Annotated in this window: 164 protein-coding genes, 4 tRNA genes, 12 pseudogenes and 1 other annotated feature; of the genes and pseudogenes, 71 read left to right on the top strand and 109 right to left on the bottom strand. The window is 43.3% G+C overall.

Going from position 1 to position 190,516, the window contains the following annotated elements; genetic code table 11:
* Nucleotides 1-251: 251 nt before the first annotated feature.
* The 4 genes from GPUN_RS07785 to GPUN_RS07770 form a co-directional block, all read right to left on the bottom strand.
* On the bottom strand, nt 252-1,073 hold the full coding sequence (locus tag GPUN_RS07785; protein WP_006005251.1) for a hypothetical protein: 822 nt from the start codon (nt 1,071-1,073) through the stop codon (nt 252-254).
* 2 nt (nt 1,074-1,075) lie between these two features.
* Nucleotides 1,076-2,335: a coiled-coil domain-containing protein gene (locus tag GPUN_RS07780; RefSeq protein ID WP_006005249.1), complete on the bottom strand. Its 1,260-nt coding sequence runs from the start codon at nt 2,333-2,335 to the stop codon at nt 1,076-1,078.
* Nucleotides 2,336-2,391: 56 nt separating this feature from the next.
* Nucleotides 2,392-3,300 (bottom strand): leucine-rich repeat domain-containing protein, encoded by a 909-nt coding sequence (locus tag GPUN_RS07775; protein ID WP_006005248.1) that lies wholly within the window; start codon nt 3,298-3,300, stop codon nt 2,392-2,394.
* 305 nt (nt 3,301-3,605) lie between these two features.
* Nucleotides 3,606-4,442, bottom strand: coding sequence for a hypothetical protein (locus GPUN_RS07770; RefSeq protein WP_141567249.1), 837 nt, complete (start codon nt 4,440-4,442; stop codon nt 3,606-3,608).
* A gap of 212 nt (nt 4,443-4,654) precedes the next feature.
* Here GPUN_RS07770 and GPUN_RS13700 point away from each other — a divergent pair, with 212 nt between their 5' ends.
* The gene (locus GPUN_RS13700; protein WP_141567248.1) at nt 4,655-5,056 is read left to right on the top strand and encodes a transposase; all 402 of its coding nucleotides are present in this window, start codon (nt 4,655-4,657) and stop codon (nt 5,054-5,056) included.
* A 5-nt stretch (nt 5,057-5,061) separates the two neighbouring features.
* Complete coding sequence (locus tag GPUN_RS13950) at nt 5,062-5,277, top strand: transposase (protein WP_081483923.1); 216 nt, start codon at nt 5,062-5,064, stop codon at nt 5,275-5,277.
* On the opposite strand, the gene GPUN_RS14450 is transcribed toward GPUN_RS13950, so the two are convergent.
* The gene (locus GPUN_RS14450) at nt 5,226-5,609 is read right to left on the bottom strand and encodes a hypothetical protein (RefSeq protein ID WP_051987319.1); all 384 of its coding nucleotides are present in this window, start codon (nt 5,607-5,609) and stop codon (nt 5,226-5,228) included. The genes GPUN_RS13950 and GPUN_RS14450 overlap by 52 nt on opposite strands.
* Before the next feature lie 90 nt (nt 5,610-5,699).
* On the opposite strand from GPUN_RS14450, the gene GPUN_RS07760 reads away from it, so the two are divergent.
* Both GPUN_RS07760 and GPUN_RS14360 read left to right on the top strand, forming a co-directional pair.
* Nucleotides 5,700-6,905, top strand: coding sequence for an SEL1-like repeat protein (locus tag GPUN_RS07760; RefSeq protein ID WP_006005241.1), 1,206 nt, complete (start codon nt 5,700-5,702; stop codon nt 6,903-6,905).
* Between the two features lie 139 nt (nt 6,906-7,044).
* Nucleotides 7,045-7,185, top strand: a complete 141-nt coding sequence (locus tag GPUN_RS14360) for a hypothetical protein (RefSeq protein ID WP_158309265.1) — start codon at nt 7,045-7,047, stop codon at nt 7,183-7,185.
* Nucleotides 7,186-7,266: 81 nt separating this feature from the next.
* On the opposite strand, the gene GPUN_RS14725 is transcribed toward GPUN_RS14360, so the two are convergent.
* Nucleotides 7,267-7,395: a hypothetical protein gene (locus tag GPUN_RS14725; RefSeq protein ID WP_006005239.1), complete on the bottom strand. Its 129-nt coding sequence runs from the start codon at nt 7,393-7,395 to the stop codon at nt 7,267-7,269.
* A 109-nt stretch (nt 7,396-7,504) separates the two neighbouring features.
* Here GPUN_RS14725 and GPUN_RS07755 point away from each other — a divergent pair, with 109 nt between their 5' ends.
* From GPUN_RS07755 to GPUN_RS14780, 3 genes and pseudogenes are all read left to right on the top strand, one after another.
* Entirely contained in the window at nt 7,505-7,741 is a 237-nt protein-coding gene (locus GPUN_RS07755; RefSeq protein WP_006005237.1) for a hypothetical protein, read from the top strand.
* A 521-nt stretch (nt 7,742-8,262) separates the two neighbouring features.
* On the top strand, nt 8,263-8,484 hold the full coding sequence (locus tag GPUN_RS07745; RefSeq protein WP_006005229.1) for a hypothetical protein: 222 nt from the start codon (nt 8,263-8,265) through the stop codon (nt 8,482-8,484).
* Between the two features lie 1,495 nt (nt 8,485-9,979).
* Nucleotides 9,980-10,135, top strand: a pseudogene (locus GPUN_RS14780) (RNA-guided endonuclease InsQ/TnpB family protein); the annotation flags it as partial.
* Nucleotides 10,136-10,174: 39 nt separating this feature from the next.
* Here GPUN_RS14780 and GPUN_RS14630 read toward each other — a convergent pair.
* The 3 genes and pseudogenes from GPUN_RS14630 to GPUN_RS07720 form a co-directional block, all read right to left on the bottom strand.
* Nucleotides 10,175-10,333: pseudogene (locus tag GPUN_RS14630) on the bottom strand (cation diffusion facilitator family transporter); the annotation flags it as partial.
* The gene (locus GPUN_RS07725; protein WP_006005219.1) at nt 10,320-10,697 is read right to left on the bottom strand and encodes a DUF3703 domain-containing protein; all 378 of its coding nucleotides are present in this window, start codon (nt 10,695-10,697) and stop codon (nt 10,320-10,322) included. The pseudogene GPUN_RS14630 and the gene GPUN_RS07725, both read right to left, overlap by 14 nt.
* A 166-nt stretch (nt 10,698-10,863) precedes the next feature.
* Complete coding sequence (locus GPUN_RS07720) at nt 10,864-11,439, bottom strand: methyltransferase family protein (protein WP_006005216.1); 576 nt, start codon at nt 11,437-11,439, stop codon at nt 10,864-10,866.
* Between the two features lie 79 nt (nt 11,440-11,518).
* On the opposite strand from GPUN_RS07720, the gene GPUN_RS07715 reads away from it, so the two are divergent.
* Nucleotides 11,519-11,953: a MerR family transcriptional regulator gene (locus tag GPUN_RS07715; protein ID WP_006005215.1), complete on the top strand. Its 435-nt coding sequence runs from the start codon at nt 11,519-11,521 to the stop codon at nt 11,951-11,953.
* A gap of 459 nt (nt 11,954-12,412) precedes the next feature.
* On the opposite strand, the pseudogene GPUN_RS14830 reads toward GPUN_RS07715, so the two are convergent.
* Nucleotides 12,413-12,566: pseudogene (locus tag GPUN_RS14830) on the bottom strand (IS6 family transposase); the annotation flags it as partial.
* A 459-nt stretch (nt 12,567-13,025) separates the two neighbouring features.
* Between GPUN_RS14830 and GPUN_RS07705 the strand changes: the two are divergent.
* A tRNA-Val gene (locus GPUN_RS07705) sits at nt 13,026-13,101 on the top strand.
* Nucleotides 13,102-13,420: 319 nt separating this feature from the next.
* Here the strand turns inward: GPUN_RS07705 and GPUN_RS14215 are convergent.
* From GPUN_RS14215 to GPUN_RS07695, 3 genes and pseudogenes are all read right to left on the bottom strand, one after another.
* Nucleotides 13,421-14,139, bottom strand: a pseudogene (locus GPUN_RS14215) (IS6 family transposase).
* A 105-nt stretch (nt 14,140-14,244) separates the two neighbouring features.
* On the bottom strand, nt 14,245-14,529 hold the full coding sequence (gene ppnP / locus GPUN_RS07700; RefSeq protein ID WP_006005212.1) for a pyrimidine/purine nucleoside phosphorylase: 285 nt from the start codon (nt 14,527-14,529) through the stop codon (nt 14,245-14,247).
* A 147-nt stretch (nt 14,530-14,676) separates the two neighbouring features.
* Nucleotides 14,677-15,384 (bottom strand): annotated as a pseudogene (locus GPUN_RS07695) (IS6 family transposase).
* A gap of 372 nt (nt 15,385-15,756) precedes the next feature.
* Here GPUN_RS07695 and putA point away from each other — a divergent pair.
* Together putA and GPUN_RS07685 are read left to right on the top strand one after the other, a co-directional pair.
* The gene (gene putA, locus GPUN_RS07690; protein WP_006005208.1) at nt 15,757-19,587 is read left to right on the top strand and encodes a bifunctional proline dehydrogenase/L-glutamate gamma-semialdehyde dehydrogenase PutA; all 3,831 of its coding nucleotides are present in this window, start codon (nt 15,757-15,759) and stop codon (nt 19,585-19,587) included.
* 158 nt (nt 19,588-19,745) lie between these two features.
* Complete coding sequence (locus GPUN_RS07685; RefSeq protein WP_006005206.1) at nt 19,746-20,225, top strand: hypothetical protein; 480 nt, start codon at nt 19,746-19,748, stop codon at nt 20,223-20,225.
* Between the two features lie 158 nt (nt 20,226-20,383).
* Here the strand turns inward: GPUN_RS07685 and GPUN_RS07680 are convergent, their stop codons facing one another.
* The 14 genes from GPUN_RS07680 to GPUN_RS07615 form a co-directional block, all read right to left on the bottom strand.
* On the bottom strand, nt 20,384-21,070 hold the full coding sequence (locus GPUN_RS07680) for an NAD(P)-dependent oxidoreductase (RefSeq protein WP_006005201.1): 687 nt from the start codon (nt 21,068-21,070) through the stop codon (nt 20,384-20,386).
* Between the two features lie 197 nt (nt 21,071-21,267).
* Nucleotides 21,268-22,560, bottom strand: coding sequence for an MFS transporter (locus GPUN_RS07675; protein ID WP_006005199.1), 1,293 nt, complete (start codon nt 22,558-22,560; stop codon nt 21,268-21,270).
* Between the two features lie 274 nt (nt 22,561-22,834).
* On the bottom strand, nt 22,835-23,719 hold the full coding sequence (locus GPUN_RS07670) for a ZIP family metal transporter (RefSeq protein ID WP_006005195.1): 885 nt from the start codon (nt 23,717-23,719) through the stop codon (nt 22,835-22,837).
* A 9-nt stretch (nt 23,720-23,728) separates the two neighbouring features.
* Nucleotides 23,729-23,911: a hypothetical protein gene (locus GPUN_RS07665; RefSeq protein ID WP_006005193.1), complete on the bottom strand. Its 183-nt coding sequence runs from the start codon at nt 23,909-23,911 to the stop codon at nt 23,729-23,731.
* A 68-nt stretch (nt 23,912-23,979) separates the two neighbouring features.
* Nucleotides 23,980-26,253 carry a heavy metal translocating P-type ATPase gene (locus GPUN_RS07660; protein ID WP_238528948.1) on the bottom strand — a complete coding sequence of 758 codons (2,274 nt, stop codon included), beginning with the start codon at nt 26,251-26,253 and terminating at the stop codon, nt 23,980-23,982.
* A complete protein-coding gene (locus GPUN_RS07655; protein WP_040520612.1) occupies nt 26,222-26,815 on the bottom strand; it encodes a c-type cytochrome in 594 nt (197 codons plus the stop codon). Before GPUN_RS07655 ends, GPUN_RS07660 begins: the two co-directional genes overlap by 32 nt.
* A 3-nt stretch (nt 26,816-26,818) precedes the next feature.
* Nucleotides 26,819-27,424, bottom strand: a complete 606-nt coding sequence (locus GPUN_RS07650; protein ID WP_006005186.1) for a cbb3-type cytochrome c oxidase subunit II — start codon at nt 27,422-27,424, stop codon at nt 26,819-26,821.
* The gene (locus GPUN_RS07645; protein WP_006005184.1) at nt 27,421-29,037 is read right to left on the bottom strand and encodes a cbb3-type cytochrome c oxidase subunit I; all 1,617 of its coding nucleotides are present in this window, start codon (nt 29,035-29,037) and stop codon (nt 27,421-27,423) included. Before GPUN_RS07645 ends, GPUN_RS07650 begins: the two co-directional genes overlap by 4 nt.
* 321 nt (nt 29,038-29,358) lie before the next feature.
* Complete coding sequence (locus tag GPUN_RS07640) at nt 29,359-30,069, bottom strand: Crp/Fnr family transcriptional regulator (protein WP_006005180.1); 711 nt, start codon at nt 30,067-30,069, stop codon at nt 29,359-29,361.
* Nucleotides 30,070-30,228: 159 nt separating this feature from the next.
* Nucleotides 30,229-30,945, bottom strand: coding sequence for a Crp/Fnr family transcriptional regulator (locus tag GPUN_RS07635; protein WP_006005178.1), 717 nt, complete (start codon nt 30,943-30,945; stop codon nt 30,229-30,231).
* Nucleotides 30,946-30,982: 37 nt separating this feature from the next.
* Nucleotides 30,983-31,972: a protease modulator HflC gene (hflC, locus tag GPUN_RS07630; RefSeq protein WP_006005176.1), complete on the bottom strand. Its 990-nt coding sequence runs from the start codon at nt 31,970-31,972 to the stop codon at nt 30,983-30,985.
* Nucleotides 31,969-32,964 carry an FtsH protease activity modulator HflK gene (gene hflK / locus GPUN_RS07625; RefSeq protein WP_006005174.1) on the bottom strand — a complete coding sequence of 332 codons (996 nt, stop codon included), beginning with the start codon at nt 32,962-32,964 and terminating at the stop codon, nt 31,969-31,971. The genes hflC and hflK overlap by 4 nt, the downstream gene beginning before the upstream one ends.
* A gap of 890 nt (nt 32,965-33,854) precedes the next feature.
* The gene (locus tag GPUN_RS07620) at nt 33,855-34,808 is read right to left on the bottom strand and encodes a patatin-like phospholipase family protein (protein WP_006005169.1); all 954 of its coding nucleotides are present in this window, start codon (nt 34,806-34,808) and stop codon (nt 33,855-33,857) included.
* Between the two features lie 141 nt (nt 34,809-34,949).
* Nucleotides 34,950-35,129 carry a hypothetical protein gene (locus GPUN_RS07615; protein WP_006005167.1) on the bottom strand — a complete coding sequence of 60 codons (180 nt, stop codon included), beginning with the start codon at nt 35,127-35,129 and terminating at the stop codon, nt 34,950-34,952.
* Between the two features lie 58 nt (nt 35,130-35,187).
* Between GPUN_RS07615 and GPUN_RS07610 the strand changes: the two genes are divergently transcribed.
* Complete coding sequence (locus GPUN_RS07610; RefSeq protein WP_006005164.1) at nt 35,188-35,808, top strand: SRPBCC family protein; 621 nt, start codon at nt 35,188-35,190, stop codon at nt 35,806-35,808.
* A gap of 281 nt (nt 35,809-36,089) precedes the next feature.
* On the opposite strand, the pseudogene nhaD reads toward GPUN_RS07610, so the two are convergent.
* Nucleotides 36,090-36,317: pseudogene (gene nhaD, locus GPUN_RS07605) on the bottom strand (sodium:proton antiporter NhaD); the annotation flags it as partial.
* 101 nt (nt 36,318-36,418) lie between these two features.
* Here nhaD and GPUN_RS07600 point away from each other — a divergent pair.
* Nucleotides 36,419-37,549, top strand: coding sequence for a DUF418 domain-containing protein (locus GPUN_RS07600; RefSeq protein ID WP_006005158.1), 1,131 nt, complete (start codon nt 36,419-36,421; stop codon nt 37,547-37,549).
* 376 nt (nt 37,550-37,925) lie between these two features.
* Nucleotides 37,926-39,758, top strand: a complete 1,833-nt coding sequence (locus GPUN_RS07595; RefSeq protein ID WP_006005155.1) for an ABCB family ABC transporter ATP-binding protein/permease — start codon at nt 37,926-37,928, stop codon at nt 39,756-39,758.
* A gap of 95 nt (nt 39,759-39,853) precedes the next feature.
* On the opposite strand, the gene GPUN_RS07590 is transcribed toward GPUN_RS07595, so the two are convergent.
* The 3 genes and pseudogenes from GPUN_RS07590 to GPUN_RS07580 all read right to left on the bottom strand — a co-directional run.
* Nucleotides 39,854-41,194, bottom strand: a complete 1,341-nt coding sequence (locus GPUN_RS07590) for a class II 3-deoxy-7-phosphoheptulonate synthase (protein ID WP_006005153.1) — start codon at nt 41,192-41,194, stop codon at nt 39,854-39,856.
* A gap of 108 nt (nt 41,195-41,302) precedes the next feature.
* Nucleotides 41,303-42,082 (bottom strand): ATP-binding cassette domain-containing protein, encoded by a 780-nt coding sequence (locus tag GPUN_RS07585; RefSeq protein WP_006005151.1) that lies wholly within the window; start codon nt 42,080-42,082, stop codon nt 41,303-41,305.
* A 59-nt stretch (nt 42,083-42,141) separates the two neighbouring features.
* A pseudogene (locus tag GPUN_RS07580) lies at nt 42,142-42,324 on the bottom strand (FAD-dependent oxidoreductase); the annotation flags it as partial.
* A 210-nt stretch (nt 42,325-42,534) separates the two neighbouring features.
* Between GPUN_RS07580 and glpK the strand changes: the two are divergent.
* Nucleotides 42,535-44,019, top strand: coding sequence for a glycerol kinase GlpK (gene glpK, locus GPUN_RS07575; RefSeq protein ID WP_006005146.1), 1,485 nt, complete (start codon nt 42,535-42,537; stop codon nt 44,017-44,019).
* 5 nt (nt 44,020-44,024) lie between these two features.
* Here glpK and GPUN_RS07570 read toward each other — a convergent pair whose 3' ends face one another.
* Together GPUN_RS07570 and GPUN_RS07565 are read right to left on the bottom strand one after the other, a co-directional pair.
* The gene (locus tag GPUN_RS07570) at nt 44,025-44,987 is read right to left on the bottom strand and encodes a FecCD family ABC transporter permease (RefSeq protein WP_006005144.1); all 963 of its coding nucleotides are present in this window, start codon (nt 44,985-44,987) and stop codon (nt 44,025-44,027) included.
* Nucleotides 44,972-45,331 carry a low molecular weight protein-tyrosine-phosphatase gene (locus GPUN_RS07565; protein WP_051987318.1) on the bottom strand — a complete coding sequence of 120 codons (360 nt, stop codon included), beginning with the start codon at nt 45,329-45,331 and terminating at the stop codon, nt 44,972-44,974. The genes GPUN_RS07570 and GPUN_RS07565 overlap by 16 nt, the downstream gene beginning before the upstream one ends.
* Nucleotides 45,332-45,358: 27 nt before the next feature.
* On the opposite strand from GPUN_RS07565, the gene GPUN_RS14355 reads away from it, so the two are divergent.
* The 3 genes from GPUN_RS14355 (at nt 45,359) to bioA (ending at nt 47,689) form a co-directional block, all read left to right on the top strand.
* Nucleotides 45,359-45,520: a hypothetical protein gene (locus GPUN_RS14355; protein WP_158309264.1), complete on the top strand. Its 162-nt coding sequence runs from the start codon at nt 45,359-45,361 to the stop codon at nt 45,518-45,520.
* Nucleotides 45,521-45,599: 79 nt separating this feature from the next.
* Complete coding sequence (gene pepE / locus GPUN_RS07560) at nt 45,600-46,292, top strand: dipeptidase PepE (protein ID WP_006005137.1); 693 nt, start codon at nt 45,600-45,602, stop codon at nt 46,290-46,292.
* A 122-nt stretch (nt 46,293-46,414) separates the two neighbouring features.
* Nucleotides 46,415-47,689, top strand: coding sequence for an adenosylmethionine--8-amino-7-oxononanoate transaminase (gene bioA, locus GPUN_RS07555; protein WP_040520639.1), 1,275 nt, complete (start codon nt 46,415-46,417; stop codon nt 47,687-47,689).
* Nucleotides 47,690-47,796: 107 nt separating this feature from the next.
* Here the strand turns inward: bioA and GPUN_RS14350 are convergent, their stop codons facing one another.
* On the bottom strand, nt 47,797-48,012 hold the full coding sequence (locus GPUN_RS14350) for a hypothetical protein (protein ID WP_040520609.1): 216 nt from the start codon (nt 48,010-48,012) through the stop codon (nt 47,797-47,799).
* Between the two features lie 169 nt (nt 48,013-48,181).
* Between GPUN_RS14350 and asnS the strand changes: the two genes are divergently transcribed.
* From asnS to GPUN_RS07535, 3 genes are all read left to right on the top strand, one after another.
* The gene (asnS, locus tag GPUN_RS07545; RefSeq protein ID WP_006005129.1) at nt 48,182-49,579 is read left to right on the top strand and encodes an asparagine--tRNA ligase; all 1,398 of its coding nucleotides are present in this window, start codon (nt 48,182-48,184) and stop codon (nt 49,577-49,579) included.
* A gap of 236 nt (nt 49,580-49,815) precedes the next feature.
* Nucleotides 49,816-51,009 (top strand): efflux RND transporter periplasmic adaptor subunit, encoded by a 1,194-nt coding sequence (locus GPUN_RS07540; RefSeq protein ID WP_006005127.1) that lies wholly within the window; start codon nt 49,816-49,818, stop codon nt 51,007-51,009.
* Nucleotides 51,010-51,020: 11 nt separating this feature from the next.
* The gene (locus GPUN_RS07535) at nt 51,021-54,209 is read left to right on the top strand and encodes an efflux RND transporter permease subunit (protein WP_006005125.1); all 3,189 of its coding nucleotides are present in this window, start codon (nt 51,021-51,023) and stop codon (nt 54,207-54,209) included.
* A 108-nt stretch (nt 54,210-54,317) separates the two neighbouring features.
* On the opposite strand, the gene GPUN_RS07530 is transcribed toward GPUN_RS07535, so the two are convergent.
* The 9 genes from GPUN_RS07530 to GPUN_RS07490 all read right to left on the bottom strand — a co-directional run bounded on the left by GPUN_RS07530 (nt 54,318) and on the right by GPUN_RS07490 (nt 66,930).
* Nucleotides 54,318-54,974, bottom strand: coding sequence for a 3-oxoacid CoA-transferase subunit B (locus GPUN_RS07530; protein ID WP_006005123.1), 657 nt, complete (start codon nt 54,972-54,974; stop codon nt 54,318-54,320).
* A 10-nt stretch (nt 54,975-54,984) separates the two neighbouring features.
* Nucleotides 54,985-55,686 carry a CoA transferase subunit A gene (locus GPUN_RS07525; RefSeq protein ID WP_006005121.1) on the bottom strand — a complete coding sequence of 234 codons (702 nt, stop codon included), beginning with the start codon at nt 55,684-55,686 and terminating at the stop codon, nt 54,985-54,987.
* A 239-nt stretch (nt 55,687-55,925) separates the two neighbouring features.
* Nucleotides 55,926-59,060 (bottom strand): efflux RND transporter permease subunit, encoded by a 3,135-nt coding sequence (locus GPUN_RS07520; protein WP_006005116.1) that lies wholly within the window; start codon nt 59,058-59,060, stop codon nt 55,926-55,928.
* Complete coding sequence (locus GPUN_RS07515) at nt 59,057-60,703, bottom strand: efflux RND transporter periplasmic adaptor subunit (RefSeq protein ID WP_006005114.1); 1,647 nt, start codon at nt 60,701-60,703, stop codon at nt 59,057-59,059. Before GPUN_RS07515 ends, GPUN_RS07520 begins: the two co-directional genes overlap by 4 nt.
* 1 nt (nt 60,704) lies before the next feature.
* Nucleotides 60,705-62,183, bottom strand: a complete 1,479-nt coding sequence (locus GPUN_RS07510) for a TolC family protein (protein WP_006005111.1) — start codon at nt 62,181-62,183, stop codon at nt 60,705-60,707.
* 166 nt (nt 62,184-62,349) lie between these two features.
* Nucleotides 62,350-62,760 carry a hypothetical protein gene (locus GPUN_RS07505; protein WP_006005109.1) on the bottom strand — a complete coding sequence of 137 codons (411 nt, stop codon included), beginning with the start codon at nt 62,758-62,760 and terminating at the stop codon, nt 62,350-62,352.
* Between the two features lie 207 nt (nt 62,761-62,967).
* Nucleotides 62,968-63,618 carry a DsbA family oxidoreductase gene (locus GPUN_RS07500; RefSeq protein WP_006005107.1) on the bottom strand — a complete coding sequence of 217 codons (651 nt, stop codon included), beginning with the start codon at nt 63,616-63,618 and terminating at the stop codon, nt 62,968-62,970.
* A 94-nt stretch (nt 63,619-63,712) separates the two neighbouring features.
* Nucleotides 63,713-66,181: a DUF305 domain-containing protein gene (locus tag GPUN_RS07495; RefSeq protein ID WP_006005105.1), complete on the bottom strand. Its 2,469-nt coding sequence runs from the start codon at nt 66,179-66,181 to the stop codon at nt 63,713-63,715.
* A gap of 77 nt (nt 66,182-66,258) precedes the next feature.
* Complete coding sequence (locus GPUN_RS07490; RefSeq protein ID WP_006005103.1) at nt 66,259-66,930, bottom strand: nitroreductase; 672 nt, start codon at nt 66,928-66,930, stop codon at nt 66,259-66,261.
* Between the two features lie 113 nt (nt 66,931-67,043).
* Between GPUN_RS07490 and GPUN_RS07485 the strand changes: the two genes are divergently transcribed.
* Nucleotides 67,044-67,604 (top strand): CBS domain-containing protein, encoded by a 561-nt coding sequence (locus GPUN_RS07485; RefSeq protein ID WP_006005102.1) that lies wholly within the window; start codon nt 67,044-67,046, stop codon nt 67,602-67,604.
* A gap of 50 nt (nt 67,605-67,654) precedes the next feature.
* Here GPUN_RS07485 and GPUN_RS07480 read toward each other — a convergent pair whose 3' ends face one another.
* The 6 genes from GPUN_RS07480 to GPUN_RS07455 all read right to left on the bottom strand — a co-directional run bounded on the left by GPUN_RS07480 (nt 67,655) and on the right by GPUN_RS07455 (nt 74,639).
* Nucleotides 67,655-68,284 carry an SOUL family heme-binding protein gene (locus GPUN_RS07480; RefSeq protein WP_006005100.1) on the bottom strand — a complete coding sequence of 210 codons (630 nt, stop codon included), beginning with the start codon at nt 68,282-68,284 and terminating at the stop codon, nt 67,655-67,657.
* A gap of 25 nt (nt 68,285-68,309) precedes the next feature.
* Nucleotides 68,310-68,861, bottom strand: a complete 552-nt coding sequence (locus GPUN_RS07475) for a cytochrome b (RefSeq protein WP_006005098.1) — start codon at nt 68,859-68,861, stop codon at nt 68,310-68,312.
* Between the two features lie 30 nt (nt 68,862-68,891).
* Entirely contained in the window at nt 68,892-69,935 is a 1,044-nt protein-coding gene (locus tag GPUN_RS07470; RefSeq protein ID WP_040520603.1) for a catalase family peroxidase, read from the bottom strand.
* A gap of 225 nt (nt 69,936-70,160) precedes the next feature.
* Entirely contained in the window at nt 70,161-70,775 is a 615-nt protein-coding gene (locus tag GPUN_RS07465) for a trimeric intracellular cation channel family protein (RefSeq protein ID WP_006005094.1), read from the bottom strand.
* 4 nt (nt 70,776-70,779) lie between these two features.
* On the bottom strand, nt 70,780-71,076 hold the full coding sequence (locus GPUN_RS07460; protein WP_006005092.1) for a hypothetical protein: 297 nt from the start codon (nt 71,074-71,076) through the stop codon (nt 70,780-70,782).
* Between the two features lie 329 nt (nt 71,077-71,405).
* Entirely contained in the window at nt 71,406-74,639 is a 3,234-nt protein-coding gene (locus GPUN_RS07455) for a DEAD/DEAH box helicase (RefSeq protein ID WP_006005088.1), read from the bottom strand.
* 473 nt (nt 74,640-75,112) lie between these two features.
* Here GPUN_RS07455 and GPUN_RS07450 point away from each other — a divergent pair, with 473 nt between their 5' ends.
* The 8 genes and pseudogenes from GPUN_RS07450 to GPUN_RS07420 all read left to right on the top strand — a co-directional run bounded on the left by GPUN_RS07450 (nt 75,113) and on the right by GPUN_RS07420 (nt 88,291).
* Nucleotides 75,113-76,204, top strand: a complete 1,092-nt coding sequence (locus GPUN_RS07450; protein ID WP_006005083.1) for a sensor histidine kinase — start codon at nt 75,113-75,115, stop codon at nt 76,202-76,204.
* On the top strand, nt 76,197-77,027 hold the full coding sequence (locus GPUN_RS07445; protein WP_141567245.1) for a LytR/AlgR family response regulator transcription factor: 831 nt from the start codon (nt 76,197-76,199) through the stop codon (nt 77,025-77,027). Before GPUN_RS07450 ends, GPUN_RS07445 begins: the two co-directional genes overlap by 8 nt.
* Before the next feature lie 242 nt (nt 77,028-77,269).
* A complete protein-coding gene (locus GPUN_RS13690; protein WP_051987317.1) occupies nt 77,270-80,152 on the top strand; it encodes a glycoside hydrolase family 16 protein in 2,883 nt (960 codons plus the stop codon).
* Between the two features lie 13 nt (nt 80,153-80,165).
* The gene (locus tag GPUN_RS07435; protein ID WP_006005077.1) at nt 80,166-83,150 is read left to right on the top strand and encodes a TonB-dependent receptor; all 2,985 of its coding nucleotides are present in this window, start codon (nt 80,166-80,168) and stop codon (nt 83,148-83,150) included.
* Between the two features lie 255 nt (nt 83,151-83,405).
* Nucleotides 83,406-84,671, top strand: coding sequence for a sugar MFS transporter (locus tag GPUN_RS07430; protein WP_006005075.1), 1,266 nt, complete (start codon nt 83,406-83,408; stop codon nt 84,669-84,671).
* A gap of 10 nt (nt 84,672-84,681) precedes the next feature.
* Nucleotides 84,682-87,252, top strand: a complete 2,571-nt coding sequence (locus GPUN_RS07425; protein ID WP_006005073.1) for a glycoside hydrolase family 3 protein — start codon at nt 84,682-84,684, stop codon at nt 87,250-87,252.
* Between the two features lie 291 nt (nt 87,253-87,543).
* Nucleotides 87,544-87,654 (top strand): annotated as a pseudogene (locus tag GPUN_RS14620) (branched chain amino acid aminotransferase); the annotation flags it as partial.
* Nucleotides 87,655-87,682: 28 nt separating this feature from the next.
* Nucleotides 87,683-88,291, top strand: a complete 609-nt coding sequence (locus GPUN_RS07420; protein WP_006005071.1) for a hypothetical protein — start codon at nt 87,683-87,685, stop codon at nt 88,289-88,291.
* A gap of 221 nt (nt 88,292-88,512) precedes the next feature.
* Here the strand turns inward: GPUN_RS07420 and GPUN_RS14530 are convergent, their stop codons facing one another.
* The 3 genes from GPUN_RS14530 to GPUN_RS07410 all read right to left on the bottom strand — a co-directional run bounded on the left by GPUN_RS14530 (nt 88,513) and on the right by GPUN_RS07410 (nt 92,199).
* A complete protein-coding gene (locus GPUN_RS14530) occupies nt 88,513-88,656 on the bottom strand; it encodes an IS66 family transposase (protein WP_081483924.1) in 144 nt (47 codons plus the stop codon).
* 521 nt (nt 88,657-89,177) lie between these two features.
* Nucleotides 89,178-90,614 carry a GTPase/DUF3482 domain-containing protein gene (locus GPUN_RS07415; RefSeq protein ID WP_006005067.1) on the bottom strand — a complete coding sequence of 479 codons (1,437 nt, stop codon included), beginning with the start codon at nt 90,612-90,614 and terminating at the stop codon, nt 89,178-89,180.
* Entirely contained in the window at nt 90,607-92,199 is a 1,593-nt protein-coding gene (locus tag GPUN_RS07410) for a DUF2868 domain-containing protein (protein ID WP_006005065.1), read from the bottom strand. Before GPUN_RS07410 ends, GPUN_RS07415 begins: the two co-directional genes overlap by 8 nt.
* Before the next feature lie 52 nt (nt 92,200-92,251).
* Between GPUN_RS07410 and GPUN_RS14200 the strand changes: the two genes are divergently transcribed.
* On the top strand, nt 92,252-92,584 hold the full coding sequence (locus GPUN_RS14200; protein ID WP_006005063.1) for a hypothetical protein: 333 nt from the start codon (nt 92,252-92,254) through the stop codon (nt 92,582-92,584).
* A gap of 9 nt (nt 92,585-92,593) precedes the next feature.
* The gene (locus tag GPUN_RS14340; RefSeq protein ID WP_158309262.1) at nt 92,594-92,758 is read left to right on the top strand and encodes a hypothetical protein; all 165 of its coding nucleotides are present in this window, start codon (nt 92,594-92,596) and stop codon (nt 92,756-92,758) included.
* Between the two features lie 178 nt (nt 92,759-92,936).
* On the opposite strand, the gene bhcA is transcribed toward GPUN_RS14340, so the two are convergent.
* The gene (bhcA, locus tag GPUN_RS07400) at nt 92,937-94,115 is read right to left on the bottom strand and encodes an L-aspartate--glyoxylate aminotransferase BhcA (protein ID WP_006005059.1); all 1,179 of its coding nucleotides are present in this window, start codon (nt 94,113-94,115) and stop codon (nt 92,937-92,939) included.
* A 197-nt stretch (nt 94,116-94,312) separates the two neighbouring features.
* On the opposite strand from bhcA, the gene bhcR reads away from it, so the two are divergent.
* A complete protein-coding gene (bhcR, locus tag GPUN_RS07395) occupies nt 94,313-95,143 on the top strand; it encodes an HTH-type transcriptional regulator BhcR (protein ID WP_006005057.1) in 831 nt (276 codons plus the stop codon).
* Nucleotides 95,144-95,325: 182 nt separating this feature from the next.
* Here the strand turns inward: bhcR and dgt are convergent, their stop codons facing one another.
* From dgt to GPUN_RS14720, 5 genes and pseudogenes are all read right to left on the bottom strand, one after another.
* Nucleotides 95,326-96,801, bottom strand: a complete 1,476-nt coding sequence (gene dgt, locus GPUN_RS07390; protein ID WP_006005055.1) for a dGTPase — start codon at nt 96,799-96,801, stop codon at nt 95,326-95,328.
* A 264-nt stretch (nt 96,802-97,065) separates the two neighbouring features.
* Nucleotides 97,066-97,167, bottom strand: a pseudogene (locus GPUN_RS14190) (class II glutamine amidotransferase); the annotation flags it as partial.
* Nucleotides 97,168-97,338: 171 nt separating this feature from the next.
* Nucleotides 97,339-99,743, bottom strand: a pseudogene (locus GPUN_RS07380) (TonB-dependent receptor).
* A 149-nt stretch (nt 99,744-99,892) separates the two neighbouring features.
* Nucleotides 99,893-100,486 carry a Z-ring associated ZapG family protein gene (locus GPUN_RS07375; protein ID WP_006005050.1) on the bottom strand — a complete coding sequence of 198 codons (594 nt, stop codon included), beginning with the start codon at nt 100,484-100,486 and terminating at the stop codon, nt 99,893-99,895.
* 432 nt (nt 100,487-100,918) lie between these two features.
* Nucleotides 100,919-101,053 (bottom strand): hypothetical protein, encoded by a 135-nt coding sequence (locus GPUN_RS14720; protein ID WP_006005048.1) that lies wholly within the window; start codon nt 101,051-101,053, stop codon nt 100,919-100,921.
* A gap of 392 nt (nt 101,054-101,445) precedes the next feature.
* Between GPUN_RS14720 and GPUN_RS07370 the strand changes: the two genes are divergently transcribed.
* The gene (locus tag GPUN_RS07370) at nt 101,446-101,739 is read left to right on the top strand and encodes a hypothetical protein (RefSeq protein ID WP_006005046.1); all 294 of its coding nucleotides are present in this window, start codon (nt 101,446-101,448) and stop codon (nt 101,737-101,739) included.
* 52 nt (nt 101,740-101,791) lie between these two features.
* The gene (locus GPUN_RS07365) at nt 101,792-102,079 is read left to right on the top strand and encodes a DUF1289 domain-containing protein (RefSeq protein WP_369403274.1); all 288 of its coding nucleotides are present in this window, start codon (nt 101,792-101,794) and stop codon (nt 102,077-102,079) included.
* A 219-nt stretch (nt 102,080-102,298) separates the two neighbouring features.
* Here the strand turns inward: GPUN_RS07365 and GPUN_RS14715 are convergent.
* Nucleotides 102,299-102,484: pseudogene (locus tag GPUN_RS14715) on the bottom strand (ATP-binding cassette domain-containing protein); the annotation flags it as partial.
* Between the two features lie 138 nt (nt 102,485-102,622).
* Here GPUN_RS14715 and GPUN_RS07360 point away from each other — a divergent pair.
* Nucleotides 102,623-103,306 carry a hypothetical protein gene (locus GPUN_RS07360; protein WP_006005042.1) on the top strand — a complete coding sequence of 228 codons (684 nt, stop codon included), beginning with the start codon at nt 102,623-102,625 and terminating at the stop codon, nt 103,304-103,306.
* Between the two features lie 159 nt (nt 103,307-103,465).
* Here GPUN_RS07360 and GPUN_RS07355 read toward each other — a convergent pair whose 3' ends face one another.
* The 6 genes from GPUN_RS07355 to GPUN_RS07330 form a co-directional block, all read right to left on the bottom strand.
* The gene (locus tag GPUN_RS07355) at nt 103,466-103,699 is read right to left on the bottom strand and encodes a hypothetical protein (RefSeq protein ID WP_006005040.1); all 234 of its coding nucleotides are present in this window, start codon (nt 103,697-103,699) and stop codon (nt 103,466-103,468) included.
* 146 nt (nt 103,700-103,845) lie between these two features.
* The gene (locus GPUN_RS07350) at nt 103,846-105,015 is read right to left on the bottom strand and encodes an aminotransferase class I/II-fold pyridoxal phosphate-dependent enzyme (protein WP_006005038.1); all 1,170 of its coding nucleotides are present in this window, start codon (nt 105,013-105,015) and stop codon (nt 103,846-103,848) included.
* Between the two features lie 337 nt (nt 105,016-105,352).
* Nucleotides 105,353-107,128 carry an amidohydrolase gene (locus tag GPUN_RS07345; RefSeq protein ID WP_006005033.1) on the bottom strand — a complete coding sequence of 592 codons (1,776 nt, stop codon included), beginning with the start codon at nt 107,126-107,128 and terminating at the stop codon, nt 105,353-105,355.
* Between the two features lie 328 nt (nt 107,129-107,456).
* Entirely contained in the window at nt 107,457-107,978 is a 522-nt protein-coding gene (locus GPUN_RS07340; protein WP_006005031.1) for a rhodanese-like domain-containing protein, read from the bottom strand.
* Nucleotides 107,975-108,286 (bottom strand): ArsR/SmtB family transcription factor, encoded by a 312-nt coding sequence (locus tag GPUN_RS07335; RefSeq protein WP_006005029.1) that lies wholly within the window; start codon nt 108,284-108,286, stop codon nt 107,975-107,977. Before GPUN_RS07335 ends, GPUN_RS07340 begins: the two co-directional genes overlap by 4 nt.
* Nucleotides 108,287-108,671: 385 nt before the next feature.
* On the bottom strand, nt 108,672-109,139 hold the full coding sequence (locus GPUN_RS07330) for a DUF2721 domain-containing protein (protein WP_006005027.1): 468 nt from the start codon (nt 109,137-109,139) through the stop codon (nt 108,672-108,674).
* A gap of 438 nt (nt 109,140-109,577) precedes the next feature.
* Between GPUN_RS07330 and GPUN_RS13920 the strand changes: the two are divergent.
* The 4 genes and pseudogenes from GPUN_RS13920 to GPUN_RS07310 all read left to right on the top strand — a co-directional run.
* A pseudogene (locus GPUN_RS13920) lies at nt 109,578-109,745 on the top strand (IS30 family transposase); the annotation flags it as partial.
* A gap of 576 nt (nt 109,746-110,321) precedes the next feature.
* A complete protein-coding gene (locus tag GPUN_RS07325) occupies nt 110,322-110,903 on the top strand; it encodes a hypothetical protein (protein ID WP_006005024.1) in 582 nt (193 codons plus the stop codon).
* A gap of 243 nt (nt 110,904-111,146) precedes the next feature.
* Entirely contained in the window at nt 111,147-111,674 is a 528-nt protein-coding gene (locus GPUN_RS07320) for a hypothetical protein (protein ID WP_006005023.1), read from the top strand.
* A 706-nt stretch (nt 111,675-112,380) separates the two neighbouring features.
* On the top strand, nt 112,381-112,641 hold the full coding sequence (locus GPUN_RS07310) for a hypothetical protein (RefSeq protein ID WP_040520590.1): 261 nt from the start codon (nt 112,381-112,383) through the stop codon (nt 112,639-112,641).
* Nucleotides 112,642-112,807: 166 nt separating this feature from the next.
* Here the strand turns inward: GPUN_RS07310 and GPUN_RS07305 are convergent.
* The 19 genes from GPUN_RS07305 to GPUN_RS07215 form a co-directional block, all read right to left on the bottom strand.
* A tRNA-Ser gene (locus GPUN_RS07305) sits at nt 112,808-112,897 on the bottom strand.
* A 136-nt stretch (nt 112,898-113,033) separates the two neighbouring features.
* Nucleotides 113,034-114,092 (bottom strand): quinolinate synthase NadA, encoded by a 1,059-nt coding sequence (gene nadA, locus GPUN_RS07300; protein WP_040520629.1) that lies wholly within the window; start codon nt 114,090-114,092, stop codon nt 113,034-113,036.
* Between the two features lie 156 nt (nt 114,093-114,248).
* Nucleotides 114,249-114,324, bottom strand: a tRNA-Lys gene (locus tag GPUN_RS07295).
* A 26-nt stretch (nt 114,325-114,350) separates the two neighbouring features.
* A tRNA-Lys gene (locus tag GPUN_RS07290) sits at nt 114,351-114,426 on the bottom strand.
* Between the two features lie 165 nt (nt 114,427-114,591).
* The gene (ybgF, locus tag GPUN_RS07285) at nt 114,592-115,434 is read right to left on the bottom strand and encodes a tol-pal system protein YbgF (protein WP_006005021.1); all 843 of its coding nucleotides are present in this window, start codon (nt 115,432-115,434) and stop codon (nt 114,592-114,594) included.
* Nucleotides 115,435-115,447: 13 nt separating this feature from the next.
* The gene (pal, locus tag GPUN_RS07280) at nt 115,448-116,026 is read right to left on the bottom strand and encodes a peptidoglycan-associated lipoprotein Pal (protein WP_006005020.1); all 579 of its coding nucleotides are present in this window, start codon (nt 116,024-116,026) and stop codon (nt 115,448-115,450) included.
* A 73-nt stretch (nt 116,027-116,099) separates the two neighbouring features.
* Nucleotides 116,100-117,446 (bottom strand): Tol-Pal system beta propeller repeat protein TolB, encoded by a 1,347-nt coding sequence (tolB, locus tag GPUN_RS07275; RefSeq protein WP_238528949.1) that lies wholly within the window; start codon nt 117,444-117,446, stop codon nt 116,100-116,102.
* 53 nt (nt 117,447-117,499) lie between these two features.
* Nucleotides 117,500-118,375, bottom strand: a complete 876-nt coding sequence (tolA, locus tag GPUN_RS07270; protein WP_051987316.1) for a cell envelope integrity protein TolA — start codon at nt 118,373-118,375, stop codon at nt 117,500-117,502.
* Nucleotides 118,365-118,787 carry a protein TolR gene (tolR, locus tag GPUN_RS07265; protein WP_006005017.1) on the bottom strand — a complete coding sequence of 141 codons (423 nt, stop codon included), beginning with the start codon at nt 118,785-118,787 and terminating at the stop codon, nt 118,365-118,367. Before tolR ends, tolA begins: the two co-directional genes overlap by 11 nt.
* Complete coding sequence (gene tolQ / locus GPUN_RS07260) at nt 118,788-119,483, bottom strand: protein TolQ (RefSeq protein WP_006005016.1); 696 nt, start codon at nt 119,481-119,483, stop codon at nt 118,788-118,790.
* 11 nt (nt 119,484-119,494) lie between these two features.
* Nucleotides 119,495-119,887: a tol-pal system-associated acyl-CoA thioesterase gene (ybgC, locus tag GPUN_RS07255; RefSeq protein WP_006005015.1), complete on the bottom strand. Its 393-nt coding sequence runs from the start codon at nt 119,885-119,887 to the stop codon at nt 119,495-119,497.
* Nucleotides 119,888-120,151: 264 nt separating this feature from the next.
* Nucleotides 120,152-121,156: a Holliday junction branch migration DNA helicase RuvB gene (gene ruvB / locus GPUN_RS07250; RefSeq protein WP_006005014.1), complete on the bottom strand. Its 1,005-nt coding sequence runs from the start codon at nt 121,154-121,156 to the stop codon at nt 120,152-120,154.
* Between the two features lie 62 nt (nt 121,157-121,218).
* Nucleotides 121,219-121,842, bottom strand: coding sequence for a Holliday junction branch migration protein RuvA (gene ruvA / locus GPUN_RS07245; RefSeq protein WP_006005013.1), 624 nt, complete (start codon nt 121,840-121,842; stop codon nt 121,219-121,221).
* Nucleotides 121,843-121,887: 45 nt separating this feature from the next.
* Nucleotides 121,888-122,409: a crossover junction endodeoxyribonuclease RuvC gene (gene ruvC, locus GPUN_RS07240; RefSeq protein ID WP_006005012.1), complete on the bottom strand. Its 522-nt coding sequence runs from the start codon at nt 122,407-122,409 to the stop codon at nt 121,888-121,890.
* 63 nt (nt 122,410-122,472) lie between these two features.
* Nucleotides 122,473-122,940: a dihydroneopterin triphosphate diphosphatase gene (gene nudB, locus GPUN_RS07235; RefSeq protein WP_006005011.1), complete on the bottom strand. Its 468-nt coding sequence runs from the start codon at nt 122,938-122,940 to the stop codon at nt 122,473-122,475.
* Nucleotides 122,941-122,992: 52 nt separating this feature from the next.
* Nucleotides 122,993-124,771 (bottom strand): aspartate--tRNA ligase, encoded by a 1,779-nt coding sequence (aspS, locus tag GPUN_RS07230; protein ID WP_006005010.1) that lies wholly within the window; start codon nt 124,769-124,771, stop codon nt 122,993-122,995.
* A gap of 245 nt (nt 124,772-125,016) precedes the next feature.
* Nucleotides 125,017-126,081 carry an ABC transporter ATP-binding protein gene (locus GPUN_RS07225; protein ID WP_006005009.1) on the bottom strand — a complete coding sequence of 355 codons (1,065 nt, stop codon included), beginning with the start codon at nt 126,079-126,081 and terminating at the stop codon, nt 125,017-125,019.
* On the bottom strand, nt 126,078-127,703 hold the full coding sequence (locus tag GPUN_RS07220) for an ABC transporter permease (RefSeq protein ID WP_006005008.1): 1,626 nt from the start codon (nt 127,701-127,703) through the stop codon (nt 126,078-126,080). Before GPUN_RS07220 ends, GPUN_RS07225 begins: the two co-directional genes overlap by 4 nt.
* An 83-nt stretch (nt 127,704-127,786) precedes the next feature.
* Nucleotides 127,787-128,731: a Fe(3+) ABC transporter substrate-binding protein gene (locus GPUN_RS07215; RefSeq protein ID WP_006005007.1), complete on the bottom strand. Its 945-nt coding sequence runs from the start codon at nt 128,729-128,731 to the stop codon at nt 127,787-127,789.
* Between the two features lie 293 nt (nt 128,732-129,024).
* Here GPUN_RS07215 and yciH point away from each other — a divergent pair, with 293 nt between their 5' ends.
* Entirely contained in the window at nt 129,025-129,351 is a 327-nt protein-coding gene (gene yciH / locus GPUN_RS07210; RefSeq protein ID WP_006005006.1) for a stress response translation initiation inhibitor YciH, read from the top strand.
* A 474-nt stretch (nt 129,352-129,825) separates the two neighbouring features.
* Nucleotides 129,826-131,004 carry a prephenate dehydratase gene (gene pheA / locus GPUN_RS07205; protein ID WP_006005003.1) on the top strand — a complete coding sequence of 393 codons (1,179 nt, stop codon included), beginning with the start codon at nt 129,826-129,828 and terminating at the stop codon, nt 131,002-131,004.
* On the opposite strand, the gene tyrA is transcribed toward pheA, so the two are convergent.
* The 11 genes from tyrA to ffh form a co-directional block, all read right to left on the bottom strand.
* Entirely contained in the window at nt 131,001-132,176 is a 1,176-nt protein-coding gene (gene tyrA, locus GPUN_RS07200) for a bifunctional chorismate mutase/prephenate dehydrogenase (RefSeq protein ID WP_006005002.1), read from the bottom strand. The genes pheA and tyrA overlap by 4 nt on opposite strands.
* A gap of 46 nt (nt 132,177-132,222) precedes the next feature.
* A complete protein-coding gene (locus GPUN_RS07195) occupies nt 132,223-133,311 on the bottom strand; it encodes a 3-deoxy-7-phosphoheptulonate synthase (RefSeq protein ID WP_006005001.1) in 1,089 nt (362 codons plus the stop codon).
* Nucleotides 133,312-133,634: 323 nt separating this feature from the next.
* On the bottom strand, nt 133,635-135,173 hold the full coding sequence (locus GPUN_RS07190) for an AbgT family transporter (RefSeq protein WP_006005000.1): 1,539 nt from the start codon (nt 135,171-135,173) through the stop codon (nt 133,635-133,637).
* Nucleotides 135,174-135,338: 165 nt separating this feature from the next.
* On the bottom strand, nt 135,339-136,532 hold the full coding sequence (locus GPUN_RS07185) for an ATP-binding cassette domain-containing protein (RefSeq protein ID WP_006004999.1): 1,194 nt from the start codon (nt 136,530-136,532) through the stop codon (nt 135,339-135,341).
* A gap of 10 nt (nt 136,533-136,542) precedes the next feature.
* Nucleotides 136,543-137,250: a molybdate ABC transporter permease subunit gene (gene modB, locus GPUN_RS07180; RefSeq protein WP_006004998.1), complete on the bottom strand. Its 708-nt coding sequence runs from the start codon at nt 137,248-137,250 to the stop codon at nt 136,543-136,545.
* Entirely contained in the window at nt 137,247-138,062 is an 816-nt protein-coding gene (modA, locus tag GPUN_RS07175; protein WP_006004997.1) for a molybdate ABC transporter substrate-binding protein, read from the bottom strand. The genes modB and modA overlap by 4 nt, the downstream gene beginning before the upstream one ends.
* Before the next feature lie 623 nt (nt 138,063-138,685).
* The gene (rplS, locus tag GPUN_RS07170; RefSeq protein WP_006004996.1) at nt 138,686-139,045 is read right to left on the bottom strand and encodes a 50S ribosomal protein L19; all 360 of its coding nucleotides are present in this window, start codon (nt 139,043-139,045) and stop codon (nt 138,686-138,688) included.
* 45 nt (nt 139,046-139,090) lie between these two features.
* Nucleotides 139,091-139,852 (bottom strand): tRNA (guanosine(37)-N1)-methyltransferase TrmD, encoded by a 762-nt coding sequence (gene trmD, locus GPUN_RS07165; protein ID WP_006004995.1) that lies wholly within the window; start codon nt 139,850-139,852, stop codon nt 139,091-139,093.
* Nucleotides 139,852-140,382 carry a ribosome maturation factor RimM gene (gene rimM, locus GPUN_RS07160; RefSeq protein WP_006004994.1) on the bottom strand — a complete coding sequence of 177 codons (531 nt, stop codon included), beginning with the start codon at nt 140,380-140,382 and terminating at the stop codon, nt 139,852-139,854. The genes trmD and rimM overlap by 1 nt, the downstream gene beginning before the upstream one ends.
* Before the next feature lie 30 nt (nt 140,383-140,412).
* Nucleotides 140,413-140,661 carry a 30S ribosomal protein S16 gene (gene rpsP, locus GPUN_RS07155; protein WP_006004993.1) on the bottom strand — a complete coding sequence of 83 codons (249 nt, stop codon included), beginning with the start codon at nt 140,659-140,661 and terminating at the stop codon, nt 140,413-140,415.
* A gap of 238 nt (nt 140,662-140,899) precedes the next feature.
* Nucleotides 140,900-142,339, bottom strand: coding sequence for a signal recognition particle protein (ffh, locus tag GPUN_RS07150; RefSeq protein WP_006004986.1), 1,440 nt, complete (start codon nt 142,337-142,339; stop codon nt 140,900-140,902).
* Nucleotides 142,340-142,505: 166 nt separating this feature from the next.
* Between ffh and GPUN_RS07145 the strand changes: the two genes are divergently transcribed.
* Together GPUN_RS07145 and GPUN_RS07140 are read left to right on the top strand one after the other, a co-directional pair.
* On the top strand, nt 142,506-143,312 hold the full coding sequence (locus GPUN_RS07145) for a cytochrome C assembly family protein (protein WP_006004983.1): 807 nt from the start codon (nt 142,506-142,508) through the stop codon (nt 143,310-143,312).
* A 64-nt stretch (nt 143,313-143,376) separates the two neighbouring features.
* A complete protein-coding gene (locus tag GPUN_RS07140; protein WP_006004981.1) occupies nt 143,377-144,681 on the top strand; it encodes an HlyC/CorC family transporter in 1,305 nt (434 codons plus the stop codon).
* 65 nt (nt 144,682-144,746) lie between these two features.
* Here GPUN_RS07140 and sixA read toward each other — a convergent pair whose 3' ends face one another.
* The 3 genes from sixA to fadI all read right to left on the bottom strand — a co-directional run bounded on the left by sixA (nt 144,747) and on the right by fadI (nt 149,332).
* Nucleotides 144,747-145,277, bottom strand: a complete 531-nt coding sequence (sixA, locus tag GPUN_RS07135; RefSeq protein WP_006004979.1) for a phosphohistidine phosphatase SixA — start codon at nt 145,275-145,277, stop codon at nt 144,747-144,749.
* 624 nt (nt 145,278-145,901) lie between these two features.
* Nucleotides 145,902-148,025, bottom strand: coding sequence for a fatty acid oxidation complex subunit alpha FadJ (gene fadJ, locus GPUN_RS07130; RefSeq protein ID WP_006004976.1), 2,124 nt, complete (start codon nt 148,023-148,025; stop codon nt 145,902-145,904).
* Entirely contained in the window at nt 148,022-149,332 is a 1,311-nt protein-coding gene (fadI, locus tag GPUN_RS07125; protein WP_006004974.1) for an acetyl-CoA C-acyltransferase FadI, read from the bottom strand. Before fadI ends, fadJ begins: the two co-directional genes overlap by 4 nt.
* Before the next feature lie 392 nt (nt 149,333-149,724).
* Between fadI and GPUN_RS07120 the strand changes: the two genes are divergently transcribed.
* The 7 genes from GPUN_RS07120 to putP all read left to right on the top strand — a co-directional run bounded on the left by GPUN_RS07120 (nt 149,725) and on the right by putP (nt 158,830).
* Entirely contained in the window at nt 149,725-150,693 is a 969-nt protein-coding gene (locus GPUN_RS07120) for an AAA family ATPase (RefSeq protein WP_006004971.1), read from the top strand.
* Between the two features lie 27 nt (nt 150,694-150,720).
* Nucleotides 150,721-151,734: a DUF58 domain-containing protein gene (locus GPUN_RS07115; RefSeq protein WP_006004970.1), complete on the top strand. Its 1,014-nt coding sequence runs from the start codon at nt 150,721-150,723 to the stop codon at nt 151,732-151,734.
* A complete protein-coding gene (locus GPUN_RS07110) occupies nt 151,731-152,327 on the top strand; it encodes a DUF4381 domain-containing protein (RefSeq protein WP_006004968.1) in 597 nt (198 codons plus the stop codon). Before GPUN_RS07115 ends, GPUN_RS07110 begins: the two co-directional genes overlap by 4 nt.
* Nucleotides 152,320-153,366, top strand: a complete 1,047-nt coding sequence (locus GPUN_RS07105; RefSeq protein ID WP_006004966.1) for a VWA domain-containing protein — start codon at nt 152,320-152,322, stop codon at nt 153,364-153,366. Before GPUN_RS07110 ends, GPUN_RS07105 begins: the two co-directional genes overlap by 8 nt.
* Nucleotides 153,359-155,461: a VWA domain-containing protein gene (locus GPUN_RS07100; protein ID WP_006004964.1), complete on the top strand. Its 2,103-nt coding sequence runs from the start codon at nt 153,359-153,361 to the stop codon at nt 155,459-155,461. The genes GPUN_RS07105 and GPUN_RS07100 overlap by 8 nt, the downstream gene beginning before the upstream one ends.
* Nucleotides 155,461-157,215 (top strand): BatD family protein, encoded by a 1,755-nt coding sequence (locus tag GPUN_RS07095; protein ID WP_051987313.1) that lies wholly within the window; start codon nt 155,461-155,463, stop codon nt 157,213-157,215. The genes GPUN_RS07100 and GPUN_RS07095 overlap by 1 nt, the downstream gene beginning before the upstream one ends.
* Nucleotides 157,216-157,306: 91 nt before the next feature.
* Nucleotides 157,307-158,830 carry a sodium/proline symporter PutP gene (gene putP, locus GPUN_RS07090; RefSeq protein ID WP_006004960.1) on the top strand — a complete coding sequence of 508 codons (1,524 nt, stop codon included), beginning with the start codon at nt 157,307-157,309 and terminating at the stop codon, nt 158,828-158,830.
* A 156-nt stretch (nt 158,831-158,986) separates the two neighbouring features.
* Here putP and GPUN_RS07085 read toward each other — a convergent pair whose 3' ends face one another.
* Nucleotides 158,987-159,220, bottom strand: a complete 234-nt coding sequence (locus tag GPUN_RS07085) for a hypothetical protein (RefSeq protein ID WP_040520583.1) — start codon at nt 159,218-159,220, stop codon at nt 158,987-158,989.
* A gap of 299 nt (nt 159,221-159,519) precedes the next feature.
* Here GPUN_RS07085 and cysD point away from each other — a divergent pair, with 299 nt between their 5' ends.
* The 5 genes from cysD (at nt 159,520) to GPUN_RS07060 (ending at nt 165,127) form a co-directional block, all read left to right on the top strand.
* Complete coding sequence (gene cysD / locus GPUN_RS07080) at nt 159,520-160,434, top strand: sulfate adenylyltransferase subunit CysD (RefSeq protein WP_006004954.1); 915 nt, start codon at nt 159,520-159,522, stop codon at nt 160,432-160,434.
* Nucleotides 160,434-161,033, top strand: coding sequence for an adenylyl-sulfate kinase (gene cysC, locus GPUN_RS07075; protein ID WP_006004952.1), 600 nt, complete (start codon nt 160,434-160,436; stop codon nt 161,031-161,033). The genes cysD and cysC overlap by 1 nt, the downstream gene beginning before the upstream one ends.
* Nucleotides 161,030-161,827, top strand: coding sequence for a 3'(2'),5'-bisphosphate nucleotidase CysQ (gene cysQ / locus GPUN_RS07070; protein WP_006004949.1), 798 nt, complete (start codon nt 161,030-161,032; stop codon nt 161,825-161,827). Before cysC ends, cysQ begins: the two co-directional genes overlap by 4 nt.
* A gap of 1 nt (nt 161,828) precedes the next feature.
* The gene (gene cysN, locus GPUN_RS07065) at nt 161,829-163,235 is read left to right on the top strand and encodes a sulfate adenylyltransferase subunit CysN (protein WP_006004947.1); all 1,407 of its coding nucleotides are present in this window, start codon (nt 161,829-161,831) and stop codon (nt 163,233-163,235) included.
* A gap of 167 nt (nt 163,236-163,402) precedes the next feature.
* Nucleotides 163,403-165,127 carry an SLC13 family permease gene (locus GPUN_RS07060; RefSeq protein WP_006004945.1) on the top strand — a complete coding sequence of 575 codons (1,725 nt, stop codon included), beginning with the start codon at nt 163,403-163,405 and terminating at the stop codon, nt 165,125-165,127.
* A gap of 82 nt (nt 165,128-165,209) precedes the next feature.
* On the opposite strand, the gene GPUN_RS07055 is transcribed toward GPUN_RS07060, so the two are convergent.
* The gene (locus tag GPUN_RS07055; RefSeq protein WP_006004943.1) at nt 165,210-166,100 is read right to left on the bottom strand and encodes a LysR substrate-binding domain-containing protein; all 891 of its coding nucleotides are present in this window, start codon (nt 166,098-166,100) and stop codon (nt 165,210-165,212) included.
* Between the two features lie 110 nt (nt 166,101-166,210).
* On the opposite strand from GPUN_RS07055, the gene metE reads away from it, so the two are divergent.
* Nucleotides 166,211-168,499 carry a 5-methyltetrahydropteroyltriglutamate--homocysteine S-methyltransferase gene (metE, locus tag GPUN_RS07050; protein ID WP_006004941.1) on the top strand — a complete coding sequence of 763 codons (2,289 nt, stop codon included), beginning with the start codon at nt 166,211-166,213 and terminating at the stop codon, nt 168,497-168,499.
* A gap of 335 nt (nt 168,500-168,834) precedes the next feature.
* On the opposite strand, the gene GPUN_RS07045 is transcribed toward metE, so the two are convergent.
* Complete coding sequence (locus GPUN_RS07045) at nt 168,835-169,068, bottom strand: CDGSH iron-sulfur domain-containing protein (RefSeq protein WP_006004939.1); 234 nt, start codon at nt 169,066-169,068, stop codon at nt 168,835-168,837.
* Between the two features lie 221 nt (nt 169,069-169,289).
* Entirely contained in the window at nt 169,290-170,210 is a 921-nt protein-coding gene (locus tag GPUN_RS07040; RefSeq protein ID WP_006004936.1) for a cation diffusion facilitator family transporter, read from the bottom strand.
* A 361-nt stretch (nt 170,211-170,571) separates the two neighbouring features.
* Nucleotides 170,572-170,689 (top strand) — a sequence feature (His leader region).
* An 81-nt stretch (nt 170,690-170,770) separates the two neighbouring features.
* Between GPUN_RS07040 and hisG the strand changes: the two genes are divergently transcribed.
* The 12 genes from hisG to GPUN_RS06980 all read left to right on the top strand — a co-directional run bounded on the left by hisG (nt 170,771) and on the right by GPUN_RS06980 (nt 181,658).
* Entirely contained in the window at nt 170,771-171,670 is a 900-nt protein-coding gene (gene hisG / locus GPUN_RS07035) for an ATP phosphoribosyltransferase (protein ID WP_006004934.1), read from the top strand.
* Between the two features lie 4 nt (nt 171,671-171,674).
* Nucleotides 171,675-173,000 (top strand): histidinol dehydrogenase, encoded by a 1,326-nt coding sequence (hisD, locus tag GPUN_RS07030; protein WP_141567243.1) that lies wholly within the window; start codon nt 171,675-171,677, stop codon nt 172,998-173,000.
* The gene (gene hisC, locus GPUN_RS07025) at nt 172,993-174,114 is read left to right on the top strand and encodes a histidinol-phosphate transaminase (RefSeq protein ID WP_006004929.1); all 1,122 of its coding nucleotides are present in this window, start codon (nt 172,993-172,995) and stop codon (nt 174,112-174,114) included. The genes hisD and hisC overlap by 8 nt, the downstream gene beginning before the upstream one ends.
* On the top strand, nt 174,111-175,181 hold the full coding sequence (gene hisB / locus GPUN_RS07020; RefSeq protein WP_006004927.1) for a bifunctional histidinol-phosphatase/imidazoleglycerol-phosphate dehydratase HisB: 1,071 nt from the start codon (nt 174,111-174,113) through the stop codon (nt 175,179-175,181). Before hisC ends, hisB begins: the two co-directional genes overlap by 4 nt.
* Entirely contained in the window at nt 175,182-175,796 is a 615-nt protein-coding gene (hisH, locus tag GPUN_RS07015) for an imidazole glycerol phosphate synthase subunit HisH (RefSeq protein ID WP_006004925.1), read from the top strand.
* Nucleotides 175,797-175,801: 5 nt separating this feature from the next.
* A complete protein-coding gene (hisA, locus tag GPUN_RS07010; protein WP_006004923.1) occupies nt 175,802-176,539 on the top strand; it encodes a 1-(5-phosphoribosyl)-5-[(5-phosphoribosylamino)methylideneamino]imidazole-4-carboxamide isomerase in 738 nt (245 codons plus the stop codon).
* Complete coding sequence (gene hisF, locus GPUN_RS07005) at nt 176,521-177,294, top strand: imidazole glycerol phosphate synthase subunit HisF (protein WP_006004920.1); 774 nt, start codon at nt 176,521-176,523, stop codon at nt 177,292-177,294. The genes hisA and hisF overlap by 19 nt, the downstream gene beginning before the upstream one ends.
* A 67-nt stretch (nt 177,295-177,361) precedes the next feature.
* The gene (gene hisIE, locus GPUN_RS07000) at nt 177,362-177,982 is read left to right on the top strand and encodes a bifunctional phosphoribosyl-AMP cyclohydrolase/phosphoribosyl-ATP diphosphatase HisIE (protein WP_006004917.1); all 621 of its coding nucleotides are present in this window, start codon (nt 177,362-177,364) and stop codon (nt 177,980-177,982) included.
* Between the two features lie 216 nt (nt 177,983-178,198).
* Nucleotides 178,199-178,672, top strand: coding sequence for an Hsp20 family protein (locus tag GPUN_RS06995; protein ID WP_006004915.1), 474 nt, complete (start codon nt 178,199-178,201; stop codon nt 178,670-178,672).
* A gap of 492 nt (nt 178,673-179,164) precedes the next feature.
* Entirely contained in the window at nt 179,165-179,662 is a 498-nt protein-coding gene (locus tag GPUN_RS06990; RefSeq protein WP_006004913.1) for a DUF2244 domain-containing protein, read from the top strand.
* Between the two features lie 59 nt (nt 179,663-179,721).
* Complete coding sequence (locus GPUN_RS06985; RefSeq protein WP_006004909.1) at nt 179,722-179,970, top strand: DUF6482 family protein; 249 nt, start codon at nt 179,722-179,724, stop codon at nt 179,968-179,970.
* Between the two features lie 71 nt (nt 179,971-180,041).
* Entirely contained in the window at nt 180,042-181,658 is a 1,617-nt protein-coding gene (locus GPUN_RS06980) for a GMC family oxidoreductase (RefSeq protein WP_006004907.1), read from the top strand.
* Nucleotides 181,659-181,742: 84 nt separating this feature from the next.
* Here the strand turns inward: GPUN_RS06980 and adk are convergent, their stop codons facing one another.
* The 6 genes from adk to apt form a co-directional block, all read right to left on the bottom strand.
* A complete protein-coding gene (gene adk / locus GPUN_RS06975; RefSeq protein ID WP_006004905.1) occupies nt 181,743-182,387 on the bottom strand; it encodes an adenylate kinase in 645 nt (214 codons plus the stop codon).
* Nucleotides 182,388-182,620: 233 nt separating this feature from the next.
* Complete coding sequence (htpG, locus tag GPUN_RS06970; protein ID WP_006004903.1) at nt 182,621-184,552, bottom strand: molecular chaperone HtpG; 1,932 nt, start codon at nt 184,550-184,552, stop codon at nt 182,621-182,623.
* Nucleotides 184,553-184,659: 107 nt separating this feature from the next.
* The gene (recR, locus tag GPUN_RS06965; RefSeq protein ID WP_006004901.1) at nt 184,660-185,259 is read right to left on the bottom strand and encodes a recombination mediator RecR; all 600 of its coding nucleotides are present in this window, start codon (nt 185,257-185,259) and stop codon (nt 184,660-184,662) included.
* 114 nt (nt 185,260-185,373) lie between these two features.
* Entirely contained in the window at nt 185,374-185,700 is a 327-nt protein-coding gene (locus GPUN_RS06960) for a YbaB/EbfC family nucleoid-associated protein (protein ID WP_006004898.1), read from the bottom strand.
* Between the two features lie 35 nt (nt 185,701-185,735).
* Nucleotides 185,736-187,937, bottom strand: coding sequence for a DNA polymerase III subunit gamma/tau (gene dnaX / locus GPUN_RS06955; RefSeq protein WP_006004897.1), 2,202 nt, complete (start codon nt 187,935-187,937; stop codon nt 185,736-185,738).
* Between the two features lie 7 nt (nt 187,938-187,944).
* Nucleotides 187,945-188,481: an adenine phosphoribosyltransferase gene (gene apt / locus GPUN_RS06950; RefSeq protein ID WP_006004895.1), complete on the bottom strand. Its 537-nt coding sequence runs from the start codon at nt 188,479-188,481 to the stop codon at nt 187,945-187,947.
* A gap of 670 nt (nt 188,482-189,151) precedes the next feature.
* Between apt and GPUN_RS06945 the strand changes: the two genes are divergently transcribed.
* Nucleotides 189,152-189,499: a hypothetical protein gene (locus tag GPUN_RS06945; RefSeq protein ID WP_006004890.1), complete on the top strand. Its 348-nt coding sequence runs from the start codon at nt 189,152-189,154 to the stop codon at nt 189,497-189,499.
* A 167-nt stretch (nt 189,500-189,666) separates the two neighbouring features.
* Nucleotides 189,667-189,876, top strand: coding sequence for a hypothetical protein (locus GPUN_RS06940; protein ID WP_006004888.1), 210 nt, complete (start codon nt 189,667-189,669; stop codon nt 189,874-189,876).
* 16 nt (nt 189,877-189,892) lie between these two features.
* On the opposite strand, the gene GPUN_RS06935 is transcribed toward GPUN_RS06940, so the two are convergent.
* Nucleotides 189,893-190,471, bottom strand: coding sequence for a DTW domain-containing protein (locus GPUN_RS06935; protein WP_006004886.1), 579 nt, complete (start codon nt 190,469-190,471; stop codon nt 189,893-189,895).
* Nucleotides 190,472-190,516: the final 45 nt, after the last annotated feature.

The raw sequence follows: 190,516 nt of genomic DNA, 5'->3' as shown, positions 1-190,516 counted from the left end.
TTTTAAGTCAACAAATAGTGTAAAGTTTGCAACCTGGCGAGGATGGTCTACTTTCTACAGTCGAGGTTTATAAAGTCGGCAGCGAGAAACAGTGCCAAGACTTTATTGATAATATTGACGGCGATTATTTAAAAACTCAATTTGAAATTGTTAAGCGTTGAAAAGTGAAATTTCGAAGCTAATTGAACAGTTGGGATGCCGATGTGACGGAAGAGGACACGGCTAAAAGTGTATATCAAGCTATGGTCCGATTAGAAAGCATACACGACTACTTTCATGTCTTTATATCGATAGATGTTTTCTTTTATGCCTTCAAGCAGAGGCCAAACATCATTTTGAATGACCTGTTTACTTGAAAGGTAAAGTGTTTTTCGGATTTGTGAGTATGATTTACCCTCCTGGATAGCTGTTAGGATATCTGCTTGATTTCTTTTATTACTCAAGTAATGATTGATTTTTTCTGGCGGGATGTGCTGATAGTCAGGAGAAAAATCATTTAACTTATCAAAAATCTTGAATAGATGGTCCTTGGTAAATTCATACCGTTTCCAGTGTTTACACTGAATAAGATGAACAGATTGAGTACTTTTAGACAGGACGATAACATCAGCACCTTGGTCTTCATAACCTCGGATAAGTCCATTATATATTACCAACTCGCCTTTTAGTTCAAATTTACGGCCAATGTATAACTCATAACCATCCCCTCTCTGTTTCAGTACATCATTCTCAGGCTGTTGAAATGACTCTTTGGATATATTACTCGATTTTGCATCTTTAAAACCCGAACTAGGAGGCTTACGCAGAGGCCGCCGTGTTTTTGTGTATCGGCGCTTAGGTGGTTCCGTTTGGGAAGTAATATTACTAGTTTTATCTATCTCTTTTTTATTGTCAGTATCACTCTCTTTAAAATAGAAATAACTGAGCACAACGGCGATGACGAGTGTGTGCGGAATAGCAGCAATTAAGCAATATGGCGCAAAGCAACCACCAAATAGTATCACTTGGTTAGCGAGAAGAATAATACACCATATAAAAAAGAACCCTTTTATGTTCTCAATAATTTTCTTCACAACTAGAACTCTTCATTCCAGTAATTTTGAGTCTTTGATGTGGAATTGGTTGGTGAGTTAGAAATATCAGACGTATTTTTGATGTTAACGCTAGAATATTTTATATTAAACACAATTTCACTTTCCGCTTGAAGCTGCTCCAGATAAACACTTAATTCTATTCTTTGCTCTTCAAAATAAGTATCCCAAGAGCCAATACTGCTCATTAACTGCCACGTTTCATTTTGATTGATGGCCTCAATTTCATCACTAATTTCTTCCAATTTCACCACGAGTTGTTCAATCTTACTCTCAATTTGCTCCCTATCACTAAGCCTATCACTGGCAACTTCAAAAGACAGGCCTTTTTCAAGCTGTTCTAATAACAATTCCACCGTTTTAATATCCCCATTATCACGCGCATTATTTAACTTTTGGGTGATCTCATGTGATTGGTCTTTGTATTCATCAGCAACGGTATCAGGGTGGCATAATTTAACGGCTTTTCTATACAGTTTTTTTAATAAGCCTATATCTTCATCGTTGAGTTTGGTGAATTTATCGTCTTTTGCTTCGTGGTAAGACTCATCAAACTGTTCATATTCTTGTTTCGCTTCTTCATATGCTTCATGTGATGTTTCTTCAAAAATAGCTTGCTCTTGTTTCGCTTTTTTTCGCTTTTTCTTGATTTGCTTTTGCTGCTCTTTAATATCTTCGTTCAGGGAATCTATTGCTTCCTCAACTTCATCATAAGTAAAATCTAATTCGTCAAGCTTTTCAAGCTGTTCTTCCAACATCTCTCGTTTGCGTTTTAATTCGTCGAGTCGCTTTTCTTCATCATTTAACGCTTGTTTTGCTTCTTCATATCTTTCTTGCCTCTGTCTGAGTTTTTCTTGCTCAATATCTTTGCGAATATGTAAAATTTGAGTAAAAATCTCGCCCATTACTGTGCTTTGCTTGATAGTAAATTCATGCAACAGAAACAACTGCTCTGATTTTTGTTCACTTAACAATTCAATAGCAGCTTCAAGCTCCTTAAGTTGAGCGCGAAGCTCTTCAATTGCGGCGTCTTGATACTCGACTATCTCTGTAGTTTCATCAGCTAAATATCCATCAATAAGCTCAATAGCTCGTTGATAAGCATAATTCTGTATAGACTCAACAATATCTGATATTTCAGGACCGCCGGATGTAAGTTTTACCTGACGTTGAGCCATTTCGAAATCTTGCTGCTCAAGGTTGGTTTTTATTTGTAATAACCATTGCTGTGTTTTGTTTACCATTTATAACCCTAAGACCATGTAATGCGATTTATTAAGTCTCTTTTTGTTTTAAGCACCTAAAGATATACTCTACAAACTCGCGCCATTACAAATTCGCGTATTTCTTTTGGAAACGAAGGGAGGTTTGGTTCGAAAAGAAAAAAAGAACGTACATTGCTCAACTGCCCAATCTCTGGTGGCAACTCGGTGAGTGGATTGTCATTAAGAGCAAAGTATATCAGATTGCTCAACTTTCCAATCTCTGCCGGCAACTTGGTGAGTTGGTTACCCCCAATATCAAGGTCTGTCAAATTGCTTAAACGCCCAATCTCTCGCGGCAATTCGGTGAGTTGGTTAAAACTAAGATTAAGGTCTGTCAGATTGCTTAACTGCCCAATCTCTGGCGGCAACTTGATGAGTTGGTTCTCCATAAGGTCAAGGTTTGTCAAGTTACTCAAATGCCTAATCTCTGGCGGCAACTCAGTGAGTTGATTTCCAGAAAGGACAAGGTTTGTCAGTTTACTCAATGACCATATCTCTGGCGGCAACTCGGTGAAATTATGTACAAAAAGCGTAAGCTTTGTCAGATTGCTTAACTGCCCAATCTCTGGCGGCAACCCGGTGAGGTAGTTGAGATGAAGATGAAGTGTAGTTAGATTGCTTAACTGCCCAATCTCTGGCGGCAACTCGGTGGAATCGCAGTCAGAAAGAAGGAGACCAGTCAGCTTGAGCAGTTTGACCTTATCTCTAGGTAACCCTATGTATTCCTCTATTTCTTCATCCCATTGCAGATCTGGAATACCATTTTCATCCGCCCAAACATAAAGTCGATCAATCCAGCTATCATCTTTAGGCACTGTCAATTCTTTAGCCGCCCTTGCCTTTTGCAAAATACTTTGTGTAACGCTCATCAACTTATTAGAACGCGTTAACGCCTTGGCCACAGAGTTTTTTTCTGCTGTTTGTGGTAGCTTTTTCCCTGTCATCTCTCTTCCAAATATTATATTAAATCACGTATCCCAGCATAAACGTGAGTTAGCTGGCGACTAGGTGATAAGGTTACAATCAAGCACGGTGTTTAATAAAAGATGCGAATATTCCTTTGTCAACAAATCACAACCCATTGAATTTATGCTTTGATTTTAGAAAGCTAATGGTTTTTATGAAATTCAACAAACTCTCTGTGCCCATTATGTCAGGATAGTTGTCGGGTGATTTAATTTCTCTTGGTGGAGCCTAAACCTCATCACCCACTAATTAATTAACGCTCATATAATAACCTAAACAAACCTTAAAAACTCTCATTTCGATCGGTTTTTGTTTCCGAAGCTCTATATGAAGGGTTTGGTTTTTCAAAGTTTTCAGAAGCTTTCTTTTGCTCCGCAGAGATTTCTTTTAAATTTTGAGCTATGTGATTTTGCTTAATTGCAATCTTGTCTAAAGATTTAGAAATTTCCACTAACCTATCCGGTGTTTGGCTGGCGGGCATTTCTTCGACTTTAATTGTCGTCTTACCCCAAAGGTCTACTGCAACAGCAGAAATAGAGACGAAAAGAGATAAAATAAGACCACCAAACGATAACCAAAATGCTTTTTTGGTGTGATTTAACTGCTCTGACAATGTATTAATTTCCTTTTCGTGCTTAAGGTCTTGCGAGGTTTTATAGTTATTATTGACGTGGTTTATTAGTCTTTGGCTTGGGAATAACTCAGCAGTGGTGAATGAAAATATTCTTTCTAGAAAAATGTCAGGTAAACAATCTACTTTTATAGCTTGAGCATTTTTTTCAATGCCTAACGCTGATTCACCGTCGCTTGTTGACAGCGGTACAATGGTAATCAGCTGGTTTTCTTGTAAATACTCAAAAAGTTCCAATAACTCAATAAGAAATGAAGTTATCGAACTGCAAGAGTCCTTTTCCAGAATAACCATATCTACATAAATATTAACCCTGCTTTTTGTCGCTTTTGATAACTTTACATTAGTCAGGTAATAACCCATAGGTTGCAAATTTGGTTTTTGGGCAAGCAAGTTATCAAAACAATTAAGGTAGTTTTCTTTTTCAAACCCTGCAATTAGTTCCCGAATAATTTTTTTTTCAAAGTCACTAAAAACCCGCATGAACATTTACCTATCATTAGCATCAAATTAGCCTTGAGTGTAAGAGGAATTAAAGCCATTTACTACCCTGTGTCAGATGCCTTTTTGACTAAGTCAATTTATTTAAAAACTGAGTTGTGGTCGTTTTGCATAACATGCTATCTTTCAAATTTTCGCGAAGACAGGCCATTGGTAAAGGAAATTGCTGATTGGCATGTCGATGCGCCTAGGGTAACATTGTGCGTTTTTTAGTCTATAGTGTTCAACGGTTAGCCTATGCCCCAAGATCTAAGTTGCGCTGGACGATGAAATCATTATCGCGCTGGTCGTCGGGAGGCGCTCGTTATCTAAAAAAGCAAACAAAAACGGGAGCCGTAACTTACATTCGGCGGTTTGGTAGCGCATTGAATTTGAATATTTACTTGCACATGATGTTTCTGGAAAGCGTCATTACTAACAAAAAAGGAGGCGCCATATTCACGCGGGTGAAAGCCCCAAGTCACGCAGATATGGAGAATCTCGTTCACATCATTAGCCAGCGCATCGCCGGTTATTTGAAAAAAGTCGGCCCTATCCAGCGCGATATGGACAATACGTTTTTGGACTTACCGATGTATGATGAATACAGTTTGCTTCAGTAAACTATATGATTGCCGTAGGGCCAGATACGGGTAAGAAGGTGTTCTCTTTGCAAACGCTACCTGCAAAAGGTGAAAATAATTATGGCCACTTAGCACAAATCTCAGGTTTTAACTTACACGCAGGCGTATTTGCTGTTAGTCACCAAGCAGCCAAACTTAAACGACTGTGTCAATATGTTGCCCGCCACGCCATTAGCGGGCAACGATTGAGTCTGACATAGAGGGGAACTAACGTTGCCAATCCGCCAAAAGTACCATTGAATACGTCACAGTTATCAACGGTTATCGATAAGCTATAGATGTTCGTATTACTATCGGGTATTGAAACTTGACCTCCATATAAACAGCCCTCAGTGTCTAATCCATTTATAACACCATCAGAGTCGAATGAAATTTGAGCATCATCTAATAGGGAAGCGTAGTTGCCTGAAAAATCATCAAAACTTGCACCGTTTGAGCTGAATTCTTCCTTGGTAAAGGAATAGCTTGTGTTAATGCCATCAAAAGAACCTGAGCCTGTCAAAACCTGACATTCAAGCCATAAAATGATCATTTATTTCGTTGTTTTAAACTATGGTTTACTCAACTAAGAGCCTGTATTACTATTTAATACATATATGGTAGATTTTTTTGGACCTTAAATATGCTTAAACTACTTTTTATCAGCGCGTTGTTATTTTTTCAAATACATGTAAGTGCTTCTGCGGAAAAAGAAAATTCCGTCATAGAATTTCTTCAACAATTAGCGCAGGATGGCGATGCTGAAGCACAGTATGAGCTAGGGAATATGTACTACTTCGGCGAAGGTGTTCTTCAAGATTCGAAAGAGGCAGCGAAGTGGTATAGGTTGGCATCAGAGCAAGGCAATGCTGAAGCGCAGTTTAACCTAGCGCTTATGTACGTTAGCGGTGAGGATGTTCTTCAAGATTCGAAAGAGGCAGCGAAGTGGTTTAAGTTGGCAGCGGAGCAAGGTGATGCTAGTGCGCAGTATAACCTAGGGATCATGTACTATAGCGGTCAGGGCGTTCTTAAAGATTTTAAAGAGGGAGCGAAGTGGTTCAAGTTGTCAGCGGAGCAAGGTCATGCTAACGCACAGTCTAACCTAGGGCTTATGTACTACTTCGGCGACGGTGTTCTTCAAGATTCGAAAGAGGCAGCGAAGTGGTATAGGTTGGCAGCAGAGCAAGGCGATGCTAGTGCACAGTTTGTCCTAGGGGGTATTTACTATGACGGTCAAGGTGTTATTCAAGATTATAAAGAGGCAGTAAAGTGGTTTAAGTTGGCAGCAGAGCAAGGCGATGCTGACGCACAGTATGCCATAGGGTTGATGTACTATAGCGGCGACGGTGTTCTTCAAGATTCGAAAGAGGCAGCGAAGTGGTATAGGTTGGCAGCGGAGCAAGGTGATGCTAATGCACAGTTTAACCTAGGGAATATGTATGCTAAAGGCGACGGTGTTCTTAAAGATTCTAAGGAAGCGGCGAAGTGGTATAGGTTGGCAGCGGAGCAAGGTGATGCTGAAGCGCAGTCTAACCTAGGGCTGGCTTACGCTAACGGCGAGGGTGTTATTCAAGATTATAAAGAATCAGCGAAGTGGTATAGGTTGGCAGCGGAGCAAGGTCATGCTGACGCACAGTTTAACCTAGGGAATATGTATGCTGACGGTGAGGGTGTTCTTAAAGATTTTATTACATCATATAGCTGGGCTAACATTTCTAGGTATAACGGCGCTGATGCAAAACTGCTTTTTGACTACTTAGAAAATAAAATGTCGATGGATGATATATCAAAAGCACAGGCGCTTTCGAAACGATGTCTTGAAAGTAATTATAAAAATTGTGGAAGTTGATTAGAGCGCCTCTATTAGTTATTGCTGAAGAAGAATAAACTTAAATTGTTATGGTATGGGAGCATCATGACACACACGGTTCTGTGTTAGGCGTGGGGACAGAAAACTATAGAAATATCGGTCTGGACTTGAGGGAAATATGGCAGTCTGGGGTAGTGATGCAGGACGCTGGCGTAATGGTGAACACAACTCAAAAATAACGTTTTCGATAAATGATACCCAAATGAGTATTTTAGAAAAGTATTCTGACGGTTCGGGGGGGGGGAACCAAGTCCTATAGTTTAATGCAACTTGCAGGTAATTAATGTCAGATTACTGCTTTTCTATATATAATAATTAGAAATTTTGTATTATTGAATTCCTATGGAGTTCCTTCTATGAAAGCCATAAAATGATAATATAACTGATATTCCGCACCCACTTTAATAATAAATTCGCTGATATTTTTCACACAAGCAATTAATGATGGTTTGATTGTGCGTTTGGTCATGTTTGCTTCTCAGTACTTGAAAACCTTATTGTCTACTATCTTAAATGCTTAAAACATGTATGGTTTTAACGATGGACACGATAATTACAAATAACAAGTTGACCTAAATATGCAAAGTAAAGATGTAATAAAACACTGTACGCTTGAATTTCGATGCCCTCTCAAATGGCAAGTGCTAGAGTTAACAAATGAGGCTGGTGTAAGGTATTGTGGCGAATGCTGCAAAAACGTTTACTACTGCCAGACCAAAGTCGAACTAGATAAAGCACTTTCAGAGGGTAAATGCGTTGCATTAAAAATTGAGTTAGAAGAACCTGATTTTGACGACGAACTGATGGGTTTTTGATGAAAGTCTCGAAGCAGCCGAATCTTCAGTTAAACAGGCGTGTTTCCTTTACCATTATGTAAACTCGCTTGGTAGAGCGTCTCTGCAAGCTCTGTGACTAGATTAATATTATTTTTTAATATTCTGTTTGAATTGTGCTTAGCAGCAAGGAGCAACAAGTGTAATAGGGCAAACCTGTATCTTGGTATAGTTGCCGATTTGCGCGCGATTGTAACTATTAAATGAGAAACATTCTTGTGCGGCTAAACCTTTTAATAAAGCCCCCAGCCAAAGAGGGTCGCATTGCGATGAAAGAAATACTTGGGCATGATGCGTCTGCACGACAACTGAGGCGGGTGCGCTCATAAGCTTCGCTTTTACCAGCTTTGGCTCAACCAAGGCGGGTTTTAGGGGCAATACGGCCGGTCAAGTTGATTGTCGCTTAATAATTTAATCAACATACAAAAACATAAAGTATTAATTTGATTTTTATTTTCACAATGGTATACATTATTGGCTAGAAAATAATAAAAGGATTATTTATGAAGAATTTACTAAAAGGCTTATTCGCTTCTACAGCAATTATTGGAAGTACACTAGCTTTTGCAGGACAAGCAGAATTCTGCTCTGGTTTTGAAGAAGGATATAAAAGTATTAAAGGCGATATGGTAATTGTACCAATCTGTCCTGTAGCACCTGTTACACCAATTGGCTCAACTGATTTCAGAGAAGGCCTAAAGGCAGGTATGCGGGCTGCAAGTTGAGTATGAGTGGTATTAAGACTACATGCTACCCTTCGTTACAGCTGGCTTTTAACACCTGCTGTAAGGTATATTTGTAGATTGGAGTATAAGTAGAATAAACGACATATCTGGTCTATTCAACAGGTGCTGATTTTGCTGAGTTCAGGATCATTGCACTGACTGTTGGAACAGGTCCATGGATGAGAAAGTTAGAACTTGATAGCGTTAGGTAAAGTTATATCTGGGAAATAAACTAAAACGCGTTTGGCAGGCGCGTCGGCCTTGACTTAAGCATCAGCGCCTTCCATTGAACTGTAGTAAGTTGTATACCACTCATTCGACCTAAATCCATTTGCTTTTCTATAGTCATTCAAAAATAACCTTGCTCTATAAACTTCAACGGGGGAAATCGTTCTTGTTATTTTTTGTTAGCCTTGTTTGCAGTTTCGAACACATTTCTCTTTGGGTGTATACCCGGACTCTAACATGCAAAGATAATAGTAATCATTGTATACCTGCCGACTATTTCTTGGTGCAAGATTCATCCATGGGTTACTTTGCCTCTCTGCATCAATACGATTATCCTCGGCTCTTTTTACTGCTTTCGCATTAAGCTTGCAACGCCTTCTGTATATTTCATTCAGCCTCCCATCTAAACCATTTTGGATCCAGTATGTCTCAAACTTTGGTTCTTTTTGGGGTCTCAGATTCTCTTGGGTTGCGTTACACGATGCTAATAGTGGAATTGCAAGTAAGATAATAATTAATCGCATCTTCAATCCTTTCGTCTCAAAAAACTATTCTTCATCAATATGTTATTAAAGTTTTTCTGACTTAGTAACTATTTTAAGCTTAATCCATAATCACCAAGCTTGCAACCGGTGAAAAATATCGTTCAAAAATGCTAATTTCAGCTATAACCGATTATGTAAAGAGTATAAGGAGAATTAAAGCTATTTACGACCCTCTGTAACAGCTGTACTTTTGATTAGGTTGGTTTATTTAAATGTTCGGTTGGGGACGCTTTGCATGGCATGTGAGTCTTCAAATTCATGCGTAGATAGGCCATTGTTACAGAAAATTGTTGATCGGCATGTCAAAAATCCTACCATGAAGTACTTTATTTCTTAGTATTGTATGTTGACTTGTTGTCTATGCACCAAAGTTGAAGTCGCGTTGAATAGTAAAATCATTTGCGTATTGTTTTTCAGGTGGCGCCCGCAAAGGTGGCAACATTGATGTTTGTTTATATGTGGGGTACTTTTTATCTAAATGCTTCAGTATTTTTTGAATAACGTGGACATCTATTATGCAAGCGATGATGCTTACGTTGTGTTTTTCACATTTTTCGCACTCGGTAATGTCAATATTGAATACTCGCCTCAAACGCTGGAACCTTTCCCATTAGCAAAAACTGCTAAATCATCTTCGCAAAAACTATCTAATGACTTTAAAAGCCAGCTGTAACGAAGGGTAGCATATAGCCTTAGTTCCACTTATACTCGACGTAAAAGGCATGCAGCAATTTAACGGCAACATGGTGAATGATAATATCATGGGTACTATCTCCGGATTGGTGCGCTATAAATCGCACCTTGCAGGTAAGCTTCATCATGAAATCAATCGTTTCACTAAGTCGTCAGGTATTTGCTATGAGTGTAAGCACGAGCACAAGTTTGGATTAGCAACACGCACATTTACTTGCGAGTCTTGCGGTACGCAGCAGTGCCGTGCTGTTGGTCAGCCAACCGCCAATAAATTCAATGATAGTAAACACGACATTAAGAAAAAACGCCCACCCTATTCGATTCGACGCAGTATCACCGTCACCAGTGTTTGCGTGAGCATGGTTGTGATTATGACTGTGCATGTTTCATCTTTACTTTTATCTCATCAATAATGGCTTGATTGCCTACCGAAATACTCATGGGGGTAAATGGGCTGACGTTAACGCCGCCAGTATTGCCTTTAGGTACCCCACCAAAAATAGTTTTTGTCGCGGCCCCCACTAGCCTAAAACACTGCCCAATGACTTCTTTGGTGTTTCGTGTTTTTAATCCAAATTGCAACATTTTAAGATGCACTAAACAGTGGCAGTAGGTAGATTGTTGTCCAATAACATGGGCATCTTCCAATAGTTGAAAGCTGAGCTGTCTTCTTTTTTGTGTCAGTGCGTCACTAGCCTTTTCTAATTTATCGTTAATGAAAGGTTTGGCTGCTTGATTAAACGTCATATTTTGTTCTCACTTGTGTCTTCACTTACTTGTGTAATTATTTAGATGTGCTTTGGCAATTTTTAGCTTTGCATATTTCAATGTCATAAACGCGCCACGGACCACAATAACGGCAACCACCGACCTAATGACTAAGTCATGCCAGCGTATTCGCTTCTAGCATTTACTATAAAAGATAGCGATTGGTCTTATTTATATAATCTGCAAACTTCTGGCCGTGGCAATTCAGCAAGTAAGGCTCTTCCATCTTTCGGACAATAAACTCAATACTTAGCCAGCAAACTATGGCGCACGCCCACATTAAGGGGTGTGTAAAGGTAATACAAATACCAAGCCAGTATAATGCAATGCCTAAATATGTAGAATTACGTGAACGAAAATACAAGCCGGTTGTTATCAAACTTGTTTCTTCATTTGTGTCTACGCCTATCCGCCAAGACCGCCCCATTTGTATTTGAGCGATAATTGTAATTAATATTCCCACAAGTCCCGCGCTAACACCTACCCACATAAGCCGCAAAGGCAAGCTTATGTTAATAGTAAATAAGCCGTCACTATTGAGTGCGATAAGCACTAAGCTAAGGATAAACGCACACACAAATGTGCATCCCGCCACAATTTCTGATAGCGGTGCTGAAGGCTTTAATAGTCTGACACCGAGGTCTTTAGTATAGTAAAACTGAATTCCTATTCGTCCTAAAATAGCGAACAGACAAAGATTAGCTGCTAAAAATAATGGCATAAATAAACTCCAATTGATTGTTTAAAACAAAACTGAATATAATTGCTCTAGTTACTAGAGCTTCAAGAGAAATTTTAAAATGTTTTCAATTGGCGAACTTGCTAAGCAGGTAGAAATTAAAATAACGACTATTCGTTACTATGAGCAAATAGGGCTAATAAAAGAGCCCATGCGTTCACTTGGTAATCAACGACGTTACAACGAAGCACACATCAAACAATTAAGGTTTGCAAAACACGCCCGTGAATTGGGTTTTACGCTAGAGGCAATTAGCAGCCTAATGGAAATGGAAGCCACTGCAAAGAATGATTGTGGCAAGATAGACCAAATTGCTAAGCAACATTTGCAACATGTAAAAGACAAAATTGTATTATTAATAAAGCTACAAACGGAGTTAGAAAGAATGGTAAGTGGATGTGATAATAAGTGCTATGTGATTGAGTCGCTGTCTGATCATCACTTGTGCACAACTGAGCATAAGCTTACAGTGTTGGAAGACAGTAAAGCTAGATGAAATAGCTATCATTTATAGATGATGTGGCAACTATCTACACATTGTAAGAGTTTTTTAACGCAGTTTTGTGCAAAAAATTCGCGCAACCTAGAATCGCTCCTTATGTCCGCAATGTGCACGTAAACCGCCGAAAAGTAAATCAATGCGAATGGTCGCTGATCGCTCAAACCCGCCTGTCAGTTTATTAGGTAAGGCTGAGTTTCAAACATTAATTCGTCGAATTTTTATAGAGTTTAAACTTTGGCTTTTCCTAGTTACAAACATTACATAATTTGGGCAAAAACTAAATACACAAAATCGCGGGTTTCTTGGGGTTTCAGTTTCAAACTTTAATATGCTCGTACAGCAAAACACCCTTGATCTTAATAAATACCTCATCCAAGTACCACAGATCACCGAGTTGACCGCCCTTCTTCCTGATCTGACTACAATATTGATTGCCGAATTTTATGCACCAATTTCTAACGGTCTCGTAACTTACGCTGATCCCTCTGGCGGCCAATAACTCTTCAACATCTCGAAAGCTAAGTGTAAATCGATGGTACAGCCAAACTGCATGACTGATCACTTGAGGTGGGTAGCGATAACCCGCGTACATTTTAGTATTTTTCATACTCGGATTATCTCATAGTTACTGGTGTCTGCGATAACTTGACAGTACCCATAGAAGCGTTGTTGCCTTGGCATGTTAAAGAGAATAAGCGCCTAACCACACCGCAGGTTGGTTAGGCGCTTACTTTTGATTAATTGAAAACGGACATTTCGCACCCAATAGAACACAAGGTCATTCATACAGTTTTATAATAATTATCATGCCAAAACATTAATGTAAGTAAAAGTACAAATAGCGTTGATTAATGCAATACTAATCTGGCAGTTCGCTATTTGCATAAAGCGCTACTTTAATTCTTTACAAAACAACGCTCCAATCTAAAAGCAACAAGCTTATGTGATTTTAGATGATATAAAATTCATTACCGTGAAGACCAATTTTCCGCTCTTACAAGGCGAGGGTCACTGGTTCAAGCCCAGTAGCGTCCACCACTTCTTATCTAACAAAATCAAGTACTTCGGACGCTTAGCTCAGTTGGGAGAGCATCGCCCTTACAAGGCGAGGGTCACTGGTTCAAGCCCAGTAGCGTCCACCACCTTACTTTTCAAGCACTTAGCTTCAATTCTCTGTTCAAATATTAAGCACGAAAAAGTCTGTGGGACGCCAGTGGGCCATTTGTGGGGCGCCAGTGGGACTTTTGTGGGACTATTGGAAATGACTAATCTTCTGTATCTCGCGTTATACGTGACCTAAAAAGAATCTCCCGTGGGGCAAAGCTGTTTTAGTTAATATCATCAGTTGGGCTAAAATAGTGCACAAGAGATTTTTATAATTTATGAGCTTACTCTATTATTGCACCCGTTATGGCATTGTCAACTTATCGAATTAAGATGGTAAGAACAAATTTTAGTAGTTCATGCCAAATTCTCGACGCAACTAACCCTAGTCCATTCACTAAATGCTCGTTCTCGCAGTATCCTGTCATTATCGGCTTGCATTTTATGGCGGCCAAGCCTAAACAGATTATTAATAGTGCCATGACACGATAGAAATCGTTGAGCCTGCCCGGGTGATTTAAAACGCCGCATTTGCCGTTCTTATTGTCTACCCGGTTGGTGAGACAATTCACAGCGATTGTTTTCGTATTGTTGGCTTGAATGATCCACGCTGGGCATAATTTCCCTTCTCGCAGCCCAATAACTGCGCAGTTTATCGGTGACTATCTTCAATGGCCTTGCCTGCTGGCCCTTCAATAACTTTTTAAAGAACTTCATGGCGGCCTTTTTGTTTCTGCGTTTTTGAACGAGAATATCTAGCTCATCGCCATCTTGATCGACAGCTCGTCAAAGGTAATGCAAAACACCATTGATCTTAATAAATACCTCATCCAAGTACCACATATCACCGAGTTGACCGCGCTTTTTCCTGATCTGACTACAATATTGATTGCCGTCTAATAGCCGAACTTTATGCACCAATTTCTAACGGTCTCGTAACTTACTCTGATCCCTCTGGCGGCCAATAACTCTTCAACATCTCGAAAGCTAAGTGTAAATCGATGGTACAGCAAAACAGCATGACTGATCACTTGAGGTGGGTAGCGAGAACCCGCGTACATTTTAGTGTTTTTCATACTCAGATTATCTCATCGTTACTGGTGTCTGCGATAACTTGATAGTACCCTCTGTTGTGTAACTATGTTGAGGCTGAGCAAGGACAAAAAGTTTTCTCCTAACAATCACTTACCATAAGTACAAAGATAAGCGGTATCAACAGTGGTTGTGACCTTAAACTTCTTATTGGCTTCAATCGTAAACACTTCTAAAGCTGTAAACGTTTTCCACTCTTGTTGTTCTGGTAGTAACACCGTTAATGCCCCGCTAACAACCGTCATAGTTTCAAACTCGCTAGTATCAAACTCATACTCGCCCGGAGCCATAACCCCAACCGTTGCAGACTGAACAGCAGTATTAAAGGCAATTGATGCTACCTTGCGCTCAAAATATTCGTTTACGTTAAACATATTTATCTTTCCAATTCAAAACTAAAGAAGCCAATAGTCTACATTTTTGCGACCTGACTGTAAGCAATGGCAATCAATTTAATTTATTCAGTACTCAGGCATTGTCAACTTATCGAATTAAGATGATAAGAACAATTTTTTAGTAGCTCATGCCAAATTCTGGACGCAACTAACCCCAGCCCATTCATTAAATGCTCGCTCACGCAGTATCCTGTCATTATCGGCTTGCATTTTATGGCGGCCAAGCCTAAACAGATTATTTACAATGCCATGATACGCTAAAAATCGTTGTGCTTGGCCTTGTGATGTAAACCGCCGCATTTGCCGTTCTTGTTGTCTACCCGGATGATGAGACAATTCACAGTGATTGTTTTCGTATTGTTGGGTTGAATGAGCAACGCTGGGCATAATTTTCCTTTTCGCAGTCGAATAACTGCGCAATTTATCAGTGACTAACTTTAATGGCGTTGCCTGCTGGCCCTTCAATAACTTTTTAAAGAACTTCATTACGGCCTTTTTGTTTCTGCGTTTTTGAATGAGAATATCTAGCTCATCGCCATCTTGATCGACAGCACGCCAAAGGTAATGCAAAACACCATTTTTCTTAATAAATACCTCATCCAAGTACCACATATCACCGAGTTGACTTCGCTTTTTCCTGATCTGACTAGAATATTGGTTACCAAACTTTACGCACCAATTTCTCACCGTTTCGTTACTTACAATGATCCCTCTGGCAACAAATAACCCTTCAATATCTCAAAAGCTAAGTGTAAACCGATGGTAAAGCCAAACTGCATGACTTATTACCTGCGGTGGGTAGCGGTAACCCGCGTACATTTTAGTGTTTTTCATACTCGGATTGCCTCACAGACACTGGGGTCTGCGATAACTTGACACTACCTTAATTATATATATTAGTTTTAAGTCTAACGGTAATTATAGCTTAATTTTACATTTTAACTACCTCGGCTTAGTTTATTTTAGTTTTAAAACATATTAATTCATTCACTTAAAATTAATTTATGTTCAAGTAACAGTCTCCGACAATAAATTATTAGATTGAACTATAATTAACTTTAATTCATCTTGTTCTGGATTGAATAGGATGTGATATTCTCAAGTTTGGGATTAAATAACTTTTATATTCACTGGAAACAGTAAATTAAATTGTAATCGACTTATGTAATTCCAAAACACTATTTACATTTTTTTAAGGTGAAGTTTATGCTTTTTGACAATTCGAACATCGCAGAATCTCCTATTCGTCAAAAAATTCGTGAATTCTATCGTATTGATGAAAGTGTTGCTGTAGAGCATGTTTTACCGTTGGCAGAAGTTAACGATGATGCTGCAAGCAGAGCTTGGGAAAAAGCCCGTAAAATTTCCTTAAAAATACGTAGAGATGAATCGGGAAACGGTGCAGTAGATGCCTTATTGGCAGAATACACACTGTCTAGTGAAGAAGGTGTGGTACTGATGTGTCTGGCTGAAGCCTTACTGCGTGTGCCAGATAAACGTACTCAAGATGCCCTAATTGGTGACAAAATATCTAAAGGGCAGTGGAGCAAGCATATAGGCAGCAGTGATTCTCTGTTCGTTAATGCCTCATCGTGGGGCTTAATAGTGACCGGCACCATGGTTGACTACGCTGATGAACGCGAAAAAGATAGCTTTGGTCTATTGAAGAAAGTTATCGGTCGTTTAGGTGAGCCTGTCATTCGCAAAGCAATGAACTATGCCATGAAAATTATGGGCGAGCAATTTGTCATGGGTGAAACTATTCAAGCTGCAACTGAGTATGCCGCCACCATAGAGCTTAAGAATTTTGAGTATTCCTACGACATGCTTGGTGAGGGTGCGCGCACCATGAGTGATGCTGATAAGTATTTTAAAGCTTATCAAGTTGGTATAGATGCTATTGGGGCAGTTGCTCGTGCGTCGGGTAAGAACGATCCTCGCAGAGTTCCTGGCATTTCAGTTAAGCTTTCTGCTATTCACCCTCGTCACGAGTTTGCACAAAAAGAACGGATAATGACTGAAGCGGTGCCTAGACTTAAAGCGCTTTGTTTGCAGGCCAAAAGCTATAATATTGGCTTAACTATAGATGCGGAAGAATCCGAGCGATTAGATATATCCCTTGATATTATTGAGGCGGTATTTAGTGATGATGCGTTAGCCGGTTGGAATGGCTTTTCAATGGCCCTGCAAGCTTATCAAAAACGCGCTATTTTTATCGTTGACTGGCTACGTGAACTAACCTTGCGTGTTGACCGAAAGATGATGGTGCGCTTAGTGAAAGGTGCTTATTGGGATACTCAGATTAAAATTAGCCAAAAAGGCGGTTATAAACATTTTCCCGTATTCACTCGCAAGGCTTCTACTGATGTATCTTACCTCGCTTGTGCAAAAAAATTATTAGAATATAGAGATACTATCTATCCACAGTTTGCTACGCACAATGCTTACACTGTTACCACTATTCTTGAACTCGCAGGCAATGACAAAACAAGCTTTGAATTTCAATGTCTATACGGCATGGGTGGTTCTTTATACGAGCAAATTGTTAAAAATGAAAATGTTCAATGTCGTGTTTACGCACCCGTTGGTCCTCACAAAGAGCTATTAGCCTATTTGGTGCGTCGTTTGTTAGAAAATGGCGCTAATTCTTCTTTTGTCAATGCCATTATTGATGAGTCACAACCGGTCGAATCTTTACTTGTCGACCCCGTTAAAAAAATGCAGCGCCTGAAAGACAAATATAATGGCCAGATAACCAAACCCATCGCGCTATACCATGATGAACACGGTATCGGTCGAGATAATTCTAAAGGCCTAGACTTGACAGATAGCAATACAGTAAGGTCTTTAAAAAAATCACTAGATCAATGGAATCAAGACAACTTGTTTTCTGAAAATGACGTGCCAGACGGGTCTATCGCCATTAGAAACCCAGCAAAGCATAGTGAAATTATCGGTTTTCAACGACATCACAGCAAGAATGAAATGCTCGCGATGATTGAAACGGCTCAACACGCATTTGCTTCATGGTCACAAACGCCTGTATCTGAACGCGCTGCCTTATTATGCCGTATAGCTGATGCTCTTGAACATCATATGGACGAGCTAATTGCCTTATGCATTAAGGAAGCAGGGAAAACCACTCAAGACGGTATTGATGAAGTCAGAGAGGCGGTTGACTTTTGTCGCTATTATGCACATCAAGCAGTTGAACTTACACAAGATGATCGTTTAGAAGCCCGTGGCGTGGTGCTATGTATCAGCCCATGGAATTTCCCATTAGCTATATTTATAGGGCAAGTGACGGCTGCGATTGCTACTGGTAATACGGTATTAGCGAAACCAGCTGAGCAAACAAGTTTAATTGCACTGCGCGCTATCGAACTAATGACGTCTGTTGGATTACCGCATGGCGTTGTACAAGCAGTTATTGCACAGGGTAGTGATGTAGGTAGTAGTATTATTCCTAATGCACGTATTCAAACGGTTATGTTTACTGGTTCTATTAAAACAGCCACTATAATTTCGCAAACATTGGCTGATAGAGGTGGCGATCAAGTGCCCTTTATTGCTGAAACGGGGGGCCAAAACTGCATGATAGTTGACTCTACCGCCCTACCTGAGCAAGTCGTTGATGATGTTATTTCCTCAGGTTTTCAATCTGCAGGTCAACGTTGTTCTGCGCTTCGCGTGTTATTTTTACAAGAAGATATTGCTGATAATGTTATTACAATGCTTAAAGGCGCATTAGCAGAATTGCATGTGGGTAACCCTGAAAAACTGCGTACTGACGTAGGTCCAGTCATTGATCAAAAAGCGCTAGATTCACTCAATGCCCATAGTGACTATATGAAAACCCATGGTCAACTATTATACCAATGCGCTATTTCTGATGAGATAACAAATGAAATAGCAGAGAAAGAACATTTCTTTTTTGCGCCGCGACTTTATGAAATAGAGAATATTAGCGCGCTGAAGCAAGAAGTATTTGGCCCCTGTGTCCATATTGTCCGCTTTAAAGGCGATGAAATAGAAAAAGCCATCGATGATATTAACGGCACAGGTTTCGGCTTAACTATGGGTATACACACTCGCATAGAGCAGCGAGCCATAAATTTGGCGAAGTTATCACGAGCAGGTAACGTATATATAAATCGCAATATAATTGGTGCTATTGTGGGTGTGCAACCTTTTGGTGGTCGTGGTCTTTCAGGTACTGGGCCAAAAGCGGGTGGTCCATATTATTTACCCCGTTTAGTTAAAGAAAAAACAACGCCCGGTGCCAAGGAACTTAGTGTATTACCACGGCAAATAGAAGACTTAAACGGCGATACAAAAGCACAAGCAGTGTTATTTATGAATAGGGCTAGTGCGGCAGAAAAAATCTGGCGCTTGACCAAGTTAAACAATCGGATATCTCTTGTTAGCGAAGTGTTAGCAAAAATTGCCCATATCGATATTATTGATAATTTAGCAGACGATTTAACGCTCACTCTAACGGCGGCGCGTTCACAATTAATTGATATTGAAAAACACTTAAATGAGCCAACGGTTTTACCTGGTCCAACGGGTGAATCTAATATTCTCTATTTAGAAAATCGTGGCAACATCATCTGTTTTGCTGACGAAAATGTTACTTTTCACTTTTGGTTGCTTTCTGTTGTAACGGCGTTGGCAACTGGTAATACAGTTATTACCGTGGTATCTGATTTATTTTATGATGAAGCGATAGCCTTTAGAGATAAGTTTGCTACAAGCGGCGAAAACGAAAATGTGTTTCAAGTGGCCCGCTTATGTCATTTAACAAGTTTGCTGTCACACCCTGCATTATCGGGTGTTGTTGTTGACAGTCATTGCGACCGTAAACATTATATCAGTGAGATGTTGGCTAAACGCCAAGGCGCAATTTTACCGGTGATCAGTTCAAAGTATTTTGATAATTTAACTCAGCGTTTATTAACAGAAAAAACAATTAGCATAAATACCACTGCTTCTGGTGGTAATACATCACTCATGACCTTAGATGAAGAAGATTAGCTATTCAGGGGTGATATTACGGTGAGACAATGCGACTTTCTAAATTCCACGTCATTCGTGGCCTAAACACAACTGAGCCTAAGCACTCGTTCTATCATTAATCATAGAACGAGTGAATCTGCAGCCTGGTTATGCATCACTTAACGTTTGGAGTTTTTGTGGCGGATAAGATAATTGTTCCGGTATCACTGCGCGTATTGAATAAAATAGCAAAGCACTATTTAGTGACTGTGATTAGTATCGTTTTATTTAATGTATGCTCTTTGTTTGCTTCAATAGTCCTAAAAGATTTTAATTGGTTAGCTGCATCCGGTGGTGTAACAACTATATTTGGTGTTTTACTAACAGTTAGCCATTCAGTGCCAAAAAATGATGAAGAGGTTCAATATTATGTAGCTTCAATATTCCCAAAGTCCCGAGATGGGATAATGTCTGAGCTTCCAACAGCAAGAGGCGTTAATCTATCAATCCCTGAAGTTAGTGATGATGATGAAGCGCTAATGAAAAATACAGCCAAAAAAATCCTTAAAATTGAGTCCATCGGTGTAACGTTAACTATTATAGGTACTTTACTATGGGCATATTCTGGTTTTTTAACAAACTTTATATATCCGGTTAAATGTATAACAAGCTCTTAGGTAAAGACAAAAATAATTTTGGTGGCTTACTGTTAAACGGAAAACAAGCCAAGCCTTAGAGCGTTTGTCGCCGATGCGACTGCACCTTGTAATGATATTAGTGTTTTCATGAAAGATACTTTCATTGTTAATTTATAGAAATAGTGGTGATAATTGGTTTAGCCCAAAATGTCTTTCACAACTGCAGATAACGATGTTGCTTCTGGCGCTTCTTTACGCGCCAGCGCTGGAGTCTGGCGAGACCATGCGCCTGTTTGCGCCAGTTGTAACATGAAATGCGCGACGTCGGCCATTCGGGTACGGATCAAATCCTGAGGGATCACATCTTCGGTGACCACATAGTCGCCAGTAATTTCTCCCTCCATTAGCCACCCCGGACGCACCGCAGTCCAATTTATCGGCGATGCTCGCAGCTGCGTTTCCATTTCTGCCATATCATCTAGCACATTGTGAAGGGCAGCCATCATAGGAAGTTTGAAGTATACTGGACCACGATTTTTGGCCTCAACAAAGCTAGCAGAAATCACTATCAATCTATCCACCTTTGCCTCGCGCATCCCCGCAATTATGTTTGTCGTCCCTTGCGTATATAACGGCGGCGGATCCAATAAAACTTTAGGCGCTTTGCCCACGCCAAGACACGACAGCACCGCATCGCATCCCGAAAATGCGCCTGTTAGCTCATCTGTTAGCACATTGGCTTCGACCAATCTTATATTGCTTTGAAGCGCTGGCGCGTCTGACCAGTCTAATTCAATCGCAACAACATGGTGACCACCGTCCAGAGCCAATTTAACTAGATTTTGTCCAACCGCACCCTTGGCGCCCAAAATTGCAAGCTTCATCTGTTACTCCCGTTTTTTAGCTACTGATAAAAGAAATGTCACGCTTGAGACACGTAATAAGCATAGATTTGGTTGAATTTAATGTCATAAACTAAATGCTTGCTCAAAATCTTTATGCAATGCTCAATTAAGCTGCGTCAGAAACACACACCCTGATATTATTGCCTTGGTCTTGCCAGTCAGTTGTAAACTCTGATTTAACTTGCATTTGAAACATCCAGCAGCTTAAATGCGTAGAGTAAACCGGCTAAACTGGTGGCAAAGAAAAACCACAGCACTGCCAGTAGTGACCACCAAGCAATAGCGCTACTAACTGCGCCGACGATTAATAATAGCACGCCAATTACCGAGTTACTAACCGACACGTAGTCGGTGCGTTTGTTACCCGATGCCATATCGAGCAAATAGGTTTTGCGACCCACCCTAACACCAGCATGACCAATACTCAGCAGTAAAAACAGCAGCAAATAGACGACAAGCGCAACTTCCTGCAACATCATATGCAACACGACCAATAAGCCACAGCCCAATAACGCAAGGCCAGCGGCAATAATAATAACGTTGCGGCTGCTGCGATCCGCGGCCTTGCCCCAAATAAAGGTACTAATCGCGCTGGCCAAGCTGGCGCTGGCTAAAAACCATCCAAGAGTTTGACCAGTGTTATGTTGTTGCTGGGCCAGCAAGACCAAAAAAGGCGTAACTAACGCCGAGCCCAACAGTAAAGCACGGCAAATTACAAACTGCCGAAAATGCAGGTCGGTTTTGAGCAGGCTTAAATTTTGCCATGCCTGCTGCAGCGCGTTAACACCACCGTCAGTTTCACCCGGCTTCTCCTGCACCTGGCTAAATAATGCCGCAGCACTAAACCACAACAATCCAGCGACAATCAGCAACACCAGATAAACCCATAAAATGTTTGGTTCCTGAGCCACCAGCCAGAATGACACCAGCAAAGTCAAAACGCCCGATACCGTGCCAGCAATGCCGATAAGCTGGCCACGTTGGCCTTTAGGGACTGTTTTGCCCTGCACATCTTTCATGGCAACTGAGCACAAACCACGCCCTAGGCTAAACAGTATGAGCAAACCAATGATAGCTGAGCCTGCAGCAGCGCCGCGCAAATGACTAACAGCAAATGCCATCGCTAGCACACAACTGCCCTGAATAATACTTCCGGTAATCCAAAAGGTTTTGCGGATCGCGTAGCGACGCACCCACGCACCAATTGCCAACTGCGGCAACATTGAACCTGATTCGCGAATAGGCACCAACAAAGCGACCATAGCAGGCGGCGCACCGACCACTGTCATCAACCAAGTTAACACCGTTTTGGGACTGGTAAGGGAATCCCCCAAGCTCAGCAATATCTGGCTAAATAGCACCACCATAAAGTTTTTGGGTACTTTAGTGCAGGCGCTATCTGGAATATCGCGGCAAGCACGGGCATCCTCTTCATTAATTAACAGTTGATATATTGTTTTAGCTGCCATTATTAATTCTCTTTGTTCTATCCAATAATGTCTACCTTAACCAACCACCAATCCTCCCGAAATTAACAATTTAAATACGGTAACAGTCGCTCGAATCGAAGTCCTTGTTAAACTTATTGTCAAGGTCGTCTGATCTAGCGGAATAGTGTTTCTAAGATCTCTGACTCATCAGAATTGGCATTGGCAAACTACTTTGCACAAAGTGCCTGCGTCAAACGAAAAACCAGAAGTATTAGCTAATTGACCATAGCAATGCAGCTCGAACACTTGGCACTCAAAGCGCTGTATCAAGAAGCATCATCAGCACAAACCCAATTATAAGCCCACCCGTTGCCCAGCTTTCATGCCCGGCGCGATGGGATTCAGGAATGATTTCATGGCTGATGACAAACAGCATAGCACCCGCCGCAATCGCCAGTCCCCAAGGCAGAAGGTGAACCGAAAGGCCAATCAATGCAACGCCCAACACGGCCGCAATAGGCTCCACCAGACCAGAAAAAATACCAACGCCAAGGGCTACACCTTTACTGTAACCAACGCTAATCAGGGCCAAAGCCACCACAAAGCCTTCGGGAATATCCTGTATCGCAATACCCACCGCTAGGGCTTTTGCACCCACCAGATCCGGCCCAGCAAATGAAACACCAATCGCCATGCCTTCAGGAAAGTTGTGCAACACGATTGCTGTGACAAAAAGCCAGACCCGCTTGAGCTTTGTTGCCTGCTCGATATTGATTTCAGATCGGGCGCCACCTTCAAGGCCTTTCACAAAATGCTCATGGGGCACAAGCCGCTCAATCATCAGCAGACCCAGAGCGCCCAATATGATGCCACCGCCAACAATGCCCCCGGCCAGCCAGGAACCTGCACCCTGATCAGCGGCAGTATCCAATGCCGGTATGATCAACGAAAACGACGTTGCTGCCAGCATCACTCCAGCACCAAACCCCATTAACGTATCGATAAAGCGCTGCGAAAGCTGCCCCGTTAAAACCGCGGGAATAGTACCCAGCGCAGTTGCCGCGGCGGCAATCATACCACCCATCAGCGCGCCCGTCATATGCGGGTCATTCGCCACCAAACGCAAATATATGCCGGGCAACAGCGCGATGAAGCCACCGATAAGGATCGTCAGAACTACCCAATACCGCAATGCCATAAACTCACCTTATGTTAGTAGTACCGCGACTATGAAGATAATAAGAATAAACCACATACCTGATCTATTCAACCGAGCCTGATTTTGCTGGGTTTTGCGCTCGAAAGTTGCTGTTATTTGCAAAGACACCCACTGACGAATCGCGTAGGCTTGTAATACATCATCAACCAATAATACCGCACTTTCCGCCATTCTTCTTGCACCAAACCTCGGTCTTAGAGACCGCGACTAAAAACCACGACATTCTCCCTAGACCTTATTTAGTCTGCGCTGGAAACATACGAATGATATCGCCTTTGCATTCTCATACTATTAAATAATACGCACAAGCTACTTAGCGACATGGCAAGCGCCGCAATGACCGGATGAACCCAGCCCCATACCGCTAATGGGATCAGCAGTACATTATAAGTCAAGGCCCAAAATAAGTTTTGATACATTAAAGTGCGCGCTTTTTGTGCCAACAAAAGTGTAGCAGGCACTCGATTTATGCTATTCGGCAAATACACCGCCGCTGCCATGGCAGTGGCCGACGAGGCCCGACCCACGGCAATACCCAGTCGGGCACCCGCCAAAGCTAATCCATCGTTCAGTCCATCCCCGACAAAAGCCACGCGGGCACTCTTTTCTAATGTCTCAACAAATTGATGCTTTTGCTCTGGCGTATGCTCAAAAAACACTTTTTGTTTGCTAATACTCATACGCTCAGCTAAGGCATAACAGGACTGTTGCGTATCACCGCTTAGCAGATATACATCAAGACCTTGTTGATGTAGCGCAGTAACCGTTTCTACCGCCCCTTCTCGCACGGTTTCTTGAAAATTAATACTACCGGCATAACGTCCTTGGTTTGCAAGGTGCAACTGCATACCGTTATCGATAATTGTGGGCAGGCTTACCCCTTGTTGCCGCAACCAACTAGCACGCCCGGCCAAGGCAACTCCATTAGTGCTTTTCCACACAGTGCCCTCACCGGCCTTACTTTCTCGATGGCCGTCGGTGACGGGGACCAGCGATTTTGCCACTGAAGCTTGCAGGCCTTTGGCAGTAGGGTGTAACGAATCATGCAAAATGTTCATAGCGAGTTGCAATAAATCGCTATTATTCCAACCCGGCGCAGGAAGCACAGTATGAATGCTTGGTTCGGCCGTGGTTAGTGTGCCCGTTTTATCAAACACCACAGCATTGATGTCAGCCGCCGCTTCCAACGCAGCCGGATCGCGTAGCACGATACCTTGCTGAAGCATGCCCGAATACCCCATAGTGATGACCATTGGAATAGCCAAACTTAACGCGCAGGGGCAACTGACAATGAGTACCGCTACACCAATACCAACTGCGACCATGATGGACTCGCCTTGCAAAGTGGCCAATACTACTGCCAATATAGCAGATACAACAATCACCGGTATAAGCCAACGCGCAATGCGATCGGTTAGCTGTTGCAACGCCATTTTTCGACTCAGCAAGCCGCTAATAGAATGAGATAAGCGGTCGATTCTCCGCTCACCGACCCCCGCCGTCACAATTAGCTGTAGCTCTCCTTCTAACAAGGTGCAGCCTGCCAAAAGTTCATTTCCAGGAATCATCGGCTGGGGAGCATGTTCACCAGTTAACAAAGACACATCTGCCTGTCCAGCACCGGATTTTACTACACCATCTAGTGCTAGCTTTTGACCTGCACTTAACACGATTATCTTGCCAAGCGTTAGCGTGTTAGCTGCTTTTTTACTGATTTCGCCAGCTTCATTAAAAACGTTTACCGTTTCTGGTATGGTGTGAAAATAACCTTGTACAATATCCGATGCACGTCGACGTACACTACTGTCCATTAATCGCGCAATTAACTGAAAAGTAATGAGCATAACGGCCGCATCAAAATACACATGATGCTGACCCATTTTCAACTGCCATACCGAAACAATACAAGCCGCCACTACTGCTAGCGTAATTAGTGTGTCTAAGCCAGGCGCCGCCGCTAACAAAGTACGCAAACCCACGCGATAAAAATGACTCCCAGAATACAACACTACTGGAATAGCAAACAGGCCACTGGCCAGCGCCAGTGGCCACATATATTCATGCTCAACCGCACCAAACGGCGCAAGATATAATAAAATCGCGGGCATCATACTCCACATCCCAAATACCACTGCCACCGCAAGGCGCATCTGCAGTAGCTTACGCGTCTTGTCGGCCTGCTCGGCACTGCGTTTGGGACAAATTGAAGTATGTAAGCTATACCCTAAGCGTTTCACTGCGCGTTCAAGTTGCAAAATATCGGGCTCAATCAGCTTCCAATGGATCATCGCGATGTCTGCCGAAAAATTAACTGTCGCCTCACTCACATTAGGCTGTTTATTTAACAATGCTTCTATTGCAATCGCGCAACTGCCACAACGCATACCTTCTATCATGAAGATCGCGCTATTTTTCTTTGCGTCACGCTCTGGTGCAGTATTATCATCAATGGCGTTACTAATGTTTGCGCTAGTATGCATATTAAGGCTTACCAAACTCTGCAATGAGCTCATCAGACGTCCAAGGGACACGTTCACCAAATCGTGTTTTATGTTCATCCACCATAATAGGGTCTATCCTATCTGCGTTATTACCCCATTCACTGCGGATATACGTTAATACCGCGGCAATTTCCGCGCTTGACAATTTACCGCGAAAATAAGGCATTACACCGTTGTAAGTATTGCCTGCTACGACAATTGGACCCTGTAAACCATCCTGTAAAATAGACACGAGAATTGCTGAGTCCGCAAGCACCCATTCACTGCCGGCTAGGGGAGGAAACGCACCAGGAATACCCTGTCCAGTTGCTTGATGACAGGCACTGCACTGGATGCTGTAGATTGCACCGCCATCAATAAGCGTTGCGACATTTTCGGAATTGATTGCCGGCTGGATTGCCACTGAGCGACTATCGCCACCCTGCATGGGTTTACCAATTTGCCAAGCGTAATAGCCCACACCCCATATTATAAGGATGAGTATATAAACGAAGACAAGTTTGGGGACTTCGCGGACTCCTTCTTCTGGCTCGGGACCCTCGCGTTGGTGCGCGCGATATTTTTTTTCACTCATCACTTACTCCTCATCTATTTTAGCTTGTGGCAAGGTAGGTGCAGGATAAGTATGATCAAGTGACAACAAATACGCCACCAATGCCATGCCTTCTTCAGTGACTATCAGCTGCCCCGATCCGGGACCATAAGGAGGCGGCATATTCACAACCTTATCATTGGGGCCCGCTTTTTCAACGTGACGGAATAAAAAGCGATAAGGTGGCATTATGCTGCCTTTCATTACTGCTTGAGGGTTATATAAATGAATTAAATGCCAGTCTTCGCTGGGCTGGCGCGCACCTATATTGAACAAATCGGGTCCCGTGCGCATAGTGCCCATTAAGTGTGGCCAATCATTCGCATAATCACCGGGTACCGAGGGTCGTCCCCAGCCGCGATCTCTATCACCCGAGGCAAAGCTAGGATCTCGCGGTTGCTGGCTATGGCAATACATACAACCATTGGCAATATACGTTTGACGACCCATTAATTCTTGCTGCGTGTAGGGTTTTAGGCCGGGAGGGACGGCTTCTGCCGACATTTGTAAATACGGCATTACCACCAAGGTTAATGTGGCCAGCAGCAAAATAAACGCGGCTCCCATCATAATAGCAAGAACACGTGTCATTGCGATATCTCCTTAGTGCGAACACGAAATAGAGTGGGTCCTTGTGTCATCGCACCGCGACGTGACAACATAAAAATGAAATGCACTACAAATACAATATGACCCGCCACCATTAGGCCCCCTCCTAGTGAACGTGCCTGTAGATACGGAATTGTCATTTGGACTATTTCTAAAAACGGTGTTTTAGCATCCAGTAGTGCAAGGCCCTGCAGCCAACCTGCCGTCGTCAGAGATACGAAGTATATTAAAATACCTATCGCTACTAACCAAAAATGCAGGCTGATCATTCGCCGCCACGGCCACTCTCTATCGGTTAGTCTCGGCATTATGAAATATATGGCACCAAACAAGATAAAACTTAAAAAGGCATACATACCCAAGTGGGCGTGAGCTATGGTGTAATGCGTGAAATGGGTAATAACGTTAACGCTACGCAATGCCATCAGTGAACCTTGCAACGAGGTTGCGGTATACATAAGCGCCCCTATCCATACAAAGCGTAAAGTAGGTGATTCTTTAATACGACCAAAACTGCCCCACATGGTACCGTGATGATTAATCGCGACGGTTATCACGGGAATTGACATCATGACGCTGTGCACGATAGACAGCGTCACGAGCCACGTTGGAATGGGCCCACCAATAAGATGATGAATGCCTACTTGACTGTAGAATAACGCCAACGACCAAAACCCAATCAATGATAATTTATAGGAAATAATTGGGCGCCCTAGTATTTTGGGAATTATATAGTAAGCAATACCAATGCCTAATGGGGTAACCCACAATCCCAGCACATTGTGCGCAAACCACCAATTAACAGTGGCACCCGTAGCACCCGGAAATACCTTAGGTACATTTGCAATGAAAAAAAGGAACGGAAACCAAACTAAGGCCGCCAAAAAGTACCAGCTTGACACATACAGGTGTTCTACCGTTCGCCGTGCACAGGTAAGTAGTAAAGGCACTGCACATAGGGCACCGCCCAATACAAATAAAAAGTCAACTTGCCAAGGAAACTCCAACCATTCCTGGCCATCGGATAATCCAAAGTTGATGGCCCCCAAGCCCAAAATAACGCCAATATTCCAAATAATAGCGCCAGTGACTGCATAGGGAGTGCCACGCAAAGGCGTTTTAAATAGTCGTGGGACCAAAAACAGCACCGCTCCAATACCTGCCATTGATGACCAGCCATACACGACTGCATTCAAATGCATGGGCCGTATACGCCCAAATGTCCACCACTGGCTGTCTGCCATAAATTCTGGATAATGCATTTTAATAGAGGCAAGTAGTCCGTAAAAAGAACCGATTAATAGCCAAAAAACGGCTGAAGAAAGCCAAATAAGAACAGCAGGCTTGGATGATTGGTCCTGCACCCTGCGAGCAGTAAAGGCTTCTTTTGCAGCTTTGCTGTCACCTTTATACGCTGAAGTATCTTCTCGCGCTGGATCTTCACTATGGCCTTCTTCACCGGGTGTAAAAATAGTACGAGCCGCGTTTTGGCTATTGCTGAATTGATTAGTAGAAATAGACCAGATGAGTACCAGCAAACCCACGGTAGACAGTAAGAATGTGATAATAAGTAAAAGTGCTATGGTTGGTGTCATAGTGAACCTTATTTATTGTTATATCTGCACTTTTGAGCGGAATATTCGAGCGAGCTTGTTTTTATTAAACCCTTTGTGGAACTAAGATGCAGCTAAGTAATATGATGACACAAATGAATTTCAGACGACCGCTGCGTAGTAAGCAATGGCAGGTATACTTTAGTATAAATAAAATAGCAGAGTTTTTAAACTTTATATGTGCGCTAGCGCACATATAAAAAGGAAGGCTGCATGGCCCCACAAGGCGTGTTTAATCAGATATGCGTTATGCACGGCACAGTCAAGTCGCTTTTTATGCTTGCAGATTAAGGGATAATTGGCTCATAGCGTGTTAGCATAAGTACTTAAACGATCTGTTTCCGTTTTCACCACGCTGTAGCACTCGCAGCACAAGCTTTCAAGTTTGGTTCTGTCTTTTATCGTGATGTGCCCACGCTTGTAATCAATTACGCCTAGTTTTTGCAGCTTTCCGGCGGCTTCAGTAACCCCCTCTCTTCTTACACCTAGCATATTTGCAATCAACTCTTGGGTCATCGTCAGATCATCCGTGGTCAGCCGGTCGAGTGACAATAGCAACCATCTACAAAGCTGTTGATCAATAGAATGATGGCGGTTGCATACCGCCGTTTGCGCCATTTGTGCCATTAGTGACTGGGTATAACGTAACATTAAGGTACGCACCAAAAGTTCACTATTGAATTCGCTGCGTAGTGCAGCAGCAGGCAAGCTAAATGCATAACCTGCACTTTGCACAACCGCTTGATTTGGCGTACTCTCGCCCCCCATAAATACGGCAGTGCCAACTACGCCCTCATTACCTACCACAGATATTTCTGCTGATGAGCCATTTTCCATAACCGATAGCAAGGACACAATACTATTAGCCGGAAAATATACAGAAACAACATTCTGGCCCGATTCATATAAGACTTTACCTAAGGGCAATTTAACCAGCTTTAGTTGCGGGAAAAGTCGAGCTTTACTCTGCTCTGGAAATGCGCTTAGCAGTTTATTGTCGGTAGGTTTATTCATTAATTCCCTTTGTTGCATAAAATGTAAGCGAATTTTGGATGTGCTTTTTATAATAATAGCATAATAGGCATGCCTGTGGTATTGACAGCCTTTGGACAGTGCACTGTTTACAACGTTATTTGTTTAGCCCAAGTCACACCTTCAATAAAATTTACGTATTTAATTTTGGATAATTAGGTGTCTTTTGTAAGTGTTAATAGCCATGCGAAAACATTGACAAGACCGTTTTTCAAGGCCTGCTCTAGATAAAACTTGAATGTGTCCTCGTTTGTAAGTGATAAGACCCTCGTTTTGCAAAAAACCTGCCGCGATAGTAACCGCGCTGCGGCGTACGCCTAGCATTTTTGCTAAAAATTGATGGCTTAATTGGAGATCATTGCTTTGGGTGCGGTCTTGGGTCATTAATAGCCATTTTGCAAGGCGCTGCTTTACTTCATGAAAACTGTTGCAGGCAACGGTTTGAGACAGTTGTTGTATCAATACAAACAGATAGCGTTGGCTTAAGTCGCTCATCGTTTTACTACTATTCAAGCACTTAACAAACACGTCTGCATCCATTTGCAACGCGGTGCCCGTGCCCTGCACAATGGCCTTCATAGGTGCCTGCTTGCTGCCAAGGACAAGCGTTGCGCCCAGCATGCCTTCAGTACCAATTAAACCGATTTCTAAAAACTGCCCGTCAGAATTGTTAGCCAGAAGTGAAATAAAGCCTGTTATTGGAAAATAAACAAATTCTACTGTCTCATCGGCACAGCATAGCATTTCTCCAAACACTAAATCTACAAGCTTACATTGCTCTAAAACCCTCTGTTTATCACAATGCGGTAAGTTACTTAATAATTGATTGCTTATTTGTGTGCCGCGTGTTTCCGTCAATAGCTTCTCCAAATTCAAGATGCTTCGCTTGATCAACTCAAGGTTTACTTTTCAGTGGTGTTTGGCTGACTTGCGTATGCTGCAAATACCTAAACAACTCACTGTCGGTCGACAACACCAATGTTGTATTTTGACCCAGCGTTTGTTCGAAAGCCTGTAAAGAGCGCGTAAAGGAATAAAATGCGACGGCTTGTTCATTTTGATTGTAAGCAGAAGCATAAATAGCCGCGGCCTTGGCGTCAGCTTTACCTCGTATTTCGACTACCTCACGATAAGCTTCCGACTGAATTTTGTCCAAATCACGTTCTCGGTTGCCTCTTATGCGCGCTGCCTCGCCTTTGCCTTCTGACAAAAATCGCTCTGCTATTTGACGACGTTCACTTATCATCCGCTCGTATATTTTTGGCCTTACACTCTCATTATAATTAATACGCTTGAAGCGAATATCCATAAGTTCAATACCAAACACTTTGACTTTTTCTGCCGCTGCATCAAATATATCTTGCTCCACTACTAAGCGACCCTTGGTAATAGGTACCAAGCTACCAATATTCTGTTCTTTTTCAGCTTGCGTGAGTGATGCGTCTCGCAAAGGTTGGCGATCTTTCGTTGTGCGAATAATTTCAATTAACTCGTGCGTGGCTACCGCATTTCTGGTCTCACTACCAAAAATATCATCCAGTCTGGATTGGGCGCTACGCTCATCACCCAAGCGTAAAAAGTATTGTAATGGGTCGGTTACCTGCCAGCGTGCATAAAGACTTACCGAAATATATAACTTGTCTTTAGTTGGCATATCTGAGGGTGTGCCTTCCCATTCTAATACGCGCTTGTCTATAGAATTAACGTTTTGAATGAAGGGGACTTTAAGTTTAATGCCAGCATCTCTAATTGGTTCGCCTACAGGCTTGCCAAACTGCGTAATAACCACCTGCTCTACTTCATTTACGGTATACAAAGCGCTATATAATGTTAGTACCCCAAGTGCTGCTAAAATGCTGCTGCCTACTACTAAATAAGATTTCATGGTTTTTGACCTTCTATTTGTTGGCCTGCTAATGGTTGATTTTTGTTGGGTGTTAAATTTAATAACGGTAAAACCCCCATCGCTTGACTATCAATAATAATTTTTTCTTTAATGCTTGGCATAACCTCTGTCATTGTCTCTAGATATATTCGCCTACGAGTAACCTGGGGCGCCTTTTGATACTCATCAAATAAGGCATTGAAGCGCAATGCATCACCTTGGGCTTCATTAATACGCTTAATGCGATAGCCGTCGGCTTCCCTTATGCGTTGGTCGCGCTCGCCCTCTGCCAGCGGTATAATGCGGTTGTAATCTCGCCGTGCCTCGTTAATCAGCTTCTCTTTTTCCTGCTGAGCTTGGTTGACTTCATTAAAAGAAGCCTGCACCGGTACTGGCGGGTTAATATTTTTTAGCTGTACTTGGTCAATACTTATTCCCATTACATATTGACTAGAAAGCGCCTGCATCTTACGTAAGGCTTCAACTTCAATTTCTTGCCTACCGATGGTGATCACTTCATCGACGGTTCTATCCCCGACTACTTCTCGCATAACGGATTCAGATACATAGCGTAAGGTGCCTGCAGGATCGCGCACCTCAAATAAGTAATTTTTAGGGTCGGCTATGCGATATTGAATCACCCATTCCACCAGCGCGGTGTTTAAATCACCCGTTACCATTTGTGTTTCCTGTAACTGGTTTTCTCTTGGTGAAATATTTGGCGCAAATGAACGGATATTATTGTTAGGGTTAATATTTTGATAAGGATCTTCAGCCCCTGGGGTAGAAAAACCAAACTCTTGCTTTAGCTGGCGCTTAATGGGCACTGTAGTAACATGGTCAACCCCTAAGGGTATTTTCACATGCAAGCCAGGTGGCAAGATTTCTTGAAACTTACCAAACCTTAATACCACCGCAACTGAATCGCTGGGCACTGTGTATAGGGCGGTGTAGCCTGTAATAAGCAGCACTAACAAGACTGCAACTGTCAAGATAGTGCTAAATTTGCCACCCGGCAGCTTTTTATATTTTTGTAAGAGATTACTCGCGACTTTATCTATGTCAGGCGGAGTGTCTCTATCTTGGGATTTTTTGCTATTTTCATTTTGAGTGGAAATGATGTTCTCCTTTTCAAAAAATTAACACTATGGCAACACTGTTGCGCTACATAAGTGCGTTACGAACAAACAGATCCTAGCGTGATTACATGGACAGGTCTGTGCGGTACAACACCTAGTGTTTTTTAACTGAAATGTTGTGGTGGAATAATGGGAGACTTCAATAAAGGCTGTTCAGCAACTTTTACACAGTAAAGTAAGTGATATTGTGGGTAATTTCTAGCGTTCAGATGCAAATTTCAATGACTCAATGATTCAGATCAAGTTGGCATGAACAATTAAGCCTAAAATAAGGCAGTCCTTAGACTAATCATCAAGTTATACGAAAATGGATACAAAAATGAGGGTTTCTCTTATTAACACAGAAATTCAGACTTCACTTGGCAGCGCGTTTTTCAAACCCGCAATACAACGAGGTTATCACTATTTTTAGCGATCAAAACGCGCTAGAAAAAATGCTCGTAAACCACTTTATAGACTTATTTGTCGCTGCTTAAATGCCCGGCATGACTTAGAAGTTAAATTGAGACTTCACATAATTATGAAATATAGGAAGCATTTAAGTGATAGCCACTCAAAACATTCCCTAAAGCCGAGTTTACTTCCGATCGCATAAAATGCGTCACCTACTCGATGTTAGCCGAAGCGCTCTGGCACTCTAGCGACGCGCAAAGCCGTTAAAAGGCCACTAGCTAAGCCAATAATTAAGGAGATTTACCAAACCGATTTCTTCACTTATAAAGAGCCGGTGTCGTAGAAAGTATTTATTGAGTATGCAAAAAAGCGTTGCCCGCATCGATACCGGCTCTATAATCATGCTGTAAATCAATATCGGAACTGCCTAATAACTTACTTTGAAGAGTATCTTTGGCAAAAATTTGAAGGATCTCTACGTCGCTTGGAGGATCTTTAATAAAGGCGAGCTCTTTGTTATAAGCTTGCTCATGCTGAACAAGGTAATCAATGCTTTTCGGGCAATGCCCAGACATGTATATCCATGACTTTAATTTCTGTATCCAAGCAGACTGAGAGTGAATATCTGTATTCACTGTGCGAATAACGACAATTTTTCGCGCGCCACGGCGATAGGCTTCACTCACCGGCAAAGGCGCAGAAAGCCCGCCATCTAGGTAAAAGTCGGCTTGAGGATAATCATCGATTATACCGCAATTAGCCGATCTGTTAGTTAATCTAGGAGTCAGTTTAACCCCTTGCTTATATAAAAAAGGTAGTGCACTTGACGCTTTTAGCAGTTGGCGCCAGTGATCGCTATTGCCGTTTGGACGCAAGAAATAACCCTGCCTGTTGCGTGAGTTTGTTGTGGTAATGAATAGCTCTCGTTGCCCCAATGATTTCGTTGCTGCCGTAAAATCCAAGGCAAACTTGCCTTCAGTGGTTTTATCAAAGTACCAATCCAAATCGACAACATTACCCCCTGCTAAACCTCGACTCAGTTGGAAAAAACGCTTACGCCGCGATAATCCGCCAATTGCCCGTTTAGCATAGCCTTTTTGATGAGATAAAAAACTGGTTATATTTTGCGAACCCGCAGACGTACCAATAAATAAATCAAAAGGGTCGTAATCATTCTCTAACCACGCATCTAAAACACCCGCTGTGAATATTCCTCGCTGACCACCACCTTCAGCAACAAGCGCCATTTTACCATGTGCGGCTTCACAAGAAAAAATGGATGGTCTTGATGCTAAAGCGTTCATAGTGTTTGTCCTTCGTCGAGCTGAAAGCCACTTTTATATTAACCAATGGTGGCATTAATAATATAAGTTGGTCTGTACGCTAGAGCACCTACGGCGTTTTAATACACCACAGCTTAAGAAAGCCACATCTGAGGCATTATTTCAAGCACTTGCACTAAGCACAGTTTTAGCGTAAAAATATTCGCTAATATTGGCATCAGGTTTAGTTGCGGCATCCGTTTTAATAGCAGCATCAATACTGACGTCTACATCAATCACGTCGCTTGCATTTGGTATAAGCTGACGACCTGATGCACTTTGTGCAGTAGCAAACTCAAGCATTAAAATAAGTGTCGTAAGCTTAATTAAATATTCTTATAAATGAGTATGATAAAAAGATATGAAGTTAATATATGCAGCAAGGCTTTACCTGTGTTGCCTAATACTGTGCGCAGCAGTAGCCGTAAATTCCCCCTCGTTGAGCGCAGCAAACACCGCTGAGTCAAACAAACAGGAAATAGAGGTAAGCACCTATGAAGCTGATGGGGCAACACATGTAGTGGTAAAAACTCTTGTTCAGTTTTCCCCGCAGTACTTTCTAGCCTTAATGTCACATTCGAATGAAAATTGTTCGTGGATAGACAAATGTGTGTCGGTGACTATTTTTGATAATAAACATGCGGCAAAGAGAGTAATTCAGACCCACATCAATGCTCCGTGGCCATTTAAAGATCGTGACATGGTCGTCACAAGTCGCAGCGAATACGATGAGACAAGCAACACATTAACTATTTTCATAGAGGATGCCAGTAACAATATACCTCATCATCCAAATAGAATTCGGATGACAAACGTATACGGACAGTGGCAAATGAAGCCGTACAACGCGTTATTCGAGCTCAGCTACACTGGCACCGCTAGTCCCAATGGCAACATACCACAGTCATTTGCTTTGCGTTTTCTAAAAGAATCTACTCAACAAACGTTTGAAAACTTACAAGCGCTTGATCAAAAAAATTAAACAAATAAACCGTCAAAACAAAATAAAGAATGTTTATATTAAAAATTATTTTGTGTCAAGCTGCACAAAAACTTGCCTATCAGGCAATTAAGCCCCTTGCATAATTGACACTGGCCGCTCTGGATTTAAAACTGAAACCATATTGCTTTTAACATTGAGGCTGTGTGATGCAGTCCGTCATAGCACTGAACGCTTTGCTGGCTGAACAGGCTGTTGATATTACTTTGGGTATTGTTCATTTCGCGGCGTACGAGCCCTAAAGCCTTCGTACGCTGAAAATATTAAAAATAATGCGCATTCAAAGTCAAATGTGTAACTATTCTCGCAGCGTAACCCAGTAAAATAACCGGTGTCCATTTCAAATGGCCAGCAAAGGTATAGTATCCGCTAGCTTGACCCATTAATGCTACACCTGCTGCAGATCCAATTAAGAGAAAACTACCTCCAATCCCTGCGGTAAGCGTTATAAGCAAGCACTGCCCGTGCGACATTTCAGGTATCATCATCAGCCGCTGTTCAATCACGACTTTAGTCTCATCTTAATAATGGGAAAGTTCAATCAAGGCTTTTCATGCTACATTAGCTAATTATGCACAAGCAGGATATTTTAATGCGCTCAACCTCAATTGATGCCCTACGCGGTATCGCGATTTTGGGTATCTTATTCATGAATATTCCCCTTCACGCAAATATGTTGCTTGGCTATGTCTCATTCGAACCTATGCTTACAAGCGATAAATTGATTACCCTACTGTATAGCATATTTGCAGATGGCCGATTTAGAACTCTTTTTTGTTTGTTGTTTGGCGCAGGCTTGGCTATTCAATATGAATCCTGTATCACAAAAGGAATCGATACCACTGTCTTCTTAAAATCCAGGCTACATTGGCTAATGTTTTTTGGCCTTATCCACGGTGTATTTATCTTCGGTGGAGACATCCTAATGCTCTATAGCCTATCGGGTCTTCTTTTAATTAGGGGTCTGACATTAGACACTGAAGCGTTATTGCAAAAAGCACGTAAATTTTTAATTATTGGCTGCACAATAATATTACTGATAGCCGCAGCCACTCTTATTTTTGCCGATATGAATGAACAGGTGGTAAGAGGTACACAAGAATACAAGGAGTCTGTAGCGCTTTGGCAGGGCAATTATTGGTATCAAACGATGATTCACGCTGGTTTTTCTTTAGGAATAGTGATTTCTTCACCTTTGTTTATTTTGTGGCAAACACTGGGGCTTATGTATTTAGGTTGCTATCTCTACCGAGTAGGATTTTTTACACAAGGTTTTAGCCAACCTGCCTTCATAAAAGTGGCTAGCCTTGCGCTTATTAGTACTGCCTTATGTATTGCGCCTCAGATTTTAATGGACAATATCGCCTCTGAAATTATACCGTTAATATCAAGTCTCTCTGCAGTATTTATGGCTTTAGTGTACGCGCACGTTGTTGTTAAACTTTGTCAAACAAAGAGTACCGCTGTAAATGCCTTAGCCGCTATAGGCAAAGTCGCCTTTAGCTTGTACATTATGCAATCTATCTTTATGGGTCTTTTACTGCGCTGGATAATGCCTGAGTTTAGTATTACTGCTAGTCATGTTGATTATTTGCTACTAGTGTTAGTCTATGCAGTTATTCAGATATTGATGGCGACGCTCTACTTGCGCAAATATGAACAAGGACCTTTAGAACTACTTTGGCGTAGGCTCTATAACAAAGGTTTTAAAAAAAAGCGTTAAGCCCAATGATGAGCTGAAGAATTGACGCCAGCCAAGTAATTATATTCGCCCAAGCAATCACTCCTTTGGAGGGTATACAGGGATCATCTAGTAATCCCAAGTCATTGGAAAATAGTACGCTTTACCCACTTTTTCATCAAAGACAATGTACCAAAAGCTTTGTCAACGCACTACAACAACGCAAAAGGCGTGATTAGCCAAATATGCGTTATATGCGAAATGCGTAAAATTGCGACCGAGCTTACACTACAATTTATTGCACCTGTGCATTAACAATTTTTCATGTAAATACTAGGCTTAAACAGATATCATAGAGACACGGTTTTACATATATCTATATGTATGAATTCTCATTTTTAGCCAATAGGTCGTGCTTGTGCGTTCATCTAAGTCTCCTGCCAATGAAGAACTTGGTTTTAATTTTCGTGTATTAAAAAAATTGTGGCCTTTTATAACAGAATTTAAAGGTCGAGTGTGGCTCGCCATAAGCTGCTTAATTGGGGCTAAAATAGCCAGTGTTATTCTTCCTTTCACCCTTAAACATATTGTAGACAACCTCAATTTAGACACCCCTAGTGCGGCAATATTGGCTGTGGTTTTGTCGCTTATTATCGCTTATGGCGCACTGCGCTTAGCCAACGTGCTATTTGGTGAAATTAGAGATACGCTGTTTGGTCGTGTTACCGAGCGTGCCATGCGGCGTGTAGGCCTTAAAGTCTTTAACCACTTGCATAAGCTTGATTTGAACTTTCACTTATCGCGCCAGACGGGTGGCTTATCAAGAGACATTGAACGCGGCACCAGCGGCGTGAGTTTTTTAATGCGCTTTATGGTATTTAACATTGTCCCTACCCTGCTGGAAATATCTATGGTGGTAGGTATTTTGTTCTACAACTACGGCTTTACTTTTGCCGGCGTTATTGTGATAGCGGTAGTTACCTACGTTGGCTTTTCGGTTAAGGCTACCGACTGGCGCACTAAGTACGTAAAAGAGCTTAATCAGGCCGACAACACCTCTACTACGCGCGCCGTAGACAGCTTGCTTAACTTTGAAACGGTGAAATACTTCAACAACGAGAAGTACGAAGCAGACCGTTACGACACTGGCCTGGCGAATTGGGAAAACGCACGACGTAAAAATCGTTTATCGCTGTTTGCGCTAAACGGCGGCCAAGCGCTTATTATTGCTATTGCCATGACCAGCATGCTGGCGCTGGCCTCAATTGAAGTAAGCAGAGGCAATATGACCATAGGCGACTTTGTGCTGGTAAACGCGTTTACTATGCAAATATTTATGCCGCTTAACTTTTTAGGTTTTGTATACCGTGAAATCAGAGGTTCATTAACCAACATAGAAAACTTATTCACACTGCTTGAACAAGCGCCTTTAATTGTAGATGCCGACAATGCTAATGAACTGGTGGTGACGCACGGCGAAATCAGATTTGAAAATGTGTGCTTTTCGTATCACCCCGAACGTATTATTATTGAAGACTTATCATTTACGATTAAGCCCGGTACTAAAGTAGCCGTGGTAGGGGAAAGTGGGGCTGGCAAATCAACCTTGGTGAAACTTTTATTTCGCTTCTATGACCCTACCAAAGGTGCAATATACATTGACGACCAGCAAATTAACGGTGTTACCCAAGATTCGTTACGCAAGCATATTGGCATTGTGCCACAAGACACAGTTTTGTTTAATGACACCCTGTATGAAAATATTAAGTATGGCCGCCCCGATGCCACTGAAGCAGAAATAAATCAGGCAATAAAACTTGCGCATTTGCACGACTTTATTGCACGACTGCCCGACAAGGAGCAAACGCAGGTGGGCGAACGCGGTTTAAAGCTCAGCGGTGGCGAAAAACAAAGAGTGGCGATAGCCCGGACTATTTTAAAACGCCCGCCTATTATGGTCTTTGATGAGGCTACGTCCTCTTTAGACTCGCAGTCTGAGCAAGCTATTTTAGGTGCTCTGCAGGAAATATCAAAAGGCCACACAAGCTTTGTGGTCGCTCACAGACTATCGACTATTATGGATGCAGACAACATTTTAGTCATGTCGCAGGGGCGTATTCATGAACAAGGGAGCCATGACGAACTGCTGGCTAAAAATGGCTTTTATAAACGTTTATGGACGGCGCAGCAGCAAAAGTTGAGCACACACGAACAGCTCTTACTTGATCGTCAGGCCAGCTTAAGCACCTAGCCACAATAAGCTAAGCGAACCCGTGCATAAAAAAAGGAAGTAAGCGATAAAGTTTTAATACACCTTATCACTTACTTCCTTTTTAAATAGCTAGCTTATTTCTTAAGATGATCAGCCACTAAAAACGCCATCTCAAGTACTTGATCTGCATTTAAGCGCGGATCGCACTGAGTTTTATAGGCCTGAGCTAAGTCGGCATCGCTAATTTGGTATGCACCGCCGGTACATTCGGTGACATGTTGTCCCGTCATTTCTAAATGGATCCCGCCGGCGTGAGTGCCTTCGGCTTTATGCGCATCAAAAAACTGCTTTATTTCGCTCAAAATAGCATCAAAATTACGCGTTTTATACCCGCTTGAGGCTTTAATGGTATTGCCATGCATTGGATCTGAACTCCACACAACGTGGCGACCTTCTTGCTTTACGCGGCGCAGTAAACGCGGTAAGTTTTTACCTAACATGCCAGCGCCCATGCGCGTGATTAACGTTAAACGACCCGGGATGTTGTTAGGATTTAGCGCGTCGATAAGCTTTATTAGCTCATCTTCTTGCATAGTAGGTCCTATTTTCACCCCAATAGGATTGTTTATACCGCTAAAAAACTCCACATGAGCATGGTCTAGCTGGCGCGTTCGCTCGCCTATCCATAGCATGTGGGCTGAGCAGTTATAAGGCTTACCGGTTAGCGTATCGATCCGCGTAAGCGCCTGTTCATAGTTCAATAACAAGGCTTCGTGCGAGGTATACAAGCTAGTTTCATGTAGGGCTGCGTTTGACTCCTTATTAATACCAATGACGTCCATGAAAGAAAGCGTGTCTTGAATACGATCTGCAATGTCTTGATAGCGCTCTTTCAAGGGATTATTTTCTAGAAAGGCCATGTTCCAGCGGTTAACTTGATGCAGGTCGGCAAGGCCGCCTTGTGCAAACGCGCGTAATAAGTTAAGCGTAGATGCGCTTCTAAAGTAAGCATCTAGCAATCTATTAGGATCAGGCTCTCGCGCTTGGGCAGTAAACGCCATGCCATTTATAATATCGCCGCGATAACTAGGCAGCTCAACCCCGTTTATTACTTCGGTGTCGGTCGAGCGAGGCTTGGCATACTGGCCAGCCATTCTAGCCACTTTAGTCACCGGACATCTACCAGCAAAGGTAAGCACAATAGCCATTTGCAGAATGACTTTAAAGGTGTCGCGGATCTTCGGCGCATTAAAATCATCAAACGATTCTGCGCAGTCGCCGCCCTGCAGTAAAAACCCTTTTCCTTGCGATACGTCGCCTAGCTGCTTATATAACTGACGGGTTTCTTCGGCGAAAACTAAGGGCGGGTAACTTGCTAATTTCTGCTCTACGTCTTTAACTAATGCTTTATCTTGGTAATTCGGTTGCTGTAGTATTGGCTTGTTGCGCCAACTATCCATACTCCACTGACTCACGATTATTTATTCCTTCATAGGGTAGATTTAATGCCAAAGCGCGGGTAAACACACTGTTAGGCTATTGGTAATATACTAAAAAACGCTAAATAGTATCACATTCATTCATTAAATGGATTGATTAGGCGCGCTTACAATATATTTTTGAGTGTTATGCTCGTTTACAATTTGCACAAAGCTATGATCGAAAATTGTTTGTAAATTATCTAAGCGCATCACCTCGTTTGTAAGGCCCTGAAATACAAGTTGCTGTTCTTTTAACAGGCCTATGTGACTTGCATACTGCCGGCTAAGATTAAGATCGTGACTGGTCATAATAACCGTATTGCCCATTTCACACACGTGCTGCAGTAATGACAATATTGCGCACTGATACTTTACATCAAGGTGGCTTATAGGCTCATCTAACAGAATAAGGCCTTCGCCTTTTACTATAGCGGACCAAATTTGACATAAATTACGCGCAATATGGAAACGTTGCTGCTGCCCACCTGAGAGGGTAGAAAGTGGTTTATGCAATAAAGATGCAATGTGTAAGTGCTCTTCTATTTTTCTGGGTATATGCGTACTATTTGTATAAAAATGCAGTAATTGAAACAGCGGAATATCAAACTCACTTTGCTGTTGTTGATGCAAGAAACAGCGGATTGTGGCCAGTTGCGCTAAAGAATGTTCAGCCAGCGGAATGTCGCCTAGTGTCAACACGCCATGTGTGGGTGTTTCGATGCCAGATAGAAGTAAAAGTAAACTGGATTTGCCGGCCCCGTTTGGACCAAGTAGATGCCAGCACTGACCTTTATTAATGCACATACTGACTGTTTTAACTCGCGCCTGCAAAGTCACGTTTTTAAGCTCATACGACGAGCCAATAGTAGAATTTATTAACACATTAGCTGCCTATTTTCCTGAATATTTGCATTGTTTTCGAAATGTTTTATGCCACCCTAGGCTAAACTAGATAAATTTGAAGAGGTTTCGTCAGCAAAATTGCCTTTATCTATGAGCGCTACCTTAAGTCCCTTGCGTGCAAGACTAGCCGCTGACACAGCGCCATTTATGCCCGCACCTAAGATAAGTGCGTCAAATCCATGTTTAGCTAGTTTTTTAATATTTGTTTGCCGCTGTAGCATTTAAAGTGGTACCTCGTTAATTTGTATGATAGTAATCATTTCGTTTAGTATAGTATCGAAGATTCTACATGCAACTTATAAGAGTATAAAATGAAGGATTAGTGTTGCGCGCTAATCACAATATCTAGCTTCGTGCTATAAAAGATTAATTAATTAATGAGACGCTAAAAATTCAGTCCTAAAAATAGAATAATAAAATGAGATTAAGATATGAGTAATACTGGCATATTATCAATAGATCAAGGCACCACCTCGAGCCGCGCCATTGTGTTTGCGCTAAATGGCCATCAAATTGCCAATGCTCAGCAAGAGTTTACTCAGCATTATCCCGCCAATGGTTGGGTGGAACACGACGTTGAGGAAATTTGGTCTACTACCCTAGACAGTTGTAAAACCGTGATTTCTCAGGCCACTAATAAAGGTGTTGATATTGCCTGTATTGGTATCACTAATCAGCGTGAAACCACTGTAGTGTGGAACAAAGACACTGGCAAAGCTATACACCCTGCTATTGTTTGGCAAGACCGACGAACCGCTGGGTATTGCGAATCGATAAAAGATAGAGAAGCCATGGTTAATTCAAAAACGGGCTTGCTCTTAGACCCTTATTTTTCAGCTAGCAAAATAAAATGGATCTTAGATGAAGTACAAGGTGCGCGGCGTTTAGCTATTAAAGGCAAGCTTGCTTTTGGTACCATCGATAGCTTTTTAATTTGGCGTTTAACCAATGGTAAAGCTCACGTCACCGACGCTACTAACGCTAGTAGAACTAACTTATTCAACATTCATACTCAACAATGGGATGAAGATTTACTTACATTATTTGATATTCCACCTTGTATACTGCCTGAAGTGCTCGACTGCGCAGCTGAGTTTGGTACCTGCGACCCAAGTATATTAGGCAAAGACTATCGTATAACCGGCGTGGCGGGCGACCAGCAGGCAGCGCTTGTTGGCCAGTCGTGCTTTTCTCCAGGGGATTTAAAAAGTACCTATGGCACGGGCTGCTTTGCTTTACTAAACACCGGTGACACGCCCGTTTCGTCAAGCCACAAATTACTCACCACCGTAGGATACAGACTTAATGGCAAAACAACATATGCGCTAGAAGGCGCTATTTTTACAGCTGGCGCTAATATTCAGTGGCTACGCGACGGCATTGGCGTGCTGCAACATGCTAAACAAAGCCAAGTATTGGCAGAGTCACTCGACTACGATCACGGCGTATTTTTAGTGCCAGGCTTTGCTGGACTAGGCGCACCGCACTGGAATCCAAATGCAAGAGCAAGTCTTTTTGGTATGACACGAGCAACCGGCCCCGCTCACTTCGCGCGCGCTGCTCTTGAAGCGGTATGTTACCAATCCCACGAACTACAAACCGCCATGAGAAAAGACGGCGTGAGCTCAAATAACGTCTGGGTAGACGGCGGCATGGTGGCCAATGATTGGCTCTGTCAATTCTTATGCGACATATTACAAGTAGAAGTGCAACGACCCAAAATAATGGAGTCGACCGCTTTAGGCGCCGCATTCTTAGCCGGACTGCAAGCAGGCATCTATGAGTCTTTAGACGAGATTAGCGCTGTGAAAACCGTCGATAGAGTATTCATCCCAGAGCTAGGCGATAAAACCCGTCAACGCTTGCTGAAAAAGTGGGCACTGGCGGTTAAAGCAACTCTGGCCTTTGCTGAATAAGCCCATTAGTTTTTCTTCCCAAACAGCACATAAATAAACATTGGGGCACCTATGCTTGCGGTTAGCATAGACAACGGCACCGAAGTGGTAAAGGCGTATTCGTTTATAAGCGCGCACAGCGTAATTACGATAGCACCTAGCAAACCCGAATATAAAAACACCTGTGAATTGTCATAGCCGTGAAGCCTTCGCACAGCGTGGGGTACAAGCAGACCTAAAAAGGCAATAGAGCCGGCAATTGACACGCTCAAGCCCACCAGCAGTGCTACTAAAATGAATACTTTGGTCTGTAAGGCTTTCGCCTTTACGCCTGCCGTAAGCGCAGCATGTTCTCCTAAATATAAGGCATTTAGCTTAGGTGCACTTTTTGCCAACATGAACAGTCCAAATGCCATAATAGGCAGCACCAAACTTAAGCTTTTATAGTTGGTATACTGCAGTGACCCCATAAGCCAGAAGGTTAAACTTTGCAGAGCTTGAGGCGGTGCAACTAAGTAAATCCAGCCGACTAGCGCACTGAACGTGGTCGAGATAGCAATACCCGCTAAAATGAAACTAGACACGCTATGACCAATTTTTTTAGCCACCGCATATATTAATGCTCCTGATAAACAAGCCCCTACGAAACACAAGGCAGGTAATAAGTAAATACTGTGGGTATAGAGAGTTTGGTTTGGTATAACGCCCAAGCTACTAACAAACACCAAAAATAGCGCCGCCATCAAGCTAGCACCACTTGAAATACCAATAATACCAGGGTCTGCTAGGGGGTTGTTAAGATTAACTTGAAGCGCAGCCGACGCCACTGAGATTGAGGTGCCTACCGCAATGGCCGTTAGCAATATAGGCAATTTAATGTGGAATACGATATACCACTCAAGCTGCGTGTTGCCAGTGACTAAGGCGGGCACCAAGTACAAGGCTGCGACTATTACCAGCGCTAGGCTATACTTTAACCATGCAGGCAAAGACAATACTTCTTAACTTTATGCTGATGCTCTTCGGGGGATTTACGCTTTAATTCTCTAACATTAGACTTGCCCATGGCAATAATGTAGTCAAGTTTCCCGAAATCTTCTACACTCACCCGGCGACACTTCAACGAGCTTAGGGCATAATTACGCCGCTGAGCAAGCTGCCGAGAACGCTTGTCTGGCGCCACCCCGTTGTGGAAACCGGCGGTACCAGCAGAGTCAAGGTGCACGTTAAAACCCTGGCGCTTGGCTTTGTCGCCAAACATACCTTCGGCGGTAGGAAAACGACAAATATTACCCAAACAAACGAATAAAACCGAGACAGTAGAGTGAAGCACTAAAAAGATCCGTCTATGCAATAATTAATGACCAAAAGTATACTAGAGATCACCATGGCTTGCATTAGTCTGCATATTGTTATTTTTTTGTCGTTTTTCTTTTACGCGCTTTTCGTTAACGTGTTTATCGTGAACGTTGTCGACCGCGTTGCCCATATAAACGCCTTAATTGAGCGCTTGAAAAAGTAGTGTAAAGCTACATATATACTATAGCGGTAAAGATGGTAAGCCTGATTAATATAAATCATTATTTGGAGAGTTTAGTTTCATGAATGTATTAATGCTAAGTAGCTCACGCTTTGGTGAATATGATTATTTAGCCTACGCCGAGTCGTGGATAAACGAGCATTTAGGCGCTGTAAAAAATGTTCTTTTTATTCCATATGCGGGGATAACCATGGGCTGGGACGCCTATACTGTTGCAGTACAAAGCGCGCTTCAGCATTTGAAGGTGACTGGCATTCACGAAAGTGATAATCCTAAAATGGCGATTCAAAATGCCGAGGCAATATTAGTGGGCGGTGGTAATACCTTCAACCTGCTGCACTTGCTGTATGAGCATGACTTAATTGACGCCATAAAACACAAGGTTGAACAAGGTACGCCTTATATAGGCTGGAGCGCAGGCAGTAATATTTGTGGCTTGAGCATTCGTACCACAAACGATATGCCCATTATTGAACCAAAGTCGTTTGACGCCCTACACTTTGTAAATGCGCAGTTAAATCCTCATTATACCGACTATGTTGCGCCTAACTTTCATGGTGAAACGCGTGACCAGCGTTTAGCTGAATTTTGTACACTACAACCAACAGTGCCGGTGTTAGCTATTCGCGAGGGCAGTGCCCTGCTTATTAGAGATAACAAATTAAGGCTGCTTGGTGAGCTAAATGGCTTTGTGTTTGCTTCACAAGAAAAAATTTCGCTCGATAACACGCAGGACTTAACGGAATACCTTTAAAAATGAGTCTATCAGCTTAGTACATTGTCAACATAAATGGCTATATAATCTGCACTATAGGGTAAATATTGAACACACCAAAGCATAAGCAAATCACTAACCAGAGCGCAAAAACCACATCAATGTCTAATATAGAGTTTGATAAGCGTCATATTTGGCATCCTTATACCTCATCTAATAATCCTTTACCTTGCTATGAGGTGGTAGGCGCAAGTGGCGTGCATATTGAGCTTAGCACAGGCGAAAAAATAGTAGACGGCATGTCTTCTTGGTGGGGTGCTATTCATGGCTATAATCACCCCGTATTAAACCAAGCCGCTAAAAATCAGCTCGATAAATTTTCTCATGTCATGTTTGGCGGACTTACCCATCAGCCTGCGGTCGACTTATGTAAAACCCTTATTGATATTACACCGCTAGGTTTGAATCGCGTATTTTTGGCCGACTCAGACTCGGTGGCGGTTGAAGTGGCGATTAAAATGGCCATGCAGTACTGGGCCTGTCAGGGTCGTGAAACTAAGAATAAGGTATTAGCTTTGCGAAATGGCTATCATGGCGATACTTTTGCCGCAATGTCGGTGTCGGACCCTATAAGCAACATGCATTCTTTATTTAAAAATAGCCTTATAGAACACTATTTTGCGCCTGCACCACAAACGCAATTTAATCAACGTTGGAACCCAGATGAGATAGCGCCGCTGCGCGATATTTTAGATGAACACCACGCCAGCATCGCCGCGCTTATTTTAGAGCCTATTGTGCAAGGCTCTGGCGGCATGCGCTTTTATCACCCAGAGTATTTAAAAGCCTGTCGTCAGCTGTGTGACCAGTACGACGTCTTGCTAATTTGCGATGAAACAGCCACAGGCTTTGGGCGCACAGGCAAATTATTTGCCTGTGATCACGTTAACGTTACACCTGACATTATGTGTTTGGGCAGCGCCATTACTGGCGGCTATATGGCGCTAGCAGCAACCTTATGCACTAACGATGTTGCCCAAGGTGTGTGTGAAGGAAGTCCCGGAGTATTTATGCATGGGCCTACCTGTATGGGCAATCCATTAGCCTGTGCAGTTGCAAATGCGAGCATCGCGTTTTTGTTAAACGCTGATTGGGAATTACGTGTAAACAACATATTTGAGCAACTTAGCGAAGAGTTGATGCCGCTAAAACAACACATCGCCGTGTATGACGTGCGGACATTAGGTGCAATCGGTGTGGTTGAAATGAAGCAAGCAGTAGATGTTGCCGCCATTCAAAAAGTATGTATACAGCATGGTGCTTGGATAAAACCGTTTGGCAAACTTGTGTATCTTATACCGCCATTTATATGCAGCAAAACGGATGTTACCACCCTCACAAATGCGCTTAAAAAAGGCATTGAAGCGGCTTGTTAACAACGTCGGTACCTTTTGAAGTGAATTCGCTTCACAATGCGCTATGTTTCGCTGAACTGGGACGCACTTAGATGGCTTAAAGATTTCAGCACGCGAAGCTATTGGGATTACGCTGTCTTTATTCCGGTGATAAATTCGGGCCTAGCGTAACGAAATAAAATAAGCGAGCCGGCTAACAAAGCCCATGCAAATACATTAATCCCCAACACTGCTCGATAAAAAGTATCGTTACTACGGTTCATCTTGCGTCTGTCTTCGAAGCTGTCAAGCATACGCAAACTGCTTTCACCTATAAGCTTGGACGCATCATTTCTATTCGGCATTTTTATTCAGCATATTGTTTATACGGTAGTGTCAACAACGATTGAGTACAGTATACTATTAGTAATAAGGAGAACGGCAACTATATTACGCAAAGCGTTTGTTGCTTATATAACTTACCTTGTCTTTCGGCAAAAAATCAATAGCTTGAATAAATCTATGGAGAATAATATGAGTAAAGCCCCAGTCGCCGACGTACTGGCTGGTAAATTTGAGGTTGGCAGTACTATCAGCGTACAGGGATGGGTGCGTACCAAACGTGATTCTAAAGCCGGTCTTTCTTTTATTGCCGTGCACGACGGCAGTTGTTTTGACCCCGTACAAGTAGTCGCATTAAATAGCCTTAGTAACTATGAAGACATCCTTAAACTCACCACAGGCTGCTCGCTTGTCGCAACGGGTATTGTTAAGCAGTCCGAAGGTAAAGGCCAAGCAATAGAAATTGAAGCAAGTGACATGCAAATAGTCGGTTGGGTAGAAAATCCAGACACCTATCCTATGGCCGCCAAGCGCCACAGTATTGAGTATTTGCGCGAACACGCTCATCTGCGCGCACGCACCAACCTTATTGGCGCGGTTACACGCGTTAGAAACTCACTGTCTCAAGCAGTACACCGCTTCTTTCACGAGCGTGGCTATCTGTGGATAAGCACACCCATTCTAACCGCTTCTGACACAGAAGGCGCAGGAGAAATGTTTAGAGTCTCCACGCTTGACATGCAAAACTTACCCTTGACCGACAAAGGCCAAGTAGACTACAGCCAAGATTTTTTTGGTAAAGAAACCTTTTTAACCGTGTCGGGCCAATTAAACCTTGAAACCTACTGCACCGCCATGTCAAAAGTATATACCTTCGGACCTACTTTCAGAGCTGAGAATTCTAACACCAGCCGTCATTTAGCTGAATTTTGGATGATAGAGCCAGAAGTGGCTTTTGCCGATTTAGCCACTGTTGCCCAATTAGCCGAAGATTTACTAAAGTATGTGGTAAACGCGGTGCTTGAAGAGCGCGCTGATGATATGGCCTTTTTCCAGCAGCGGGTCGACAAAGACGTACTAAAGCGCTTAACCGCCCTGACTTCTTCTGAATTTGTGCGCATGGACTATACGCATGCCATTGAAATACTGCAAAACTGCGGCAAAAAATTCGAATACCCAGTGCAGTGGGGCGTTGATTTGCAATCTGAGCATGAACGCTACTTGGCCGAAGAACATGTTGGCGCACCTATTATTATGCAAAACTACCCGAAAGACATTAAAGCCTTTTACATGCGCATAAACGATGACGGTAAAACAGTTGCTGCGATGGACGTCTTAGCACCTGGCATTGGTGAAATCATTGGTGGCTCGCAGCGTGAAGAACGCCTTGATGTATTTGATCAGCGCCTTAAAGAAATGAATTTAAATGCCGATGATTATGCATGGTACAGAGATTTACGCCGCTACGGCACCGTGCCTCATGCTGGCTTTGGTTTAGGCTTTGAACGTTTGGTGGCCTATGTTACTGGCGTACAAAACGTGCGCGATGTCATTCCTTTTCCAAGAACGCCAGGTAATGCAAATTATTGATTAGCGCTGGTAGTTAGCTGCTTATTGCAGATACCCTTGGTTTATAACGTGAGTAAACAACTAAAGAAGCTTAGCCAAGAGGCGTAGATAATTTCTACGCCTTTTTCATGTATAAAACAGACCGTTTGAAATAATAAATATTTCGTTACATTTGGCACATAAATTAGACACACATTGCGCGTACACTAGGCCATAGTATAAAAATTATCTTATTATGCGCTACAGGAAACATAAAAATGAAATCCGTGTTGATAAAAATAGCAGTACTTCTTGCCATGTTAGCCATTGGCTTTGGCATTATGGGCCTGATTCATGTAGTCGCCGAAGAGACTGAGGAGGAAAAACCGGTAGATAGCCGACCTGTCGTCAGCGTAGAATTATTGACGCCCATAGACCATCAGGTTGAAATAACCAGTTTTGGTGAACTGACGCCGCTAGAGAGTACTCAGCTTTCAGCGCAAGTAAGCGGCGAAGTGCTCAGCTGGAACGAAAACTTTATAGCCGGCGGTGTGGTAAAGCGCAATGAAATTTTATTTACCATAGAGCCAGATACATACGCAGCTGCGGTGCTGCAAGCTGAAGCGCAAATTTCCTTAGCGCAAGCTACACTCACCGAAGAACTCGCCCGCCAGCAGGTAGCAAAACGTGAAGCGCGTAGTTTGCAGCAAAGCCAAGTAAGCGATCTTTACCTGCGCAAGCCCCAAGTTATGAGCGCCCAAGCTCAGTTGAAATCGGCACAAGCCTCTTTATCCATCGCCAAACGCAACTTAGCCAAGACACAAGTACGTGCACCCTACGACGCCCTCATCATTTCTAGAGACATCGGCACCGGCCAGTTTGTGAGCGCAGGCACGCAGGTTGCGTATCTTAATAATGTTGAAACCGCCGAGGTAATTATTCCCATTGCAGGTTTTGACAGTGCGTTTATTCAAGACGATTTAAAAGACACTTCAGCCACCATAAGTACGCAGGGTCGCAGCAGTATAATTCGTGAAGGTATGGTGAACCGTAATTTAGGCGTGGTTGATCAAAACACTCGCATGCAGCACTTAGTGATCCGCATAGAAGACCCTTACGGCTTAGAAAATAATTTACCCAGCATTAAATTTGGCACCTATGTTCAAGTACGCTTTGCTGGAAAAACCTTGAAAGACGTCTTTAAAGTGCCTCAGTCTTTGGTCAATAAACGTAAAATTTGGCTGGTAGACAGCAATAACAAGCTAGAATCTCATAGCGTAGAAGTTATCCGCGAAGAAGGCACATTTTTCTTTATAAGCAGCGGTGTAAACGAGCGCGACCGCTTAGTTAAAAACTTACCTGAATATCCGCAAAACGGCATGGAAGTAAAAATAATCGAAGTCCCAAGCGCGCTAAATGCCAGCCTTGTGTTACATAATGGCAGCTTTGACCCTGCCACAACGGCACAATAAGGGGCACTAATATGAATTCAAACACACCATTACCTCAAGCGGATTATTCTAAAACGGGCGGTGGCATAATAGGCTACTTTGCACGAAACCCGGTCGCGGCAAACCTAATGATGCTGATGATCATTTTGCTAGGTACTTTCAGCTACTTCACTATTCAAAAACAGATGTTTCCGAGTATTGAAATTAATTATATAAATGCCTTTATCAGCTACCCAGGCGCTTCTCCAAAAGAAATAGAAGAATCTATCACCATAAAGATTGAAGAAGCCACCAAAGATTTAACCGAAATTAAAAAGAGCGTCGGCCGTTCCTTTCGCGGTGGTGGCCGCGTTACCATGGAAATTAATCCAGATGAAAACCTGACTGACGTGCTCAACAAAATACAGGCCAGAATAGACAGCATTGCCACCTTTCCTGCGGCTATGGAGCCTATCACAGTTTCGCAAGTGCAGTTCGAGCAGCCCGTTATGGAACTGTCTCTTGTTGGCGATATTCCCCTTACTGATTTAAAACCCTTAGCCAAGCAAGTAGAAGATGAATTACTCGCGCTAGCCAACGTGCAACTAGCCAGCGCAAACACCCCAGCGGATGAAATTGCAGTAGAGATTCAACCTGAAATGCTGCGCAAATACGATTTGAGCATTAGCGATATAACGCAGGCAATAGCGCGCTATTCAGCCAATTATTCTGCTGGGCAAATAAATACAGACTCGGGCACTATTGCGGTACGGGTAGAAAATCAATTCTACAATGGCGAAGAATTTGCCGATATTCCAGTAAAAATAGGCGCTAATGGCGCTCGAGTATTACTCAAAGACGTGGCCACTATTTACGATGGTTTTGAAGAAGGTGAGCGCTACTTCAAATTTAATGGCATGAACGCGATGTCTATTCAGGTAAATGCTACGCGCTCGCAAAACATAATCCCGGTGGCAAATTCGGTCCAGGCGTATATTGAAGCGCGCAATAAAACATTGCCCAACGGCGTGGAAATAAAAGTCGTCGTGGATTTCACCTATTACTTAAACGGTCGTTTAGACATGATGCTAAACAACTTAACCCAAGGCGCTTTTTTAGTCTTTATTATGCTGGCGATTTTCTTGCGCTTTAAGCTGGCTTTTTGGGTCATGATTGGCCTACCTGTTTGCTTTTTAGGCGCTATGGCGCTAATGCCGATGATAGGTGTCACTATCAATATTTTATCACTTTTTGCCTTTATAATGGTACTTGGAATAGTGGTAGACGATGCCATTGTAATAGGTGAAAGCGCCTACACCGAAATAGAAAGTAAAGGCAACAGCGTACACAACGTTATTATGGGCGCTAGGCGCGTTGCCACACCCGCAACGTTTGGGGTACTTACCACCATGGCGGTATTTGTTCCGGTGCTGTTTAGCTCAGGCCCTTCCGCTGACTTTTTCTACAATATTTCAGCGGTAGTGATTTTATGCTTGGCTTTTTCGTTAGTAGAATCAAAACTCATTTTGCCGGCGCACATCGCCTCCTCAACCTTCAAACCCCTACCTGAAAATAGCTGGCGCACAAGGTTTAATAAGCGATTTTTCGGTTTTATAAACGGCCCCTATAAAAACTTTGTAAAATATTGCACTGAATATCGCTGGTTCACACTGGTATTTTTCATGCTTATGCTGGCGATTGCTTATCAGTTAATTGCCACAAACGTAGTGCGCGTGGTGCCCGAGCCTAGCGTACCTCACGATTTCCCCAGTATTAGTATTGAAATGAGTGAAACTATTTCAGATACCGAGACCATTGAAGCACTACAGACCATAGAGCGGGTTATTTTAGAGGTGGAAGCAGAAATAATTGAAGAGTTCGGCAGTCCCATGGTGCGCGACCTTATGGTATATAATCAGGGCCGCAACGAAGGCCAAATACTGGCGCCGCTGGTAGATGAAGATCTTCGTCACTTTAACACCTTTGAGCTGGCACGCAGATGGCGCGAGCGTATTCCCGAGATTTCTGGCATGAAGTCGTTCACGATTCAAGATGATTTAAACGGCGGCGGTGATGGCGGCGAGTTTGGCTATTTAATATTTGGCTCCGACATCGCCACCTTAAACGAGGCCGGCCGCTATCTTATTCAAAAATTGCAGGGTCAAAGAGGCGTGTTTGACGTTAGTTCAACCATCGATCCCGACAGTAAAGAAGTACAGATGTCGCTTAAAGCCGTGGCCTACGATTTAGGCTTAAATTTATCCACCATTGCAAGTCAAGTGGGTGCCAGTTTTTACGGTGGCGAAGCCCAACGCGTGCTGCGAAACGGCGAAGAAGTGCGCGTAATGGTGCGCTATCCTAAGCTCACCAGAGAGCGCTTTGCCGATTTAAAATACACGGTTATACGCACCCCCACAGGCCAAAAAGTAATGTTAGGCGATGTAGTTGCGCTGAATGAAGCACCAGGCATTAGCTATATTCGACGCGAAGGTGGTTTTAGAAGCGTTTATGTATGGGGCTCTATAGATGAAGAATTGATTGAACCTAGTGAAGTCGTTGACAACATAAAGGAAAACTTGCTGCCCGATATGCAAAAAGCTTTCCCCAGCGTAAAAACTGAGCTTGGCGGCAAAATAGAAGAGCTGCAAAGCCAAAACTTAGAACAAATAAAGTTTTTCGTCACGGGATTAGCGTTTGTCTATTTACTGCTGGCTATCCCTCTAAAAAGCTACGCCCAACCGCTTATTATCATGGCGGTTATTCCCTTTAGTTTTACCGGCGCTATTTGGGGTCATGCACTGTTTGGCTTGGATTTGAGTTTATTCTCGTTCTTTGGTCTTATTGCGGCCGCCGGCGTGGTAGTGAATGACTCTCTGGTAATGACCGACTACATCAATACTCGGCGAAAGGAAGGCTATGGCATAAAAGACGCAGTGATAGAAGCAGGCTGCGCACGTTTTAGAGCAATCACGTTAACCTCAATCACTACATTTGTGGGTGTTTTGCCTATTATGTTTGAAACAAGCTTACAGGCAGGCTTTGTTATCCCTATGGCGGTAGGCCTTGGCTTTGCTGTTATGTACGCTACTTTAGTAACGCTTATACTGGTGCCCAGTTTATATATTATTGGCGATGACATTGGCCAATTTTTTAAATTTATCGGGCGCAGTATTGCGATGGCGTTTAGATGGCTATTGGGTGCGTTTAAATCTAAAAAAGCTGTAGATTCACCTAATACGTAAGCTACTTTATTAGAAAAATGCAGTAAGTAAACAAGAATAAAGGAGCGAAATGGAGCGACGCATATTGCGCCTAACTTTCAAATAGCGTCTTTGCTTTTTTATGTTGTACTAAAAGATCATTTCAGGAACATGCTCAGGCACCACTAAGGCCCCAGATGTTAAGCGCTTTATTTCTTCAACGCTGACTCCAGGCGCACGCTCACGCAAAATAAACTTGCCATCTTCAATGTCCATCAAAGCAAGATCCGTTAACACTCGCTTAATGCAGCCTTTACCCGTTAACGGCAATGTACATTCACTCAGTAATTTCGACTCACCTGTTTTAGACGCGTGGGTCATAGTCACAATAATATTGTCTGCACCTGCGACTAAATCCATCGCCCCGCCCATGCCTTTAATTAGCTTACCGGGTATCATGTAAGAAGCAATATTACCTTGGCAGTCTACTTCAAACGCGCCTAGTACCGTTAAGTCAACGTGACCGCCTCTGATCATGGCAAATGACTCAGCCGATGAGAATAACGACGCGCCTTTTACCATCGTCACGGTTTGCTTGCCGGCGTTAATAAGGTCTGCGTCTACTTCGTCTTCAGTAGGAAACTGCCCCATGCCTAGCAAGCCATTTTCAGACTGCAGCATTACCTGCATACCCTGTGGAATAAAGTTAGCCGCCAGCGTGGGTATGCCAATGCCAAGATTTACGTAAAAGCCGTCTTGAAATTCTTGAGCAACACGTTGTGCAAGTTGTTCGCGAGTTAAAGCCATATTAATTCTCCTAGGCGCTGCGCACAGTGCGCTGTTCTATTGTTTTCTCGAAAGTACCTAAAATAAGGCGATTCACGTATATACCTGGCAAATGTATTTCGTCAGGATCAAGCTCGCCAACTTCTACAATTTCTTCCACTTCCACTACCGCTATTTTACCAGCGGTTATAGCCATTGGGTTAAAGTTACGCGCGGTTTTGCGAAAAATGAGGTTACCGTAGCGATCTGCCTTCCATGCTTTTGCGATTGAAAAATCACCCACTATAGCCTCTTCTAAAATATAGTGACGGCCATTGAATTCACGCACTTCTTTACCCTCACCTACCGGTGTGCCATAGCCTGTAGCGGTGTAAAAGGCGGGAATACCCGCACCGCCTGCGCGCATTTTTTCTGCTAAGGTGCCCTGTGGCGTAAGCTCTACTTCTAACTCGCCGCTCATCATTTGCTTTTCAAACAGGGCATTCTCACCCACATAAGACGCTATCATTTTTTTAATTTGTTTATCTTGTAGAAGCAAACCTAAGCCGGCGCCGTCAACCCCAGCATTATTAGACGCAATAGTAAGGCCTTTGGTGCCTTTTCGCTTAATTTCTTTAATGAGGTTTTCAGGAATACCGCACAGGCCAAAGCCACCTGCCACTACGGTCATATTATCTTCTAAGCCTTCAAGAGCTTGCGCATAGCTTGTTATTACTTTGTCAAATCCAGACACGCTGTCCACCTTAATAAGAATTGAAATGTATGTTCGGTATTTACTCAGCATGCAAGAAATGCTTATATTAATCAAATTGTATTTTTTTATAGATTAATAAGTTTTCTTCATTAGTGAACATTACAGTTGATCTGCACTGCACCCTCAGTCATTCCCGCGCAAGCGGGAACCCTCTTGGGCTGCAGGTAAGTGCAAATTTGCCGTGTAATATTGGAGATTCCCACCTGCGGGGGAATGCCCTAGGAGTTAAGGCTGCGTTTTTTCCATAGCAAATAAATTGCCGGTAAAATAAGCAGCGTAAGCACAAGTGCGCTGATCATGCCGCCCACCATAGGCGCCGCAATGCGGCTCATTATTTCACTGCCCGTGCCGGTGCCGTACAGCACGGGTAACAAGCCTAATATGATAGACGCCGACGTCATCATAACCGGGCGCACACGCATAACCGCGCCTTCTAATACCGCCTGTTGCAGCGTGGCAAGGCTAATGGGCTTTGCACTAGTACTTGCGCTACTGGTATGCTCTTGTAGCATCCGTTTATAAGCCTGATCTAAATAAACGAGCATAATCACCCCAATCTCAACCGCCACTCCCGCCAGCGCGATAAAACCAACGCCTACTGCGACCGAAAAGTTAAAACCCTGTAAATACAGTAGCCATATGCCACCTATCATTGCAAAAGGCAAGGTACCCATAATAATGCCCACCTCCACCATGTTGCGAAAATTTAAATAGAGCAAAATAACAATGATTGCGAGCGTGAGTGGAACGACATACATCAGCTTATCTTTAGCGCGCTGCATGTATTCGTATTGTCCTGCCCACGCAATAGAGTAGCCTGGCGGTAACACCAAATTGTCGGCAACAACTTGCATCGCGTTTCTAACGTAGTGGCCAATATCAATATTTTCAATATCGATATACACCCAACCATTTGGCCGCGCATTTTCACTTTTGATACCCGGCGGCCCATCTTCAATACTAATATTAGCAACATCGCCTAGGGCTATATGTGCACCTTGAGGTGTAATAATAGTTAGCAATAGTAGAGCCTCAGGCGATGAACGATAGTCCTGCAAATAACGCACATTAATGGGGAATCGCTTACGCCCCTCTATACTTTGTGACACGTTCACGCCGCCCACAGCGCCGGCTATGGTTTCTTGAATGTCGGCAATATTGAGGCCGTATCGGGCAGCGGCTTCGCGTTTAATGTCGATTTTGATATAGCGACCGTTTGCAACACGCTCTGAATAAACAGACGCGGTACCTTCAACTTTACTCAAAATACTTTCAAGCTGCTGGCCAATTTGCTGTATTTGAGCCAAATCAGGGCCACCGATTTTTATGCCAACGGGCGTTTTAATCCCCGTAGCAAGCATGTCTATTCGGGTTTTTATGGGCATTACCCATGCGTTTGTCAAGCCCGGAAAGTCCACAAGCTGATCGAGCTCTTTAATTAAAGACTCGGTATCTAGACCTTCTCGCCATTGAGCTTTCGGCTTTAACTGAATAAAGGTTTCAATCATGGTTAGGGGCGCAGGATCAGTCGCAGTTTCAGCGCGGCCTACTTTGCCAAACACTGTTTCTACCTCAGGAATGGTTTTAATCAGCTTGTTAGTTTGCTGCAGTAGTTCTCTTGCTTTGCCTATTGAAATACCCGCATAGGTGGTCGGCATATACATAAGATCGCCTTCATCTAGCGGCGGCATAAATTCACTGCCTATTTTATTCACGGGCAAAAAACCAATAACCAGTATGAACAAAGCCGCGACTATTGCCGACTTTGGGTAAACCAGAACGCATTTTAGCAGGGGTTTATAGACGCTAGTAATGGCTTTGTTTAATGGATTTTTTTGCTCGCTGCGCACTTTCCCGCGAATAAAATAACCCATTAGCACCGGCACTAAGGTAATGGCAAGTACCGCCGCTGCCGCCATGGCGTAGGTTTTCGTGTAGGCAAGAGGCGAAAACATCCGGCCCTCTTGCGCTTCAAGGGTGAATACCGGCATGAAGCTAACGGTAATAATCAGCAAACTGAAAAACAGCGCAGGCCCCACTTCTGTGGCCGAATTAATCACTATCTGCCAGCGATTTTCCTTCGTAAGTGGTGTACGCTCCATATGCTTGTGCATGTTTTCGGTCATCACAATAGCGCCGTCTACCATTGCCCCAATAGCAATAGCAATGCCGCCTAAAGACATAATATTGGCGTTTATGCCCTGTGCATACATAATAATAAAGGCGATTAACATGCCTATTGGCAAGCTTACAATAGCCACTAAGGACGAGCGTATATGAAACAAAAACGCCATGCACACCAGTGCTACAATAATAAATTCGGCCACCAGTTTATAGCGTAAATTATCAAGGGCGCTTTTTATTAAAGTCGAGCGGTCATACACCGTGATAACTTCAACGCCATCGGGGAGTCCTTGTTTTAAGACTTCTAGCTTAGCTTTTACGCCGGCAATGGTTTGCTGCGCGTTTTCACCCGCGCGCATTACCACAATCCCGCCTACGGCCTCACCTTCTCCGTTTAGCTCGCCTATACCACGGCGCATCTGCGGGCCTAAGGTTACGCTCGCAATGTCGCGTATTAACAAAGGCGTGCCTTGATTATTCACGCCCAATGGGATTGTCTCAATATCTTGAATACTTTGAATATAGCCCGTGGTGCGCAGCATATATTCAGCTTCTGCCATTTCTACACTTGAAGCCCCTACTTCCTGATTGCCGCGCTTAATGGCCATTTGCACCGCACTAATTGGAATGTTAAACGCGCGCAGCTTAAGCGGATCTAGCTGCACCTGATACTGCTTAACCATGCCGCCAATAGCCGCCACTTCAGATACACCCGGCACCATTTGCAGCTCAAATTTTAAGAACCAGTCTTGAATAGCGCGAAGTTCGCTAATATCGTGCTGGCCAGTTTTGTCCACAAGCGCATATAGGTAGACCCAGCCAACGCCTGTTGCGTCGGGGCCTAGCTGCGGCCTTACATTGTCTGGCAAGCTTGGTGCAACCTGCGACAAGTATTCTAACACGCGGCTTCTGGCCCAGTATAGGTCGGTTGAATCATCAAAAATAACATACACGTAGGAGTCACCGAAGAACGAAAATCCCCTCACGGTTTTTGCACCGGGCACCGACAGCATCGCGCTGGTTAAGGGAAAAGTAACTTGATCTTCAACGACTTGAGGCGCTTGGCCTGGATAGCTTGTTTTAATGATTACCTGCACGTCAGACAAATCGGGAATGGCGTCTACAGGCGTATTTTTAAGCGTATAAATACCAGCGCCTATTATCATAAGCGTGGTGAGCAGCACAAAAAAACGGTTGTGCACAGACCATCTAATAATTGCGTTAATCATTGTGCGTGACCTTTGTGATCAGATGTTGCTGACATATTTTCATCAACGGGCTTTGGTAAATGGGAACCCGCTGACGGGTTCGGTGTTGGTTTAGCATCAGCGTCGTCGTTTGTCATGATATGCACGGTATTCACGGTGTACATAGGTATGTCTGTTTTAACAACTTGAATATGTATCTGCATGTTTTCACGTAACGTCAACATGTCGATGTGGCTGGCCACCATAAAGTCCATGGTCATGCCGGGCATGCCCCACTTTCTTAATTCGCCATGATTTAAGGTGAGCTTTCGTTCATCTAACATGACTTTTACTATGGTAGCGTGCGTCCAATCGCCTCCCGACATGTCCATGTCCATGTCCATTTTGATTCCTTTGCGTTCAGTCATATCGCCTGTCTTTTGCTGACCTTGGTCGCCAGTATCAACGCTAATGCGCATAAAATCAGAACTTACACTGCTTTCTGAATCAAGTAAAAATTGCGCTGACACCACCACTTCATCTAAGGCTTCAAGGCCTTGCGTAATTTCAATATACTCAGAAAAAACGCTGCCCAACGTGACTTCAACAGACTTAAACTTGCCATCTCCTAGGGCCAACACAACGCGATTTTGCTTACCCGTGCGTATAACCGACTCAAGCGGCACCACAAGTAATTCATGCTTGTTTTCAACATCGCTGGTATCAATGTTCACTTTTGCATACATATTGGGTTTGAGCAGGTAGTCAGGATTCGCCACTCGCACTCTCGCGCGTAAAGTACGATTACCTGCATCTAAGGTAGGGTAGATGTAGTCAATTTTACCGCTAAACACCTCATTAGGTAAATACTCTAGGCTTATGCTAACCGGCATATCTAGCTTTACACTGCCTGACTGCCTTGCCATTATTTGCGTATTTATCCATACCTCGCTTAGCGCTCCAATCGACATAAGGGTGTTGCTAGGCGTCACAAAAAAACCTTCTCGAATATTTAAGTTATCGATAAAGCCCGATTGAGGCGCATAAAACACCACGTTCTGCTGTATTTTGCGGTTTTTGGCAAGCTCAGCAATAGCTTTTTCAGGCATTTGCAGAGCACTAAGACGCGATTTTGCAGCGTCACCTAAGCTTTTATTTGCGCGATTTAAGGCTAACAAATATTCTTCTTGGGCATTCACGAGTTCAGGAGAATACAGGGCATATAAAGGCTCACCTTTTTCCACATACTCGCCTTGGGCCTTTACATACAGTGACTCAATCCAGCCTTCAACGCGCGGGTGAATGTTCACCAGCGTGTCTTGACTATATTCAACAATGCCTAAGGCCGAAATAGGCTCGTTTATCGCTCTTTTTTGCGCGATGCCAGTACGTACGCCCAAATTGTTTATCACATTTGGGTGAATACTAATGGTGCCGGGAGAGTCGCCTTGCTGATCATTGGCATATACTGGTACTAAATACATGCCCATGGGTGACTTGCCCGGCTTGTCGCGGCGAAAATTAGCATCCATGGGCGCCACCCAATATAGCGGCTGTGCGATGTCGTTTTTGTTACTATCAAGCTCACCGTTTTGGGTGTGAACAAGATTAAAATAGGCAATAGTGGCTAAAATGCCAACGCTTAAGCCTAATGAGGCGCTAACAAATATGTTCTTGATATTCATTTTATAAACCTTTTTGGGAGGTAGAAGTCATGTAATAGCTAAGTTGGCTATGCGTCTTGTGCAGTTCTACTTGTATATCAAGTAAACTAAGCTTTGCGTTAAGCTGAGTGATTTGCGCGTTTAGCACGTCATCAAAATCACCGTCATTGTTGGTAAATGCGCTTACCACTATTTGCACTTTCTCTAAAGTTTGCGGCAGTATTTGTGTTTCATACAGGTCCATTCGCGCTTGTAAGTGCTGATATAAAGTGTAGCTAGCCGTTAGCTGCGACATTAGCTGGCGCAGCGCTAAACGTTTATCTGTTTTTATCGATTCTGAGGCATACACCCTCGCTGACACTTCATTGTCTTGCTTTTGGCTGGTGTACAAAGGCACATCGAAGCTGATACCTATGGACAAAAAATCGGCGCGGCTTGCGCCAAGCTGATCGTCATCTCTATAAGCGTAGCTTGCATTTAAGCCCCACTGTGGGTAATACTTTTGTTTGGCTAAGGCAATTGCGCTCGCACTGGCGCTTACGCGCTGCTCTATCGCTTGAATAACAGGGTGCTGATTTAGCATGTTGGCGAGTGTTTGCCGGTTATTGCTGTTTAACGCAAATTGAGTAACAGCAGGAATAGGCTCTAGCGGCGCCAGTGTATTAGGCAGGGTGAATGACGAAAATTGAGTCGCATCAATTTGCAGCCATTCGTTGAGCCGCTGTATTGACGCCGTTTTTTGCGCCCTGGCTTGAATTAGTCTGTCTTCAATCTTGTTAACTTCAAGACTCGCATTAACTACGTCTTGCTGGCGTGTGCTACCGATACCCCAAGCATAGTTTTTCTTGGCTATATCCCCTAGTTGACTTAGCAATATTTGATTTTCTTCAATGAGAGTAATTTTGGCCTGCGCTTTATACACTTCCAACCACAGTGCGCTTACTTGCACCGAAGACTCAGCTATTCTTTGCGCTCTTAAAAATGGCTGTTCTAATGCAAGCTCCTGTTGATACTGGCTTTGAATTTGCCTTGAATTGCCTCGCGGTAACATTTGGCTCACCCCCGCTTTAAGCTGAGTCATGGGTTCTTGATTAAGACGAAAACCGTTGGTAGGCACATTCGCAATAGACAATGAGACCACCGGATCTGGCAAAGCCAGTGAAGCTTCACTTTGCGCCATTATTGCGCGCTCTTTAAATTTGCTGCTGGTTAACCATGGGTCACGCTCGTGCGCTAAGGCTATTGCATCATTTAGTAAGAAAAATTTATGCGGCGAAATACTTGCTTGTTGATCAGCCCAGGCGTTAGTGATTGTAAAAGCCAAGCTCAACGCAAACATCGTGGCTATTTTCGCATTTATAAAATAGTGCCGCTTACTCGCAATTAACATAAGATTAAGTGAAAAGGCTCTTATCAAAAATGCGCTGCTTGTTGCTGTAGACAAAGCGTAATAAGCATGCGATTGAGGCAAACTTAGCCTACGTTTGATTGAAATACTCATGATGAAAAATCTCTTATTTTGTGCTAGCGCAGATAAATAAAGGTGATTAGCGACAAGGGCTAGCAAAATGCAATAAAGGATAAATACAGAGCACAAAATAGTAGTGTGTTGTGCGTTTTTGTATTTACTTTATAAATTAAAGGCAGTACTAGACTGCTTAAGAGATTTAGGTTTTGGGTGGGCGCTGTGGATGCGGCAAAACAAGATTGATGTTGTTTAGACCAGTGCTAATAATGCGAGATGAGCGTTGAGTGTGATAATGTAAAGATGATTGATTAATGGCCATTGCAATGGTTAATAGACCAGCTGAACAGCCGCATTCATGCTCACAGCAGTCGCCAAGCATGCCGTTTGTTGCATTGTCACCTGCAGCGGGCACCATATCGCTGCCATGCACGAGCTTGTTAAAGGGCGCACCATCATTTAGCGTCATGTTCTTTTGCGCCATTTCCATTTGCGCCATATGTTCGCTGCCCATTTGTTCACATGGGTTTTGTTCAGGCACTGCAAAGGTACTGCCAACCTGCGCTGTCAGTATGCATAATACGATAATGGCGTGAAACACTGCTTTAAACAAAAATACCCTATAAGTGTATTATGGCTCGATGCAAAACCTTAGTGACTACAAGTTATTGTGAGCGTGGCTGGCAACCATGCTGGACTTCACCAAATTTTAATCAACTAAACTACCATATAAATTATAGCGAATTAGCAATGAACTGCAAGTTTTATCCAAAATATCGAGAAAGCCAGTGAGCAGGGCGAAATGAAGTCAACGGGTAATTCACGCAGTTTGCTCTTGACTAATCTTACGCAGCGCATTTTCAAAGACATCGGTAGGCTGACCGCCACTAATCAAATGCTTGTTATTCACAATAACTGCAGGTACCGATGAAATCCCTAAGCCTTGGAAATGCTGCTGCTCTTTACGTACGTCTGCAGCGTATGTGTCGGTGCTAAGAATGTGCTTGGCGGTTTGGGTATCTAGGCCAACGTTAGTAGCGACCTTTAAAAGTTGCTGATGGTCGCTGGGATCGCCCGATTCTTGAAAGTACAAATCAAACAGGGCAAGTTTGAGCGCTGTTTGCTTGTTTTCTTGCTTTGCCCAGTGCAGTAGACGATGTGCATCAAAAGTATTGTAAATTCTGCCGCCGCCACGATTGCCAAATTCGTAGCCGACGCTTACACCACGCTGCTTAATAGCCTCTCTATTTTCTTCAATTTGCGCCCGATTTATGCCGTATTTTTGGCCAAGGTGCTCACTAATCTCTTGTCCCTGGGGCGGCATACTTGGGTTAAGTTCAAAAGGATGCCAAGTGATATTCGCACTAAGATCTTTGCTCAAGTTTGCCAGTGCCTGCTGCAAACTTTGATACCCTATGATGCACCAAGGGCAAGATACATCTGACACAATATCAATTTGTAGCTGTTTCATATGCTCCACCTTTAACCAATTCTCAAAATCTATACACTAGCTAGTCAGCCGACTACAGCATCACCCTTAGCGAATTCAAAGCTCACCTTCTGGCTCAGCGCAGACGTTTAGCAATTGCCTGCATAGTGTCGCTAAGCGCATCCACGCGGTTTTGAGCATTTGTGTTATCACCATTAGGTTTTAATGACTTCGCTAACTTACTAAGAGCGCGAGAAAACTTGCGGCTAGTTTCGCCCTCGTCAAGCATCTTTTGCGCGCCAGTCATCATATTCGTCACTTCCTCATGTGCTTGTGTTTCTAGTCCGCCGTCGCGGGCAAATTGATCTAAATAAGCTAATGCAATCACAGGCTCAGCAGGCCACGTCACCCTAAACTGCTGCTGCGGATTGAATCTATCGCCCATATCTGCAAGAAGCGCTGCCGCTAGCTCGTTTTCAGTCAAGAACTCACTTGGTTCAAGTGCTAATACGTCAAGGCCGCGAATAATTTCAGTGCCGTAAATTTTACCGTTGTACCAGTAAGTAGACCAGTAGCCACCCACTATTAAACGCTCATCATGAATAGGCCCACGGTCAAAAAATGCTATTTCTTGCGGCTCGCGGGTATCAGTAAAGTCAATTACCGAAATACCGCCTTGATACCACGCTTGCACAAAAATATCGCGTCCAGGCACCGGCACCATTGAACCGTTATGGGCTACGCAGTTTTCTTGTTCACTTTGCGGCGCGTCAATTTTAAAGTAACTTTCAAAGTTGAGCTTACCGTCGTCAATAGAATAGAACGCATTTGCACCCCAAGTCATTGGGTCAGACGCTCTGCAGCGAGCCTGCGTGCCGCCGCCCCACTCATCGGTGAACAGTACCTTAGTGCCATCATTGTTAAAAGTCGCTGAATGCCAATAGGCAAACCCCGGATCGGCTACATCGTCAATCCGTTTGGGCTTCATAGGATTAGAAATGTCTAACAATATGCCATTGCCTGAACATGCACCAGCCGCTAATTTTAGCTCTGGAAACACAGTAATATCATGGCATTCGTCTGTTCTGCGGGTTTTTTGGGTACCATCACCGTGATCGCCGCCGGGCCATAGTCCAGCCACTCGTCCTTCGTCATCGGCAAATACCGCGGGGCTTGAGGTAATACGAGCTTCGCTAGGGTTACGCAGCGGAATTTCAATCACGTCGATACGGAACAGCGCCGTGCGCTCGTCTCCTGGTACCTCGCCAACGCAGCCTTCAAGCTCATCACCATCGCGCACGCCAGCGGTGCCAGAATTATAGACCACAATGCGCTTGTCATCGGCCGATACCACAGAATGAGTGTGTGAACCGCGGCAGGTTTGCACTAGGCCCACTTGCTTAGGGGCGCTTAGGTCTGAAATATCAAAAATGCGTAAACCTCTAAAACGCTCATCCGACACGTCTTCACTTATACCTTGGAGGCCGCAGTCGATGCGTCCACGCGTTTGTTCTACCGACATAATAAGCAAATCATCCACAATTGAAATGTCCCCTTGACCGCCGGGACAAACGATAGAGCTTGTTAGGCTTGGCAAGCCTTCGTTGTCGAGTTTATATATGTTAAAACCGTGATAGTTTCCAGCCACTAATATATCTTTAGAAAACGCCATGTCGGTGTTCCAAAAGCTCAACAATGGCCCGCGTTCGCCCCACTGCGTTTTAATATCACCTTCGTCACCGCTGCGCTTTGCGTCTTGGTCAGATGCATCATCAATAAGCTCATCGGTATCTTCATCTGCCGGTCTTATTGGCGGTAAATTAGCCTCATTCTCTGGGTCAAAAAAGCCACTGGGACGAGGCTGTGTCGACACTAAGCTTAGGTTTAACGATGCTTCTCCTGCATCTCGCAGACCAGCGCTGAGGCCTACTCGCGGATCGCTCGACAAACCTGCCAATAATCCATCCATACGCGTAATTTCAGCGTTTTGGTCACTCACAATATCGTTGACAAAATCGTACAGGACAGGGTCGTAGGCCGAGCCGCTTTGGGCTAAAAGATCATCTACCATGCGCACGGCCCCTTCATGATGGGGGATCATTAAGCTTAAAAAGATGCGATCAAATTCACTGCCCTTTGCTGCGCTCAACGACTGTATTTGAGCAGCCGTTGCCATGCCCATCATGCTGTGGTCCATGTGCATTGAATGGTCTATATGCACTTTTTGCTCACGTGCTTCAAGCCACTGACTCATAAAAGCAATTTCGTCGGCTTGAGATTTACGAATACGACCGGCAATATCAATAATGGCTTCATTGTTAGTGCGGTCTTCTACTAGCACCGCCATCTCAACCGCTTGTGAGTGATGCGGGATCATGTTTTGCATAAACATTACATCGTTGCGAGTGAAGCTCACGTTCGCAATATCAATAGCCTGTTGAGGACTTAGCGTTTGTGACGCCTGCCCTGGGGCGCCAGGCTGAACAATGGGAACACTTTGGGCATGCGCAACGGCCGTTAAGGAAGCAATACTGGCAACACTGGCAACACTGAATAAAGAAGCTAAGCTTAATTTCTGGCAGCGACGAAAAGTAGATGATTTCATAATGGTAATCCTGTCGGTCTTTATTATCCTGATATATAAAGGTTAATTGGATTTAGCTAAGGTGTAAAGGACTAGTGTTAAAATCCATGATAAGTCACAAATTCTTCATTACTGGCGCGCACCGAGCGCACATCGTTAGCTTTAAAGTTTTCATCGGGGTAACCCAGTGCTATACAAATCATTATGGCTTCATCATCGGGTATTTGCGCGTGCTTGTGCACCACATCTGACTGCATAATGCCTTGACCATTGATAACACAGCCTAAGCCTAAATCCCAGGCCGCAAGCACAATACCATAGGCCAGTGAGCCTAAGCCGAACTGCGTTATACCAGCAGGCTCAAGTGTTTTATCATAGGTGAGCACTAAAGACACCGGCGCGTCAAACTGTCGAAAACCGCGCATCATCCACTCCATGCGCTTTTTTTTATCTTCTTTTGCGATACCCATTACTTCAAACAGCTGTATGGCGACGTCTATTTGACGTTTGCGATGGATGCCTTGATAGTCTTCTTTATAAGGAAAATCACGCACGTGAGGCTTGCCCGCTATGTTATTTCTAGTGTTGCCGTCTCGAATTTTATCAAGCACGTCACCGGTAACTGCGTGAATACGCCAGGTCTGTGTATTGTAAGAGGAAGGTGCCCATTTAGCTGCGTTAATGATGCGCTCAACAAGCTCTTTAGATACCGGCTTATTGGAAAACCCCCGAACGCTTTTTCGAGACGCCGCAAATTCTGCAAAATTCATATTATTTACCCTACGTCTTTTAATTTTTTTATTAAGAGACTTAGAGTAAACACTATGACAATTTGATGCAATAAACTATAGTGCTCTCAGTTAAAATTGTTAGGTAGTAAAATATGAAAAATCTTGAACTGTACGAAACCGAAAGCTTGGATCACCTTGTATGGCCAGACGACAAACAAGTATTATCTTCATCTACTTCAGCCTTAACGGTATTCACAGATTTCACCATGTATCGGCCTTTAATAATCGACAGTTCGGTGAAAGCAGTACTGCTTGAGGAACTAATGAAAAAAGCGCAGGTGCGCATGAAATTAGTGTTAGACAAAGACCGAAAGTTTATTGGTATAGTAAGCCACAACGATCTAAGTGAGCAGCACATACTTAAAAAAGTTGCTCATGGCAACAGCCGCGAAGAGTTACTAGTAACTGATTTCATGACACCTAAATCCAAACTAAAGTCTTTTGATTATCAGCAGCTTAGTCAAGCTAGCGTGGGTGATGTAATTCGTACCTTGCAGCACAATGGTCAGCAGCACTGTTTAGTGATTGACCACAATACTCACGAAATACGTGGACTCATATCGTCAACCGAAATTGCGCGTAAGTTAGGTATGCCGCTAAAAATTAATAGTCAGCCTTCTTTTATGCAGTTGTTTAATGAAATAGAAGGCTAAATATAAGTTTTAGCGCAAAAGTTTCAGCAAAACCTATAGTTGTTAAAGACTTAGCGGATAGGAATCAACACTTCATTGCGGCGAAACATGGGCAATGTAAAAGGACTATTGTAACCTGCTTTTACGGGGCTATCGCTAGCAACATAGCCATTTTCAGTTATCCATTTTTCTAATATTTCGGTATGCTTTTGCACATTGCTGTCGCTCAAAGTCCAGCTAAACCTTATAGCGGCTACTTTATACTCTGTTACTTCACTCACTCTTACTTCTGGGTTAGTAGGCTTGGGCGTATTTGCTAAGGTAAAGTCTTTTGGCATAACAAATGACATAACCGGCGTGCTTGAATTTTCGTCCATAAATACAGGTGCGGTCATGGCGATTTCAGCGCCCTTACCAGTATTCTCTTGGTCCATGATTACTGGTGCAGTCATGGCAATTTTGCTTGCGCCTTCATTTGCACCAGTGATATATTTAAATAACCTTCTAAATGCGCTTTTACCAACTTCACCAGACATGTTGGTAGACACCAATATCATAGGAGCGTACTGGCGTACTTCTATTTTGTGATCGCCTGATGTCGACTTAACAACGGTATAAGGCGCAGTTTCTAGGTTATTCTCGCCAATTACTGAACATCCCGCGACCAAAATTGATGTAAATACGGTTAATAATGCTTTCACGATACTTCCTTAGCTTATTTTTAGCTTATTTCGGCTTTTTACTATACAGCATAGATGTGAGAACACGATCTTGTCTAATCAGTCCGTGATAGAGGGCAGCCAGCACATGCATAACAATCATAATAATTAGCAGCCATGCCATGTAGCCATGAAACTCTCGGAAAAAAGCATAGGCTTTAATATTTGCATCAATAAGATGCGGTAAATTAAAGGTGTTGAATACTGTAATGGTGCGACCGTCGGCACTTTGCATTAGCCAGCCCGACAGAGGCATTAGCAGCATCGCCGCGTAAAGAGCCGTATGGGTTATTTTTGCAGCCAGCACTTGATAAGCAGGAAGTTTCTTAGGTAGCCTTGGACGCGGCGTTAAATATTTATTAATCAGCCTGACAATCACCATTACTAACAGTAAAAATCCAAAAGACCTATGCAGGTCAAGCGCGACCGGCTGCCAAACGGCTAAACTTTCAACCATAGACAAACCTACTAATAACATTGATATTATTAATATTGCCATAGACCAGTGCAGAAGCCTGCTGCGCGCTGGATAATATTTAATTGCTTTGCGCTTATTCATGGGCACACCCTTTTGTCATCATCGTCAACATTATTCATTCTCTCCTAGCAGAGCTTCCAGCGCTCTGCGTCTGAAAGATTCAGCATAGACAGAGCCCCTGGCTCTTAATATTGGGTCGGCTGTAGCCTCTACACCTTTTGGCAACACTAGGGGATCAAAGTTAATGTTGGCACACTCACCGACTGTTTGTGCAGTATATTGTTGAATACTAATGGTGCCTGCGGTGATAGTCTCGCGCGTGCTGGGCCATAACACCGTTGGATTGGTTTCGTCATCTTCTGGCAAGGCCAGAGTAAAAACCAAATCAAATTTTATCGGTGCCACTTCAAGCATCTGTGCAAGCTGGTCTTGAAGAGCATCAGGGTTTTCTTGGTTAAGCTGAGGAATAATCGAGCTTTCAAGAGAAGGAACTGCTTGCCAACGAACCGCTTGCTCGTTATGCGCCTCGTCTAGCAAATAAAACGCATTAATACTGTGGTAGGTTTCACCCGCCAAGCTTGAAGCTGGGGTATAGCCGTCTTTCCACTCTAGAAACGTCTTGCTTTCAGGATGATTAGCAAAGAAAGCTTCAATTTTAGAAGGATCGCGCTGTTTAGTGTCAGGATCTGGAGCCAGTGCTTGCAGTTGAGCATAAAAAGCCTCAGGCGTAGCAACTGCCATAACCGGCGGAGTATTCATGGCTATTCGCCATTCGCTGTTGGTAGAACTTTCGTCTTTAATTGACAGCGCAAGGCCTCGAACTGGCGCTTTTAAATCAGGTGCCGTGGGGCTGTTACCTGCAATTGAAAATCTGCCAATAAAGTTGAATTCTCCGGCCTGTAATACACTGGCGGTAGAATACTGACCAAGCGCACCGTTAGATTCAAATATACCTGCTAGGCAGATACCTTTGGCATGTGCACGGCGAAAACTAGGAAAGTTTGAATCGCCCTGCTGTAAATCAACAAACTGCTGCGCGGTGACAGAATCCTTATTGACATATGCTAGTATTTTGCTAAAAAGCACAAAAGCTACCGGTAAAATGATAATGAAAACGATAAGGCGCGCTTGCTTTACGGTTATTTTACTTTTCATTTGCTTTTTAAAGCGTTTGTAATTTGAATCCTTTATCAAGCGTAACTGCCCTCATTGTTAATGTGTCTGCTTATGCGTTTTTTGACACTTGTAAGGAGATTTTATACTCATAATCTTATTTACTGTATTTAAATAACGCTTATTTTTGAAGTATACGCCAACTCCGCGCAATTTGCTCACAACAAATATGACTAACTTACACCTTTTATTAACGCCATAATGCCTTTACTGTAGGCCCTCATGAGCCGGCATGCTCAAGTTACGAGTAATGGCTAAGGCCCTAATCACGAAGGCTACAGTGCCGCCCATAATTAAGGCAATACCTTCCGCCACGGGGGTGTAAGTATGCAGTACACAATACGTGGAAGCGCCTAGCAAAGATGCTGTTATATAAATTTCGCGTCTAAATACGACAGGCACGTCATTTACAATGACGTCTCTTATGATCCCGCCAAGACAAGCACTAAATACGCCCATAATAATCGACACTGGGATATTCATTCCCAAGGCCATTGCTTTTTGTGCACCTAATGCGGTAAACAAAGCCATACCTAAGGCATCTGCCCAGAGCAAAGCCTTTGAACGTTTCGAAATATGCTGGGTAGCGAAATAGGTAACAATGGCCGACACACTGCACACTATTATCGTGTGATAATCGTTTATCCAAAATACCGGCACGTCTAGAATGGTATCGCGCAGCGTTCCCCCTCCAATGCCGGTAATACAGGCCATGAATACGAACCCTACCCAGTCGAGGCGATGGCGCGCTGCAACTAAAGCACCCGAAATTGCAAACGCAATTGTAGCAGCAATGTTAGTAATGAATAATAAGGTGAGCAATTGACTATGTACCTATGAGAAAAAATGGCGCTGTATTATGCTTTAAATTTGAACAAAACCCAATCACTATCATGTAAAGTTCTGCATAAGGGATTTCGTCTACCACCACTACCACTTTTTTAGCTGTCATACTGCGGGTACACTGGGTTGAGTTATACTCTACTTTATTAGCGAAACCTTGAATACCGTCTAAAATAGTGGTGGCTGAAACGTAGCTATGAGTTTTACCTTGCCAATGAATAGACCAGCCGCCGTTTGGTAAGGGGGTAAATATCGCGACGTTGACCACCCCAACAAGCAAGGAGATGCCTAACCTTGTGCTTAAGGCGTGACATTATTATGTTACACAGACTGTGTCATTGACCCTATTTTCTCATCTGGGGCCATCTCATCGACTAAGACTGATACTATTTCTTCTTTCTTATTGAAACGACAAATATAAAATTGGGAAGTTCCCCATAAACACTTTACGTCTATGGGGTTTTGGGCGTTAAGGAAGCCGGCTGAGTGACGAGATTTGTTGTGCAGGCGCTAAGCGCAAACATCGCAATTACGGCTAAAGAAAGTGTAGAGAAGTGTTTTTGGGCCATACGCATTTTACTCATCGTTATATTATCAACACACTGGTTTTTACACCAGCGGTGCTAACAGCGTCTTTAATATATCATCAGTTAAACTCAACTTACCCTGATTAACTTCTTCTGATAAAAGTGCATTTGCCAATTCAGCTTTGTTGATCTGAATTTGCTGAATACGCTCTTCAATAGAGTTTTCAATGATTAGTTTATACACGAACACAGGCTTGTCTTGACCAATACGATAGGCACGGTCAGTGGCCTGATTTTCCACTGCGGGGTTCCACCATGGATCAAAATGAATGACTGTGTCGGCCGCCGTCAGGTTAAGACCAACGCCGCCTGCGCGCAAACTGATTAAGAAAACTGGGGTGTCACCGCGTTGAAATTTATCGACTAGTTCTTGACGATTTCTGGTTTCGCCAGTGAGTTTAACAAAACTAATTCGCTCTTTTATAAGCTCTGCCTCTATAAGACTTAACATACTGGTAAATTGTGAAAATACCAGCACCCTGCGGCCCTCTTCAATCATTTCAGGCAGAGTTTCCATTAAGAATTCAAGCTTAGCCGACTGTTTTATGGCCTTAGCGCTTTGCATCGGCAACAGCTGCGGGTGGTTGCACACTTGGCGTAATTTCAGCAACGCATCCAGAATTTCAATTTGACTGCGCTGCAGACCCTTAGTGGCAATAATTTCTTTTAGGCGGGTGTCCATGGCTAAACGAACTGTTTCATATAGCTCGGCCTGTTTGCCTTCGATTCTGAGCATTTGCACTATGGTTGTTTTACCGGGCAGTTCTTTAGCAATTTTCTCTTTAGTACGACGCAGTAAAAAAGGCTTTATGCGCTGGTTTAGCATCACTTTTCTGTCGATATCTTGATGTTTTTCAATGGGCGTTCTAAATAATTTAGTAAACTGTTTGTGGCCTGATAAAAATCCTGGTAGTAAAAAATTAAACTGTGCCCAAAACTCGCCTAAATGATTCTCCATCGGCGTACCGGTCAAACACAGTTTATGCTGCGCTTGTATAGTCAAAACCGCCTGATACACACTGGTTCTAGGGTTTTTAATGTAGTGTGCTTCATCTAATATTAAGTAATAATAATCGGTATTCTGATGCAGCTCAATGTCTTTCAAAATAAGCGCATAGCTTGTGATCACAAGATCGTACTGTTGTAAATCTTCAAAATCTTGCTGACGCTTAGAGCCATGTAAAACGATATACGACAAGTCGGGGGTAAACTTCTTCACTTCGTTCGCCCAATTGTACAACACACTTGTAGGAGCCACAATTAAGCAAGGTCTTGTTAAGCGCCCCTGCTCTTTTTCAATCAATAAATGAGCAAGTGCTTGGATGGTTTTACCCAAGCCCATGTCATCCGCTAAAATCCCTGCCAGCTCATATTCGCGCAAAAACTGTAGCCAATTCACGCCTTGGTGCTGATATTCTCTTAGCTCTGCGTGTAGATTACTTGGAAGCTCCACCGCTTGAATTTCTTCAAAGTTTTGTAGTTTTGCACTCAGCTCTCTTAGCTTGTTTTCGCCTGTAGTGATAATGCCTTGGTCGTCTAACAAACTCAAGGTCTGGTGGCCTTGAAACTTCGACAGCTTCATTGACCCATCATGTTGTAGCGCACCTGGCATAAATAATTCAATGAACTGCTGCAGTAAAGGCTGAATACTTTTATACGATAGCGCAATAAATTCGCCGTCATCAAGCTCTACAAATAGGGGTTCTGCAGGATCAAACCCTTCCATTTTATTCATAAACGCTGAATTCGTTAACACCGTTTTAGGCAATTGCTCAAGCGCGCTTTGCAAAATGGGAAACGCGGGTATCTTTTTACCGTTTATTTCTAAGTTAAGCCCTATTGAGAAGAAATCACCGCTGTCTTGCTCTATAATTTCAGCGTCAAACACGTTGTCGGTACTGAGTTCTTTATAGTAAAAGTTTTTGTCAAACTCAATTTGCCAACTATTTTTACGCATTTTTGGCAGTTCATTGTGAATAAAAGCTAAGCACACCTGTCTTCCTTGTAAAGACATGGTGAAAACAGGCGCATGTTCTTCATATTCATAGTATTGCCTGTTGAGCAAGGCCTTGCAGCCATGCGATTTGAGAAGTTCAATAACGCGCTCCTCAAGCAACAAATTACGGTAAATAGTGACATCGTTATGCGGGTTTTTAATCATCGCCTCACGATTATTTGGGTTAACGAAAATACCCTCATATTCAAAATTTACGCTGACATTAGTACTGGTTGGCTGGTTTTCAAACGGGGTGCTTAGGTGTAAATGTACGTTGGGCTTGCTAACGCTAAGCTGCTTATTCAGCTTGGGCTTGGGCAACTTTTCAATGGTGTCGCCTAAGCTCACTTCAAGTTTATTTAATACCCAAGGGAGTTTTTCTTCGTCAATCACCGGACTGTTGAGCAAGCGCGCTTCATACTCACTAGCGGTATTAGTTTGTACCATGCCAATAACATTGAACTCTTTATGGTAATAGCTCAGTGGCTGCGATTTAACAATAATAATATCTTGCGACGGTTCATCTAGTTGCAAGACTAATTTTTGCGCATTGTTCATCAACTTGTGCCATTGCCATGTGGCTTGAACTGTCTCTCCGGTGCCGATGGGTCGGTCTAAATGGGCGTTTTCTGACCAGTAGCAGCGGCCTGTGTTGACTAACTGCTCTAATAAGGCATGGGTGGTGACGCTGTCGCGGTAGTCTCGGTTACTTGTTATGGAGGAAATAATGCGCACATCTTCTTCAAGCACAAAGCTTTTGTCTATCAGTTGACTCGATAAGTGCTCAGTGCCGAGCGTTTTACTCCAGCCACCCGACAGTTTTTGCCCGGCTGTTTTTACACTAAGCTGCAAATAGTCTTGTGGCGAAAACGGGTTGGTTTGTAAAAAATAGAGCAGGCTTTTGACATTGACAGAATCAATAGCCGGCTCGGAGCTAAACGTGTTTAGCCACTTATCAATAGTAAAGTTTGAAGCGGTTGTAGCATGTATTTTTTTCAAGTAATAATGCGCTAGCGCCGCGGCGTGCTTGCAGCCTCTTCCAACATAGCAGTTGCAGTAAGATTTTGCCTGTTTGCTGACTTTGTCATACTCAATACGGGTTAAATATATCTCGCTTTTATGCGATTCACTTTTAACTGAACCTCGTAAAACACTGCCATCAACAACGCCGTTTAAGACGCTATTTTGCTCGAAGACTCGCTGCCCTTTAAGCCATTCTTTACTGTGAAATGATGATTCTAATACAACTTTTGTGAACATATGTTGAGATAATTTCCTGAAAATACGAGCCTACGGATGAAAAAATAAATGACTTGTGGATTACCGTAATCGTCTACGTTACCACATAGCGACAAAGCATTCGCTAAATTGCTTAACATTCTTGGCATATCCGCGTAATAAATATCTTTACAAGCGCTATGCATGCACGCCTTGTGAAATTTTTTATTAGAGACATTATTTATATGTCCGCGGTGTTCTTAGGCCTTATCAGCTCGCCACTTTTCATAGACCGCAAGGCATTCTGGTAAGGCTTCTGTGAACCGCTGCTGTAGGCTTTCGTCTACCGGCTTTAAGTTCGGCAATGGACTCAAAATGTTTCTAATATAACAAAACGATAATAGTGATTCGGATGAAAAGTTGCTTGATTGTTATTTGTTTTACTAGCACAGTAAGCTCATCAACGAAATTATATAAACCTAATCCTTATGCTGACTGTCCAAAGCACGCCATTTTTGACTAATAACACTCAATTCTCAAAGCCTGAAAATCAGTTTTGGACGCTGCAAATTGGCGGTTGGACAGGCTATTGCATTGTCGTCTTTCTGGCGATAATTCGCCCGCAGTTTGACCAAGCCGATTTTAATTTAGGTGGTCAAATAATTAATTTAGCAATAGAAACTTCAACCGGGTTTTTCTTGTCTAGCTTGCTTTGGCTGATGATACGCAGAATTGTGCACTTATCATTACGCGTCACGTTAATAATAAGCTTTACAAGTGCCGCACTGTTAGGTTGCATACTCAATGTCATTAAACTTGCCTCTTATAAAGCAATTATTCATCAACAAGTATGGTACGAACAGTTAAATATGCTCGAATTTGGCGGTTGGCTGCTTTTTTCAGTCGCCACCATGTTCATTTTTACTGCCATATTTTTTATAATGCTTTATAACAATCGTTTACAAAATGAACACGAAATGCTCTTGCGCGCGCAAAATTCAGCAAAAGAGGCGCAGTTAGAAATGCTGCGCTATCAATTAAATCCTCATTTCATGTTTAACACCTTAAATGCAATTTCTACGCTTATTTACAAACATGAAAATGATAAAGCTAATGAAATGCTCGATAAATTGTGTTCTTTTCTTCGTTATTCATTGGTGCAAAAAAACGATCAAATTAGTACTTTAAAAGAAGAACTTGAATTGTTAGAGCTGTACTTGTCGATTGAAAAGGTGCGATTTGCGGAACGTCTTAACGTGTCTCTGGCCATTCAAGCCAATACAAATTGCGCCAAAGTACCCACATTACTGCTACAGCCATTGGTTGAAAATGCCGTGAAATTTGGCATTGAATTTAGTAAGGGCACGGGTAATATTGTGATTAGCGCAAAGCGCATAAAAGATACTTTAGTTGTGGATGTTTTTAATGATGCGTCAAGCACTTCACAGGAAAAACAAAAGGGTTTTGGCATTGGTCTGAATAATACTAGGGAACGTTTAAATACAATGTTTAATGAAGCATGCAAAGTTGAATTAGTCTCCAGTGGCAGCAATGGCACAAAAGTAACCATAGAAATGCCATTCTTATGTGATGAAAGATATGCCTGATAGAAAAATTACTGCCGTAATAGTTGACGATGAACCTCTTGCGATTGAGGGTTTAAGGCTTCGTTTGCACAAAATAGAAGATATGCACGTAGTGGGTGAAGCAGTTGACGGCGACAACGCCATTGCGATTTGCCACGCCTTACAGCCCGATGTCTTGTTTCTCGATTTAAATCTGCCGGGAATTAATGGGCTTGAAGTGGTGCAGTCTTTGCAATCAGACAACATGCCTTTGGTGGTGTTTGTAAGTGCCTACAGTGAGTATGCACTTGACGCTTTTGAGTTGAACGCTATTGATTACCTATTGAAACCTGTGAATTTAGGTCGTTTGCAGCAAACAATGAAACGCATTCGTGAACGATTGACACCCGTGGAGCGTGACCAAGAAAAGTTTAAACTGCTGCGAGCGCTCGAAGAAGTTTCTGGCTTACATATTTCTGAACTTCAGGAATGGCTGAGCAACGAAAGCCCGCTGCCCAATTCAAGCAACCAAGAGTTAGTAATAAAAAATGCCAAAAACGAAAAGGTGTTTGTCCCCGTTGCTGATATTGAATGGATTGACGCGGCTGGCGATTATATGTGCATTCACACACCCGCAGAAAATTTCATTTTACGTATCACAATGAAAAAGTTAACAAGCCAATTGGATGCGCGCATTTTTCAGCGTATTCATAAATCTACAGTGGTTAATATTAACCGCATAAAAAGTATTCAGCCACTGCGAAATAGCGAAAGCATTCTTGATTTAGGCGACGGCGTAAAACTTAAAGTTAGCCGAAACTATAGTTGTGCAGTTAAAACAATTATAGATAACCGCGTACGCTAGTTTTCATATCATTATATTTTTTTAAACAAGCTATGCGCTTGGTCGTGATTCTGTGTCAGCTTAACTCACTATCCAATTAGTTCTCTTATTAAACGCAAATTAAAATCACTATGTCGCATTTGAATTGTATCTGCATTTGACATATCGCACTATCCTCAATTAAATGTTACCAGCGTGTTAAATTAATGTTTAAAAAATATACTAAGATTCTCCCACTGGGGTTTAACAATATGAGTATTAAAATGAATAAAATCACAAAATTGGCAGGTGCTGCTTCGGTTTTGTTTTTAACAGCTTGCGGCGGCGATATAAAAACCGACACTAATTTACAAGCTGTAGATCCAAGCAAACCCAACGTGCAGGCTGTCGATGAAAAATATAAAGATAGCGATTGGCGCTTAGTATGGAACGATGAGTTTAATGGCACCGAAGTTGACACCAACAATTGGAACTTTGAAGTAAACTGTGAGGGTGGTGGCAACCAAGAACTTCAGTGTTATACCGACTCGCCAAACAATGCGCTTGTGTCTGACGGCACATTGAAAATAATCGCTAAACTAAACGATGGTGCAGTTGGTGAAGATGATGACTTTACGTCTGCGCGTTTAACCACTCAGAACAAGGGAGACTTTCAATATGGCCGCATTGAAATGCGCGCCAAACTGCCAATGGGCCAAGGTTCATGGCCCGCATTTTGGATGATGCCAACAGATTCTGTTTACGGAGGCTGGCCAAAGTCGGGAGAAATTGACATTATGGAAGCGGTAAACCTTGGCGCGTTGCGCGAAGATGGAACCGCTGAAACCAATATTTACGGCACTCTTCACTACGGCGCTGGACCAGGTAGCAATTCATCAGGGGCCGCTTATTCTTCAGAAATTAATCCCGCCACGCAGTTCAATAACTACGCGGTTGAATGGCAAGAAGGTGAAATTCGTTGGTATTTTAACGATATACTTTTCGCAACTCAAAGACAGTCTAAATTAAGCCTCAGCTCAACCGGTGAAACTGTGGGTTTGTCGCACCGTGGTTGGTATGCTGAGCTGTATGACATTGTTACAGGAGAATTGAAGACCAATTATTCTGCCGCTCCTTTTGATCAAGATTTTTTCATCATTCTCAACTTAGCCGTTGGCGGCGCTTGGCCCGTCTCGTTTAATGAAGGTGGTGTTGATACAAGCGCATTTGCAGATGCAGGGCAAACGTTTGAAGTTGACTATGTTCGCGTTTATGAGTGTAGCGCTAATCGGGCAACCGGTCGTGGATGCGAAACAATAGCACCTGGCTATGCAACCGACGTCGCCGATGGCGGTTTATTGGTAGAAGGACAAGCTCCTTCACCTAGCCTAAATCCAGGTGAAGCAAACCCCATTACTATTTTTGATGATGTATTAAATAAAAACTGGGCGGCATGGGACTGCTGCGGTGGTTCAATTCCGGCCTTAGTAGCTGATGATGAAGACCATGGTGATGTATATCAGTTTGAAGTGCAAAATGGCAACGAGGGAACCGTCTTTGGTTTTATCACACGTTCGCTATTTCTTTCTCAAGATCCCACTGTTGGCGCGAGCGCATCACCACACAATGCTTTAGGTATGATTGAAAACGGTTATATTACCTTTGATCTAAAAGTGACTTCTCCACCCTTAAATTCTGATTCAATTTGGAAATTTAAAGTGGAAGCCGACGAGGCAAATGGCGGTGAATGGGAGGCTGATTTAATTGAATTTGGTCCAGCGCCCATTGTCGATGTGTGGGCAACTTATCAAGTTCCACTGCAAGAAGTTGCTAACGCCGGCGTTGACTTGACCTTACTTGACGTTCTTATGGTATTTCCCACATGGCAAACTGGCGATGGCGCCGTATTTCGTATGGACAATGTTGCTATCCAAAGCGGTGAAGAAGCGTCAGGGCCTGTATTTGCAGAATTTACAGAAGGTTTTGGTGGCGCAAGTATAGCTGGCGACACTTACACTTACCCACTTGGCTCAGAAGTATGGGGCGGTTTTGCAAACACGAACGCAAGTATTTATCCGCTAAACCTTACCCATGGCGGTACTTTAACGTTTACCGCATCTATTCCACAAGGTGACACTGATACCAGTATACGATTTGTCTTTGAAAACGCGCCCTTCCCAGACGTAGAGCCAAACTTTACGACCGCGAACGTGAATATCTCGGGTAACCAAGCCCGTACATACACTGTTGCTATAAGGCCACAGGATACTGACAATACCTACAGTTCATTCTTAATGTACATAAACGCCGCGGGCAATTCAGTCAACATTAAAGATATAATGATTGAAACGAACAATCACGCAGCAATGGAAGCGTTTGGCAACAGCACACTTGATGCGAGCACGAGCACTTTCACACATCCGTCTAATGCTGAAGTATGGGCTGGTTTTGCTAACACCAACGCTGAGTTATATCCGTTTAACTTCGCCTTGGGCGGTAAAATTACATTTACCGGTGCAATCCCGTCTGGAGGCTCTTCCGTTGCGGTTAATTTCCGTTTTGAGAAAAACCCATTTCCCGATGTAGACCCAGCTTTTTCTACTAAAAATGTGACAGTGTCTGGATTAACAGAAACAACGTATACCGTATATATCCCGCCCCAGGATGCAACAAATACATTCAGTTCACTTTTGTTATATTTAGTTGAGCGTGACTCTGGGGTCATTATCAAAAACATTATAGTGACACAAAATGAGCATGTCGCAGTTTGGGAAGGCTTTGGTGGCGCAAGTATTGATAGCGACTCTAGCACGTTTAATTTCCCTGCTAATTCAGAGGTATGGGGTGGTTTTGCCAATACGAATACTAGTTTTTATCCTTTGAATTTTGCAGCGGGTGGGCGTATTGAGTTTAGCGCGGCTCTTCCAGTAGGTGCACTGAACACAAGTGTCAGGTTTTTATTAGAAAAAAATCCTTTCCCTGATGTTGAGCCTAGTTACGCTACCGATTCTGTGACCATTTCAGGCACAAACTTCAGTTCTTACGTTGTTGATATTCCACCACAATCTGCTCAGAACACCTTCAGTTCTTTCTTGTTGTATCTCAATGACAACGATTCACCTGTAATTATTAAAGACCTTGTGATTACAGCTGATCGCGTGCAATAAGAGAGTATATAAAATGAAAAATACAATTTTCCAAAAAACAAAATTAGCCATTACTATATCATTGATAATAGAACTTGGCGCTACCGTGCCCGTCGTTGCTCAAGAAGCATTGCAGGCAAAAGACGATGTTGAAGTGATTGCGGTGAGCGGCATTCGTGGCTCATTAATGAAATCAAGTGATATTAAGCGCAGTAACCAAGGCGTAGTTGATTCAATTGTCGCTGAAGAAATGGGTAAATTCCCTGATACTAACTTAGCTGAATCATTGCAACGTATTACGGGCGTATCGGTAAGTAGAGCAAATGGTGAAGGCAGTCAAATAACGGTGCGTGGTTTTGGTCCAGAATTTAATATGGTAACGTTAAACGGTCGTCAAATGCCATCAACAGGTTTCTCGCGGTCATTTAATTTTGAGAACTTTGCATCCGAAGGTGTTAGTGCATTAGAGGTTTACAAAACCTCACGTGCCGATATTCCAACGGGTGGTTTAGGAGCATCTGTTAATATTGTGACTGCTCGTCCTTTGTCACAGCCCGGACAGCAATTCTCATTTACGGCCAAAGCTAATCTAGATACTTCAAACGTGGAAGGTGAAGATGTCACGCCAGAAATTGCAGGCTTAGCAAGTAAAACATTTTTAGATGAACGCCTTGGTGTTTCTGTTACTGGTTCGTATCAGCGACGTGATTTCCAAAAACAATCGGCCAATATTCAAGGTTGGCAGGCAAATGTTGCGCTACCTAGTTTATCTTCATCAAAATTTTCTGACTTACGTCCATTAGATGCAAACGGTGAGCTACTCGCTAACTTCCTAGCCCCTAATGCTAGTGGCGAACTAGAAGCAAGCACTGCACATTTCTTCCCTAAAGATATGAACTACGGCATAGAAGACGTGCAGCGTGAAAGAAAAAATGCTCAGGCGACGGTTCAATTTGCGGTAAACGATCGTTTAACCCTAACGGCCGACTACACAATGAGTAATGTAGTTGCCGGTAGCAACAGCATTGGTTGGGGAATTTGGAATAACTTCGGTGCTAACATAAACACGTATCAACTCGATGAAAATGGTACCACCTTATACGCCAATATTTCAGGTGATGACGCTTCATTTACCGCATCAAGAAGCACAACTGAATTTGATATGAAATCGCTTGGTTTAAACATTGAGTTTGAGGCTCGTGATGACCTAAAGTTAACCTTCGACTATCACGATTCTAATGCAACGATTGACAACGGCATAGATCCTGGCTTACGCAGTGCAGGTCAAGTTATATTGGGTTCCTCTGCTTTAGACTTTAAAGAATACTCTTATCTATCTGGTGATGTACCCCAATTCTCAATTAACTGGAATAATGGCACCAATCAACTGAGCGCTGGTGAAATTGATTCTAACTTCAGTCAGTTCATTCATTCACCTGGTGAATCTGATATTCAGCAGGCTCAATTAGATGTCGAATACTTACCTGAATTTGATAGCTTACGTTCTTTAGTCAAACTTTCAGCCGGATTAAGTAATACTAAACAAACGCTGATTGGCACTAACGGATGGTCGGGTTTGCGCGGTGGTCCTGGTTTCAACCCTAGCTTTAGCGCAATATTTCCTGACAACATGTTTACATTTAATGATACGGGGAACTTTTTAGACCAGTTCGACGGTGGCGGTGCAGCTTTGAGTCCAAACTACTATTGGACCTACGATTTTGATGAAGCCGTTACTCGCCAAGCTGCCTACTTAACATCAGATGTGGTTGGTAGTAATGAATATGTTGTTGATCCTTACTATACTACTAACACAACCTCTAGCGTTGAAGAAACGACAAAGTCTATCTACATCAATTCACTTTGGGAATTTGATATAAAAGATAAGTACGTGGAAATTAATGCGGGTATTCGCTATGAAGAAACCGATGTTATTAGTCCTTCACAAAGTAATATTGCAGAACAGGTAAACTGGGTTGCAGCATCGGAATGGATAACCTCATTCTCTGGTGTGCAAAACGTGTCTAACGATGGTGGATACGATCTACTATTACCAATGATAGATATTCGGGTCGATTTAAGCGATGATTTGGTCTCACGAGTTTCGGTTGGCAAAAGTATTACACGTGCTCCTTTAGGCAACTTACTAGGCGGTTTAGCGCTATCAGGAAGTCCTAAGATTGGCGCTCGTACAGGCTCGAGAGGTAACACTAACCTGAAGCCTTACCAGTCAACCAACATAGACATTTCTGTAGAATATTATTATGAGGAAGGAAGCTATGCAGCTGTAGGCTTATTCTGGAAAAAAGTTGATGACTGGATTGAAACATCAACTGTAGACCTTACATTTGATGGTCTGTATGACATATATCTTGGTCCACGCTGGAACGAAGCTGCTACCAACATTACTACACGAGGAGGGCAAGCCACCGATACTGCCATTTTTGATGAGATGGTTGCTTTAGGTTACGCTAATAGCGATGGTCAGATTGAGCCAGATCCAAGCGGCGACTCCCTCATTTCGTGGCGTTTGAGCTCTCCAGAAAACGTTGAAGAACGCAAAACGAATGGCTTAGAAGTAGCATTTCAGCATATCTTTCAAGAGACTGGTTTTGGTTTAGCTGCTAACGCAACTTTTGTTGATGGTGATGTTGATTATAATCCCTACGTGTTAGCGTCACAAAAGGCGCTGTCTGGACTATCAGACTCTGCTAACTTTCAAGCGTTTTATGAAGATGATAAATTATCAGTAAGATTGACCTACGCATGGCGCGATAGTTATTTAATTGGGCAGGGTCAAGGACAAGGTACATCTGACAACCCGCCACAATTCGCCAAAGAATATGGACAGTGGGACATGAGTGTTAATTATGACATTAATGAAAACCTGACTGTTTTTGTTGAAGGCATCAACTTAAATAACGCCACAGAGCAACACTACGGTCGATTTGAAGAGCAATTTCTATTTGCTGGTCAATATGGCCCACGTTACTCTGTTGGCGTAAGAGTCAGTTTATAGTATTTAGCGTATGCGTAAAAAGCCGCTATTTTTTGCGGCTTCTTACTGTCTAATCATGCGCCTGATAACAACCTCACCCGCTTAGCGGATGAAAGTGTCGTTTTAACGCGCACTCGCTCAATTGACCTATTGTGTCGCAGCCGTTTTTCATTATATCGCATTTGCGTTGCTAAGCTTTATGCCATGCGACACTATGAAAATCTAAAAAAATTAAACATAAATATAACAATATTTACATAATGGAGTGATGCAAACATGGCGTCCAATATCCCAATAGCAGACCCCTCGGTTATACCATCGAACAGTGCTAGTGAACCACAAAATCATTTGTTTTCATTAGTTTCGCTAACGTCATTATTTTTTATGTGGGGGTTTATCACCTGCTTAAATGATATTTTAATTCCGTACTTGAAAAATGCATTTGATTTAAGTTATACCCAAGCCATGCTGGTACAATTTTGTTTCTTTGGAGCCTATTTTGTTGTAGCTATTCCAGCAGGTTGGTTAGTGGGTAAAATTGGCTATAAAAAAGGCATAGTGGCCGGCTTATTAATCGCTAGCCTAGGCTGCGTGCTTTTTTATCCAGCATCAGCACTGCACGTTTATGCTATTTTCTTGTTTGCCTTATTTGTTTTAGCCTCCGGCATAACCATTCTACAAGTAGCAGCCAATCCTTTTGTTACCGCGCTAGGCAGCCCACACACCGCTTCATCTCGCTTAACAATGACTCAAGCATTTAATGCTTTAGGCACCACGGTTGCCCCATTTTTTGGCGCATATCTAATTTTTGGTGGCGGCAATGGTGTTGACACACATATAAGCGGCGACTCTTCTAGTTTAGTGCAATTACCCTATCTAATCCTTGCGGCGGCTTTACTTGGTTTGGCCGCTATTTTCAGCTATCTCAAACTACCTGATTTAGGCCGTAAACAAACAGCAACCGTTATAGAGGGGTCGGCTTGGCAACATCGTCACCTTCGTTTAGGCGTGGTGGGGATCTTTTTATATGTAGGCGCTGAAGTAGCAATTGGAAGCTTTCTAGTCAATTTTCTAAGTCAGCCCGACATAGCTGGTTTAAACGAAGCTCAAGCGTCAAAGTTTATTGCATATTATTGGGGCGGCGCTATGGTAGGCCGCTTTATTGGTGCCTTTGTTATGCAAAAAATAGCGCCAGGCAAAGTATTAGCGTTCAATTCAGCTATGGTCATTATACTTATCAGTAGTGCTGTTTTATTTGATGGTTCTCTAGCAATGTGGTCACTGCTGGCAGTAGGTCTATTCAATTCCATCATGTTCCCCACTATTTTCAGCTTAGCACTGAACGGCCTTGGCACAAGCGCCGCACAAGGTTCAGGCTTACTGTGTTTAGCTATTGTTGGCGGCGCATTATTACCCCTTATTCAAGGTATGCTTGCCGATAGCGTTGGTCTGCAAATCTCATTTGTACTGCCTATGCTGTGCTACATTTTTATTGCTTATTACGGTTTGATAGGTTCAAAACCAACTAAAGCTCTCAGTTAGAGGTATAATTTTGAAAAGAACAAAATCACTTATAGCCGCGATTGTCTTCACCTTTGCTAGTGTTGCATGTACTCAAATTAGCGTAAAGGAAGTACAAGAACGAAACAGTAAGACTTTACCTGACATTGAAATTTGGCCGCAACTAGATATTGCTGTTAAAAAATCTGATGACGTAGAAGCGAGAGTTGCTGCTGTTTTGACAGGCATGACATTAGAGCAAAAAATTGCGCAAATGATCCAGCCTGAAATTAGAGATATTAGCGTTGAGGATATGCGTAAATATGGCTTTGGTTCATACTTAAATGGTGGTGGAGCTTTTCCAAATGATAATAAACACGCCACACCGCAAGACTGGATACAGCTAGCCGAGAACATGTATCAAGCGTCTGTTGATGCAAGCCTAGATGGTTCAACTATCCCAACTATGTGGGGAACCGATGCAGTACACGGTCATAACAATGTAATTGGGGCTACTTTATTTCCACATAATATTGGCTTAGGTGCTACTAACAACCCAGAATTAATTGAAAACATAGCCACAGCAACCGCTACCGAGGTAATGGTAACAGGTATTGATTGGGTATTCGCTCCAACAGTTGCCACTGTAAGGGATGACCGCTGGGGCCGAACATACGAAAGCTATTCCGAAGACCCAGCTATTGTATATGAATACTCAAAAGCGATAGTACGAGGTTTACAAGGTAAACCTGGTAAAAATTTTTTAGGCGACAGCCAAGTTATAAGCACTGTTAAGCACTTTATTGGTGATGGCGGCACCGTTGGGGGTGACGACCAAGGCAATAATATTGCCAGCGAAAGCGATTTATTTAGACTTCATGCGCAGGGTTACGTGGGAGGTTTAACGTCTGGAGCACAATCAGTAATGGCTTCATTTAACAGTTGGCATGGCAAAAAACTACATGGCCACAAATATCTACTAACCGACGTATTGAAAGATAAAATGGGTTTTGACGGCTTTGTAGTAGGCGATTGGAATGGTCATGGCCAAATAGCCGGTTGTACTAATGACAACTGTCCGCAAGCTGCAAACGCAGGTTTAGATATTTACATGGTGCCAACAGCGGCTTGGAAGCCTTTGTATGAGAATTTGCTGCAACAAGTCAAAGACGGCACTATTGCCTTGAGTAGAATTGACGATGCGGTGACACGCATACTGCGTGTGAAAATACGTGCAGGTTTGTTTGAAAAGCCCAGTCCCGCTAATCGTATTTTGTCGGGCAAAACGCAGCTTATTGGTCAACAAAGCCATCGAGACATAGCAAAACAGGCTGTGCGTGAATCACTCGTATTACTAAAGAATAAAAATAACATCTTACCGCTGAGTCCTAACGTGAGTGTACTGGTGGCCGGCGATGCAGCTCACAACATCGGTAAGCAGTCGGGTGGTTGGACTATTACGTGGCAAGGTACCAACAATACTAATGAAGATTTCCCCGGTGGAAGCTCGATTTATGACGGCATAAAGCAGCGCATAGAGGCTGCAAATGGCACGGTAGAATTAAGTGAAACGGGTCAATATAAAACCAAGCCCGACGTGGCCATAGTGGTCTTTGGTGAAGAGCCTTATGCTGAGGGTCATGGCGATGTGGAGCACTTAGATTATCAACGCGGCCTAAAATCTGATTTAGCCTTATTACATAGGCTAAAAGCAGACGGGATCTCCGTTGTATCTATATTTATTAGCGGTAGACCCTTATGGATGAATGCTGAAATTAACGCAAGTGATGCTTTTGTTGCGGCTTGGTTACCTGGTTCGCAAGGAAGCGCTGTTGCCGATGTGTTATTTACCGACGCGCTGGGTAGCATGCAATATAATTTTTCCGGACGTTTGTCATTCTCATGGCCTGCGGATCCTAATCAAGCAACAGTTAACGTCTACGATTTTGAGTATAATCCCTTACTTCCCTATGGTTTTGGCCTGTCCTACGGTGATGAAAACGTATTGCCCGACAACTTATCTGAAACATATGAAAAGAGTATTACGCAAACAAGCGGTGCGACATTATTCACCGGCACTATGCAGAAGCCGTGGGAATTGCGAGTTTTCTCGGGTCATAATTTACAAGATATTACGGCAAGTACTGCCACTGTCGATAATGTATATTACAGAACCGTTGATAGAGTGGTACAAGAAGATGCATTCAGATTAGCAATTACTGCTAGTAACAACAATAGTGGCGTACAAATAGCGAGTAAAAACTATTTTAGGGAAGACATGTCGGCCCAAGCACAAAGTAACGCCGTGTTGTCATTCATGCTAAAGCCCGAATCGGCTATTCCAAATGAAGTATTACTGTCTATGAATTGCGAAACTGTCAGTGACACAGCCGGTAGTTGCGCAGCAGACCTGAATATTGCTGAAGCATTGTTGGCTTTGCCTAAAAATGAATGGAGTGTTTTTACTGTTGACGTGCAATGCTTTGTTCAAAAAGGTGTCACGTTTGAAAATATGGTAGTGCCCTTCCAACTGGGGTCAAAGGAAGCATTTACCGTAAGTCTAAGTGAAATATCGTTTACGTTTAATCAAGCTCACGAAGCTAATCTGAGCTGTGCAGACTGAACTCCTTCGATGTGCAGTGCTCTTGGTATAACTTGTATAAAAACGTTACTTACTTTTCAATTTAGCAGAAGCTAAGGGAATAAAAATATGAATTTTTTGGTAATAAACTTAAATTTAGCCAAGCAAAGAATGGCGTTTCAGTTGAATCAATTAAGCCTAAATTTTGAACGCCTACCTGCCTGTTAAATCAGCCGCTGAGCAATTAGTGAGCAGCGTTTAAGTATGACGCAACATGGAAAAGTGCTATATGAATTGAGGACGCCATACAGAGATGGTACGACCGGTGACCGGCGCGCCAGTAAACCAGATACGGAAGCTACGCTTTCTGGCACCGCGGCGGTACTAAACACGATAGGTACATTTATTCACAACGGCAACAATAGCTACAAAGCCTATAATGGCTACAAGGCGCATTACAAAAAGGAATACCATGATGAAAAGAAGATTAGCGGCAATTATTGGGCTGGTGAGTTTACTCGGTATCAACCACTTCGTGCTAGCACGCCCTGCTCTTGTGGTGTCAATAGATACCCATGACGCATTTTTTGAGGCTATTGCCAAACACTGCGGTAAAGCATTTGAGGGCAAAGTTGTGATTGATAACGATCCAAGTCCGGCCTTTAACAATACGTTAGTAATGCACGTGCGTACTTGCACAAGCACCCAACTACAAGTTCCTTTTCATGTGGGAGATGACGCCTCGCGCACTTGGATTATTACCAAGACAGGCAGTGGTTTGAGCTTAAAGCACGACCATAGGAAACAAGACGGACTTGATGACGAACTCAGTATGTATGGCGGTCACACGGTTGATGCAGGCTATAACAACGTGCAGTCCTTTCCTGCTGATGCTTATTCAAAGCAATTATTTGTAGACCAAGGCATTGCGCAATCTGTTGGAAACACGTGGCAAATATTTGTGTATGACAACACCTTTAGCTACCGCTTAATTCGCCAAGGCAGGGAGTTCAGAGTAGAATTTGACTTAACCAAGCCAGTAGCATTACCTGCAACACCTTGGGGCTATAACGACAAGTAAAAGTTTATCAAAAAATATTATCAATGACCTATAGCCTTAGCCGGAAGCCACTTTTTTAAAATCGCAGCAAGGTGACCTTCAGCAACTAATAGGTCCGCATAAGCCACCATATAGAAGCCCAAAGGGCCGGTACACATCCGCGTTATTGTTTTTTACACTTAAAGAATGCTGAAACACTCATAGTCCTTCTCCACAAATTAATTATCGGGAGTCAGATCAAACTATACCGAAGCGGTAACATGCAAATATCTTTGTAATACAGGATTTACGCTAATCGCAAATGGCTTTATAGCTCGCTCTGCGTAGTTGTTATCTATTTTGAGCCTGCCATCATCTAGGTAACGGCGGTATTTTTTTAAACTGATTTATCGAGTAATTGATGGCTTTACCAAGCGCTATTTTCGGTGGTACTTTATCTTTATACTTAATCAGCCATTGATAAAATCATCAACTATCGGTTTGGCTTTTTGCTGTCTTGCGTTGAAGTTTTCATCGCGCGTTTTATCTTTAATGGCTTACTCGCTTTTATGCGATTCGCTCTTAACTGAACCTCGTAAAACACTGCCATCAACAAGGCCGTTTAAGACGCTATTTTGCTCGAAGACTCGCTGCCCTTTAAGCCATTCTTTACTGTGAAATGATGATTCTAATACAACTTTTGTGAACATATGTTGAGATAATTTCCTGAAAATACGAGCCTACGGATGAAAAAATAAATGACTTGTGGATTACCGTAATCGCATTTGTTACCACATAGCGACAAAGCATTCGCTAAATTGCTTAACATTCTTGGCATATCCGCGTAATAAATATCTTTACAAGCGCTATGCATGCACGCCTTGTGAAATATTTTATTAGAGACATTATTTATATGTCTGCGGTATTTTTAGGCCTTATCAGCTCGCCACTTTTCATAGACCGCAAGACATTCTTGAACGGCTTCTGTGAATCGCTGCTGCAGGCTTTCGTCTGTGGGTTGCTGCTTGCGGATTTTATCTAAAGTTCTTTGGATAGATCTGCGGCTGTCTTTATCAAGGCCCTCAATCCAGTGATTATCGCCCTGCACGAGGTCAAGCAAGTCTCGTCCAGCGTGATTACGATGGCTTATATGCCACCAGTGATCAACGGCTCTGCCAAGCACAATGTAAGCAAACTGACTGTCTTGCACGGGACCAAACATGGCGGTTGTAAGACCCTTGCCAAACGAGGCTATTTTTAGCGCCGGTGACAACAATTTAGCGCCATAGTAATAGCTTCCAGCAGCCCCCATAAAGCCACCTAAAAGTGCGCCGGTGCCAAGGGATGCACCAAAGGTAAGTGCATCTATTGAAACACCGCCTATAGCACCTGCACCAAAACCAGCGGTAACTAAATAACGCCGGCTTACGGCCCATTGCTGTCGGCTGTCTTGGGAAAATAAGTCTTGGGCACTGTGCCAATTAAGTTCGGTTTCTTGGCGGCGAATGCGCTGATGTTGGTATAAATGCTCAATACTTTTACGCAAGCTTTGTTCGCGTTCACGCTGATGTTCATACCAGCATTTACTGAGCTTGCCTGCCAATTCACCTTGGTCGGAATCGCTGCTCACGTTTTCATGTTGCGCGAAAGTGCGTTTTTCTTGATACGACATCATGTCACTTAAGGCTTTGGCAACAATACTGGCTGACTGACTGCGTCTTTGCTGACGCTGCTTTGACAAGTATTGCGTGGCTTGGTTTAAGGTTTTTTCCCACTGTGGCTCAAGCTGGCCGAAGGCTCGCAGCAGGCTTAAGTGCTGTTCAAAAGGTGCTCGCACTGCGTTAAATTTACGCACAACTTGAAAGAATTGGCCTAATGCTGCCTGCCACGTATCGCTGTAGTCTTCAAGGCCTATGGTATTGATTAAGGCTAGGCTAGGTCGACCCGTCCAGCGTAATATGGTCATCTCAGCCTCGTGCTGCGCGCTGTAAGGCACCGAGCCGTCTACCACATAAATGATCCCGGCACCTTCAATTAAGGGCTGGAGTAATTCGCATTCATCGGTAAAACGCTCGTCATCTTTATGCTGCCCTACAAAGGCTTTAAGCGTATCGCTGTGGTCAGAAGCCGATACACTATGCGCTTCGAGCCATTCCAGCACTTTTCTAGGACGTTGAAAGCCCGGGGTGTCTACCAATGTATAGAGTATTTTACCGTCTACGCTTAAGGGATAAGACTGGCTTGAGCGCGTGGTGCCAGGCTCTAGTGCAATGGCAATAGCATCGTTTTGCGATAAGGTGGCCACAATGCTCGATTTACCTTTATTGGGATGGCCTACAACGGCAAAATTGGGCGCGCTATTCATGCTGTATGTCCTGTAAAACAGAGCTTACTTCATCTGTGGGTAGCAGACTTACCGACACAAAATCTGGCAAAGTACGATTGGCAAACCTTAACCACTGCTGCACATGATGCGGTTGGGGTTCGCGCTGCAGGTTGGTAGCCACAGGCACTATCACTATATGCGCAGTTTTTGGCCAGTTTTTGTATGCATTGGCAATGAAGTCTTCTAGCTCACCCGTGGGTGGCTCCCAACTGTGAGTTACTAACAAAACGTTATGATCATCTGCTTTAAGTGATGTTTTTAAGATAGTGGAAGTTGTTGCTGAAGGCTTGTAAGCTGCTGACTCTTGGGCTTCTTGACCACTTGCTTGGGCTTTTTTATCCTCTGACTTAGGCGTTTTTACTGTGTACTCATATGGCTTTTGCGCTTTTGTTTTGGACTTTGTATCGCTTATGGATGAGGATTTTTTGCTCAAGGCACTCGCGACTTTAGCCACGGTATTGCGATCATCAACAAGTGTCATACTTCCGCCTACCTTCGCCACCACCATTTTATCAGCGTTAAGCGTTTGAGGAAGTGCAGTATCATGGGCACCTGCCCATGTTAATAGAACGCGCGCGTTTGGCAGCGGCGACAGCGCAAACTGCTGGCTAATATCAGGTAAATCTACAGAATCGTTATGCTCATTGCCCGTTTCCAGCGTGGGCGTTTGCATACGATATTGAAGTGCGGCTGCAGCCGGGTGCGTAGCCAATAAGCGGCGGGCTTTACGCTCAACAATAAGGCCTGCTGTAAAGTATAAAATTGCACGCGGCAGCAGCGTCCACGTTGTCCATAACATGGCAATAAAGGGCCACCATTGACCCCATAAGGCTGGGTTTATATTAGTGTCTGGTGAGCTTGCTCGAAAAAACCGTGTGGCTTCTACTAGCGCAAGATCGGGCGCGGCCAGAGGCCATAACCAAGCCCAAGGCGCTGCAACTATACCAATAAATCTATGATAGGCTTGCGCATCAGTTTCAAGGGTAGTGCTCCAACCAAAGGCTAGGTCTTGCAGCAGCACCATGGTTAATAGTGTTAGCAGCCCGGCAAAGGCAAAGCACAGGCCGCCAAGTTGCGCTGCTTTCGCCATTAATACCGGCTGAAGCTTTGTTTTAATGTCATTGGGTGCATTTTTTTGAAAACGGCGAAGCACTAGCCGCCAAGGTTGCCAGCCCGCTAGTGACTGCACAGTAGTAAATAGCGCCAGTAAAAGTTGAAACGCCACAAAAGCTATAATAACCGTAATATTGATTCGCTGGCCACCATCGTAAAACAACAGTCCCAGCATGCTTAAAATCCCAAACAACGTACCAAACGCAACAAAGCTACTGTTGATACGTCGCCAACTACGCAACGTTTGCAAAGCCTGACGAGACTCAGCTTCAGCATCGTTAAACCTATTGATATAAGCCATCCAGCGTTTTGACGTTGGCTTTTCGCCTTGCTCTTCACAGGTAAGCGCAAACTTGCGGTCACGCCTATGTAAAAATACTGAATCTTGGCCACTGTCTCTTTGAGCGCAGGCGTCAAAATCTAGCAGCAGGCGAACACAGCGATTGGTCATTAATATTTCCGTTGATAAGTGAGGCATAAACAGCACCGCATAAGAGTAAACTATGTACTTAGGGTATTCAACCAGTGTTGATTACTTGTCAGGTGAAGCGGCTATTACTCGTAGCATCCTTCAAAATCCGTTTGAGAAGTTTGAGAAGTTTGAGCGTAAATGTTTTATGTATCATACGAAATATTTGAATAAAATAGCGTTTGACCCAGTGCTGTGGGATAGCTTTAAACCTGATGATTTTGATTTAATTAGAAAGCAGATGCTAAGTGACAAGAAGGACTATTTTATTAAGCACTTAGGCGTGGATGCTTTCTCAAGCAATGCACCTGTGACGAACTCACAAGGCCATACCGGTGCGGTCAAAACCAGACTTAAAACCATATAGGGTATCAGCATGTCCAATCGCTTCGCGAATAAAAGGGAAGTTATAAGCATCGCCATTCGCCATAGCCGCAAAGACTTTTTCAACCGCGCTGAAAGCAGACGCTCTACCAATGACTTCTTGGCACACTTTTTAAGAGACGATAACCAAGCCTTCTTGAAGGCGCCCGCTTTTTGAAAGTTTTCACATTTAAAAAATAACGGCGCACCGGTGAACGCATTTAGAAAGCTTGAGGTTAATATTGGCGTACAATGAATGTAAGGGGCAATACGCTTTTGAACGGCCAGAAAATTGTCAAACGTAGGGATATAAAAACCTTAATTGTTAGCCATAATAGTCAGCTTCCTTTAATCGTTTATGCCTTAGCAGTGCTAGTTGAGCGCAAGTATTCTTGTGCAGCAGCCACACCAACACCCAGTTCTATAGGATAATCAAGATCTTTCATAGCCATCTCTATGGTGGCAATACCCGACAGCACGAGCACATCTGTCAGCGCACCTAAGTGACCGATACGGAAGGCCTTGCCCGCCATTTCACCTAGACCAACGCCGAACGAAACACCGTATTTATGATATGCATGGTCGGTAAGTTCATTACTGTTGAATCCTTCAGGCACGTAGATTGCGCTAACTGAATGTGAGTAAAGCTCTGGTGTTTGGGCACATAGCCGCAAACCCCAAGCAGCCACCGCTTTGCGAACACCTTCGGCTAAGCGAAAATGCCGGTCAAAGACATTATCAAGGCCTTCTTTAAACAACATTTCAAGACTGGCTTTAAGCCCGTTTATTAATTGAATGGGTGGTGTGTATGGATAAGCGCCATTTTTATTTGTATTACCCATGTCGCGAAAATCGAAGTAACAGCGTGTACAACGTGCACCTTCTAAAGCGGCGAGCGCTTTGGGGCTAGCCGCTACAATGGCCAAACCGGTGGCCAACATAAAGCCCTTTTGCGATCCAGAAACGGCGAGATCGACACCCCAGGCATCCATCTGAAAATCCATACTGCCTAAAGAACTCACGCAATCCACATACAGCATTGCCGGGTGTGCGCTTTTATCCATCGCCAAACGGACCGCGGCAATATCACTAAGCACGCCTGTGGCGGTTTCGTTGTGGGTCACTAGTACGGCTTTAATACTGTGTTGGGCATCTGTGGCTAAACGCTGAGCAAAAAGATCGGCCGGCGCGCCTGTACCCCACTCACATTCAATAACCTCAACATCTAATCCGTGACGCTGGCACATGTCAATCCAACGATGAGAGAACATGCCATAGCAAGCCACTAATACTTTGTCACCCGGCGACAGGGTATTGGTAATTGAGGCTTCCCACCCGCCGGTTCCGCTACCCGGAAAAATAAACACCTGTCCGTGTTGAGTTTTAAACACTTTCTTAAGGTCTTCAAGCATAGGCTGCAAGGATTCAGCGAAATCTGGTGAGCGATGATCGATTGTTTGTATGTTCATCGCAGCACGTAAGCGATCTGGCATATTAGTGGGGCCGGGAATAAAGACCGGATTTAAATCGCGCATAATGTGTTCCAAGATTTATTGATTTAACAAAACTATAATCGAACGAGATATTAAAGCAACTTTTATTGGAAACTATTTTCGTTTTAATGATTAAATATTTTTACTCATGTTCTGTGGAGGTAAATATGTTTTTATTGACAACTAAATCAATAAATGGAAACATCTTTTAAACCAACAAAAAATAAAATTGTAACCCCATGGCCGAACAACCAGCAAGCAAAAAACCACGCGGAAGACCAAAGTCTCAATTCAGCGACCTGTCTGGTGGCACTATCCAGGCACTTGATCGCGGCATTAGTCTATTAGTCACGCTGTCAAAGGAAGGCGAACTCAGCCTTACCGATCTTGCATTAAGTGTCGGTATGCCCCCTTCCACCGCGCACCGTATGTTGAGCACTCTCCAAAAACATGGGTTTGTAGAGCTTGACGCTGCTTCGCAGCAATGGGCGGTCGGTCTTGAAGCATTTCGAGTGGGAAGCTCCTACCTTGAGCGCACGAATTTAGTCGATTCTGCACGCGCCGTTATGCGTGATCTTGCCCAGCAAAGCGGCGAAACCACTAACCTAGCGATTGCCGATAATGGGGATGTCGTATTTATCAGCCAGATCGAGTCTCACAAACCTATCAGAGCCTTCTTTCTGCCCGGAACACGCGGCTTTATGCATGCCTCAGGGATTGGCAAGGCACTTTTGGCCAATTTCTCCAGAGCTGAAGTTGAGAAAATTTTGCAAAAGAAAGGATGTCCCGAATTTACAGCGAAAACGATTACTACACCAAGCGCACTTTTTGCCGAGCTTGAGATAATCAAACAGCGTGGCTGGGCACTTGATGATGAGGAACGCTTTTTGGGCATGCAGTGTATAGCAGCGCCTATCTACAATTCTTTTTCAGAAGCCATTGCCGGTGTTTCTGTATCTGGGCCAACAGTTAGTTTTCTCAACAATTCTATTGCTGAAATTGGCCACCGGGTAAAACAAGCCGCCGCCAAAATTACGGACAGTATAGGAGGCGTCACCCCCAAGCGTTAAAGCCTAAGGGTTTGGCCGCGAAGCCGTCCACCATGTTTTAACAATTAAGCAAAGAGTTATGTAAAATGAAATATCAAATGAAATCTCGTGAAATATTAACATTGGACGAAGCCAAAATTATCGCCACCGCGGCTGAAACCGAAGCCATAGATGCTGATTTCGAATTTAAAGTATAAGTATACTCAACTAATAGCCGTAAGCTCACGATACTCACTTAGCGCAAAATGATCGGTCATGCCGCTGACATAATCAATAACGATGCGGGCACGATAGTACAACTCTAATAGTTCCAAGTTGTCATTAAGCTCGCTGCGCTGCGTTAGCTGATCCATACACAAATGGTAACGGCGAATATTGGTGCCCGGCAGATCTTGAAATAAGCGGCTTTCTAATGGCGCGCCCTTTATCGATTTATTGGCGATTAGCGTGCGAAAGTCAGCGCCGCTTAGGTTAAGCAGTGGCGTATAAATGTTCAACAGGCCAACAATGATGTTGAAGCCTTTTACTTCTAAGCGCTGCACTTCTTTGGTTGAAAAAACACGTTCTACCGCAATATTCTTGAGAGTTTTAGTGGCCCATGCAAACTCATTATTTCCTTTGAGTAAAGGCTCGTCAAAACGCCCGTCAAAGATTGCCGCATGATTATCGATATAGCGCGCTGTGGCATATTCAGACAAGTCGTTGATTAAGCGGGTTCGCAATGAAAGAATATACTGGTGGCTCTTATTGAATTCAGCCTTATGGTATTTCTCAAGCGCGCTTTGCGAAATATCGAGCAAATAAGCGTTACTGCGCGCACTGTTATCATTAAAGTGCGCTTCGCAATGCTTTTCCCACTTGTGTTTAATTAAGCCATGCAGCTCTGGTACGCTTATAAGACCTTTGTCAAGCGCATCGTCTAAATCTGCAATGCAATAGGCTATATCGTCTGCAGCTTCCATAATATATGTGAGTGGGAAACGACACCCCGGCGCTATATCCAAAGCCTCATTTATACTGTCTACTATTTCTTTCTCAGACAAGTAATACCCTGGCTTTTTTTGACGATAGGCGAATTTACTGCCTTGTTCTGGCTTTGTGTCGCACGCCGGGCCTGTATATTTTAACAAGCAGGCTAATTGAGTATAGGTAAGGTTAAGACTTTGCAGGCTGTGCAGTACCCGCAAGCCTTGCGCATTACCTTCAAAGGTTTTAATGTCGCGTACATATGCGTTGTCAATACAGGCGTCGCCAAAGTTTTGCACGAAAATTGGCACAACAGAGGATATAGCCCACTTATTAATCGCCTCTTCACCTAAGTGACCAAAAGGAGGATTGCCTACGTCATGCAGCAAACAGGCAATTTCTACGGCACTAATGAAACCATCAAACTTACCTTTAAGTCCGTATTGTTCGGCCAAATTTTGCTTGTCAATAACCTTAAGCACTTGCTTGGCAATATAGCGGCCCACCTGCTGCACTTCCATAGAATGGGTCAGCCTGCTTCTGACCGCGGCGTTAGTTTCAAGGGGAAACACTTGCGTTTTTTGCTGCAGGCGACGCAGTGCTGGCGAATGAATGGCGCGGCCTCTGTCGCTTTCCATTTCTTCGTTAAAGTCGCGCCCTGCTACTGATGAGCTGCTAAAGCGTTGCGTTTGAAGTTTGCTTTTATAATTCATGTGACTGTTTTATTGCGTGTTTATAAATATTATCCTAGACTATTCGTGGGTATTGTAAAGAGAAGCATCTTGCTGCTTCGCGCAGCACAATGTGGTATTTTCCATTTCCGGTGATTAACACTATTTTATTCTACGTGCACACCACAATTGAACTAGAATTTGTTGATGAGTCTTGCCGAGATGTTGTTACCCCCACAAGTGCAGATACTTAAGGATCAAAAAATAAAGGCCCTGTAATCACTTAACTGACCATTATGCGCATAGGTCCAGTTGCGGGCACGTTCGGCCACCGCGCTCTAAAAGCCCAGCAAAGCTAAAACAAATATCGGTGGGGACATTGGCAGACATGCCAAGTAATTCATACAAATGTAGCTTCCTTTGGCTAAATAAGTCCGTGATGCGCATGCGATAAGACATGTACTTATGCCCATGTAGTTGCGTCATAAAACCTCACTTATACGAAAAAAGGAGCGTGATTAAACGCTCCTTTTTATATTTCATATAACGGTATTTACGTTTAGTCTAGTAATCAGTTTCCTACTGAAAGAACATTCTAAAGGTCGCACCAATAGTACGCGGCTCACCAATACGGTAACCCAAACGAGCTCTGCCGCCACGTTCACGGTCAAAGGATAACAGCGCGTTTTCATCAAATACGTTGTTAACATAAAACAGTAGTTCGAATTCGTCATACACCAAGCCCGTACTTAAATTAAGCGTATCGTATTGGTCTAACATCAAATCAACTTCAGTGGTTTCATTACCTGTAGCACCGCCAAAAGCAAGACCCGATTGGAAGTTGCCCGCGCCTGCTATTTGGTCACTTGGCTGCGTAATACGATCACCCACAAACTGGTACGAACCCTGAATGTAGGTAGCACTAGAGCCAAACAAAGGCTCATCAAACTCATACGTGCTTGAAATAGCAAATGACGTTTCTGGTACTGACGCTAAGCGGTTACCGTCGGCGACGCCGCCTAGCACATCGCCGTTACTGTCAAATACGGTGCTGCCAAATTCTGCCTGTATAAAGCTACCGGCAAACGACACAAATAAGTTCTTAGTCGCCTGACGGGTCAATTCAAATTCAATACCTTGGCTAGTCGATTTTGGCACGTTAAAGGATATGCGCGAAGAGCAAGAACCTGCGTCTAGCGTAACCTGAAGATCTTCAATGTCAGCATAAAAAGCCGACACGTTCGCGCCCCAACCGCGCCCTGATGACTTCATTCCTATCTCGTAGTTGGTGAGTGTCTCATCCTTATACTCTTGGAAGCCACCAAACACGTCTAAGTCTTGAGTGTTACATAAGCTTCTGTTTAGAGGGTCGTTCACGCCGCCTAAACGAAAACCTTGTGACACTTGTGCATTCAAGTTTACGGTATCGTTAAGCTCATATTGTGCAATAACACGTGAAGTAAAGCCGTCGGATGTAGTTGAATCAGTTTGGTCATCGCTATTTGAGAACAAGCCCCCGGTAGTGAAACGACGCGTTTCTTCAAAATCGTACCAGCGACTGCCTAAGGTAACTATTAGTTTGTCAGTAAATGCATAATTCAACTCACCAAATACAGCGGTTTGCGATAAATCATAGGGTAAAGACGCATTATAGGGTGAGTTAGCTTCAAAACCATTCGCGACGGACGCTGTTGTTCCGGCGCCTAATGTGGCATCGGTGAAGGCATCATATCCCGGTGTGGGCAAAGTTTGCTGGTAATTGCGTTCGGTATCAGACGTAAATATACCCGCCACCCACGTTAAGTCACTTTCATCGTTAGATGCGGCCCGCAGCTCAAAGGTGTCTTGGGTAACTTGAGTTTGATCGCGCAGATTTGAGGGTAAAAGAACCGCTTCGTCAGGGAAACCTAAATCGATACTAACACTGCCAGAAAGTGAGCTAGCATCTCGGCTCATTAAAATATCGCGGTCTGTGTAGCTGTAAACAAAGGTGAAATTGGCAAAGTTACTGGCGTACTCAGCGGTTAAATCAGCAATGAGCGTTTCGTCTTTAAAGTCTTCTTGAAGCAGCAAATACTGCTGTCTTTCACCCAAGCTTATGGCTGGTCTAGTGGTGGTGTTCGGGTTGGCAAATAAGTTAAACACCTCTTGACGATTTGAGCCATTAACACTGATGTCTTGTAAGATGATTCTGGGGGTAATGGTGATATTTTCAGTTGGCGTGTACTTAAACGCAACACGACCGCCTAGTCTGAAGCCGTCGTTAACATCTTCTTCTAGCACCCCATTTTCACCCAGTGCATCAATAAAGCCAGCGTAGCCCGTACGATACACCACTGCGCGCATGGCCAAGGTGTCGTCAACTAGGGGCACGTTCACCATCGCTTTTACATGGTTACCATTACCGCCGTCGGTTTTGGTGTTAACGTTGACTTCCACTTTAGCATCGAAGCTGTTTATTTCGGGCTGATTGGTAATATAACGTAAAGTACCGCCAATGGAGCCTGATCCAAAAAGTGTGCCCTGCGGCCCGCGCAGAGTTTCCACTCGGCTAAGGTCAAAAAAGTCTAAATCAGGAGTGAATAAAGAAAGTGAAATAACACTTTCATCTAAAAAACGCCTACCTGCTCTTTTACGCCAGGCTGGTCACGCACAATTTGTCCTGCTGAAACGCCGCGCATAGATACTTGGCTTTGACCAGGACCGAGGTTTTGAATAGATATGCTCGCTATGTTTCGCGAGATATCCTCTAAGCTGTTTGCACCTGAACGCTCTATGTCTTTTTGCGTTCGGGCATTAATAGAGAATGGTACGTCTTCAATTGCAAGGCTGCGCTTGGTGGCGGTAACCATAATTTTTTCAACAGCTTCATCTTCTTGCATCTGACTTTGTGCTTGCTGCGCCGCAAGGGGAGCACAAAGAACCGCTGCAAGGGCTACACTGATTAAGCTTGGTTTAAACAAGTGCTGATATGTGGGTCTCATGTAAGTCCTTTTTGGTATGTGTTTTACGTTCACGCATAGAATCGTAATAAATTGATTTTTATTCTAGTTTTTTAGATAAAAATGCAAAATTTTATTATTTGCTGTATGTCGTTTACGCTTTACTCTAGAAAAGGGATTACACAGGCAAACTATTTCTTTTCTTCGGGGGGAGCGCTAGCGCCCCCTTTTTTATCACTTGTATCGAGTGTGTTATCGATGCCATCTACTGTATCTTCATTGGCATGTGCTGCTTTTTCGCGGGTATCTAGGTGTTTTTCTTGGCTGTTTGCTGCTTCGTTGTTAACATCCGATGCGGACGCATCGCTAGGGGATGCTTCAACGCTAGTATCGGCATCCTGAGGAGTGTTTTCTTTCACCACCGGCACTGACTGTTCGGTATCATCGTCACTATTAGTCAGGACCGTTTTTTCTTGGCTTTCCTGCGGAATTTCGTTTAAACGTGGAAAGCGCACCGTGTCGTTGTCATTAAGCAGCGACTGTGATTGGGTCGCCATATGGTTGTGAAGCGCTTGATAACTGCTAGCAACCCCCTGCATGAGGTTAGCACTATTCATGAAATGATCGTTTACTTTGGCCTTATATTGCTCTAATTCGGCTTTACTTTGCGCTAATTCTTGCTGCTGCTTACTGGCCTTTTTTTTACCAAAGCTTATGTGATAAATGGCAAAGCCAATTGCGCCACCGGCTATAAAAATTCCTAAAAACACTAAAATATTGCTCATGTTGACTACTCTCTATATTAAAAATATATTAATTCATGTATCGGTAATAAGCATAAGCATAATTATTAACTACGAAAATGAGCTTACCTCAAAGGTTATGCTAAAGGAATACGACGCGTCAAATACTTTATACAACGCAGTAGATTTGATAGTGGTAACCTGCGTATTATTTGCGACAAAGAGTGCAAGAGTCTGACGACTTAATGAAATGCTGCATAAGTGTGATACCGTATACGGGTTCGTTAAAATTGGGGCCGTATACACCGTCATCAAGTGTGTTTTTTTAAATGAAATAGCTGAACGCTCTAGTCTGCTCTTACACTAATTTAGTTCGCATAAGCGCACTTGTTATAAAAGCGCACGTGTGGTGAATACACAAATCTTGACTATTCTTTTTGATAATAAACTTAACTATTTGCTGTGAAAATAAACTTAACTATTTGCTGTGAAAATAAGTTTTGCTATAAAAATTAAGTAGGGCGACAAACACACTATCACCAGCGTGCCAACAATACCTAACATATACCACCAGTTGAAAGAATCACTCACTTGCGTTTCTGCGCTCATATTCACCACCTTATTCATTTACGATATATTTAATAGAAGCTTTTATCAAGGCTTGTTAATTTGACTTACGTCACGTTCACAGCCCCCGGCTTCACCAACACATTTTACTATGATGAAGTATATGTAAAATTCTTCTTCACACTCTTGATATTGATCAATAAAGTAATGGAGTCACTTAATAACTAAATTTCCACCCAGTGGCATTTTACTACAAAGATCAAAAACTCTAAGTGTTAACCGAGCTAAACTACACTAAGGTATTAATTTGTGAACCATAAAAATAGCCTAAGCATTCGAATATTACAAAATGTTTTGCTATATTCACTATCGATAAGCGACAAAGTTAGTCAATTAGCGCATTAACGCCACTTTAATTAAACGGATTACTATTAATGATCAGGGCTATTACGTTTTTATTTTTCTTTGTCGCAACCAGTTTTTTATCTAGCAGTATCGTTTTAGCCGCAGCACTGCCCTCACAAATTCCCTTAATCGACCTCGTTAAACACGGTGATTATCCCGACAGCGAAGACGAGTTAACGACCATTACATGGATAAACAACGAAAGAGTGGTATACCAATTTGCAGAGGCAAATGACGAATTTGATGCACCGTCGTATACAGGCGTGCTTTTTGCCACAAACATAGGTGGCATAGACGACATAGATGCTAATATTGGACAGTAAGTTATAGGAAAACTAGACCAAAGGTCTGTTAAACAAAGCTGTGGAATACTTTATGAGCAGTAGTGCTGAGCACAAAGCCTTCCTCTTATTATTTTTTTGCGTCTGTTTAGAGTATGGCGCACATAATTGTCGTGGCGCCATGAATGAAAAAACTGTAGTTACATCCCCTTGTATTGGACACTGCAAGCTAGATCCGCAGGATGTCTGCGAAGGCTGTTTTCGCTCTATCCAAGGTATACTCGCGTGGAGAGACGCAAGTAATGACAAGCGCTTGGAAATAAATAAACAAGCCTTGCAGCGGCGCAAGATTTTTAAGGCAACACAAACCCCGAGCCAGTGAGGTCAATAACGTTTTGGTCTTGCTAAACTTTTAGTTCTTCATATTCAAGCAGTAAGCGATCAAGGTTCTCTTCATTGGCAATAAGCTGGGCCTGCAAAGCCGCGCCACCAAACAGCACCACCGAGTTGCCCTGCTCTGCTATGTTACCCCTCTTATTCCATCCATTGAATTTGTAATTGCTACGTGCCCAACATTTCTTAGGGCCTATGGTGTTTTCTATAACTCATTGTCAGACGTGCTGGCCACGTCTTTACTGTCGAGTTTGTAAGCGCCACTGTTAGGCGTGTCTAAGCAGCCAAGCACATTCATTAAGGTCGGTTTTCCTGAGCCTGAGCTGCCCTTAATGGCGACGAACTCGGTTTCTTTCGGATCGGACGAATTTCCAGCATCCCAAAAGCCACCTATTCGGTGACTAAATCAAAGACGATCATCACCAATGTTATGATCAAAACGATCTAAATGAACTCGAGCAAGATATAAATATTTTAGACATAACTTCAATAGAAAATGAATTTAAGATCAAGATCCCTAATATTCCTTGTTGTGATTTTATTAGCTCCGCAACTTAGTGCAGATTATAAACTTGGCTGCGACGACCCAGACTACGACCAATATATGGCTAGCCGCTTTGCTCATTTCACTTCCAGCAGTTCACGCCTATATTCACAAACATTAACACAATACAAAAGTAGTTTTGAAAATAATACAAACCCCTTTCGAGCTATTAGCGATTTATCAAGGCATTTAAAATATAGTGCACAACTTGATCCTGTCGATGTAGTGCAAACTAATATAGAGCGTTTGTTAGCTCATGGTGACGAGTTGCGCGTTGACCAAAAAGTTGCTGTGTCTATATTTGATGGATTTAGCGACGAAGACCACGCCATTGCTATCGCACGAGCATGGATTGCATACCGACAAGGCGACACAAAAACTGCGTTTTCAGAAATGTTAGCATCGATTGACGGAGCAGACTCGGCCACACTAAGTTCTTTTGGCCCAGACATTTATTTTATCAGACATATTTTAAGGGATGGCTATACCGAACCCGTTTTAAATTACTTGAAACTAAGCGAGCAATTTTGGTTAGGCGAAAATCCTGACAATATGCGTTATATTTGGCGCACAATGATTAACAATAATTGCGCCGTTGCGTTTGAATCTTTTGATGCAATAAAGGCCCTAGAGCTTGGAATTCAAGTAAGAGATATTTTCAGACCCAGGTAAGTTTTTGTTTTGAAATAAGGCCTTTAACTTGGCTACTACTATGAATTTGACGGTATGAAGGTCCTTTTATCGGTATACAGTTGCCTCTAAAAAACTACTGATTGCGCTCTATTGCAGGAATATCGAAATAATTATCCAATGACATATCTTTCAATTTCGCTAATGTAGCCTTACGCGCTTGTCGTTGCTCCACACTTTCCCCAAAAAAGCTTGATGTTCGGTTGCAATCATATGGCTTACTTGTTGAACTGACATAAGTCCCATCAGTCTAGCGGCATGTAAAAGCCCTTCAGTACGGTATTTTTGTTTGTCGTCTGGCTTTCGTAATTTCGTATTGTGTAAACTGTTTGTTAGCTCACTTTTACAATAGTCTAAAAATTCATTATTCGTCATTCATCATTGCGGCGCCGTTTTTTCGAATAAAGTTAACCTTAGATTAAACAAGTTACGCATACCATGCCATCAGTAACGCTGATTTTTATAAACAACTATTTAGATCATTAGTCATTCTACGCTTTTCAAAAAAGTGATCAGTTCACTTACACAGGCGATGCTAAAAACCGGCTAATACGCTTAATCGCCTCGTGCAATCTATCAACACTCGCGGTATAAGCGAAGCGAACATATTTTTCAGATTCATGATAACCAAAGTCTGCACCGGGCGTTAATGCTACTTTTTCAGCCTCTAATAATGCTAAACACCACACCTTGGCGTCGCTGGTAATATGCGACACATCGACATAAACATAAAACGCACCTTGAGCAGGCACCGCGGCGGGAAGTCCAATATTAGCTAGGCCTTCAAGCAGGGCCTTTCGGCGCTCATTAAGCTCACAGCGCCTGTGTTCATATTGCGCCATGGCGTCATCGCTAAAGGCCTGAAGCGCGGCGTATTGAGAAACGGTAGGCGCGGAAATAAAGAAGTTTTGAGCCAGTTTTGTCGCTGCTTCAATTGCCCATTCAGGCACCACTATCCATCCTAAGCGCCAACCGGTCATGGCGAAAAATTTGGAGAAACTATTGATCACAAAAATGTCATCTGCTATGGACAGCGCACTGAAATCTTCCCCTTCAAACACTAAGCCCTGATAAATTTCATCTACCATTAAATGACCGCCAAGCGCACTTACCTTTTGGTAAGCTTTGGCAATGTAGTCTTTCGATAAAACACAGCCACTTGGGTTAGCTGGCGACGCTAGCCACAAACCCGTCGTTGAGCCTTGCCAGTGATTGGCTAAGGTCTGTAAATCAATTGCAAAGGCATCTTCAACCTTAGTAGTGATGAGCTGCGCTTTTGCCCCAACTTGAATTAAAAAGTGACGATTACACGGATAACATGGGTCGGGCATCATTACCTGCTCTCCCGCATTCACCATTAAAGAGGCCAATAGTGAAAGTGCACCCGAAGCGCCTGGCGTTACAATAATACGCTGGGGGTTAAGCGCTACTTGGTATTTTTTAAGATAATGAGTGGCTATGGCTTGCTTTAGTTCTGCCAAGCCAGTCGCGGACGTGTACCCTGTTTGGCGTGATTGGATCGCATCCATGCCTGCATTGGCTACAGAATTTACTGCGGTAAAGTCAGGCTCACCGACTTCTAAATGAATCACATCTTCACCAGATGCATCAAGCTCCTTTGCCCTCGCCAGTATTTCCATTACCTGAAAGGGGGCAATTTGTGCAACGCGATGCGCCAACTTATTTGTCATATAACTATTTCCTTTACAATAGGTATAGCGTTAACCACGGGTGTCGATATTTTTAGATGCTGCAGTGATTTGCACATTTTCTCTTGAGAAATTTAGATGATGACGAACTTTCAAAAATGCAGTCACTATTTATGCTTTGTATTTTGCTCTTAAATAATGTTCACAAATTTATTAAAACTAAACCTTTATTACTGTTAACTTTAGCATAGCACGCACTCGTAAATGTAGGATGAATATAAACCCTGGCGACAGGCATGTGTCAGCATGGCAATATCGACAAAAATAGCCGGCAAAAATTGTGCCTTTGGCTTCTAAAAATGTAAAATGCTTGGGTATTTTATAGCGCCTCGTCACTGGCCAAGTAGCGCACTTCACCACCCACTAACGTCATTTCAACTTCAAGTGCAGACAGTTGTTCTTCACTCACCGTCAGTGGATTGGCGTTAAGCACGACAATATCGGCGCGTTTGCCTGGCGTGAGGCTGCCAAGTTCATCATCATCAAAGACAGCTTTTGCACAACCCATAGTGTATGAATACAGTGCTTCCATTCGACCCATGGATTGCTCTGGGAAAAATTGCTCGCCATTGGACATGCGCCGAGTAACGGACGAAATGTAGGAGGCTATTGGCGAGATTGCTTCAACCGGCACATCAGTACCGTTGCAAATGGTTGCTCCAGCGTCAAGCAGCGAACGCCAGATATAGGCTCTGTTTTGGGCGCGCTCTTCACCTAGTCGTTGTTCAACCCACGGACCGTCTGAAGTTGCATGCACGCCTTGCATGGAGGCAATAACACCAAGCTTAGCAAAGCGCGGCGCTTCGTCAGGGTGCAGAGTTTGGGCATGTTCAACTCGCCAGCGCAGGTCTTCGTTTGGGCGCGTGCTTAATAAGGCTTCGTATAAATCCATTACTTCGCGGTTGCCGCGATCACCTATTGCATGAGTATTAAGCTGAAAGCCGTTTTCCAGCGCTATTTCTGCAGTTTCGCGCAAGTTAGCTAAAGATGTTTGTGGTAGTCCGGAGGTTTCAGGCTTGTCGGCATAAGGCTCTAACAACCATGCCCCGTGGGTGCCAAGCGCGCCATCGATATTGCGCTTGAGCGCCCGCACCGTTAGAAAACCGTTGGCATGACCAATCATACGCACGTCGGCAACGCGCGCGCGTAACGCATCGTTGGTTTCATGACGCACGGCAACATGCAAACGAACCGGCAGTTGCCCAGCTTCAGCCATCAATTTCAATCGTTGGATGTCGGCAAAGTTCGTTCCCATATCGTGAAAGCTGGTGACACCGTGACGCAGTGATTCTTGACCCGCCAATTCAACTTGACTCTCAAACTGCGCTTGGAGCTCGTCCTCACTTAGGCTTGCTTGTGCTTGGGTTAGCAGCGCACGAATAGGCATCTGCGCGGCTTGACGCAAAAAGCCTGTGGCATCTAAGTTATTGTCTCGCACAATAGTACCGCCCTCTATGTTGGGCGTGTCGTCTTCAATTGCGCCCAACGCTAAGGCCATTGCGTTAGCATAGGCAGCGTGACCACTGGCATGAAATAAAATCACCGGGTTGTCTGGACTGACCCCACTTAAGCTTCGATGATGAGGAACACCGTCATATAGTGGTTCATCTGTCTTGCCCCAACGCTCTTGATGCCAGCCGCGCCCAACAATCCATTCGCCAGGCTCAGCATTAGCGGCAGCGTCTGCCACAATGGTGACAATCTCTTCAAAACTGCGGGTTGGCATTAGGTCTAGTATCATTAGCGCTTGGCCCAAGCCCAGGAAATGTCCGTGCCCTTCAATAAATCCCGGCATGGCCACGCGGCCATCCAGATCAAATACATCGGTAGACTTACCAATGAAGTTTGCGATCTCATCAATGCTGCCGACGGCAAGAATACGGCCATCTTTAACGGCAATCGCTTCGGCTTCAGGCTGATTGGTATCAACAGTGAGCACAGTACCGCCCGTTAGAACGAGGTCGGCAATTTGATTCGCTGAAGACTGCAGGCCCTCATCTAAAGCATCTGTGGATTGATTATCTGCTGGCTGGCATCCCGCCAAGGCCAAAAAGAGTAATAGTAATGAAAATACGCGAACAAAATTCAAGGTCATGCGCCAGCCTGTTGGATAATAGATGTAGGATATACAGAAAATAAACTATAAGCTTGCCATATGCAACAGGCATTAAATTCATTGTTTTTATACTAGCTTTGCGATGACTAATCCAAAGAACATATAAATAACGAACTAGAATAAAGCGAGCAAAGAAATATTCTTAAGCAGAGTGAATAGGCAATGCTTGCGATTAAGTTTCTTGGTTTTGTGGGTCCAATTAAATTTAGCGTTTAGCGCAGCACCGATAGTAATACCAATTTAAGTCCAAGCAAAACGGTGCGCGGCTGCGACCACTTTTGGCGCTAATAAAAAAATAATTGACGTGTTAAACTCTTTGATTCCAAGGCATCATTGCAACCACTCTAGCTAATCCACAAAACCCAGTACTGCCTGCGATAAATAAGCCCATGCCGATAAAGGTAACTGCCCATACAAAAGCCGGCGCGACTGCTAGCGTTAGAATACTAAACATCAGCAGCATAGTGCCAATACTTAGCTGAACCTGTCGGTCAAGCGGCAGCACATTGCTGGTGCCTTTTTGTGTGTCAAAGCCAGACTCCTGCCAATGTTCAATACCGCCCGTGATGTTATAAACTTTAAGGCTAGGATTTTCACTTAGCAGCTTTTCACACGCACTTTTACCACGGCCGCCTTTTTGGCAGTAAATAATCAGCGCTTGTTCAGGATCTTCAATGCCTTTGGCACTGATACGCCCGCCTGGATAAAGTTTGGCGTTAGGTATATGCAAATTAGCATGTTCAGCCGGCTCTCTAACATCGATAAGCTGCGCTTTTTCTTGTTCAATAATCTCTTTAGCTTGCTTCGCTGAAATTTCACGAACGCTCATAGTAAATCCTCTTCATTTCTACAGTAAATTAATTGGATAACTGCCATTAGGGCCGTTACCTCTGCGCTGTCGATACGATACCAAGCGTGTTTACCCTTAGACTCCACCAACACGATATTACTTTGTTTTAGTCTCAGCAGGTGCTGCGACACAGCCGACTGTGACAAGGCTAAAGATTCGCTTAAGCCTGAGACGGTCATAGGCCCTTTTATCAAGTAGCACAAAATCATCAACCTATTAGAGTTTGCTAATGTCTTTAGAAGTGACTCAGCCTCTTTTGAGCTATTTTCTAGCTTTTTTAGGTCCATTTAAATAATTACCCATTAGATATTACTAATGGGTAATTATGCTTGCAAATGATATACATTGCAACTGCACGTTTAAAACATTTAGATATTGTAGGGGTTTTTGGTAAACAAAACGCATTAGATAACAAACTATTAAGCGACAATAGGTAGAGGAAAATAGCGCTTTTAGACCGGTGTTTACACTGATCGGCTTTACATGTTGATTAGATAAATCTGTTTACGTTTATTCTGTGCCATCACCTTTTAAAAAGAGCATGTGAAAATCCAGCTCTTTTCAAAATGTGTGTGGATAAAGCGTCAAAACTAGCACTCTACAAATTTACGTAATTGTTTACCCTGTTCGGATAAGATCTCTTGCATCGTACATCAATAGTAAACCACTCGCCTAAAGCTTATCGTTTTTAAACTGGCTTAAATCCACGGCTCTTATTTTCAACGTTGCTGTTGCCAAGCTAACTTCAAGAAAAAAGGCAATCAAGCCCCCTGTTAGGAATAACAGACAGGTCATAAAGGTGATAATAACTAGAAGATCTAGATTAACGCTAATCAATCCGTTAACCATTATAAGCATAACGCTTAAACAGGTGATTACTGCTGACCCAATCAAAAAATTTATTGACCAATTGGCAAACGTCATGCGCTTGTTTAACGATCGGATTTCAAGTATTGCTTTCTCATTTATCCGCTCTGGCTGCTCTCTTGCCAAATTGCCAAACCATCTTGCTCTATCTATTATCCTCGACACGCGGCCAGTAGCAACGTTGACCAAATTGCCAATACCAACAATTAGGAAAATAGGCGCTAAGGCCAGCTGGATTATTTCAACTACGCTAGGGTTTAGAACTGTTTCCACTTAAAGTCTCTTTGTAGATTTACATTGTTAAATATGTACTATACACGCTTATTTTTTGCAATCGCAGCATAAATAATTTTAAAATAAGAAGATTTGAGGTGTGACAAAGGATGCTAACTTTAACAACTGCGCTTTATTATTTAGTGCATGACACTTTTCATTCAAGTTAAACAGCCTATCAATAGAGAGTCATAGCGCGGCAGTCAACTTGAACAGTCATTCAAATTGACTGTCACTTAGTAGGTGTGCACACAAAGTAGTGTTAAAATCGCACGGGTAATTCTTATTTGTGCACGTTTCGGCTGAAATCGATCACCCATTTCCCCTCTATGTCACGATTGTTTTCACCGAAATACGCAATTTGTACGTTTAGTCATTTTTACACCTCAATAAGTTGGAGTTTATCCTTTATTGATGTGTCCTGCTAATTCAACCAGAACAAATAGCCTTATTCGACAGTACTTCCCCAAAAAGACAGATTTATCACTACATAGCCAAGCACGACTGAGTGAGGTCGCAACTCAATTAAATGAGCGCCCAAGAAAAACATTGAAATTTAAAACACCATCACACATGATTGAAAAGAGTGTTGCTTTGTTGGCTTGAATCCTCAACAGCGTACTTTGCGAAACTCACGAAGCCAAGATTACCAATATTATCCTAATTATGTATGTCGAACGCATCATAAAAATAATCCGCATTTTAAAAGAACTAAAAAATTTCATTTGTTGCATATTTTTTTGATATGCTGAGGCATTATTTGAAAATAACTAAACGACGATATATGTAAAGTGTTTAATGCAAAAAGCACCCTTGGATTGCAACACGACAAGGCAGGGAAACGCATCTAGGGATCAAAAGTCCATATGCAAACCGAACCATCATATGTGTGGATTCCATCTAACGCATTGACTGCTGAGCTATTCTTACTATATTTGATGGATTGACAACTGGCTCTAATGATTTAACACAATTAAGTTTGGCTGTGGTTAGAAATTCTGGTACGAGCTGCTTGCTTTGATTAACGTAATGATGCGTAAAAGAATTATTCAGAATTGGTATTAGCGCCTGTAGTAAGCAAGGTAAACATATATGTATTTGCAGCGTGGACCATATGACCACTCCGATTTTGCAGAGTAGTTAATTAAATAAAGTATTCAATCAATCTTAAGGAAAGTTAAAATGATTATCAAACTAAGAAATAGCGTAGTTTTATGTGGTTTACTTTTCATCATCTCGGGCTGTATCACTACTCCTCAAATTGGTCATGAAGTTTCCAGCATAAGAGCAGATCCAAAAAACGAAGGCATCACTTTAACAGGTTCATCCTCTCGGTATATTGTTAAAAATAAAGATGGCAGCTTTTGTTTTGGGCCACCTCCTGACGCAGCTTTTACAGACTCTATGAGCGGCAGCATGGGAGGGCTTGCGCTCACATTATTCGATAATAGCACTGTGAACTCTAGCTCGTCTGACGCTTTGGCTGATGCTCATCAAAGAGTAGGCTTAGGTGGACGCAATCCAAACGTATTGATTTCTCGCGAAATTCTTTTTGAATCATGTTTATTAATGGAAAAAGCCAATCTTACGTCAGCACAAATGATTGATCTTTACAAAATAACACTTGATGCAATCGTTCAAATAAACGCTAAGTCACTGGATGGTAACAGTATCAAATCTGATAATGGCGCTTCAGAATCATTGAGTCTGACGGCTGGGTCAGTATCCACCAGTTCCAGCGATTCCAGTGATTCCGATAACTAGAGTAAATCACTATGTTTGCAACAAAAAAATAGAGTCTTAAGTTTGTGATTACTTACTCTGAATAATGTTCTTATTGCAACCATTACTTGTTGATCTGCTAACAGAGACTATCTCGCCGTACAAATCTCTTGATACGAAATCGGATAGATTATCAACTGCTTAAAAATAAATCGTTGTTGCAAATGATATGCTATTGTAATAATAAAAATTAGTTTTTAACACTTTTTGGTAGGAATTTTAAATATGAACAAGACACTAATTTCATCGACAGCATTTGCCGTATTCACTGCGATTGCTTTACCAACATTAGCGGCTGAAGATCTGAAATGCGGTTGCTATGCTCCAGTTGAAGACAAAATCGCAGCAGCTAACCCTGTAAACGGATACAATCTAAATTGCGAAAGCAACGATCGCTTTACGGAGACGGGCACAGCTGTTAGTGTTCAAAAGTCAGATCTTAAAGTTTACGTTGGCGCTAATGGAGCGATTCAAGGCGATAACGATATGAACATCACTTTCCGCTCTAGAAATAAGGAATACCTTGTCGCAGCGTATGATGGGTCTGACAAACATCTTTTATGGGGTGGTATGAAAAATGATAATAATGACCAACAGGTAGACGGATTTAGAATAAAAAATGTTAGCGAGGGGACATGGACTGCCTCTTTTCAGGCTGATACCACTGGAAAGAATTACAAAGGTGTAGTCCTTTTCAATGATTTGGGTAATGGAAAGAAAACCATGACAGCACTGTGCCTGCGGGACCATTAAGGTATTTTTCATAATCTAAAGTGGCTCCCTGAATGAAAAATATGGGAGTTGCTGTTTTAGTCCGACACCAAGTAATAGAAATCTCTCCATTTTTTAATGACTAAGTTTCTATTACGCCATTCAAATGATGCGCTATTTTATTGCCTAATTTGTAGGTGATTTATTCTATACATCTCACTCAGTACTATTTGCAAAATTGTGTAGACTTAAAAGTCGTTTTAAACGACTCTTTTAAGAGTTAAAAGATTCTAAGGTTGCCCATCGTAAACTCAGAAACTAAAATAAGTTGAGTGAAGCCCTTACCAGAAACAACTTTTATACTTGATGGACGAGTTACGTTATTCAAGCGACCTCATAGTTCCTTATGGCAGGTTAGGTTTAAAGTCGAAGGTCGTTGGCTTCACTTTACAACAGGCAAAGATTCACTTGTAGAGGCTAAGGACACAGCTTTTGAATTATTTTTTGATGCTCGGTATAAATCGCGCAATCATATCCCCGTTGTTACAAAAAACTTCAAACAAGTTGCCCACGTTGTTATCGCTGATTTAGAACAGCTGCTTGCAACAGATCTGGACTTCCCCCGCTTTTGTAGACGTTTTTTAACTTCCAATTTGTAGCTTTTCAAACGTAACCGTCCGAGCAATTACGCCTAACGTAACCCGTCTATGATTCAGACACTAGGGTTTTGATAACAACGAGACCTTAAATGACAACACGTACAAAAGATGAATGGCAAGCCATAATGGATGCCAAAGCAGCGTCGCCCCTATTTACCTTTTACCTCTGTCGCAAACACAACATTCCCATTCAAACCTTTTACTACCAGCGGGAAGCTTTTTTCTTGGAGTATGCAGTCACAACGCACACTTCAGTAACGGTGATGTGCCGTCCTCAGTATTCGTTGATCTTTCATTATGAAGCAATAAGTAAAGCAGGGACTCAGGTTGTTATTTATTGGCTAACCTAATTAGTTTCATAATTCGTAATCCTTGGCTGATGACTGACGGTAAGCATTCAACGAAATTATAAGGCTTTAGAAGTATTTATTAAATTCATATGGTGGGTGAAATGGCGGGTGAAAATTTTTAATTTAACAAAAAATAAAAACAAATCATATGCTTGATGTAATTATATGGCGGAGAGAGAGGGATTCGAACCCTCGTTAGGTTTAACCCTAAACACACTTTCCAGGCGTGCGCCTTCAGCCACTCAGCCACCTCTCCAAATTTTTAAGCACGGCCTTTATAAGCCCGCGGCGCATATGTTAGGTAAAACCAATGTTGGTTGCAAGTAAAGATTGTAAATCATCCATAAAACAATCTTTTCACCTGTTTTAAATCAAAAAATCGTCACCTGCTACTAAGCATTACCCTTAACCTGCATTTTCAACTTCGCCGCAAAATCTAACATTCTATTTAAAGGCAACATAGCACGCTCAGCTAAAGTAGGATCTACGAAGACTTCCTTGCCAACTCGGCTTATTAAGGACTCTTTTAAGGCCTGCAAGCCGTTCATTGCCATCCATGGGCAGTTTGCACAGCTTTTGCACGTTGCGCCCGCTCCAGCGGTTGGAGCCTCAATAAAGGTCTTACCCGGCGCCATTTGCTGCATTTTGTAAAAAATGCCTTTGTCAGTTGCCACTATAAAGGTTTGGTTTGGCATATCAGACGCGGCTTTTATCAACTGTGAGGTTGAACCAACTGCGTCTGCTAGGTCTATCACGCTAGCGGGTGACTCTGGGTGAACCAGTATGCCGGCGTCAGGGTAAAGGTATTTAGCTTTTAACAGTGCTTTAGCTGAAAACTCGTCGTGCACTATGCACTCCCCGTTCCACATAAGCATATCAGCGCCGGTTTGTTTTTGAATATAAGCGCCTAAGTGGCGATCGGGTGCCCACAGTATCTTTTTGCCTTGGCTATCGAGGTGTTCTACTATTTCAAGCGCGATACTTGAAGTAACCACCCAGTCAGCGCGCGCTTTTACGGCGGCAGAAGTGTTAGCATATACCACAACCGTGCGGTCAGGATGCTGATCGCAAAAGGCACTGAACTCGTCTATTGGGCAGCCCAAATCAAGCGAACAGGTCGCGTCTAGCGTGGGCATTACTACCGATTTTTCTGGGCTCAATATTTTTGCGGTTTCACCCATAAACTTAACGCCGGCAACCACAAGGTTTTGCGCTTTATGATCGCGGCCAAAACGCGCCATTTCTAATGAGTCAGATACACATCCACCGGTGCTGTCGGCTAAAGCTTGAATAACGGGACTAGTATAATAATGCGCTACTAATACCGCGTTATTGGCGATTAGCAACTGTTTAATGTCAGCAATTAATAAGCTTTCCTCATCATCTTTGAGCTTCGCTGGCAACTTTGGAAAGGGATAGTCTACTGGCGCTATTCTTTTAGCAAGAGTCATAACAATAATGGAGTAGTCAAAACATTCGAACATTATACCCCTTAGTCCTGAAAAAATCACTTCAATGACCACAAAATAAAGGATGTTTAATGTAAATGGGGATAAGTTATATAAGCGGGCTATTTATACCATGGCGGTAGGCTTATCTCTTGAAGATGGTGGGTCGTGCTGGATTCGAACCAGCGACCAATTGATTAAAAGTCAACTGCTCTACCAGCTGAGCTAACGACCCTTCAAGAGTGCTTGTTGTTTTAATAATGGTGGGTCGTGCTGGATTCGAACCAGCGACCAATTGATTAAAAGTCAACTGCTCTACCAGCTGAGCTAACGACCCACAAAATCAAACAAACAATTTAGACTGTATCTCGTTGCAGCTAAGTTACCTCTGCAACGGGCGCATATAATACTTAACTGAGCACAGGGTGCAACCTAAAAATGTCTTTTTTCTTTTTTTTGTATAATTGAATGTAAAGTAAGCAATCACCATGGCAACTGGCTATTAATTAGCCAGTTGCTGTGATGCAAGTCTTGCAGGTGTACTGTCAGGGTACTCATTAATCACTTGTTGAAAGAAACTATTCGCTTCTTGAACATTACCAGTCGATTTTTCAATTAAGCCTAATTTCAATAATGAATCACTGCGTTTAGGCGAGTTAGTGAAGCGATTGGCTACTTGCGTAAACTGCACTTTAGCTTCGCTGTAATTTTGTTGATTGTACAGTAGTTGTCCCAGCCAATAATGTGCATTTGGAGTTGAGTCACTATTAGGAAACTGCGCTAAAAAAGCTTGAAAAGCAGGTACCGCTTTTACATAGTCTCTATCTTTGAGTATTAAATTAACCGCATTTTGGTAACTTTCTTGCTCACCAGCACTGTTAACAGCATCTAGCGGTGAAGTTGCGCGTGAAGCAACAGACGCTGATGGCTGTGTGCTTCTAGCAATGTTATCGCCTAGCTCAGAAGTAGACTGCTGTGTACTATTAAAACCTTTGTCTATTTCAAGAAACAGATCGCGCTGTCGCTCTAGCAGCTTTTCAAGTTGATGAGTATGCAGCTCGATGGAGCCACGCATTTCGTCTATGTCGCGTTGTAGCTGATTAACTTGGGCTTGAAGACGCTGCTGAGACTCTGTTCTTGAGCCCACAATACGTTCTAGGGACGCTAAACGCTGTTCAAGCACTACCGACATACCACCAATTTCGGCGTTAGAGGTTTGTGCGGGCGTCCTTAAAGAAGACGTTTGCGCTGAAACAGTGTTTTGCGCTTCCACAACAGGCGCTTGCGCGAGGCAAGCTCCTGTTGCTAGAAAACAACTGAGACTAATAACTAATTTAGTATTCATTGTGTTTACTCATTTACTCGTATACTACTACACCACGGCGGTTCTGTGCCATTGCATACTCAGAGGTCCCCATAACCGCAGGCTTTTCTTCACCGTAAGAGACGACAGTGATTTGTGACATACTTACGCCTTCATTACTAAAGTATGTTTCTATTGATTGGCCACGGCGTTCACCTAGCGCTATGTTGTATTCTGGTGTACCGCGTTGGTCACCATGACCTTCAATAACGATGGTTTGGCTGGGGTTAGCAACTAGGAAATCAGCGTGCTTTTTAAGTACACTAATAAACTCTGGCTTTATAGAAGACACGTCAAAGTCAAAATAGATAATATTCTGATTTACCAGCGTGGCTTTTTGATCTTCTGCAGCAGCCCTGAGGCGTGTCATTTCGTCGGCGCGAGCAGCTTCAGCGCGAGCAACAGTTGCCGTTTCTCGTTCCATGCGAGACTTTTCTGCTTCGGCCTGCTCTACCGCTGCTTGGCGGTTTGCCTCTGCAAGTATTTCTTCTTCACTTGGTCCAGAACTACATGCCATTAAACTGGTGGCTGCTAGCGCAACTAAAGCTATTCTAAATTTATTATTGGTAAGCATACTAAATCCTTAATGTAAAAAAACTAAAGTATAAAACTGCTGAATAAAGACGCGTATTGTATATGTCTTTTCATCACAGTAAAAATGGCGACCAACTAGGCGATTTAACTTGCCCGTCGGTTGCCGGTAATAACGCTTTGAAGCGCCCATCTAGAGATACCAAAGATAGCACTTGTTGTCCTTCATGAAGAGTACTATATATGATCATACTCCCATTAGGTGCAATACTTGGTGATTCGTCCAAAAAGGTTTTCGTGAGTACCAGCATGTCGCCAGTTTCTCGGTCTTGTCTAGCGATATGATAGTCGCCCTGAGTGCGGTTTACGACAATTAAATGTTTGTTGTCTGGGGTAATCGCCGCACCTAAATTCATCTCACCATCGAACGTGATTCTTTTTGAACGCTTTGTGGCTAGGTTCACTTCATAAATTTGTGGCCTGCCGCCTCTTTCCGACGTGTATACAATACTTTTACCATCGGGCGTCCATTCAGGTTCGGTGTCTATTGCTCTGTTTTGTGTAATGCGCTCTAATTCTTTCGTGGCTAAATCCATTACGTAAATTTCGGGGTTTCCGTCTTTCGATAGCACCATGACTAACTTGGTGCCGTCAGGTGAAAACGCGGGCGAGCTGTTAATGCCGGGAAAATTTGTAATACGCGTACGCTGACTAGTATAAATATCTTGGATGAATATTTGTGGCCGTTTGCCCTCAAAGCTAACATAGGCCAATTTATTGCCGTCTGGGGACCATGATGGTGACATAAGCGGCTCTGGAGACGACAGCAAACGCGTTTCATTGGCGCCGTCATAATCGGCAATAACTAGTTGATAAGGCAGTGGGTCAGTGTCACGATCGCGCACCACAATGTAGGCAATACGGGTTAAAAACGCGCCTTTTTCACCCGTGAGCGCTTCATAGGCAATATCGCTAATAATATGCGCGTATTGCCTGAAGTCTTCCGCTAGTATGATTTTTTCACGACTTACAATAATGTGGTCTTTAGCCATCACCAAATTACCGTCTATAAGGGTTTTTGATTCGCCGCCGGTCAGCTGGGCGCGCAGAACGTCTATTAACTCAAACTTAACCAAATACTGGCCATTTTGCACAGCGCTTATACTGCCTGTTAATACAGTATCTATACCTTTTTGCGCCCATGCAGAATAATCCATCTCGGTATCTGATGATGGAAATTGCGGCATGTTCGACAAACTCACAGGACTAAATTTGCCGCTTCGCTGTAAGTTATTGCCAATTACATCGGCTAGACTCTCTGGCAGTATGCTTGCACCGTCCCACTTAAACGGCACCACCGCAATAGGGCGAGCGTTGTTCATGCCCTCAGTTATCACTATGCGTAAATTAGACTGTGCTTTAGCCCATTGGCTATGCGCAGCTAGGCCTATGGCACATAGCATCAGTAGCATTAATTTTGTGGGCACCACGCGCACTAGCCGCTTCATTGTACTCATTATCTCTCCGGTGAAACTTCAATATCAAATTGTCTAAATTGGGCCATTACGTCTGGATCTTTCGACATAGGTAAAGTCCCTGCGCGTAATATAGCAGCTTTGGCAATGCGGCAAAGCGCTGGCTTGCCCGATACAGCCTCTGCTCTTAACACTAGGCCGTCGGGAGCGAGGCGGACATTAACCAAACAGGTCTCGCCAATAAAGCCGCCGTCGGTTTCTAAAAATTGCTGCACTTTAGAATGCACCAAGGCTTTATACTTTTCGACTTCGCTTAATACTCTTCGCTGATTTGCTTGCGACATACTCGCCTGCTCTTCTTGTAACTGCTTAGCAAGCGCCTTATCCAACGCTTCTTGTCGCTTTTTTTGCTGCGCTTCTAAGGCGGCTTTTTCTTGTTCTTGCTTTATAAGCTGTTGTGCGATGGCGCGTTCTTTTTCTTGTTCTCTTTTTAATTTATCTTGTTGTTCTATTTTTTGTAGCTCTTGCTTTTTGCGCGTCTCATCAACCTGCTTCTTACGTAACACTTCTTTTCTTTGTGCTTCTTGGCGCTGCATATCTTGTTGACGCTTTTGCGCCGATGCTTCGGCTTGCGCGATTTCACGTTTTTGTTGTTCAATCACATTACTGTCGATAAACGTGGCTTTTACAATATCTGGCTGCAATGCAGATGCACTCGCCTGGGGTGCTACAAACTTTAATGGTTTTGCCGAAAAATTAAAACTGACTAATAAACTAATCAGTATTGCACCGTGCAGCGCCACCGACTTAAACACGGGCGATCGCAGCACTTTTTTAACACTGCTATATCTAGAAAGCATGCTACCTGCTTCGGTATTATCAACCTTAGCGTCTTTCGTCATAGCGTTAAGACTCATCCGGATCGGTCATTAGCCCAACGGAGGGCACGCCGGCGCGCTGCAGCATTACCATCAGATCGATGACTTTTTCATATCGAACATTGCCATCGCCGTTCACCACTACAGGTGTGGTTGGCGCGACTAGCAGCCGAGTTCTCACTAGCTCTGCTACCGCCGCACCGCTCATAGCGTTAGCGGGCTCATCTCCCACGTTTAAGTAATACAACCCGTCGGCATCTACCGATACGATCATCATCGGTTCGTCTTCGGTCTGGATCGTTTGTGCTTCTGCTTTAGGTAAATCGACCTGTACGCCTTGAGTCACTGCGGTTGCGGTAGCCATAAAAATAACCAGCAGCACCAGCATAACATCTATGTAGGGTACAACGTTTATTTCAGAAACAGGTTTGCGGCGTTTACGAACGTACATTTACTTCTCCGCTACTTCGCTTTTGCTGGCCAAACTCTGGCGATGCAATATGGCCGAAAATTCTTCCATAAAGTTACCATAGGTGTTTTCAATCTTTTCCACTTTGCTGCTAAAGCGATTATAAGCAATGACTGCAGGGATAGCCGCAAACAGCCCAATGGCGGTGGCAATGAGTGCTTCGGCAATGCCCGGCGCAACCATTTGTAAGGTGGCCTGTCTGACTTGGCCAAGTGCAATAAACGCCGTCATAATGCCCCACACAGTGCCTAGCAAACCGATATAAGGTGAAATTGACCCAACCGTGGCTAAAAACGGCAGACGCTGTTCTAAATCATCTACTTGTCTAGACATGGCAACTCGCATTGCTCTGTATGTGCCTTCATTAATTGATTCGGGTGAGCTAGACGCAGTCTTGCGCATTCGTACATACTCTTTAAATCCCGAGCAGAATATTAATGCACAACCACTCAAATCGTCTTTTTGTGTTAAATCGGCATACAGCTTGTTTAAATCGGCGCCCGACCAAAACAACTCTTCAAACTCCTTCACTTCGTTAGTTGCTTTTCGTAATGCCGCGCCTCTTTGAAATATGTAGGTCCAGCTAACGATTGAGGCAGCAATTAACAGCAGCATAATAAATTTAACAACAAAACTGGCTTCTAAAAATAGATATAATACTGACATTTCAGAATTCACTGCGTACTTCCCTAATTAATTGCGTTATATAGTTCTTTAGGTATGGCTGTTGGCCGTGAGCGCTGTGTGTTGACACAAGCTACTTTTACCTGTGCACTAACCAACAGGACATCATTTTTTCTTATTTCTTGAACAAAGCTCAAGCTCGCCCCTTTTTTTTGCACCACTTGGCAGCTTACGCTAAGTACGTCATCAAGCTTTGCGCTTTGGATAAACGCAATTTTCATATCTATGACGACAAAACCTAAAGATTGTTCCAATAAATTCTGTTGCGAAATATCAAGCGACCTAAGCCACTCGGTTCGGGCTCTCTCCATATATTTCAAATAGTTAGCATGATACACAATACCGCCTGCGTCGGTATCTTCATAATAAACTCGTGATTGTATATCAAACTTATTCATGTATGCACTTAATATCGATGGACTTATCATGTTAACAGAGTGATAAAACTTATGCTTTATAATAACTTATGATTTTACAAATAAATACAACCATGAATTAATCTAATCCAAAATGTAAATTTTATTATCTTGTCTGGAGTGTAAATTTATTTATAATAACCACATAATAAATTCTAGCGATTATTTAAGCTTTTATTTTTTTATGCACTTCCTTCCAGTAAATAGTACTTTTGCCTGCACTATGAAAATATGTGCGGGCTTTTTTTATTCTTTTATATCAAAACCTAAATGCAAATAAGCGCTGTCGGTAGCAATTCTACCTCGAGGAGTACGCTGCAGGTAACCTTGTTGAATCAAAAAAGGTTCAATCACATCTTCTATTGTTTCTTTTTCTTCGCCTATTGCCGCTGCTACATTGTCTAAACCCACAGGCCCACCGTTGAATTTATCAATAATAGCCAGTAACAACTTTCTATCCATAAGATCAAAGCCTAACTTGTCTACATCTAGCATATTCAACGCTAAGGCAGCAACTTCGTCGGTTACGGTGCCATTGCTTTTCACTTGCGCGTAGTCACGCACTCGCCGCAGTAGACGATTTGCAATACGCGGCGTACCGCGGGAGCGTTTAGCAATTTCAAGCGCGCCTTCTTGGGTCATGTCCATGTTTAAATGTTTGGCACTGCGCGTGATGATACTGGTTAAGTCGACTATTTTATAGAACTCTAAGCGCTGTGTAATGCCGAAACGATCGCGCAGCGGCGACGTAAGCGAGCCTGCTCGGGTGGTCGCGCCTATTAGAGTAAAGGGTGGCAACTCTAATTTGATTGAACGCGCCGAGGGTCCCTCTCCTATCATTATATCAAGCTGATAATCTTCCATCGCCGGATACAAAATTTCTTCTACCACGGGACTCAAGCGGTGGATTTCATCAATAAACAACACATCGTTTTCTTCTAAATTAGTCAACAGCGCGGCTAAATCGCCAGCTTTTTCTAATACCGGACCCGATGTGGTCTTAATATTCACGTTCATTTCATTGGCAACAATATACGCAAGCGTTGTTTTACCTAGTCCCGGTGGCCCAAAAATTAGAACATGATCGAGTGCGTCTTTGCGCGCTCGGGCCGCTTCGATAAATATTTCCATTTGGTCGCAGACCGGTTTTTGGCCCACGTAATCAATCAGCATTTTAGGCCGTATGGCCCGGTCAATAGCAACATCGTCTGATTGTTCTTGGGGTCGTAAAATACTGTCGGCTTCAATCATATGTTTGTTCTCATGTGGCCTTGATCGTATATGGGTAAATCAATTGTGTGATTTTTTATCACTTACACCATCGATTTAAGTGAATCGCGAATAAGCTTTTCGCTGCTCGCATCTTCGCTTGCAATCTTTCTAACGGCGGTTTCAGCTTGGTTTCGCTTATAACCTAAGGCTATAAGAGCACTCACCGCTTCATCTATCGCACTTACTTTTGCAACCAGCAACTGCGACTCCGACCCGCCCGTTGCCATTGGCTTATGAATGCTCAAGTTAGGCAAGGTTTCTAAATCGTTAAGCTTGTCTTTTAGTTCAACCACCAAACGCTCAGCTGTTTTTTTACCCACGCCCGGCATTTTAACCAGAGCAGTAATATCTTCATGCATTACTGCGCTTACAAATTGATTGGCCGACATGCCCGACAGTATTGTACAGGCAAGTTTAGGCCCCACGCCGTTTGCTTTTATCAACACTCTAAACAAAGTTCGTTCTACGCGATCGACAAAACCAAATAATAGCTGAGCGTCTTCACGTACCACAAAGTGAGTATACAAGGTAACTTGCATAGCAATGTCTGGAAGCTGATAGAAGCTGGTCATGGGCAACTGAATTTCGTAACCTACCCCGCCCACGTCTAATACGATTTCAGGGGGTATTTTTTCAACAATAATGCCGGTGAGTTGCGCTATCATAATGTGGCTTTTATCTTCTTATAGTAAAGCTTTTGAATGTGATGATTATTGTAAACGTCGCCGAACTGTTTTAGTAGCACTACCCGCCATTTTAATCATACTTTGTTGGGTGTGTAAGTGACATAAAGCAACCGCAAGCGCATCGGCAGCATCAGCTTGAGGCGTTTTACCTAGCTTGAGCAAATGGGTAACCATATGCTGAACTTGGATTTTATCGGCGCTGCCTTTGCCTACCACCGATTGTTTTATTTGTCTGGCTGAATATTCAAATACAGGCAAGTCAACACAGGTCGCTGCAACAATAGCAGCGCCTCTGGCTTGGCCAAGCTTGAGCGCCGAATCGGGGTTTTTAGCCATAAACACTTGCTCGATGGCAAACTCGGTAGGCTTGAACTGTTTTATTATTTCACTGACCCCGTCATATACATTTTTAAGACGTTTGGGCAGGCTTTCATCCATTACTTTTATACAGCCGCTGCCTAAGTACTCAGCTTTGTTGCCTCTTATGCCAATAATACCGTAGCCGGTGATACGCGATCCTGGATCTATCCCAAGTATTATATGCATATGCAATGCCCTAGCCTTATGTATTGAAACAACGTCAAGAGTATTATTGGAGCCAGCTGTAGATTAAGCATCAATCGTTTTTGGTACAAACTGACTTATAGCCCACTTATTCGTGCTTGACCACACTTTTGCCATGGCGTCTTGTTTGTTTAACCACTCGTAAGCCGTATGCTCAGTTAAGATAATTGTCGAATTTGCAGGCACCTGGGCGCAGAACACATATTCGAAGTTTTTGGTCACGCCTTTCGGGTATCGGTACAGCCAGTCTTCTCGAATAAGATATTGATTTACCAGCCTGCAGTCCATTAAGTGATGTAAAAACCCCGCTTCGTTTGTGTGCGCAAAGCTCAAATTTATACCGGTTTCTTCTAACACTTCTCGCGCTGCAGTTTGAATGGGCACCTCGCCCACTTCCATGGTACCGGTAACCGACTGCCAAAAGTTGGCGTCGTCTATGCGCTGCAGCACTAGCACTTTGTTATACTCGTTATACAGCACTATTAGCACCGATTCGGGTCGCTTTAGTATCATTACTACCTTTGGTCGTGGTTATTGCTATTGTTTATATTGGTGCAAACAATCACTATTCACTCCCAGCGTCTTTGCTAGGGTCGATTAAGGTTGCAATAGACAGCTCTTTTAACTGCTGAGGGTTAGCTCTACCCGGTGCACCCGTTAACGGACAGGCCGCGGTATTTGTTTTAGGAAACGCCATAACGTCTCGAATAGAGTCCGCGCCAACCATTAGCATTACTAAACGATCTAAACCAAAGGCTAAGCCAGCATGCGGGGGAGTGCCGTACTTTAAGGCTTCCAGTAAAAAACCAAATTTTTCTTGTGCTTCTTCACTCTCAATTCCCAGTAGTTCAAATACCTTAGCCTGCATTTCCATAGTATGAATACGCACTGAACCGCCGCCTAATTCAACCCCATTGAGTACCATATCGTAAGCATTTGACAGCGCTTCTTTAGGATTATTACTTAGTTTCTCTATGCTGCTGTCACTCGGGGCAGTAAAAGGATGATGCAGCGCATGTAGGCGACCGTCGGCCTCTTCAAACATGGGGAAATCTACAACCCAAAGCGGTTTCCACTGGCCTTGCAACAGCGATAAATCTTCGCCTAACTTAATTCGAAGCGCCCCTAATGCCTCGGTCACGGTGGTATAATCCCCCGCGCCAAAGAGCAAAATATCGCCGTCTTCGGCTTTTGTGGCACTCAAAATGGCGTCAATTGCGACGGCATCTAAGAATTTAAGAATGGGGCTTTGTAAGCCTTCTAGGCCTTTTGCTAATTCGTTTACTTTAATCCACGCCAGACCTTTTGCGCCATAAACGCCCACAAAACTGCCGTATTGATCAATTTGTTTGCGCGAAAGTGAGGCGCCGCCGGGCACGCATATAGCCGCCACGCGGCCGTTTGCGTCGTTAGCTGGCCCACTAAATACTTTAAATTCTATGTGCGTTAATGCACTGGCCACATCGGTAAGTTCTAGTGGATTGCGAAGATCAGGTTTGTCACTGCCGAAGCGGCGCATAGCCTCTGCAAAGCTCATATGCGGGAAGTTACCTAAGTCTACCTTGAGTAATTTTTGAAATAATTCTTTGACTAAGCGCTCGGTAATTTCCATTACACCGCCAGCATCTAAAAACGACGTTTCTATATCTATTTGAGTAAACTCTGGCTGCCGATCGGCGCGTAGGTCTTCGTCACGAAAACACTTAACTATTTGGTAGTACTTATCCATGCCGCTCATCATAAGCAGTTGCTTAAATAGCTGAGGGGATTGCGGCAGCGCAAAAAACTCGCCTTTATGCGTGCGGCTTGGAACTAAATAATCACGCGCACCCTCGGGCGTTGCTTTGGTTAGAATAGGCGTTTCTATATCTAAAAAATCGTTGTCTTCTAAAAAACGACGGACAATAGAGGTAACTTTTGAACGAAATATTAAACGATTAGTCATTAGCGGGCGGCGCAAATCAAGATAGCGATATTTTAAGCGCTGCTCTTCACTATTTTCTTGGTTCCAATCAAGCGGTAAGGCCGGCGCCTTATTAATTATCGTGACTTCTTTGGCCAGTATTTCAATAGCGCCGGTGCTCATATCTTTATTTACTTGTGCACTAGGACGGGCTCGCACGATGCCTGCAACAGACAAACAAAATTCGCTGCGCACGCTTGAGGCAGTCTCAAATGCGCTGGCGGTATCTGGGTCAACCACCACTTGTACAATACCTTCACGGTCGCGTAAATCGATAAATACTACGCCGCCTAAATCGCGACGTTTATTTACCCAACCGAACAAGGTAACTGTTTGATCAAGATATTTTGTGTCTATTTTTCCGCAATAATTAGTGCGCATTAATACAACCTTTCCCTATAAATATTGATGTGAAACTCAGTAGATGTTAATTGGTAAGCTCTACTTGAGCCCTAACTGTAAACGATTCGTTAGCTAAAGTATTATAAACTAAAGATGAAACAGACTAAACGAATCAAAAGAATTAATTAACCTTGATACCCATGCGTAAGCAAATTTACGCAATCTACAGTACAAAACTGATTTTGCGTGATATAGCTCACTTAGGAGCTTTTCAAAAATCACTTTTAAAAACTGATCACATGCTCAACTTCTGCGCGTATGCCAAAGCTTGAACCAATGCTATGATCGTGATGACTAGGCGCAAAACACAACACTTTTTCATTTGATGGCGAAAGACTTAATTCGTAGCGAATAAAAGCGCCTCTAAAATGCTTCTCTTTTATAATCGCTTTGGTGGGGCTAGCATCATCGTGTATCACATCGTCTGGCCGCAGCAATATTTTGACCGTGGGAGTGTGCGAATAATCATCGCCGCTTAAGCGCATTTCACCTAGTGCTGTTTTTGCAAACCACCCTTTTGCACGCTCTACTGTTTGGCCCTCTATAAAGGCACCCTCACCTATAAACTTAGCCACAAAGTAGCTTGTCGGTTCGTGATATAGGTTATAGGCCGATGAAAACTGCTGTAAGAAACCATTCGCCACCACCGCTATTTTGTCGGCAAAAGCAAAGGCTTCTTGCTGGTCGTGAGTAACTAAAATAGCGGTCAAACCAAGCTGTTGTATGATCTCGCGTACATCGCGTGCAACTTGCTCACGTAAGGTAGGATCGAGGCTTGAAAAGGCTTCATCCATTAATAAAATATCTGGCTGTGGGGCTACCGCTCGCGCAATCGCTACTCGCTGCTGCTGTCCACCTGACAGATCTGCTGGGTATTTATGCGCAAGAGCTGCAATACCCATTATGTGCATGTACTTCATGGCGGTGGCTTGCTTATCATCGCGACTTAACTTGCCTAAACCAAATTCGATATTCTGTTGCACGGTTAAATGCGGAAACAGCGCAAAGTCTTGAAAGACCACACCAACTGAGCGTTTGTTAGGCGGTTTAATACTGTTTGAGTCGCTCATGCGTTGCCCATTAATATCAATGCTGCCGTTTGCCACTTCAATAAAGCCAGCAATAGCGCGCAGCAAGCTTGTCTTACCGCTGCCTGATGGCCCCAAAACACAGGCAATATCGGCCTTTTGAATGGCTAAATTAATATTGCTCAAGACCGGCTCAGCGCCATACGATATGCTTAAGTCCTGTATAGACAAAACAGGTAAATTGACTTGGTTAGTATTCACTTTCTGCGTTTCTCAAGGCTCATGGTTAAAAAGATAACAGGCAATAAACCCGCAATGACGATGCTTACGGCCGGAAGCGCAGCGTCTATCAAACGTTCGTCAGACGCCAACTCGAATGTTTTAACGGCCAGCGTGTTCACATTAAACGGGCGCAAAATTAATGTTGCGGGCAGCTCTTTTAGTACATCGACAAAGACTAAAATAAACGCACTGACTAAACTCGCTCGCAATAAGGGGATATGCACTCTTTGCAAGGTTTGAGCGGTATTTACGCCCAAACTTGCAGATACTTCATCTACATTTGGTTTAATACGCTCAAGCCCGGTGTCGGTATTGTGCATGGCAACACTTAAGTATCTTACCGCATAGGCAAAAATGAGGATGGCGATACTGCCAGACATTATTAGCCCGGGTTGCCAGTCAAAAAAAGCGAGTGTAAAACGATTAATATTAATGTCTACCGCGCCTGAAACCTGCACTACTCCAACCGCAATGACCACACCGGGCAAAGCATAGCCTAAACCTACAAATTGACTCGCCAAGGCTATTTTTCGACTCGCGAAACGGCGTTTGCAATAGCTGATCACTAAGGCCAGCGACACAATAAGCGCTGCGCTTATAAAAGCTAACTTCAAAGACGTGCCCAGTAAAGGCAAATAATCGATAAAGACGCCTTTGTCAAAATACTGTGCAGACCACCACATAAGCTGAATGAAGGGAATAATAAAGCCAAACACAGCCGGTATTACGCACAAAACAAACAAGCCTGCAGACTTCAATGGTGTCGTTGTTTTTGCCTTTATGCTGCCGGCGTGCCTAGATTGGTAGCGACTGTGGTGCTTGCGGCTGCTTTTTTCTATCCATAGTAAAACAAATACCACTAAGCATAGCATAGTAGCTAATTGACTCGCGGCCGTCGCATTACCCATGCCAAACCAGGTACGGTATATACCGGTGGTAAAGGTGTTTATACCAAAATAGGCCACGGTCCCATAATCAGCCATTGCTTCCATCATGGCTAGCGCCGCGCCTGTAATTATGGACGGTCTTGCCAAAGGTAACGCGACTTGCTTCATATGTTGAAAACGCGACAGGCCGGCTAGTTTTGATACCAAAGTAAACTGCGCCGATTGCTCGCTAAACGCCGTTCTGGCAAGTAAGTATACATATGGGTAAAGTACTAAAATCATGACCAACACCGCGCCTTCAAGACTGCGGATATCGGGCAGCATTTGTTGATTAAACGGCGCCTCAAATAGTGTGCGCAAAAATTGCTGTAGAGGTCCTGAAAAATCAAGCATGCCGGTGTAGGTGTAGGCAATAATATAAGCAGGCATGGCTAATGGCAGCAAAATTAACCAGTTGAGTAAGGATTTGCCGTAAAAAACATAGTTGACCATAAACCACGCCAAATAGGTGCCTATCACCGCGGTGCCTAGGCCGACCCCTATTGCCAACACCAAGCTATTAAATACGTAGCTACCCATTACGGTGCTAAGCAAATGCGACCATACCTGCGTGTCAAAATTGGCCATGCTGGCAAACACAACTAATAACGGGACTGCAAAGAGTCCCGTTATTGTCCATGTGCTTATTTTAAGTAGGCTTATTTTGGCGTACATGTAAAATCAAAGATGACGTAATAAGGTATCTATATTCTACCGTATTTGAAGCAGAAAAATAGCGAAAACGCACAGCTTAATGTTTATTTCCAGCCGGCTCGGTCCATCAGCATTAAGGCTTTGGCATTATTTTCGCCTATTTTGGTAAGCGGTACTGTCTGACCCTTAAACTCACCAAAGCTAGCTAGTTCTTGACTTACGGCAACGCCCTCAATCACGGGGTATTCATGATTGACTTCTGCGTACCATTTTTGTGCTGTTTCGGTGAGCATATACGCCAACAGTTTTTCAGCGTTTTCTTTGTTTTTAGCATATTTTGTAATAGCGGCACCTGACACGTTGACATGCACCCCCATCTCATTTTCACCCTGATCATACCACACCACCTCTATCTGCTGCGCGACTTGGCGCGTGTCTTCATCTTTACTGGTTAACATACCGCCTAAATAGTAGGTATTAGCAATAGCCACGTCGCATTCACCCGCTGCGAGCGCTTTTATTTGGTCACGATCGCCGCCTTTAGGGGAGCGTGCAAAATTAGCCACCATGCCTTTGGCCCACGCTAAGGTTTTCTCATCGCCCCAAATTTCAATCAGCGCCGACACCATCGACTGATTATAAATATTGCTAGACGAGCGAATACAAATACTGTTAATAAACTCAGTGCCGACCAACTGCTCTAGGCCGGTAATAGGCGCATCGTCAAACGTACCCTTTCTGACCATTATAGGTCGTGCACGTTTAGTTAGAGCAACCCACTGCTTAGTTTCTTCTACCCAATACTTTTTGGCAACGTCTGTCACGTCTGCAGACTCAATGGCTTGGGTTAAGCCCATATCTTTGGCGCGCACTAAGCGTCCCACATCGGCTACTAACAAAACGTCGGCTTCGGTAAACTGTCCTTCGGCCTTTATACGGCTCAATAGGGCGTCGCCCTTACCGGTGACTAAATTAACCGCTATGCCACTTTGCTGCGTAAATTTATCAAGCAAGGGCTTTATTAATGCTTCTTGGCGACCCGAATACACGTTCACCTCTTGTGCGAAAACTTGCAGCGAACCGCACAGCAAAATCGCTATACAGACTAATGGTTTGATGCTGAACAGTTTAAGCGATACTGAATTGATAGTTGAAGTGTTAATAAAGAGCTCCTTTGCTATTAAATGATAATAGTTCTCACTAAGATTAAGCGAGTATAACGAGAACGAAATAAAATAGCGAATGGTTTACTTTTATTTAGTAATTGTCGAAGATAGATTGTGACTTTGCACTTTGGCATCTATTTTGTACGGCATTTTACACTTAAGGACACACCGTCATTATGAACGATTCACGATTAGTATATTCGACCGACCTAGGGAGAATTAAGACAAACGACAGTCAAGCCAAGGGCCAAGCACCGAAGGGCGATGGCATTGTGCGGCTCAAGCGCGTCACTAAAGGCAGAAAAGGCAAAGGGGTCAGCACAATTGAAGGTCTTGAGATGACGCCAAGCGAACTCAAAGCCCTTTGCAGCGAATTTAAAAAGCAGTGTGGCTGCGGCGGCAGTGTGAAAGGCTTTATCATAGAAATACAGGGAGACGTACGCGAAAAATTAAAAAGCATCTTGGAAAACAGAGGGTTTAAGGTAAAACTGGCAGGCGGTTAGTCAATAGGCAAAAGCAGTGATCGACCAAAACGATGTCGACGTCGTGGACAGCTCTATGTATTTAGTTGACGGCAGCGGCCTTGATATTCTAAAGTATTTAAAAGAACAGAACAGCGCGGCAGGCCTTCCTTAATCCCTGCACCACACACATCCTTATGGTTACCTCGGAGGCGAGCGGCAGTATAAACATGACTAATCTCCAGCAAGCAGGCGTAAATGCCTTATGTAACAAGCCCTTTGATTCGGACGAAGTACGCGCAATTCTGTCTAGATTGCTAGAACAGGCATAAGATAAATCGAATAATTCATTGACAGTGATGCCCTCGTTTTTTACATTGCAGTGTCAACGTATACTTTACTTGCCGCGAGGCGCATATGGGGATCTCCTTTTAGGCGAAATATTGCCATGGGAGGCACGCAAGATTGTTTGTTATTTGAGCAATTGAGCACTACTACTACTTCAGGAAAAAACACGTGTCAATAGATGTCTTAGCTTCAATCCGAGAGCAAATAACCAAAACCGACAGTGAACTTCTCGCGCTCATCGCACAGCGCCAAAAACTCACCGCGCAGGTAGCAGAAACTAAAGTGAAGCATCAAATATCGGTGCGCGACAAAACGCGAGAAGAACAACTGCTTGTGCGTTTAATCAAGCAAGGCAGAGAGTTTGGTCTTGACCCTCATTTTATTACCAACCTGTTCCAAGTCATTATTGAGGACTCGGTGCTACAGCAGCAGGCGATGCTGCACGAATGGGCTAATCCCGATTCTCGCTTGCCCTTAAACCGTGTTGCCTTTTTGGGTAAAAAAGGCTCCTATAGTTATTTGGCTACGCAAAAATATTTTTCGCGCAGGCCCGGCGAATTGGTTGAAATTGGCTGTAAAAGCTTCGCTCAAATTATTGAAAAAGTAGAAACGCATGAAGCTGACTATGCCGTGTTACCTATAGAAAACACCAGCTCAGGCAGTATTAATGAAGTGTATGACCAGTTGCAGCACACCCGCTTGAATATTGTAGGTGAACTGACTCATCCTATAAAGCACGCGCTACTAGTACATGATGGGGCGCAAAACATAGATATTAAAACGATATATGCACACCCTCAAGTATTTGCACAATGTAGCCATTTTTTAGCCGAGTTTGGCAATGTAGAGGTGAAAACCTGCGACTCTACTTCCGACGCTATGATAAAAGTAAGTGAATTAGCCTCACCTCATGCCGCAGCAATAGGCTCTGAAGAAAGCGGCGGTTTTTACGCCCTTAAATCGATAAAGTCTAATTTAGCCAATCAAAAAGAAAACCACAGCCGCTTTATAGTGGTGGCGAGTCAATCCATAAAAGTGCCTTTACAAGTGCCGGCGAAAACCACGGTAATAATGTCTACAGTGCAATCGCCAGGGGCGCTTTGTGACGTACTACTGGTGTTGAAAGAAAATAATATTAATCTAACCAAGCTTGAATCAAGGCCTATCAACGGCAATCCATGGGAAGAGATGTTTTATGTTGACGTAGAAGGCAATACTGAAGACGGCCCTATGCAAACAGCCTTTGATAAACTGCGCGGTATGACGCGTTATTTCAAGGTCTTAGGCTGCTACCCAGTTGAAAAAGTCTCGCCTACCCGAATAGCAGCGAGCAAGGCATTAAGCTAAACGTTTTTGCGCAGCAGGCGACCATCGTCTGCTTTTAAAAGCATTTGCTTACTGTCTTTTAAACACTGCGAAGCATATTCACCAAACCAGTTTTCGACGTCTTTGAAGCGCGCGATGAATGCTTCTTTATCTTGGCTTTTTAAAAGCTTTATGGCATCGCCAAAGCGTTCGTGAAATCGCTCTAGCAGGGCAATGTTATCGCTGTCGTTAAAAATAATGTCGGCGTATAAAGACGGTGCTTGCGCAAACAGCCTGCCGACCATGGCTAATTCAAGTCGATAAATTGGCGAGCTAAACGCAATAAGCTCACTTAAATCAGGATTTTCTTGCTGCAAGTGTTGACCATACACAAAGCTGTTGAAATGGCGCATTACCTGAATAAAAGCCATCGCTTTGTCGTGCACTTTAGCCTGTGTTTGATGAATTTGTGCGCCCCATACTTCCATTTGCGCGATGAACCATGCGTAAGCCGACGGCAAACGCCCGTTGCATACCACCACCACTTGTTTAATCATGCCTGGTGCGTCTGGTCCAAACATAGGATGCAGGCCTACTACCGGCCCGCTGTGTTGCTCCAGCATACTTGCAAGAGGCGCTTGTTTTACGCTGGTAACATCGGCCAAAATACAGTCTTGAGGCAGCGGCGGTAGCGCTTCAATAAGACGAATAGTTTGATTAATAGGCACAGAAAGTATGACTAAGTTTGCGCCGTTGAGCAGTTCGGCGCGCTTATCCCAATTATCTTTTTCAATAATAGTAACCTCGTACTCACTGCTTTGAAACAGTGTCACCAGCACTTTACCCAAAGCGCCTTTGCCGCCTACAATCACCACTTTATGAATGTCAGGGTTGGTTTTGGCATAGTTTGCATGCTGCGAATAATACGAATCTCGCATCGCGCGGCGCAGCACGTCTTCTATCAAATCGCCCGACACACCCATATGCTCTGCCTGTTCTCTGCGCTTGGCAATTAAACTGGCTTCGCGTTGGGGTACGTAAATAGGCATACTGTTGGCGCGTTTTACAACCCCAATTGATTGAGTGAGCTTTTGGCGCGCCGCGAGAAGCTCGACTAACTGGGTGTCTAAGGCATCAATCTCATCTCTAAACCCGGTGAGTAAAGCGCTAAGCTTTTCGTTATTGCGATTGTCTTCAAAGCGATCTTGACTCATTTAGCTGCGTGGCCTTTTTATGCAAATATTTATTAAACAGACCGTTTCAAGCACGGTCGTGTTTTTGTTGGCGCATGGGCAATACGGTGATGAGCTTGTCACGGGCCCCATGAATGAGTGAATAGGTATCTTCCCAGCTTATGCAACCGTCGGTAATTGAAACGCCGTATTCAAGCTGCGCAACTTTCTTACCGTTTGAACTTTGATTGCCCGCGTGCAAATGGCTTTCTAACATGATACCAATAATAGACTGATTTCCCTCTAAAATTTGATTCACCACATTTTGCGCTACCAAGGTTTGACGCCTGTAGTCTTTTGACGAGTTAGCGTGGCTGCAGTCAACGACTAACGACGATTTTACGCCTTGGGATTGCAATGAAGATTCACAGTCAGCAACGCAGACTGAGTCATAGTTTGGCTGCTTACCGCCACGCAAAATAATATGGCCATCGGGATTACCTTCGGTTTTTATAATACTAACCTGCCCTTCACGGTTAATACCCATAAAGCTATGACCCGATGCGGCCGACTTGAGCGCGTTAATGGCAATACTCAAACTGCCGTCGGTGCCGTTTTTAAAGCCCACCGGCATAGACAAGCCGCTGGCCATTTCTCGGTGGGTTTGTGACTCAGCAGTGCGTGCGCCGATAGCTGCCCAGCTGAAAAACTCGCCTAGGTACTGCGGGCTAATAGGATCAAGAGCCTCGGTGGCAACGGGCAGTTCTAATTCTGCTAAAAAGTTGAGTAAATCGCGTCCTTTGCGAAGCCCTGTTTCAATATCGAAGGTGTCATCAATATGCGGGTCATTAATTAAGCCTTTCCAGCCGGTCGTCGTCCGTGGTTTTTCAAAATACACGCGCATCACAATAAACAAGGTGTCTTTATTCAATTCATGCAGCTCTTTTAAGCGCAAAGCGTACTCTTTTGCTGCTTTAATATCATGAATTGAACAGGGTCCGCACACCACTAATAAACGATGATCACGACGATGAATAATATCGGAAATGATGCCCCTTGCTGAGCGCACATAAGCAAGTGCTTTTTCGGTAGCGGGCATTTCTTGTGCAAGCTGCTGTGGCGTGATTAGAACTTGTTCTGATGAAATGTGACGATTATTGACGGTGTCTTTTTGCATGTGTGTTTTCTTAAATTATGTGTTAAATAAAGGTAGCAGCATGGACTAGCTTGCTATTGAACTTGGTTACACAAGGGCTATTGCTATTATTATACGCATCAATAAGCGCTTAAGCTGGCTAGCTGACTTGCACTACTAAATAAGACTTTGAGAAAGACCTATGAAGATTAAGCATAACGTTTCATTTGTTTTAACAAACTTGCTTGTAATGAGCAAGTAAAAAGCGTCGAAACCCAAAGAAAAAGGCGCTTAACGAGTATTATGTCGTTAAGCGCCTACTTTTCACAAGTTCATGATTTTACCGTTTATTCAACTAGCGCGTGTTAAGCAGCAGGATATATGTAGCTTGACTGAATACCTAAGGGGATGCCTAAAGACCAGTAAATGAGTAAAAACACGGTCCACGCTAGCAGCAAGCAAATACTATAGGGCAGCATTAACGATAGCAATGTACCAATACCGGTGCCTTTCACATAGCGCTGACAGTACAATACTACTAAGGGAAAATACGGCATAAGCGGTGTAATAATGTTACTCGACGAGTCGCCTATTCTATAAGCTATTTGAGTAAGGTCTGGTGAAATACCAAGTTCCATCAGCATAGGCACAAATATAGGCCCTAACAGCGCCCACTTAGCGGAAGAAGATCCCACGAATAAGTTGACGAAAGCGGTCAGAAAAATGATACCTACAATAGTCACCATAGAAGGTAGCTGCAGCGCCTGTAACATCCCTGCACCCTCAATTGCTAGGAGCACGCCCAAATTAGACTTACCAAACGCGTCTATAAAAAGCGCACAGAAAAACGCCATTACAATGTAGTAGCTCATACCATTCATTGCTTTGGTCATGCTGTCTATCATGTCTTTGGTGCTTTTATACACACCAGCCATGTAGCCGTAAACCACGCCGGGCAATAAAAAAAGTAGGAATATAATTGGCACTATCGACTGCATAATAGGCGCTTGGAAGGACGTTAGCGCGCCTTCGCTGTCTCGCATAGGCGAGGTTTCAGGAACAAGTACTAGCACCAGCACCACAATACCTGCAAGCATGGCAAGTGATGCCGCTCTTAAAGCTTTTTTCTGCTTTTGATCTAACTCTTCAAACTTGGGAATTTCGTTAGAGTCGCCATCAACTTCAACATTTTTAAGCCGCGGCTCAATCACTTTATCGGTTAAATACCAGGCGATACCCACTACTAAAAATGACGATGCAGAGTTAAATATCCAGTTGTTAAGCGGGTTAATTTGAATATTAGGATCTAAAATACGCGCGGCTTCTTGGGTAAAACTTTGCAGTAAAGGGTCGATAGCTGAAGGAATGAAGTTTGCACAAAACCCACCGCTGACGCCCGCAAAGGCAGCGGCTATACCAGCAAGGGGATGGCGTCCCATGGCGTAAAAGATGACGCCGGCCAGTGGAATAACTAATACATAGCCTGCATCGGTGGCGGTATGGCTGACAATTGCCACCAGCACTACCATAGGCGTTAAAAAAGTCCGAGGCGTTGAGTCGAGCATGCGCTTTAAACCCGCACTGATAAAACCAGAGTGCTCTGCAACACCTACGCCTAACATTGCCACAAGCACCACGCCAAGAGGCGCAAACCCAGTAAATATAGTCACCATGCGCGACAAGAAGTCAGCTAAAGATTCACCCGTGAGCAGATTATTAATGACCACCGCTTGGCCAGTGCGAGGGTCGAGTGCGTCAAACGCAAACTGCGACATTATGGCGGACAAAAACCATACTACGAGTAAACATAAGAAAAATATAATGGCGGGATCGGGTAGTTTGTTGCCGACTACTTCTACTTTATCAAGGGCTCTAGTTGCCCAAGTGGATTTTGCTTGCTGCATAGCCACTGGCTCCATGTTGTTGTTATTGTTGGAATGCTTAAGGTTTTATTGCTTTTAGGGGCCTAAATATAGCAGTGTAATAAAAATTAACAATGTTTAAAAAGGATTGGCTAAGTATTTTTTGCAGTTCAATAGTAATTTTATTGATGGCGCTAAGTAGGAAACTTACAAAGCTTTGCACACAAAATAAAGTTTTTCATCTACTTTTATATTAAGCGTTTGAAACGACTTTATGGTAATTAAGGAATGAAATACCTGCCCATGCCATCTGCCGCTTACCACTACCCCCGTGGTGTTCTCAATGATATTGCTAATGCACACGGGGAAGCAGTTGACCATACTCGTTTGATTGTTGTCGTGGCGCGATACGCTTAACTGATTGGCGTTTAACGCAAAACTACGTGGCTCACCTTTTTGTGGAAGCAGCAGTGCGCTGACAAATTGGTTATTATTCATTTCGGCACTGTTCACGCTCGGCACTTTTACGTAAAGCCTGCACGCATCCGTCTGGACTCTACTTTTGTCTTTGCTTTTGTTTTGGCCGTTGTTTTGGCTTTCGCTGACCGCTTCAGATTTGCTTAATAACCACACCTGCAATGAGCTGTCTTGATCGTCTATATGGCTAAATATTCCATTCACGGCGCAAAAGTAATCAGCTTTATTAACCTCAACATTTTGAGTACTGCCTATTTGATAATCAACAGCGCTTTTGATCGACATTTGATTAAGCACCGCGCCCTGCTCTATGACTATGACTTCACTGGCACACAGGCTCAATTCTTTTAAAGAATGACTCACCATAATTGCGCGAAAACCGTTTTTGCTTGCGAGTGTTCGCAGCACCTGATGCATGACTTGCCGCAGTTTCCAGTCAAGTGCTGAGAAGGCTTCATCGAGTAAAAGCAATTTTTTACCTGTTAACAAACCACGCGCAAAACATACCCTTTGTTTTTCGCCGCCTGATAGTTGCCAAGGCATTTTTGACATAAGCGACGAAATGCCGCATAAACCAAGCACCTCATCTAAGTCTAAAGAATTGGACTGACGACTTTCACTGTGTCGAATAACTAGCGTGAGGTTTTCTGCCACATTCAAATGGTCAAATAAAGCACTGTCGGCGCCTATATAGACACATGGATTGTAGCGCCCTTTTGTATTTATACAGTGCATGGGTAGATGCATGGTGCACTGTGCTGCGTTAACGAGGCCAGCCATGACTTTAAGCATGGTTGTTTTACCTGCGCCAGACTCTCCGAACATACCGACAATTTTATGCTTATCATCAATGGTGACCTCCATTTCAAACACCTGCTCTTGATGTTTCGATAGTTTAATTTTATGCCACAGCTTTATATTCACAGCTTTATATTCACAGTAATGCACCGTGGCGCTGTTGAGCGGAAAATAAACGCGCTTGACGATTAAATTTATATAACAGCGTTAAGCTAACCAAACTAATCACCAGCAAAAACATAGAAAGTGCATGCGCCTGCTCATACTGCAGCGATTCTACTTGGTTAAACAATGCAATAGACACCACTTGGGTTTTGCCGGGGATATTGCCGCCTATCATCAAAATCAACCCAAACTCCCCTAGCGTGTGCGCAAAACCTAATGTTGCTGCACTGATTATACTGGGGCGAATGATAGGCAGAATAATAAATAAAAATCCTCGTATAGGCGAAATACCTAGGGTGCTAATGGTTAATTTTACGTGAGTGCCCAGTTGGCTAAAAGCCGTTAACAGAGGCTGTATGACAAAGGGCAATGAATAAATAATTGAACCAAACAATATGCCATTAAAGCTAAAAATAAACTGCTCGCCCGTGATCGTAATCCACAGACTTCCTAGATATGAGTTAGGCGAAAACGCAGTTAACAAATAAAAACCCAAAACGGTGGGCGGCAGCACCAAGGGGAGCGCCACAAGGGCCTCAAAAAAAGGCTTTAACTTGCCTTTATAATGCGCCAGCCACCAAGCAAACGGTAAGCCAATGAGTAATAAAATAACCACCGTAATCGTGGCTAGCTTTAAGGTTAGCCATATTGCAGGCCAGCTTTCTAAAAGCGCACTCACTGGCTCGCCTCATTTATAGGCAAATAGCCAAGGCTAGCAAGTTTTCGCTGTGAGTCTTGTGACCTTACGAAATCTATAAATAATTGTGCATGCTCTTTGCGACTCGATGAATTAGCAATAACGACGTCTTGAATAATAGGTGGGTATCGCTCGCTAGGCAGCACAAAGTAGTCACTATACTTAGGATCTTTAAGATTAATTAATGCATTGATCAGAACAGATTCAGCCAGCAGGCCTACTTGGGCATTGCCAGAATCTACAAATTGAAAAGCTTGGATCACATTTGCCCCTAGCACTAATTGTGTAAACACAAACGCTGAATTATTCAAGCTATCAATGTAGTTTTTTGCGGCGCTGCCAAAAGGTGCAAGCTGCGGGTTTGCAATGGCAAGCTTGCCTGATATATCAAGCGTATTGGTGCTATTTAAGCCTTCAACTAACCATTGCGGCGCAGGAAACAACACTAACTTGCCGCGAGCATAGCTTTGCCGAGCGCTGGCTAATTCATTTTCTTCTAAGGCAATAGGCCGCTGAGTATCCGCTGAAAAGAACAAATCAAAAGGCGCTCCGTTTGACAATTGAGCGAACAAAGTACCGCTAGAGCCCACTACCAGATCGATAGGCTGCGATGACCAAAACGGCGACTCTGCAATTAAGATTGATAAGGGAAAATGAAAGTTACTAGCAACCGCGATTGTTAAAGAAGATGTTTCCCGTTTATCGCTGGCACTTGGTTTGGTCGCGTCGCTGCAGGCAAATAGAATTGCCAGTAAAACAAAAATAAAACTGATAATTTTGACCTTGCGCATCATATACTAACAGCAACCCTTCCCTATTATAATCGTATGCGAACACTACAACAATACTCGGCTAATACCAAGGTTGACAGCTGCCTATTTAGATAAATACACAGGTCACATAGTAACAGCTAATCCTAATAAGTTAATAAGCACAGGCCTATTGTCTTGCAGCAGATGACACAGAGTATATTACTGAAGCGACGCCACAAAGGCATTGGTCGCCCCTTGAAGTATGCCTTAGAACATTCATTGCAACGTAAAAATCAATGAACTTAATCACGACTATGCTCACCTAATTCATCTACGCATCAATAGGACATAACAATGGCAAAATGGTTACCAGCAAACGTAATTAATCGTATTGATTGGAACCCGCATTTATTCAGCTTACAGTTTACTGCTGCCTTTTACCGCTAGTAACTTGTAAGAAGTGGCCTTGCAGGTAACAAGCTAGACGCAATGACCGCAACGTAACCGTTAGCGTTGACAAATAATCTCAAGTCCGTTGATAGCATATTTTAATACCTTCTATTTTAGCTATATCTATTTTATATAGGCACAAAAAAACTCGCTAATAAGCGAGTTTTTTCCATCTTGATATTACATTTTTGTGTTAACGGTAACGTAAATTAGATTTAGTTAAGTTTTTCTTTGATACGTGCAGATTTACCTGAACGATCTCGTAGATAATACAATTTAGCTCTGCGCACGGCACCGCGACGCTTCACTTCAATTGAATCTATAGCAGGGCTATGAGTTTGAAACACACGCTCTACACCCTCTCCACTTGAAATTTTACGAACTGTAAAAGCAGAGTGTAAACCGCGATTACGCTTAGCAATACATACGCCCTCATATGCCTGCACACGCTCTTTTTCGCCTTCCTTTACTTTAACGCGCACAATTACTGTATCACCAGGGCCGAACACTGGAACATCAGTTTTGAGTTGTGCATCCTCAATTTTCTTTATTATGTTTTGATTGACTTTAGCCATCGAATCCTCACGTCCTAGTAGTAACTGTCATTTGCTGCAGCAGGCTTATATAAATTTCTTCAATATTGCCTGTTGCTCCTCAGTCAGAGCTAGGTTATTTAATAAATCAGGGCGTTTCATAAGAGTACGTTTTAACGACTCTTGCAGGCGCCACTGCCTAATTTTTTCATGGTTACCACTTAACAACACCTCGGGGACACTTTTACCTGCATAGGTATGCGGCCTTGTGTACTGTGGGCATTCTAGCAATCCGCTGGTAAAAGAATCTTCTACCGCTGACTGATTATGCCCTAACACATCAGGAATTAACCTTGATACTGCGTCCATCAACACCATCGCGGGTAGTTCGCCGCCACTTAACACATAATCGCCAATAGACCATTCTTCGTCTATGAGCGTTTGGATTATGCGCTCGTCAATGCCTTCGTATCGGCCTGCTACTAGCACTAAGTCAGTTTGTTGACTCAATGTTTGTACACCGTCAAAATCTAGCGTTCGCCCTTGGGGTGATAAGTAAATCACCTTTGATTTTTCGCTAGATGCCGCTTTGGCACTAGCAATCGCGTCTGTTAATGGCTGCACCATCATTAGCATGCCAGGACCACCACCGTAAGGTTTATCATCAACCGTGCGATGTTTGTCAGTGGTATAATCGCGAGGATTATACACTGCCACTTCTATTAAGCCTTTTTTAACCGCTCTGCCAATAACGCCTTGTGAAAAGAAGCTAGTAAACATTTCGGGAAACAATGTAACAATGCTAAAACGCTGCTTATACTCTGGCTTCGCCTCAACACCACTGCTCATTAGAAGGCTGGGTCCCAATCTACTGTAATGGTCTTGCCATCTTTGTCGACACTTAACACAACACTGTCGTGTAAGAATGGCAACAAACGTTCTTTTTGACCAAATGCATCGTTAATTTTAGCTTTCACTAACATTACATCATTCGCGCCTGTTTCAAACATGTCTTTAACTACACCCATTTCATAACCTTTATCGGTTATTACCTGCATGCCTACTAAGTCTTTCCAATAGAAGTCATTGTCTAATTCAGGCAGCTGCGATGCCTCAATGCTAATTTGCGCATTTTTAATCAACTCAGCTGCATTGCGGTCTTCAACACCTTCAAGCTTGGCAACCAAACTCTTAGCGTGATACCGCCATTGATCAACTTTTAACACTTGATTACCGCCTTGAGACACACTAATGTGCCAAGGTGCATAATCAAAAATACTGTCTTTGTTTTGAGTAAAACTGTTGACCTTGACCCAACCTTTCACACCGTAAGGTGCACCAATTGAACCAATAATCAAAATGTCAGACGCTAGACTCATTTTTACTCCAAACCAACAATAGCTGGACCGTTAAGCCGCAACTTTTGCATCTTTTACCAAACGCGCAACACGCTCAGACAAACTTGCACCTTGACCAGTCCAATATTCAACACGCTCAAGATCTAAACGAAGTTTCTCAGATTGACCTTGTGCAGTTGGATTGAAAAAACCAATGTTTTCAATAAATTTGCCATTACGTGAACGACGGCTGTCAGCAACAACCACTTGATAAAATGGGCGCTTTTTCGCACCACCACGCTGTAAACGAATAGTAACCATATATGCCTCAAACTCGTTGTAACGTTACCGTTAACAAACCCTTCTTCTCAAGATGGGAAAAAGAGAGCGCGAAGTATACTTATTTAGCCTGTGAATGCAAGCAGTATAACGAGTTTAGACAAAGTGTTTGCTAGCGTACGATTGATTAACGCTATAAAGAAGGCTTGCTGCTAGTAAGGAAGAACTTAGTGCTAAGCTCTGTAAAAAGCGCTTAGCACCAAAAAACGTCGCTGATTGCTTATTTCTTACGGCCAAAATTGCCCATGCCCGGTGGTAATTTCATGCCTGAGGGCATGCCGCCACCGGACATTCCACCTGCGCCTGGCATACCACCACCGCCCATCATACCGCCCATGCCGCGCATCATATTCTTCATTTTACCGCCGCCCATTTTCTTCATCATTTTTTGCATTTGCATAAACTGCTTCAATAAACGATTAACGTCTTGAATTTGAGTGCCTGAGCCTGCGGCAATACGGCGCTTACGAGAGCCTTTGATTACGTCAGGGCGATCGCGCTCACCCGGGGTCATGGAGTTAATAATTGCTTCCATTTGAATGAACTGCTTGTCGTTAGCCTGATCTTTAACTTTCGCGCTCATGCCTCCCATGCCGGGCATTTTGTCCATAAGCGACGCCATCCCGCCCATGCTACGCATTTGTGCAAGCTGTTCTTTAAAATCTTGTAAATTAAAGCCTTTACCGGTTTGGATCTTTTTGGCTACGCGCGCAGCGGCGTCTTTGTCTACCTTGCGCTCTACATCTTCAATTAGGCTAAGCACATCGCCCATGCCTAATATACGCGAGGCAATACGCTGGGGGTGGAAAGGCTCTAAGGCATCAAGCTTTTCGCCCATGCCTAAAAACTTAATCGGTTTACCGGTAATTTGCTTAACCGATAAAGCTGCTCCGCCGCGCGCATCGCCGTCGGCTTTAGTTAAAATAACGCCGGTTAGAGGCAGAGTTTCATTAAACGCTTTTGCAGTGTTCGCCGCATCTTGACCGGTCATGGCGTCTACAACAAACAGCGTCTCAACAGGGTTAACCGCCGCGTGAAGCTGCTTAATTTCGTCCATCATTTTTTCGTCAACCGCCAAACGACCCGCGGTGTCGACAATAAGCACATCAAAAAACTGCATTTTCGCATGCTTAATAGCAGCTTTAACTATATCCACCGGTTTTTGCATCATGTTGGATGGGAAACATTCTACGCCGACTTCTTCAGACAAGGTTTGCAACTGCTTTATAGCCGCGGGGCGATACACATCGGCGCTAACTACTAAGACTTTTTTCTTTTCACGCTCTGTTAAATACTTCGAAAGTTTACCGACGCTAGTGGTCTTACCCGCGCCTTGTAAACCTGCTAGCATTATAACCGCAGGCGGCGTGGCGGCTAAATTTAAGCCTTGCGAACCGTCACCTAAAACATTTTCGAGCTCGTCTTGAACCACTTTAATAAACATTTGCCCTGGCTTCAGACTTTTTGAGACCTCAATCCCCAGCGCACGGGTTTTAACTTTTTCAATAAAGTCTTTCACTACGCTCAAGGCTACGTCTGCTTCAAGCAAGGCCATGCGTACTTCGCGCAGCGTGTCTTTAATGTTGTCGTCGGTCAAACGACCTTTGCCACTAATGTTTTTTAGGGTTTGACCTAAGCGGTCAGTAAGATTCTGGAACATAAATCATCAATTTAGTATTTTCTAATTTGGTAATCAGTATACAATAAGCCTAGCGTGATCGTAACGGTTGCGTTAGATTTATTGATAATTACTATATTCTCGGCAATTCGCAGCAGCGCTGCACAAGGAATTAACGCGTGAAACCCACCTCAAAGGTCCATCGCTCATGAGCACTTTACTCTCCTATTTAGCGTTTGCATTTTCGCTTGTCTGTTATATTTGCGCTGGTTCGCTTTATGTACAACAGTTTTTCAAGCAATCCTCCACTCTTATAAAGTACGCACAACCTTCACTGATGCTGGCACTAATTGGTCATCTTGGTATTCTTTTTTTAAGCACGCAGCAGCACAGCGGTGAACAACTGAGCCTATCTTTTGTCGCCACCATGCTGGCTTGGTTAGTCACACTCACTATGTTTATTACTCACAAATTTATTAGAAACTTGTTGTTTTTGCCCGTTGTATGCTTTGTATCTGCCTTCATTATCTTAATCGATCTATTTTTCCCGGCTACCACCGGCATTACTGTCACGATGTCGGTTGGCATGATTGCCCATATACTACTATCGCTGGTAGCCTTTGGTTTGCTTAGCATAAGTATGCTATACGCTTGTCAACTAGCCTATATTAAACATCAGTTAAAGCAAAAGAGTCGCACTATGATAGGCGGACATCTGCCGCCTCTGCAGTCGGTAGAACGCATTTTATTGCAGCTTATGAGCTTAGGCACAGTGTTGTTGTTTTTAGCACTGGTTAGCGGATTTATATTTATCCCTAATATGCTTACAGAAGGCTATGCGCATAAAACTATCCTGTCCAGCATTGCATTGTGCTGCTACACACTGTGTATTGGCCTTCACCACTTTATTGGCTTAAAAGCTCGCAGTACCATTATTTTTAACTTTTTAGGCTTATTTTTGCTCACGCTAGGCTATTTTGGCAGCCGACTAGTAAAAGATTTCTTGTTGACTTAACATGATCGCTCAAGCATAACGTTTATGCTCATCTTATTTCACACATTATCTTAGGAATGCTTAATTGAGCTCTATAGACACTTCTACCCTGCTAATTGTGCTGGGTGTACTCATTTTTATGTCAGCTTATTTCTCTAGTTCAGAGACGGGTCTGATGAGCCTGAATCGCTACCGCTTGAAGCATTTAGCTAATGAAGGCAAAGCAGGCGCCCTGCGCGTGCAGAAACTACTTAATCGTCCCGACCGCTTAATCGGCTTAATCTTAATAGGCAACAATTTAGTTAATATTGCGGCAACTACTATTGCCACAATTGTGTGTATTCGCCTGTATGGCCCCGATTTTGGACCCTTAATAGCGACCGGTGTGTTAACCATCGTGATACTTGTATTTGCTGAGGTAACACCGAAGACTTACGCCGCCCTGTATCCAGAAAAAATAGCTTTTCCTAGCTCCTTCATTCTTATTCCTCTTATGTTTTTGTTTACCCCTTTAGTAAAATTAATTAACTTGATTACTAACGGCGTGTTAATGCTTTTGCGTATCAATCCGGTAAGTCGTTCAGATACAGCTTTAAGTCAAGAGGAGCTGCGCACCGTAGTATATGAAGCAGGCTCTTTAATACCCCAGAAACACCAAGAAATGTTAGTTAGTATTCTTGATTTAGAAAAAGTTACCGCGGAAGATATTATGGTGCCGCGTAGCGATATTTACGCCATAGATATAAACGATGATTGGAGAGTTATTCAAAAACAATTAACGCATTCTCAGCACACCCGCGTATTGCTTTATCGCGATAGCGTAGATGACGCGGTAGGCTTTATGCACGTGCGCGATGCGTTACGTTTATTAGCAAAAGACCAGTTTACGAAAGCCACAATGCTAAGGGCAGCACGCAAAATATTTTTCACACCCGACTCCACTCCCCTGCATACACTTATGTATAAAATGCAGGCCCAGCGTGAACGCATAGGTTTGGTGGTGGATGAGTACGGAGACATTCAAGGTCTGATGACCTTGGAAGATATTTTAGAAGAAATTATTGGTGATTTTACTACCTCAGTGGCACCCGACCATAGTAAAGAAGCGCTTGAACAAAGCGACGGTAGCTTTTTTGTTGACGGTAGTGCCAACATTCGTGAACTCAACAAAGAGCTCAATTGGGCATTTCCAATAAACGGCCCTAAAACGCTCAATGGTCTAATTCTAGAGTTTTTACAAGAGATGCCTGAAGCACAGGTAGGTTTGCGCCTAGCGGGCTACCCGGTTGAAATCATTGAACTGTCTGACAATATGATTAAGACGGTGCGAATTATTCCTGAGTTTTACAAGGCACCCATAGATGATGTTAGCGGTCAGCGCAATAGCTAAGCACTGTATCAGCATGCGAGCGCTAATGGCCACGTTAATTTTTGCATAATGCTGACCTTCGCTGGCTATACACCCTGAAACATCGCTAACTTTTTGCCTATCGCGGTGCTGCCTTTGTAGTCGATAAGCAAGGTGTCAGCTGGTTCAAAATACTGATCATTTATGTTTACACAAAGCAGCCTCGACAAAAGACTCACTAGCGGCATGTGAGTCACAATTAACATGCTCTTTGGCGCATCTGTGCTGGTTGCATAATCATGTATTACATCAGCGCTTTGCTGCGCACTTGCAATTGGTGTGAGTGCATCAGTGGTTTTTTCATTTAACACTTTGATGTGTTTGGCCACACCCCGAAATGTCTGCTGCGTTCGAAAATATGGACTAACTAAGGCTAAATCTATGCTTGACTTAACATTAGTATTTCCAGCCTTCATTACATCGGTAATTTCACTATATGTGCTTATACCGGCTAAATGTTGATTTAACCATCTGCCTACATTTTCACTTTGCTGCACACCAACGTTTGTGAGGCTGCGAGCACGATCTGGCTTTGCATATTCAACCGCCTCACCGTGCCGCATTATAATTAATAGCATATCGCTTTATCACCATTTAAATGAGTTCATTGTTATTTGTTGCTCGCGGATAAAGTGCTTATAAACTTTGCGGGTTTACTTTGGCTTATCCCATAGTGTGAATTGATTCACTCCTATAAATAGAGGTGACGATATAATGTTTATTCGTAATCTTGCTTATATCGTGTCAATTAACCTGCTGTATAATTTTGTATAGTTGTTACCGAACTAAGTAAACCACAGTCGCTGCATGATAAATAAATTTATAGGGTAATAGAGCAAACGTGCCGCTGCTATTTTTGCTCGTTTCACTTATGTCTGCGGCCTTTTTATAAGCCGCATTATTTATTAACAAACTATATGTTAACGGCAATATGACTTGTTTCGTGAATATAAGCTAGCAACGATGCTTGCTATCATAACTACACATTTAGGGGTTTACAATTGCAAAACACCACTTCACTACTGTTTTTAATGCTTGTCACACGCTTAAAAACGGCGTGCGTTTAGCAATGATTACCCCCCCCATAAGTTTAAGCAAATCGCAGATAAATATGTTTCGGTAAAAAAAATGCGCTATCTATAAAATAGCGCACAATATAAGTATTAAAAACGTTTAATCAATAAAGACAAAGCATAACGGTATTAGTAAAAATTACGCTTCTCATCGCGCATTTCAAGCAGTATCGCCGCAGGAGTATATTTCTCACTATAACTTGTTGCATAGTGCTCTAATCTAGACACCACGTGATCTATGCCTAGTTCATCCATATACCTAAATGGACCGCCTCTAAACGGCGGGAAACCAATACCAAATATAGCGCCTATGTCGCCGTCGCGGGCACTTCTAATGACGCCTTCCTCTAGGCACATAGCCGCCTCGTTAAGCATTAATAATAGACATCGCTCTGCCACGCTTGAATCAGTGTATTTGCTGACAGGCGTTATGCCAAGGAGTGTGTAGACAGATTCATCCACTTTCTTACCGCTGTCTTTGCTGTTTGCTTTGCCTGAATACTTGTAAAAACCAGAGCCGTTTTTCTTGCCCTTTCTGTCATTTTCAAGCAGCTTTTCAAATGCATCAGGTGATGCAAAACGTTCACCAAATTGATTCATCAGTATAGGAATAATTTTGGTACCTACATCAATACCCACCTCATCTAACAGTTTAAAGGGCCCTACCGGAAAGCCAAACTTAACTAGCGCTTGGTCTATAGCGTTAATGGGCTGACCTTCCATTGCCAAAAATCCGGCTTCACTCATATAAGGGGCGAGTATTCTATTTACATAAAAGCCTGCACCATCTTTTACCACAATGGGAGTTTTGCCCTGACGTTTAGCAAACCCTACCGTGGTAGCTATGGTTTGCGGCGAAGTGCCTTCATGCCCTATTACTTCTACCAGTGGCATTTTGTCTACCGGCGAAAAATAGTGCAAGCCAACCACATTTTCAGGTCGCTTGGCTTTTGCTGCAATATCGGCGATGGGAATTGAGGAGGTGTTTGAAGCAAAAATAGTGTTTTCGTGGCAGTGCTCTTCTATTTCTGCCACCATCGTCTGCTTCAAGTTTACATCCTCAAATACCGCTTCTATTGCCATATCAACTGACTTATAGCCGGAGTAATCTAAGCACCCAGTAATGTTGGCCATTTGTCTTTGCATTTGTGACAACAGCATGAAGCGCTTTTTAACTTTCTTATTTAAAATGTCATAGCTATACTTCATCGCACTGGCAATACCGTGTTCATTAATGTCTTTTATACGCACGGGCACGCTTGCTTTAGTGGCACTGACAAATGCAATCCCGCCGCCCATAAGACCGCCGCCTAACACACCAATTTTTTTTATAACCTTGGGTTTAAGACCGTCCGCACCGCTTTCTTTCTTCATTTCGGTGGTCGCAAAAAATACGCCACGAAGCTGTTTCGACTCAGGTGTCATCACCAGCTTACCAAACAAGCTCGCTTCAGTAGCATAGCCTTTTTCGCGGTTTTTTAGGCCAAGCTCAATGCAATCAATTATGTACATAGGCGCTGGATAGTTGCCTTTTGTTTGCGCCATGGTTTGTTCACGCGCTTTGGAGAACATTATGCCACGCCCAAACGAAGTGCTCTCAATAACTTTGCTGACCATGGATTTTGCCACAGTGCGCGTTTTGACCGCTTGGCCAGCAAGCCCTACAGCCACATCCATTAATATAGACTCCGGCACACAATCATCCACAATGCCGTACTTTTTGGCTTGGGAAGCGCGCACAGAATTGCCCGTTAGCATCATTTTCATTGCCTGCTGCAAGCCAATAAGCGCGGGTAAACGCTGTGTGCCGCCGCTGCCTGGCAATAAGCCTAATTGCACTTCAGGCAGGCCAAGCTGTGTTTTATCACTGTCGGTACATACACGATAGTCACATGCAAGTGCTAGCTCTAAGCCGCCGCCTAAGGCTGGACCATGAATGGCAGCAACAAATGTTTTTCTGATTTTTTCAATGCGGTCGAATATCAACTGGCCTTGCCTAGATAAGGTTTCCGCGTCTTGGACCGTATCGCATGCGGACAACATGCTGATGTCGGCGCCCGCCACAAAAGAATCTTTTTTACCGCTGGTGATGACCACGCCTTTTATGTCTGCATCGCTTTCTATTTGGTCTAAAATGACGCTTATTTCATCGCCAAAATCACCTTTCAAGGTATTCATGCTTTCGCCTGGCACATCCATGGTTAAAATGGCAATACCGTCTTCACGTTTTTCTAAAGTAAAAGCACTCATCATTCTGTCTCCACTATCATAGCTGCACCTAGTCCACCGGCTGCACAAGCTGTTAGTAAGCCTGTACCTCCGCCGCGGCGATTTAATTCATTTAGCATTTGAGTAATCATACGCGTCCCGGTTGCTGCGAACGGATGACCATAGGCAAGCGAACTGCCCATTACATTGAATTTTTCCATGTCAATTTCACCTGTGGCTTTTTCACGACCCAGCTTTTCTTTAGCAAACTTGTCACTGGCAAACATTTTAATGTTGGCTAAGGTTTGTGCTGCAAAAGCTTCATGCATTTCTATTAGCGTTAAATCGTTTAGATTCATGCCGGCACGTTCAAGTGCAATAGGCGTTGCATAAGAAGGTCCCATTAGCATATCTTCCCATACGTCAATGGCAGCAAAAGCATAGCTTTTCAAATACCCAATAGGCTTATAACCGAGTGCTTTTGCTTTGCTTTCAGTCATCATAACAACGGCTGATGCACCGTCGGTAAGCGGTGTTGCTGTGGCGGCGGTCACGCTGCCGTGCTTCTTATCAAATACTGGACGCAATTTAGCGTAGCTATCTAATGCGCTGTCAAAACGAATATTGTTGTCGCATATAAAGGCCTTTTTGTAGGGCTGGGCATAAGCAGTCATGACTTCATTGCTTAAATTGCCATTTTCCCAGTTTTTAGCCGCAAGCGTATGAGAGCGGTGCGCAAGTGCGTCTTGATCGGCACGCGCAATATTGTGCGTTTTTGCCATTTGCTCTGCGGTTTGCCCCATCGACAAACCAGTCGAATATTCAGCCACGGCGGGGGCTACCGGCATCAAATCTTTAAGCCCTAACTTTTTAAATATTGAAAACTTTTGGCCCATGGTCTTGGCTTTTTGCAAATCAACTAAAGCTTGCGCTAAATTTCTTGACACCCCAATTGGCGATACAGAAGTTGAATCGGCGCCCCCCGCGATACCTACTTCAATGTTACCTGCCAGCATAGATTCAGCAATATTCACCGTAGACTGAAAGCTCGTTGCACATGCTCTTGATACGCTGTAAGCGTCGGTTTGCACACGCATACCTGTACCCAACACAATTTCACGCGCAATATTAGGCGCTGCCGGCATTTGCACCACTTGCCCATATACGACTTGCTCTATTAAAGCGGGGTCTATGTCATTCCGGATAATCATTTCGTTGACGACTATTTTGGCGAGATCAACTGCAGGCACCCCATTAAAATCACTCGCCATTTTGGCAAAGGGGGTACGTAAACCAGTAACGATGGCGATGCGATCGCCGCCGCTGGTTTTCAGCATTTGTGTTTTGGGCATATTGCTTCCTTGGTTAAGAAAATCGTGTCGATGAATACTTTCTAAGAGCATAGCACTTAAATTAATAGGCACGAAACTTTTGCCATAAATCTGGTCTGACCACTACGTCAGATGCTATTATTCCAAAATTCACACAAAATAGCAAACCAATGCTTACGGTCTAAATTAAGCACATGCTGATGAAACTTTTGTTGTGCAGTCAGGTCACAAAGGGTGTGTTTGACAAGCGTGGCCTGCCTTCACCACTTTCATAGCGGTTCATTAGAATTCAGCCACTTACATCTTGGTAAATAGCAATTATTTGAAAAACGCTATGAAAGAACCACTTGAATTGTTGCCACTAAGACCGATATCTGATAGCAACAGCAAATTCTTCTTTTTGGGAAATAAACATGCATAATCAATTTACTGCCTTACTTGAGCATTTAGATTCACAGGTTTTGGGGCAAAGGCACTTAACGCAAAGTATTTTGATTGCCTTGCTAGCCGACGGCCACTTGCTCGTTGAGGGCCCACCGGGCTTGGCAAAAACCAGAGCAGTTAACGCGCTTTCTGACGGTATAGACGCAAACTTTCATCGCGTTCAGTTTACCCCTGATTTATTGCCTGCCGATTTAACCGGCACCGATATTTATCGGCCAGAAACGGGGGAGTTTGTGTTTCAAAAAGGCCCGCTATTTCATAATTTAGTGCTGGCTGATGAAATTAATCGCGCACCCGCTAAAGTGCAGTCGGCGCTGCTAGAGGCTATGGCAGAGCGCCAAATTACGGTAGGCAGCACCACCTATAAGCTACCTTCTTTATTTTTAGTTATGGCAACCCAAAATCCTTTAGAACAAGAAGGCACTTATCCATTGCCTGAAGCGCAGCTTGACCGTTTCTTAATGCATGTTGAAATTGACTACCCCGACGCGGCTACCGAACATAAAATTCTAGCCCTAACGCGTAGTGAAGCGATTAATTCATTAGAAAAGCGCAGTCCATTAGACAATCACGCCAAACTTACACGAGAAAATATTGCCGAAGCGCGCACTGAAATATTAAAATTACATGTGTCAGAAGCTGCCGAAGCCTATTTGGTGCAATTGATTATGGCAACACGCGAACCTGAAAAATACGATGCCGATTTAGCCCAGTGGATAGAAATTGGTGCAAGTCCACGCGCTACTATTGCCCTTGAGCGTTGCGCACGTGCGCACGCATGGCTACATCAACGCGATTTTGTGAGCCCTGAAGACATTCAAACCGTACTACCTAACGTCCTTAGGCACCGGCTTATTTATAGTTATCATGCCCAAGCACAAGGGATTACCGCTAACCACGTTATAGAGAAAATTTTGGCTATGGTGCCTGTACCTTGAAAATTATTGAGCGAGTAATTAACTAACATGGTAAATACGCAAGATCTCCTGGCATCGCTTTTATCAAACGGTGTATCATGCGAGCTAGCAGAGCTTGTTCGCTACCGTGCGCTTGCGCGCAAGCTCAACTTAGTGCCTAACGGCAGCATAAAAAGCAGTATGGCCGGTACAATCACCTCACGCTTTAAAGGCCGAGGAATGGAGTTTGACGAGGCCCGTCATTACCAACCCGGCGATGATATTCGCAGCATAGACTGGCGCGTTACTGCGCGCACTGGCAAAACACATACAAAACTGTACCGCGAAGAGCGAGAACGTCCGGTGCTCATTTTTATTGATTTGTCGTCGTCAATGCAGTTTGGCACCTCGCTTTTGTATAAATCAGTGCAGGCATTGCATGCCGCCGCGCTAGTCATTTTTAGTGCCCTATCGCGAGGAGACAAAATTGGCTGTATGGCAGTATCAAATAACATTGATATAGAACGTAAACCAAAGTCTACGGCTAAGCAGGCTTTGTCGATGCTTAATCAACTAATTGAACTACAAAACAACGCAATCATTGAAACCTATACGAACGCTAAACAACCTGCCCTACAAAAGACAGCGTCACCTCGCGAGACAGCCGATCAAAGTACAACGCATATGAATCAACTAGCCATGTTGGCCAGGCCCGGTACATTGGTATATGTTATTTCTGATTTCATCAACGTTTCAAACAGTGCTTTTTCGGTGTTAGGCAAGATAAAGCGCCACTGCGAAGTAAGGCCACTACGTATATTCGACCCCATTGAAGAAGCTCTGCCTGCGGTGAATAGCATGCAAGACGTGCTTCTCTCAAATGGTCTACAAGAGCAGCATATACTGCTGGGAGACAGCAGCATTAATGAACAGTACAAGCGCATACGCGGCGACGTGTTTGACGCACTGAAAGCCAATTTAAACAGCTTAGGCCTGCCGCTTCGACAAATTAGCGCAGCGCAGCCTATTGAACAACAGCTTAGCGCGAGTAAGTCTGGACTAATACTGGGGGAGTTTAGATGAACCCACTTGATCAACTTGCCGACATTACCACACCACAAAACGTATCGATTTGGCCTTTAGCATGGGGTTATTGGCTAGTCTTGGCGCTTGCAATCTTGCTACTTGCGATTGCGATAATCAGCGTTGTACGCTTCAAAAACACGCGTAAACAAAAACGTGGGACCATGGCTGCATTAAATAGCTTAGAAACGCTAGATCCTTACTTTGCGCATAAGGTACACGTGCTAATAAAAACACTGTTTGCGCATTATATGCCGCACGTAGCGAGCAAAACAATGCATGGCAGTGAGTGGCAATCTTTACTGCTGTCGGTTTATAAAGGCAATCATCCAAGTGAGGTAGTACGGTCAATTTCAATGCTGCAAGCGCGTATGTATGCCAAGCCACCTGCCAGCCTTGAAGCCGCGTTGCCAAGTAAAGAAGCGACTGCAGACGATCTGCAGAATGTGGTAAGGGCTCAAAACGATGTAATATTGACGGCAATGCGTGACTTCGTAGACACTAGCTTTCCTTGCAAAGTGCCCAGTAATAAACATACAGCCGTCGCCAAAACCTCACCGCCATCGCCAGCAAAAGAGGTCAGCCATGTTTGAGTTTGTTTGGTGGCCCCTATTGGCGCTTTTACCTTTGCCCTTGCTGCTGCGCTACTTGCTGCCTGCCAAGAAAAAAAATGCGCAGGTCGCGTTATACTTTCCACATGTGACAGAGCTTGCTCAAAGCCAAAATAAAAAAATCAGAAGCTCTATAGGGAGGGCATTAATACTAAGCATTGCGTGGATTGCACTGGTGTTTGCCTCGGCTCGCCCTATTTGGTTTGGCGATCCCATTGCTATACCTAGTGAAGGCCGGGACTTAATGTTAGCAGTCGATTTGTCTACCAGCATGCGTCAAAAAGACATGCTGGTAAATGGCCAAGGCGTTGACCGACTAGAAATGGTGAAGTCGGTAATGGATGATTTTATTGAACGCCGAGTAGGTGACCGCATTGGGTTAATACTATTTGGTGACACCGCCTACTTGCAGGCACCGCTAACGTTTGATCGTAACATAATAAAACAATTTTTAGATGAAAGCGTGATCGGTTTAGTGGGCGACAGCACCGCAATTGGCGACGCCATTGGCTTAGCCGTTAAACGCTTTATCGAAAAAGAGCGATCTAACCGGGTATTGATTTTACTCACCGACGGACGCAACACCGCCGGCAATATTAGTATTGACCAAGCATTAGCGCTGGCCGTGGCTAATCAAGTCACAGTGTATCCCATTGGCGTGGGCTCGGAGCAACAGGTGCAAAATAGCCTGTTTGGACAGCGACTCATAAACCCTTCATCAGACTTAGACGAGCGCGCTCTATTAAAGATAGCAAAAGAAACAGGCGGTGATTATTTTCGAGCAAAAAGTACCCAAGAGCTTGCGCAAATATACGCGATATTAGATTTACTTGAGCCGGTTAAAGGAAATGATCAAACACTGCGCCCACGAGAAGAGCTGTTTTATTATCCACTGGCGGCGGCTGTTGGCATCGCAGCTTTTATTGCATTGACGCCGCTGCTGTTGATGCTGTTTAGAAATGTGAGAAACACTTCTTCAAGCCCCCGCAACACTTCAACAAGGGCCGCTGCAGATGAATGATATCGTTCAAAACTTTCAATTTATTCGTCCTGAATGGCTGTGGGCTTTATTGGCGATTTTAATTATTTACGCCTTAAAACTTAGGTTTGGCAAGGACCAAAACGTGTGGCAGCAGCTTATTCCAGCTCACCTTTATCAGCAAATGATAGTACGCAAAAGCGCAGTTGCATCAAATAAGTTTGTGCACCTAAGCATGGCGTCTTTATTAATAGCGGTCATTGCTATAGCCGGCCCCACATGGGAAAAGCTCCCCCAAATGGTTTACCAAACACAAGCCGGTAAAGTAATTTTAATGGACATGTCAATGTCTATGCGCGCAAGCGATTTATCCCCAAACAGGCTCACCAGGGCCAGATTCAAAGCTATCGATTTAGTCAATGAAGTAAAAGAAGGGGAAACCGGCTTAGTAGCCTATGCCGGAGACGCTTTTGTGGTGAGCCCACTTACCGATGATATCAATAACCTTACCACCTTAATACCGGTGCTGACGCCCGAAATAATGCCTATCAAAGGCAGTTCAGCACTAACCGGTTTGCTACGTTCAGCCTCGCTTCTGCAAGACGCAGGCTATCAGCAGGGACAAATTTATTGGATAACCGACGGCATCCGCTATGATGAAATTAGAGATATAAGAGATTTTATCATAGACTCGCCGTTTGAAGTATCGGCCTTGCTAGTAGGCACCGAAGCAGGCGCGCCTATTCCAATGGAAGACGGACAATTGTTAAAAGACTTCACAGGCAAAATTGTAGTACCCAGCATTAATTCACGTTACATGAATCAGGCCATGGCAGGTACAAAGGGAAAATATCATTTGTTTGCCAACGACGATAGCGATATTCAAGCAATTAAACGCAACGTTGCTTTTGACCAGCAGCAGCGAGCGAAAGAAGTAGATAATGCTACTGGTGACACTTTCAAAGATATGGGTCCTTATTTACTTTTACTATTGTTGCCCGTGGCGGCTTATAGTTTCAGAAAAGGCGTATTGAGCGTCGCTATTTTAGGTAGTCTTTTGCTGGGTTTAGGCACCAGCAGTCCGCGCGTTTTCGCGGTACAGTCTCAGCCTTTGCCCAACACAGTAAACGTAATAGCCGACCAAGAGATCAACCAAAATTCGCCGCGCACAAATGAAAACTTACTTGATAGGGTCTTCAAAAATGCAGACCAAAGAGGGAAAATAGCGTTTGATGAAAACGATTATGCCAAAGCGCAAAATCTTTTTGAAGACAGCGCCTGGCTAGCGGCCAGTGCTTATAAAAGTGGTGATTTCGAACGCGCTGAAGCATTGTATAAGCAACTTATCCAACGCGGTTCAGTGACACAAAGCGCATTAATGGACAATGTTTACAATAAAGGCAATGCCTTAGCCAGGCAAGGTAAGCTTGAAGACGCCCTTAATGCTTATAATGAAGTGTTAAAGAGCAATCCAGAGCATCAACATGCAAAGGCTAATAAGCAACTTGTAGAAGAACTGTTAGAGCAGCAGCAACAAGAACAACAGCAACAGGACTCTCAGGAAGAACAAGACGAACAAGACGGCGAGCAAGACCAGAATCAGGATTCATCGCAAAAAAATAGTGATGAACAGCAGGGTCAAGATGCACAAGACCAGCAAAGTCAGTCTCAAGATAGTCAGCCGTCCGATAGTCAGCCCGACGGTTCGCAGCAGCAACAAAGCCCATCAAGCGAACAGTCTGATGGAAACAGCGCGCAAGAAAACCGCGAAGGTCAGCAAGAAGAACAGCAACCCTCGGATGAGTCGCTCAAGCAAGAAGCGCAAAAGCAAAAAACGCAAGAGCAACAAAATGCTCAGCAGTCACAAGCCGAGCAGCAGTCAAAAGAAAATGAGGCTTCTGCTGAACAGCAAAGCAATGAAGCGCCGCAGCGAAACGAGCAAGCGCAAACCGAGGCTATTTCTAATCAGGTGAATACCGATGATTTAACGCCTGAGCAAAAAGAAGAGTTACAAAGAATGCAGATGATCTTAAATAAAATTCCCGACGACCCTGCGTATTTGCTGATGCGAAAAATGCAGCTTGAAGCCTATAAACGCAGAAATGACCCTTCACCTCCGATACAGGAAAACTGGTAGTGAGCATACAGCCTATAGTTAAACCATCCTTGTCAACAGTGTTGCGTGTAAGCGTGCTATTAAGTGTATGTATATTACTGGGTGCAATCATGCACGTAAGCACCGCATACGCGAAGGTTACACAGCTTACTACCAACGTGGATAGAAACACCATTTTGGTCGATGAATCTATACAATTGACCCTAACAGCGCAGGGCTCAGCAGATCGAGATGCGGTCAACTTCAGGCCCTTACAAGTAGACTTTAACGTAAGTCAGCCCTCGTTTAGCCAGTCTACACAAATAATCAACGGCTCAATGTCGCGCACGGTGACTTGGACAATCAATTTATACCCCAAGCAAATTGGTTCTTTCACTGTGCCACGCTTTACCGTCGACAATGAATCTAGCATCGAATTTACAGTAAACGTGCTGCCAGTTGACAGCGCTAGCAGCAGCCAGCCAAGAGAGTTCTTCGTGACCTCTAGCATCGACACGCAGTCAGTATATTTACAACAGCAAATTTTATATACGGTCAAAATACACCTTGTTCGTGATATTCAGCGAGGCCAGCTTACCCAGCCTAATTTAGCTGGCGCTATTATAGAACAGATTGGCGAAGATACCGACTATCAAGAAATTATTGAAGGTGTGCGCTATCGCATAATCGAAAGAAAATACGCTATTATTCCTCAAGCAAGCGGTAACTATGTTATTGATGGGCCCATATTTGAGGCCGAAGTTCCGACCAATTCTCGCCGCAGTTTTGCTAATTTTGGACGTACAAAAACCATCTCTCGGCGCGCACCCGACATCAACATAAACGTGCAGCCTATCCCAGACAACTACAGCGAAACATGGTTGCCCAGCGAACTGGTAGAAATTACGCAGCAGTGGCAAGGCGAAACGCAACCCTTTGTGGTAGGTGAGCCCGTCACGCGCACTATTACCCTGACCGCACTTGGGCTAACTAAAGAGCAGTTGCCCGGCATCGACTTGCCTTATCACCCAAGTTTTAAAGTTTACCCTGAACAGCCTAGCCTTGCTTCGGTTGAACGTAATGACAAATTAATAGCGCAAGGTACATTTAACAGCGCCATTATTCCAGAAGAAGCGGGAAATTTCATATTGCCCGAAGTTCGCATCCCTTGGTTTAATGTAAATACTGGCACAACCGAATTTGCGACACTGCCCGCTAGCTCAATTGAGGTTGTTTCCAAGCCCAACAATGGCGCAGCAACCGCGCAAATTGCGCCGCTCAAAGGCCAGCAGCAAACCACTTCACCAAATATGTCGCCTGCTCTACCTACGCTTCCACCGCAGTCAAGCACAATGAACTGGCTGCACTATTTATTAATAGCGACTAACGTGTTTACCCTCATTGCTTTGTACATTTTTTGGCTAATGGCAAAGACTAAGCGACATAGCCCCAAAACAGCCCAAACAAATATTGCGCCATCTGTTTTGCCAGAGCAAGAGGCTTTTACGCGCCTTAAACAAAGTTTAGAGCAAGGCCATACACATGGTATTTCAGATGCACTTGAAAGCTGGCTGCAGGCCCTATACCCCACGCAGTTTTATTCAATTAGCGCCAGTTTAGCAATGCACCCGCGCTCTGGTGCACTTGAGACCTACAACCAACTGTTAGCAAACAGTTTTTCAACTCACCCCGAACCAATTGACAACCGTAATTTTATTGAGCGTTTAACACAATTCAGGAAACTTGCTACCTTAGATAATGAGGAAACGGCGCGCTCAGTGCTTTACGCTAAATAGCTCTGGTATACATAAGCTTTTTTTTTCCGTGCATCCTGTTAGACTATGCGTAGCATAATGCTAAGTAAAATAATAAAAAAAGGGCGTCTTAATGGAATTTGGCACGTATATATCATTGGCAATTTATTTCTTGATAATGCTGGGCATAGGTCTTTACGCCTTTAAAACCAACGAAGACAGTGCTTCTGGATATATGTTAGGCGGGCGTAAACTAAGCGCGCCAGTCACCGCGCTGTCAGCAGGTGCTTCTGACATGAGTGGTTGGATGTTAATGGGTGTACCCGACGCCATGTATGTAACAGGCGCCTCTTCGCTTTGGATTGCATTTGGTTTAACGCTGGGTGCATGGATTAATTATTTAGTGGTGGCACCTCGCCTGCGTGTGTTTACCGAAGTCGCTAACGACTCTATTACTCTGCCAGATTATTTTGAAAATCGTTTCTTAGATAAGACAAGAATGCTGCGCGTAATCGCTTCCATCGTTATCATTCTCTTTTTCACTTTATATACATCGTCTGGGGTGGTAGCAGGCGGCAAATTATTTGAATCGTCATTTGGCTTAAGCTTTGAATTAGGAGTATTTATTACCGCTGGCGTGGTGGTAACCTATACTTTTTTTGGCGGCTTTACCGCCGTATCTATTACCGACTTTGTGCAAGGCTGCATTATGTTTGTCGCGCTAGTGCTGGTGCCCAGTGTCGTTGTATTTGAGCTAGGCGGTATTAATCAAACCCTCGACAGCGTAGCGACTATTAATCCTGATCTACTGTCATTAATGATTGATGCATCTACCGGCGAAACCTTAGGGTTTGTGGCAATAATTTCTTTATTGTCGTGGGGCTTAGGTTACTTTGGCCAACCGCATATTATTGTACGTTTCATGGCCATAAGCAGCGTAAAGCAGATACCGGCAGCCAGAAGAATTGGCATGACTTGGATGATCGTGGCGCTTATTGGCGCAGCAATGACCGGCATTTTTGGGCTGGCTTATATGACCTCTCAAGGTATACCGCTTGACGATCCAGAAACAATTTTCATTGTGTTATCACAGCTACTCTTCAACCCTCTTATTAGTGGGTTTTTATTAGCCGCAATATTGGCCGCTATTATGAGCACCATCTCTTCTCAACTTTTAGTTACCTCAAGCTCGTTAACCCGCGACGTGTACACCTGTTTTATTAACAAAGAAGCCTCAGACAGTAAACAAGTTATGGTCGGTCGTATTTGCGTAATTGTGGTTGCCGTTGCCGCTATAGGAATGGCGTTAGGCGAAAATAAAACAATTTTATCGCTTGTCAGCAATGCTTGGGCAGGATTTGGCGCAGCCTTTGGCCCGCTGGTCATCATTTCTTTATTATGGGACAAAATGACTAAGGAAAGCGCAATTGCAGGTATGTTAGCGGGCACTATTACCGTACTAATTTGGATTTTTGTGCCCATTGATGAAAGTGGCGCTGCTTTATCTTCGTATATTTATGAAATAATTCCAGGGTTTATCGTTTCTGCTGCTGTTATAGTAATAATGAGTATTACCCGGCCGAGCAAAGATTCAGAAGCGTCAGAAATATCTGCCCTATTTAATGAATTTACGCATCGTTATAAAACAGATTCGTAACATCACTATATAGAGACATATGGCTTACTTTGCAGCAAGACAAAGGCACAGCAAAAATGATTGAAGGCCTGCAGTTCAATCTAGGTCTAGATAAAATAAGCTCAGCAAAGTATACGTTTATTAACTTTACTGAAGCTTCGATTCTAAAGTCCTACCCTAGTCTTCTGCCTTCTTGGTTAGCTTACCGTCACTTATTGATGCAATGTTAGAAAGTAGCATAGAAGTACTTATAGGCAGTATGCCACTTACCGACACAATCAAAGAAGCCTTAGTAAAAGACAAAGCTTGACTTGCGGGCATTATTTTAGTCTGCAAAGTAATTGAACAAGGTGAATGGGAAAGGCTTAATAAAGCCTGCACACGTATGAAAATTGAATACGACGATGTCATTATCGCCTATGCAGATTCTGCATTTTGGGCCGAAAAGCGTCTCGATCTCCTTATTTATCGAGCTTGAAGCGCTGCAGAGCTCTCACTATTGCTTATTAGCATCCTTATAACAAATGTATCTATTAAATTATAAAACGGTTATTAACAATACCAAATTGTAATAGCCAACTTATCCAATTATGCTAACATTATATGCTTATAAATAATTAGTATATGCGCCTTTAACGTAGCCCCTAATGCTAGGGGCATGTTGGTTAAACATATTGCTTGCCTCTTAGACAATACAAATAGAGTTAACTATGACTGATAAATTGCCGCGCATGACCCACCTCAAAGAGCTCGAGGCTGAGAGCATTCATATTTTTAGAGAAGTAGCCGCCGAATTTGACAATCCAGTAATGCTGTACTCAGTGGGTAAAGATTCATCGGTGTTATTGCACCTTGCCCGAAAAGCATTTGCACCTGGCACTATTCCTTTCCCCCTTTTACATGTGGATACGACCTGGAAATTTAAAGAAATGATTACGTTTAGAGATAAAATTGCCGCTAAACACAATTTAAATTTGCTGGTGCACACCAATCAGGAAGGCGTTGAGCAAGGTGTTAATCCTTTTTCAGTTGGCAGCGCAAAACATACCGACATTATGAAAACAGGCGCGCTTAAACAAGCTTTAAATCATTATAAATTTGATGCGGCTTTTGGCGGCGCTCGCCGCGACGAAGAAAAGTCTCGTGCGAAAGAACGCGTATATTCGTTTAGAGATGAAAACCACCGCTGGGATCCTAAAAACCAGCGCCCAGAGTTATGGAACATCTATAATTCACAAATTAATAAAGGCGAAAGCATCCGGGTATTTCCCATGTCTAACTGGACAGAACTTGACATCTGGCAGTATATTTATGCAGAAGGCATAGAGATCCCTTCTTTGTATCTTGCTAAACCACGTCCGGTGGTCTATCGCGATGGTGTATTAATCATGGTTGACGATGACCGTATGCCCTTACATGAAGGGGAGACTCCGCAAATGAAGTCGGTTCGTTTCAGAACCCTTGGCTGTTACCCGCTTACCGGTGCGGTTGAGTCAGTTGCTGACACTTTGCCCCAAGTTATACAAGAAATGTTGTTAACCAAAACATCAGAGCGCCAAGGGCGAGTCATCGATAACGATTCTTCTGGCTCTATGGAAAAGAAGAAAATGGAGGGTTACTTTTAATGGCACCTAGTAATATTTTATGGCACAAAAGTACGGTAGACAAGCAGCATAGAAGTGCCAAACTTGGGCAAAAACCCAGCGTAATTTGGCTAACGGGTTTGTCTGGATCGGGTAAATCTACTATTGCAAATCTTTTAGAAAAACGCCTTTATGAGGCTGATCATGCGACCTATTTACTTGATGGCGACAACGTACGCCACGGCCTATGCGGCGACTTAGGGTTCAACGACAAGGCGCGCGTTGAAAATATAAGACGTATCAGCGAAGTCAGTAAGCTATTTGTCGACGCGGGCTTAATTGCTCTAACCGCGTTTATCTCGCCGTTTAAGGCAGACCGTAACTACTGTAGATCATTACTTGCAAACGGTGAGTTTGTAGAGGTGTTTGTAGACACTCCAATTGAAGTGTGTGAAAAGCGCGATCCCAAAGGCCTTTACCAAAAAGCGAGAAGCGGCGAAATTAAGCATTTTACCGGTATAGATTCTGCCTACGAAGCCCCGCAGTCGCCAGAAATACATTTACATTATAAGGACGAAACAGCCCAGCAAACTACACAACGTTTATATCTAGCACTGCAAGAAAAAGGATATGTTAAGTGAGCAAGTTCCAGATAAACGAAAAAAGTATTCAAGCGCTTACCCAGATTGCACAAGACGCAGGCGACAAAATATTAGACATTTACTCATCAGACATCGCCATATACGACAAATCTGACTCAAGCCCATTAACCGAGGCCGATTTAGCTGCTCATCACCATATTGTAGACGCGCTAGGAGCACTTGCTGATTTACCCATTTTATCGGAAGAGTCGAGCGAAATCCCTTGGCAAGAACGCAAAAAATGGACACGCTACTGGCTAGTAGATCCGCTTGACGGTACCAAAGAGTTTATTAAGAAAAACGGTGAGTTTACAGTCAACATTGCCCTAATTGAATACGGTGAACCGACCTTCGGTATTGTGCACGCACCGGTGCTTAAAAAGACCTACGTGGGCGCAAAAAAGCGGGGCGCTTATGTGCTACAAGAGGGGCAAAAAATAGCGATTAAAGCACGCCCACATACACAGGGTCAAGCATGGAGAGTAGTGGGCAGTCGCTCGCATCAAAGCCCTGAAATTAATAAAGTTATGGATGCTCTTGACGGCGAAAAAGACTTAATTGCTATGGGCAGTTCATTAAAGTTATGCCTAGTTGCAGCCGGTGAAGCGCATTTATATCCTCGTGTCGGCCTAACAAGTGAGTGGGACACAGCGGCAGCGCACGCCATCGCATTAGCCGCAGGCGCAAAAGTCACTGTGCTAGACACTAATAATCCTTTTGACGCAGACGCACACCCGCTGCGCTACAATCAAAAAGAATCAGTTTTGAACCCTTTTTTCATGGTAAGTTGCTAAGATGTTTAACGAAAATGAATTATTACGCTCTGACATAAATGAATACTTAGCGGTTCACGAGCGCAAAGATTTAATGCGCTTTTTAACCTGCGGTAGCGTAGACGACGGCAAAAGTACGCTGATAGGCCGCCTACTGCACGATTCCAAAATGATTTACGAAGATCAGCTAGCGGCTATCACTAAAGACAGCAAGAAAGTAGGTACCACAGGCGAAAAGGTCGACCTTGCGCTATTAGTGGATGGCCTGCAGTCTGAGCGCGAGCAAGGCATTACTATAGACGTGGCATACCGCTACTTCAGTACCGACAAGCGCAAGTTTATTATTGCCGATACACCCGGGCACGAGCAATATACCCGCAACATGGTCACAGGCGCATCTAACTGCGACCTTGCCATTTTGATGGTTGATGCACGCGCAGGCATTAAAACACAAACGAAACGTCATTCATTTTTAGCCTCACTGTTGGGCATTAAGCACGCTATTGTAGCGGTCAATAAAATGGATTTAATGGAATTTAGTGAAAGTGTGTTTAACGATATTAAACAAGAATTTATTTCATTTTCAAAGCAGCTTAACATCCCCGATATTCGCTTTATTCCTATGTCGGCGCTTGAAGGCGACAACGTCGTCAACAGAAGTGAGCATACGCCTTGGTATAGCGGCCCCACCCTGATGGAGACTCTTGAAACAATCGTAATTACCGATCAGAGTAAAGACGATTTTAGATTTCCAGTACAGTACGTTAACAGACCGAATCTGAATTTCAGAGGTTTTGCCGGTACCATCGTTTCAGGCCAAATAGCCAAAGGCGATGCAGTTACTGTGTTGCCATCAGGTAAAACCTCTATCGTAAAATCTATTTATACCTTCAACGGTGATATTGAGCATGCAAACGCGCAGCAGGCGATTACGCTAACGCTGAAAGATGAAATTGATATTTCACGCGGCGACATGATTGTTAAAAACGACAATAAGCCCCTAATAGCCAGTAGTTTTAGCACTTACTTGGTCTGGATGGCAGAAGAAGAGCTCATTCCCAATAAACAATTTAGTTTTAAATTTGCCACGAAGACCGTTACCGGCACAGTGTCTAACCTACACCATAAAATTGATGTGAATACGCTTAATGAAAGTGAAGCTTTGCATTTAAATCTCAATGAAATTGGGGTGATTAATATTAGATTAACGCAAAATATTGCCTGCGATCCTTATGCTAAAAATCGCGCCACGGGTGCTTTTATCATTATTGACCGCATGACAAATGGCACAGTGGGTGCCGGTATGATCATTAGCGCTAATAAAGAGAGTAAAGGCTCAACGCAGTACTCAGAGTTTGAGCTGGAAATGAACGCCCTTGTAAGGAAGCATTTCCCGCACTGGGGCACTAGCGACATAAGCAACACTTAATGTGGCGGTAGCTTGTGTATTGCTTGGCAGTCATCTAGCTGATCTTTAGCTATAACGATAGGTATTTGCTAAGCTTTAGTAGCTCTACTTTACGCAATTAATTAATCCCTAGACAGTCTAGCTGTTAATTAATTATTCTTACAGCCTAGTGTAACTTTTGTGAATATATGAATATTGACCAAATAATGGTACTGCTTGTGTTTTTTGCCACTATTGTGGCCTTAATATTCACAAACAAAAAACCTTCAAGTATCTTTGCCGCGTGCACCTTAGTTTTAGTGCTGCTGCAACAGCTAGATTTTTCTCATATTTTACAAAACGTTACCAACATGGGACTGGTCGCCCTTGTATTGCTGCTGCTGGTGAGTCACTCCATTGACAAAACAACGCTGGTGGTGCGGCTAGGTCGTAAAATTATTAAGGGCAGCTATGCAAAAAGTTTCTGGCGCATGTTTGCGCTCACGTTTAGCGCCTCTGCCCTTTTGAATAATACCGCCGTAGTGGCAAGCCTAATTGGCCCAATAAAGCACAATACCTTACATCCACCCTCAAAATTATTAATTCCTTTGTCGTACGCCGCTATCTTAGGCGGCACCGTGACGCTTATTGGTACCTCTACCAACTTAATAGTCGACAGTTTCTTAATTGAAAACGGTCATGCAGGCTTTGCCTTTTTCGACTTCACCCTGTTTGGCCTTAGCGCGGGGATCGCCTGCGGTATTTTATTGTTTATGCTGTCTGGTTTATTACCCACTTTCAATGCGAATAAGAGTCAGTATCAAAGCTACCTGCTTGAAGCCGACGTAGAAGCCAGTTCAGAACTCATTGGTAATACTGTTGAAGATAATCACTTACGTAACTTACCTGAGTTATTTTTAATTGAAATAGTCAGGCGCAAAAAAGTGATCACACCAGTTACACCGGATATGATAATTGAGGAAAACGATAAACTTATATTCACAGGCAACATCGCTAAAATAGACAGCATTGGCCACATTAAAGGCCTTACTATGTTTGCCGAAGCAAATGGTTTGTTAAACGATAGCTTAACCGAAGTGGTTGTGTCAAACCGCTCTACCATACGCAATAAAACCCTTAAGCAAGTTGGCTTTAGAGCACTTTTTGACGCTGGCGTAGTGGCTATTCGACGCGACGGCGAAGCTATTTCAGGCAAATTGGGCGATTTAAAAATTCAAGCAGGGGATTTTTTATTACTTGCCACCGGCAGTGATTTTCACAGCAGAGACAACATATCCAAAAACTTCTTTGTGGTGTCTGAACAAAAAATTACGCGTAAGTTAACAAGGTGGCAGGAAAACTTCACCTTACTGGGCTTCTTAGGCGTTATCGCGCTAGCGGCGAGCTCTGTTATACCCCTTGCCACCGGCCTGCTTTTTTATGCGGCAAGCTTGGTGATTGTTAAAGTGTCGGCGGTTCAAGAGTATAAGCGTAATTTGCCCATTAACCTTATACTGGTCATTGTGGGGGCGCTAAGCTTGGCCACAGCGCTTGAAAACTCTGGGCTAATTCTATTCGCCACTAATCACTTAACGCCACTAATAGGGGACATGAATCCATTCTATGCTCTTATTGCGGTTTACCTGATGACGGTATTGCTGACAGAGTTTGTCACCAACAACGCGGCTGCCGCGCTTATGTTTCCCTTCGCATACGGTTTGGTTAGTGCTATGCAATTGCCCATTATGCCTTTTGCTCTAGCAGTTGCCTTTGCTGCCAGCGCCAGTTTTATATCACCCTATGGCTATCAAACTAACCTTATTGTATTTGGCGCGTCTGACTATAAGTTTTCTGACTTTGCTAAAATAGGCGTGCCTATTTCCATTACGTTTGGCGTAATTGTGCTGAGCCTGCTCAATTTAATCTACTTGTGATACATCCGCTCACATTACTTTTTTGCAATAAACGCGCTTTAACAGCAAATTAGCTTGCTTTGTTCTCACCTGTATTAAATAGCTAAACTACCCTCGCGCGTTTTGCTAAGGCTTTGAAATGCCCCATATAGTCAGGGGCTTGTTCTTTATTGCGCGTGCCTAAATAAATCGATTTCATAATTTTGGCACTGCCTAGAGATACCCATTTTATATCAAGTTTATCTTGAAATGACTCAACCAGCCACCGAGGCAGCGCAGCAACGCCGCGACTCGCTTCGACCATTTGCAGCATAATTTCGGTTGTCTCAATAATTTTATGTCGTTTTGGACTTACACCCGCCGGCGTTAAAAAACGCGTAAATATGTCGAGTCGACTCGCCTCCACTGGATACGTTATAAGGGTTTCATCTGCCAAATCGGTCGGCCTTATAAACCCCAACGAAGCAAGAGTAGAATCAGCAGGCACTACAAGCACATGTTCATAGTCAAACACCGCTTGATAATTGATATGCTTATGCAAAAGAGGATCGGGCGTTATAAGCATGTCAATTTCATACTCTAACAGCGCCCCTAGCGCACCGAACTGAAACTGCTGTTTTACATCAACATCAATATCGGGGAATTCCCTAATAAAGGGCTTCACCACGGTTAGCAACCATTGATAACATGGATGACACTCCATACCAATGCGTAGCGTACCGCGTTCTCCTTTGGCAATTTGTTGAAGCTGCAGCTCGGCATGCTCAAACTGTGGAATGACTCGGTTGCCAAACTTGAGTAGCAACTGACCCGCGTTGGTCATGCGCACCCGCCTTCCCTCTTTATGCCATACCTTTACGCCATATGCTTGTTCAAGCTTTTTGATTGCATGGCTCAAAGCAGATTGTGTGACATGCAGCTTATTTGCGGCTTCGGTCACAGTGCCGGTAGAGGCAACCGCGCTTAAAATATGTAGGTGCTGTCTGTCTAACATTGTAGGCCTTACATACATGAATAATATTCATGCTTTAATGAAAATATACCATTATTATTACGTATTTAGTCACTATAGTATAGCCCTACACTAATCAAATGGACGTATAAATGGCTAAAACACACAACCTTGGGTATCCTCGCATTGGCAAAAACCGAGACCTAAAGCGCAGCTTAGAAGCATACTGGAACAATGACATTGCTGAACAGACTCTGAATGAACAGGTTCAAACACTTCGTGAGCAGCACTACCAAACATTCACGCATCTTGATTTTGCCCAAGCCGGTGACTTCTCGCTGTATGATCATGTACTAGACACCAGCTTTTTATTTGGCAATGCACCCGCACGTGCTAAGCGAGAAAATAACAATGAATCATACCTAGACAGCTATTTTAGAATTGCGCGCGGTCGCTCCAGCAAGCGCGATTGTTGCCCCACACATGCAGGTGAAATGACGAAGTGGTTTGACACTAACTACCACTACATCGTGCCAGAATTCTCTAAAACGACCACGTTTAAACTGTATGCCGACACATTATTATCCGAGGTTAAGCAATTACAAGCACGCGGTCTAGATGTAAAACCGGTTGTTATTGGTCCCTTAACTTACCTTTATTTGGGCAAGTCATTAGATGATACAAACAAGCTAGATCTAATTGACAGCCTGCTGGTGGCATATAAGAACTTGCTTCACACCTTAGCTGAAAACGGTGTAAAGTGGGTGCAGTTAGACGAGCCAGCCTTGGTAACTGAACTCAATGCAGACTGGCTGAGTGCCTATCAACATGCCTACGATACGCTGCAAAACAGCGGTGTAAAAATATTACTCGCAAGCTACTTTGGTAGCCTAGCCGATAATCTCAAAGTAGTAACAAAACTGCCTGTTGATGGCGTTCATATTGATGCGACTCGCGCCAAGCATGAAGTAGCAATATTAGCCAAGGCACTAAATGACTCTCAAGTGCTATCAGTCGGTATTATTGACGGACGCAACATTTGGAGAACCGACTTTACTGAAGCCTTAACGCTACTAAACCCTATTGCCCAGCTTAAACAAGACAAACTTTGGCTGGCACCGTCGTGTTCACTGCTGCACTGCCCGGTTGATTTAAATGCTGAGCAAAATATTCATCCTGAAATTCTGCCTTGGCTTGCCTTTGCAGAGCAAAAGCTAATTGAGCTTGAGATTTTAAGTAAAGCCTTACATACCAGTTCACAAACGGATCAAGACTCCGTACAAGCAGCACTAGCTCAAAACAAGCGCGCTATTGACCAACGTAAGCAGTCTAGCTTGTCAACAAACAAGCTTGTGCAACGTGCGCTAACGAATATTAAAAACGAATGGCTACACCGCAGTGACGACTATGCCACCCGTATTGCTCAGCAGCAAAAAAGCTTGAAACTGCCATTGTACCCAACCACGACGATAGGATCGTTCCCGCAAACGTCACAAATACGTAAAACTCGCCAAGCGTTTATTCGCAAAGAAATTACGCAGCAGCAGTACGAAGATGCTCTTAAAGAAAATATTGCTTACTGCATTGAACAACAAGAGCAAGTGGGTCTTGACGTACTAGTGCATGGCGAGGCTGAGCGCAACGATATGGTTGAGTACTTTGCGGGGCACCTCAATGGCATGCTTACCACTGCGTACGGTTGGGTGCAAAGCTATGGTTCGCGCTGCGTTAAGCCGCCTATTATTTATGGCGATGTAAGTCGTAGCAATGACATTACCGTTGCTTGGACGCAATATGCTCAATCACTAACGCAAAAGCCAGTCAAAGGCATGCTTACCGGTCCGGTAACCATTTTGAATTGGTCTTTTGTACGAGATGATCAGCCTAGGTCTCTCACAACTCAGCAGATTGCTTTGGCAGTAAGAGGCGAAGTACAAGCGCTAGAAGCAGCTGGCACCGGCATTATTCAAATTGACGAGGCGGCTCTGCGCGAAGGCTTACCGCTCAAGCAGTCTCAATGGCCTGAATATTTACGGTGGGCGGTTGACGCTTTTAAACTGTGTTCTAGTGGGGTTAGGCGCGATACGCAAATTCATACACACATGTGCTATTCACAGTTTAACGACATTTTACCGGATATTCAGCGCATGGACGCCGATGTTATAACGATTGAAACATCGCGCTCCAATATGAAATTACTAGATGCCTTTAATGCATTTAACTACCAAAACGATATTGGCCCTGGTGTATACGATATTCATAGCCCAAACGTGCCTGAAGTTGAATCCATCACTAATTTAATTACACAAGCGGCAAGTAAAATCCCAGCCCAGCGCCTATGGATAAATCCTGACTGTGGTTTAAAAACGCGAGACTGGGCAGAAGTAAGGCCTGCGTTGACTAACTTAGTCGCTGCAGCGAAGGCGCTTCGTGCGCAATAATGACAAACCCCAAAATAAATAAAGACAGATTATAAAGCCGCATTGCCTATGTGAGGTGAAGCGGCTTTTTTATTGATGAATTTTTTGTGCAGCGACAATTAACCAATTTACACCTAAGTAGGCCTTTCGGCTGGTATAGAGTTAATACTAGAAGGAAGGCTTAGTTTTTGAATCGGTAATTTAACCTGCTATTTTTGCATATAGTCAATATTGACCCAAAAGGCATACTAGAATAGATGCTCGATGCGAAGCTACCTAACGACGTGATCGACTCGGAGCGTATTCACAAAGGAGTATTATATGGCAATTGGCGCTGCGCCATTCGCAGCTTATATTTACTTATGACTACCATCGCACATAGGTTGTGACGCTGTGGCTTTACATCCGCAAAAAAATACCTTTTTAGACTCTGTAGCTAAAAATTTTACAGGCCTAAAGTCAGTTCCGCCATGAGAACCATCGCACATGGGTTGTTTTACACTTTTCCCGCAAGAGCACCAAAAATAGTTTTTGCCCGCCTCAACTTCAACGCCATATGGCGTATCAGATGCTCGAATCGCTTCACTCATATCCATTTCCTCTATATTAGAATATCGCCTTGACAAGCTAACACACTATCATATTCTATACCTTCTATTGGAGAGTAAATATCCTTAAGGTATTTAGAACCTTAGTGAGCCGAATAAACGTACCCAGTTATTTTAATCGCCAATAATTTATCAGCATCGAAGTATTTTCGCAGAAGCTAATTGCCCATATTGACCTTTATAGCCAACCGGAATGTTCACGGTCAATCCGCTAAATCAGGATCGCAAATAAATAATATATCCATCAGGATTGATGGATTCCACTGCCTCATTATTGCTTCAGATCGCTTTCGAATATCATCTAGCTCGGTAATCGTCGTCAACCCAAACGATTCATCCACAATAATGTGCACCAGCAAATATATATCTCTGCCACTTTTACTAATACGCACTTCTACATGCTCAAATGGCACTGCTGAAAGCGACTGCTTAAGTTTTTTCTCAATCACTAAAGACACTGCCTCGGGCGGCGCTTTGTTTATGACTTCTTTTAAACTGTCTAGCATTATTTTGCCGGGAATGGGCAGTATGCATAGTCCCAGCGCTATCAGTAAAATAGGATCAACGTAAGGCGCGTAAATTACGTAGACCGACTTCTCCAGAAAATAAGCAATGGCGAAACCAAGCAAAATCGAGGCGCTCAATATACCGTCTACTAGCCAAGTGTGCGCATCAACTTTAACTAAGTCAGATCGCAGGCTTTTACTGTGAAACTTCATAAAGGCGGCTACACCAAAGCACCCAACAGTGGCAAACAGGCCATATGCCATGGCGAAACCATACTTAGCCCCATTACCGCCTGTAAACAGGCTATTAACAGCGTCAATTACTGCATACAAACAGGTAGCAATAATAATGAGCGATTTGAATAAATTGAGAGTGGGTTCTATCGCTGTATAGCCGAAGTGAAATCTGTCATCGTCTGGCAATTGCACAAGGTTGGCTACTTTTAGTGTTAACAAGGCCATAAAGAATGGAATCAGGGAGTAAACACCGTCAAATAAAATGGCGCCCGACTGTGTAATTAGAGCAAAGCCAAAGGCAACAAATACAAATACTGTTGCCATAAATAAAGACAGCCTGAGTAAGCTTTTTTCTTTTTTCTCGTGAAAACCAGTAGCCACGTTCGTTCATATATAAAGGGCCTAATTGAGCGGAGTTTACGCGTCTTTTATGAATAAGATAGAGCTTTAAAAAAATATTTATTGTACACAAATTCATCGTAATTAAGACCTCATTACGCTCATTGGATTTGGCTATTTACCTTGATTTTCGGCGCAATGGACTATGCTATTCATAAATTGACTAAGAAACAGCGTTTAGTTACCCAGTATTAGGTGATTGGGTGTTGATTAATGGAGTATGTTTGGATAACATTAAAAGCCTGAAATTGTTGCTGCGCATAATTTGCCTCAGCAAAGTGTACTATATTCCAAATTAAGACAACCAGAGCACAAATATGACCCGCATTATAAACTTATCGCATCATCATCACGTAAGCACCTAAGCTTTCAGGTATGTGCCTGGAAGGCTATGGTTTCCTTCCACCGGCGATAAACGTATTGTAAAGCCCTCGGAAGAAAACTTCCGGGGGCTTTTTACTGTTAAGGCTGTACTGTTTGCGAAGGCTACAGTCGTAAAGCAATTTAGTAATACTTAAATATAAGATCAAAAAGGAAACAACATGAGCCAAAGCAATAGACTACGTATAGCTATTCAGAAGTCGGGCCGCTTGAGTAGCGAAAGCATTGCACTTTTGAAAGCCATTGGCATCAAGCTCCAAATTCGCGACCGCTTATTAATAGCACACTCTACCAATCAGCCAATCGATTTGCTGCGCGTGCGCGATGACGATATCCCCGGCTTAATTATGGATGGCGTGGTCGACTTAGGCTTTATTGGCGAAAATGAATTAGAAGAAAAAATGCTTGAACGCCGAGCCTCCAAAAAAGCCCATGAATTTAAAACCCTAAGGCGTTTAGATTTCGGCGGATGTAGACTATCCATAGCAGTGCCTACTGAATTTAAGTATGATTCAGTTGCCTCATTAAACGGTAAAAAAGTTGCCACTACTTATCCTTATTTATTAGAGCGCTTTTTTGCTGAAAAAGGGATTAGCGCTAAAGCCGTCATGCTCACAGGCTCCGTTGAAGTTGCGCCCCGTGCAGGCGTGGCCGATGCCATATGTGATTTAGTCTCTACCGGTGCAACTCTTGAGGCAAACGGCTTAAGAGAAGAAGATGAAGTGTTTGTTTCCAAGGCGGTCTTAATTCAAAAATCGGAAGACCTTTCTCCCGACAAGCAAGCATTAATAACGCGCCTACTGCCGCGCATAGACGGCGTACTGCAAGCAAAAGAAAGCAAATATATAATGCTACATGCGCCTAAAAATTACCTAGAACAAGTCAAATCATTGCTGCCAGGCGCTGAAGATCCTACTGTACTGCCCCTTGCAGGTATCAACGATAGGGTCGCCATTCACGTGGTGAGTTCTGAAACGCTGTTTTGGGAAACTATGGAAAAACTAAAAGCCTTAGGTTGTAGCTCCATTCTGGTGCTGCCAATTGAGAAAATGATGGGTTAATGCGATGACAATGCCTCAAGCAATTATATGGAATGACTTAAGTAAGCCGATGCAAACAGCAGTACTTGCTAGGCCCGCTTTAGCCAACTCGGCTCTACTAAAAGACACAGTGAGTAAAATTTTACTGCGTGTACAAACCACGGGCGATCAAGCGGTGCTTGACTACACCCGCGAGTTTGACCGAGCTGAATTAAAAGATGGCTTACGCTTACCTGTAGCCCTAATAGCGCAGGCTAAAGCTGCCTTAAGCATTGATGTAATAAGCGCCATTGACTTGGCCTACCAGAACATAAAAACCTTTCATGAAGCACAAATACCACGCGACATAAGCATTGAAACCCAACCTGGCGTTCTTTGTGAGCAAAGACATGTTGCGTTAGAAACAGTGGGTTTATATATACCTGGTGGCAGTGCTCCCTTACCGTCAACGGTGCTAATGTTAGGCGTTAGCGCACAAGTTGCTGGCTGTGAGTTACCCATATTATGCACGCCGCCTTCGCCTCAGGGTAAAATAGCGCCAGAGATATTATATGCAGCGCACAAATGCGGTATTGAACATATTTACTTGTGCGGCGGCGCTCAAGCCATTGGCGCAATGGCCTACGGAACAAGCACTATTCCTAAAGCCGATAAAATATTTGGCCCTGGCAACAGCTTTGTTACAGAGGCTAAGCAGCAGGTCAGTAAAGACGTAGCAGGCGCCGCTATCGACATGCCAGCAGGCCCATCAGAAGTGTTAGTGTTAGCCGACAAGTATGCAAACCCAAGTTTTGTGGCCTCAGATTTGCTGTCACAGGCTGAGCACGGACCCGACTCACAAGCAGTCGTGATTGCCGATGACGCCGACTTTATCAAGCAAGTGCAGCAGCAAGTATTGCTGCAATTGCCCAAACTGAGCCGCCACAGCATTGCTGAAAAATCTATTGCCAATAGCCGCTTCATTGTGACTGATTCACTGGCTCAGTCTATTGAAGTGACTAATCAATACGCCGCCGAGCATTTAATTATTCAAACCCAGAATGCCAGCGAAGTGGCAGTGAAAGTAAAGCATGCAGGTTCAATCTTTGTGGGTGAGTTTTCCCCAGAATCGGCAGGCGACTATGCCAGTGGCACAAATCACGTGTTGCCTACCTATGGCTATGCGCGCAATTACTCGTCTTTAGGCCTGCTTGATTTTATGCGCCGATTTACGGTGCAAACCATCAGCCGAAGCGGTCTGAATATTATTGGCAAAGCAATTATCGACTTAGCCAACGCTGAAGGACTAGATGCCCATGCAAATGCGGTCGCCTTACGCTTAAATATATCGAAGGGAAATGTCAGTGACTGATTGGCTTGAACAGTTAACCACACAGCATGTGCGAGATCTTACGCCTTATGAGTCTGCTCGGCGCTTATTTGGCGCAAGTGAGGGCAATCAGCGCGTATGGCTTAACGCTAATGAATCACCACAGGCGAACGAATATACCCTGCAAAGCAGCTTGCTAAACCGTTATCCAGACTGTCAGCCACCTAAGCTGCTAGCCCAATACGCACAATACACAGGCCTTATGCCTGAGCAAATAGTCACTACGCGAGGTGCAGATGAAGGTATTGAGCTATTAATTAGAGCTTTTTGCCAACCCGGACGTGATAGCGTGCTTATTTGCCCGCCTACTTATGGCATGTATGCCATAAGTGCCAATACGTTTAACGTTGGCGTAGAAAAAGTGCTATTAAACCAAGATTTCAGTGTAAACGTGAGCGCGATAAATAGCTTTGTAGGCAAGGTTAAATTAATTTTTTTATGTTCACCCAATAATCCTACCGGCACCATTATGGCGCAAGAAGATCTTGAGTGCATACTCACCGCCTACAGTAATAATGCCATAGTGGTACTTGATGAAGCCTACATAGAATTTAGCGCAGGCTGTGCAAAAACTGCGCTGTTGGCTAAATATCCGCACTTAGTGATTCTTCGCACACTTTCCAAAGGCTTTGCATTAGCCGGAATTCGCTGTGGGTTCGTGCTAAGTTCGGTGCACATAAAAAGCATATTATTAAAGGTAATTGCCCCCTACCCTGTGCCCGATCCTGTTGCCCAAATTGCGATGCAAGCATTAAGCACAGTTGGCATAGAGCTTATGCGGGCAAACGTAAAGTGCTTAAGCGCTCAGCGCACATTGTTAAGCGAGCAGCTCAGGCAAGTAGCAGGCATTACCCTTATGGGCGATCAGTGCGGTAATTTTATATTATTTAACAGCGCTCACAGCAAAGCACTTATGCACTACTTGGTAGAAAAGAATGTACTTATTCGCGATCAGTCAAAGCAAGTCATGCTCGATAACTGCTTACGCATTAGCATTGGTACAAAACAGCAAAACGCCCAGCTAATGACATTAATTGAGACCTTTTTTTCACAACAAAAAGGCAGCCATTCGACCAATCAAGAGGTAGCACGATGAGTCAACAAGCCATATTATTTATAGACCGAGACGGTACGCTAGTGGAAGAGCCGCCTGTTGATAAGCAGCTAGACAGCCTAGAAAAATTGGTATTTGAAAACAACGTTATTCCTAGTTTGTTAGCACTGCAAAAAGCAGGCTTTAGACTAGTAATGGTGTCAAACCAAGACGGTTTAGGCACTAAAAGCTTTCCACAAGAAACCTTCGATGCACCGCATCAGGTTATGATGCAAATATTTAGCAGCCAAGGCGTGGTATTTGACGATGTACTCATTTGCCCACACTTTGATAGTCACGACTGCAGCTGCCGCAAGCCTAAACTGGGCTTGGTAAAAGACTATTTACAGCAAGGCAAAGTAGACTTTACCCGCTCTTTTGTCATTGGCGATCGCGATACTGACATAGCATTAGCCAATAACATGGGCATTGTAGGTATTAAGTACGACTCCACCGTCAACAACTGGGATAGCATTGTTAAACAAATCACCGTCAAAGCCAGAACCGCGGTGGTAGAACGCAACACATCCGAAACCAAGATAAAAGTCGCGGTTAACCTCGACAGTCAAGAAAAGTCTGACATTCATACCGGCATGGGTTTTTTCGATCATATGCTTGACCAAGTGGCCACCCATGCAGGTTTTTATCTTCAGGTACACGTAGACGGTGACCTGCACATAGACGACCATCACAGCGTTGAAGATACCGCACTAGCGCTAGGCGAGGCGCTTAAAAAAGCCTTGGGCGACAAGCGTGGCATCGCCCGCTTTGGTTTTGCGCTGCCTATGGATGAGTGTAGAGCGGAGTGTTTAATGGATATTTCAAACCGCCCCCACCTTCAGTTTGACGCGCAGTTTAGTCGCGATAGCGTAGGTGAAATGGCAACTGAAATGGTCCCTCACTTCTTTTATTCTATTGCACAGTCCATGGGCTTGTCTTTGCACTTGTCTACCACCGAGGGTAACGCACATCATCAGGTTGAAAGCTTGTTTAAAGTATTTGGCCGTGCACTTCGCCAAGCGATTAGCAAACAAGGCGATGTAATGCCAAGTACAAAAGGTGCGCTGTAAATGGCGCTGGCGTCACTAGTTATTATTAATACTGGCTGCGCTAACATTGCGTCGGTCAAATTTGCGGTAGAACGTTTAGGTATTCAGGCCTTTGTGTCGGACGACGTTAATGAAATAAACCAAGCTCAGCGCGTTATATTACCCGGTGTAGGAAGCGCTCCAGCGGCAATGGCAAGTATTGAGCGAAAGCAGCTTACGGCTTGTATCCAGTCATTACAACAGCCTGTGTTAGGCGTCTGTTTAGGCATGCAGCTAATGGTGCAAAGCTCACAAGAAAATCATTTAGGCAACCATCGAGACACGCCTTGTTTAGGCCTGTTACCTGGCCATGTTGAGAAAATGAAAGCAGGTGATTTAACATTGCCCCACATGGGTTGGAATAGAGTTTACAGCCTTAGCGATAACCCTTTATTTGATGATATTGATGAGGGCGCACACTTTTATTTTGTGCATGGCTATAGTCTCGCAAAATACGAACATACCTTAGCAACCTGTCATTATGACAGCGATTTTTCAGCGGCAATTTATAAAGATAACTTTTTTGGCGTACAGTTTCACCCCGAACGCTCAAGTGACGCAGGCGCGCAGTTACTTAAAAACTTTTCAAGGATTTAAGCTTCATGATTATACCCGCTATCGATCTTATTCAAGGCAAAGTGGTGCGCTTATACCAAGGCGACTACGCACAAACCACTGAGTATCAATTAGACCCTGTTGAAGTGGTGAAAGATTACGCGAGTCAAGGGGCTAAAATACTGCATATAGTGGATTTGACCGGCGCTAAGGATCCTAGTTTACGCCAAATTCCGTTGATTAAATCGATGGTGGCAACCGGCCTCATGGCGTTTCAAGCAGGCGGCGGCGTGCGCAGTAAACAAGACGTGATTGATCTCCTAGCGGCGGGTGTAGACCGAGTGGTTATAGGCTCCTTAGCGGTTAGCGAACAAGCTTTAGTGGCCGGCTGGTTTGAAGAATTTGGGGCTGAAAAAATCGTCCTTGCCCTTGACGTAAATATAGATAAAAACAACAATAAATTTGTGGCTACCCATGGCTGGCAGCAAAACTCAGGGGTGAGTATCGATTCACTCATCGCGCATTATTCATCAGTAGGATTAATCCACGTATTATGCACCGACATAAGCAAAGACGGCACTTTAAAAGGTGCCAATAACGGTTTGTATAAAGAGCTTGTAGCGCAATATCCAGATATTGTATGGCAGGCATCGGGCGGTATCGGCAGTTTAAGCGACATAACCGCACTTAAGCCCACTCATGTTCAAGGGGTAATACTCGGCAGAGCCTTGCTAGAAGGTAAATTCACCTTAGAGGAGGCAATCGCATGCTGGCAAAACGTATAATTCCTTGCTTAGACGTGCGCGATGGCGTGGTGGTAAAAGGCGTGAAATTCAGAAATCATGAAATTATTGGCGACATAGTGCCGCTTGCGCAGCGATATGCGCAAATTGGCGCTGACGAACTGGTGTTTTATGATATTACTGCGTCAAGCGACGAACGCGTAGTAGACAAAAGCTGGGTTAGCCAAATAGCACAGGTTATTGATATTCCATTTTGCGTAGCCGGCGGCATAAAAACCGTTGAAGATGCCGGTCATATTTTGGCTATGGGCGCAGACAAGATTTCGGTCAACAGCCCTGCCCTTAGCAATGTCCAGTTAATAACCGATTTATACAACACCTTCGGGCAACAGTGTGTAGTAGTGGGCATCGATAGTTTTTTTAACCCCGACACCCAAGCCTACGAGGTTTACCAGTTCACGGGTGATGAAACACGCACTCAAAAAACAAAATGGCAAACACTCGACTGGATACAAGAAGTACAAAGCGCAGGCGCCGGTGAAATAGTGCTTAACTGCATGAACCAAGACGGTGTGCGCAACGGCTACGATATTGAACAGTTAGCAAAAGTACGTGAAAAATGCAAAGTCCCCTTAATTGCCTCAGGCGGCGCCGGCACCATGACGCATTTTACTGAGGTATTTAAGCAAGCGGGTGTAGACGGAGCACTGGCTGCCTCGGTATTTCATAAGAACATTATTGCCATGGATGAACTCAAGGCGTATTTAGCCGCTCAGGGTATTGAAATTAGACAGTAAAAGAAGATTCAGTCAACACCACAACACCACAACACCATGTTCGCGTTAAAAACACATAGGAACACACATGAAAGTGACATCAGAAAATTTACAAGAGCTTGCCTGGGACAAAATGAAAGGTTTGCTACCATGTGTCGTTCAAGATGCCACCAGTGGACAAGTTCTTATGCTAGGGTATATGAATAAAGACGCGGTTAATGCGACTATAAGCAAGGGTTTAGTCACTTTTTTTAGCCGTAGCAAACAGCGCTTATGGACCAAAGGTGAAACCTCTAACAACACCTTAGAGCTAGTGGATATTAGCGCCGACTGTGACAGTGACAGTTTACTGGTGCTAGCAAACGCGAATGGTCCCACCTGTCACAAAGGCACAACTTCATGTTGGAATGAATCAAACATTTGTGATGTAGGTTTTTTAGCACAGTTAGAGTCGGTCATAGCATCGCGCAAAAATGCGCCTGCTGATTCTAGCTACACAGCATCTTTATACGCCAGCGGCATTAAACGCATTGCTCAAAAAGTAGGCGAAGAAGGCGTGGAAACCGCGCTAGCGGCAACGGTTCGCGACCTAGAAGAGCTTAAAAACGAGTCGGCAGATTTAATTTATCACTTAATAGTATTGCTGCAGGCTAGCGACCTATGTTTGTCAGACGCGATAAAAGTATTAAAAGAACGTCATAATAAATAGGTTTAAAATCATAAGCTTATAAAAAAATAAGAAATAATGTGTCAATAGTAATTGAAAAATCATAAGTCAATCCTATATATGTATTGTGGACGCCGAAAGGGTTCACTGATAAAGCCAATAGGGTATTAACCTTTAGCTTATCAACTGCTTATCGCCGAATAGTCGGGATAAGGTAAATAACAACCTTACATATTGCTTAATAGGAAGGATATGACCATGAGAACCATCGATTTATCACCATTATACCGTTCATTTATTGGCTCTGATCACTTAGCGTCTATGATTGACACCGCCAATCGCCAAGAAAAACAAACTAGCTATCCGCCATACAATATAGAATTGTTGGGCGAAGATAAGTACCGTATTACCATGGCTGTTGCAGGCTTTGCAAAAGATGACGTGATCATTGAAGTGCAAGAAAACACCTTAAAAGTAACAGGCAACAAAGAGTCAGAAACTGAAAACGCGAGCAAAGAACCCGGCAGCGAAGAAACGCAGCAGCGAAAGTATCTACACAAAGGCATTTCCGAACGTAATTTCGAACGCAAGTTCCAATTAGGTGACAACGTAAAAGTGTTAGCCGCTGACTTACAACACGGTATGCTTCATATAGACTTAGAGCGCGTGGTTCCTGAAGCACAGAAGCCTCGAAGAATTGATATTGGCAGCACAGTGATAGAAAATCAGTAAGCTCTATTACATGATTGATGTGTTTCCCTAGACACCTAAAAGGCGCTTAACAGCGCCTTTTTTTATGGCTGTCATTTATACTATATTGCTTAGGCGGGCTTTACTATCGCCTTTTATGGATCGTCGCTGACGCCCGGCGCCCAGAACACGGGGCTATGCGCGATACCTTACAGCACTTAGTTGGCGAGACTGTTAACCGCCGCGACTAAAAAGCAGACCCCAGACCAAGAAGAAAAATCAACGCCGGCGCCAGAAACGGTAAAGCCTGCATCTAAAAAAAAGCAAGTTAGACTTTACGGTGAACATAATAGACATTGGCACCGTGTCAATGTCTGCGTTCGCGCTTCTTAGCCGATTTATAAGTAAAAGTATGATAATGGTCTGCAAACTAAAAGCCGACGTAAAAAGATTACTTTGTTTCTATTAACCTAGCGATTATACCCAAGGTGGTTATTATGCCAAGTATTCTTAACGTATCCACGGCTGTTTAGTATGGTAGTAACTACGTACAATAATCGCAGCACTATCATTACTTTATCCCCTAACCGCTCCGCAACGTGGCAGCAAACAAAGTGGGGCATTGCCGTAATGGTTTTTGTTGTAATGACAATTGCAATAGCATGGTCGTTTGTAGGCGCATGGATAGTGCTTCCTTTTGCTGGGATTGAAGTGGGTCTGTTTGCCTACTTAATGTACCGAGTATCGATATTCACGCATACCCAACAGACAATTTATATAGATCCTACGGTGGTTAATGTTGAGGTCGGCTATCGCAAAAAACAAAGCTTAGCTGAAATGTCCAGAGCACAGCTTAATGTATTTTATTCAGAATCAGAAAATAACTGGGAGCTTCCGCGCATAGCATTATGCACCCATAAGCATAAGCAAGAAGTGGGCGAGTTCTTAAATTTGGACGATCGTAAAAAGCTAAAGGATGCGCTGCAAAGTGCAGGCCTTATTATTTGCCGAAACAAATGGTGGATCAGCTGATCTAATCGCTTAGCAAACGAGTTTAAATAAACACGCACACCATTATTGGCTAATGAAACATGAATTTATATATTGAATCAATTGAAGGCGGTACGTTTATCGCCAGTATTGGTAGAAATTCTGGAGAAAAACAATTAAAAGACAAGTATCGCAATAGTAGAAGTTTTCAGTCTATACGGGATATAAAGGAACAGCTATCGGACCAAGAATTTGAACAAGTATGGCTTAAGCAAAACACACCATACGATGAGATGTGTGGCAATCAAGACCCTGAACAAAAACTAATGATGGAACTAGACTGGTCGTAAATTTAACTTCCTAAGTACTTATTATATTGTGTAACATAGTGCGACTACTTGATGCAAAAGGAATGTTTAATTTGTCTGCTTACGATTACATAATAGTGGGAGCCGGTTCAGCGGGATGTGTACTAGCCAGTCGACTTTCACAAGATCCAAATATAACTGTTTGCTTACTTGAAGCTGGCAAAAAAGACACGCACCCAGCCATTCATATTCCTTTTGGCATCGCATTAATGAGCCAGCTACCCTTTCTTAATTGGAATTACGAATCGGCGCCAGTGCCCCATATGAATAATCGGGCAATGTATTGGCCTCGCGGCAAAACGCTAGGCGGTTCAAGCTCAATAAACGCAATGTGTTACATTCGTGGACACCCTGAAAACTATAACGACTGGGCAAAACAGGGTGCGCAAGGCTGGGACTGGTCTTGTGTAATGCCTTACTTTCGAAAAAGTGAACATAACTCCCGAGGTATTTCGACTTATCACGGCGGCGCGGGGCCCTTATCGGTTAGTGATCTGAAGCACGTTAACCCAGTCACATTAGACTACATAGAGTCAGGCAAGCTTGCCGGTACTGCTCAAAACCCTGACTTTAATGGCTTAAGTCAAGAAGGAGTTGGTCTTTATCAGGTAACGCAGTCCAACGGTTCTCGCTGCTCCACTGCCAAAGGCTATTTAAGCGACAGTGTAAAAGATAGGCCTAACCTGACTATTTTTACGCAGAGCGATGTATCTTCAATCGTTATTGAAAACGGCGCTGCAACAGGCGTGAACGTATTAATAAAAAACAAACTTAGCATTCTTAGCGCAAATAAAGAAGTGCTACTATGTGCAGGCGCAATCAATTCTCCGCAGTTATTATTACAATCAGGTATAGGCCCTAAAGAAGAGCTTGAGCGTGTAGGTATAAAGCTTGTGCTCGACTTGCCTGGCGTAGGCAAAAACCTACAGGATCATTTAGACGGCACTATTTTATTTAAACAAAAACAGACCAAGGGCTATGGTCTATCATTTAGCAGTATAATAAAAAACGCTACTGCACCTTATCAGTATTGGCGTCATAAAAAGGGCTTGCTTACGTCTAACATTGCTGAAGGCGGTGCCTTTATTAAATCATCCAGCGAAAAGACCGTTCCTGATATACAAATACATTTTTTACCTGGACTACTGCTTGATCATGGGCGCACCAAGCCATTCGGCCACGGCTTTACCTTTCATTTTTGCAACTTATACCCCAAAAGTCGCGGCAGTGTCTCCTTAAGCCTTAAAAAGGGTAAAGTAGTCGTTTGCATCGAACCTAATTATTTGCAAAATGAAGCTGATATTGCGCCTATGCTGGCTGGCTATAAATGGGCGCATAAAGTGGCAACAACCGGGCCATTAGGCAAAGATGCTAGCGCCTATATGCCTAATGCAACCTTACAAACAGATGAACAAATAATTGACTATATTAGGGGTAACGCGGAATCTATTTATCATCCGGTAGGCACCTGTAAAATGGGCAGAGAAGACGACCCAAGCAGTGTGGTAAATTCAGCGCTTCAGGTTAAAGGATTGACTAAGTTGAGAGTGGTCGATGCCTCTATAATGCCCACAATTATCGGAGGTAACACTAACGCGCCTACGATAATGATTGCTGAAAAAGCGGCAGATATGATAAAGGCGTTTAACGCAAGAGAAACCCCATGTTAGCCTACGCTATCCTTGCTTACATTACATAAAGAAAGATCCTAATAATCTACCGATTAGCAGGACCTTTTTATTCACAATTATTTGTTAATATAATAAGGTTGATAGCTGTGAGCTGACCACATCGACAGACTGTGTTCCGTCGAGCTTATTATACACACACACGCCTTCATCGGCGGCGCTTGAGTAATATTCAATTAAGGGCTCTGTTTGCGTATGATACACGGCCAGACGATCTCTCACGGTGCTTTCTTTATCATCTTCACGCACGATTAGGTCATCGCCAGTTTCGTTGTCTTTACCTTCAACTTTAGGTGGATTATAGCTTATATGATACACACGACCTGAAGCAGGATGCACTCTTCGACCACTCATACGTTCAACTATTACGTCGTCTGGTACATCAAACTCTATTACGTTATCTATTTTAACCTGAGCCTCTTTCATGGCGTCGGCCTGCACAATAGTACGTGGGAAGCCGTCGAGTAAGAAACCATTTTCGCAGTCAGCTTGGGCTATGCGCTCTTTTACCAAGCCTATTATTATGTCATCTGATACCAAATTACCAGTGTCCATTACTTTTTTAGCCGCTAAACCCATTTCGGTGCCTGCCTTAATGGCTGAACGAAGCATGTCGCCCGTAGAAATTTGCGGTATACCAAACTTATTCATTAAAAACTGAGCCTGCGTTCCTTTGCCGGCGCCAGGGGCACCAAGAAGAATAATGCGCATTAAGATCTTCCACCTTATTATTTGATTAGTATTGAGAAATGTAAATTTTATATTAAATAAACTCTACCTCTTAGGTGGGGCATAGACAAGCGCTATTCAGTAAAATTCATCATACTTTAGGCGTAATCTATTTCCCGCATGCAAACACTTCATTTGTATCGCTTTAACGCATAAAAAAGCCAACATGATGACGATGTCATATTGGCTTTTATTGTTAACGCTTTACCGCTGTTTTATCTTACTAAATTCGCCAGTAAAGCGTTTAAGTTTTTGACAAAACTAGCAGGCTCTTTCAAGCTGCCTTGCTCTGATAAAGCGGCTTGGTCATATAGCACTTGTGTCCACTGTGAGAACTGTTCCTCGTCTTGCACGTCAGACACAATCTTAACTAAGTCATGCTCTGGGTTTAGCTCAAAAATATACTTAGGCTCTGGTACTGCTTGGCCAGCAGACTGCATTAGTTTTGCCATTTGCGTTGTCATACCGTCGTCGGTAGCGACTATACAAGCGGGTGAGTCAGTTAGCCTATGGGTAAACTTAACGTCAGACACTTTTTCGCCTAATGCTGCTTTCATACGGACAAGCAAGCCTTCAACCGCTTTTTCTGCATCTTCTTTAGCTTTCTTAGTTTCGTCATCGTCTAAGTCGCTCAAATCTACGCTAGCGCTAGCCGCAGACTTTAGGGTCTTACCATCAAATTCATTTAGGTGTGACATTAACCATTCGTCAATACGCTCGCCCAACAATAGCACTTCTCGCCCTTTCTTACGGAACACTTCCAAATGAGGGCTAGTGCGAGCTGCTTGGTATGAATCGGCTGTCACATAATAAATAGTCTCTTGGCCCTCTGGCATACGCTCAATATACTGCGCAAGCGATACTGTTTGCTCGTTACCGTCATTATGCGTCGTAGCGAATCGTAACAAACCAGCAATTTTTTCTTTATTGGCAAAATCTTCAGCCGGGCCTTCTTTTAATACGTTACCAAATTCATTGTAGAAAGCTTGATACTTTTGGGCGTCGTTCTTAGCCATTTTTTCTAGCATACTCAAAATGCGCTTAGTACAGCCTTGGCGAATAGCTTGGGTAATTTTATTGTCTTGTAATATTTCACGAGACACATTCAGCGGTAAATCGTTTGAGTCAAGCAAGCCTTTTACAAAGCGTAAATAAGTAGGCATGAATTGCTCTGCATCGTCCATTATGAAAACGCGCTGAACATACAGTTTAAGACCGCTAGTCTGCTCGCGGTTCCACAGGTCAAACGGAGCTTTAGATGGTATATAAAGTAAACTTGTATACTCTGTTTTACCTTCTACTTTATTGTGTGACCAAGATAAAGGGTCGGCGTAGTCACGTGATACATGCTTATAAAATTCGGTGTACTCTTCGTCTGATATGTCAGACTTTTCACGTGTCCACATCGCAGTAGCTTTATTTACCGTTTCCCAAACGCCTGACTGGGCTGGGATTTTTTCACCATCGGGACCATCAGGACCTTCGCTCTCAGGCACTTCTTCTTTATAAAGCTCTACCGGAATACTAATGTGATCAGAATATTTAGTAATGATTGAACGTAAGCGCCAGTCATCTAAAAATTCTTTTTCTTCTTCTTTTATATGCAGAATAATTTCTGTGCCACGGCCTTGCTTTTCAATATCGGCAACCGCGAATTCACCCTCACCAGCAGAAATCCATTGCACGCCTTCGCTAGCTTTTGCACCAGCAGCACGCGTATTAACAGTTACTTTATCGGCCACTATGAATGCAGAATAAAAGCCTACACCAAATTGACCAATAAGAGATGAGTCTTTGGCTTCGTCGCCTGAGAGCTTGCCGAAAAACTCAGCTGTACCTGATTTTGCGATAGTACCTAAGTTTTTAATAACTTCTTCTTTACTCATGCCTATGCCGTTGTCAGACACCGTTAACGTACCGGCGTCTTTATTCACGCTAAGCCTTACGTTAAGTTCGCCGTCGCCTTCGTAAAGGTCGGCATTAGAAAGTGCTTTAAAGCGCAGCTTGTCAGCCGCATCGGCAGCGTTTGATACAAGTTCGCGCAAGAAAATTTCTTTGTTTGAATACAAAGAATGGATCATTAGTTGCAGCAGTTGCTTAACTTCGGCTTGAAAACCATGCGTTTCGTGTTGGACTTTTTCAGTCATGATAAAGGGTCTCCTGTAAATCTAAAAGTGAGTGATTTTGTTGTGGAGTAGATTTGAGGGTGATTTGAGTAAATTCAACAGTTTTAGTGAATATATTTTAAGAAAAACTAAAACTCTCTGCGGCCACTAAAGGCGTGGGTGAGTGTATTGCCGTCTATATATTCTAATTCGCCGCCTACCGGCACACCATGCGCTATTCGGGTAGTTCTTATACTATGCTTTTTGCACATTTGGGAGATATAATGCGCAGTGGCTTCACCTTCCACAGTGGGGTTGGTGGCTAGAATAACTTCTTCAATTTTATCTTGCTGTAAACGCTGCGCCAATATGTCTAAACCAATTTCATTCGGCCCAATCCCGTCTATAGGCGACAAATGTCCCATTAGCACAAAGTACGTACCTTTGAACTGGCTTGTTTGCTCTATTGCCAATACGTCTTGGGGCGACTCAACAATACAAATTTGCTGCGACTCTGCGCGACTTGGGTTGTTGCATAAATTACACAACTGCGCCTCAGTAAACGTTCTACATTGCTCGCAGTTGTTGATGTGCTCCATTGCGTTGTGTAATGCTTGGCTGAGCTTTAGAGCGCCCCCACGGTTACGTTCTAGCAGATTGAATGTCATTCGCTGGGCGCTTTTAGCACCAACGCCCGGAAGGCATTTAAAAGCGGTAATGAGTTCGTCTATTAAGGGGCTGTGTGACATGCTTATTTTATTGTACCTTTAAATATTTTGCAAAATATATGAGCTTCTCTGAATTTCTCACTGACCACATGACATAAATAATAGTTGCGACACTGTCGCAACTATTTAGCGTTTTTAAAACGGCATTTTAAACCCGTCTGGAAGTCCCATTGTACCGGTCACATCGCCCATCTTTTCTTTGGTGGTTTCTTGTACGCGGCGAACGGCGTCGTTCATGGCTGCTGCGACTAAATCTTCGAGCATTTCTTTGTCGTCGCCAACTAAAGCGTCGTCAACCTGTACGCGGCGTACGTTATGATTACAGGCCATGGTAATTTTAACCATACCAGCGCCTGACTCGCCCACGACTTCAATTGTGGCTAAATCTGCTTGCGCTTTTTGCATTTTTTCTTGCATTTGTTGGGCCTGTTTCATCATATTACCCATGCCGCCTTTAAACATACTGTCCTCTCTTTCGTTATGTGTTAATTATTTGCTTATCTTGCTGTTACGCTGCCGTCGACTACTTTTGCATCAAACGCTTTCATAAGCTCTTGAATAGACTCGGTGGTGTTTATTAGTTCAAGTGCGTAACGCATACGCATGTCATTTATACTACTTTGTATCTGAAAAGGAGTGTTTTGAACATCGCCAAGGACAATATCAACTTCAATCTGTTCTCCTAATAACTCCGACACTGTTACCTGTATTTTTTCAACTAAAGATCCTTCGTTAATCTGATGATTTTCATTAGCAAGTGTCAACATCAGTGGGTTAGATAAAGTTGAGCACGTAGTGTTTATTAATAACTGTCTGGTAAGCGCTTGAATATCGGTGGCATTGACAAACGCGCTCCATTGATCAATCTGCGATGCGTTTGTAAGTTTCTCACCGTTGCTTAAAAACGCCGACAGCACCCCAGAAAAAGGTGCAAATTTATGACCCATTTTATACGCAAAGCCGTCCTCAACCACTTGAGTGGCTGGGGTCTCAGGTTCAGACTTTTTTGCGTTTGAATCCTCTTCTTTGTCTTTGGTATACTGCTTCAGCTGCTGGCTCACCTTTAGTAAATCATAGGTATTAGCAGTTGCGCTTGTGTTTGCACTAGCTTGCTTACGATGATCTGGCGTTTGAATAGAAGCTAGATTGAGCGAACGTGATTCACTTTGCTGTGGCTCAGTAAATTGGTTTTCATTGTTATTTGATGCAAATTCATCGCCAAACATATCCGTAGATATAGGCGGCTCTTCATCTGGCAATGGGGGCTGTTCATCATCAAAAAAAGGCGCTTGAGATGCGTTAATTGATGGCCCCTGTTTGAACGGTACATCGCTATCTTGTGATTTATTTTGCGGTGATGATGGCTCAAGTTCACCGCTTAGGGCTGTAGGGTTAGCACTAGTCGATGTCTGCTGAGATAATGACTGCCCTGTGATTTCACCACTTAACTGTTGAAGTCCGGCGTCTAAAGAAGGCTCATTCGACTTTTGTGTAGCATCACTATCTTGTAAATCATGTGTTTGCATTGTCGGCGCTATTGGCTCAGGTAAAGATTCAAACGCAGGCACAGTATTACTGGTGATAATCAAGCTAGCAATGTCTAAATCAATCTTTTGCACAGGCGAAAATGCGAGCATTCTTAATATTGTCATTTGCAGGCCAGTGCGCGCATCAGGCGCATGGGGTAAATCACGCTTACCATTCACGCCAATTTGATACAAAATTTGAATATGTTCCTTAGATAAACTTTTTGCCAGGGTATAAATACCTTTGGCAGAATCAGTGTCTAGTTTGCATACCTGGGGCACAACTTGTGTCAACGCTATTTGATGCAGCAAGCCTAAAAGTTGAGACAAGACTTGAAAATAATCAGGTGACTGTGCGCATATATCTTCAAGCTGGGCTATAGCATTTACACTGTCACGCTCACATATATGCTTAACCAACTTCACAATATGGTTTTTATTTAACAAACCAAGCATAGTGGCCACCACTACCAAGCTAACTTGATTGTTCCCTTGTGCAATTGCCTGATCGGTCAAACTTAATGAATCGCGAATACTGCCTTGCGCCGCTCGCGCTATTTGTGCCAGCGCAGATAGCTCGTACTGAATTTGTTCTTGGCCCAGAATATACGCTAAATGATCTTGGATTTGCTCTGTCGTGAGAGCCTTTAAACTAAACTGTAAACACCGTGAGAGTACGGTTACTGGCAGCTTCTGTGGATCGGTTGTCGCAAGTAAAAACTTCACGTGCTCAGGCGGCTCTTCAAGGGTTTTTAAGAGTGCATTAAAACTATGTTTTGACAGCATGTGCACTTCATCTATTAGATAAACTTTGTATTTCCCGCGTGTTGGACGGTATTGAACGTTATCAAGTAATTCACGTGTATCCTCGACTTTAGTGCGCGAGGCGGCATCAATTTCAAGTAAATCGACATAGCGACCATCACTTATATCCATGCAGGTGTCACACACGCCGCAGGGGTTAGCGCTTTGACCTTGCTCACAGTTCAAACTTTTTGAAAAAATTCGTGCTATCGTCGTTTTACCGACGCCTCGCGTTCCCGTGAACAGATAGGCATGATGAAGCTTATCGTTTTTAAGAGCGTTTGATATTGCATCAACAACATGCTGTTGCCCTACCAATTCAGAAAAGGTTTGAGGGCGCCATTTTCTTGCCAGAACTTGATAGCTCATCGGCTAATTAGTCTCCGTCGAATTCACATATACAATATGGTGTAATGTTAGCCGCTTTAAGTTTTGCTTTTCCGCCAATGTCGGGCAAAGAAATAATAAAGCCAGCGTGTTCAACCACGCCGCCTAAGCGACGGATAAGTGTTGCTGTGGCAATCATAGTACCGCCAGTAGCAAGCAAATCGTCAATCATAAGTACCCTGTCGCCTGGGCTTATAGCGTCTTTATGTATTTCTAAAACATCAGTGCCATATTCAAGCTCATATGATTCAGAAATGACTTCTCGAGGCAATTTTTTAGGCTTACGAACTGGTACAAAACCAACGCCAAGCGCTAACGCTAGCGGCGCCCCAAATAAGAATCCACGTGCCTCAGTTCCCACTACTTTATCAAATTTTAAGCGACTATACTGGTTTTTTAGTAAGTCGATACACGCTTGAAAGGCTTCGTAGTTTTGCAGCACGCTGGTTACATCGCGAAACAAGATCCCTGGCTTAGGATAATCGATAATGGTGGTAACGGCGTCTTTGATCAATTTTTGGGACACACTCTTTCCTTTTATGTGTTTCTTGCAGTAATGCTATTTAAAATGATGTTATTTTTCATAGCTTGTAAACTACCTAATTAAGAAACATTTTAACTGCCCAAGCTACTATATGAAGCAAAGGGAAAGCCAACAATGTGACCACGATAGCGAAAAAATACCACCAGTTAAATACTTCTTTAAACTCGGTGTCATCACTCATGAATACAACCTCAAAATCCTAAATATTTTCGAAGCAGAATAATACTTGATCACGATGAAGAAAAACAGGTTTGTGTCATTCAAATAGTATGAAAATTAATGTTTTGTTGTAAATAGAATATACGTTTGACATACCATAGTGTCAATTTACTAAACGAATTCGGATACTCTCCCTCGTTCGCTAGCGTTGGTTGAACTTTTTCAATTGCACACCAATTATTCTCTTTCAATATCAAAGTTCTTGCGATATTGCCCTTGTAGTAGTTGGCATTCTTGTTGGCCTAGTTACTGGTTTGATAAATGCAGACAATCTGTTGTTATAAAAACCTAATTCGCACGTTTGATTGGCTAACACGACCTAGGACACTGCAAGTGTTGCTCGTATGGATGGAATTTCCAAGTATTTTGGCAACCCTATTTCTGAATACGCCACTAGACATGAGGATATCTGTCTATGTGGCGGGTTCTTGTTATGTTCCCTTATAAACAACTAAACTCTGTAATAACTTTTTATTTTGAACATCTAATAGGAAAAGGTACTGTACTAGCACTAAGTAATAATGTGCGCATTAAGCGAGCTCGTCACCAAATTTCAGAAGATTATAGTAAAAAACTAAGGCTATTTAAAGGAGGCACCACCGACTGGATTTTAGTCAGTTATATTGATAATGCAGGTGTGGTAAAAGCGATTAATCTTACAGGCAGTCTCACCTATGCCAATTATAAAGCTCGGTGCAATAATGACTTACTGCCTTTATGCATGATCTTACCCAATATTATAGTAAAAGCATTTATCTCTATAACGCTTATTAACGCTTAATCAGCTTGAAAAATAATCTGCTTAATTTTAAATAGGAGTAAAATAGCCAATGATATAAGTGATATCGACATAAATAGAGATTCTTAGGCTCATATTTGTCAACACGAAACTGGTGTTAAATATATTTTTAGATTAAGCTTTTAAAACAACAAAACAGTGAGAACGTCATGAAAGCAGAAGAACTGCATGCATTAAAAATAGCCTTTACTTATATGCCAAAATCTATAGAAGTTAATAAATTTGAATATGGTGATAATTACCAGCATGTGTTGGACCACATAAGTTATGTCAGAGAAATCCTATTAGACCACAATATTGATCCTGATGAAGTTGGCGGTGATGTCAACCCAGACTCAACGCCAAATTCTTGCTACTAATTAGGCTCTGGAAGCGTTAAGGTTTTGAATCAATGTTAGGCCAATATTTTTGCATTTTAGCAAGCGCACTCAAGTATTCACTTGTATCGATCTTTGTCACGATAGATATTGAATAACTTAGCGCCTCTATACTAGATAACTGATGCTCCTTCTTAGATTTCCTTATGCTGTATTGTTTAGGCGGCGCTGATTTAAAATGCATTTGCATGAACCTCTGCAACAGTGGAAAGTCTCGCCATATTGAGTAAGCTTGCTTCCAGCTACCGTCTAAAAAAATCAGTGTTTTTATGTTTTTATAAAGATGTTGGTTATTCTCAATTGCTTTGCTCTCATTTGAGGGATAAATTACCGCTGTATTATTAGCATCTAAAGATGTAAGTGTGTTGTTTACTTGTTCACACAAAGCTGTGCTAATTACACGTATCGATGGCGAAACTAAGCACGCTAGTCTTATTGTGTTTTTCGCGTGGAATACTTCTTTTTTGTGCTGGAGAATAATTACGCTTATAGGGAGTTGAATACTGCCTATAGCGCTGCATACGCACGTTGAACTTGGATAATCGCAGTGAGCGCAGTATAAACGTTTTGATGTCATTCTAAATCCTTAGTATATACGTTTCACTGCTGAGTTCGAAAACCG

The sequence above is a fragment of the Glaciecola punicea ACAM 611 genome (assembly GCF_000252165.1).
Taxonomy (GTDB): domain Bacteria; phylum Pseudomonadota; class Gammaproteobacteria; order Enterobacterales; family Alteromonadaceae; genus Glaciecola; species Glaciecola punicea.
Note: the sequence above shows the minus strand (reverse complement) of the source record. Positions and strands in the feature narration are given on the sequence as shown.

What these genes read in the sequence shown, in the direction of transcription:
- GPUN_RS07780 (WP_006005249.1), bottom strand. Translation starts at nt 2,335, where the DNA reads ATGGTAAACAAAACACAGCAATGGTTATTACAAATAAAAACCAACCTT.
- GPUN_RS07775 (WP_006005248.1), bottom strand. Translation starts at nt 3,300, where the DNA reads ATGACAGGGAAAAAGCTACCACAAACAGCAGAAAAAAACTCTGTGGCC.
- GPUN_RS07770 (WP_141567249.1), bottom strand. Translation starts at nt 4,442, where the DNA reads ATGTTCATGCGGGTTTTTAGTGACTTTGAAAAAAAAATTATTCGGGAA.
- GPUN_RS13950 (WP_081483923.1), top strand. Translation starts at nt 5,062, where the DNA reads ATGATTGCCGTAGGGCCAGATACGGGTAAGAAGGTGTTCTCTTTGCAA.
- GPUN_RS14450 (WP_051987319.1), bottom strand. Translation starts at nt 5,609, where the DNA reads ATGATCATTTTATGGCTTGAATGTCAGGTTTTGACAGGCTCAGGTTCT.
- GPUN_RS07760 (WP_006005241.1), top strand. Translation starts at nt 5,700, where the DNA reads ATGCTTAAACTACTTTTTATCAGCGCGTTGTTATTTTTTCAAATACAT.
- GPUN_RS14360 (WP_158309265.1), top strand. Translation starts at nt 7,045, where the DNA reads ATGGCAGTCTGGGGTAGTGATGCAGGACGCTGGCGTAATGGTGAACAC.
- GPUN_RS14725 (WP_006005239.1), bottom strand. Translation starts at nt 7,395, where the DNA reads ATGACCAAACGCACAATCAAACCATCATTAATTGCTTGTGTGAAAAAT.
- GPUN_RS07755 (WP_006005237.1), top strand. Translation starts at nt 7,505, where the DNA reads ATGCAAAGTAAAGATGTAATAAAACACTGTACGCTTGAATTTCGATGC.
- GPUN_RS07745 (WP_006005229.1), top strand. Translation starts at nt 8,263, where the DNA reads ATGAAGAATTTACTAAAAGGCTTATTCGCTTCTACAGCAATTATTGGA.
- GPUN_RS07725 (WP_006005219.1), bottom strand. Translation starts at nt 10,697, where the DNA reads ATGACGTTTAATCAAGCAGCCAAACCTTTCATTAACGATAAATTAGAA.
- GPUN_RS07720 (WP_006005216.1), bottom strand. Translation starts at nt 11,439, where the DNA reads ATGCCATTATTTTTAGCAGCTAATCTTTGTCTGTTCGCTATTTTAGGA.
- GPUN_RS07715 (WP_006005215.1), top strand. Translation starts at nt 11,519, where the DNA reads ATGTTTTCAATTGGCGAACTTGCTAAGCAGGTAGAAATTAAAATAACG.
- ppnP (WP_006005212.1), bottom strand. Translation starts at nt 14,529, where the DNA reads ATGTTTAACGTAAACGAATATTTTGAGCGCAAGGTAGCATCAATTGCC.
- putA (WP_006005208.1), top strand. Translation starts at nt 15,757, where the DNA reads ATGCTTTTTGACAATTCGAACATCGCAGAATCTCCTATTCGTCAAAAA.
- GPUN_RS07680 (WP_006005201.1), bottom strand. Translation starts at nt 21,070, where the DNA reads ATGAAGCTTGCAATTTTGGGCGCCAAGGGTGCGGTTGGACAAAATCTA.
- GPUN_RS07675 (WP_006005199.1), bottom strand. Translation starts at nt 22,560, where the DNA reads ATGGCAGCTAAAACAATATATCAACTGTTAATTAATGAAGAGGATGCC.
- GPUN_RS07670 (WP_006005195.1), bottom strand. Translation starts at nt 23,719, where the DNA reads ATGGCATTGCGGTATTGGGTAGTTCTGACGATCCTTATCGGTGGCTTC.
- GPUN_RS07665 (WP_006005193.1), bottom strand. Translation starts at nt 23,911, where the DNA reads ATGGCGGAAAGTGCGGTATTATTGGTTGATGATGTATTACAAGCCTAC.
- GPUN_RS07660 (WP_238528948.1), bottom strand. Translation starts at nt 26,253, where the DNA reads ATGAGCTCATTGCAGAGTTTGGTAAGCCTTAATATGCATACTAGCGCA.
- GPUN_RS07655 (WP_040520612.1), bottom strand. Translation starts at nt 26,815, where the DNA reads ATGAGTGAAAAAAAATATCGCGCGCACCAACGCGAGGGTCCCGAGCCA.
- GPUN_RS07650 (WP_006005186.1), bottom strand. Translation starts at nt 27,424, where the DNA reads ATGACACGTGTTCTTGCTATTATGATGGGAGCCGCGTTTATTTTGCTG.
- GPUN_RS07645 (WP_006005184.1), bottom strand. Translation starts at nt 29,037, where the DNA reads ATGACACCAACCATAGCACTTTTACTTATTATCACATTCTTACTGTCT.
- GPUN_RS07640 (WP_006005180.1), bottom strand. Translation starts at nt 30,069, where the DNA reads ATGAATAAACCTACCGACAATAAACTGCTAAGCGCATTTCCAGAGCAG.
- hflC (WP_006005176.1), bottom strand. Translation starts at nt 31,972, where the DNA reads ATGAAATCTTATTTAGTAGTAGGCAGCAGCATTTTAGCAGCACTTGGG.
- GPUN_RS07620 (WP_006005169.1), bottom strand. Translation starts at nt 34,808, where the DNA reads ATGAACGCTTTAGCATCAAGACCATCCATTTTTTCTTGTGAAGCCGCA.
- GPUN_RS07615 (WP_006005167.1), bottom strand. Translation starts at nt 35,129, where the DNA reads ATGCTTGAGTTTGCTACTGCACAAAGTGCATCAGGTCGTCAGCTTATA.
- GPUN_RS07610 (WP_006005164.1), top strand. Translation starts at nt 35,188, where the DNA reads ATGAAGTTAATATATGCAGCAAGGCTTTACCTGTGTTGCCTAATACTG.
- GPUN_RS07600 (WP_006005158.1), top strand. Translation starts at nt 36,419, where the DNA reads ATGCGCTCAACCTCAATTGATGCCCTACGCGGTATCGCGATTTTGGGT.
- glpK (WP_006005146.1), top strand. Translation starts at nt 42,535, where the DNA reads ATGAGTAATACTGGCATATTATCAATAGATCAAGGCACCACCTCGAGC.
- GPUN_RS14355 (WP_158309264.1), top strand. Translation starts at nt 45,359, where the DNA reads ATGACCAAAAGTATACTAGAGATCACCATGGCTTGCATTAGTCTGCAT.
- pepE (WP_006005137.1), top strand. Translation starts at nt 45,600, where the DNA reads ATGAATGTATTAATGCTAAGTAGCTCACGCTTTGGTGAATATGATTAT.
- bioA (WP_040520639.1), top strand. Translation starts at nt 46,415, where the DNA reads ATGTCTAATATAGAGTTTGATAAGCGTCATATTTGGCATCCTTATACC.
- GPUN_RS14350 (WP_040520609.1), bottom strand. Translation starts at nt 48,012, where the DNA reads ATGCCGAATAGAAATGATGCGTCCAAGCTTATAGGTGAAAGCAGTTTG.
- asnS (WP_006005129.1), top strand. Translation starts at nt 48,182, where the DNA reads ATGAGTAAAGCCCCAGTCGCCGACGTACTGGCTGGTAAATTTGAGGTT.
- GPUN_RS07540 (WP_006005127.1), top strand. Translation starts at nt 49,816, where the DNA reads ATGAAATCCGTGTTGATAAAAATAGCAGTACTTCTTGCCATGTTAGCC.
- GPUN_RS07535 (WP_006005125.1), top strand. Translation starts at nt 51,021, where the DNA reads ATGAATTCAAACACACCATTACCTCAAGCGGATTATTCTAAAACGGGC.
- GPUN_RS07530 (WP_006005123.1), bottom strand. Translation starts at nt 54,974, where the DNA reads ATGGCTTTAACTCGCGAACAACTTGCACAACGTGTTGCTCAAGAATTT.
- GPUN_RS07520 (WP_006005116.1), bottom strand. Translation starts at nt 59,060, where the DNA reads ATGATTAACGCAATTATTAGATGGTCTGTGCACAACCGTTTTTTTGTG.
- GPUN_RS07515 (WP_006005114.1), bottom strand. Translation starts at nt 60,703, where the DNA reads ATGAATATCAAGAACATATTTGTTAGCGCCTCATTAGGCTTAAGCGTT.
- GPUN_RS07510 (WP_006005111.1), bottom strand. Translation starts at nt 62,183, where the DNA reads ATGAGTATTTCAATCAAACGTAGGCTAAGTTTGCCTCAATCGCATGCT.
- GPUN_RS07500 (WP_006005107.1), bottom strand. Translation starts at nt 63,618, where the DNA reads ATGAAACAGCTACAAATTGATATTGTGTCAGATGTATCTTGCCCTTGG.
- GPUN_RS07495 (WP_006005105.1), bottom strand. Translation starts at nt 66,181, where the DNA reads ATGAAATCATCTACTTTTCGTCGCTGCCAGAAATTAAGCTTAGCTTCT.
- GPUN_RS07490 (WP_006005103.1), bottom strand. Translation starts at nt 66,930, where the DNA reads ATGAATTTTGCAGAATTTGCGGCGTCTCGAAAAAGCGTTCGGGGGTTT.
- GPUN_RS07485 (WP_006005102.1), top strand. Translation starts at nt 67,044, where the DNA reads ATGAAAAATCTTGAACTGTACGAAACCGAAAGCTTGGATCACCTTGTA.
- GPUN_RS07475 (WP_006005098.1), bottom strand. Translation starts at nt 68,861, where the DNA reads ATGAATAAGCGCAAAGCAATTAAATATTATCCAGCGCGCAGCAGGCTT.
- GPUN_RS07470 (WP_040520603.1), bottom strand. Translation starts at nt 69,935, where the DNA reads ATGAAAAGTAAAATAACCGTAAAGCAAGCGCGCCTTATCGTTTTCATT.
- GPUN_RS07455 (WP_006005088.1), bottom strand. Translation starts at nt 74,639, where the DNA reads ATGTTCACAAAAGTTGTATTAGAATCATCATTTCACAGTAAAGAATGG.
- GPUN_RS07445 (WP_141567245.1), top strand. Translation starts at nt 76,197, where the DNA reads ATGCCTGATAGAAAAATTACTGCCGTAATAGTTGACGATGAACCTCTT.
- GPUN_RS13690 (WP_051987317.1), top strand. Translation starts at nt 77,270, where the DNA reads ATGAATAAAATCACAAAATTGGCAGGTGCTGCTTCGGTTTTGTTTTTA.
- GPUN_RS07435 (WP_006005077.1), top strand. Translation starts at nt 80,166, where the DNA reads ATGAAAAATACAATTTTCCAAAAAACAAAATTAGCCATTACTATATCA.
- GPUN_RS07430 (WP_006005075.1), top strand. Translation starts at nt 83,406, where the DNA reads ATGGCGTCCAATATCCCAATAGCAGACCCCTCGGTTATACCATCGAAC.
- GPUN_RS07420 (WP_006005071.1), top strand. Translation starts at nt 87,683, where the DNA reads ATGATGAAAAGAAGATTAGCGGCAATTATTGGGCTGGTGAGTTTACTC.
- GPUN_RS07415 (WP_006005067.1), bottom strand. Translation starts at nt 90,614, where the DNA reads ATGAATAGCGCGCCCAATTTTGCCGTTGTAGGCCATCCCAATAAAGGT.
- GPUN_RS07410 (WP_006005065.1), bottom strand. Translation starts at nt 92,199, where the DNA reads ATGACCAATCGCTGTGTTCGCCTGCTGCTAGATTTTGACGCCTGCGCT.
- GPUN_RS14200 (WP_006005063.1), top strand. Translation starts at nt 92,252, where the DNA reads ATGTACTTAGGGTATTCAACCAGTGTTGATTACTTGTCAGGTGAAGCG.
- GPUN_RS14340 (WP_158309262.1), top strand. Translation starts at nt 92,594, where the DNA reads ATGTCCAATCGCTTCGCGAATAAAAGGGAAGTTATAAGCATCGCCATT.
- bhcA (WP_006005059.1), bottom strand. Translation starts at nt 94,115, where the DNA reads ATGCGCGATTTAAATCCGGTCTTTATTCCCGGCCCCACTAATATGCCA.
- bhcR (WP_006005057.1), top strand. Translation starts at nt 94,313, where the DNA reads ATGGCCGAACAACCAGCAAGCAAAAAACCACGCGGAAGACCAAAGTCT.
- dgt (WP_006005055.1), bottom strand. Translation starts at nt 96,801, where the DNA reads ATGAATTATAAAAGCAAACTTCAAACGCAACGCTTTAGCAGCTCATCA.
- GPUN_RS07375 (WP_006005050.1), bottom strand. Translation starts at nt 100,486, where the DNA reads ATGAGCAATATTTTAGTGTTTTTAGGAATTTTTATAGCCGGTGGCGCA.
- GPUN_RS14720 (WP_006005048.1), bottom strand. Translation starts at nt 101,053, where the DNA reads ATGAGCGCAGAAACGCAAGTGAGTGATTCTTTCAACTGGTGGTATATG.
- GPUN_RS07370 (WP_006005046.1), top strand. Translation starts at nt 101,446, where the DNA reads ATGATCAGGGCTATTACGTTTTTATTTTTCTTTGTCGCAACCAGTTTT.
- GPUN_RS07365 (WP_369403274.1), top strand. Translation starts at nt 101,792, where the DNA reads ATGAGCAGTAGTGCTGAGCACAAAGCCTTCCTCTTATTATTTTTTTGC.
- GPUN_RS07355 (WP_006005040.1), bottom strand. Translation starts at nt 103,699, where the DNA reads ATGACGAATAATGAATTTTTAGACTATTGTAAAAGTGAGCTAACAAAC.
- GPUN_RS07350 (WP_006005038.1), bottom strand. Translation starts at nt 105,015, where the DNA reads ATGACAAATAAGTTGGCGCATCGCGTTGCACAAATTGCCCCCTTTCAG.
- GPUN_RS07345 (WP_006005033.1), bottom strand. Translation starts at nt 107,128, where the DNA reads ATGACCTTGAATTTTGTTCGCGTATTTTCATTACTATTACTCTTTTTG.
- GPUN_RS07340 (WP_006005031.1), bottom strand. Translation starts at nt 107,978, where the DNA reads ATGAGCGTTCGTGAAATTTCAGCGAAGCAAGCTAAAGAGATTATTGAA.
- GPUN_RS07335 (WP_006005029.1), bottom strand. Translation starts at nt 108,286, where the DNA reads ATGGACCTAAAAAAGCTAGAAAATAGCTCAAAAGAGGCTGAGTCACTT.
- GPUN_RS07325 (WP_006005024.1), top strand. Translation starts at nt 110,322, where the DNA reads ATGATTATCAAACTAAGAAATAGCGTAGTTTTATGTGGTTTACTTTTC.
- GPUN_RS07320 (WP_006005023.1), top strand. Translation starts at nt 111,147, where the DNA reads ATGAACAAGACACTAATTTCATCGACAGCATTTGCCGTATTCACTGCG.
- GPUN_RS07310 (WP_040520590.1), top strand. Translation starts at nt 112,381, where the DNA reads ATGACAACACGTACAAAAGATGAATGGCAAGCCATAATGGATGCCAAA.
- nadA (WP_040520629.1), bottom strand. Translation starts at nt 114,092, where the DNA reads ATGACTCTTGCTAAAAGAATAGCGCCAGTAGACTATCCCTTTCCAAAG.
- ybgF (WP_006005021.1), bottom strand. Translation starts at nt 115,434, where the DNA reads ATGAATACTAAATTAGTTATTAGTCTCAGTTGTTTTCTAGCAACAGGA.
- pal (WP_006005020.1), bottom strand. Translation starts at nt 116,026, where the DNA reads ATGCTTACCAATAATAAATTTAGAATAGCTTTAGTTGCGCTAGCAGCC.
- tolB (WP_238528949.1), bottom strand. Translation starts at nt 117,446, where the DNA reads ATGCTATGTGCCATAGGCCTAGCTGCGCATAGCCAATGGGCTAAAGCA.
- tolA (WP_051987316.1), bottom strand. Translation starts at nt 118,375, where the DNA reads ATGAGTCTTAACGCTATGACGAAAGACGCTAAGGTTGATAATACCGAA.
- tolR (WP_006005017.1), bottom strand. Translation starts at nt 118,787, where the DNA reads ATGTACGTTCGTAAACGCCGCAAACCTGTTTCTGAAATAAACGTTGTA.
- ybgC (WP_006005015.1), bottom strand. Translation starts at nt 119,887, where the DNA reads ATGAATAAGTTTGATATACAATCACGAGTTTATTATGAAGATACCGAC.
- ruvB (WP_006005014.1), bottom strand. Translation starts at nt 121,156, where the DNA reads ATGATTGAAGCCGACAGTATTTTACGACCCCAAGAACAATCAGACGAT.
- ruvA (WP_006005013.1), bottom strand. Translation starts at nt 121,842, where the DNA reads ATGATAGCGCAACTCACCGGCATTATTGTTGAAAAAATACCCCCTGAA.
- ruvC (WP_006005012.1), bottom strand. Translation starts at nt 122,409, where the DNA reads ATGCATATAATACTTGGGATAGATCCAGGATCGCGTATCACCGGCTAC.
- nudB (WP_006005011.1), bottom strand. Translation starts at nt 122,940, where the DNA reads ATGATACTAAAGCGACCCGAATCGGTGCTAATAGTGCTGTATAACGAG.
- aspS (WP_006005010.1), bottom strand. Translation starts at nt 124,771, where the DNA reads ATGCGCACTAATTATTGCGGAAAAATAGACACAAAATATCTTGATCAA.
- GPUN_RS07220 (WP_006005008.1), bottom strand. Translation starts at nt 127,703, where the DNA reads ATGTACGCCAAAATAAGCCTACTTAAAATAAGCACATGGACAATAACG.
- yciH (WP_006005006.1), top strand. Translation starts at nt 129,025, where the DNA reads ATGAACGATTCACGATTAGTATATTCGACCGACCTAGGGAGAATTAAG.
- tyrA (WP_006005002.1), bottom strand. Translation starts at nt 132,176, where the DNA reads ATGAGTCAAGATCGCTTTGAAGACAATCGCAATAACGAAAAGCTTAGC.
- GPUN_RS07195 (WP_006005001.1), bottom strand. Translation starts at nt 133,311, where the DNA reads ATGCAAAAAGACACCGTCAATAATCGTCACATTTCATCAGAACAAGTT.
- GPUN_RS07190 (WP_006005000.1), bottom strand. Translation starts at nt 135,173, where the DNA reads ATGCAGCAAGCAAAATCCACTTGGGCAACTAGAGCCCTTGATAAAGTA.
- modA (WP_006004997.1), bottom strand. Translation starts at nt 138,062, where the DNA reads ATGATGCGCAAGGTCAAAATTATCAGTTTTATTTTTGTTTTACTGGCA.
- rplS (WP_006004996.1), bottom strand. Translation starts at nt 139,045, where the DNA reads ATGGCTAAAGTCAATCAAAACATAATAAAGAAAATTGAGGATGCACAA.
- trmD (WP_006004995.1), bottom strand. Translation starts at nt 139,852, where the DNA reads ATGAGCAGTGGTGTTGAGGCGAAGCCAGAGTATAAGCAGCGTTTTAGC.
- rimM (WP_006004994.1), bottom strand. Translation starts at nt 140,382, where the DNA reads ATGAGTCTAGCGTCTGACATTTTGATTATTGGTTCAATTGGTGCACCT.
- rpsP (WP_006004993.1), bottom strand. Translation starts at nt 140,661, where the DNA reads ATGGTTACTATTCGTTTACAGCGTGGTGGTGCGAAAAAGCGCCCATTT.
- ffh (WP_006004986.1), bottom strand. Translation starts at nt 142,339, where the DNA reads ATGTTCCAGAATCTTACTGACCGCTTAGGTCAAACCCTAAAAAACATT.
- GPUN_RS07145 (WP_006004983.1), top strand. Translation starts at nt 142,506, where the DNA reads ATGAGCACTTTACTCTCCTATTTAGCGTTTGCATTTTCGCTTGTCTGT.
- sixA (WP_006004979.1), bottom strand. Translation starts at nt 145,277, where the DNA reads ATGCTATTAATTATAATGCGGCACGGTGAGGCGGTTGAATATGCAAAG.
- fadJ (WP_006004976.1), bottom strand. Translation starts at nt 148,025, where the DNA reads ATGATGAGTGCTTTTACTTTAGAAAAACGTGAAGACGGTATTGCCATT.
- fadI (WP_006004974.1), bottom strand. Translation starts at nt 149,332, where the DNA reads ATGCCCAAAACACAAATGCTGAAAACCAGCGGCGGCGATCGCATCGCC.
- GPUN_RS07120 (WP_006004971.1), top strand. Translation starts at nt 149,725, where the DNA reads ATGCATAATCAATTTACTGCCTTACTTGAGCATTTAGATTCACAGGTT.
- GPUN_RS07115 (WP_006004970.1), top strand. Translation starts at nt 150,721, where the DNA reads ATGGTAAATACGCAAGATCTCCTGGCATCGCTTTTATCAAACGGTGTA.
- GPUN_RS07110 (WP_006004968.1), top strand. Translation starts at nt 151,731, where the DNA reads ATGAACCCACTTGATCAACTTGCCGACATTACCACACCACAAAACGTA.
- GPUN_RS07105 (WP_006004966.1), top strand. Translation starts at nt 152,320, where the DNA reads ATGTTTGAGTTTGTTTGGTGGCCCCTATTGGCGCTTTTACCTTTGCCC.
- GPUN_RS07100 (WP_006004964.1), top strand. Translation starts at nt 153,359, where the DNA reads ATGAATGATATCGTTCAAAACTTTCAATTTATTCGTCCTGAATGGCTG.
- putP (WP_006004960.1), top strand. Translation starts at nt 157,307, where the DNA reads ATGGAATTTGGCACGTATATATCATTGGCAATTTATTTCTTGATAATG.
- GPUN_RS07085 (WP_040520583.1), bottom strand. Translation starts at nt 159,220, where the DNA reads ATGACATCGTCGTATTCAATTTTCATACGTGTGCAGGCTTTATTAAGC.
- cysD (WP_006004954.1), top strand. Translation starts at nt 159,520, where the DNA reads ATGACTGATAAATTGCCGCGCATGACCCACCTCAAAGAGCTCGAGGCT.
- cysC (WP_006004952.1), top strand. Translation starts at nt 160,434, where the DNA reads ATGGCACCTAGTAATATTTTATGGCACAAAAGTACGGTAGACAAGCAG.
- cysN (WP_006004947.1), top strand. Translation starts at nt 161,829, where the DNA reads ATGTTTAACGAAAATGAATTATTACGCTCTGACATAAATGAATACTTA.
- GPUN_RS07060 (WP_006004945.1), top strand. Translation starts at nt 163,403, where the DNA reads ATGAATATTGACCAAATAATGGTACTGCTTGTGTTTTTTGCCACTATT.
- GPUN_RS07055 (WP_006004943.1), bottom strand. Translation starts at nt 166,100, where the DNA reads ATGTTAGACAGACAGCACCTACATATTTTAAGCGCGGTTGCCTCTACC.
- metE (WP_006004941.1), top strand. Translation starts at nt 166,211, where the DNA reads ATGGCTAAAACACACAACCTTGGGTATCCTCGCATTGGCAAAAACCGA.
- GPUN_RS07045 (WP_006004939.1), bottom strand. Translation starts at nt 169,068, where the DNA reads ATGAGTGAAGCGATTCGAGCATCTGATACGCCATATGGCGTTGAAGTT.
- hisG (WP_006004934.1), top strand. Translation starts at nt 170,771, where the DNA reads ATGAGCCAAAGCAATAGACTACGTATAGCTATTCAGAAGTCGGGCCGC.
- hisD (WP_141567243.1), top strand. Translation starts at nt 171,675, where the DNA reads ATGACAATGCCTCAAGCAATTATATGGAATGACTTAAGTAAGCCGATG.
- hisB (WP_006004927.1), top strand. Translation starts at nt 174,111, where the DNA reads ATGAGTCAACAAGCCATATTATTTATAGACCGAGACGGTACGCTAGTG.
- hisH (WP_006004925.1), top strand. Translation starts at nt 175,182, where the DNA reads ATGGCGCTGGCGTCACTAGTTATTATTAATACTGGCTGCGCTAACATT.
- hisA (WP_006004923.1), top strand. Translation starts at nt 175,802, where the DNA reads ATGATTATACCCGCTATCGATCTTATTCAAGGCAAAGTGGTGCGCTTA.
- hisF (WP_006004920.1), top strand. Translation starts at nt 176,521, where the DNA reads ATGCTGGCAAAACGTATAATTCCTTGCTTAGACGTGCGCGATGGCGTG.
- hisIE (WP_006004917.1), top strand. Translation starts at nt 177,362, where the DNA reads ATGAAAGTGACATCAGAAAATTTACAAGAGCTTGCCTGGGACAAAATG.
- GPUN_RS06995 (WP_006004915.1), top strand. Translation starts at nt 178,199, where the DNA reads ATGAGAACCATCGATTTATCACCATTATACCGTTCATTTATTGGCTCT.
- GPUN_RS06990 (WP_006004913.1), top strand. Translation starts at nt 179,165, where the DNA reads ATGGTAGTAACTACGTACAATAATCGCAGCACTATCATTACTTTATCC.
- GPUN_RS06985 (WP_006004909.1), top strand. Translation starts at nt 179,722, where the DNA reads ATGAATTTATATATTGAATCAATTGAAGGCGGTACGTTTATCGCCAGT.
- adk (WP_006004905.1), bottom strand. Translation starts at nt 182,387, where the DNA reads ATGCGCATTATTCTTCTTGGTGCCCCTGGCGCCGGCAAAGGAACGCAG.
- htpG (WP_006004903.1), bottom strand. Translation starts at nt 184,552, where the DNA reads ATGACTGAAAAAGTCCAACACGAAACGCATGGTTTTCAAGCCGAAGTT.
- recR (WP_006004901.1), bottom strand. Translation starts at nt 185,259, where the DNA reads ATGTCACACAGCCCCTTAATAGACGAACTCATTACCGCTTTTAAATGC.
- GPUN_RS06960 (WP_006004898.1), bottom strand. Translation starts at nt 185,700, where the DNA reads ATGTTTAAAGGCGGCATGGGTAATATGATGAAACAGGCCCAACAAATG.
- dnaX (WP_006004897.1), bottom strand. Translation starts at nt 187,937, where the DNA reads ATGAGCTATCAAGTTCTGGCAAGAAAATGGCGCCCTCAAACCTTTTCT.
- GPUN_RS06945 (WP_006004890.1), top strand. Translation starts at nt 189,152, where the DNA reads ATGTTCCCTTATAAACAACTAAACTCTGTAATAACTTTTTATTTTGAA.
- GPUN_RS06940 (WP_006004888.1), top strand. Translation starts at nt 189,667, where the DNA reads ATGAAAGCAGAAGAACTGCATGCATTAAAAATAGCCTTTACTTATATG.
- GPUN_RS06935 (WP_006004886.1), bottom strand. Translation starts at nt 190,471, where the DNA reads ATGACATCAAAACGTTTATACTGCGCTCACTGCGATTATCCAAGTTCA.